This is a genomic window from Agrobacterium leguminum (assembly GCF_005144435.2).
Lineage (GTDB): Bacteria > Pseudomonadota > Alphaproteobacteria > Rhizobiales > Rhizobiaceae > Agrobacterium > Agrobacterium leguminum.
Map to the genome: position 1 here is coordinate 1,665,172 of NZ_CP120212.1, position 229,246 is coordinate 1,894,417.

Consider the following 229,246-nt stretch of genomic DNA (forward strand, 5'->3'; position numbering starts at 1 on the left):
ATGTTGCTCTGCGCTTCGCGCGCCGACCTTGTCGCACTTCATTCCGGCGGCGGGGGATATGCGGGTTTCATGACCTCGGCAGGGGTCACGATCGTCGCTGACGGCACCAACGCGGCCGACGACCGGCTTTCGCAATCACTCGACAATGATACCGGGCTCGGCGTCATCCGTTACGCGGATGCGGGCTATGCCGAGGCACAGGATGAAATTGCCAGCAAGGGCATAAATCACGTGCAGATCTGACAGGTCAAAGCAGCGAGGAGAGGCCATCCATCGCCGTGAGTGGCGGAAAATTACGATCACCAATCAACACCGCCTGCCGGCACCGGCAGGCAAGAGGGGACAATAATGGAAAAAACATATCAAAATTTGTCAGTGACACCGGCCAGACGGTCATCACCGGAGCGCGCCGTTGCGGCAGCATCGATAGGCAACGCCCTGGAATGGTATGACTTCACCGTCTATGCGCTGTTTGCAATCTACATCGCCCATAATTTCTTTCCCGGCGGCGATCATACGGTCGAACTCGTGAAAGCCTTTCTCGCCTTCGGGCTAGGCTTCGTGATCCGCCCCCTGGGAGCCATCGTGATCGGGGTCTATGGCGACAAGGCTGGTCGAAAGGCAGCACTGTTCCTAACCATCATGATCATGGCGGCGGGCACCCTGCTGATCGCGGTGGCGCCGACCTATGCCGCGATTGGTGTGGGAGCGCCACTCATGATCCTTGCTGGACGAGTCCTTCAGGGCTTCTCCGCAGGTGGAGAAATCGGCGGAGCAGCCGCCTTTCTTGTCGAACATGCGCCCGCCGACAAAAAAGGCAAATATGCTTCCTGGCTCCAGGCAAGCATGGCGATTTCCAACATCATGGGTGCACTCGTCGCCTTTGCGGTTACCTCGCTTCTGACGGAGCAGGAGATCGGAGACTGGGGCTGGCGGATTCCTTTCTTTATTGGCGTATTGATCGCGCCGGTGGGTCTTTGGTTGCGCAAGACGCTGGACGAAACACCGGCTTTTCAGGCCGAACAGGCAAGTCTGGAGAACCAGTCCGCCAAAACACCCCTGAAGCTCGTCTTCTCGGACTATTTCGGCCATCTGATCAAAGGCTTCGCTTTCTCGATCCTGTGGGCGGTTTGCGTTTATGTGCTGATCATCTACATGCCGATCTTCGTTCAGCGTGCTTTCGGTTTCAGCCCTTCGGAGGCGTTTACGGCATCGCTGATTGGTAACGTCTTCCTTGCCGTCGGTTGCGTCAGCGCCGGCAGCATTTCGGACAGGATCGGTCGGCGCTTGATGCTTACCATTGCCGCCGGCGCGATGCTGGTCGCGGTCTATCCCCTGATCTGGTGGCTGCAATCTTCGCCAACGCTGACGACGCTCATCATCGTGCAAAGCCTCTTCTGCATCATGGTCTCGGGATATGTCGGGGTCGCACCTGCAACCCTGTCCGAGGTTTTCCCGACGAATATCCGCACCACCGGCATGTCATTGGCCTACAATGCCGCCGTGACGATCTTCGGAGGATTTGCCCCGGCGACGCTGACCTGGCTTGGCAGCACGGGCATCGGTTATCACGCGCCCGGATTTTACGTCATGGCCGCCGCATTCATATCGCTGATAGCGGTCCTGATCCTGCCGAAGCCGTATTCCACGAACTGAAGGAGATGGGCCGCTCAAGGCCCAGCTCCCGATTGCTCCACCCGTCATGTCTGGAAAATTTCCAGTCGAAGCGAAGCCGTTTCGACGCCGGACAGTGCTGCAAACATGACGGCATAACAATAACCAACTCAAGGGAACATCATGTCTGTTAAAAACGGGACTATTCATCGCTTCTCCATTGTCACAGCTTTTGCGATCGCCGGGCTTGCTGCTTCAAACGCACGGGCGGAACATTGGTCCATCGACGGTCAAAACCTGACCGTGGAACAGGTCGTCGGCCTGGCGCGGGACGACAGCGCCAAAATTACTCTCACCGAGAGCGCGGGCAAACGGATCGCCGAAGGCTTCGATCTGGTGATGGAGGCCGCCCTGCAAGGCAAGGCGGTCTACGGCCTGACGGTCGGCGTTGGCTGGAACAAGGATCGCCCAGTTTTCGCGATGAAGGACGGCAAGCGCGTGCTGGACGACGATCTGCTGAAACTGTCACGCGCCTTCAATTCGACATCCCTGCGCGCGCATGGCGCAGGCGTGGGCGAGCCGATGGCGGTCGAGGCCGTGAGGGCGGGCATGGCGATCCGTCTAAACCAGATTGCAACCGGCCGAACCGGCGTTCAGAGCGCCGTTGCGGAAATGTATCGACAGTTTCTGGAGCAGGGGATCACCCCGGTCGTTCCTTCACGCGGTTCTGTTGGAGAGGCGGATATCAACCTTGCCTCCCATATCGGTCTGGCGATGGTCGGCGAGGGGGAGGTCTTCATGAAAGGCAACCGCATTCCCGCAGCACGCGCCCTGACTGACGCCGGCATCGCTCCGCTCGAGCCGGTTGGCAAGGATTTCCTTTCGATCCTCAGCACGAATGCGCTGACCGCTGGACAGGCTGCCCTGCTGGCGCACGACACGGCGGGTTATCTCGAAAAGGAAGCCGTTGTCTTTGGTTTGGCACTTGAAGGTTTTAACGGCAATGTCGCCCCTTTCCTCGCGGCGACGAACGAGCTGCGCCCCTTTGCCGAAAACACATCCGGGGCACTGATGGTTCGCTCTGCCCTTGACGGCAGCTATCTCTGGTCGCCCGCGAAGGATCGGGCGCTGCAGGACCCGCTGTCTTATCGCACCATGGCCTATGTGCTTGGCGGAGCCGAAATTGCAACGCAGGATTTGACCAAGGCGCTGGAAATCCAGATCAATCACAGTGATGACAATCCGGGCGTGGTTGCGGGAGCCTTAGACGACAAGGCTTCCGGACAGGTCTCGCAGTATTTTATCGAGGGCGAAGTATCGGGAGCGATCTATCCGAGTGCGGGTTTTGAGATGCTGCCGGTAGCCTCAAGGGTTGAAACACTGAACACGGCGCTGGTGCGTCTGTCACAGGCCATTACGATGCAGACGATCCGCTTCGAAAACCCGGACATGACGCATCTTTCGCGGTTCCTTGCTGCTGAAACCAATCAAGGACATGCGTTTGGTGCGATACAGAAACCGCTCGTCGCGCTTCTGGCCGAAAACCAGCAGATCGGCGCGCAGGCCCCCGTCGGCTCGATTGCGATGGCAGGAAATATCGAGGATCTGGACAGCCACGCACCGCTTTCGGTCGCCAATCTCGGCCGAATTCTGGATAATCTGTACTGGATGTCCTCGATACAGTTGCTACATGCCGCGCAAGCCGTTGATCTACGTAAACCCGGGCAGTTGGGAGCGGGAACAAAAGCGCTGTTTGAAGACTATCGCCGGACTGTGCCCTTTGTGGCGGTGGACCGAATATACACCAATGATTTCAGTACGGGTTATCGCTTTCTGAAGGCCCGTTGAGCGGTTGCTATATTGGTGTTGAACCAGATGAGAGGACCGATGTCTTCGGCCCCGTTTCGCAAAGCAAATACTCGATGCTGCGTTGCGGCCGAAGACCTCGGCCATCCCTATTCGTGAGGAGCTCTACATGGGATTCGTGCTGCGGGTTCCTCTCGGATAAAAGCCCTGACGGCTGATCCCTTGCATATCCTCAAGACCGTCTATGGCGACGATACGCTTCGCGGAAGGCAGGCCGACATCATTCGGCACGTATGGCAGGAAGCAATGCTTTCGTTCTGATCCCGTGGATGTCCATGGCCCAGGACCTGTCCGAAGGGAACCTCAGATCCCAGACCCATCAAGCTCCCGGGCGTCCTCACCTTCCCAGGGAGCGGGCATCGTAAGGCCATCGATATTGGCTGAGGGCATAGGCATCCAGCACTTCAACTCCGGCTCCGCGTATTCGATGATCCGCCCCGGCGAAGAGTCCGAGGCACGCCAGCCTTCTGAACCGTACTGGTCGCCCTTCGACCAATAGGCAAGGTCTACCTGGGACGGCCCTTGTTCGGACGACCGGATCGTGATGAGAATCCGATCTCCGTTTTTCGGCGCGCTTGCCATATGGCGCCATCGTTGTGGCTTATCCATCGTTTCCCCCCTGTTTCGGCTTTCAAGTGTCGCCTCACCGTCCAGGAGGGTCAACTCAAACTTTGTATGACGCTGTATCTATCCGGCGAGCGTTCGATCTCCCTCCAATGAAATCGGCCCTCAACGGCTCGCGGGGCTGCGTCGCACAAAAGGTTTGCTGCCGATTCTAGGGATGCTCTTCGTCTTCGATGCTTTTGGCCAGCAAGTTTTCCGTCAGTCTCTCGAGCCGGGCAAGAGTTTCGCGGCCTCGAGTTGGCCGAGTCGTTCTTTGCCCCAGTCCTCTTTGGTTTGGCTATCCAGAAACACGCCTCGCCCCAATTACTCCGCAGCTTCGCTGCTTGCCGGCTCGTCCAGCAATGCACGATATCGATTGAGGCTTTCCTCAAGATGGGCTGCGATTGCATTCTTGGCGCCTTTGGCGTCGCCCTGAGTGATGGCGGACAATATGGACGCGTGCTCTTTGTTGATTTTTTTGAGATAGGTCTGGTAGGCGCGCGATGACTGGCGATGTTTGAACACCAGTTCGAAGTTGATATTCTCCATCACCGCTTCCAGAAAGCTTGGAAAGTGCGGATTGCGTGTGGCCCGCGCAATCGCAAGGTGGAATTCGAAATCGGCGCGAGCCTCGATTTCAGCGCTTTCAGTTTCAAGCGCTTCGAGGTGATCGTAGGCCCGTGCGATCTCTGCCAGCGCCTCCGGAGTTCGGCGCGTTGCAGCGAGAGCTGCCGCCTGCATTTCGACGCCAAGCCGCAATTCGAGAATCTGCATTGCTGAACGAATGTCTTCTATCCGGCTGATCTCAAAGTTCAGTGTCTTTGCGTCTTTGTCTGTGACAAACACGCCTGCGCCCTGGCGTGCTATGACCCTGCCGGAAACTTTGAGCGACATAAGCGCTTCGCGAATGACCGTGCGCGATACGCCGAATTCTTCGCAAAGCTGGGCGCTGGATGGTATCTTTTCTCCCGCGGAATAAAGGCCTGAGTCGATGCGCTCGTTGAGCTTTGCAACAACGATTTCCGCCAGATTGCCGCGCTGCGTAATGATCGACAATGAATGCCCCTGCTCACCTATCGGTTAAATTTAACACATATCACATATCATTCCACTTTGCGACGCATCGTTTTTAAGGCATCCGACAGCGTCTCCAGGGGATGCGGGAGCCGCCTCCGATCGATTTCCTTCACCTGAGAGCGGCACGAATAGCCCGTTGCCATCGTAACCATATCGTCGGAGCGCGCGACTTCGGCAGACCAGCTCATCCCGTACAGTTTCTCGGATATGTCGCGGTTGCGCACTTCATGTCCGAAGGTTCCCGCCATGCCGCAGCAGCCTGTGTTCGCGATTTGCAGATCCATGCCGAAGGCGTTGAAAACCGTTTTCCACTGCATCGACGAGGAGGGCGCATTGGTACGCTCCGTGCAGTGCGGCAACAGTCTGAATTGCCGGCCACTCCGGGTCACTCCCGCCGTATCCTTCAGCTTGGTGACATCCGCCAACCATTCCTGTGGAAGGAGCACATGCGTTGACGTGTTCACACCGTTCAGCTCCCTGTATTCACTGCGGAAAGCGAGCGTCATGGACGGATCGAGACCAACCAGCGGAACGCCGGTTGCAGCAAGCCGTTGAAGTTCGCCCGAGGTTTTCGAAGCGACTTTTCTGAATCGGTCGAGGTAACCGTGGACATGCAGCGCCTTGCCGTTCGTCAGGGGCGGTGCGACGAACGGGATCAAGTCGAGCAATCGCGCAACCTCTATCGCGGCAACGCCCACGGACGGATCAAAATGTGCTGTGAAGGCGTCGGGCACGAAAATGACGACGCGTTCTCGTTGATCCGGAGGCAACGACTCGATCCTATCCGGCCTTGCGATTTCGACCCCCATACGCGCCGCCAGTCGCGGGAGCGGTGAGGACGCCAGGCCGGGAAGCGCTGTGAGACCGGCCAGCCACATAACGGCCCGGCCGGGTGAACTGCAAAGCAGCAGATTATAAAGCGAGCTAAACTTGGCCATGAGCGGCAGGGTGCTCTCGATGCTGGCGACAAGCGGATCCTTCAAAGGCCGCAGGTACCGGCCGTAATAGAGGTTTAGAAACTTCGAGCGGAAAGCGGGCACGCTGACCTTTACCGGGCACTGGCCCGCGCATGCCTTGCAGGCAAGACAGGTATCCATGGCTTCCCGCACTTCATGCGAGAAGTCGGAACGATTGGCCGGATTGAGCGTGTTGAACGTGCGCCTGACAAATGCCAGGGCCTTTCCTGATTTGCCCAGTCTTTCAGCTTCCCTCCTCGGGTCGACGCCCCGTTCGGCGAGAAGCCGCAGCCATTCACGCATCAATGCAGCACGGCCCTTCGGCGAGTAGATACGGTTCCGGGTCGCTTTGTAGGACGGACACATCGGACTCGTCGCATCGAAGTCGAAACACGCACCGTTTCCATTGCAATATGCGGCATTGTCGAAGGCGGCGCGGATGTTATTGCCAATCTCCCTGTCAACGGAGCCCCGCAGGGGCACGTCGTCGATCTTCAGAAGCGGTTCATTGTCAGGCGTTGCGATCTTGCCGGGGTTGAGGCGGTTGGCCGGATCGAACGCCCATTTGATTTCCTGTAGACGCGGGTAAAGGTCACCGAAGAACTCGGGAACATATTCGGATCTGACGCCCTTTCCGTGTTCGCCCCAAAGAACGCCGCCATGCTTGCGTGTGAGGGCAACGACGGCGTCGGTAATCTCGCGAATAAGCGGCACATGGTCTTTGCGCGTCAGGTCAAGGGCTGGCCGAACGTGAAGGACCCCGGCGTCGACGTGGCCGAACATGCCGTAGGAAAGGCCGGCTCCATCGAGCAGCGCACGAAACTCTCTGATGTAGGCGGCGAGGTTGGCTGGAGGAACCGCTGTGTCTTCGACGAACGCGACGGGACGAACGGGCCCATCGACATTGCCCAGAAGGCCAACGGCCCGCTTGCGCATGGTCCAGATCGCCTCGATATCGGCAGCAGCCGAAGCGATGGTGTGGCCCTTGCTGCGAATTTCGGCCTCACCCTGCAATGCAGACGTCACCGCTTCGACTTTCAGGCGCAACTCCGCCGGATTGTCGGCCAGCACCTCAACGATATTGATGCCGTTGGTTGAATGCTCTCCATCATCGGGGAAAAACTTGGCAATGCCGCTCCAGACAATGTCGCCTTTCGCCAAACCCAGCACCTTCTCGTCGATGGTCTCGACCGAGGCTACGTTAAGCGCGGTGAGGCGCCGGGCGTCTTCCAGGGCGGCGTTGAAATCGGCATAACGAACATTCACGAGCGCCGAATGCTCTGGAATTGGCAGCAGGTTGAGTTCGATCTCGGCGATGACAGCCAGCGTGCCCTCGGATCCGCAAAGGACGGCATTGAGATCGAAGCGTCCATCGTCGCGACGGATATGCGCCAGGTCGTATCCCGTCATGTAGCGGTTGAGCCGGGGGAAAACCTCTGCGATCCTGGCGCCGTCATCCCGCGCGATGCGGTCGATTGTACGATGGATCTGCCCAATGCGATCCGTGCGGGCCATGACTTTGGCGAGCGAAACGTCATCGAGCGGGTGGGACCACCAGTCGGTTGCGTCACTCAGGATCACTCTGAGCCCGAGGACATGATTGCTCGTTTTCCCATAAAGGCATGAACCCTGACCGCACGCATCGGTCGATACCATGCCGCCGATTGTCGCTCGATTGGACGTGGACAGTTCCGGAGCGAAGAAAAGGCCGTGTTCCCTGAGCGCGACATTGAGCTGGTCCTTGACGACGCCGGCCTCCACGCGGGCGATCCTGCGCGCCGGATCGATTTCGAGTATCCTGTTCATGTGCCGCGAACAGTCAACAACCAGCCCGGTTGTCAGAGACTGGCCATTCGTTCCCGTGCCGCCTCCGCGCGCGACGACCTGCATTGTTTCGAAGCGCGTTTCGGAAAGGATGCGCATGAGGATTTTTATGTCCTCGACATCCTTGGGAAACACCACGGCGGACGGTTCCATCTGGTAGATGGAATTGTCCGTCGAAAAAACGGTGCGCGATGCAGCACCGGCATCGGCGTCGCCGGAAAACCCCGCCTCTACGAGACGTTCAAAAAAACCGGCGGTATCGGCACGAGGGGCGTCACTCGTCTGCAGCCTTGGGATCATGGGTTTTCGCAGAAAAATTTACTTGAGGTTGGATTAACTTGGCATATAAGTGATAACATACAAATAAGGCGGCGCAACTGAAATAGAGAGGTGGAACGTGAAAGATCAAACAGCAGTCATCGTTGGCGGAGCTTCGGGTCTCGGCCTGACGACGGCAAAGCTCATGGCGTCTCACGGCGTTGCCAGGATTGGCCTCATCGATAGAAATGCGGAATTGCTCGCGTCTTCGGCGGAGACTTTGCGGGCCCTCGGTGTGGAGGTCGCAACGTCGGTTGCTGATATCGCCAGATCCGAGACCGCTCACCGTGGCTTCAACGAGATTGCGGAGAGGCTGGGCAGGGTACATTGCCTGATCAACAGCGCGGCGATCTATCCACGCAAACCGATCCTTGAAATCACCGACGAGGAATGGGATCTGGAAAACGCCATCAACGTCAAGGGCACGTATCATATGATGGTGGCGGCCATTCTTCATATGCGCCAGCATGTCAATGCGCCGGAAGTGACCGGCCGTATTGTCAACGTGACGTCTGTCGATGCTTTTAAAGCGCACCCTCAAAACGCTCACTATGCAGCAACAAAAGCGGCAGTCGTCAGCCTCACCAAATCCTTCGCCGCGGAAGTCGCAAAAGATCAGATTCTCGTCAATTCCGTTGCACCTGCGGGGTTTGCCACGGATCGTGCCAAGGAACTCGGCTTTCTTCCCGAGCTTGCGAAAGCGAGTGCGTTGGGTCGCGCCGCCGAGCCTGTCGAAATGGCCGAATGGATCGTCATGATGGCGTCAAGCCGCAATACCTACGCGACTGGCGAGAACGTCGTCATCAGCGGGGGCTACATCTATGTTTGACGTCTATCGCAACGCCGTCGTCACAGGGGCGACCAGCGGCATCGGCAAGGCCACAGTGCTTGAACTCGCCCGGCGCGGCCTGACGGTCTATGCAATCGGCCGTAACCGGGAACAGCTCGATGAACTGTCCTCTGAAAAAGGTGTCATCGCGGTTCAGGCGGATGTGCGGGAGACTGAAAGGATCGCAGATGCCGTCAAGGGCGTAGAGATCGACGTTCTTGTCAACAATGCGGGCATCCTCTCCACCCGTGCGACGTTCCACGAGATCGATCCCGCCGAAATCGACGCGATGATCGACGTCAATCTCAAGGCGCCGATGCATCTCACACGGGCGCTCCTGCCGGGCATGGTTGAGCGCAGGCGCGGTCATCTGGTTTACATCGGCTCGAGCGGCGGTCAGGCGCCATATCCGAACATGGGCGCCTACGGCCCATCGAAGGCGGGTCTCAGCCTCTTCTGCGACAACCTGCGATGCGATCTTCTGGGGACGTCTGTCAGGGTAACCGAAGTGGTGCCGGGACGGGTCCAAACGGACCTCTACCGGACGGCAATGGCAGGAAACTCTGCCCGCACGCTGCTTTATGACGGCTATCGTCCTGTTCAGCCGGAGCATGTTTCATCGATCATCGTCAACGCGATCGAGCTTCCGGTATTTGTCGATGTCGCACGCATCGAGGTTTTCCCGACAGACCAGGCGACTGGCGGCGGTACGATGGTCAAGTTTCAGGAGTAGGGATGCTCGCAGCAACAAGCATTACTTGTCGAAGTCTTTCATTTTCTTGATTTCGCCGGTGCGGCGATGTGGTCATCATCTTTGCAAATATGAGGGTGATCGATGTCGAGGGCACTTGTAACAGGAGCAACAAGGGGCGCGGGCCGTGCGGTGGCGGCGGCACTTGCCTGTGCCGGCTATGAAACTTGCGCCCTTGGGCGCGACAGGCTGGTTCTGGAAGAGCTTCGCAGCGATTTCGGCGTGCTTCCCATGGCGATCGATCTGACCGATCGTGAAGCCGTGCGGGTGATCGTCGAGGGTATGAAACCCGATATCGTCGTGCACGCCGCATTGCGGTGGCCCACCGAAAAGGCTTTTGAGAAGCTTCAGGAAGCCGACATAGACATGGCTCTCGAAGTGAACCTCTCCGCAATGTTTCACCTGACGCGGTTGGTTCTGCCGGCCATGAAGGAGCAGGGGCTGGGCGCTCTGTTTGTGGTTTCGCCTCACTCCGGCGAAAGCCCGTCGATCCTGGAGCGAAGCGTAGCCGGCGCGAATGATGCATTTGTGGACGCCCTTCAAGGCGAACTGGCCGACGTCGGCATTACGGCCCAGTCGATCATTTGCGAAAAACCTCCATTTCATTCGCTGGTCGCCTCTATTCTCGAACATCTGGAAACCGTCGGTCTGGCGCCTTTACGCTACAAAGCCGACGCTCATAATCATCAGGGAACGCGCAATGTTACGTAATGGTGGGCAGCTTTTGGTCGAATGCCTGTTGGCGCTCGGTGTGCGCAAAGGCTTCGGAGTGCCGGGAGAGAGTTATCTTGCCGTGCTGGACGCGCTGCATGATACGGTCGGCAGGCTCGACTATGTCGTGTGTCGCAATGAAGGGGGCGCCTCCTTCATGGCCGCCGCCTATGGCAAGCTGACCGGTCAGCCCGGCATCTGCTTCGTCACCCGTGGCCCGGGCGCCACCAATGCCTCTATCGGCGTTCATACCGCCATGCAGGATTCCTCGCCGATGATCCTGTTCGTCGGCCAGGTCGGCACCGACATGAAGGGCAGGGAAGCCTTTCAGGAAGTGGACTACAAGGCCGCGTTTGGAACGGTGGCGAAATGGGCCGTCGAGATCGATCAGGTCGAGCGCATTCCCGAAATCGTCGCCCGCGCCTGGACGATGGCGGTTACCGGCCGTTCCGGCCCTGTTGTTATCGCCCTGCCGGAAGACATGCTGACGTCAATGACGGAAAAGGCGCCGCTTTCCGGCCCGGCCGAAATCATCGAGGCCGCGCCTTCGGAATTTGCCATGCAACGCCTTGCGACGATGCTGTCGCAGGCCAGGCGTCCCGTCATTCTTTACGGTGGCTGTAACTGGAAGGAAGGTTCGGCCAAGCGCCTTCAGGCGTTTGCGGAAGCATCCGATATCCCGGTCGTTTCTGTGTTTCGCTATCAGGACCAGTATGACAACGCTTCCGTCACTTTCTGCGGAGAAGCCGGAGTGGGTATGGTTGCATCGGTGAAGGAACTGCTGCGCGATGCGGATGTGATCCTCGCGATCAATAACCGCTTCGGTGAAAACTCCACCGATGGTTATACGCTGTTCGACGTCCCGCAGGCGCGTCAGCGCATCATCCACGTGCACGGTTCCGATCTGGAGATCGGCAAGATCTACCAGCCTGAACTCGGTATCCATGCCGGCCCGAATGCCTTTGCCGAAGCGCTCTCGGCGCTCGAACCGGTCAAGGGGCCATGGGCCGAGTGGCGAAAGAAGGGCCGCGCTGCTTACGAGGCAGGGTTTAACCTCAAGGATCTGCCGTCGCCGGTCGATATGGGCAAAGTCACCGCTTATCTCAACGAGGTCTTGCCGGAAGACGTCATCCTGACGAATGGCGCGGGCAACTTCACCGTCTGGCCGAACAAGTTCTTCAAGTTCGGCCCCACGGCCCGGCTTCTCGCCCCGCAGTCCGGTGCGATGGGCTATGGCGTACCGGCAGCCATTGCCGCCAAGATTGCCTTCCCGGAGCGCACAGTCGTCTGCTTTGCCGGTGACGGTGATTTCCAGATGAACTGTCAGGAACTTGCAACGGCCCTGCAACACGGAGCACAGCCGATCTTCCTTCTGCTGAACAACGGCATATACGGCACGATCCGCGCCCATCAGGAGCGCCATTATCCGGCCCGCGTCTCGGGAACCGAAATGGTCAATCCGGATTTTGTCGTTCTTGCCAAAGCATATGGTTTCCATGCCGAGCGGGTGACGGCGACGGCTGACTTCGCAGAAGCTTTCGAGCGTGCGCTTTCCTCCAGAACCGGTGCGCTTCTCGATCTCGATATCTCGCCGGAAGCTTTGACACCGAGACAGACCCTTTCCGAAATGCGCCAGGCCGCGCTTGCCAAGAAGGAACACGCATGACCATCGGAAACGACATCCGCCTCGGCGCAGATATCGGCGGTACGTTCACCGATATCGCCCTCGACGTGCGTGGAACGCTGTATTCGACCAAGGTTCTGACCAATTATTCGGCGCCCGAACAGGCCATTCTGGACGGTATCGACATCGTCATCCGCGATGCTGGTATCGCCATTTCGCAGATTGAGTTGATCATTCACGGTACAACGCTTGCCACCAACGCGTTGATCGAGCGTCGTGGCGCGCGCACCGCACTGGTGACGACCGAGGGTTTTCGCGACGTTATCGAGATGCGTACGGAGAACCGCTTCGAGCAATATGATCTCGATCTCGTTCTGCCCAAACCGCTCATTCCGCGGGAAGACCGGTTTCCGGTCAAGGGGCGCATCTCGGCGCAGGGTACGGAACTTCAGCCGCTGGACGAGCAGGCGCTGGAGGAAATCGCCATACGGATCGCCGCGGAAGATTTCGGCGCCGTCGCCATCGGCTTCATTCATTCCTACATGAACCCGGACCATGAACGCCGCGCCCGCGAAATCCTCGCCCGAACGCTCGCTCTGCCGATTTCGATCTCCAGCGAGGTTTCGCCGCAGATGCGTGAGTTCGAACGGTTCAATACTGTTTGTGCAAACGCCTATGTGCGCCCGCAAATGGCCGACTATCTCAATCGCCTCCAGGTCCGTCTCAAGGAAATGGGCGCCTCCTGCCCGGTCTTCATGATCCATTCCGGCGGCGGCCTCGTCTCGGTAGAGACGGCGGCCGAATTTCCCGTGCGCCTGGTCGAATCCGGCCCGGCCGGCGGTGCGATTTTCGCAGCGGATGTGGCGCGCCGCTTCGATCTTCAGCGGGTGGTCTCCTACGATATGGGCGGGACGACGGCAAAGATCTGCCTCATCGAGGATTTCCAACCGCAGACCGCCCGGACGTTTGAGGTCGCGCGCACCTACCGATTCTGCAAGGGATCAGGCATGCCGATCTCCATCCCGGTCATTGAAATGATCGAGATCGGCGCTGGCGGCGGCTCGATCGCCTGGGTCGATGCCATGGGACGCATTCAGGCAGGGCCTGAATCGGCCGCGTCCGAGCCGGGTCCCGCCTGTTACCAGCGCGGGGGCGAGCGGCCGGCGATCACGGATGCCGACCTCATTCTCGGCAAGCTCGATCCCGACAATTTCGCCGGCGGCAAGATCAAGCTGTCAACCGTGAAGGCGTCCGCCGCGATAGCCCGCGACGTCGGCGACAAGCTCAGGCTCGATCCGCTTTCGGCTGCTTTCGGTATCGTTGAGGTGGTGGATGAGAATATGGCCAATGCCGCCCGCGTCCATGCGGTTGAAAACGGCAAGAACATCTCGGAAAACACCATGATCGCCTTTGGCGGGGCTGCCCCCCTGCACGCCGCGCGGCTCTGCGAAAAGCTCGGCGTCGACCGCTGCCTCATCCCACAGGGCGCCGGTGTCGGTTCGGCGATCGGCTTCCTGAAGGCTCCCTTCGGTTATGAGGCGGTCGGCTCGCAGATCATGGGCCTGTCGGCCTTCGATACCGCCCGGCTCAACACGCTGCTGGACGACCTCAAGGAGACCGCCGAGGGTTTCGTGCGCGCCGGCACGGCTGGCAAGATCAGTCGGGAAGTGGTGGCGTTCATGCGCTATCGTGGCCAGGGTTGGGAAATTCCGGTCAGCCTGCCGGATCGTCATTTCCAGGCTTCCGACCGCGCCATGATCGAGGAGAATTTCAGGGCGCGCTATGCCCAGTTCTTCGGCCGGGCAGTGGAGGGGCCTGAAATCGAATTCGTCACATTCTCCGTCAAGGCGCAGGATGTGCGCCCCGGTGGTGAGCGCCATGCGCTGATCTCCACCGGCAGCTCGATTGACACCCCCGTCACGCGCGATGTGTTCGATCCAGCCGCGGGAGTACCCCTTAAAACGGCTATCGTGGAACGCTCGACGATCAAGGTCGGCGAGCGTGTTACCGGTCCGGCGGTTATCGTCGAGCGTGAAACCTCGACCATCGTCACCTCGCCGTTTGACGCCATCGTCCAGAGCGACGGCACCATCCTTCTGATCCGAAAGGAACTGTAATCCATGAGCCAGCTTGACGAAATCCGCATGCAGGTGATGTGGAACCGGCTGATCTCCGTCGTCGAAGAACAGGCGATGACGCTGCTGCGCACCGCTTTTTCGACCTCGGTGCGCGAAGCAGGCGACCTTTCCGCCGGTGTCTACAACGCAAAGGGTGAAATGCTGGCGCAGGCCGTGACCGGTACGCCGGGTCATGTCAACACGATGGCTGAGGCCGTGCTGCACTTCATCGCGGAAATTCCGCGCGACAAGATGTATCCGGGCGACACCTACGTCACCAACGATCCCTGGAAGGGCACCGGCCATCTTCACGACATCACCATGGTTTCCCCTTCCTTCAAGGGAGAGGAGCTGATCGGCTTCTTCGCCTGCACGGCGCATGTCGTCGATGTCGGCGGTCGTGGTTTCGGCGCCGATGGCAAGTCGGTTTATGAGGAAGGCATCCAGATCCCGATCATGAAGTTCGCCGAGCGCGGCGAGGTGAACAGGGATCTGTTGAAGATACTGCGCCTCAATGTTCGCGAGCCGAACCAGGTCATTGGCGACTTCTTCTCGCTTGCGGCCTGTAATGACGTCGGCCATCGTCGCCTGATCGAAATGCTGGACGAGATCGGCCTTCCCAATCTCGAGACGCTTGGCGCTTTCATCCTCTCGCGCACGCACACAGCGATCATGGAGCGGATTGCCGCCCTGCCGAAAGGCGCATGGAAAAACGAGCTTCTGACTGACGGTTACGACGAGCCGATCAATCTGGCCGCCGAGGTAACGATCAGCAACACGTCGGTCGATGTCGATTTTTCCGGCACGGACGCGATGAGCCGGTGGGGCATCAATGTGCCGCTGATCTATACGAAGGCCTATGCCTGCTACGCGCTGAAATGCGTTGTCGCCCCCGACATTCCCAATAATGCGGCTTCGCTTGCCGTCTTCAACGTTTCCTCTCCGATCAATATTCTCAACGCCGAGCGCCCGGCTCCGGTTTCTGTTCGGCACGTGATCGGACACATGGTGCCGGACCTTGTGCTTGGCGCGCTTGCAAAGGCGCTGCCGGGAAAAATCCTCGCCGAAGGCGCCGCAGCGCTATGGAACATCCATATTTCCGCCCGGCCGGTTGCCGGTGCACAGGGACGGCGCGCCGAGGTGCTGATGTTCAATTCGGGCGGCATGGGCGCGCGGCCGGGCCTTGATGGACTGTCTGCGACGGCCTTCCCCTCCGGTGTCCATACGATGCCGATCGAGGCAACGGAACATACCGGGCCGATTGTCGTCTGGCGCAAGGAATTGCGTCCGGATTCCGCCGGCGATGGCGAATATCGCGGCGGTCTCGGTCAGATCATCGAGATCGCGCCGGCCGATGGCCACGAGTTCGACTTCTCCGCCATGTTCGACCGCATCGGAACACCGGCGGCGGGTCGCGATGGCGGCGAACCGGGAAAGCCCGGCAAGGCCATGCTGGATGACGGAACATTGCTGCGGCCGAAAGGATGGCAGCATGTGCCCTCTGGACGCAGGCTGGTCCTGCATTTGCCGGGCGGGGGCGGTTTTGGCGATCCGGAAAAGCGCAGCGACGCGGCGAAGGCCGAAGATGTCCGCAAGGGTTATGTGACGGAGACGAAATGATGACGAGGATTGCAGACCGTCTTGCGGCGGTAAAACCTTCGGCCTCCATGGCCGTGTCGCAGGCAGCCAAGGATCTGGCCGCCACCGGGGTCGATGTGATCGATCTTGGTCTCGGCGAACCCGATTTTTCCGCCCCGGCGCATGTGACCGAGGCGGCATTCAAGGCGGCCCGTGAAAACCGGATGCTCTATACGGCCGCACCCGGCACGCCGGAGCTGCGCCGCGCCATCGTTGCCAAGTTCAAACGCGAGCACGGACTTGATTTTGCCCTCGACGAGATCGCCGTTGCCAACGGCGCCAAGCAGATTATCTTCAATGCTCTGATGGCGACCGTCAACGAGGGCGACGAGGTCATCCTTCCCGCTCCCTATTTCGTCTCCTATCCGGAAATGGCGAAGCTTTTCGGCAGCGTGCCGGTGACACCGGCTTGCGGCGCCGAAGACGGCTTTCGCCTGACGCCCGAAGTGCTGGAAGCAGCAATCACACCGAAGACGAAATGGCTGTTTCTCAACCTGCCGGGCAATCCGTCCGGCGCAGTGTACAGCGAGAAACAGCTTCAGGCCCTCGGGGTCGTTCTCGCCCGCCATCCGCAAGTTTTCGTCCTGTCCGACGAGATTTACGAACACATCATTTTCGATGGCCGCAGTTTCGTCAGCTTCGGCAAGGCCTGCCCGGGCCTGCGCGACCGCAGCCTGATCGTCAACGGCGTCTCCAAGGCCTATGCGATGACCGGCTGGCGTGTCGGTTATGCCGCTGGTCCGAAGGATATCATCAAGGCAATGTCGACCGTGCAGAGCCAGTCCTGCACATCGGTTGCGGCGGTGGCGCAGATCGCGGCGCAAGCTGCGCTCGAAGGACCCCAGGAAGAGGTCAGCCGCTTCCGTGAGGCGTTCGAGCGCCGCCGGGATCTCGTCGTGCGAGGGATTTCCGCCATCGAAGGCCTGACGCTCGATCCGCCGGAAGGCGCGTTCTACGCCTATATCGGTTGCGCGGCACTTATCGGTGCGAAGACGCCGGAAGGCGCCACGATCGCCAATGACAGCGACTTTGCAACCTATCTTCTTCGCGAGGCTCATGTCGCGGCCGTACCGGGTGCGGCCTACGGCCTGTCGCCCTTCTTCCGTATTTCCACCGCGACATCTGAAGTCATCCTCCAGGATGCTATCGCCCGCATTGCCGCCGCCGTTTCCAGACTGCAAAGCTAAGACAGGACCTCAAGGATCCCATGACAAAACCCTTCAAGACCATCCTGATCACCGGTGCGGCCGGACGGCTCGGCACCGAGTTACGCAAGGGGCTTGCGCATCTTGCAGACACGCTGCGCCTTGCTGATCGCATTGCGGTAGAAAACGTCCGCGCCAACGAGGAAGCGCTGACATTCGAACTTTCGGATGCAGCTGCCGTGATGAAGGCTGCCGAGGGTGTCGACGCCATCGTTCATTTTGGCGGCGCGCCGCTTGAGACGGGCTGGGCGACCATTCTCGATTCCAACATTCAGGGCAGTTACAATATCTACGAAGCCGCCCGGCAGAATGGCGTGAAGCGCGTCGTCTATGCCTCTTCGGTTCACGCCATCGGCTATCACGAGCTGGAAGCGCATATCGATGTCGACGCGCCGGTGCGCCCCGACAGCCTTTACGGCGTATCGAAATGCTTCGTGGAGGCACTAAGCCGGTTCTACTGGGACAAGTTCGGCATCGAATCCGCCTGCCTGCGCATATTCTCGTCGTTCCCGGAGCCTGCGGACCGTCGCATGCTTTGGTCGTGGCTTTCGTTCGGTGATTGCGTGCGCCTCGTCGAAGCCAGCCTGACGGCTCCGCGGATTGGACATACAATCAGCTTCGGCATCTCCGATAATAAAGTTAAGCCCGTGGACAATTCCCTGAGCGGCCACATCGGTTTTCAGCCGGAGGATAATTCCGAGCGATTTCGCGCCGATGTCGAGGGACGGACGGCGCCGAATGACCCCAAGGCGCCCGCCACACGTTATCTCGGCGGCTGGTTCGTCGATCTCGGACATCCTGACGATGAGGTCTCCAAATGAAAGACGCCTATGACGTGGTGATCGTCGGCGGAGCGGTCATCGGCTCCGCTGTAGCCTATTATCTCGCCGCCAATCCGGACTTCAAAGGCTCCATTCTGGTCGTGGAGCGGGATCCAACCTATCTGACTGCATCGACATCGCTGTCGTCGTCATCGATCCGCACGCAGTTCTCCAATCCGATCAACGTCAGGATCAGCCAGTACGGGTCCGAGGTGATCCGCAATTTCGGCGAGATGATGCAGGTCGGAGATGACAAGCCCGATCTCGGCTTCCATTCCGGCGGCTATCTCTTCCTTGCCAGTACGCCGGAGCAGGTGGAGATTCTGCGGGAAAATCACTTAGCGCAAAAGGCATGTGGCGCCGATGTCGTTCTCTGGAACAGGGATGAACTCGGTGAAGCCTTCCCGCACCTCAATGTCGTCGACATCGAACTTGCGTCCTACGGCCGGTCCGGCGAAGGCTGGTTCAACAATACCGGTCTGATGTACGGCTTCAAGAACAAGGCCCGCTCGTTGGGTGCCGAATATGTCACCGGCGAGGTGGTTGGGATCGGTCGTGAAGGCGATACCGTAACACAGATAACGTTGAAATCCGGCGCCGTGGTCAAGGCTGGTACAATCGTCAACGCATCGGGCCCGCGTGCCGCTTTGACCGCCAGAATGGCCGGTCTTCATATTCCGGTTGAACCCCGCAAGCGCACGCTTTTCGTCTTCGATTGTGCGAAAACGCCGGAAGGCACTGCTGCAGTCAACCAGGGTCGGTTGCCGCTGATGATCGACCCGAGCGGTGTCTTCTGCCGTCCCGAGGGTCGTTTTTTCCTGTCCGGCTGCCCACCCATTGAAGACCCGGCAGCGGACTGGGACGATTTCGAACCGCGCTACGAAGAGTTTGAAGAAATCATCTGGCCGGCCCTTGCCGAACGGTCAGCCGCTTTCGAGGCGATCAAGGTCGTGAACCAGTGGGCCGGTCATTACGACTTCAATACGCTGGACCACAATCTGGTCGTTGGCCGTCATCCACAGGTTCGCAACTTCATCTTCGCCAACGGCTTTTCCGGGCATGGCCTGCAGCAGGGACCGGCGACAGGGCGCGGCGTTTCCGAACTGATCGTTTATGGCGAATACCGGACACTGGACCTGACGGAAGTCGGCTTTGAACGCATTGTCGAAAATCGACCTTTCCTTGAAAAGGCGGTGATCTAATATAAAGCGCTTATCCGATGCACACAGCTCGGATAAGCGTCGGAAATCTCGTTTCGCAGCGGAGGTGAAATTGGCCGGGCAGCATATGCGACTTCCCCCTTTGAATGCGCTACGCGCCTTCTGGGCCGTCATGCGGCAGGGAAGCTTTCGTAGTGCTGCCGATGAATTGCTGGTCACCCCGCAGGCCGTGAGCCAGCAGATCAAGTTGCTGGAGGACATTCTCCATGTGCCGCTCTTCGAGCGCAAGGCGCGGGTGATAGAACCCACGGAACAGGCCATCGTGCTGTCCCATTTCATCGAGGCGGGTTTCGATGAATTCACCGAAGGCATTCGCCGCGTCACCAATTCCACTTATCGAAACCGTATCAATATCAATGTCAGCCCCTATTTCGCGACCCGCTATCTCATGGAGAGACTGGAACGATTCCGCGAATTGATGCCCGGCGCGGATATTCGCATGACAACCATGGTCAGCATCCGCGATTTCGCCGCTGACGAGGTGGACGTTTGTATCCAGTGGGGCTTCGGGGCCTGGAAGGATTACGATTGCCAGCTGCTGGTGCGTGATCCGAAGATCATTTGCTGCGCTCCCGAACTCGCTGAGCGGATTCGGGAGCCGAAAGACCTTACGGCGTTCACACTTTTACATCCCGTTATGGCCAGAAACCTGTGGGGCAAGGTGCTGAGACACCTGGGGCTGGAGCCGGCGGAAATCGCCGGCGAAATCGAGTTTCAGGATGCTGCCACCATGCGCCGGGGAACGGTGTCGGGTCTCGGCGTCGGGCTTGTGTCGAGACTTGATGCCCTGTCCGACATCAAGGCGGGCAGGCTGGCCGCTCCCCTGGGAATCGACCGGCTGGACGACATGGAGGAGCGAGATGTGCCCGGGTTCTATCTCGTTGTGCCGCGAGCCCACAAGCGGGTCAAAATCATCTCGACGTTCTGCGAGTGGATTTGTGCGGAGGATTGGTCCTCCAGACGTGAATTCGACTGATTTTTCCGCCCTCCGAAAACCGGAACGCACAAATGCGCCGACGCTTCTCTTGACGCGGCGATGCAAGATTTTGTCGCCTTGCTGCGTCAGCAGGGAGAGAAAGTAAATCTTGTCTATCGCTGTTGTTTCTTGGTTTGGTCAGGACCGCAAGTAATGCAGTCTTTCTTCTGGCCGGATGGACGGAGAACGACAGAAATCCCTCTCAAACGCGCCCTCGATTAAGCTCCTTTTCCCTGGTTGTCGCGACAGGCCCCGGGGATGGCTATCGCAACAAAAAGAGAGAGCAATTCTCCGGGCAGCTAACGGTCATTGGGCCAAACCAGAGGGATTTAAAAAATGAATTCTATTTCGAAGCTTCTTGCGGGCGCTGCTTTCGCGTCGGTTCTTGTCGTCTCCAGCGGATATGCTGCAGACACGATCAAGATCGGCGTTGCTGGCCCGATGACAGGTGCCAATGCCACTTTTGGTGAGCAGGTGTGGACCGGTGTTTCTGCCTATATCAAAAACGTCAACGAGGCCGGCGGCATCGATGGGAAGAAGGTGGAGCTGGTCAAGGGCGATGACGCCTGCGAGCCCAAGCAGGCTGTCGCGGTCGCCAATCGTTTTGTCGACCAGGACAAGGTGCAGGCGCTCGTCGGCCACTTCTGCTCGTCCAGCACCATTCCCGCATCGGAAATTTACAACGACGCCGGTATCCTCATGGTTACCCCGTCCTCGACCAACCCGATCGTCACCGATCGCGACCTCGAAACGGTGTTCCGTACCTGCGGTCGTGACGACCAGCAGGCCGTGGTTGCCGGCTCGTTCATCCTCGACACGCTGAAGATCGACAAGATCGCTCTTATCCATGACAAGGATACCTACGGTCAGGGCCTCGTGGATGCGTTGAAGAAGACGCTTGCCGATCGCAAGGTCGAGCCGGTTCTTTATGAAGGCCTGACGCGCGGTGAACGCGACTTCAACGCGCTCGTCACCAAGATCAAGAGCTCGGGCGCAAAAGCCGTCTATTTTGGCGGCCTCATTCCTGAAGCCGGCCCGCTCATCCGCCAGATTCACGAACAGGGACTGGACGTCGCCTTCGTCAGCGGCGATGCGCTTGCCCAGGCCGAAATCGTGACCGCAGCCGGCGGCGCGCAGAACCTCAAGGGTGTCTATTATTCGTCGGCGGCAGATCCAAAGGAAGATCCGGCATCCGCGGATGCACTTGCGGACCTCAAGAAGCAGAACATCGCGCCCGACAACTACACCTTGTTCGGTTATGCCAGCGCCCAGACCATCGTGGCGGCCATTCAGGGCACCAAGGATGGCAAGATCGAGGATCAGGTGAAATGGCTGCACGCCAACACGGTCAAGTCCGCGGTCGGTAATCTCGGCTGGAACGACAAGGGCGACGTGAAGGACTTCAAGTTCGTCTTCTACTCTTTCGACGACAAGGGCGCTCCGGTTCGCAACTAAACGATCCTGTTACCGGGGCCGGTCGGCATGGCCGAGCCGGCCCCGCCTGCGCAGGCAAAAACAATCAAAAAAGGGGTTCGCCATGGATTTTTACATCTTGGCGCAGCAGCTGATCAACGGGATCACGCTGGGCACCATTTATGGTCTCATCGCCGTGGGCTATACCATGGTCTATGGCGTCATTCGCATGATCAACTTTGCCCATGGCGACGTTTACATGGTCTCTGCCTACGTCGCGGCGATCGTGCTTGCCGTCATCAGCTTTTTCGGCATCCAGTCAGTGCCCTTCGCGCTGATATCCATTCTTGTCATCACCTGTTTTATCACGGCGGTCTACGGCTGGGCGATCGAGCGCGTTGCATACCGGCCTTTGCGCGGTTCGACCAAACTTGCGCCGCTGATCTCGGCCATCGGCATTTCGCTGATGCTGCAAAGCTATGTTCAAATCGCCCAGGGCGCCCGTGACCAGGGCGTTCCGATCCTGATACAGGGCGCCTTCCGCTTCGGTGGCGAAGAGCACTTTGCGCAGATTACCTATATGCAGACCATCATTCTGGTCGCATCGCTGGTCGCCATGGGTATCCTGACCTATGTGATCAATCATACGCGCATCGGACGGCAGTGCCGCGCGACCCAGCAGAATCGCCAGATTTCCGCGGTGCTTGGCGTCGATACCGATCGCATCATCTCCACCGTCTTTGTCATCGGCGCATCGACTGCGGCAGTCGGGGGCACGCTGGTGACGTTCAACTATGGCTCCTTCAATTTCTTCATCGGCTTTGTGATGGGTATCAAGGCCTTTACCGCCGCCGTGCTCGGCGGGATCGGTTCGCTCCCCGGCGCGGTGCTGGGCGGTGTTCTCCTTGGGCTGACCGAAGCGCTTTTCGCCGGTTACGTCAGCACCGACTACAAGGATGTTTTCGCCTTTGGCCTGCTGATCGTCCTTCTCTTCTTCCGCCCCTATGGCCTGCTCGGGCGGCCTGAAATCCAGAAGGTGTGAGGAGGCCATGATGAACACGCATGAAAACCCTCTGCTGAAACTCGGCAAGGAAGCCCTGCTGACCTTCTGCGTTTCGCTCGTGCTGGTTGGGCCGATTTCCGGCCTGGTGCTCGACGGCTTCACCTTCCGCAACGAACTTGTTCACGCGGTTCTGATCGCAGCCATCATTACCATCGGCAGGGTCGTGCTGTCAGTCGCCTCAATGACGCCGGCCGGCCGGCGTATCTCGGCGATACTGAGCCGCAGCGGCGGTGGCGTGACGGTGCGATCGGGGCAGGAGCGTTCGCCTGCTCTGCTCCTTGCGATCCTGTTTCTCGCCGGTCTCGCATTGCCTTTCGTCGCCGACAAATATTTTTTGGGTATTGCCATCCTCGCCCTGATCTACTGCCTGCTGGGTCTCGGCCTCAATATCGTCGTTGGCCTTGCCGGTCTGCTGGATCTCGGTTTCGTTGCCTTTTATGCGGTCGGCGCTTATCTCCTGGCGCTCGGCTCGCAATATCTCGGTCTCGGCTTCTGGAGCGCGCTGATTATTGCTCCGTTCCTGGCCGGCCTCTGCGGCATGATCCTCGCCTTTCCGGTTCTGAAGATGCATGGCGATTACCTTGCCATCGTCACGCTTGGTTTCGGTGAAATCATTCGTCTTGTGCTCAATAACTGGCTGGCCTTCACCGGTGGTCCGAACGGCGCACCGGTGCCACCACCGACCCTGTTCGGCCTCGAATTCACCCGCACGGCGCGCCAGGGTGGAACCCCCTTCCACGAGGCGTTCGGCATTCCCTACAATGCCGATTACAAGTTCTGGTTCATCTATCTGGTGCTGTTCCTCGTCGTCTGCGCGGTGATCTATGCGGTGCAGCGTTTGCGTGTCATGCCGCTCGGCCGCATGTGGGAAGCCCTGCGCGAAGACGAGATCGCCTGCCGCTCTCTCGGCGTCAATCACGTCTTCGTCAAGCTTTCCGCCTTTATGCTGGGCGCTTCGACCGGCGGCCTCGCCGGTGTGTTCTTCGCCGTCCATCAGGGCTTCGTGAACCCGACATCCTTCACCTTTTTCGAATCCGCGCTGATCCTCGCCATTGTCGTGCTCGGCGGTCTCGGGTCGACGGTCGGAGTGGTGCTGGCGGCTCTCGTCCTGACCATTCTTCCCGAGCTCCTGCGCGATTTCGCCGAGTACCGTGTCTTCGTTTTAGGCGTGCTGATGGTGGTGATGATGATCTGGAAACCGCGCGGCCTCGTCCGTGTCACGCGGCCGGCCTTCTTCCCGTCCAAGTCTGCCGAACGGGCGTCGTCTCCTGTTCTTGGCGCCAATGCGGAGGCAAGCCGATGACCGCACCGCTCCTTGAAGTTTGCAATGTCACGATGCGTTTCGGCGGCATCGTTGCTAACCGCAACGTCAATTTTTCCGTCGAAAAAGGCGCAATCACCGCGTTGATAGGCCCCAACGGGGCCGGTAAGACCACGATGTTCAACTGCATCACCGGTTTTTATCGTGCGAGCGAAGGCAATATCCTTCTGCATGGCGAGAACGGTGCGCAGGATATCGGCGAACTGATCGCCCGGCCGATTACCGGCGGCTCGCATCTGGCGACCCGTGCCGGCATCGCCCGCACCTTCCAGAACATCCGATTGTTTCGTGAGATGTCGGTGGTGGAAAACCTTCTCGTGGCTCAGCACCGGCAGACCGCCAACAATCTGCTGAGCGGTGTCTTTTCGACACCTGCCTATCGCCGCGCCGAACGCGAGGCGGTCGACCGCGCCTATTATTGGCTGGAGCGCATGCATCTTGCCGAGGATGCCAATCGGCTTGCCGGTGAACTGCCCTATGGCCGCCAGCGACGGCTGGAAATTGCCCGTGCCATGTGCACCTCGCCAAAACTGATCTGCCTCGACGAGCCGGCTGCCGGCCTCAATCCGGCGGAAACCAGGGAATTGTCCGAGGTCCTGCAGATATTGCGGGCCGACCATGACCTGACAGTGCTGGTCATCGAGCACGACATGGGGCTGGTGATGCGGATTTCGAACCATATCGTCGTGCTCGACCACGGCGAAGTCATATCCAATGGCACGCCTGACCATGTGGCAAATGATCCGGCCGTGATTGCCGCCTATCTCGGCGTCAGCGAAGAAGAGGTCCAGTGATGCAGCAAACCCCGCTTCTCGAATTCGTTGGCGTGCATACCCATTACGGGCCGGTCGAGGCCCTGAAATCCGTCGATGTGCATATCCATTCCGGCGAGATCGTCAGCCTGATCGGTGCAAATGGGGCCGGCAAGACGACGCTTCTGTCGACCATCTTCGGATCGCCGCGGGCAACTGGTGGCCGTATTCTTCATCGCGGAGAGGACATCTCGCGGTTGTCGACCCACCGGATCGCCAGACGCGGCATCGCATTGGTGCCGGAAGGCCGGCAGATCTATCAGGACATGTCGGTCGAGGAGAACATGATGATGGGGACGACGCCAATCGGGATGGAACATTTCAACGAAGACAGGGCGACGATGTTCGACCTGTTCCCACGGTTGAAGGAGCGCCGCAACCAGATGGCTGGCACCATGTCGGGCGGCGAACAGCAGATGCTGGCGATTGCGCGCGCCATGATGGCGCGGCCCGAACTGATCCTGTTCGACGAGCCCTCGCTTGGCCTTGCGCCGCTCGTCGTCAAGCGCGTGTTCGAAGTTCTGTCCGAGATCGCCAGCATGGGCAAAACGATCTTTCTGGTCGAACAGAACGCCAATCATGCGCTGAAACTGTCGCAACGGGCTTATGTGATGGTCAACGGACGGATCCATCTGTCTGGAGAAAGTGCAGCGCTTCTCGACAATGAAGACGTCCGCAAGGCCTATCTCGGCCTGCACTGAGCAGGCTCCGCGAGCAGGCTTTGCCATGCTGCATGCTTCAGTTGATACCGACCGAAATTTTCCCACCCACGCCTGAGGAAAGCCGCCGATGAAGATCCTTGTCCCCGTCAAACGAGTCGTCGATTACAACGTTAAGATCCGCGTAAAATCGGATGGTTCGGGCGTTGAGCTTGCGAATGTGAAGATGTCGATGAACCCGTTCGACGAAATCTCGGTGGAAGAGGCGCTGCGCCTGAAGGAAGCCGGCAAGGCCGAAGAGGTTGTAGTGGTCTCCATCGGTCCGGCCAAGGCGGAAGAGACGCTGCGTACCGCGCTCGCCATGGGCGCCGACCGCGCCATCCTGATCGAGACCGACGAGACGGTCGAGCCGCTCGCCGTCGCCAAGCTTCTGAAGGGTGTGGCGGAGGCTGAGCAGCCCGGCCTCGTCATCGTCGGCAAGCAGGCGATCGATGACGATTCGAACCAGACCGGCCAGATGCTGGCAGCATTGCTCGGCTGGGGCCAGGGCACCTTCGCCTCCAAGGTCGTACCGTCCGATGGCAAGGTCGCGGTCACCCGTGAAGTCGATGGCGGTCTGCAGACGGTTGAACTGAAGCTTCCCGCCGTCGTCACCACCGATCTTCGTCTCAATGAGCCGCGTTATGCTTCGCTGCCGAACATCATGAAGGCGAAGAAGAAGCCGCTCGACAAGAAGGCGCCGGCCGATTTCGGCGTCGATGTTTCGCCGCGCCTGAAGGTGCTGAAGACCGAAGAGCCGGCAGGCCGCAAGGCCGGCATCAAGGTCGGCTCGGTTGCCGAGCTGGTCGAAAAACTCAAAGCCGACGGCGTCCTCTAAGGTTTCGGAAAAGGGAGATATTCTTATGGCCATTCTTCTTCTGGCAGAACACGACAACGCAACCCTTTCCGACCTGACGGGCAAGACGCTGACGGCGGCAACGCAAATTGGCGGCGACGTCCATGTTCTCGTCGCCGGTTCCGGTGCAAAGGGTGCAGCTGACGCAGCGGCGAAACTTTCCGGCGTATCCAAGGTGCTGCTCGCCGACGACGCCTCCTATGCCAATGCACTGGCAGAACCACTGGCGGCGCTGATCGTTTCGCTTGCGCCTTCCTATGACGTCATCATTGCCCCGGCGACCGCCTCGGCCAAGAACGTGACGCCGCGCGTTGCGGCCCTTCTTGACGTCGCGCAGGTCTCGGAAATCATCGAGGTCGTCAGCCCTGACACCTTCAAGCGGCCGATCTATGCCGGCAACGCCATCCAGACGGTGCAGGCGACCGATGCGAAGAAGGTCATCACCGTGCGTCCGACCGCCTTTGCAGCCGCAGCCGAAGGCGGCTCGGCAGCGGTTGAAACCATTGGCGCTGCTGCAAACCCCGGCCTTTCCAGCTTCGTTTCCGATGCGCTGGCGTCGTCCGACCGTCCGGAACTGACATCGGCCAAGATCATCATCTCGGGTGGCCGGGCGCTCGGTTCCTCGGAGAAGTTCAAGGAAGTCATCCTTCCCGTCGCCGACAAGCTCGGTGCCGCCGTTGGCGCCAGCCGTGCGGCCGTCGATGCCGGTTATGCGCCGAACGACTGGCAGGTTGGCCAGACCGGCAAGGTGGTTGCGCCGCAGCTTTACATCGCCGCCGGCATTTCCGGCGCCATCCAGCATCTGGCCGGCATGAAGGATTCGAAGGTCATCGTCGCCATCAACAAGGATGAGGAAGCGCCGATCTTCCAGGTGGCAGACTATGGCCTCGTCGCAGACCTCTTCGAGGCGCTGCCGGAACTCGAGAAGGCGCTGTAGTTTCATCACGCCAACATGGAGGATTGCCGGAATGAAAATGCCATTTCAGATCAGCATCGATCATGCCGAGCAAATTCGAAGAAATGAAATCGCACCCGCCGTTGATGAAGCGAAGAAGCCTTCCCAAAACCGTAACTTGCCCGACAGAAAATGTGAGGGAATGCAGCAGGGTTTGTTTGCCCGCATCCGCCGATTTCTCAAGCATGTATTTTTGGACTGACCGCGCAAAATGGCAACTCCGTGCATTGCGCCCGAACGCGAAGCGATTGAATTCGACGTTGCGATCGTTGGCGCGGGTCCTGCGGAGGCACCTGCCACTGTGACAACGGGAGCGGGCAATGCAGGGTTTCCGATCCGCCGGCGGCTTGCAACGACTTAATGTCGCTGTTTTCAGCTATCCGAAATCTCTTCGTCCCGTTGCAACACAAACGCTCCGCACTGTCACTGGCAGGAACCGCCTCTCCTGATTTCAGGCTTCGACAGCTTCGCTGACATCATCCAGAAGAAAGTGCACGATCACATAGCGTGTCGTGTACTTCTGACCGCTATCGGAGACGCTTTCGATGCTGCCGCCGTCGGAGGGGTGCCATTTCTGGTAGTGGGGGTTGTTGGCGATCAGCGTAATCGCCTTGTCGGAGAACCTGCCGTTCAGCCGGTAGCGGGCCTCTGCGAGATGCCAGATATTTTCAAAATCCTGCTGGCTGATCCGGGCTTTCAAGGCCTTTCTGGATATTGTTTTTCCGGGCGAACCATCGTCATGCGCCGCCGATGGAATATGTAGGTCAACCTCTTCTGCACCGTCCAGCAGAAACGCAAATTCGTCTGGCCACATCCGTCTCACGTATCGCTCCTCCCAAAGCTTACCGCCCTACAGCGCCATCATGATAGCGCCTCCGCCGCGAGAGGCAATGGCGGATATGCACCTGTGTTTCCCTCGCGCGCCCTCAATCGATGTCGCGAGTGCGAATGCCCGGAACTTGAAATTGGTCGGAAGATCGTGCTTGTTCACGGTCAGCAGGGCACGTGCGCGTCCCCGCCGGCCAACGAACTGTATCGAGGAGTAAGGCATGAAGAAACTCATCAACGATCCAGCCACCGTTGTGCGGGACATGCTCGAAGGCGTGGTGGCCCTCAGCCCCGCGACGGTCCTGCTTGCGGATGAGAATGTCGTTATCCGGTCTGGCCTTCTGGCCCCGGAAAAGCGCAGGGTGGCGGTGCTGTCGGGCGGTGGCAGTGGCCATGAACCAGCCCATGCGGGTTATGTCGGCGCGGGCATGCTCACCGTTGCGGTGGCAGGCGATGTCTTCACCTCGCCAAGCACCGATGCGGTTCTTGCCGGCATCAGGGCTGCGGCCGGACCCGCCGGCGCTCTGGTTATCGTCAAGAACTACACCGGCGATCGGCTGAATTTCGGATTGGCGGCCGAGCTGGCGCGAGCTGAAGGAATTCCGGTCGAGATCGTGGTCGTTGCCGATGACGTTGCGTTGAAGGACACAGTTCCCGACGATCGCCGCCGGGGTATTGCAGGCACAGTGCTTGTGCACAAACTCGCCGGCGCGGCCGCGGAGCAGGGGCTTCCCCTTCAAGAGGTGGCCCGCATCGCCCGGGAAGCCGCCGGAAAATTGTCCTCCATGGGAATATCGCTGGGGTCCTGCACGCTCCCTGCCGTCGGCAGGCCGGGCTTTGTCCTTGGCGACGCTGAAATCGAAGTCGGGCTCGGCATCCATGGCGAGCAGGGCGTCCGGCGGATGTCCATCGCATCGGCGGACGAGCTCGTGAAGCTGGTCCTCGAGACGATCGAAGCCGATGGCAGGCTGAAGAGCGGAGACCGGGTTGCGCTTCTGGTCAACGGACTGGGATCGACGCCGCCAATGGAACTTGCGGTCGTGGCGCGATCCGCCGTCACACGCCTGGAAGCAAAGGGCGTCGTGGTCGAACGGGCATGGGCGGGTACCTTCCTCTCCGCCCTCGACATGCCCGGCTTTTCCCTGTCGGTCATGCATGTGGACGACGCAATGCTCAACCTCATGGATGCGCCAACAGACGCCGGCGCATGGCCGCGCGGCGGTGCGGTGAACCGCAACCGCGTCTTGCCTTCGGCAGGTGTCGAGAAGAGCGTGACTGCGGAAATCAGGATAACTGCCGCCGGTGAGCGACTGCGTTCTGCGGCGGAGCGGGTCGCCCGAGCCCTGATCGTCGCAGAGCCTAAACTGACGCAGCTCGACAGTGTTACGGGCGACGGTGACCTTGGGACAAGCATGGTGCGAGGCGCCGAAGCAATATTGGCGCTGCCCGGGGAGAGCTTCGCAGATGTGTCCGGTGGCTTGATGGCGATGGCAAACGCGATGCGGAAGGCAATCGGTGGAAGCTCCGGCCCCTTTTACGCCACGGGCCTGATGCGCGCTTCGCGCCATCTTGCCGGGATCGAAAAGCCGACGGCCCAAAAGATGGCGGAGGCGTTCGTGGCTGCCGTTCTCGCGGTCTCGGAACTCGGTGGTGCGAAACCGGGGGACCGTACGATGATAGATGCGCTTCATCCGGCGGCAGAGACATTCCGGGACAAGCTCGCAGCCGGAGCTTCGGCCGACGTGGCCTGGCGATCCGCCTCGGCGGCAGGCATCGCAGGCGCCGAGGCGACGGCGTCGATGAAGCCGCGGCTCGGGCGCGCGAGCTATCTTGGCGAGCGGGCTATAGGACATCCCGATGCGGGAGCGGTCGCCGTCAGCATCTGGCTTGAAGCAATCGGGAACGATTAGCGTCGATGGGCGGCGGGCCGGATGAGAAAGCGGATTGCCGCCGTGGCCGCGACGCTCAGATGCGCCGCGCCTTGATCGTGTTCATGACGAAGCTGGTCTCGATGGTCTCGACGCATTTCAGCTTTGCAATCTTGTCCTTGATGAAACGCTCGTAATCCTCCAGCCCACCGCACATGACCTTGAGCATGTAGTCTCTCGGACCCGTGACCAGATGACATTCGAGAACCTCGTCCCAGTCAAGAACGGCCGCCTCGAACATCCGGATTTCGTCATCGTGCTGGCGGCTTAGGCGGACGGACGCAAGGGCGGTCATGGTCCATCCCTCGATTGCCGGATTGATGATCGCGGAGTACCCTTTGATGGCGCCCATCTCCTCCAGGCGTCGAAGCCGCCGCAGGCACGCCGATGCGGACAGTCCAACCCGCTCGGCAAGTTCGTTGTTCGTGATCCGCGCATCGGCAGACAATTCCTTGAGTATCCGCCTGTCGATCGGGTCTGCAATTTTTTGCGACATAAATGACCGTTCTCCGCAATATATTGCTTCATGAGACAACTCGACGCTTCAGAATGCAAGGTATTTTGGTTTCACTGCGTGTAACCTGCAGGTAGTTCAACGCCAGCTGAGGGATCATCGGAAATGACCGCGCCGCATCCGTCCAAAACCCATATCGGCAACCACGCTCTCCATCCTGAAACCCAGATGCTCAATTACGGTTATGATCCGGAATTGTCGGAGGGCGCCGTAAAGCCTCCCGTGTTCCTGACATCGACCTTCGTTTTCAAGTCGGCGGAAGACGGGCGCGACTTCTTCGACTACGTCTCCGGGCGCAAGGAGCCGCCGGAGGGCAGGGGCGCGGGCCTCGTCTATTCGCGCTTCAACCATCCGAACAGCGAGATCGTCGAGGATCGTCTTGCCGTTTATGAGCGCACGGAGAGCTGTGCGCTGTTCTCCTCGGGCATGTCCGCCATTTCAACAACGCTTTTCGCCTTTGTGCGGCCCGGTGACACCGTGCTCCATTCCCAGCCGCTGTATGGCGGCACGGAGACCCTGCTGGCCAAGACCTTCCATAATTTCGGCGTCTCGGCGGTGGGGTTCGCCGATGGTGTCAGCGAGACCTCGGTGATGGCTGCCGCAGAAGAGGCGATGGCGAAAGGCAGGGTCTCCGTCATCCTCATCGAGACCCCCGCCAATCCGACAAACAGCATTGTCGATATTTCGATGATGAGCCGGGTCGCCGACGTGATCGGTAAAAGGCAGGGGCACAGGCCGATCATCGCCTGCGATAATACGCTTCTCGGCCCGGTGTTCCAGCGGCCCATCGAATACGGTGCGGACATCTCGCTCTATTCGCTGACGAAGTATGTTGGCGGGCATTCCGACCTTATTGCCGGGGCAGCTCTCGGCCGGAAGGATATCATGAAACAGGTGAAGGCGTTGCGTGGAGCAATCGGCACGCAGCTCGATCCGCACTCGTGCTGGATGCTCGGACGTTCCCTTGAGACGCTGCAGATCCGGATGGAGCGGGCGGACAGCAACGCCAGGGTCGTGGCGGAATTCCTGAATGCGCATCCCAAGGTCGAGAAGATCCATTACCTGCCGTTCAGCGATCCGGCATCCGCGGTTGGCAGGGTGTTTGCCGCCCAATGCACCGGCGCGGGATCGACCTTCTCGTTCGACATCGTCGGCGGGCAGGCCGCATCTTTCAAATTCCTCAATGCGCTCAACATATTCAAACTCGCGGTAAGTCTCGGCGGCACGGAGTCTCTTGCCTCTCACCCCGCAACGATGACGCATTCGGGAGTTCCTGCCGATGTCCGCCAGCGCATCGGTGTGCTGGATTCCACGATCCGGCTGTCAATCGGCATCGAACATCCCGACGATCTTGTCGCCGACCTGACCCTTGCCCTGGATCAGGCCTGACGAAAACAGGAACGCCGCTTACCCCACGCGCCACAGAAATGATTGAAGGCTGCCCTCAGGTTACAAACCTGGATAGGGTCACTCACGGTCGCGTTGCGCGGCTCGCTTTCCAACGCCGCCGATTTGCGGCATTACGTGTTATGAAGTGAAGTGTGCAAGATGAATGTGTCGGGGGGCGCATGAAACTCAGGAGCCAGATTCTCGCATTGGCCATCGGGCCTCTCGTTCTTGCGATTATCGTCATCACAGCGCTGATTACGTGGCAGTCCATGACGTTGGCGCGCACGAGCATCGATGCGTTCGAACGCAACATGCTCGCTGCAAAGGAGGCTGAACTCCTTAACCTCACCAATCTTGCCCTTTCGGCGATCCGCTCGGTCTATGACAGGGCAGGGCCTGATGACGAGGCCGCGAAGGAAGAGGTCAAGCGCATCCTGACCGGTCTCGATTACGGCACTGACGGCTATTTCTTCGTCTATGACTATGACGGGCTGAACGTGGTCCATCCGCGACAGAATTTCCGTCCGGGGAACAACTGGCTTGATCTCCACGATCCCGATGGCAACCGGGTGATCTACGATCTGATCGTCGAGGCGAAAAAGGGGGGAGGGCTGGTCCAGTACAAGTGGGAAAAGCCCTCCACCAAAAAAATGGCCGACAAGCTTTCCTTTGCGGCCGGCCTCGACAAATGGCGCTGGATGATAGGTACCGGCGTTTACCTCGACGACGTTTTTGCGACGACGGCGGCGGCGAAGGAGGAGTTGCGGCATTCTATCACCTGGAACTTCCTGATCGTCGCCCTGTTTGCGGTTCCCGCCGTATTGCTGGTCTTTGCCACCTGCATGCTGCTCAATCTGCGCCAGCAGCGGCTGGCGGATGGTCGGCTCAAGGAATTGATGCAAAGGATCATCGATACCCAGGAGGAGGAGCGTCTGCGCATTGCCCGGGAGCTGCATGACGGCATTTCCCAAAATCTCGTCGGCGTGCGTTTTGCGATCGATCTCGCGCGGCGCAAGGTCACGCCGGATAATGTCGGCGCTGTCGAGGCAATCGGCAAAGGCGCCATTGCGCTGAACGAAGCGATCAAGGAAGTCCGCCGCATCTCCCACGATCTTCGCCCGCGTGTCCTCGACGATCTGGGGCTGACGGCAGCTCTGGAATCCCTGATCTCGAGTTTTTCCGAACGCACGGGAATTGCGGCGACGCTTGAATCCGTGGCCTTCAAGCATATGCTTGTCCCGGAGGCACGGGTTGCGCTTTACCGTGTCGCACAGGAGGCGCTGACCAATATCGAGCGCCATGCCGACGCGACGCAGGTCGCAATCCGGTTTTCCAGCCGCGATGAACGGGTCCAGATGGATGTCAGCGACAATGGCCGTGGATTTCCGGCCGTTCGGACAGAGAACGGGATGCCGGCGAGCAAGGGGCTCGGTTTGAGAAACATGCAGGAACGCATGACGCATTTCGGGGGCAGGCTGGATGTCGAAAGCTCCGCCAGGGGAACCGTTCTGCGGGCGGTGCTGCCCATCACAGCCATGAAGGATCGCAATAGCGGCCTACAGGAGGCCGCCGAGTGACCGTTCATCCGATCCGTGTGTTGTTGATCGACAACCATCCTCTGGTTCTGGATGGATTGAGGGCCGTCCTCGAGACTTATGAGCATCTCGCAGTCGTTGGAACCGCGGTGTCCGCCATGGCCGGTATCGACGCGGCTGTCGCCACGCGGCCCGATGTGGTGCTGATGGATATCAATATGCCGCAGATCAATGGCATCGATGCCTTGGAATTGTTCAAGGAAAAACAGCTTTCCGCCCGGGTGCTGATGCTGTCGATGCATGACAGCCGGGAATATATATCGACCTCGGTCATGTATGGTGCGGCCGGTTACATTCTGAAGGATGTGGCGACCGAAGAAATAGTCGCCGCAATCGAAACCGTGGCTGCCGGCGGCACCTATTTTTCCTCTGGCGTTCGCGATGTGCTGATGGAGGGGTCTTCGGGCAGGCTGAAGGCGCTGACGACACGCGAGCAGGAAGTTCTGTTGCTGATCGCGCGCGGAAAGAGCAATCGCGACGCTGCCCTGGCGCTCGACATCGCCGAGCGCACGATGGAAACCCATCGCAAGAATATCAAGAGGAAACTGGATATAGCGACGACTGCCGGTCTCATCCGCTATGCGATCGATAACGGGCTTATCAAAGAATAGCCGCTAGAGGTCCGAGGCCCCGGAATGTCGCCATCCAGGGGCCTCGGTAAAGTCTATGTCGGCTTATTTGCCGGCCGTCTGCATGGCATAGCCGTAGCTGTCATAGGTATATTCGGCAACGCGGAACCATTCGAAGCTCTCGTCGCGGAACTTCTTCCAGCCCGGATAGATCTTGGCCCATGCGGGATGCTTCTGCGTGTACTCGTCATAAAGCTCGAAGGTCGCCTTGTAGGCGGCGTCGAGCACATCGCGGGGCAGCGGGCGAAGCTGCGTGCCCTTGGAAACCAGCGAGCGGATCGCATCCTTGTTCTTGACGTCGTACAGCGCCTGCATGTTGATGTTGGCGGCCTTGCAGGCGGTGTCGAGCGCTGCCTTGTATTCATCAGGCAATGCTGCGTATTGGTCCTTGTTGACGAAGAAGTGGATCGTCAGCCCACCTTCCCAGAACGCGGGATAATAGTAATAAGGCGCGATCTGGTAGAAGCCGAGCTTTTCGTCGTCATAGGGACCGACCCATTCCGCGGCATCTATGGTGCCCCGTTCCAGCGCCGGATAGATGTCGCCGCCCGGAAGCTGCTGCGGCACCGCGCCAAGCTTGGCGAGCACCTGTCCCGCGACGCCGGCAATACGCATCTTGAGGCCCTTGATATCCTCGATGCTCTTGATCTCCTTGCGATACCAGCCGCCCATCTGGGCGCCCGTCGCTCCACCGGGAATGCCGATGACGCCGTAATCGGAAAGGAATTCGTTGTAAGCCTCGTTGCCGCCGCCATGGTAGAGCCATGCGTTCTGCTGGCGGGCGTTCAGGCCGAAGGGGATGGTCGAACCGATGGCGAATGTCGGATCTTTCCCGGTGAAATAATAGCCGCAGGTATGGGAAATCTCGACCGTATTGGCTTTTACGGCGTCGATGGCCTGGGCGCCGGGAACGATTTCACCGGCCTGGAAGACCTGGATTTCGAACTTGCCGCCCGTAATGGCCTTCAATGCATTGGCCATGACGACGGCGCCGCCATAGATCGTGTCCAGATTGTTCGGGAAGCCGGACGTGAGACGCCAGCGAATGGTTGGCAAAGACTGGGCTATGGCGGGTGTCGCAAGTGCCGAAGCAGCCGCAGCCGCCCCTGCAAGTACGCCGCCCGACAAGAGTTGTCTGCGACCTGGGTTGACCTTCATAGATTACCTCCTCCTATTGAACGTCAGCGATGTTTGTTGCGGCGGGCGCTTTTGCGCCCGGCCGATTGTCAGGGGGTGGCCGGCTTTCCGAAGCTCGGTGCGCTGTTGCCGGGTGCCGAGAAAGGATTGGCGAAGGGATCGGCGTCCGTTCCCGCACTCGGCATGGGAACGTTGATATGGACGGACGAAGGATCCGCCACCTTGGCGCCTGACTTGTAGTGCATCACGATGCCGGGGAAGGCGATGATGATGACGACCATGGTCAGCTGGATGAACAGATAGGGAATGGCGCCCAGATAGATCTGGGACGAGGTGACCGGTTGGATGGTCTGTCCCGTGATCCGGTCCTTATAGGCCCGCGTCGGTGCGACGGACCGCAGGAAGAACAGCGAGAAACCGAAGGGCGGGTGCATGAACGACGTCTGCATGTTGACCGCCAGCATCACACCAAACCAGATCAGGTCGATGCCAAGCGCATCGGCGACCGGCGCCAGCAGCGGGATGATGATGAAGGCCAGCTCGAAATAATCGAGGAAGAAGGCCAGGAAAAAGACCAGCAGGTTGGCGACGATCAGGAAGCCGATCTCGCCGCCCGGGATCGACGTCATCAGATGCTCGACCCAGACGTGGCCGTTCACGCCATAGAAGGTCAGGGAAAAGACGCGCGCGCCGAGCAGGATGAGCAGCACGAAGGACGACAGCTTTGCCGTGGCGTGGAGCGACTGCTGGATCAGGCCGAAATTGAGCTTGCGGTTGGCAAGCGCAAGGGCGAGCGCGCCGACAGCACCCATGGCGCCGCCTTCCGTGGGGGTGGCGATCCCGAGGAAGATCGTGCCGAGCACGAGGAATATCAAGACGAGCGGCGGCACCAGCGAGGTGATGACCTTGAGCAGCAGCTTGGTACCGCGCAGGGTCCGCGCCTCCAGCGGCAGGGCCGGGACTTTCGCAGGGCTGATGATCGAGGTCACGATGATATAAAGCGTATAGGCCGCCACGAGCATCAGACCCGGAACGAGCGCGCCCTTGTACATGTCGCCCACCGAACGGCCGAGCTGGTCGGCCAGCACGATCAATACGAGGCTGGGCGGGATGATCTGCGCCAGTGTGCCGGAAGCCGCGATCGTGCCGGCGGCGACCTTGCGGTCATAACCATAGCGCAACATGATGGGAAGCGAGATGAGGCCCATCGAGATAACCGAGGCGGCGACGACGCCGGTGGTGGCGGCCAGAATTGCCCCGACGAAGATCACGGCAAACGCAATGCCGCCGCGGACCGGTCCAAACAGCTGGCCGATCGTGTCCAGCAAATCCTCCGCCATACCGCTCTTTTCAAGAATGAGCCCCATGAAGGTGAAGAACGGTATCGCCAGCAGCGTTTCGTTCGACATCTGGCCGAATATGCGATCGGGAATGGCCTGGAACAGCGTCGCCGGCAGCAGGCCGAGTTCGATCCCGATGAAGCCGAAGAAAAAGCCTACAAAGGCCAGCGCGAAGGCCACGGGATAGCCGAGCAACAGCACGATGATGAGCGCCGCAAACATGATGGGCGCGAGATTTTCCGCAATGAATGCCATTATTGTTTTTCCTTCGATCAGAGCATTGCCGCTGCGGCATCGGCCTCTGCAACGGGATCGGGGATATCGCCGCGCAGGATCGCGACACGCTTGATGAGTTCCGAAACGCCCTGAATGGCGAGGAGGCTGAAGCCAATCGGTATCAGCGCCCAGACGGGCCATTGAATGAGGCCGCCCGTGTTGTTTGAAACCTCACCGGAAGCAAGTTTCTGCAGAAACACCGGCCAGGAGAGATAGACCGTGATGAGGCAGAAGGGCATGAGAAAGAAGATGGTCCCGAGTATGTCGACCCACAGCTGCCCCTTGCGCGGAAGATTTCCGTAGACCAGATCGACCTTCACATGCTCGTTGTTAAGAAGCGTGTAGGCGGCGGCGATCAGAAACACGGCGGAAAACAAATACCACTGCGATTCAAGCCAGGCGTTGGAACTCATCGAAAACGCCTTGCGCATGACGGCATTGATGGCGCTGATGAAAATAGCCGCGAGAAGCAGCCAGGAAATGCCTTTGCCAATGGCTGCATTGGCGGCATCGATGGCGCGCGAAACGGCCAACAGAAACTTCATGATATCCTCCCCGAAAGCGGCCGCGTACTCCTCAATACGTGTGTGACCGCCATAATTCGGGCAGGATAACCACGGTGGCCTGACGCTCAAGGGCGCGCGCCGGCGAATTTCCTGAGACGTACCGAGAACTGGGTATGAGCAAGACCAAAACCCGCATCGGGGCTTAATTTCGCTTCCCGCTGCCGGCCCAAATGCGTGGTTGCACGGTCAGCTACCATGTCACTATTTGGCTGCGGTCGCCTCTTTTACCGCCAGCTCCGCCATGGCGAGTGCAGCATCGCGGGTTCTGGCCGCCGCGACAAATCGACCGTTGTGGCAAAAGCTCGCGCCTTCGACGCCGCAAACCGCTTCCAGATCTTTGTCCGTCAGGCCGGCCCAGGCCGCCGGCAGATCCGCCCGCAGTTCAAAGCCTTCATCCGCGCGGCGGATGCCCGTCAGGCACCAGTCGTTGTTGCGTGGATGAACGACGAAGAGCAAATGGTCGGCACCCGCCTTCTTGATGGCGGGCCGAAACGGCATTCCCATCGGCAGTTCCAGAATATGTCCCTCGCCGGCATCCACGATAGCCTGGCTCACGAGCGCTTCAGCTCGCAATTTCGCGGCGCTGTTGGCAATCTTTGCCTCCACGAAGCTGCGGGCGATGGCCAGCGCCGCGTGGAAACTGCGATTGTCCGCTTCGGGATCTGTCTCGTCGAAAACAGGTTTCAGAGTTTCTAGCAGGACTGGCAGGATCAGCCCGGCGAGTGCCCCCGCGGTGGAGGGGCTGAGCGCGCCATTGTCGACCAGATCGACCGGCAGCACGAAGCCGGCATCGAAAGAGGCGTGAACGGTTTCGATATGGTCTTCAGGAACGCCGAAGGCGGCAAGATAATCGCGGCCGAAATGCTTCCAGATCAGTCCGAACGAACTATAGGGCTGACCGTCCTCCCGCAACGGTGCGCCGCGCTGGTGGTGATCGAAGGCGCCCTTCGCCGCGTCATAAACACCGCCGACGTCATAGACGATGCGGTCTGCGCCAGGTGCGATCCATTCGGGCGCCCTGCTGCGGATCAGGCGTGCCTGCGGGAAAAGCCGGGTCAGCACGACGCTCGACAGCAGTTCGTCGGCATGGAAGCCACCGGAATGGGTGACGAGGAAGTCCGGGATCATGTCAGGATGCGCCTTGTTGCTTGCGGAAGCTCCGCCTGGGAGTGGCACCTGATACCCTTTGCCGGACTGCATCTCAACCCGCCATTCGCCATGGAGGCAAAAAGCAACGATATGCTGGACGTCGTGATCTGAATGAAAGGCGATTTGTCACCGCGTTTCAAGCCGTTTTCAGGATCGACAGGTTGGGTGCCGACCGGTCATTCCCGCTTGTTTTCCAGCGGTCAAAGGCGGCGCGTCCGAGAATGGCGACCGAGGTGTCCTCCTGGGGAGCATGGACGAGAACCGACTGGATATCGCGGAAATGCCGCTCGAGGCCGAGATCGGCGTTGAGGCCGGGATTGCCGATGCCGCGAACGGCTATCTGGACGGCGTCGCGGATTTGCCGGCCGGCGAGAAGCCGGGCCCTTATCAGGTGTTCCGCATCGCCGATATGGTTTGCGAGCGCGCCAAAGATGATCTGCCGGGCGCCGGAGACCAAAAGGTCGATCTCGCCCGAAAGCGTGACAAAACGTTCTGTCCGCGCAATGGCATGGCCCAGATTGGCGGGCACGCGTTCATGCGCGAAGCGAATGAACGCTTCCTGAGCGGCCTCAGCCGCACCCAGATAGATTGCGGTCAGCGCAAGCGTCATCGCCGCGTGGCCGCGATTATCCTGCTGGGCAACGGAGGGATCAACGAGCTCAAGCACATTTTCTGCCGGGATTTCAACGTCGGCATATTCGACATCGTGCGAACCGGTCGCCCGCATTCCGAGGCTCTTCCAGTTCTCTATGATCTTGATGCCGGGCAGGCCATTGGGCACGACGAAGGTGCCGACGCGAGCCTGAGCCTCGTCGGTGTGCGCCCAGACGAGGAAGTGCGTGAGGCCGTGTGCGCCCGTCACGAAGCGCTTGCGGCCCGTGATCGACCAGCCATTTGCCGTCCGGTGCGCACGCGTGGCCGGCAATCCGCCACGGGCCGGCGAGCCCAGCTCGGGCTCCACACGCGCGGCGTTCAGCAGCAGCGGCTGGTGTTTGGCCCTGGAAAGAAGGTCCCTGTAAAGTCCGTCGGGCCAATGGCCCTTCGCCGCCTGTCCCAGATGAGTAAAGATCGTCATCGCGCTGATGAGCGCCACAGAGGGATCGCCGCGTCCCAACGCCGCCAGAATATGGGCTGCGGTACTCAAGGTTCCTCCCGGGCCGCCGTAACGCGTGGCCACGGTGCTCTCGAGAAGTCCAGCCTGATGAACGGCGCGAATACCGGCCCAGGGAAACTGACCGGTCTGATCCGCATCCGGTGCGGCTTCGGAAACGGCGCGCACGGCGGCGTCAAGTGCGGTGGGATCATAGGACATGCGGTAACGGCTTTCTGAAGGTCGGCGGGCGGGATCATCCGTTGCGGGCGTGGATGATCCCTGTCCTGGAAGAAGAGGTGGATGGGTCCGACGGCGTGGCCGGACCGCCGTGATCAGGCGGCTGCCTTCTTCTTTGCCTCTTCGCGTTCACGAATGCCCTCGCGGACGAGGGGCAGGATGTATCGCCCGTAGTCGACGGCATCGTTATAATTGTCATATCCACGGATCGAAATCAGATCGGCGCCGAGATCGATATAGTCGAGAATGGAGTCGGCGATGGTGCGCGGCGATCCGACCAGAGCGGTTGTTGCGCCGCTTGCATTGGTCGCGGTGACCGTCGGATACCACAGTGCGCGGTCATGGACATCGCCACGTTTGGCGATATCGAGCAGGCGCTGGGAGCCGATATTGGCGGGCGGTGTTGCGTTGACCGGCGCGCGAGAAAGACCCTTCTGGCGGTTCTCGTTCAGACGGTCGAGAACCCTGTGCGCCTTATCCCAGGCCAGTTCATCCGTTTCAGCCACGATTGGCCGGAAGGTAACCCAGATGCGCGGGCGATCGGTTCGGCCGGCTTTTGCGGCCTCGGCATAGATACGGTCGATCTGCTGCTTGGTTTCAGCCAGCGGTTCGCCCCAGAGTCCGAAAATGTCGCACAGCGAGCCGCCGATACGATAGGCGGCATCCGATGAGCCGCCGAGCGAAATCGGGATCAGGCCGTTGGTGGGGCGCACGGCGCTGCGAAACTGCTTGAACTGGTAATATTTGCCGTCGAAATCGAATGGCTCGGTCGAGCTCCAGGCAAGGCGGAGAATGCGGATATATTCTTCCTGTCGTTCGTAACGCTCTTCCTTGTTGAGGAAATCTCCCTCACGCGCCTGCTCCTCGTCGCTGCCGCCCGCGATGAAGTGGACGACGACGCGCCCGCCGCTCAACTGGTCGAGCGTGGCGAGGGATTTGGCGGCAACCGTCGGATAAACGGTGTTGGGCCGGAGCGCGACGATGATCTTGATGTTCTTCGTATGCGCAAGCACCGTCGCGCCCAGTGTGAAAGGATCGAATGAGGAAGAGGAATAGGGGATGAGCGTGTAGTTGAAACCGTAATCGTCCAGCGCACGCGCATAACGTTCCAGGAAGAGCGGATCGACCGGAGCATCCGGGATGGGGTTCAGATCATTGGACGCGTTGGGAAAGCTGACGCTGATGAATTCCGCAGCCATGGGAGCTCCTTGGTGTTTCTGGGTGTCGGGTAAAAGCTAAAGCCGGCATGGCATATGAGGAAGACAGGTCTTTCTATTTCTATGGAAAATGTAGAAAATATTGCCTGACTATGCTGGCGGTCTAGAACCCTGGATTGCCGCCTGTTCCGGCTCTCGGTGATCGGAAGCGGGTTTCCACCCAAGAGAGGGGGCAACCGTTGTCGCAAGATCGGTGAGCAATCTTATGTTTTCGGACAGTCCGAAAGCGGGAGGCAGAAACAGGACGAGTTCATCTGCGGCTGCCAGTCCCGGGTCGCTCAACACCGCCTCTATGACAGCATCCGGTGTGCCTTGAAAGACCGGAGAAATCATCGCGCCAACCGGCTGGCCGGCAGGAGCCAGCGCACCCTTTGGGCGTGAGGCGGCAATTCCCGCCGTGCGGCGCTCAAGATCGTAGGCCGCGTATTTCTCGCGCAGCTCCGGGGTGGTGCCGACCAGAACGGAAGCTGCAACGGCGACCGGCGGCGGCGTCGTTTTCCAGATGCGAAGCCAGTGGGTGCGATAGGCATCGATGATCCGCGCCTGATATTGACCGAAAGTCTCGCCTTCCTCCTGATCGTGAAGGACGGTTCCTGAAATCAAGCCGATCCCGAGTTCGGCGGCCTGTATCGCTGAATCGAGGCTGGCGGAGCCTTGGCGGATGCGGCTGCGAAGGGTGGGGCTATGTGGCGTTACCCGCAACTCGGCTCCGGCAGGTGCGCCCGTGTCCCGCTCCGTAACGATGTGCAGAAGATCGCCGGCAATGGCGGCGAGGAAGCGCGACTGGCGCCGCTTTGCCTCTGTCCGGGCATCGGTGTCGACGGTTCCGAAAACGGCGTCGAAGGCGCCGTTGGCTCCGGTCGAAATGGCAAGTTCGAGCCGGCCGTCGATCAATAGGTCGGTCGTTCCCGCCGCCTCGGCCAAAAGGATCGGGTCCTGATAACGCATCGGGATGACGGCGGAGCCAAGTGTGATGTGCCGCGTATGCTGGCCGACTGCCGCAAAGAAAGGTAACGGGGAAGAAAGATAATGGTCGAAGTGACGCTGATAGGCCCAACCTGACTGATAACCCAGCCTTTCCGCCTGCCTGAACAATTCTATGCCCTGCCGCAACCCCTGTGCCGGACCGTCATCGTCGTTGAACGACACCCGCGTATTGAAGCCAAGCCGCTGTTTCGGTCGAAACAACGCGGGAAGGTCGCGGGAAGCTGCTGCAATATTCATGCGAGTTGCTCCTTGCGCAGAGCGTGCCGGACCGCGGGAACGCGAACCGTCCCGGCAATGCCCGACGGGATGGAGTTCAGCAGGGACGCGGTATATTCGTGTCTCGGATTGCCGAAAATCTCGGTGACGGCTCCATGCTCGACGATGCGTCCCCGCTGCATCACCGAAACGCTGTGCGCAAGTTGCCGGACCAGGGCGAGGTCGTGCGAAACGAAAACATAGGTCAGGCCGAGCTTGGCCTGCAGGGACAGCAGAACCTCGACGATATCCGCCTGCACGCTGACATCGAGAGCGGATGTGGGTTCGTCCAGCACGATCACGTCCGGTTTGAGGACCAGCGCACGGGCGATTGCCACACGCTGCCGCTGCCCGCCGGAGAGGGCCGACGGTTTGCGCTCCAGGAGGTGCTCGCTCAGGCCGACATTCGCGAGAGCTTCCCGTACCCGCTCGGAGCGCTCTTTCGGCGTCCCGATCTCGAACCGGTCGAGTGGTTCACGCACAAGCTGCCCCACCTTCCATGTCGGGTCGAGTGACGTAAACGGGTTCTGGTAAACCAGCTGAAGATGCCGCCAGACGGACCGGAGCGAAGCCTGGCTTTTGCTCGTGACGGTCTCGTCGGCAACCGTGATCGTGCCGCTTTCAGGCTCTTCGAGCCCCAGCAGCAGGCGGATCGTCGTGGTCTTGCCGGAGCCGGATTCGCCGACGAGGGCATGGGTTGTGCCCGCCGGAACCGTAAACGAAATATCGTCCACCGCCGTCAGGGTTTTGCCATCGACGGTGAAGCGCTTGGTGACGCCGTTGACGGCGATCTTTGGCGATTTGTCGCTCTCGAGAAGGCTGAACCCCGGATCGCGGAATTTGGCATAACGCTCCGGGTTGAGCGCGGGCACGTCGCCATGGAGCTTTTTGGCATAGGGTGAGGAGGGGGAGGAAAAAACGGCCGACGTCCTGCCTGCTTCCTGCACGACGCCGTTCTTCAGCACGACGAGATTGTCTGCCCTCTCCGCCGCTATTGCGAGGTCGTGGGTAATGAGAAGCAGGCTGATATTCAGCTCATCCCGAAGGCGGGAGAGAAGATCAAGGATGCGCTTCTGGATCGTTACGTCCAGCGCCGAAGTTGGCTCGTCCGCCACCAGCAGTGCAGGGCGGGGCAATATTGCGAGCGCGATCAGCACGCGCTGCAACATCCCGCCGGACAGTTGATGTGGATAGGAATCGTAGATCCGTTGCGGATTGTCGAGGCCCACCTTGGCGAATGTTTCGAGAATAAGTGTCTTGCGGATCGAAGGGTTGGCTTCTTCCGTCAGCGCTGCGGCCTCTAGCGCCTGCGAGCCGATTGTTCTTACCGGATTGAGAGAGTTGCCCGGATCCTGCGGCACGAAGCCGATTTCACGGCCGCGAAACGGCCTGAAACGCCGTTCCGGCAGTGCGAGAATGTTCTGCCTGTCGAAAACGACCTGACCCGTGGCGTTCGCACCGTTGGGAAGAAGCCGCAGCACGGCTTTCGCGATTGTCGACTTTCCAGAACCGGATTCCCCGATGAGGGCAAGGCTTTCGCCGCGCCCGATTTCGAAACTGACATTATGGACGACTTCCTGCCGCCCGTAGGAAACGGCAAGATTTTCGACCGCGAGGAGGGGCGTCGCGTGTTGCGGAGACGCTGCCACGAACTCGGGACGGATTGGCGCTGTTTTCAGTGCGATTTGCGAAGCCATCGGCTGATCCTGTTGACAGAGAGGACGGTCACGATCGTAACGAACGCGGGCGCATAAACGAGCCAGGGCCATTTGAGGTAGTCCTTGCCGATTGAAATCAGCAGGCCCCAGTCGGAGGAAGGCGGAGGGTCGCCGTAGCCGAGGAAGGCGAGGCTGGCGATCACCAGAATGGACTCGCCGAATTGCAGCACGGCCAGCGGCAGCATCGAGCGGGATGCGTTTGGAAGGACGTGTCTCAAAACGATGTAGCGGCGCGAGCCACCCGAGAGAAAGGACGCCTCCACGAAGGTCGCCTGACGGGTCTTGATGACCTCGGAGCGAGCCACGCGGGCGAAGAAGGCGATGGCCGATATGCCTGTCGCAATCGCCGCATTGATCGTTTCGAAGCCGATGGCCGTGACGATGATGACCGCGAGCAGGAACTTCGGGATGGACAGCAGCACGTCGACAAAACGCGCAAAGACGATATCCACCCAGCCGCCGAAAAATCCGGCGAGCAAACCGATCAACCCGCCGATGAAGACGCCGATGACGACAGCGACCAGGGCGCTCGATACGGATGATGCTGTGCCATAAACGACCCGTGTATAGAGATCGCGCCCCAGATGATCGGTGCCGAACCAATGCGCTAAACTTGGCGCAAGAAGCTTGTCGGCCGGAACGCCGTTGATCGGGCTCTGGCTGGTGAACAGTTGCGGCGCAATCGACCAGGCGACGACGATGGCGATGACGAGGAGGGAAAGGGCGACGGTTGCAGTGATGTTGAGAGCTTTCAGCTTCTCGACCGGATTGCTGCCGGAGACCGGGTTGGAGATAAGGCTCATGGCTTGGCCCCCGTTTCAAGGCCAAGCGGCGTGTCGTCGGCGGTTGCCAGACGCCGCTTTCGGCCAACGATAATTTTCACCCGCGGATCGAGCAGCGGATAGAGAAGATCGGCGATGAGGTTGACGACGACGAAGACCACGGCTCCCAGCGAGACGATGGCCTGCAGGACAGGCAGGTCTTGCGTGCTGACGGAGCGCTGTACGAGACTGCCGATGCCGGTGCGGCCGAACACGGTTTCCGTGATCAGCGAGTTGCCCAGAAGCTCGCCCACGGTCAGGGCGATAACCGTCACCACCGGTAGCGACGCGGGTTTGAGCAGATGTGTCGTGAAAAGCCGCTTCGGCCCGATGCCGCGGCTGCGGGCAACCGCCGCGTAATCCTGCTCCGCTTCATGATCGAGATTGGCGATCAGGACTTCCGCGATCTGTGCGGAAAACGGTATGCCGATGGTGATCGCCGCAAACAGTGTCGCCCAGAAGCTGTCGGGCTCGATGACCCGGAACAGCCTCAGCTGAAAACCGAAGAGATGGATCAGAAACAGGCCGATGACGAAATTGGGTGTCGACAGGAACAGCGAGGGGAAGGCCCGCAGCAGCCCCTGCCCATATCGTTTCGGCACGACCTGTGTGCCATAGGCAACGGCGAAGGCGAGGATCAAGGCGACCGTCAGCCCGGCGGAGGCCAGAACCAGTGTCGATGGCAGCACCTCGGCAATCAGGGTCGCGACGGGTCGATTGGAGCGCATGGAAATGCCGAGGTCGCCCGTCAGGAATGCCGACAGGGAGTGCCAGAGCTGCACGACGATCGGCCTGTCCAGCCCCTGTGCAGCAATGATCTCGGCGATCTCCTGCTCGGTGAAACCGTTCTGCGGGTTGCGCAGAACGCTGGTGATCGGGTCGCCAGGCAAAACGCTGACGACCACGAAGGTGAAGACATAGGCCAGAAGGATGACGACGATCGCCTGGCCGAGCCGCTTTGCGGCGTAGGTTAGGTAGGCATTGCTCATGCCGTCACCTCCTTGACGTTACTCGGTGGGTGCTGGCCTCATTCGGCAATGAACGCTGTGTAATAGCTGGCGTAAGCGACACCGTTGTAGACTTCGCCCTTCAGCTTCGGCGATTGCACGTAAATGCGCTGAACGATTTGCGTGCGCGGTATGAAGTATCCCTGTTCCAGCAGATATTTCTGCAGGCTGTCCAGAAGCGGCTTTCGGTCTTCGACGGAACCTGCGCCGGCGATTTTGTCGCGCAGATCGTTGAGCGTCGCATCGCGCTCATCGAGCGCAAACCAGTTCTCGCCATTGTTGGCGTTGGTCAGGATGCTGGCGACGGTGCCGGCGTCGATGAAGCTGCGCGTGACTTCATATGCGGGAACTGCGGCGCCGCCGAATTTGACCTTCTCGCCGTAGGTCACGACATCATAAGCCCTGATGTTGACCTTCCATCCGAGCCGGCCGAGCTGCTGGGCAATCAGCTCATCGACGGATTTCGAGGTTGCCAGATAAGGATTGGAATGGATCGTCAATTCCAGCGGCTTGCCGTCTTTCACCCGAACGCCGTCCGCGCCCTTGACCCATCCGGCTTCGTCCAGAAGCTTCTCCGATTTGTCCGGGTTATAGGCGAGGAGATCGCTGTGATCCGTAGCGCCGGGGACGTTGCTCTGGATGAACGACGTCGCAAGCTTCCAGTCCTGCGTATAGACGGTGTCGATGATTTCCTGACGGTTGATGCCTGCCTGGAGCGCCTGGCGCACCTTCACGTCATCATAGGGCTGTAGCTTGGTGTTGACCGCCCAGCCGTTGACGAAGCCGAGATAGCGCGGGGTCGCAACAGTGAAGCCTTCTTCCTTCAGCGATTTCAGTTCCTGGGGCGAAGCATTGTAGGCGACGTCCGCCTGACCGGACTGAACGGAAGCGACGCGGAGGGATGGCTCCGAAACCAGCTTGTAGGTGATGGTATCGAGATAGGCGGGTCCGGTATGGCCGACTGCGGCCGGACCCCAATTATAGTCCTTGCGCTTGACCAGAGTGACATGGTCGCCCTCTTTCCAGGACTCCACCACGTAAGGTCCGCTGCCGGCGGTCTTGCTGAGGTCTGCCTGCTGGCCGGCAGGCTGGGCGATGCTCTTGGGAGAGATCAGGATGGAGCCGTGATAGCCAAGGGTTGGAATAAATCCGAGCGTGGGCTTCTTGAAGAATACCTTGACCGTCGTGGCATCGACCGCCTCGGCGTGATCGTAGGTCTTGGGGAAGAGGCCGATCGGGTTGATCCCCTCGCTCTTGCGGCCGGCATACCAGATGTCGAGATTGGCGACGACGGCCTTCGCATCAAGCGGTTCGCCATCCGAGAAAGTCACGCCGCTCTTTAAGTGAAGGGTGAATTCCGTTGCGGTGTCGTTCTGCTCCCAGCGTTCGGCGATCCATGGGCTGACTTTACCTTCCGCATCGACGTAAAGCAGCTTGTCCGTCACATGCCCCCAGATGTGGCCCTGGAAACTGGAGATGGCGCTGTTGTTGGGGATCCACGTGTCGCCCAGTGAATCGATCAGAAATGTGATGTCACCGCCATCGCGCGGCGTATCCGCAGCCACTGCGCTCAGAGGTGCCGCTGTCGATAAAAACAGCGAGGCGGAGACTGCCAGAGAGGCCGTGAAAAGCAGCCGGCGACGCGACAGGGAGAATGAGAAAGAACGTCTTGTCATGATATGATCCTGAAAAATTCAAAGTTTTTTCATTGCAATTTCGGCATCTCCTGCGGACGCACATGCGGCCGCCGTCATTGGCAGCAGGCATGTCAAACCGTTGCCGCGTCGGCCTTTCAGCCGAGCGGGAGAATGCTTGAATTCATTGGGCAGTCGGGTTGGGCGTCGCGAGGGTTAGCGAGCGGCTCGTGGGAGTTCGCTTGGCTGAGGAGCGCGCCCGCTTCTACATATTCCAGTCATGACGCGGTCCCTCGTTGCGTGTTTATCTTGCCCATAAACTAGCAGCCGGGCGTGAGGGAGAAAGACTGGTTATTCTTTTTCTATCGATTTAGTGAATTATTTTATCGCCATTTTGCCGACTGTTTGGATTGGCGTTTCAGACGCCCTTGAATTGCCGTCTCGCTCCGGTGGTTGATGGTGGCCTGGCGACGAAGACGCTTTGTCACGCGGCGCAAATGTCATGGCTTTGAAAACCCTGACGGGCGGCAAGTCGCCGGTGAAAAGCTCGATCTCCACCTTGGCGATCTGGCCGGTCGAACCCTGCGACAGTTTCGAGGTGCCGATGTCGCGGGTCAGGATATTGGGATTGCCATGGATGCAGATGGAATTGTCCACTGCGGCATCCTGTGGCTCGAACCATGCGCCGGTGGCAAGCTGCATCACGCCCGGCATGACGTCTTCGCTGACGACGGCGCCAGCGAGACAGCTGCCGCGCGCATTAAAAAGCCTGACGACGTCGCCGTCAGATATTCCACGAGCCGAAGCGTCGGCCGGATGGATGCGGACAGGTTCCCGATCCCTGATCTTGGTCGAACGGCTGAAATCGCCGTAGTCCAGCTGGCTGTGCAGACGTTGATATGGCTGATTGCAGACGAGATGCAGGGGATGGAGGCGGGCATCATCGGGCGTCTCCATTCTTGGCGGATACCAGCGCGGATGACCTTTGCAGTCATCATATTCGAAGCTCTCGACAGTCTCTGAAAAGATTTCGATCTTTCCTGACGGCGTCGCCAGCGGCTTCGTTCCGGGGTCCTGAAGGAAAGCGCGCGCCGGGCCACCGTCGTCTGGCTTGACTGGAAGGAGAAGCTCTCCCCGCTTCCAGAAGGTTTCAAAGTCCGGTGCGTCGTGGCCGCCCGCCGCAAGCGCCTGGCGGGTCGTTTCGTACAGGAAGGCGAGCCATTCTCCGCTGCTGCGGTTTTCGGTAAAGGCATCGAACCTGCCAAATTCCCGCGCAATCCCGGCGAATATCTCATAATCGTCGCGTGCTTCGCCGACGGGGTCGATCAGCCGCTTCATGGCGATCATCAGGGGATCGCGATCGGCGGCACCGATGTCGTCACGCTCAAGCGTGGTCGTGGCGGGCAGCACGATGTCGGCGTGTCGCGCGGTGGAGGTCCAGGCGGATTCGTGGACGATGATCGTTTCGGGACGCCGGAAAGCGGCTCGCAGCCGGTTGATATCCTGATGATGGTGAAATGGATTGCCGCCCGCCCAATAGACAAGCCGGATATCGGGATAACGAAGCGCGTGCCCGTTGTAGTGGAACTCGGTACCGGGATTGAGCAGCATATCGGCGATGCGTGCACAGGGAATATAGTCCGGCACGGGGTTTTTGAATTGCTGGAGCGTTGGCAAGGGAACGGCGAGCAAGTTCTTGCCGATATTGCCCAACGCGCCGAGGGAATAGGAAAATCCGCCGCCGTCCAATCCGATCTGGCCGAGCATGGCGGCAAGGACGATGCCCATCCACACCGGCTGTTCGCCATAATCGGCTCGCTGAAGCGAGTGACTGACCGTGATCAGGGTTCTCGAACCGGCCATCCTGCGCGCCAGCTTGCGGATCGTCTCCGGGGCGATGTTGCAGATCGCGGCCGCCCATTCCGGGCTTTTGTGCTGGCCGTCCTCCCTGCCAAGAAGATAGTTTTCGAACCGGTCATATCCAACCGTATAACGCTCCAGAAATGTCCGGTCGTGCAGTCCTTCCGTGACGAGGACGTGCGCAAGCCCGAGCATCATCGCCACGTCCGTACCGGGAATAATAGGAAGCCACTCGGCACCCGCATCAGCGGGAAAATCGTCTGCCAGGGGGCTGACGAATGTGAAATGCGCACCGCGAGCGCTCGCGCCGGCCAGTTTCTGTCGAATGGTGTGCGTGCTGATCCCTCCGCCGTGGACATCGGCATTCTTGATCGCCATCCCACCGAAGGCAAGCACCAGCTCGCTGCTGCGTTCGATCGCATCCCAGGTCACGCTCTTGCGGTCGAAGCTGTCATACGGTCCAAGCACATGGGGAATTATGACCATGGCGGCGCCGGAACTATAGGTGTTGACGGACCGGACATATCCGCCAAGGACATTCAAGAAGCGGTGAATCTGGCTTTGTGCGTGATGAAACCGGCCGGCGCTCGACCAGCCATAAGAGCCGCCGAATACCGCGCTTGGACCATGACGGTCATAGACCCGTCTCAGCTCATCCGCGACCAGCTTCGTCGCTTCGGCCCAGCTGACTTCGACGTAATCGTCAGCGCCGCGTCGCTGCGCGTGGCCGGTCTCGCGTTCGAGCCAGCCCCGCCGAACGGCAGGCCGTTTGATGCGAACGGGGCTGCCGGCAATCGCCGGAAGATTGCCCAGCAGCGGTGACGGATGCGGGTCACCGGGATGGGGCTCGATTTCCAGTCGCCCATTTGCAAGTCGCCCGGAGAATGCCCCCCAGTGGGAACTGTGAGTTTTGAAGGAATTCATCGCATGGCCTCACGATCATCGACTGCAAAGTGGCAATTCTAGTTCGGCAGGATTTTCCCCGGATTCATGATGCCGGCAGGATCGACCGCATGTTTGATGAGCGCCATCAGATCGACCGCGTCGCCATGTTCCTCGCGCAGATAAGCGATCTTCCCGGTGCCGACGCCGTGTTCGCCGGTCGAGGTGCCGCCGACAGACAGCGCATATCGCACCATCTTCTTGTTAATGGCCGCCACTTCGCTGAGCTCTTCCCCACTGCCGGGATCGACCGCGAAGACGACATGATAATTGCCGTCGCCGACATGGCCGAGGATAGCCGCCGGTACGCTGCAATCCTTTAGAAGTTCGCGGGTCTTCAATATGCAGTTGCTGAGCTGCGAGACCGGAACACAGACATCCGATGACCAGCCTTTGGCGTTTGGCCTCTGCGATACGACGGCATAAAACGCATTATGCCTCGCTTTCCAGAGACGGTTGCGCTCTTCGGGCGCATTGGCCCACTCGAAATCCTTGCCGCCATGTTCCTCCACGATGGCAGATACCATGTCGACCTGCTCCTGAACGCCGGCGGGCGAGCCATGAAACTCGAAAGCCAACGTATCCTCGATCTTCAGGTCCAACCCGGAATAGGCGTTGACGGCCCTGATCAGGCCACGGTCCATAAGCTCCATGCGGGCGACCGGGATGCCAAGCTGCACGACCTGAATGGCAGCCGCCACCGCCTGTTCGACGCTTTCGAAAGAGCAGAGTGCGGCCGAGATGGTTTCCGGAATTCCGTAGAGACGCAGCGTTACTTCGGTGATGATCCCCAGCGTTCCTTCCGAGCCCACGAACAGCCGCGTCAGGTCATATCCGGCGGAAGATTTTCTGGCGCGGCCGCCGGTCCTGATGATCTGACCGGTCGGCAGCACCACGGTCAGCCCGAGCACGTTTTCCCGCATGGTTCCGTAGCGGACGGCATTTGTGCCCGAAGCGCGGGTTGCGGCCATGCCGCCAATCGAGGCGTTCGCGCCGGGATCGATGGGAAAGAACAATCCCATGTCGCGCAGATATGTGTTCAACTGCTCCCGCGTAACACCGGCCTCAACCGTGCAATCCAGATCGTCAATGCTGATACGGGCTATCTTCGACATGCGCGAAAGGTCGATCGAGACCCCGCCATTGACAGCCGTCAAATGTCCCTCAAGCGAAGTGCCGGCGCCGAAAGCGATGACGGGCACCCCTTCCGCCGCACATAGCCGCACGATCTCGGATACCTCGGACGTGGTTTCAGCGAAAGCGACCGCATCGGGAAACACGGCTGCGTGATGCGCTTCGCCGCGCCCATGCTGCTCGCGCAGTGTCAGTAACGTTGAAAGACGTTCCCCGAGGAGGTTCCGCAGCGATTGGATGAGAGGAGATGAGAGGTCAGGCATAAGAAAATTCCATGGGAATCTGCATTGAAGGCGAAGCGCTTTGCCCGGCAGATCGCCAGGACTGTCTCCGCCTTCTGGCGGCGATATCAGGCGGCGAGCTTTTCTCCGCTGAGATGACGCTCGAGGAACGGAAGGCTGTCCTGCCCCCAGTAGAGTTCATCCTGATAGCGATAGGTCGGCACCCCGAACACACCGGCTGTCCTGGCCGCTTCGAAGCTGGCCTTTTGCAATGCCGCAACCGCATCGCTTTGGCCGTGCTCATCGAGGGCTGCAGCATCAAAGCCTGTGGCCGTTGCAATCGCCCGGCGGACGTCCGCCTTGCCAATGTCTTCCCCGCGAACCCAGAAGGCTTCCTGAAGCGCAGCTGCCAGCTTCAGCCAGTCCTCGCCCGTTTCTATCGCCGCGGCAACCATCAGGCCGGCCGGTGAGGGATCCGAGAGAGCGGCGCGATTGTCGAAATTCAGCACTTTTCCGCGCAATGCCGCCCAGCGCTTCAAATCGCTGATCCAGTATGCGCGTCTGGCCTCCGGCCGGTTTCGCGAATAAATGCCGCCATTTTCCTCGATCAGCGAAATGACATGGGGGCGGATCGTGGCGCCCTGTTCTTTCGCCAGCGCAGCAAACGGTTCAAGACCGATGAAGGCCCAGGGTGAGCCGATGCTGAAAAAATAATCGATCGTCTTTGTCATTGTCTGCTGCTTTCAGTTGGGTTGATCGGTGGAGGCGGCCGTGTCGAAGACGGAGAGCGCACAGTCACGCGCAATCAGCACCGCTTTGGGATCGCGCCCGACGGCGACGGTCGCTAAGGCCCCTTCGTAGAGGAGCGAAAGATGGGCGGCGGCAATCTCCACGGTGCTGCCGGCTCTTGCCAGAACAGCGGCAAACACGTCCCTGACCTTCGCCTTATGGGCACGCGCAACGACCACGACGCGCTCGGATTCGCCATGTTCCGCAACCGCAAGAGCGAAGGCGCAGCCGCGAAAATCCGGGCTGTCGGCCTTTTCGTGGAGTTGCTCGAAGATCAACCGGATCTGCTCCTTAGGAGCCATGTCCGCATCCAGCACTTTCTGAAGCGAATAGATCACGCGCTCATGACGTGCTTCCAGATAGGCCGCAACGAGGTGATCCTTCGACGGGAAATGCCGGTAGAGCGTCGCCTTCGCAACATTCGCTTCTTCGATGATCCGATCTATGCCGACAGCCCGGATGCCCTCGCGATAGAAGAGCGTGCCAGCGGCGGCGAGGATATGGTCTGATATGGCTTCTCGCATTATCGTTTCACACTGTCGTTTGATAAATCGCACTGCTATGGGCCGCCGGTCATGAAGAAGCGGCGGGATTGGCATGCGCCGCCCGGTCCGGGGCGGCGAGGAGAGACGTGATCGCATCGAGTGGCAGCGGCTTTGAAAACCCGCCCTGATGCGCCAGTTTTCCGGCAAGCGTTTGAACGGCTTCGTTATAGGGCGTCGGAACATTGTGAATCCGGCCCAGCAGAACGATTTCGCCGTTGAGGAAATCCACTTCGCTCGAGGCTCCGCGCCTGAAACTCTGCCAGGTCGATTGCTGGCCCGGATGGATTCCGCTGTTCGGCGCAACCCGCCAGTTCGAAATGTCGACGGTTCGCTCGGAGGGCGAGGCAAGGGTGTAGCCTGCCGAGTCCAGCACATGGCGGGCCTCATCCACCAGAGCGGCGCTGATCCTGTCGTTCAGATCGGCCGGACCGTCGAAAAGTTCGAGGACGTTGCGAACGTTGTGAAGGAGCTTTGCTGCTTTCCAGCGGCGGATATCGTCGCTCGCCTCGGCAAGATATCCTGCGCTGTTCAGGTCCGCCGCGACCTGCGCGGTCACGTCATCCTGTCCAAGCGGAAAGCGCCCGACTGTCACGATGCCCAATTGCGGCTCGCCGCCCACCACCACCTTGCCGGTTTCGGTGAACCGCGCCGGTGTCAGAATGCTTGCACCATAGACCCGGGCAAATGTTCTCAGGGCATTCGCTTCTGTCGCCAGTCCGTTTTGAAAAGTCACGATAGGCAGGTTTGCCGCTGCCGGTGTCGCCGTGTTCGAGACACTTTGCCAGGACCAGAAGGCGAGCGCGCTTACGGCATCCTGAGCTTTCACCGTGAGCAGGAGGATATCGTCCGGCGTCAATTCCGGAAGATCCGTCAGGTCGAAAACCTTCAGATCGATCTGCCGCGTCTCCGCCGGGCGCTGGAAGGTGAGGCCATGCTGCCTGATATGGCTTATCTGGGCGCCCCGTCCGAAAAGCGCATAGTCAATGCCGGAAAGCGCGAATTGTGCTGCAAGGCTCGCGCCCACCGCGCCGGCGCCAATGATAACGTAACGTGGCATCTGTCGTTTTTCGTCCTGTCTTTTACGCTCCGGATTTTCCAGAGGATTTCGGTTATTGACTGGTTCGGCGGTCTGTGCGGGCGGCGATTGAGGACGGTGGCGGGATGCGGTTCAGAAGCAGTCTGGAACGGATCGTAAGGCCTTCGAGCGGTATAAAGGAAGACCGGTCATTCTATATCTACTAATTTTATAGAAAATCAGTTCCCGAAATCGGCGATTTCGGGAGAGATTGCGCTGCCCCTGGCCGGGCGCTTCGCATTGCCGAGCCGGAGACGCCTCTGCGTTCAATACCGTCAGCCGCAACGGAGTTTATTTGATGCCGAAACCGAGGCGACGCAATGTCTGGCTCAGTTCCGCGCGGCCCTTCAGCGCGGCGGCGTTCTCCACACGCTGGGCGATGGGCGCCGTCCAGCCGTTTTGCGGCAGGCCCTGTTTTTCCTGAAACACCTTCAAGACTTCATCGTAAGAATTGAGATCGTCGCGTGTCGGTTCCGAATAGGTTTCATGAAACAGAATGGATGATTGCGACAGGCGCGGTTTGACATCGGTTTTCACCGCCGGGTCGGGATAGCCGACCGTCAGGCCAAAGACGGCAACCGTCTCGGGGGGAAGGTTCAGTTCGCGCGACACGTCCTCCGGTCTGTTGCGGATACCGCCCACATAGCAGGAGCCAAGACCGAGTGAATCAATTGCGGCAACAGCATTCTGCGCTGCCAGCGCCGCATCGATGGCGCCGATCAGGAAGCTTTCCAGATAATCCAGCCCTTCGCCCTTGTTGCCCTGGTTTGAAGCGACCGTGCGCAGCCGCTTCAGGTCGATAAGCCAGATGAGGAAAACAGGTGCATCCTTTATATGCGCATTGCCGCCCGTGAAGCCCGCCAGACGTGCCTTGCGCTCCTTGTTCTGAACCGCCACCACGCTCCACGCCTGAAGATTGGACGATGTGGGTGCAGATTGTGCGGCTGCGACCAGAAGTTCCAGGCTGCCCTGCGGCAGAGCTTTCGGCAGATAGGCGCGGGCGGTGCGGTGGTTCAGCAAGGCGTCGATGGTGTCGTTCCAGAAAGGCGGAGAAAAATCGGCCTGCGTTCCATAGCGGGCTTCAACACGCTGCTGCGGTATTTCCAGTTTGGTAATCGGACTGGTCAGGGTCATCGCTAAGAAACTCCGTAATGCTGGTGATGGACCGCAGGGCCCATGGCGGGGATTGGAAAGCCTGTGAGGTGTATCATTTGATATGCTTCACCGACCCATCTGCCGAGCAATGTCCTGCTCAATCTCGATTTTTCAGTGAAACAACATTTCCACGGGAATTCAAAACGAAACGCCAGTGCGATTTCCTCCTCATTCGTCATCGGCCGCAGGGAAGCAACGAGGATTTGGGTCAAATGGATGATTCGGAACAAATTTTGGCGCGTGTTTGCATGCGTTCTGAAATAAAATTCTGCAAGAAATGTTTTCTTTGGCGGCAAAGAAGAATTTTCTTCTTATGGAAACCCTGATTTGCCCTGATGCTTTTGTCATCGAAACGACGTTTTCAAACGGGGATTTTCATGACGATAGGACGCCGCCAGTTTAACAGGATGCTTCTTCTGGCAACGGCAGGAACGGCCCTGCCGGGGTCTCTATTCGCGACGAATGGTGACGCGGGCCGGCCCGTCTCCGGCGGTACGCTCAGGCTGCTCTATCGTGTCGATCCCGGCAACGCGCTTTTCGCCATCAACACCTCATCGGGGACCGGACAGGCAATCGGCCCGAAGATCGTTGAAGGACTTCTGACATTCGATTTCGACCTCAAGCCGCAGCCGCTGCTGGCGACGGAATGGTCCGTTTCGGATGACCATCTTCGTTACACGTTCAAACTTCGCCCGAATGTGAAATGGCACGATGGTCGGGATTTCACCTCGGAAGACGTCGCGTTTTCGATTTTCCGCCTGAAGGAAGCCCATCCGCGCGGCCGTATCACCTATCAGAACGTCGAGGCGGTGGAGACGCCGGATCCCCTGACCGCCATTATCGTGCTGTCCAAACCGGCGCCATTTCTGATCGCCGCGCAATCGAGTTCGGAATCGCCGATCGTGCCGAAGCATATTTTCGAAAAGCTGAAGCCAGCCGATGGCCAGACATTGCAGACCGCGATTGGCACCGGCCCTTTCAGGTTGACGGAGTGGACGCCGGGCAGCCATCTGATCTTCGAACGAAATCCCGACTATTGGGATGCCGGCAAACCTTATCTCGATCGCATCATTCTGCGCATCATCACCGATCCGGCCGCGCGGGCGGTGGCGCTGGAAACGGGAGAAGTGGATATTGGCGACAACCCGGTGCCGCTGGCGGATCTCGAGCGATTGAAGCAGAACCCCGATCTCGTTCTGGATACGAACACCTATGCTTATGCGGGCCCGCAGCAGCAGCTGTTTTTCAATTACGATAATGAAATTTTCCGCAAGAAAGACGCCCGCCTGGCCATTGCGAAGGCGATTAATCTCGATGAAATCGTCAATGTGGCGCTCTTCGGTTATGCGCAGATTTCGCCGAGCCCGGTCAGCACCGCCCTGCCGAACTGGTATGATGCGTCCGTCAAGGCCCATGCCTATGATCCCCGGGAAGCGGAAAGATTGCTCGATGCGGCGGGATATCCCCGCAAAGACGACGGCAAGCGTTTTCCGGTGCGGTTGACCTATAATTCCTATCTGACGCCCGGCTTTGCCGATGTCCTTCGCAGCCAGCTTGAAAAGATCGGCATCGCCGTCGAAATCCGCAAATACGACCTGCCGACCTATCTGAAGACGGTCTATACGGACCGCGCCTTTGATCTGGTGGTGGAGTCCCTTTCCAACACCTTCGATCCGTCGCTCGGCATCCAGCGGGCCTACTGGAGCAAGAATTTCAAGATCGGGCTGCCCTTTTCCAACGCGGCCAACTACGCCAATCCGGAGGCGGATGCGCTTCTGGAGGCGGCGGCGATCGAGCCCGATCCGAAAAAGCGCTGGGTGACCTGGAGCAGGTTCCAGCATCTCATCCATGACGACGTGGCCTCCGTCGATCTTGTGGCGGCGGGAAGCCAGATCGTGGCGCACAGGCGCGTGCGGAACTACGTCACCGGCGCGCAGGGGCTGAACTGGAGTTTCGGCGATCTATGGCTCGATCCGACCGCTTGAAACCCGATGTGAAAAACCAGAATTTGTCAGGAGGATATGCAATGTCCGTACATGCCGTAACCAAAGACCGTCTCATCGAGTGGCTGACAGATGGCAGGGAACTTGCCGTTCTCGACATTCGCCCCGCAGACGAAGTGGGGTATGCTTCTCCATTGTTTGCGACCAACCTTCCAGCCGAAAGGCTGGATGCGGAAATCGACCGCTTCATTCCGCGTCCCGTCGTGCGGACCGTTCTGGTGGACGATGGCAAGGGAAGCGCGGAGCAGGCGGCGGAACGGCTGGCCGCCAGAGGCTGGAGCGATATTCACTTTCTGCGCGGTGGAATTCCGGCATGGATCGACGGCGGCATCGACGCCCTGCCGACATTCGATATTCCCGGCGTTCCTTTCGTTCAGAAGGTCCGGGGTGAAAAGAACACACCCGTGGTTTTCGCCCGTGAACTGAAGGCGTGGCAGGAAGCCGGCGAAGATGTTGTCGTCATCGACACCCGCACCATAGCGGAATATGAAAAGGCGCATGTGCCGGGCGCCATCGGCGTACCCGGTGCCGAGCTTCTGCTGCGGTTTTCCGACCTCGTGCCATCACCCAAAACACGGGTTGTCGTCGCCTGCGCGGGCCTTCCCCGCGCGATCCTCGGCGCGCAGACCTTGATCGATGCCGGTGTTGAAAACGATGTCAGCTATTTGCACGATGGCACGCGCGGCTGGACCGATGACGGGTTTGAGCTGGAAACGGGGCGCTCGCATACATATCCGTCCGTCAGCGACGACGCGAAAAATATCGCGAAGACGCGTCTGGAGGCATTTTCCCGCGATGACGGGCTGCAGTTCGTCGATCGCACCACGGCCGAGACATGGCTGCGGGACACGGCGCGAACGACCTATTTTCTCGACGTGAGAACACCGGAAGAATTCGCGGCCTCCCACCTTAAAGGTTCGATTTCTTCGGAAGGCGGCCAGCTTCTCGGTGTCGCCTATCGTACCATTGCCGTGCGCGGCGCACGGGTCATTCTGGTGGATGACCTGCTGGGCGCCCGCGCGAGGGTCGTTGCCCATTGGCTGAAACGCCGGGGCTTTGAAATCGCTCTTCACCTGCACGACTTCGAGCAGGGTGCCGAGGCGGCAGCCGCATAGGTTTTCCTGAAGGCTACCGTCACTTTCATGTCTTCGATTACCGCCGCGCCTATCCCGTTTCATGAAGAGCCGATCTGAGCTTTCGGCAGGCGCGGCGATGAGATTGTGAGGGGCAGTGCTGTTGCGACCACCGGCACGATCAATGCGGACCATGCTGCCCCGTAGCCAAGATGATCGACCAGAAGGCCGAATATATAGGGGCCGATTGCCATGACACCCAGGCAGATCGTGGAAGCGAAGGCAATCGTAGACGCTATCGAACCTTTCGGTGCGCTTTCGGCGATCTGCAGAAGATAAAGCGGAAACCACCCGATCCCGAACATTCCCAGCACGACAAGCACGACGAGGATAATAGGTGCCGGAACGCCGATGGGCAGAGCCGCGAGGATTGCGGCAGCGCCTGCGGCAATGACGGATACCAGGCCGAAGGATTGCGTGCGAAGGCCGGGTCGGAAACGGTCGCTGAGCCATGGCAACAAAATCCGGCCAGGAATGCCCGCAAGCTGCGTTGCGGCAAACATGGACGATGCGGCGAAGAGGCCAAGCCCCAATCCATCCGCCATGAAGCCTATGACGTGTGCGGTGAGGGTGAATTGAAATGCCGACATGGCGATACCAAGCCGCAATACGGGCCAGAAGCTCGGATTCTGCCCGACCTCGCGGGCGAGTTTTGTCAGGGGAAGCGGGCGCTCGGTTTTTGCGGCCACATCGCCTCCCTCGCGATAGAGACCCCAGAAGAGTGTGGCGCCCATGACGGAAACACCGGCGCAGAGCCATGCTGCCGCATGCCATCCATAACGAACCGCCATGAACGGGAGGAGGGCGGCCGCGATCATCGTTCCGAAAGGAACCGCGGCCTGCCGAAACCCTGTCGCTATGCCGCGTTTGGCAGGCGGGAACCAGCGCATGATCGCCCGCGTGCCGCCCGGTTGGACAGCGGCATAGGTGCCGCCCAGAAACGCGATGCACAAAAGCAGCGCGGGCAGGCTGTTTGCTAATGCCGCCGCGCAGGCCATCGCAAGCGCCATGCCGAGCATGGCAATGCCGACGATGCGGCGCTCACCGTGAATATCGATGGCGCGGCCGAGCGTGAACATCGTCACGATCTGCACACCGTTCATGACCGTCACAGCCAGTGATGCGGATGCGAGGGAGATGCCGAATGCTTCCCGCCAGAAGGGCACGAGGATGTAAATCCCCTGCGATACGAACGAGCCGGCGGTTTGCGTTGCGACGGCGACGGCAAGGACTGCCCAGATCCGGCGGTCGGCGGCTGGCGTGGGCGAGGTCGAGGAAATCTGTGAAGACACGAAAAGCTCCTATCGAGAGTTTTCGTGCAATAGCGCTCGCGAGGACCCGATAGAATTAGGGGCTTGCGCATTTCAGCGATAACAGCTTGTTATGCTAAACATGCGCTCATTGGATCCCGAGGCCGTCGAGGCTTTTCTTCTCGTTGCCGAATTGCAGTCGTTCACACGGGTTGCAGGCGTGATGAACACGTCACAGGCCGCGATATCGCTGCGCCTGCGCCGGCTTGAGGACATGTTGGGGCATCGCCTCGTCGAACGGACGCCGCGCCGCGTGCGTTTGACGGCCGCCGGCGAACGTTTTCTGGAGCCCGCGCGGGCTTATGTCGCGGCCGGTCGTCGTGCGCTGGATGTCTTTGGGCAGGAGCCGACCCGCCTCGCGATCGGTTTCACGCATCATTTGATCGGGGCCGATTTGCCTCGGATACTCCGGGTGATCAGCGAGCGTGAGACGAGCGTTACGCTTCATCTGCGCACGGCCGGCACCAGGACGCTGCTTGAGCTCTACGATGCCGGCGCGCTCGATGCGATCGTCGTGTTGCGGCATGACGATATCCGACGCGATGGCGAGTTGCTGTTTCAGGAAAGCTTCGGCTGGTACTGCAGCGCGGATTTCGATCTGCCTTCGAACCTGCCGGTGCCGCTGGTGCTTCAACCGGAGCCCTGCAATTTGCGAGCCATGGCTCTTCGGGCGCTGGAGGCGGCGGACATCGCCTGGCGTGAGGTGTTCGTCGGAACCGGTGCAACGGCGGTGGGAGCGGCTGCCGAAGCCGGGATCGGCGTCGCACTGCTGGCGCGAAGTGTGGCGCCTGCCGGTCTGCGGGAGGTGAGGGACGGCCTGCTCCCACAGCTTTCAAAACTGGACGTGGTGATGATTTCCGCGGTTACCGGCGATCACGCGAACGCCGTGCTGCGACGGATCACGCGGGCATTTCAGTCCCCTCGAATTTGAATTGCCTATTTTCGAATTTCATCTTCGACCGTGATTGAATCTCATTGGTAACCTTACTAACATGTTAGATACATGCATTGGAGGTTCGCTCATTGGTAGAGAAAAAGAAGAAGGATGGTCGTAGCCTGAGAAATGCGGAGGGGCACGTCAATCAGAGAGACCGCGCCTATTCCAGTTTCACGGAGCACCTTCTTTCCCGCCAGCTTCGCCCCGGACAATTTGTTTCGCAACGGCAATTGGTTGAGCTTACCCAGTTGCCGCTTGCGGCGATCCGTGAGCTGATCCCGCGCCTTGAGGCCGAAGGGCTGCTGGTGACGGTTCCGCAGCGTGGTATGCAGATTGCCCAGGTCGATCTCAATCTGGTGCAGGATGCATTTCAGGTCAGGCTGTTTCTGGAAAAGGAGGCGGTCCAGATATTCGCGAGGCTGGTTAGCGATGAGACGCTGGAGGCCATTCGGCAGGAACATCTGGATATCATCGATGCCTGCAATGCCGAGCCGGACGCCAATCACGTCTCCAGAGCCCTTGTGGACAGGGCGCAGGAACTGGATTCCCGATTTCATCACGGCATGATCGATTCCCTGCAGAACTCAATCCTCACCAATATCTACCGTGTGAACGCCATAAAAATCAGGCTGATCCGCCAGGCACATACGCAGCTCAATCCTCCGCTCGTCCTGCCCACGATGTACGATCACCTGAACCTTCTCGATGCGATTGCCTCACGCGATCCGGCCGCTGCCGCCGCCGCGATGGAGCAGCACATTCACAATGCCAAAAACCGCGCGATCGCACGGTAGCCGCCCTTCTGGCGGGCCTTTCGGGCTGTTTCCCTATGCTTGGGGCAGCCACGCCAGAGCGTGACGTCCAATGAAACCGCTGCCGAATGCATAAGGGTGCCGTAGGTGGAATGTCACTATAAATCAAGGTAACATGTTAGCTATTGCGGCAGTGAGATTTTCCTGTTAGCTTCCGCCTGTCTTGAGGGAGGAGATGCGGTCGCGCAACAAATCCGCGCCGACCGGGAGGGAGAGGTATGCGCCCGCATTCTCATCCGGGGGCGATACGTCATTGAGGAAAATAACCGAGATTTGGGAGGATATGATTGACATGAAATTTTTCAGGAACAGTCTGGCGGCCGCGTCAAAACTGGCAGCCCTTGCATCATGCGTCGTTTTTACCGGTTCGATTGCGGGAGCCGCCGATTTCAACTGGCGTTCACAGGAAGGCCAGACAATAAATGTTCTGTTCACGAACCATCCCTGGCCGAATGCCATCAAGGATATGACCAGTGAATTCACGGAAAAGACCGGCATCAAGGTTCGCGTCGAGATTCTCAACGAAGACCCGATCCGCGCGCGTCTGTCGACGCTCATGCAGGCCAGGTCATCCGATGTCGATGCCTTCATTTCGCTGAAAATCCGTGAGGGCGCGGTCTACAACAAGGCTGGCTGGTATGCCGATCTCAACCCGTTGCTGAAGGATGCGAGCCTGACGTCGCCGGATTTCAATTTCGAGGATTTTGGCGAGGGGCTGCGCAAGAACGAGATTTTTGATGGCAAGCTGACCGGCGTGCCGATCAATGTCGAAGGTCCGCTGTTCTACTGGCGCAAGGATATTTTCGCCAAGTGCAACGTTCCTGAACCGCAATATCTCGAAGATATTCCCGCCGCCGCAAAAACAATTTCGGAATGCGACAAGTCGGTCAACGCCTGGACGGCGCGCGGCGTGCGCAATGCGATACCCTATCCGATGGCGTCTTTCGTCTTCAATCTTGGCGGCGACTTCAAATCCGCGGACAAGACCAAGCCGGGCCTGTGCCAGGAAAAGACCATAGCCGGCCTGCAGATGTATGGCGATCTTCTGAAAACCTATGGCGCCGTCGGTGCTTCCAACCATTCTTTCCCGCAGGTCGTCGAGCTTCTCGGTCAGGGCAAGGTCGCCATGACGCATGAGTCCTCCAACGAATTCTCCAATATCGTCAAATTCCCCGGCCGCGCTGAAGATCTTGCCATCAAGGTGCTGCCGCCCGGCAAGGAAACCGGCATTTCCAAGCCCGTCGCCTTCGGCTGGGGTCTGTCGATGTCGAATTTCTCCAAACGCAAGGAGGCCACCTGGCTGTTCATGCAATGGGCGACGTCGCCGGAGATCGAGGCCCGTCTCATTCAGGCCGGTGTCGCGCCGCCACGCAGTTCGGTCTTTGACGGTGCGGATATGAAAAAATTCACCGACGAATTGCCGATCCGCAAGAGCTGGGCCGACGCCATCAGGCAGATCAGCAAAACCGGCACCGGCGACTACGCATCGCCGACCGACAAGGTGCCGCAGACCCGCGAGATCATCGGCAAGGTGGTTCAGGATTACCTGCTCGGCAACAATACGATCAAGGATGGCGCCTGCGAGGCGGACAAGGCCCTGTTCGCCCTGCAATAATTCGCCGGCTCTGGGAATTCCTCCCGGGAAATCCGGTTCCGTGCTGCAAAGTCCGGAGCCGGATCCCCGACGGGAAATATTGCTCTCCCCAATCGTTGCACAGGCCGCCGGTCAGTTTCACGGCGTGCGGTCTGGCGCGGCTTGGGCCACGCAATTGCAGACACAAATATCATTTTCATGAGGGATCCCCGTGTGATGACCGCTCCGATGCCTTCCCGCATCTCCGGCCCCGGCCAGACCGTTCTTTCCTTTCGCTGGATGATGGCGCCCGCCGTGGCATTCGTCGGCTTGATGATCGTTTTCCCCATTCTTTATGCGATCTGGATTTCGCTGCGCGAAAACTCGCTCGGCATGGACGACCGTTTCGTCGGTCTTGCGAATTATCTCGAGCTGCTTTCCGACGGGGAATTTCACAATGCCTTCATTCTGACATGGGTGCTTTATGGACTCGCGCTCGCCATGCAGATGGTGATCGGCACCTGGCTCGGTTTCACCCTCAACAGGGTGCGTAGCGCGCGCAATCTCGTTCGCACGGTGGCTGTCATGCCCTTCATGATGCCGCCGGTGGTCGTGGGCATGATGGCGATCGTCATTCTCGATCCGGCCGTCGGCGTCGCGAACTGGCTGCTCGGGCAGGTGGGAATCGGCCCGAGCCTCTGGCTCGCCGATCCCAAGTGGGTCCTTCTGACGGTTGCCACCGTCGACACCTGGCAATGGTCGCCGCTGATCGGACTTCTGGTTCTGGGCGGCCTTCAGTCCCTGCCGACGAAGGTGTTCGAGGCGGCGGAGATCGATGGCGTGATCGGCTGGAAGAGGCTCGTTCACATCACCCTGCCGTTGCTTGCACCGACGCTCCTGTCCGCCGCGATCCTGCGGTCGGTCGACCTGCTGCGTTTCTTCGACGTGATCTACATCACCACGCGCGGGGGGCCGGGCAATGCGTCGACCACGCTCAATATCTATGCCTACCAGCAGGGCTTCGAGTTTTCCCGTTTCGGCTACGCTTCGGCCGGCATGATCACGCTCGCGGCCGTCGTCATGGTCACCGTCGTCGCCTTTTCCCGGCTGCGACAGGCCGTCACCTGGTAAATCGAGGAGGAATTTTCATGCACGAACACGAGGCATATCAGCCTTCCCTTGCCGAAAGACTGCGCGGCGGCCTCAGCACCGCCATTCTCGTCATCGCCGCGATCACCCCGATCCTCTGGATGATCCTGTCGTCCTTCAAGGATCGTTACGAGGTGACGAAGCTGCCGCCGAGCCTCTTTTTCACGCCCACGCTGGACAATTACCGGCAGCTTTTCGAGCGCACGGAATTTCTTTCCAATACGCTGAATTCGCTCATCGTTTCGACGGGCGCGACATTGCTCGGCATCCTGCTCGCATTTCCGGCGGCCTTTGCCGTCTCCTGGCATCGCACCACATGGCCTGCGACACTGGCGCTGTTTTCGCGCATGGCGCCGGGCACGCTGTTCCTGCTGCCCTGGTTCATCATCTTTTCCGAACTCGGGCTTGTCGGTTCCTACACGGTGTTGATCCTGACCCATGCCGTCATCGCCATGCCGGTCGCCCTGTGGACGATGCTGCCCTATTTCGACGCCATGCCGCGTGAACTGGTGGAAGCCGCCCAGATGGACGGTTGCCGTCCGCTGTCGGTGCTCTGGCGCATCGTTCTTCCGGTGGTCATGCCCGGCGTGGTGGTGTCATCCATTCTCTGCTTCATCTTCACCTGGAACTATTTCCTGTTCGCTCTGGCGCTCTCCGGCTTCGACACCAAGACCGCCATCGTCGCGTCGTTCAATTTCATCGGCGAGGGCGTCACCAACTGGGGCGCGCTGATGGCCGCCGCAACCATGATCGCTCTTCCGCCGCTCATTCTTACCCTGCTCGTCCAGCGCCGCCTTGTCGCGGGCCTGTCCGCAGGGGCAGTCAAAGGATAATTCCATGGCCACTCTTTCCATTCAGAACGTCGTCAAGGCTTACGGCGCGCACCGTGTCATCCATGGCCTCTCCTTTGATATTGTCGATGGCGAATTCATTGTCTTCGTCGGTCCTTCCGGCTGCGGAAAATCGACGCTGCTGCGCATGATTGCCGGCCTGGAGAATTTTCAGGAGGGTTCGATCTCCATTGACGGAACGGTCGTCAACAGGCTTCGTCCGTGGGAGCGGGATGTGGCGATGGTGTTTCAGGAATATGCGCTTTATCCGCATATGACCGTGGAAAAGAACATCGGCTTTGCCCTGCGGATGAACGGTGTGCCGGAGGCGCAGGTGAAGCAGCGCGTCGAAGACGTGTCGCGCACCCTGCAGCTTACCCATCTGCTGAAGCGACGCCCGCGCGAACTTTCCGGTGGCCAGCGCCAGCGTGTGGCGATGGGGCGCGCCATGGTGCGCGGACCGAAGGTTTTTCTCTTCGATGAGCCGCTCTCCAATCTCGACGCCCAGCTGCGTGTCGATCTGCGTGCGGAAATCAAGCAGCTCCACCAGCGGCTCGGCAGCACCATGATCTATGTCACCCACGATCAGGTGGAAGCCATGACCATGGCCGACCGTATCGTCGTGCTGAAGGACGGTCACATTCAGCAGATCGGTGCGCCGCAGGAGCTTTACCGCAACCCGAGAACCCGCTTCGTCGCCGGTTTTATCGGTGCGCCGGCCATGAATTTCCTGCCCGTGCAGCTTTCGAAGGGTGTTGCGACCCTGCCGGATGGCACGCGCATCCCCGTTTCGGTCGAACGCCGGGACTACGAAGGTGCAGCGGAACTCGGCGTGCGGCCAGAACATCTTTCGCTGGATTCGGCCCATCGGGCCTCGTCGTCCGCCACGATTTCCGGTCCCGTTCAACTGATCGAACCATTGGGGGCCGACACGCTCGCCTTGCTGGATATTGCCGGCAACCGGCTGAATTGCCGCCTGCCGGGCGATATGGCGCCTGCGCCGGGCGAAATCCTGACCATGAGTTTCGATCCCGATCGCTGCGTTCTGTTCGATCAGGCCGGTGCACGTATTTAATTCCGATTTTCCGAGAGACACTGCAATGAGCAAGACCGTACTGGTAACGGCAACGAATTATTCCCGCTATTGCGCGGACGCCAAGGCGATGCTGGAGGCGGAAGGTATCGACGTCGTTGAAAACGGCTTCGGGCGGCCGATGACATTTGACGAATTATCGGCAAGACTTGGCGATGTCGATGCCGTTATCGCCGGTGTCGACACCTGGAACGACCGTGTTTTTGATCTTGCCCCGCGACTGAAGGCGATTGCGCGTTTTGGTGTCGGTGTCGATAATATCGATATCGATGCGGCCCACCGGCATGGCATCGCGGTGACGAATGCGCCGGGCGGCAATGCCAATGCGGTGGCCGAACTGACGCTCGGGCTGATCCTTTCGGCAATGCGCCGGATACCCTATCTGCACGATGCCTTGCGCGGTGGCGCATGGGACCGTTTCGTCGGGCAGGAACTGATCGGCCGCCGCGTCGGTCTCCTCGGTTTCGGTAACATCGCCCGCAAGATCGCGCGCAAACTCTCCGGTTTCGATGTGGAGGTGATCGCTTACGACAAGTTTCCCGACCAGGCTGCCGCAACGAAGCTTGGTGTGCGGATGTGCGAGATGGATGAGGTGCTTTCGTCTTCCGACATTCTCGTGATGATGATGCCGAGCCTGCCGGAGACACGCCGTCTCATGGATGCCGGCCGTTTTGCCCGGATGAAGCCCGGCTCGATTTTCATAAACACGGCGCGCGGCGCCCTTGTGGATGAGAAGGCGCTTTACGACGCCATCGTCAGCGGCCATCTTCAGGCAGCGGCGATCGATGTTTATGAGATGGAGCCTGCCTTGCCCGATAATCCGCTCTTCACCCTGCCGCAGATCGTCACAACGCCGCATACGGCGGCGGAAACCTATGAAACCTACACGTCTATCGGCCGGATTACCGCCGAGGCCGTGATCGATGTGCTCGCGAACCGCCAGCCACGCAACCAGCTCTGATCCACGCCGGCAAGGCTTCCGCATCGGAATGCCGGAACCACATATGTTTGACAGGACGAAAACAATGACCAAGCGTATCGAAGGCATCATTCCCGTGATGATTACCCCCTTCAGGGGCGGCAAGATAGATTTCGAGGGTGTCGCCAATCTCGTGGAATGGTACATCGCCAATGGATCGGACGCGCTGTTTGCCGTTTGCCAGTCTTCTGAGATGATGTTCCTCACCCTTGAGGAGCGCGTGGAACTGGCTGCTTTTGTTAAGAGGGCCGCAGCCGGCCGCATTCCCGTCATCGCTTCAGGCCATATCAGCGAGGCGCTTGAAGATCAGCAGAAAGAGCTCAATGCCATCGCGCAGACGGGTGTAGACGGCATGGTGCTTGTCACCAACCGGCTGGATGCCCGGCAGGAGGGCGGCTCGAAGTTTCTCGACGATCTCGGCTGGCTCCTCGAGCGTCTGCCTTCCGATCTGCCGCTTGGTCTCTACGAATGCCCGGCGCCCTATCGCCGTCTCATGACCGATGCTGAAATTTCCTTCTGCGCCAATAGCGGTCGTTTCGTTATCCTCAAGGATGTCTCCTGTGATCTTGAAACGGTCAAGCGGCGTTTAGCGCTCACCGCGAATACGCCGCTTGCCATCGTCAACGCCAATGCGGCGATTGCATTCGACGCCATGAAAGCGGGATCGCGCGGTTTCACCGGGGTCTTCACCAATTTCCATCCCGATCTCTACAAATGGCTGCTGACGGAGGCCGGCCGGCAACCGGAACTGGCTGACGAGCTGTCGGTCTATCTGGCGCTCGCCGCCATGGCGGAGCCTATGGGCTATCCCAAACTGGCGAAGCTCTATCACCAGCGCCTCGGCACCATAAGCGACATCGAAAGCCGTGCGGTGACGTTCGATATTCAGGAGCGTTTCTGGGCGATAGAGGCTCTTCTGGACAAGATCATGCAGGGCACGGAGGAATTCCGGCGACGCATATCCAGATAGCGGGTTCCCCTGTCATCAACGGGCAGACAAATGGGGAAAACAGTTCTGGCGGCCATGGCATGTCATGTCATGCCCAGCCTTTCAGCGCCCGCCCGGAATAATAGCTGGGCGTGGTGGCGCGGTAGATCGGTATGCTGGCGGCGCCCAGATGAGGCAAGTCGCTCATGATCGATTTGCGTATTTCCGGCGGCTCGACGAAAAAATCCTCGCCGAGTATTTCCAGAGAACCGATACGCCGCACGATATGTTCGAGAATCCAGTCCGGCAGCGATCCACCGAAAATAATGGCTGCCGGATCCATCGTGCGGGCGACCGTCAATGAAAGCAGACGAAGCTGATCCGTTGCCCGCTCCAGCCAGGACACCATGGCAGGATGGTCGGCATAACTTTCATCAATGTCCTTCAGGCGTCGAATGCCGATGCCTTGAGCAGCCAGAGTGTCGCACAGGTCCTGTCCCGAGGGGCGGGGATGGGACTTCGGAAACAGTCCGCCGAACTCGCCGGCATTGCCATTTGTGCCGCGATAGAGATGGCGCTGCACCACCAGGGCGCCACCGATGCCATATGTCAGCCAGATCATCGCGAAATTGCGGATATTGCGGCCTGCACCGTAATAGAGTTCGGAAAGAATGACGGTATTGCCGTCATTTTCGTGAAAGACCGGGAAATCGAAATAGGGCTGGAAGTCCTTCTCGACGTCGATGTCGCGCCAGCTTTCGAACTGCTTGATGCGAAAGACATGGCCGCGATCCCGCTTGAAATGGCCGGGAAAGCTGATGCCGCAGCCCAGCACATCTTTCTTTCTTATCTTTGCTTTTTCAAGCACTTGCCGGGCGGCGGCCTCGGCCATCTCCATAATATGCTCGAAACTGTGCCCTTCCAGTTCCGATCTGATTTCCTGCCTTATCGTGCCATTGAGATCGGCCACGCAGACACGCAGATCGTCTGGATTGAAGTAGACCCCCAGCGTGAAAAGCCCGTTCGGGTTGATTTCGATGGCGGTGGACGGTTTCCCCCGTTTGCCGTCATTGCGGGCCTCCTCCGCTTCGACGATGAGGCCGGATTCCAGGAGATTGGCCGTCAGGCGGGTAAGGGTCGGTGCGGAAACATCCATCTCCCGCGCCAGCTCGATACGCGACATGCCTCCCTTGCCGCGCAAAATCTCGAGCAGACGCCGCTCATTGTAGCCGAGATCGATCAAACAAGTCTCCCCGCGAGAAGTTACGCCGGATGATTAGCGCAAATTGTGCGATTGTACACCTCGTTTTGCCGGAAAACCTGCCGCCGAGAGCGGGCGGCTGAGAGCGAAAATCATAAAGAATTGTGTTTTTTCAATCGGATATTTTATTTTCGCATTCAAAATAAATTCCGGCTTGACTAATTAATTTACGTAAAGAAAATAAATAATAGACAGCGGGTGGCGACAGGCAAAATCAAAAAGAAATCATGTCGCAAGGCCGGTCTGTCAGGGAACAAAAAAACGGAGCCCCCTTATGCGTAAATCATGCACTATTTTCGCGCGCCTTTTTGCCGGCGCCACTTTCCTTGCCAGCGCGGCTTTCGCTCATGCCGAAGGTACCGTCGTGGTCTATTCCGCCGCCCCGCAGCAGCTTATGGACGAGTTGCTGCCCATGTTCGAAAAGAAAACCGGCACCAAGGTCGAGCTTGTCAAAGCCGGGTCCGGTGAGCTGATGAACCGCATCAAGGCGGAGAGCGGCAAGGCGGCGGGCGATGTGATCTGGAGCGTCGACGGAACGGTTATCGATTTCTCCGCTGACCTTTTCGAGCCATACAAGCCGGTTGAGGCTGCGTCGATCAACCCAGTCTTTTCACCGAGCGCGAACTGGGTGCCTTTCACGGCTGTCGTCACGGCCTTTATCGTCAATAAGGAGGCCCTGAAAGGCGCTCCCGTTCCGACGTCCTGGGCCGATCTCGCAAAGCCGGAATATAAGGGCCTGATTTCGTCGGCCCGCGCCGATCAGTCCGGCTCGGCCTATATTCAGATGGCAACGGTATTGCAGGATTTCGACAGCGAGGAAAAAGGCTGGGAAATTTATACCGGCATTCTCGGCAACTCGGTTCTTTCCACGTCTTCAGGCGCGGTGCCGCGTTTCGTCAACGATGGCGAACAGGCCGTTGGCATTACGCTGGAGGATGCCGCGCTCCGCTACAAGCTCGGCAGCGCGCCGGTCGAAATCGTTTATCCGAAAGAGGGTACGGCAATCGCGCCTGACGGCATGGCGCTCGTGAAGGGAGCGCCGAATGCCGGCAATGGCAAGGCCTTCATCGATTTCATCGTCTCCAAGGAAGCGCAGGAAATCGTGGTGAAGGCGGGTCGTCGCTCGGTTCGAACCGATGTCCCCGCCAATCCGGCACTCGTTCCGCTTTCCGATGTTCCAGACGCGAAATACGATTTCAAATGGGCTGCGGACAACCGCGCGCGCCTGATGGAAAAGTGGAACGAGACATTGCTCGACGTTCAGTAAGATAATTGCCGGGGACGGCGCAGAAGCGACCGTCCCCCTTTTATCCCATTCACAATTCGCTTTCGTTTTGTCCAGCGTGGTCACCGGCCGTGCAGGATCTGTCATGGAGCAGCACATGGCCGCCGTGGAAATTACCAGCATCAAGAAGAGTTACCGGGATGTCGTTGCCCTCTCCGACATCAATATCTCCATCCCCTCGGGATCGTTTTTTACGCTTCTCGGTCCGAGCGGATGCGGCAAGACGACCCTCCTGCGCACGATCGCCGGCTTTCACCAGCAGGATAGCGGCAGCATCAGCATCGAAAGGCAGGCGATCGAACATGTGCCTGCGCATAAGCGCGATGTCGGCATGGTCTTTCAGGATTATGCGGTCTTCCCGCATATTTCCGTATTCGACAACATCGCCTTCGGTTTGAAGCAGCGCAAGGCGTCTTCCACCGAGATTCGCGAACGCGTCGGCAAGATTCTCGACATCGTACAGCTCGCTCCCTACGCCAAGCGCATGCCGCATGAATTATCCGGCGGTCAGCAGCAGCGTGTCGGCTTGGCGCGTGCGCTCGTCATCAATCCGAAAGTGTTGTTGATGGACGAACCACTATCCAACCTCGATGCGAAACTGCGCGTGGATCTGCGGCGCGAGCTGCGCGAAATCCAGCAGGCCATGAACATTACCACGGTCTACGTGACCCACGATCAGGAGGAGGCGCTTGCCATGTCCGATCTGGTCTGTGTGATGTATGGCGGCGTCATCCAGCAGGCCGCAGCGCCCTGGGAAGTCTATAACAACCCCGCCAACCGTTTCGTCGCCTCATTCGTGGGGGCAAACAATTTCCTGACGCTGGATCGTTCGGGTGGGCAGACATCCATTTCCGGGCACAAAGTGGGGCTGCCGCAGGTTGATGCCATTGCGCCGCAACGAACGGTCGTTGCCGCCATCCGTCCCGAAGCGATTACCGTTGGCTCGCCCACGACCGAAGATGAACGCCGCATCGAACTGCCTGTCACCATAAGGCAGGTCAGCTTCACCGGCCGCGAGATGAATGTTGCCGCGGTGTTGTCGTCGGGAGAGGAAATCGAGGCGATCACCAAGCCGTCGCCCGATATCATCGCCCTTCAGCCCGGCCAGAAAACGGTTTTCTCATGGGCTGCGGGCGATACCAAGCTCTTCGGTGAGGGCGTTACCGGGGAGCGCCTGTCATGACGGATATGACCGCGACCGCAACCACGGGCGGCTTCCGCCTGAGACTGCCGGGCTTCTGGACCAGCGTGACGGCATTTGCCGTTGTCATATTGGCGCTCTTTTTGATCCTGCCGATTTTCAGCGTGTTCTTCATCAGCTTCTTCGACGCCAAGACGGGTGATTTCGGTTTCGGCAACTATGTTCAGGTGCTGACGCGGCGTTTTTATACCGTGGCATTGTGGAACACCCTTGTCATCGGCGTGCTCGGCATGTTGGGGGCCTGCCTGCTCGGTATTCCGCTTGCCTTCTGCACCTCGCGTTACCGCATCAAGGGCCGCACCTTCATTGCCACCTTCGCGGTGCTGGTTCTGTGCGCGCCGCCCTTCATCGGCGCCTATGCCTGGATCATGCTGTTCGGCGCCAACGGTGCGGTCACCAATCTCCTGTCTTTTGCCGGCATTTCACTGCCGACCATCTACGGGATACCGGGCATTGTGATGGTCTTCAGCCTGAAGTTCTTTCCCTATATCTTCCTGATGACGGAAAATGCGCTGAACACCATCAACAAATCCTATGAGGATGCGGCGGAAAACCTCGGCTGCACGGCGTTCGAACGCTTCCGCAAGATCACCTTGCCGCTGGTCTTTCCGGCAGTCAGCACCGGCGCGATCATCTGCTTCGTATTGTCCATCGCAGACTTCGGAACTCCGGCAATCCTCGGCAAGGGCATCAGGACGCTCTCGACCATCGCCTATGCGCAATACACCTCCGAAATGGCCGGCACGCCGACCATGGCAGTCACGATTTCCATGGTGATGATCGCCATTTCCATGGCCGCACTTCTGTTGCAGCGGCACATTCTCGCCAAGCGCCGTTATGCCAGCTCATTGACCAACCGGCCGGTAAAGCGCTCCATGCGCCCGCTGAAATCGTTTATTGTGCACGGTTTCTGCTATCTGGTTGTCTTTGTCGCCATGCTGCCGTCCCTTACGGTCATCTACACATCGTTTCTCGCGACGAACGGTCCCGTCTTCACAGGCGGTTTCGGGTTGGACAGCTACGCCCGCATTCTTCGCGATTCACCGCAGGCGATTGCCAACAGCTTCACCTTTGCGATTGCCGCCGTGGTGTTGATCGCCATCGTTTCCGGCCTGCTTTCTTTCATCGTGGTCAGGCGGGACAATGCAGTATCGGGCTCGCTCGATCTTCTGCTGATGGTGCCCTATCTGATACCCGGCGTCGTCATGGCGATCGGCTACGTCACGACGTTCCGTTATCCGCCTTTTGACATTACCGGCACGGCACTCATCATCATCCTGCTGGTGTTTATCCGCCGCCTGCCTTACGGCGTCCGCTCCACGACCTCGATCCTGCGGCAGATCAAGCCTTCCATCGAGGAGGCTGCGGTCAATCTCGGCGCTTCGCCGGCAAAGACGTTCATATCGGTGACGGTGCCGCTGATGTTGCCGGGTCTCATCATCGGTTCCTTGATGAGCTTCATTACCGCCATCAATGAATTGTCCTCGACGCTGATCCTCTACACGGCGCGGACGATTACGATGCCCGTGCTGATCTATATTCAGGTGATTGACGGCGAGTTCGGCACGGCCGCGGCTCTTTCCACCTTACTTCTCGTCAGCACCGGACTTTGCGTCTTCGTCGTCTTCCGGCTTTCGGAAGACAAGGAAGCCTCTTTCGTCTGAAACCATCAAATATCATTCAAAACTGCAGCAGCGGCGACCCATGTGTCGCCGCCAGCCTCCCTCTGCAAGGACACCAAAAAGATGAATATCGCGAGCTTTTCGCAATCGAAATACAAGAACGCCGCAAAGCCGGGGGACGATGTGGCGCTTCTCATTCCCGGACGGGTTCTGGCCGTTTTCGACGGTGCGACCGACCCGACCGGAGCAAGTTACGGTGGGCTGAGTTCCGGCCGCATCGCGGCCCTTGCCGCCGCCAATGCCGTGGCTGAGATGAGCCTTGACGGCAGGCTGGAAACGCTCGCCGCGCCCGCGCTTTTTCAGAATATCAGCGATATCCTGAAAAAGGAGGCGCAGCGCATCAATGCCGGCCATCCGCCATCGACCACATTGGCGATCGTCGCGGATATGGGCGACAGCTTCCGCCTGCTGCTTGCCGGCGATTCCGGCGTCAGGATCAACGGCACCCGTCTGTTTCAGCACACAAAGCTGATCGATACGGTAAGCACTTCGGCGCGTATATTCGTGTTCAAACAGCTTCTCGCCGCCATCGGCGATGGCGATGCGGCCGAGGCGCGCACGCGCGCGACGATCTTCTCAGGCCTGCGTTCGGCTGTCGCAAACGGTATCATGACGGCGCGGGATGCGGAAAATGTCGTTATTGCCGCGGCCGGGATGAGCGGCCTTGAGAACGACATCGAGACGGTCGAGGAATTCCTGATGGGTGGAATCCGTGTCCAGCCGCAATTCGCAAACCGGCATGGGCATGTACTGGGTTACGCCTCGGTGAATGGCGGAACCGTCATGCAGGAGGGGACGGTTGACGTCCGCATCGCCAAAGACGGGCTCTCGAGCGTTGAAATATTCTCCGACGGCTATTTATCCCTACCGGCGGGGACGGATGTTGCGGCCTGGGAAGCGGAATTCGCGCGTGTCGAGGCGGCGGATTTTCACAAGCTGCGCGAATATCCGTCCGTCAAAGGTTCGACAACGGCGGAATTCAGCGATGACAGGACCGTCATTTGCCTCAACCTGGTTCAAGGATAGTCCAGTTTACGAACCTCATGTGAGCCGGCCGACATCGCATATCGATGTCGGCGTCATTCGCGGTCGGTCAGCTTGAGATGTTTGCTGACGGAGACGGCCATGCCGCGCCGGCTGACGCCAAGCTTCGCGTAGATGTTCTTCAGGTGGAATTTCACGGTCGCTTCCGAAAGGCCGAGATCGCGGGCCATTTCCTTGTTGCTGCGGCCTTCGGAGAGAAGTTTCAAAACGGTGGTTTCCCGCCCGCTCAGCAGTCCGGCGGCATGTGTTGTGCCGTCGTCATTGCCGCCCAGCGGCATCACCATACGTGGCTGGCGGCCAAGGCCGTGTCCGACGATGCGGCTCATGAATTCCACCGCGTTCGGGCTGAATACCTTCAGGCCGAAACGGCGCACGATGGCGCGCAATGTGGTGGCAAGATCGTGCCCCTCATCGGTAAAGAGCTGCGTCGCCTCGTGAGCGCGGGCAAGGGCGATGGCCGATTGCAGATAGGCGAAGGCCTGTTGTTGTCGGCCTGCTTTCCACGAGGCCTGTACCGCCATGATTTCGGCCAGCATGCGGTGATAGGCGCGGCCGGAGGCCTTGGCGGAAAGGATCAGGGCTTCGAGCCTTAGCAATGCCTGCGGCGCCTGCCCCTGCGCAAGCGCGAACCGGGCGCTGGCGATGTCGAAATCATAGGCCTCGCGCCAGGTCCAGTTTCCGGCACCGCCCGCCTGTTTCAGGGTTTCCACCCGTTCCATCGCCTGCGTCGCCGACTCGATCATGCCGGCCCTGACGAGCAGATCGACACGCATGATCGCAGCCGCGGTCTTCAGGCGGGGCAGGTTGCGCTCCACCGCCACTTCCTCCGCCTTGTCGATTGCGGCTGCGGCGGCGTCGAAGCCGCTGACCTGAAGACGGCTGCGGGCCAGCAGCCAGAACAGGCGCATGAAAAGGTCGACCCAGCTTTCGCCGCGTATCAGCGGCTCCACGCATTCCGTCAGGGTTTGCTCGACATGAAGCACCTCACCCTGCTGATAAAGCACATCGGCTGTTGCAAGGCGGACGATGGCGAGCAGGTTCCTGTCCGTCCAGTGCACGCGTTCCACCAGTTCCTCGGCCTCCCGGCAAAACTGCAGGGCTGCGGAAAATTCACCGGTCAGCGTGCTGACGAGGCCGAGGTGGATGAGCATGAAGACCTGGGCATAGGGCGTTTTCTCCTCGCGGTAATATCCGAGCGCCTTCAGCGCCGCCCGCCGCGCTTCCTCAAGCTCGCCGGTCCGGGTGTAAATGATGCAGAGGTGGTTGAAGAGCCAGGCGAGTTCCCACGTGGCATGCGGCGGCAGGGCGGCGGCGGCCCCTTCCAGCCGTTGCGCCTCGGCAGGGCTCATGCGGCGGTCTTCATAAACATCGATCAGGCTGTCAATATGGTCGAGGACGCTACGGTCGACGGCGGCAAGTGCGGCAGCGGACCATTCGCCGTTTTCTTTCAGAATATCGAGCCGTTCGCGACCGGCCGCCGCATTGCCGCGCTTGGAGAGCACCACGGCATAACAGACCATCAGGCCGGGCGATGCATGCAGGATTTCCGGCGGAAAATTATCGATGAGGTGCTCCAGCACCTGATGCCCGGCCCGCAGGAAAATATCGACGCCGCCGGCCTTGCCGATGATTTCTTCCGCCATATGGAAATCGCCGCTCTGGGCGGCGTGGGAAACGGCGCGTTCCAGATGGGCGCGGGTTGCAAACCAGAGGGCGGCCTGGCGATGCAACGCCTTCTTTTCCGTTTCCGAAACGAAGGCGGTGTCCCGTTCGAGGCAGGTGCGAAGCACGGGGTGCAGGGAGAGCCAGCCATTCAGCCCGTTTTCGATAATGGGATGCATGGCCTCCAGCATGGCCAAATCCTCCTCCGTCAAGCCGGGCAAACCGAGGTCGGAGGCGAGATCAAGACGAAATTCCGAGAAAGGCGACAATCGGCGCAGGGTGGACAGGAGCGCCGGAGAAAGCCGGTTGATGACGGTTTCGCGCGTGTAGTCCATCAGATCGGCATGGGTCCCGGCGAGCAACAGGCGCCGCTCTTCTTCCGTCGGGCCTCCGGTCACGATGCCGGTGGCGAGTTGCGCCAGCGCGGGCCAGCCGCGGGTGATTTCCATCAGGGGATCGACAAGCGCCGCCATCGCGCCACGGGCCAGAAGCCGCCGCAGGTCGGATCGCCCGAATTCGAGCTCTCGCGCCGTCACCTCCGTCAATACCCCGCGTGCCTTCAGCCGGGCAAGCGGCAATTGCGCGGGAGAACAGGACGAGCAGGCGATACGGAGCGCATCGGGCGCGGAAAGAATGAGCTGCTCCAGAAGCCGGTATCGGCTGCCGGTATCGATTTCGTCGACATTGTCGATGAAAAGAATGGTCAGACCCTCACGCCGCGCCACCGCTTCCATGGCGTCCGTCATCGCATCCTGCGTGTCCGCCATTGTGGCAAGGCCAAGCGATTGACGCAATTCACCGACGAAACGCTCAGGGGACGCAATTCCGGACGCGTTGAGCCAGGAACAATGGGAAACCGCCGTATCGCGCATGCCCGGCAAAGTGAGAGTGCCGTCCACCAGACGTTCATAGGCCGCTTTCATCAGGGCGGTCTTGCCGAAACCGGGCGGGGCGCGAAGAACGACGATCTGTCTGGAAAGCCCTGCGGCCAGCTTGGAGAGCAGATAGGGTCTTTCGATGCCTGAAAAAAGCATGCGCGGCGGGCTGAAGCGCAACCCGGCGCCGGTAAAGGTTCTTACGGCATGCAACGGCTTTTCACGCAAGACACGGCTCGGCATCGGTCCTCTTTCGTCACTGAACGACCGGCCCCAGCCGGAATGATGTCCGGAAAGGGCAGGGCATTATCAGCGCCTGATGCCGGGCGTTCGTCAAGAGCCGAGTGGCCGATAGGCTTGCGGCAGGCCGAAGGCGGCGGGACCGAAGACGGCCAGCGCTTCCGGCGTGCGCATGATGGGCGGCACACGCACGGCAAGCACGTTCACGCGTTGTCCATAACGCAGCCTCTCGGTGGTGATGGCTTCGGCCGTGTCGATGTCGAGCACGGTGATGAGATCGGGGACGATCGCCAGCACGCGTCCGCCTTCTTCCTCCGCCACGAGGTTTTCGTTCTGGATGCGGATTTTGACTTTCGGTTTCGAGGTGTCGAAGGGTTCGATGGTGGCAATCCCGACCGACCAGCCGTTTTCCTCCTTGCGGGCGACATCGCAGACTTTGCCGGAGGTGATGATTTCGGCATGGCCATAATGCGTGCCCGCAAAAAAATCGACAAGCGCCCGGACCGGGTCGAGATGCCCTGCGGCCGCCTCGCGCAGTGTCCGGCCAATACCGATGGCGAGCGACATGGTTGCCGGCACCGAAACGCGTTTTGCCGTTTCGCCATCCATGCCGTAATTGACGATATAGGCCTGCCCGCCCATGCGGATGGTCACGCCGCGGGCCAGCCACTCGGCCTTGGCGGCGTCTTCGGTCTCGATCAGCACGCGGTTGCCGCGTTCGTCCGCCACCGCCACCGGGCTTGCCGGCACGCCGTAGACGTTGAAGGTTTCCATTTCAAGCTGCGGGAAGGCGCGGCCCATGCCGTCCGCATCGATGACGGGTACGCGCTTTTTGGCCGCCAGCACGATCGGTATCATGGAATTGATGCCACCCGCCTCGAAGGGAATGATGGCGCCGACATCGATGCCGGTGTGGTCCTCATAGGTCTCAAGCGCAAGGTCGCCCTCTTCGCCGGAGGGGATTTTTTCGATGAGGATGGTGGGCGCTCCCATTGCGCCGCAGGCGACGACGGCTGCACCATCGGGCACCGCGTCGAGCGCGATCAGGTCCACTGGTCCATATTTTTCGATGGCGGCCTTGGCCAGAAGCTTGCCGATATAGGGATCGCCGCCGCCGCCGGTGCCGAGAACGGCCGCGCCGACGGCCAGATCGTCTATGTCCTGCTCCGTGATGATTGCCATGTCAGTCGATCTCCTCGATGGAGGTAAAGGGTTCCTTCAGGCCGAAGCAGGCCGGGCCGAACACGTTGAGCGCTTCCGGGGTGCGCATGATCTCCGGCACCGAGACGGCGACCACGGTGACGCGCTGGCCGTAACGCAGGTTTTCGCTGGTGATTGGCTCGGCGGTTTCCGTGTTCATGATCGAGATCAGGTCCGGCACGATGGCTCTTACCCTGCCATCCTGCCTGGCGATCAGGTTCTCGTTCTGGATTTCGATTTCCATCTGCGAAGTGAATGGCGCGACGGCTTCGATGCGGGCGCGGCCGATGGTAAAACCGGCTTTGGTTTCGCGCATCACATCGACGATCTTTCCCTTGAAGATGACGCGGCCGTAACGGTAAAGCGTGGACGGTAGGAAACCGAGAAGCGCCTCGATGGGATTGATGTGGTCCTCCTGCGCCTTGCGCAACACCTTGCCGATGTGGATCGCCAGCGTCAGCGTATTGGGAATTGCCGTGCGCTTCACCTCCGCCCCGCTCATGGCATATTCCGCAATATAGGCGCAGCCGCCCATGCGAATGGCGACAGCGCGGGAGAGCCATTCCATCTGTCTGTTGTCGACGGCTTCGATCAGCGCGCAATCGCCCCATTCGTTGCTGACCGCCATGGGGGAGCCGGATATGCCGTAAACGCCGAATGTCTCCATTTCCAGAAACGGAAAGGCGCGACCCATGCCGTCGGCATCGACGATGGGCAGACCGAGCCGGGCGCCGACGACCAGCGGAATGGTGGAATTGATGCCGCCTATCTCGATGGGCATGGTGTAGCCGGCTTTTTTGCCGAGCCGTTTCTCAAGGCGACGGAGCGAGAAGATGGCCTCTTCGCCGGAGGGGATTTTCTCCACCAGCACGGTCGGCGCACCCATCATGGCTGTCGGGATGACGAGGCTGTCATCAGGCAACTCGCTGGGGTCGATCAACTCGACCTCGCAGCCTTCGTCCAGGCATTGCTGCACCATCATGCGCCCGACATAGGGATCGCCGCCGCCGCCGGTTCCGAGAAAAGCCGCGCCGACGGCAAGATCGGCAAGATGTTCGCGTGTGAGTTTCATCGCCATGCCCTCAACCGATCACTAGGTCGCCGACCGCCTTGACGCGGATGCGAGTGGCGCTGCCGGGCAGATAGGCAAGCGGCACTTCCTCGATATCCATTATCTTGACGGAGGCTGCAGTCGCCCCCGCCTTTACCGCCCGTTCCGAAGCCTCGGCCTTTGCGCTCGCCAGAACGGCGTCACGCGAGGTGCCTTCCAGCGAGAAGATGCGATCCACCTCGCCGCCCACCTGTGCGATCGCCGCGCCGATGGCATTGGCGACGGAGGCGTTTTGTGGCCTCAGAACCTTGGATGCCGAAGGCAGATCGCGTGAGACCAGAATGGAGCCGCCGCCCACCAGAATGACGGGGAGCGGATCGGCGCTGGTCTTCATGCGATCCACGGCCTCATCGACCATGCGATGCATGGTGTCGAGCGCGGTTTCGATGGTTTTTGCGGGAATATGCGCAACGCGGGAGCGGTCGCCAATATCCTCCAGACCGGCCGCCACGACGATATCCGTGGTTGTTAGGGTATCGCCGCCGAAAACCAGCGCCTTGCTGGTGATCTCGTAACCGACGGAATCGGGACCGATGCGCTTACCCTCGTCACGCACCAGCGAGCCGCCGCCAAGCCCGATGGCCAGCACGTCCGGCATGCGGAAATTGGTGCGCACACCGCCAATATCGACGGCAACCGCCGATTCTCTCGGAAAACCGTGCACGAGCATGCCGACATCCGATGTCGTGCCGCCAATATCCACCACCATGGCTTCCTTGACACCGGCCAGCATCGCAGCGCCGCGCATGGAATTCGTGGGACCGGAGGCGAAGGTAAGGACGGGATAACGCTCCACATAGTCGGGAGACATCAATGTTCCGTCGTTCTGGCTGATGAAAAAGGGTGCCTTGATGTCGAGCTCCTTCAGCGCGCTGCGGAAGGAGGAGACGACCTTGCGGGAAAGCTCGGCCAGTGAGGCATTCATGATCGAGGCGTTTTCACGCTCGAGGAAACCCACTCTGCCGATTTCATGGCTGAGCGAGATGGCAATGTCGGGAACCGCATCGCGCAGGATTTCGGCGGCGCGAAGCTCCATTTCCGGCGTGACCGGCGAAAAAACCGAGGTGATGGCCGCCGTTTTCAGGCCGCGTTCGCGTACGGTGGCGGCAACCTCCATCAATCCCTTTTCGTCGAGAGGCGCGATGGTGCGCCCGTCGAATTCATGTCCGCCGCGCAGCATGAAGGTGTGGCGGCCAAGCGTGTCGGCCAAGTCCTTCGGCCAGTCGGTCAGCGGCGGCAGGCCCTTGGTGGCAGGCAGGCCGAGCCGGATGGCGGCGACTTCCAGCAGGCGCTTGCGCTCAACCACGGCATTGGTGAAATGGGTCGTGCCGATCATCACCGCCTGAATTTGCGAGACGGATACGCCCGTCATGCCAAGAAGCTTGTTCAGCACCGCCACGATGCCCGAGCCGACATCGGCGGTTGTCGGGCTTTTGCAGGCGCCGATGACCGCTGCCCCATCCATAAGGGCGGCGTCGGTATTCGTGCCACCCACATCAATGCCAATACGCATGTCTTTCTCCTGTCGATTGACAAGGGAAGGGCGCCTGCGCGGCTGGTCACCGCACATTGCATCCTTTCCCGATTTTCTGGTTCCGATGGCCGGGTCTCAGGCCACCAAGACTTCGGATCGTTCCGGGTCCCATGTCACGCCGATCGCCTGTCCGGGCGACAGCCTGGCGAGATGGGACTGGTTCTGCCGTTCGGCGACAATATCCTGCCCGCCGACCGAAAGATGGTAGCGGACAAGGGCGCCCTGATAGGTTTCAGAGACGACGGTTGCCGGAACGCCGGTGCCGGCCTCGCCGATGATGATGTTTTCCGGCCTGACGACGAGCTTGACGGCTTTGCCATCGGCGAAGTCTTCGGCGGGAACACGTGTCAGCGCCACGGTGTCGCCGAAGCTGACCACCAGACTTTCGCCTTGGCGGCCCCTCACTGTTGCGTCGATGACATTCGACTGGCCGATGAAGGTGGTGACGAAAAGCGTCTTCGGCGTCTCGTAGATTTCCTGGGGCGTGCCCACCTGCTCGACTCTGGCTTTCTGCATCACGCCGATGCGGTCGGACATGGTGAGCGCCTCATCCTGATCGTGGGTCACGTAAACGGTGGTGATGCCGAGCTTCTTTTGCAGATCCTTGATCCAGTATTTCATTTCCTCCCGCAGCGATTTGTCGAGCGCCGAAAGCGGTTCGTCGAGAAGCAGGATGCGCGGTTCGGTAACCAGCACGCGGGCAAGGGCCACACGCTGCTGCTCGCCACCGGAAAGCTGGCGCTGATAGCGGTTTTCATATCCCATCAGCCCGACCTGGCGTAACGCGAAGGCGACGGAGCTGTCGATTTCCTCTCTGGATTTCTTTCGCAGCTTCAGGCCGAAGGCGATGTTTTCCGCCACGCTCATATGCGGAAAAATCGCATAGTTCTGGAAGACGATGCCGATGTCGCGCTTTTCGGGCGGCAGATGGGTGACATCATCCGATCCGATCAGGATCTGTCCCGATGATGGGCGGATGAATCCGGCGATCATGCGCAATGTCGTGGACTTGCCGCAGCCCGAAGGTCCCAGCAGCGAGAAGAATTCGCCCTGCTCTATATGCAGATCGATGCCTGCGACCGCGACATTGTCGCCATAGGATTTGACGAGGCTTTTCAGTTGAATATCCGACATCGGCTTCCGTTGTCCTTTCCCTCTGGGGCGTGGCCGGCGGGACCGGCCACGACGTTCTGCGGGTGCGAGGGTCAGCCCGCGAAGATTTCGTTCACGGTCTCGACGATATCGTCTTCGTTTTCGAGATAGGCCTTCCAGTCCGGCAACCAGAAATCCTTGGTGGCGTCGGCGCTGTTGACGATGCCGGCCTTGACGAGATTATCCGGCAGGACGGCATTGGAGACGGTGGGGCGCAGGTAGAATTCCTTGCCCATATTGGTCATGAAGGACGGCTCCAGCGCACGGTTGAGAAGCGCATAGGCAAGCTTCTTCTGCGTCGGCTCGGAATAGCGGCTGACCGTGTAGGTTTGGGTGAGGATCGGCTGGAGTTCCTTCCAGTACATGACGGCGAAAGGCGCGCCCTTGTCGCGGGCCTGCATGGGTTCGGCGTCGCTCTGCACCGCCATGACCACTTCACCGCGATCCATCAGCGTCTGCATGTTGCCGGTGAAATCCGAAATCTTGGCGGGCATCAATTCCTTCATCGCCTTGTAACCGGCATCGAGATCGTACTGATCCTTGCCGAACAGCGAGCAGGCCACGAGGAAGAAGTCCATCTGCAGCGTGTTGGAGGTGATGTAGGTGCCGCGCTTGCCGGCGAATTCCGGCTTCCACATGTCCTTGAAGCTGGTGGGCGGCGGGGTAACGAGATCGGTGCGATAGGCATGCACATACTGGTTGAAGGCCCAGGTGACGCCGACACCGTTCGAGGTGGCAAATGGCCAGAGATTTTTGCCGTTTGGCACATTGGGAAGGATTTCGTCGATCGTGTGGAAGAAATCGCCCGCCGCCGCCGTCTTGAACATTTCCGGCAGGTTCCAGTTGGTGATGTCGAGCGGCGGTTTCTTCGGCCCGTTGGCGACGAATTTCGGAAACCACGGCCAGGTGGAATCATATTCGATCTTGCAGTTGAAATCTTTCGCGAAGTCGGTCAGCAGATATTTGTGCACCAGCTCGCCCCAGGGGCCGCCCCATTCGCCTATTCGCAACACCGCGCCGCCGGCATCGAAAACGGAACCGTCATAGGTCACGTCCTGCGAGAAGGCGTGGTTGATGTTGAAGAGCGGCAGGGTTGCTGCTGCCGCGCCGATCTTGAGAAGCTTGCGGCGGTTGGGATCGAATGTCATTCCTGTCATGTCCATGTTCCCCTTGTTTTTGAATCTATGGATACGGGTATTTCATTGAATGTCCGGCGGAGCCCTAGCCGCCGAAAATGCGCTTCAGATTGATGAGCCTGGAGGTCGCCACCATCGAGACGACGACGAGAAGGATGGCGAATATGCCTGCCGCCGCCGCGGTGGGTTCGAAGGCGTAACGCAGCGCCACATACATCGCCATCGGCAGCGTCTGCAGGTTTGGCGTCGAGAGAAACAGCGTCACCTCGAACTGGCCGAAGGAAATGATGAAGGCGAAGATGGTGCCCGCCGAGATGGCCGGCGAAATGATCTTCAGCGTCACGAGGCGAAAAGCGGTGAAGGGAGACGCCCCGAGCGACCGCGCCGCCTCTTCCAGGCTGCGGTCGAAGCCGACGAGTGCTGCGGTGACCGTGGCGATGACGAAGGGGCAGGTGACGATGACGTGGCCGATGATAAGCCCTGTCATGCTCCGTGCGAGCCCGATGCCGGTGGTGACGTAGAACACATAGAGCGCAAGGCCAAGCACCACCCCCGGCAGGACGATGGGCATCATAAAGAAGGCGCGCAGCGGTGCGACAAGACGGCTCGACGACCGTGTGAGGAACAGTGCCGCCATGGTGCCGAGCACCGTCGAAATCGCTGTCGAGATGCCGGCAACGAGGAAGGAAACGCCATAGGCCGAGAGAAAGGTCGGCGAGGTCAGGAAGGCATAGACCCAGCGCAGGGAAAAACCCTGCGGCGGAAAGGTCAGATAGTCGCCGGCATTCAGGCCGGACAGGATGACGATGATGACGGGGACCAGCAAAACCGTCAGCGTCAGCACCGACAGAAGTCTGAAAACAAGCGGAATGGATGATTCCTCACGCATCAGCTGCGCCCTCCCGTGGTGCGCATGGCAGCGCGGTGATAGACGGCGATCGCCATCAGGCTGGTGACGAAGAGGACCACGGCGATTGCCGCGCCGAATTGCCAGCGGCCGGTTTCCGCCACCTGCTGGTAGATGTGGATCGGCATGACCATGACCTTCCAGCCGCCCATCAGCGCCGGCACGACATAGGATGAAATGGCGAGCGCGAAGACCAGTAGTGTGCCCGCCAGGATTCCCGGCATGGAAAGTGGCAGTACGATGGAGAAGAAGGCCTTCGTGCGGGAGGCGCCAAGCGATCTGGCCGCCTCTTCCAGCGCCGGATGGATGGATTTGATGATGCCGATCAGGGAGAGGATCATGAAAGGCAGCGTGATCTGCACCAGCCCGACCACGACGCCGAAAATATTGTACATCAGCGGCAGCGGCTGCGAAATGATGCCCATGCGGATGAGCGCGCCGTTGATGAGACCGTTATCGCCCAGAAGTACCATCAGCCCATAGAGCCGGATGACCATGTCGAGCTGCATGGACGATAATACGAGGATCATCAGCAGGGTGTTACGGCCGGGATTGACCGTTTTGGCGATGACATAGGCAAGCGGATATCCGAGCACCAGGCAGACGAGCGCCACCACGGCTGCAATGCCGACGGAACGCAGGATGGCCTCGTAATAGATGGCGCGGGTGAAGATGCGCACGAAATTGTCGAAGGTGATCGCGCTCGACAATGTGATGACGCCGGCCACCGATTTGTTGAAGGCGAGGGCGAAAAGCGAGGCGGTGGGCACGACGAAGAAGGCGATGAAAAAAATCAGGGCGGGCAGCAGGAGCAGCCAGAAGCCGAAACCGTCGCTGGAGCGTTTTGGCGCCGGCGAAACCTGAGCGAGGGGCAGGCCGTCCATCTGCTTGTCCGTTGTCGTCATTGCGGATACCGCCATGTTGCGTGATCTCCCGTCATTCGGCCGCTTGCGGCAACATGGCCCTGTGCAGTGCGTCGTAGCCGATCAGTTCCTTTTCCGGCGGTGCCGGATAGGTCATCTTGCTCTGGGAAAGGCCGGCGCGGACGAGGCCGGCGGCAATGGAAACGGCTGTCGGGATGGGATCGACGACGGGAACGTCGATGCCCTCGGCAAGCAGCCCTTCACGCAGGCCGGCGGCACATCCCATCAGGCCGGTGCAGCCGAAGATCAGGGCTTCCGCGCCATTTTCCTCCACCGCTTTCCTGCCTTCCTCGACGAGGCGGCGGGCGGTGGCGGCAAGGTCCGCCTCGAGATCCAGCACGGGAATATCGACACTGCGCACCGAGGCCAGCTTGCTGGAAAGGCCACAAAGGGCGGCGGTGTTTTCAAAAGACGGGATCAGGCGGCGCATGACGGTAATGACGGAGAATTTGTGTCCCAGCATGGAAGCAACATGCATGCCGGTTTGGCATGGCCCGAGAACGACCATGCCGGAAATCTCCCGTGCCGGGCGCAGGCCGGGATCGCCCATGCAGTCGATGATGACGGCATCGACGCCTTCACGTTCGGCGCGGGCTATTTCAAGCAGGGTGCCGGGAACGGACATCGCCGCCTCGAACTCGCTTTCGATCGAGCCCGGCCCGGTGGCTATTTCGGCGTGGGAAAGGCTGATGCCGGGATATTCCAGCGCCTTGAGATCCGCCAGCTTGCGAAAGCCGCGCGTTACGATGGGGGATACGACACGAACATGGACGTCACGCATTCTCGATATCTCCTTCAGCACCGCAACGACTTGCATATGCGGGCAAAACCAGGCCTGAAGTTGCGTATCCGACGCTTGCCGAGCTTCCGGTGACTGCGCCGCTTGTTCCGATGCCTTACGGTGCATCGGCTTGCCGCCGGACGAAAGAGCTTAGGCGAATAGGGGCTTCACTCTTTTGGGTGGGTAGTATGGCTGGTTTGAAAGTGCAGTACCTATCCGTTTAGATAGGTGTTGCTGCATAAAACAGATGCGCCTCCGATGTTTGACTAAACATTGGGCGATCAAAGTCGTAAAATGAGGCGCTTTTGGCGTTTTGCGAACGGTTTAACCGTAAGCGGGCTTTACGGGAGGCGCAGCGCCCGTACCCAGTCGTGACCCGAGTGCAGGCGCTCGAGGCAGTCTCGCAGCCAAAGGCGTTCCGCAAGAGGTAGCTTTGGCCGGGCTTTTGCGAAATCGTCCTCGTCCTTGGGGCGCCTGTGCTTTGCCTTGAACAGAAGCACGGCGGAGGGATTGAGATAAGGGATGCCGTCTGCGGTCAGCGACACCATTTCGATCCGCGGCCGCGTCATTTCCGGATTTCTCTTGTAAACCCAGGTGTCATTCGTCCCCGGCTCGATCATCATATCGGCGCGCCAGCACCCGGCAGGGCGATCGAAGCACCATATTTGAAAAATCTCGGGAGCCGGGTGCTGGTCCGCCGGCAGCGGTTCGATAGTGCCATCGTTGACAGTATAGAACTCCATGTCACCCAGTGTCCGGCGAAAAATACCCAGATTTTCGCGCAGGACCGTGAATTCGAGATCGTCATGCTCACGCGTCTTGCTCCCCTGCCACAGATCGAGAGCCCAGCCGCCGACAACGCACCATGGCAGCGATACGCCGCCCAGTCGCTGGGACAGTTCGGCAGGGCTCCAGGGGTTCCACGCATTCTGGTCCGGCACTAGCGGGTGATCACTCATCATATACGGTCGCTTCCATGCAATTTTCGTATTGCCGTTTATTTGCCGATGGCCTCAAGGCCAACGCTTCAGCAGCCCCGCCAGAAGCGTCAGCGCCTCCGTGAGATCGTCGAATGACGGGCCGCCGAGGCAGAGCCGAATACCGCTCGCCGGATCGCCGGGATTCACCAGCATGGATTCCGGAGGGGTCAACTTGATACGCATCGCCGTAGCGGCGAATGCGAAACGATTGGCGGCGTCGCGTGCCATCGGCAGCCAGACGTTGTATGCATCGGGATGCGAGCCAAGCTGGTTCGTGCCGAGCAGTGAAACCGCCAGGCTGGAGCGCCGTCGGGCCTCATGGCGTAAATCCCGCTGAATTGACGAGATGATGCCGGAGGTCAGCCAATCTTCAACCACCGCGCAGGAGAGTGCGGATGGGGCCATCGGCATGTCCTGCAGAAGGTCTTCGGCGGTGTCGTGCAGCCCTGCCGGTAATGCAAGCACGCCGATCTGCAGGCCGGGACCAAGGGACTTGGAGAGCCCGTTCACATGAAACGAGATTTCAGGAGCCAATGAGGCGAGCGGCGGCAAGGCCTCGGCCGACGCCGCATAAACACCGTCCTCGATGATCCATACGCCCGCCCGGCGGCAAATATCCGCAATGACCTGCCGCCGCGCTGTACCCATGGTGACGGTTGTCGGATTATGCAGCGTCGGCGTCAGATAGACTGCTGTGCCGTTACGTGACGCCGTATCGGCGAGCGCTGCGGCAAGTGCTTCCGGCACCATGCCTTCGGCATCGATTTCGATACCCTGCATCCGGTATCCTTTACGCCGGGCCAGTGCGATCGCGCCGGGATAGGTGATCCGTTCGGTCAGGAGCAGGCCCTTCGGGCCGCAGGCGAGATCGAAGGCCAGGGCCAGCGCCTGGCGGGCGCCGCTCGTCAGCACCAGATGTGACGGATCGACGGTCAGACCCAGCGTTTCTAGCCAGTGGGCCAGAAGGCGGCGGTGTTCCAGATGTCCGGTGGGCGGGGCGTAAAAATTGATGTGATCCGCATCGATCCTGCGGGCGATCCCCGTTAGCGTCCTGGCCAGAATGCGGGCGTTGAGCGTGGCCGGCGGCGCATTGGAGGAGAGGTCGAACTGCCGATCCTTGTGCGCCTCCTGGAGCGCGACGAATGTTCCCCGCCCCTTGACGCTGCGTGTCAGTCCTCGCCGTTCGAGCACTGAATAGGCTTTTGTCACCGTGCCGAGCCCCACCCCCAGTTTCCATGCGAGATCGCGATGGGCGGGCAGACGGTCACCGCCCGTCAGCCGCCCCTCGATGATGTCATCGGCAAGAGCAAGCACCAGCCGTTCTGCGGCATTCGCCTCAATATCTGCAAGACGGGGAGTCCATGGGGATTGCAGCAGCACAGCCTTACCTTCGATAAAAGTGTCACGTTACACTATTTCAATAAACAGCAAGTGTAACATAGGCTATGACGACGCTGATTGAAATCCACACTTTACGGCGGGCAATCGGCCATCATGCCGGCGCTTGGAGGATCGAATGTTCAGCCATGTAACCGTCGGAACGCGTGATCTTGAGCGGGCGGAACGCTTCTACGATGCCGTGCTTGTCCCGCTCGGCCTGACGCGGCGGGTCGTTACCCCGGATGGCGGGCCTGCGGCGCTTTGCTGGGTGGCAGCATACTCCCCGTTGCCCCGCTTTTATGTCTATCGTCCTTTCAACGGCGAGCCAGCCACGGTTGGCAACGGCGGCATGGTCGCCTTTCTGGCGCCGTCGAAAGAGGCGGTGGAGATGGCCTATGCCGGCGGCCTTGCGCGTGGCGGCACGGATGAAGGAGGTCCGGGGCCGCGCCCGCATTACGGAGACGGCTATTTCGGCGCCTATCTGCGTGACCCTGACGGCAACAAGGTCCATATCGTTCATCGCGGAGACCTCCAGCAATAGTGCTGGGGAAGTGTCCTGCTTCTGGAGAAAATCGGAATGATCGCCAGCCAGATCGCCCTCGTCTACGGCACCTATATCGTCGCCACCGCCAGCCCGGGGCCAAGCAACATGGCGATCATGGGCACGGCAATGCGCGATGGCCGTCTGCCCGCCCTCGCTTTGGCTGCCGGTGTCATCACCGGCTCGCTCTTCTGGGCGATCCTTGCTGCGACGGGCATGTCCGCCGTGCTGGCTGCCTATGCCCAGGCGCTTTTCATCATCAAGATATTTGGCGGCGTCTACCTGCTGTATCTGGCCTTTCGAGCGGGCATGTCGGCCCTGAAGCCGGTCTCCGACCTTGTGGGGACGAATACCGGGCGTGCGACGCCGCCCTATCGGGCGCTCTACCGGCAGGGTCTCGTCATGCATATCGGAAACCCGAAGGCGATCATGGCGTGGATAGCGATCATGTCGCTGGGGTTTCGCGAGGACGCGCCGGCGGGCATGTTGCCGGCGATCGTTGGCGGCTGCGCCCTTCTCGGCGTCATCGTATTCGGCAGCTATGCGCTTCTCTTTTCCACCGCCTCGATGATTGCGCTTTACACCAGATTGCGGCGCTGGATCGAATCCGTGCTTTCTGCGGTATTTGCCGTTGCGGGGTTGAAATTGCTTCTCTCGCAGAGCTGACAGCCCCGCCGTCCGCGTTGCCGATCAATCCCAACTGAAAGAGCCATGCCATGAGTCTTGTTATCCATATGATCGACGTGTTCGGCTCCGGGCCGCTTTCCGGCAATCCGCTGGCGGTCGTCATCGGCGCCGATGCTTTGTCGACGGATGAAATGCAGGGATTGACGCGCTGGTTCAACCTTTCCGAAACCACCTTCCTGCTGCAACCCACCCATGCGCAGGCTGATTACCGGGTCAGGATATTCTCGCTGGACAGGGAGTTGCCCTTTGCCGGGCATCCCACACTGGGCAGCTGCCATGCCTGGCTCTCCGCCAACGGCATGCCAAAAAATCAAACCGCCATTGTTCAGGAATGCGGTGCGGGACTGGTCACGATCCGGCGCTCGCATGGACGACTTTGTTTTGCCGCTCCGCCGCTTATCCGTTCCGGCGTCCCGACGCCGGCCGAACTGGAAGAGGCGCGGCAGCTATTGAGGATCGAGGCTTGCGATATCATCGATGCCGCGTGGATCGATAATGGTCCCGGCTGGCTGGGGATCAGGCTGGCATCGGCCGAAAAGGTGCTTGGCCTCGACCCGGCCCGCAATTGGCCCGGCCGCATCGATATCGGTGTGGTTGGCCCTCATGCGCAAGGCGGCGAGACCGCCTTTGAGGTTCGCGCCTTCTTCAGCGATCATCTGGGCGTCATCGTCGAAGACCCCGTTACCGGAAGCCTCAACGCCTCGCTGGCGCAATGGCTGTTCGCGACGGGCGTGGTTGGCGAAGACTATGTCGCGGCGCAGGGAACGCGCCTTGGCCGCCACGGCCGCATCTACCTGACGCGCGACGATGCCGGCCAGATATGGGTTGGCGGCGAGACGCACACGCATGTCGAAGGCCAGCTGCAAGGCCTTTGAAAAGACAGACGAAAACGAGGTGAATTTGATGAGTAGCAGTGTTTACCGCCCCATTTCCGAACGCGTATTGGCGGATGATTGGGGACGGCTGACCAAGTATGAGTATGAACTTCAGCTGAGGGACGGAAGCTGGCAACGGCAGACCCGGGAGGCATATGATCGCGGCAACGGGGCGACATGCCTGTTGTACAATCCGGCAAGCGACAATGTCCTCCTGACTCGCCAGTTCCGGTTGCCCGTGCTTTTGAATGGCGGTCTGGAATCGCTGATCGAGACACCGGCGGGGCTGCTGGAAGGCGCTGACCCGGCGACGCGCATGCGTGCGGAACTGATCGAGGAAACCGGTTATGAGGTTTCCGAACTTACGCATCTGTTCGATATCTATATGAGCCCCGGATCGGTCACGGAATATCTCGCCTTTTTCTACGGCGAATATGCCGAGAAACATAAGGTCGGGGCAGGCGGCGGTTCAGCGGACGAGGGCGAAGACATCGACGTGCTGGAAATCGCCTTGCCCGAGGCGATGCGGATGATCGGCCGCGGCGATATTCGCGATGCCAAGACGATCATTCTGATCCAGCATCTCGCCATCCGGCTCTTGCAGGAAAAGATCGCGGCACGCTGATCCTCATCCAATGCCTCCGGTCCGGGGCGTGAGCGCCGGATCAACCCGATCATTGTTTTGAAGTTCAAAAATACGAAGGAGTTTCAGCATGGGTATTGCGCCGCTCAGCCCCGTTCACGCATCCACCGCCTCGGCAACGGACACCCTGAAAATGCTGGTACGCTACAAGGCCTGGGCGAACGGGTTGACGTTCGGAAGCGTGATGGAGCTGCCGGAAGGTGAAGCCCTTCGGCAGAGGCCGACGCGGTTCGGAAACATGGTGCATACGCTGAACCATGTTTATGTGGTGGACGATATTTTCAGGCATCATCTACAAGGAAAGAAACACGGCTACACCGCCCGCAACACCGACCATACGCCCGCAATTGGCGAATTATGGGAAGCGGTTCAGGAAATGGACCGCTGGTATGTCGATATGGTCGACACCTGGTCGGACGTAGACCTCGCGACAGCCGTTCATTTCGAATTTGTCGGAGGAGGGGAAGGCGTCATGACCCGCGAGCAGATCGTGCTGCATATCGTCAATCATGGCACCTATCACCGCGGCTTTGTCGGCGACATGATGTATCAGGTGCCTTTTACGCCGCCGTCAAACGATCTTCCCGTCTTTATCAGGGATCATTGTCGAGGCGCTTACTGAGCGCTTGCCGTCGGTGCGATCACCGGGCGAAAAGATTGGCGGCCATATAGTCCACAAATGCTCTGACTTTTGGAGAGAGATATCGATTGGTCGGCCAGAGGACGCGGAAGGTCCCTGTGTCGGCCATATAATCGTCCAGCAGCGATACCAGTTTCCCTTCAGCGATTTCGGATGTCACCGCGAATGAGGGCAGACATGTTATCCCGAATGATCGTTCCGCAAGGTAGATCAGGGGCTCCAGCGTGCTCGCAACGGTGGCGACCGGAATATCGATCCTGATTTCGCGTCCTTCGCGAACCAGCGGCCACGGCTCAAGCTTTCCGGAATTGGCGAAGCGATGGTGGAGACAGCGGTGCCGGACAAGATCTTCCGGAACCTCCGGGCGTCCATGCGTCTTGAGGTAGTCACGCGCCGCCACGACGCTGTGCCTGAAAGTGCCGAGCTTGCGGCTCATCAGCCGTGTGTCCCTGATCTCGCCCGTTCGGATGACGGCGTCGAATCCCTCTTCGATGACGTCAACCAGACGATCGGTAAAATCGAGGTCGAGGCTGATTTCGGGATATGCCTCCATGAAGGCGGATATCGTCGGCATCAGAAGCATGCCCGCAAGCGGAAGGCTCACACGAAGTTGCCCGCGCGGAACGGCCTGCGATCTCGACAGTTGCGCCTGCACGGTCTCATATTCGGACTGGATGCGCCGGCATGTGTCGAGGAAGAAACTTCCGTCCTCCGTCAGGGCCATGCTGCGTGTCGAGCGATTGAACAGTCTTACGCCCAGCTCCTCCTCCAGACGTGCAATGGTTTTTCCGACGGCTGATCCGGAGATGCCGAGGCGATGCCCGGCGGCAACGAAGCTTCCCGCTTCCGCCACCTGAATGAATATGCCGAGTGTTCCGAGCTTGTCCATGACGCCGCAATTAAGGAATTTTTGTCCGGTATGTTAAGAATAGCAGCTCGTTTATCCGCTATTTTGCTTCCGATATCCAGATGTCGCCGCGGCTGAAATGGCCCGAGCTTCAAATGGAGATAACTCATGGAAACGAAACCTATCGCAGCTTTTGCGGGCTCTCCCGCTCCCACGACCTTCGTTGTCAACGTCATTCATGCGCATCCGGGAAAGCAGGACGAAGCCTTCGCCATTATTCAGGATGTCGTTCACTATGTTGCCGAACGAAAAGAAGGGTTTCTCTGGAGCAGCCTTGCGAAAAGCACCGACGGAGAGACCGTTGTTAATGTCGAGGCCATTCAGGGAACCGGCAATGTCGACGAGTTCTTTTCCGATCCGCAATTCGTCGAAAAATTCCGGAAACTGGACGCCGTCTCCAGGAGCGAGTTTCACACATACACCGTCGGCGATCTGGTTCTCCCGAAGCCCATTGCTGAGTGACGGATAGAGCGCGTTCGGTTCTGAAAACGTGCCGGTCAGGTGGCGGCCGGGGGGCTTCCCCCGGCATTGGAACGGAAGGCCGTCGCCGGGCCATGGTCAAAGCACTCGATCAGCATTTCGGTCAGCACCCGGATTTTTCTTGCCGGATGCTGGCCGGGCGGTCTGACGACAAATATTCCCGCTGGCGGCGGCGGATAGCGTTTCATGACGCGGACCAGTTCGCCCGAGTCCAGATGATCCTGGATCAGATCGTCGGGCAACACGGCGATCCCCAGACCGGCAACTGCGGCGACGGCGAGGGCGGCCCCGTTGTCGGCTTTGAAACGTCCCTGTGGGCGAATGCTTGTCACCCTGTCTCCATCCATCACCTGCCAGGTCTCCGTTCCCTGCATGAGCGCCTGATGAGTTAGGAGTTCTTCCGGTGTCTCCGGAGAGCCATTGGCCCTGATATAGTCCGGGCTGGCGACGAAACTTCCGTAGAGGGGGCCGACGCGTCTGGCGACAAGGTTGGAATCCTGAAGGTGGCCGACCCGGATCGCACAATCATACCCTTCTGCGATCAGATCCACGAAACGATCCGTGTAACAGGTCTGGATCTGGAGTTGGGGATAGCGGCACGCCATTTGCGCAATCACCCGTGCGAAATGCGTCGGGCCGAAAGAAAGCGGCGCAGCAATCCGCAGACGCCCGCGGAGCTCGCCAGCCGGAAGAATTGTCTCCCTCGCCACATCGATTTCGGCTGAAATCCTCGCCGCATAGTCCCTGAAGGTTGCGCCCGCTTCTGTCAGGGAAGCGCCGCGTGTGGATCGGGCCAGAAGCTGGACACCAAGCTCGGCTTCAAGCCGCACGAGCCGCCGGCTGACCATCGACTTGGAGATGCCGAGCCGCATTGCGGCTGAAGTGACGCCTCCCGCATCTGCAACTTCGACGAATGTCCGAAGATCTTCGATATCCACTCAGCGTTCCTCATTCTGCGACACAGCTCAGCGCTGACAAGGACTACCGCATCATAAACAGGAATGACAAGTTTCGTCCCGCGGCAACGCCCGAAGGGGCGCATGTCTTTGCGCAAGCGCTTCAATAAACCGCCAACATAGGATGAACCCATGACCTTTCGTAACGGCCTCGATTCACTTCTCCGCCCTGAAGATTCCGTCCTCGTTCTGATCGATCATCAGCCCTATCAGCTCGCGAACCTGAACAGCCACGATCCGCAGGCTGTGGTCAACCTCACGACCGCACTGGCGAAGCTGGCAAAAGCCTTCAATGTTCCGACGGTTCTCACCAGCGTGATTGCGGCGCGCGGCGGACTTCTCTTCAAACAGATCACCGATGTGTTCCCCGGCCAGGAAGTCATCGATCGCACCTGGGTGAACACCTGGCAGGACGAGAATGTGGTGAACGTCGTCAAGGCGACCGGCCGCAAGCAACTGATCATCGCCGGCCTGTGGACCGAGGTTTGCGTCGCAATGCCCGTCATCCAGGCAGCCGGCGAAGGTTGGGACGTGACCGTGATCACCGATGCGTCGGGCGGGATTTCGAAGGAGTCTCACGAAGTTGCCATCCAGCGCATGATCGCGGCCGGTGCGAACCCGATGACCGTTATGGCGCTCGCCGGTGAATGGCAGCGCGATTGGGCGCGCACCGAGCATGTCGAGGAACTGACCGAAATCCTCATCCAGCACTTCGGCGGCAGCGGCATCGCCTATCTCTGGGAACAGCAGCTTCTCAACACGCCGGTGCCGGCCACAAAGGGCGGTCACTAAGAACCGGGCAGGGATGGCGCGGGCGTCTGTTGGCTCCCGCCATCCCGTCGCCTCAAGGCTATTCTCCCACCCTGCAAACGAGGCCGGCGCGATCCCCATGAGAAAGGGAGGCGCCGGCTTTGATCGCTTGCCTATGGGCGCGCGCATCGGACATACTGCCCCTTGAACCACAAAGGCCAAGGGCAAGACGAAGCCAGAGACTTGGAGCTGGATCGCGGAGCCATGCGAGAAGATTGAGCCCATGAATACGCGATTCCTCGAAACTTTTCTCTGGGCTGCTCGATTGAGCAGCTTTTCGGCAGCCGCGGAACGTTTGCACACAACGCAAGCATCGGTGTCCAACCGGATTGCCGCTTTGGAGCGGGAGCTCGGTGTCGTGCTATTCACGCGCGATGTGCGCTGCGTCAACCTGACGCCCGCCGGTCGTCTGGCGCTGCAACATGCCGAAAAGATCGTCAACCTCACCGGCGAGTTTCGGCAGATTGTCAGTAACCGCGAGGCGCTGAGGGGTACGGTGCGGATCGGTGCGGCCGATACGATCGTCTATGCCTGGCTGCCGCTGCTTATCCGCCGCGTGAACGAGCAATATCCCGGTGTCAGCCTCGATCTGACCATCGATACCAGCCTGAAACTCTCGCAGCGCATTCAGAACGGCGAGGTGGATGTCGGTTTCATCATGGGGCCGATCATGGCTGCGGATATTTATAATTCACCGCTCTGTACATTCGAATCCTGCTGGGTCGGCGCGGTCGAACTGCCGCTGCCGGAAACCGGTGTCACGCTTGAAGATATCGCGCATTTTCCGCTGCTTACCTTCTCGACCGGCTCACAACCGCACCAGGCATTGCGGGCGCTTCTCGATTCCCATGGCCTGTCCGATAGCCGCATCTACAATTCCAATTCGCTGTCGATCATGACGCGCCTTGTGGCCACGGCCGTCGGGGTGGGCGCCTTGCCGCGCGTTTTGGTGGACGGCATCATCAAATCGGGCGAAGCGCGTATTCTCGACATCACGCCGCCGGTGCCGCCTCTTACCTTCCACACGGTTTATCAGGAGCGTGGCGACAACGCGCTTGCCCGTGCCATTGCCGACATGGCGACGGAAATCGTCAGTGAAACCACCACACAATGGATGACGGCCGCAGCTTAAATTTTATGCTGCAACGCAAAATGATTAATCTATAAGCTTACCTTATGGGTTTCGATAGAGTTTTTCCGTTTGTCAGGAAAACAGTTCCCGTTCTTAATTCTCCTCGCAACATGAGAGGAGAGCAACGTGAAAGTCTCACTTGTTCAAATGAATACCCAGAACGACAAGGCAGAAAACCTCAAGGTTGCTGCCGATTTAATTGAGAAGGCAGTCAAGGCGGATAGTCCTGATCTTGTTGTTCTTCCGGAATACTTCGCATTTCTTGGAGATAATCCTCAGGAAATGCATGAGAGCGGGGAAGAATTCCCCGGCGGCGAGATTTACTCGCTGCTTTCGGATCTGGCCAGAAAGCACGCGATCACGCTGCATGCCGGTTCCATCGTCGAGAAGGAAGGCAACCGCTTCTACAATTCGACGCTCGTTTTCGGCCCGGACGGCAAACAGATCGCCCGTTACCGTAAAATTCACCTGTTCGATGTCGATACGCCGAACGGCATCAGCTACCGTGAATCCGATTCCGTTGCCCGTGGCGAAGAGGTCGTGACCTACAAGGTTGGCGACAGGACGGTCGGTTGCGGCATCTGCTACGATATCCGCTTCCCGGAACTGTTCCGCGCCCTGCGGGACAAGGGTGCAGATGTTATCGTTCTGCCCGCGGCTTTCACTCTGATGACAGGCAAGGACCATTGGGAAGTGCTGGCCCGCGCCCGCGCCGTCGAAACCCAGACCTATTTCCTCGCTGTCGGCCAGATCGGCACCCATGCAGGCGGCAAGAAGGCCTGCTGGGGTCATTCCATGGTCATCGATCCGTGGGGTCACATCGTCGCGCAATGCTCCGACACCGTCGGAACTGCCGGCGCCGCTCTCGACTTCGACTATTCGGCCAAGGTGCGCGCCAACGTGCCGGTGGCGAACCACCACGTTCTCTGATCGGAGAAAGACCCAATGTTTATCGTCAACCCCATGCCGGAACAGATCGGCACCGACATCATCGAGCTTCTTGAAAAGGTCGAAGTCGCAACGATCGGCCATGTGCTTCATTCCGGTTTCGTCGATCCTGAAATCCGGGCCGTTCTTCCGGGCAAGCGCGTGGCGGGCACCGCCGTCACGCTGCGCATCCCGAATGCAGATTCGACCATGCTCCACTACCTGACGCAACTCGTGCGTCCGGGCGATATCGTTCTCATCGACCGTTGCGGTGATACACGCCACGCCTGCTGGGGCGGCGTCATCACCAACACCATGAAGATGGCGGGTGTGAAAGCCGGTGTCGTCGATGGCCCGGCGACCGATTTCTCGGAGTTCACCAAGGTCGACATGCCAATGTGGTGCCGCGGCCCGTCGCCCATCACCACCAAGATCCTTGGTCTGGAAGGCGCGATCAACGTTCCGATCAGCGTCGGCGGCCAGATGATCAATCCGGGCGATGCGATCCTGTGCGACGAAAGCGGCGTTGTCGCCCTTCATCCGAGCCAGGCCCGCGCCATGGCGGAACGCGCCATCGGCATGCAGGAAGCCGAGATCGTGCTTCTGGAACGCCTGCGCAACGGCGAGAAGCTGCCGGATATTTCCGGCGCCAATAAATTCGTCCAGGCCAAGCTGAGCGCCTGACACAATCTTTCGGGTGGCGGATCCGTTCGCCACTCCCAATAACAATAGAGGAGAACAGGACAATGAAGAAATCGATACTTCTGAGTGGGATTCTCATGCTTGGCGCGGCCGCCCTGCCGGCGCACGCCCAGCAGACCGTGACGTTCCTCGGCTATAGCGGCCTTTTCCAGGAGCGTTACACCAAGGCCGTCATCGAGCCTTTCATGGCCGCCAACCCGGATATCAAGGTAGACTATTTCCCGCAGCAAGGTTCCGCCGCCATGCTCGGCTCGCTGCGTGCGCAGAAAGCTGCTCCGCAATCCGATATCGCGCTGATGGACGTCTCCGTCGCCAAGACCGGCACGGACGAAGGCCTGTTCGACAAGGTCGATGAAAGCGTTACCAAGAACGTTGCCGACCTCTATCCGAACGCCCGCTTCGAAGGCGTCGCCGGTGTCGGCGTGACTTTCGACAACCTCGTTCTCATCTACAATACCGATGCAATCAAGACCGCACCGGATAGCTGGAATGCCCTGAAAGACAGCGCCTTCAAGGGCAAGATCGCCATGCTGAGCGCTCCTGACATCGTCGGTATCGGCACGACCATCATCATGGACCACATGAATGGCGGCACCGACTTCATCAAGAATATCGACGCCGGCATCAATGCCATGGCGGAAGTCGCGCCGAACGTCCAGACCTGGGAACCGAAGCCGGAAGTCTATCCGACTGTCGTCAATGGCCAGGTGTCGCTGGGCGTGGGCTGGAATGCCCGCAGCCAGGTGAATGCCGATGGTTCCAAGGGCAAGATGAAGGTCGTTCTTCCGAAGGAAGGCACGATCCTGCAGATCAATACGCTCAACCTCGTCAAGGGCGGCCCGTCGTCCGAGGCGGCCCGCAAGTTCATCGATTACGCGCTGAGCCCGGAAGCCCAGGCCGCCTTCACCGCCGCCATGTATTATGCGCCGACCAACGCCAAGGCCACGGTGGCTCCCGATGTCAGCGATCGCACGGTCGTCAAGGCGATGGACAAGGTTATCCCGGTCGACTGGATCGGCCTCTCGAAGGTTCGTGACCAGATCACGCAGGACTGGCGCCGCAAGGTCATCCCGCTCAGCCGCTAAGGCTTTCGCGTCTCTGTCGTGAAAAATGGCAAGACTTCCGCATCCCCTTCGGGCGGATGCGGAAACGGCATGGGCTCCGGCTCATTTCCTCCGTCGGTGTTGGGATCGATGGAGGGGAGTGGTCCGAAGGCCTGCATAGGGAAAGCGCTGCGCAGAGCGCAGGTGAATTTCCGCCGCGATTGCATAGATCAAGGGACAGGGCATGTCCGCGACCCGCCGGGATGGGACATGTTCTGGAGAAAGGCAAAAAGCCAGAATGGGAACTTCAGACATCATGCAGCCAGGATTTCTCTCGATTCGTTCATTGACCAAGCGCTACGAAACCATGGTCGCCGTGGATAATCTCAATCTCGAGATTCCCAAGGGCGAACTGGTTGCCTTCCTCGGTCCATCCGGCTGCGGCAAGTCGACATCGCTGCGGATGATTGCCGGCCTTGCCCCCGTGACGTCAGGTTCGATCCTGATCGACGGCAAGGATGTGACCCAGCTTGCGCCCTATAAGCGCGATATTGGCCTCGTTTTCCAGAGCTATGCGCTTTTCCCGCATATGACGGTTCTCAAGAACGTCATGTTCGGTCTTGAAATGCGCAAGGTACCGGCTGCCGAAGCGGAACGGCGTGCGCGCGAAGCGATTGCCATGGTGCGTCTGGAAGGGCGCGAGGACCGCCGCCCCGCCCAGCTTTCCGGCGGCCAGCAGCAGCGCGTCGCACTGGCGCGTGCACTCGTCATCCAGCCCTCCATCCTTTTGTTCGATGAACCTCTTTCCAATCTCGACGCCAAGCTGCGCGACGAGATGCGCTCTGAAATCCGCCGCATCCAGAAGCAGCTTGGCATCACCTCCATCTTCGTCACCCATGATCAGGTCGAGGCGCTCAGCATGTGCGACAAGGTCGCCGTGCTCAATGGCGGGCGTCTGGAACAGCTCGGCACGCCGCGCGATCTCTACGAGCGCCCTGCAACGGCTTTCGTCGCCTCCTTCGTCGGCCGCACCAACAGGCTGGTCGGCAATGCCGTCGGCGATCACATCACGATTGGGGATGCGGTATTGCGTGCGCCCGGCTCGCACAACGGCACCATCGACCTTATGGTACGGCCGCACCGCATGGCCATGACGGTTGCCGGTGACGCCGCACCCGATTTCGACGGAGCGCCGGTCAATCGCATCGCCGGTGAGGTTCGCGATGTCTATTATGCAGGCGATATCCTTCACTACGAGATCGCCGCGGGCGGACAGACATTGTCGGTGGAGCGTGCGACTTCGGGCGGGGAAACACCTGTGGCGGCGGGCAGCGCGGTCAGCCTCGTCTGGCGCGTGGAGGACACGCTGGTCTTCGGAGCAGGCCAATGACAGCGGCGGTCATGATCACGGCTCCCGGCAGCCGCACATCCTCCATGGTGTTTCTCGCAACGCTTCTTCTCGGGCCGATCATTGCGGTCAATGGGCTGGCCTTCGTGATGCCCGTCTTCAACCTGCTCCTGCTTTCCTTCCGTGAAAGCCTTGGCGGCGGCGGTCTCGGCGAGGCCCACACGCTCGACAACTGGTCGTCCACCCTGACCGACGGTTTTTATATCGAACTGATCGGCCAGAGCATCCTGACAAGCCTTCTAATCACGGTTCTCACACTCATCGCCTCCTATCCCATCGCGCTTTATCTTCACCGGGCGCAGGGCCGCTGGAAGACGCTGCTGCTGGTGCTCGTCATTTCGCCATTGCTCACCTCGGCCGTGGTGCGCACCTATGGCTGGATCGCGATCCTTGCCGATGACGGCCTCATCAACAACATCCTCTTCGCACTGGGCGCTGAAAGCGGCGTGCGGCTGCTGTTCAACAAGGTCGGCGTCGTCATCGGGCTAACCGAAATCCTGATGCCCTATATGATCTTGGCGCTGCTTGCCGGTTTCGGCAGGCTCGATCCGCGTGTCGAAGAGGCGGCGGAAACGCTCGGCGCATCGCCGTGGAAGGTTTTCTGGCGGATCATCGTGCCGCTTACCATGCCCGGCGTCGCCCTCGGCTGCCTGCTTTCCTTCGTTCTCGCCGTCAGTTCGTTCATCACCCCCAAGCTGCTTGGCGGCGGACGCGTCTTCCTTCTGGCGACGGAAATCTACGATCAGGCCATTGTGACGCTCAACTGGCCGCTTGCGGCGACGCTGTCGATGATCATTCTCGTGATTTTCGGCGCTGCCCTGGTGCTCTATTCCCGGCTTCTGCGGGCCATTCTTTAAAAGGAGATCGAAGATGGAAGAACGTCCCGCTCCGCTGGCGCTGAAAATCGTCGCCTTCATCATGTTCCTTTTCCTGCTGGCGCCCGTCGTTCTCGTCGTGCCGATCTCGTTTTCGGCCGATAGCTACATGACCTTTCCGCCCTCCGGCTGGAGCCTGCGCTGGTATGTCGATCTCATGCACAATTCCAAGATGATGGGAGCGCTCGGCACCAGCACCCTTCTCGCCGTCATCGTCACCGCGCTCTCCATGCTGATCGCGCTACCGGCCTCCTATGCCATCGTGCGCATGCGGGTGATCGGGGCGGATGCGCTTCTCGCCTTCTTCACCGCGCCGCTGCTTCTGCCCACCATCGTTCTCGGCCTCGCGATCCTGATCGTCTTTGCCGGTGCCGGCCTGCTCGGCACCTTCACAGGTCTGGTGATTGCGCATCTCATCATCGTGCTGCCCTATGCGCTGCGTGTTCTCACCACCTCGCTTGCCGGCCTGCCGCTGATCTTCGAGGAGGCCGCTTCCACGCTCGGGGCATCGCCGCTCACGATTTTCCGACGCGTGACCATGCCGATGATCGCGCCGGGCGTGGTGGCGACGGCGGCGCTTTCCTTTCTGGTGTCGTTCGATGAAGCGGTGATTTCGCTGTTCCTCACCGGCCCACGCATCACCACGCTTCCCGTCGCCATGTATCAGCACGTGGAAACGCAGGCCGATCCGCTCGTTGCAGCCATTTCCGTTCTCTTGATCGTGCTCACCCTTGCCGTCGTTCTCATCGTCGACCGCACGGCGGGCCTGACCAAGACTTTCGTGAAATAAAGTCGCGGGGCCGCTGGCTGGCGCTGGCTGCCCCTACTGGCATAGGCGCGAATTTCACTCCCGTTTATGAACGCCGCTGCTGCATCGGCGCGATCCGTCGCGCCCGTTGATTTCGCTTTGAAAGACAAAAGCAAAGGGAAGCCCATGGCTGAAACCCCCTCCACGGAATTTGATGTCGCCGTCATCGGCGCCGGCGTCGTTGGGTGCGCGGTCGCCCGCCGTTTCGCGCTGGCCGGTGCGAAGGTGGTGGTCATCGAGAAAGGCTCCGATATCCTCTCCGGCGCCTCCAAGGCCAATAGCGCCATCCTCCATACCGGCTTCGATGCGCCGGAAGGCAGTCTGGAACTGGAACTGGTGAAGGCAGGCCGGGCGGAATATCTCTCCATTCATGGGCAGATGGGCCTCAGCCTCGTCGAAACCGGTGCGCTGGTTTGCGCCTGGAACCCGGACGAGGCGGAAAAACTGCAGGCGATCGCCGATCAGGGGCGGCGCAACGGCATCGCCGGGCTTGAGCTTCTCACAGCGGGGCACGTTCGTGAAACCATGCCGGGCCTGTCCGACCGCCTTGTCGCCGCGCTCGACGTTCCGGGCGAACATATCATCGATCCGTGGTCCGCGCCGCTCGGCTATCTCACGCAGGCGGTGGCGCTCGGCGCGCAGCTGGTGCGTAACGCGGAAGTTCTGTCCGGTGTATTCGACGGCACGTGGCTGATCGAGACGACGGCAGGCGTTATCCTTGCCGCGAGTGTCGTCAATGCCGCCGGGCTGTTCGGCGATATTGTCGATGCGCGTCTGGGGCTTCCGCCCGACTTCGCCATCAAGCCCCGCAAGGGACAGTTCGTGGTGCTGGACAAGGCTGCCCGCCGGCATGTGCCGCGCATCGTCCTGCCCGTTCCCACCGAAATCACCAAGGGCATCGTGGTTTGCCCCACCGCCTTCGGGAATGTTCTCGTCGGCCCGACGGCGGAAGAGCAGGAAGACCGAGAGCGCGCGACGGTCGAGACGGCGACGCTGGAAGCACTGCTGGAGCGCGGTGCGGAGATCGTTCCGGCGCTGGCCTCCGTTGCCGTGACCGCCGTTTATGCTGGTCTGCGACCGGCGTCTGAAAGGAAGCATTACCGCATTTCCGCCCGGCCGGACCGACGCGCGATCACGCTCGGCGGCATTCGCTCCACGGGCCTCAGCGCCGCCCTCGGTCTGGCGCAACATGCGCTGAGGCTTCACGAAGGTTTCGACACGCATTTTATCCCACCGCCCTCGGCTCCCGACGTGACGATGCCCAACCTGACCGAAACCTGCGAGCGGGACTGGCAGCGTGCCGATCACGGCGAAATCGTCTGTCATTGCGAACTCGTCACGCGCCGCGAGATCGAGGCGACCTTTTTAAGCCCGGTGCCGCCGGGCGATTTCGGTGGGCTGCGGCGGCGCACCCGCGCCGGCATGGGCCGCTGTCAGGGTTTTTATTGCAACGCCCGGCTGGCCGCGATGACGGGCGACCGCCTGGCGACCCCGCTTGCCGTTCGCGAGGGAGGCGACCGATGAGTGCGGATGTGATCGTGGTCGGCGGCGGCCCGGCGGGCATGGCGGCGGCACTGGAGCTGAAAGCGCGCGGTATCGCCCGCGTGATGATCCTTGACCGTGAGCCGGCCCTTGGAGGCGCGACCCGGCATTGCCTGCATTCGCCCTTCGGCATGCGTGAATTCGGACGCGTCTATTTCGGTCCGGCCTATGCGCAACGCCTGCAGCGGCAGGCGCAGGATGCGGGTGTCGATATCCGCACCGGTCATTCCGTGGTGGAACTCGGGCAGGATGGCGCGCTGCTGGTGACGTCGGCGCGCGGCGTCGAGACGCTAAAGGCCCGGCGTATCGTGCTTGCGACCGGCGCGCGGGAAAAACCACGCTCCGCGCGACTTTTACCCGGCGACAGGCCGGTAGGTGTGGTCACCACCGGCACGCTGCAATCCTATGTCGCCTTTCACGGCATCATGCCCTTTCGTCGGCCGCTTATTATCGGTTCGGAACTGGTTTCCTTTTCCGCGCTTCTAACCTGCCTGACGCATCGCGCCCGGCCGGTGGCGATGATCGAGCCGGAATCGCATCCGCTGGCGCGGTCGCCTTTCCATTGGTTTCCGCGACTGGCCGGGGTGCCCTTTTATTGTGGTGCGGTACTCACGGATATTCGCGGATGCGGCCGGGTCGAAGAAGCCGATATCCGTCTGGCGGATGGTCGCATCATGACGGTTCAATGCGACGGTGTTCTGATCACCGGGCGGTTCACGCCGGAGGCAGCGCTTCTCAATGCATCCCCCGTGGATGTTGCGGCAGGCAGCGCCGGGCCGCTGATCGATCAGGACGGACGGATGCCCAACCCGATATTCTTCGCCGGCGGGAATGTCTTGCGAGCCGTGGAAACGGGCGGCTGGGCGTTTCGCGAAGGCCGTCGGGTTGGTGCGGCGGTGGCTGACGATCTCGTTCGGGAACCATGCGGCGCGCCGGGGGTGCCCGTCACCTTCGCCGATCCGCTCAAGCTGGCGGTTCCCGCCATGTTGCGGCCGGGTGGGCTCGACAGACCCGCATTTCGCGATTTTCAGCTTCGTTTCACCAGACACGTCCAAGGCCGGCTTTCGCTGCATCTCGATGGAACGGAAGTGTGGAACAAGACCGGCCGGTGGCGTCCTGAACGCCGTGTGCTGGTGCCCATTCCCGGCGCGGCGTTTGAAGCGGGGCGGATTGCCTTTCATTTTCGGGAGACCAATTGATGCGCATTGCCGCAATCGATCAGGGAACGACATCGACCCGGTGCCTTGTGGTGAGCGATGGCGGCACGGCGGAGGTCGTGGCCAGCCGGCGTCACGCGCAATTTTATCCGGCCGCCGGCCATGTGGAACATGATCCGGAAGAACTGCTGGGCAACATCCGCGCGGTGCTGGCTGCCGCCGGGCCGGTGGATGCCATCGCCATCGCCAATCAGGGCGAGAGTTGCCTGGCGTGGGATGCCGTGAGCGGTGAGGCGCTGTCGACGGTCATCGTCTGGCAGGATGCCCGCACCGCCGAAGCGCTGGCCGCCATGGCGCCTTCGGCAACGGATCGTTCGAAAGAGATTTGCGGGCTGCCGCTCGATCCCTATTTTTCGGCCAGCAAACTGGCCTGGCTGGTCAGGCACAATCCGGCGGTGGCCCAGGCACGCGCCGTAGGCCGTTTGCGGCTGGGCACCACCGATGCGTTTTTTCTGGACCGGCTGACGGGCTGTTTCCGCACCGACCTTGCAACGGCGTCGCGCACGGGGCTGCTCGATCTCTCAACCGGAGACTGGAGCCCGGAACTCTGCGCGCTTCACGGCGTGCCGCTGGATTGCCTGCCCACAATCGGCCCTGTCGATGGCGGCTTCGGCGCGGTCGAGGGAACGCCTATCCGCGTTTCCATCGTCGATCAGCAGGCAGCGCTTTATGGGCATGGCTGCCGCAAGGCCGGCGATTGCAAGATAACCTTCGGAACCGGAGCCTTTCTGCTGGCCGTTGCCGGTCACGGGCGGCCGGCGACGGGAGAGCTTCTGCCGACCATTGGCTGGCAAATGCAGGGCGCCCCCGCTGTTTTCGCCATCGAAGGCGGGATCTATGATGCCGGCGCGGCGCTTGAATGGGCGAAAAAGATCGGCCTCTATGCTGAAAATACCGAACTCGACGGTTTCGAGGGACCGTCGGCCATTCGTCGCGGCCTTGTCTTCGTGCCCGCCCTTTCGGGCCTTGCCGCGCCCTATTGGGACAGGCAGGCCGTGCCTTTGTTCATCGGCATGAACCACGCGACCGAGCGGCGTGACATGGTGCGCGCCGTGCTGGAAGGCATTGCCCTGCTGACGGCGCGGTTGGTCGAGGCGGCATCGGCCGTCGCCCCCATAGGCGACACGATCTCCATCGATGGCGGCTTGTCGAACAGCCGTTATTTCGCCCGCTTTCTGGCCGCCGCCAGCGGTCGAACCATTTGCGTGCCCGCCATGCGCGAGCTGACGGCGCTCGGTCTGGCGGAACTGTGCGGTGTCGATGTCGCGGCCCTGCGAGGCGATGCCGAGATATTCGCGCGCGATGGATCGGTCGATGCCGAAGACCATGCCCGCTTCGCACGCGCCATAGACAGTGCACGGAGCTGGCAACGATCCAAAACCTGCACAAGTGCGGTTCCGTCGACCGTGCCGGCGGCGGGCGTCTGATTTCTCCAATTTAAAGAACAGGCGACAAAGGCGACAAAATTTGATAAATTACAAAACAGCCGGTTGCGGTTTGACGCGTCGATAGAAGTCACCGAGCGTTCCTGTACCGCCAGCCGGATCATGGCGCAGGAGGAGAAGTGCTATGACGGCATTCCATGTCATGGCCGGTGCGAGTGGTGAATTTGCCCGCCCGGAAGTCCGCAAGGTTGGCATCCCGGATATTGTGGATGCGTTGAAGCTGGGACTTGAGGACTTTAAAGAAAAGCCGTCCCACTATGTTTTTCTCTGTCTTATGTATCCGATCGCCGGTGTTTTTCTGGTGATGTGGAGTTCCGGCGCCAATCTGCTGCCGGTTATTTATCCGCTGATGTCGGGTTTTGCACTGATTGGTCCGATCGCGGCCATCGGGCTTTATGAAATCAGTCGACGACGCGAGCAGGGATTGGATAGCTCCTGGCGGCATGCACTGGAGGTTCGTCACTCTCCGGCCCTGCCGTCGATCATCGCGGTCGCCGTCATGCTGTTCGTGCTTTTCGTCGTCTGGTTGATTGTTGCGCAGAGCATCTACACTGCGACTTTCGATGCGACCGGTCCGGTTTCGCTCTCCACCTTTCTGTCGGACGTATTGACGACCTCGCAAGGTCTCTCCCTCATCGTCTGGGGCAATCTGGCCGGCTTCGTTTTCGCGGTCGTCGTGCTGGCGACAACGGTGGTGGCGTTCCCGCTGCTGCTCGACCGGGATGTCGGCGCAGTCGCGGCGGTGGATGCGAGCATCCGCGCCACGCTTGCCAACCCGGTTCCCGTGGCGCTTTGGGGATTGATCGTCGCGGCCTTGCTCGTCGTCGGCACGATCCCGGTATTTATCGGCCTCGCGGTCGTCATGCCCATCCTCGGCCACTCGACCTGGCACCTCTATCGGAAACTGATCGTGTCCGATTATCCAAGCCGTAAGCCCTGAATTCGTAGAGGAAATCTATCCGTAGATCATCCTTCCTGCCGTTGCGGCCCCGCTGAGGGGAGCCGCGGCGGGTGGGATGACCATGGAGAGTGCGGCGATGCCATGTGATATCGTTTTCTTCCGATCTGTCTGCTTTTCGCGATTGCCTTACCGATTGAGGCCGTAGCACAGGAAGGAGACGCTGCCGCAGGCGCCACCGTAATTGCTCGCCTGATCAATTTATGAGATAATTCTAATATACTTCGCGATGGGGTTGTAGAAGTATTCGTGGCCGGGTCACGGGAGGAAACGATGGCTGTCGTTGTGATTCTCGTTCTGCTGGTGGTGGGATCGATCGTATTCCACCTGCTAAGCCCGTGGTGGTGGACGCCGATAGCCTCGAACTGGAGCTATATCGACAATACGATCATCATCACTTTCTGGATCACCGGCTTCGTTTTCTCGGCCGTTGTGCTGTTCGTCGCCTATTGCGTGTTCCGCTTCAAACACCGCGCCGGAAACCGGGCGGCATACCAGCCCGAAAACAAGCGCCTGGAATGGTGGCTGGCGGGTGGAACCGGGGTTGGGGTGGCTGCAATGCTTCTGCCGGGCCTCTTCGTATGGAACCAGTTCGTGACCGTCCCGGACGGTGCGAGCGAAGTGGAAGTCGTCGGTAAGCAATGGCAATGGAGTTTCCGCCTGCCGGGAGCGGACGGACGGCTCGGACGGGCGGATACGCGCGCTATTGCACCCGACAATCCGCTCGGCCTGAACAGGAACGATCCCGCAGGAATGGACGATGTCATCGTTGAAGGCGGTGAGTTGCATCTGCCCGCCGGCAGGCCGGTGAAGATGCTGCTGCGCGCGGTCGATGTCGTGCATGATTTCTACGTGCCGGAGTTCCGGGCCAAGATGGACATGATCCCCGGCTCGGTCACCTACTACTGGTTTACGCCGACCCGGACGGGAACCTTCGAGGTTCTCTGCGCGGAACTGTGCGGTGTGGGCCATCCGCAGATGCGCGGCACCGTCGTCGTCGATACCGAGACCGATTATCAAGCCTGGCTGCAGCAGCAGCCGACTTTCTCGAAATTGCTGGCTTCGGCGGAAACGCCGGCGGCCAGATAAGCGCCGCGCATATTGGAAGGGAAGACCGCATCGGGGGAACAGGGAGGATGGAACATGGTCGAGATTGGATCCGGCGCCGGGCAGGTCATTCAGCCCGCTGAAGTCGAGGACGTCGAGCTTTATCACCCGAAAAGCTGGTGGACGAAATATGTCTTCAGCCAGGATGCCAAGATCATTGCCATTCAATATTTCCTGACAGCCATCGCAATCGGCATGGTGGCGCTGGTGCTTTCCTGGCTGATGCGGCTGCAGCTCGGTTTTCCCGGCTATTTCTCCTTCATCGATGCGGAGCATTATTATCAGTTCATCACCATGCATGGCATGATCATGGTGATTTACCTGCTCACCGCGCTGTTTCTCGGCGGTTTCGGCAACTACCTGATCCCGCTGATGCTCGGCGCGCGCGACATGGTGTTTCCCTATGCCAATATGCTGAGCTACTGGCTTTATCTCTCCGCCGTCCTTGTGCTGGTGGCCGGTTTCTTCGCGCCCGGCGGGCCGACGGGCGCCGGCTGGACGCTCTATCCGCCGCAGGCGCTTCTTTCGGGAACGCCGGGAGGGCGCGACTGGGGCATCATCCTGATGCTGTCATCGCTGATCCTGTTCATCATCGGCTTTACTTTGGGCGGGCTGAATTACGTCGTCACCGTGTTGCAGGGACGCACGCGGGGCATGACGCTGATGCGCATGCCATTGACGATCTGGGGCATATTCACGGCGACCGCCATGGCGCTGCTCGCTTTCCCGGCGCTCTTCGTCGCTGCCGTCATGATGTTGTTCGACCGGCTGCTCGGCACGAGCTTCTTCATGCCGGCCATCGTGGAGATGGGCGAACAATTGAAGCAGGAGGGCGGCAGTCCCATCCTGTTCCAGCACCTGTTCTGGTTCTTCGGCCATCCGGAAGTCTATATCGTCGCACTTCCCGCCTTCGGCATCGTCTCGGATCTGATCAGCACCCATGCGCGCAAGAATATCTTCGGTTACCGCATGATGGTCTGGGCGATCGTCATCATCGCGGCGCTGAGCTTCGTCGTCTGGGCGCATCATATGTATGTCAGCGGCATGAACCCGAATTTCGGGTTCTTTTTCGCAACCACGACGCTGATCATCGCCGTGCCGACGGCGATCAAGGTCTATAACTGGGTGCTCACGCTCTGGCGCGGCGATATCCATCTCACCCTGCCGATGCTGTTTGCGCTCGCCTTCATCGTCACATTCATCAATGGCGGATTGACCGGTCTCTTCCTCGGCAATGTCGTCGTCGATGTGCCGCTTTCGGATACGATGTTCGTGGTCGCCCATTTTCATATGGTGATGGGGGTCGCGCCGATCATGGTGATCTTCGGTGCGATTCACCACTGGTATCCTAAAGTCACAGGCCGGATGCTGAACGAGGCGATGGGGCACGTCCATTTCTGGATCACCTTTCTGGGTGCTTATGCCATCTTCTTCCCGATGCATTATCTCGGGCTGATGGGCGTGCCGCGCCGCTATTACGAGCTGGGCGAAACCGCCTTCATTCCAGATTCGGCGCACACGTTGAACATATTCATCACCGTGGCCGCGCTCATTGTCGGTGCGGCGCAACTGCTGTTCGTGTTCAATCTCGAGTGGAGCCTGCGCTGGGGCAAAAAGGCGGTCGGCAATCCGTGGCGGGCCACGACACTGGAATGGCAGACGCCGCAGACCCCGCCGGTTCATGGCAACTGGGGCAAGGAACTGCCGGTCGTTTATCGCTGGCCGTATGATTATAGCGTGCCCGGCGCGGCTGAGGACTTCCTGCCGCAAAACCAGCCGGCTGCGGCCGGGCCTTCCGAAAGGGTCCTGTCATGAGCGCCATCCTCGTCTTCATGGCCGGAATCGCCGGCATCATCGGCTGGTGGATGGCGCGGCAGCGGCTAGCCTCGAAGCCCTGGCTGGAAGTCGGTCTGGCAGGCGATGCGCCGCAGATGCAGGGATCATCGGCGACAATCGCGAAAGTCGGACTTGGGATATTTCTGGCGGTTGTCGGTGCCTTGTTCACCTTGCTCATCAGCGCCTATCTCGGCCGCATGGGCGGCGCCGACTGGTGGGGTATCCCGATCCCCGGACTGTTATGGGTGAACACCGCGGCGCTCGCCGCCAGCAGTCTGGCGCTGCAATGGGCGAAAACTGAAATCCGTCCAGATCGTCGCGACAGGCTGAATGCGGCTCTTGTGACAGCCTTTGCGACGGCTGTTTTCTTTGTCGCCGGTCAATTCCTGGCGTGGCGGCAACTCATCTCCGCAGGCTATGTTCTGGCGGATAACCCATCGAACAGCTTCTTCTACATGATCACCGGCCTGCACGGCCTGCATATATTGGGCGGGCTCTTCGTGCTTGGACGCACCGCAATCCGTGCCCGGAGCGAGCCCTTGTCGGCAAGGATGCGCCTGAGTGTGGAGCTGTGCGCCATCTACTGGCATTTCATGCTGGTCGTCTGGCTGGTCCTTTTTGCGCTTTTCGCCGGCTGGGCGAATAGTTTCGTCGATCTCTGCCGTCAATTGGTCACCTGAGGAGTGTCGATCATGGCCGCATCCATGGAGGAAAGACCGGTAAGTGATCCGCATCTGCGGCCGGCGGGATTGCGCGGCGTCGCCGCCGATCTGTCATCGGACCAGCGGGCGTTCAAGAACGTCTCCTGGGGCAAGGCGATGATGTGGATATTCATCCTGAGCGATATCTTCATTTTCGGCTGTTTCCTGCTGGCCTATATGGCGGCGCGCATGTCGGCCACCGCGGCCTGGCCCAATCCTAGCGAGGTTTTCGCGCTCACGATTGCCGGCCGGCACATTCCGTTGATCCTGATTGCCATCATGACCTTTGTTCTCATCAGCAGCAGCGGCACGATGGCCATGGCCGTCAACTTCGCCTATCGCCGCGACCGTCGCAAAACCGCCGCGCTGATGGTGGCGACGGCGGCGCTTGGCGCGACATTCGTGGGAATGCAGGCATTCGAATGGAGCAAGCTGATCGCGGAGGGCGTTCGTCCCTGGGAAAACCCGTGGGGTGCGGCGCAGTTCGGTTCGGCTTTCTTCATGATCACGGGCTTTCACGGCACCCATGTTTCCATCGGCGTCCTGTTTCTTCTCATCGTCGCGCGCAAGGTGTGGCGGGGAGATTTCGATGAGGAAAGGCGGGGGTTCTTCACCAGCCGCAAGGGGCAATACGAGATCGTCGAGATAACCGGGCTTTACTGGCACTTCGTGGATCTGGTGTGGGTCTTTATCTTCGCATTCTTCTATCTGTGGTGAGTGAGGATGGCATCATGGCACAGCAACAGTCACAACAGGGACAGCAGCATCCGATAAGACTTTACATGGTGGTCTGGGGACTGCTTTTCGTCCTCAGCGCCTTCTCCTATATGGTCGATTATCTCGGCATTCAGAGCTATCCGAGATGGTCCCTGATCATCCTGTTCATGATCCTGAAGGCGGGGTTGATCATGGCGATTTTCATGCACATGGCCTGGGAACGGCTGGTCCTGATCTACGCCATCCTGCTTCCACCGCTTCTCGTGCTCGTCTTCGCAGCCCTGATGGCCTCGGAATCCAACTATACGGCTCTTACCCGGGTGACCTTCATGGGCGCCGGTTCTTGAGACCCATTTGCGCCGGAATGCGTGGGGCCTCAACCGATCTGAAATCCGTGGGCCAGCGGGTCGCGGTCATCCACGAATATCGTGTTGTGCCCAATGATCCGCGCCCAGCCTGAAACGCTCGGGACGATGCCCCTGAAGCCGCCGATTTCCGTGTCCTGCTCGATCCTGCCTTCGAAGATCGTGCCGATCAGGCTTTCCTGACGGAATGTGTCCCCGGTTTTCAGACGACCCTTGCCATGGAGTTGCGCTATGCGGGCCGAGGTGCCGGTGCCGCCGGGCGACCTGTCGATGGCCTTGTCACCGTAAAAGACTGCGCCCCGCCCATCTGCATTGGCGGAAACCGGTTGGTCGCACCAGATGGCGTGATGCACGCCGCTTATTCTTTCATTTTCTGGATGAACCGGATGGCAAAGCTCAGAAAGCGCGGTCCGCAGCTTGCGGCTGAGATCGACGATATCGCTGGCCGACATGCCGTCGAGACCGGGCCAGACGGCTTGCGGCTCGACCACCGCATAATAATTGCCGCCATAGGCGATATCGACAACGAGCCTGCCAAGACCGGGGACCTCGACCTCCAAGTCGGCGGCGTGAAGGTAGCTCGCGACATTGATCATGCGGACGGATTCGACGAATTCTCCGGGCTTCTCATATTCGATATCGACCTTTCCCGCAGGGGTTTCTATCGACAGTCTTCCCGGCACTCTCGGGGTGACGAGACCCTCCTCGATTGCCGCTGTCACAAGACCGATCGTGCCGGCGCCGCACATGGGCAGGCAGCCGCTGACCTCGATGAATATCACGGCGAAATCGCAGTCTTGCCGATGCGCCGGATAGATGATCGCGCCTGACATCACATCGTGCCCGCGTGGTTCGAACATCAAAGCCTGCCGGATCCAGTCATGGTCCCGGACGAATATGTCGCGACGCTCGGCTATGGGGAGATTCGGCAAGAGCGGTCCGCCGCCAGCCACGAGGCGAACCGGATTTCCGCAGGTGTGGGCATCGATGCAGAAGAAGCTCTTGCGCATGGGGTGTTTCTTCCTAGTGCGCGCCGCTTCCTGCAACCGATGTCCGGCGGCCTCGCAACGCCCCTCTGGACAGGCGGTCGAGGAAAATGGCGATGGCGACGATGGCAAGGCCGGCCCTCAGGCCCGGACCCATTTCCATGCGCGTCAGACCGCGCGTGACTTCAGCACCCAGTCCACCGGCTCCGACAAGCCCTGCGAGTACGACCATGGCAAGAGAAAGCAGAATGCACTGGTTGAGGCCGACCAGAAGCGTGGGCGTGGCCGACGGGATTTCGATCTTGAACAGGATGGACCGGGGTGAGGCGCCCGTCGCCTGCCCAAGCTCCAGAAGATCCTTGGGCACCTGGTTGAAGGCGAGCGTCGTGAGACGCAGCATGGGCGGGACCCCGTAAACGATGGTCGCGATAATTGCGGGAACACGGCCGAGGCTGAAGATCATGACGGCCGGGATCAGATAGACCCATGGCGGCACGGTCTGCATGATGTCGAGCACTGGGCGAAGGTATGTTTCGAACCGCTTGTAGCGCGACGCCAGAATGCCGAGCGGGAAGGCGACCGATACCGAAATGGCCACGGCCACGGTCACCAGCGCCAGCGTCTGCATCGACTCCCGCCACAGGCCCGCGAAGAAGCAGAATGACAGCGCAGACACCGTCACCATCGCGGCCTTGAGGTTGATGGCGAAGAAGGCGAGCAGGGTCGCCGCAGCGATCAGGGCAAAGGCGGGCGGATAAAGCAGTGCGGCTTCGATTGCACCGAGAACCGCCTCGACGATATTGGTCACCTCTGCGAAAAACGGGTGGAAATTGGTGTTCAGCCAATCCACAGCGGGGGCGAGATAGGTGCCCGGTGAAAACCGGAAGAGATCGAAGTTCATCTTGCACCTGCCTTGACGCGGCGGGCCGCGCTTTGCGTGAGCCGGTCCAGCACCATGGTCAGAATGACGATGGCGATTGCGGCATTGATGGAGGTGGCGACATCCAGCGTGCGCACGGCCCCATAGATCGTCTCGCCGAGGCCGCCGGAACCGACGATGCCGGCAATGACGACCATGCCGAAGGCCATCATCAGGCTCTGGTTGATACCGGCCATGACGCTTGGAATGGCGAATGGCAGGCGGATTTTCGTGAACATCTGCCAGGGCGTCAGTCCGCTTGCGTGACCGAGTTCGATGAATTCCCGGGGCGTCATGCGGATGCCGAGCGAGGTCAGCCGGATGGCGGGCGGCATGGCGACGATGAAGGTGGCGATGAGCGCGGTCGCCGGCCCATATCCCAGAAGCGCGATTGCAGGCAGAAGATAGATATAAGGCGGCATGGTCTGGATCAGGTCGAGGACGGGTTCCAGCACCCTGTCCAGCGATTTGGCGAAGCCCGCGAGGATGCCGACCGGTATTCCGACCAGCAGCGCGAGAATTGTCGCCGTGGCGACGAGCGCCAGCGTGCTCATGGTTTCGGTCCACAGTCCCATGGTCGCGCAGAACAGCAGCGCAACGCCGGCAAGAATGCCGGCCGTCAGGTTGATCAGCCGCCAGCCGAGCAGTGCAGCGACAAGCGCGATGACGACCGGTGGGGCAAGCTGGAGAAACCAGAGGATGCCGTCATAGCTGCCCTCAAGCAACCGGCTGACGAAATCGAACAGCCCTTCGCCGTTATCGCCGATCCAGCCAAGCGCATCCTCCGTCCAGGTGTCGAAACGGTCGGTGATGATCGAAGTATCCATGACCATCCCTCCGCCTAAGCCGCCGCGAATTCTTCGCCGGGCGTTCCGGCAACGCCGCGCAGCAAGCCGCGTGTCGTGACGACACCAATCACGGCATCGTTCTCAACCACCGCAACCGCATCCTGGTTAGACTGCATGGTCAGGTCGATCAGCGCCCCGATGTCGGCTTCCGGCGAGGCCTTGAGCAGCGTGCCGATATCGCATTGCGGCTGCGAGGCTGCGAATTCGGTGACCGGCTGCATGACCGAATGCGCCTTCACCAGATGAATTCTGGAAATGCCCGCGACGAAGTCGGCGACATAGTCGTCGGCCGGTTTGGTGACGATATCCTCGGCGGTCCCGACCTGTACGATGACGCCGTCCTTCATGATCGCGATGCGGTCGCCGATGCGGATCGCTTCCTCGAGGTCGTGGGTGATGAAGACGGCGGATTTGCCGAGCGATTTCGTCAATTGGCGGAACTCATCTTGCAACTGACGGCGGATGAGGGGATCGAGCGCGCTGAACGGCTCGTCCATGAGAATGATTTCGGGGTCGGCGGCCAGCGCACGGGCAAGGCCGACACGCTGCTGCATGCCGCCCGACAATTCTGCGGGATAACGTGACGTCCAGTCGGCCAGCCCGACTTTCTCAAGGGCTTCGCGCGCCACGCGGTTGCGTTCGTCCTTCGCGACGCCGCGTACTTCAAGACTGAAACCGGCGTTTTCCAGCACGGTTCGATAGGGCAGCAGCGCCACGCTCTGGAAGACCATGGCGATGTTGCGGGCGCGCAGCTCACGCAGTTCGGCGGCGTTGAGCCTGGCGATATCCTTGCCCTTCACCGTGATTTTGCCGACGCTCGGCTCGATAAGACGGTTGAGAAGACGGATCAGGGTCGACTTGCCGCTGCCTGAAAGCCCCATGATGCAGAAGATTTCGCCTCGGCGCACCTGAAGGCTGGCGTCGGAGACGCCGACGACACAGTCGAAATCCTCCAGCACCTGCTTCTTGGACAATCCGCGTTCGGAGACGGCCTTGACGGCGGCCTGAGCACGCGCACCGAAAATCTTCCAGACGTTCTGGCAATCAACCAACACTTCGTTGGAATCATTCATCATAGCATCCATTGCGTTCCCCACGGGCCTGCTCGGGCCGGCCTTCAAGTTTTGGAAATCCGCGTGCGGGCCACCCTGGCGGCCCGCACGTTCAAGGTCATTCGCTCTTGATGTTTTCCCAGCGCTTCAGAAGATCGGCGTGGCTGTCGGTCCAGTCCTTGACCGCCTGATCCATCGTCTTGCCGTCGTTGACCGCGCCGTTGATCGCGGTGATATCGGCGAGCGGCACATAAACGCTGGCGATCACTTCGCGGGCATGCGGATATTCCGCGGAGAAGCCTTTCTGGCCGATCCAGTAATAGCCCTGTGCCGGCGGGAAAATGCCCTTGGGGTCCTTCAGGAATTTCAGATCGTATTTGTACATCATCCAGGAAGGCTCCCAGATGGCGACGGCGACCCATTCCTTGCGGTCGATCGCCGATTTGAGCGCGGCGGTCATCGCCGCTGTGCTGCCTTCGACGAGGGGCAGTTTCAGACCGTATTCCTTCACGGCGCTGGCGGCATCCCGCATCAGGCCGGAGCCGGGCTCGATGCCGACGATCTTGCCGCCGAATTTTTCGGCATTGTCGTTCAACTGATCGATGGAATCGATCGTCACGTATTTCGGAACCGCGATTGCCTGATAGAGACCATGCGAAACGGGAGAAATTTTCTCCAGACGCCGCTTGTTCTTGTCCCAGTAGTCCTGTGCGGCATAGTCCGTCTGCGAGGCCATGATCTGGATGTCGCCTTTGGTCAGCGCGGCATAGGCGATGCCCCATTCCGAAAAGGAAACGACCTTGACGCTGTAACCTGCGTCTTCCAGTACTTTTTTGGTAATTCCGGTGATGGGTGTGAGATCCTCCCAGGACATCGTACCCATGGTAATGGTCTTTTCTTCCGCGTGAGCGGAGAATGCCGTCATGCCGACCATTGCGGCCGCACAAAGCGCCTTCCATAAAGTCTTCATTTATCTTCTCCTAGTTTTTGTTCCCATTCTTATCGAAGACCTGCCGCCGGCTCGGTCTTCCCATTGCGCGGGAGGGTTCATCCCTCGCGGCCTGCACGCAATTCCTGCAAACGGATCACCGAATTGATTCCCAGCCACGCGAACGGTTCCGGCGGCAGCCGGGAGGGCTGAGGGTGATCCATGTATTCCTGAAGGTGCCGGGAGGTGTTGCCGGTCGCCAGTTCCGCCGCCATCATGCCGGCGAGTGTGCTTTTCACCGTGCCGAGACCATTTTCGCAGCAGGCGGAAAAAAGCCCTTCTTCGATCTCGCCGAAAGCGGGCACGTGGTTGCGGCTGAGGCAGATGCGCCCGGCCCAGCTATGCTCGAACGCTATGCCCTTGAGACCGGGAAAGCGGGCGTCGAGCGAGCGCCGATGCGCGTCCACCATCTTCGAGAGCCGCTGCTCTCTCAGCGAAAGGGTGGTGTCGTAGGTATATTTCGTGCGGATTGCGATGCGCGACTGGCCGCCGGAGGTGATCTTCCTGACGGTCGCCCCCATGGCGTCGGCGGGAAGCAGCGCCCAATTGTCATGTCCGGAAGTCTTGCGGCCGAAATCCTCCGCAGGAAACGGCGCCGTCATCGAGGCATAGGCGAAGATGTGCATCAGCCGGCCTTGAAAGTGGCCGAAATCATCGATGTGCCCGTTGACCCCGAGAACGACCTTTGGGGCGGTGACGCTGCCGCGCGGGCACATGGCGGTCCACACGCCGCCCTCACGTTTCAGGGCGGTCACCGGCGAATGTTCGAACAGGTCCACCCCGCGCGAAAGGCCGGCGGCGAATTCGCGGATATAGTCCGCCGGCTGGATCAGCACTGCGCCCGGCGTATAAAGCCCGCCGAGATAATACTCCGATCCGGTCAGCGCGCGCATCTGCGCGGCGTCGAGGAAACTGTGCTTCTCGCCAGCGTTTTTCAGCGACAGGCCGAAACTTTCATTGAGCTTCATGCCGCGTGCGGTTGCGGCGGCATTTATCTTTCCGGCCGGATCGAATGTCTGGTGCGACATGCCGTATTCCGCGGCGGCTCCGGCGGCGAATTTTATCGCCGAGCGGTTCTGTTCCATCTCGACTTTGGTGGCATCGGCAGCGCCGCTCGAATATTCACCGGATGCGAGATTGTGCGGGACGTCGATCATGAAGCCCGAATTGCGGCCCGAGGTTCCTTTGCCCACCTCGCTCGCATCGAGAATGACGATGCTGTCGCCGGGGCAAAGCTCCAGCAGACGGCGGGCGGCGGAAAGACCGGCAAAACCCGCGCCGATGATCAACCAGTCCGCCGTGACGTTGCCTTCCAGGCTGCGGACCGGGAAGGAACGTTTGCTGATCGCCTCCCAGCCCGAGATGCCGTTTTCGACCGGCAAACGTTTGACGGACCGGCTCGTCATCTGACCGTCTCGTCCACCGAACGATCCGATATGTCGATCCAGATCGTCTTGAGTTCGCAATAATTGTCGTGCGCGAAAATCGATTTGTCGCGCCCGCCGAAACCGGATTCCTTGTAGCCGCCGAAGGGCGTTGTGGCGTCGCCCTCTCCGAAGCAGTTGACGGTTACGATGCCGGCGCGGATGTCGCGCGACAGCCGGATCGCCTTGCGCAGGCTTGCGGTATAGACGCAGGCCGCAAGGCCGTAATTGGTGTCGTTGGCGAGAGCCACCGCCTCGGCGAGCGTGTTGAAGCTCGTCACCGACAGGATCGGGCCGAAGATTTCTTCCTGGAAGAGACGGCTCGACGGCGTCACACCGTCGACCACCGTGGGTTCGATGAAGATACCCTTTTCGGTCTTGCCGCCGTGAACGATGGAGAGCTTTTCGGTCTTCACGTCGTCGAGGAAGGAGTGAACCTTGTCGAAATGGGCCTTGCTAACCAGCGCGCCGACACGGTTTTCCGGGTCGAGCGGGTCTCCCATCTTCCATTCGCGCATATAAGCGCCGATCCGCTGGAGCAGCTCGTCCTTGATTTTCGCATCGACGATCAGCCGCGAGGAGGCCGAGCAATTCTCGCCCATGTTCCAGAATGCGCCGTTGACGACTTGTTCGGCAACGAGATCGAGGTCTTCGGCATCGTCCAGCACCACCGCCGGGTTCTTGCCGCCGCATTCGAGCACGACGCGCTTGAGGTTGGAATCGGCGGCATAACGCAGGAACCGCCGTCCGGTCGGTGTCGAGCCGGTGAAAGCCACCATGTCGACATCCATATGCATGCCGATCGGTTCGCCGACTTCCTTGCCGCCGCCGGTGACGACATTGAAGACGCCGGCGGGAATGCCCGCCTCATGGGCCAGTTCGGCGACACGCAAAGTCGTCAGCGTCGTTTCCGCAGCCGGCTTGACGATGACCGAGCAGCCGGAGGCAAGCGCCGGGCCGATCTTCCATGCCAGCATCAGCAGCGGGAAGTTCCAGGGCAGGACACAGCCGACGACGCCGACGGGTTCGCGCACGATCATGGCAAGCGCGTTGCCGGTGACCGGTGCAGTATTGTCGTAAAGCTTGTCGATCAGCTCGGCATGCCAGCGAATGGTATGGATCGTATCGGGAACGTCGACCGTCTGGCACTCGCGGATCGGCTTGCCGCTGTCGAGGCTTTCCATGACCGCCAGTTCGTGCCGGTTGCGCTCAAGCAGTTTGGCGAATTCCAGCAGGATTTCCTTGCGTTCCGCAGGTGCGAGCTGACGCCAGCGGCCGTCTTCGAAGGCTTCCCGCGCTTTTGCGACTGCGTAGTCGACATCGCTTGCGTCACAGGCGGCGATATCGGCGAGTTTCTCGCCGGTGGCGGGGTTGGTCGAGACAAATGTCTTGCCGGATTTGGCCGGGATGAAAGCGCCGTCGATGAAGGCGTTGGCGGGCAATTGAAGATCGGCGGCAATCGCCCGGTATTCGGCGGCGGTCAAAGGTTCATGCATGATTGGCTCCCGACGTGATCTGGGCAACGGTGCGCTTCAGGGTGGCGACGACAGTCTGGAGAGTGCGTTTTTCCTCGGAATTGAGCGGCCTGAGCGGCGCGCGGACGGGACCTGCCTTCAGGCCGATGATCTCGCAGCCGTGCTTGATGGACTGCACGAATTTTCCGCATTCGAGGAAATCCATCAGCGGCAGCATCGCGGTCATGATCGCGCGGCCCTTGTCGAAATTCTTTTCCAGAACGCAGGCCTCATAGAGCGCCACATGTTCGCGCGGCAGGAAATTCGAGCCTGCACAGACCCAGCTCCGCGCCCCCCAGGCGAAGAACTCCAATGCCTGGTCGTCCCAGCCGCAGGAGAGCGCGATATGCGGGAACTTACGGGCGAGGCGATGCAGATTGCCCATGTCGCCGGAGCTTTCCTTGATGGCGACGACATTTCTCGATTTTCCGACGCGGGCGAAATAGTCCTCACCCATCATCACACCCATGCGGGCGGGGTAGTTGTAGAGCATGATCGGCAGGTTGGCGGCGCGGTCGACGGCAAGGGCGTGGACGGCATTTTCGCGCTCCGTCGGCAGGGCATAGGGCGGAGAGGAGACGAGAATGGCGTCTGCCCCGATTTCCTTCGCGGCCTTCGCATATTCAATGGAATCCTCGGTGCGCGTGGCCCCGGTGCCGACGATCAGCGGTAGCCGCGAGCCGATCACTTGCCGGGCGTAAGCCGCGAGATCGAAGCGCTCCTGCGCCGTCTGAGCGTAATATTCACCCGTGGAACCGCCGACGATGATGCCATGCACCTTCGCCTCTATGAGCTGTTCCAGAACGGCTGCAAAACCGTCACGGTCGATCTCTCCCTCCGGCCCGAGCGGCGTGATCGCCGGGGTATATATGCCTTCGAACTTCAAGACGATTTCTCCATCGCTGCAACGGGCACCTCGACGAGGGCATCCGCCTTCATTCCCTGTGGTGCGATGAACATTTCCATGTTCTCGCGCGACAATTCCCAATGTTCGAAGACCAGATCGACGACCGCGTCCTCGTCATGCTTTTCAATCGCGGCGATGAAGCCGTCATGGTGCTCGACGGCCAGTTTCAGGCGCTCGCGCATGTCGTCATTGCGGGGTCGGTAAAAGGTGTGGCCGATGCGGGCGTGGTCGATCAGCAGGCGGCCGAGGCTTGCCTGCAGGTAGACATTCCCGGACATGTCGCCGATCAGGGCGTGAAAATGGTTGTTTTCCACCACCATGGACGGAGCATCGCCCGTTGCGCTCGCCTTGCGGAACCGTTCCTGCGTGTCCTTCAGTTCACCGAGCTGTTTCGGCCGGAAATTCTGCACGGCGAGGCGGCCGATCGCGGCATAGATCATCGGGGCGACGAGAAAGAAGTGTCGCAGAGTCTGGTGGTTCATCGGAATGACGCGCGCACCGCGATTGGCCCGGATATCGATATAACCTTCACCCTCGAGACGGCGGAAGATTTCCCGGACAGGGGTGCGCGAAAGGCCATAGCGCGCGCCGAGGCTCACCTCATCCAGATCTTGGTCGGGGTCGAGTTCCATCGTCAGAATCTGGTGCTTGATATCTTCGTACAAGCCATTCTTGCCGTTCTTCATCCAAACCTCCTGCCCAAACCGGTGCGGGCGCATTCCATTCATGTCGACGATGAAAAGCTGGCACGGGTTCTCGAATGAGTCAATGAAATTGTATAATTTCGTTATACATTGCTTATAAGAAAATTATTCATTTTGAGGAAATCGCACACCAAAAAGACGTGCAATATATTGAATATATTGCGCTTTAAGGAATGTTCGTTGTTTGCGAAAGCTCGATGATCCTGCCCCGTCGCACCCCCTGCCGTGCGGCAGAAGGCTGGTTCACACCGGTGACTGAAGGATGTTCAGGATTGTGGAAGCAGGACGCCGACGGCGAATTCCTCGTCGGTTGCGACGTGGCCGGCTTGAGTCTTGCGATACTCGCTGGGGGTGAAACCGCGCTCGGCTCGTAGCGTGCGGGAAAGGTGCGGCGCATCGCAAAAACCGGTGGCGAGCGCAATCTGGGTGATGCTGTCACGCGTCGTGCGCAGCAGCGACAAAGCGCGATCCAGCCGCAGTTCGAGATAGACCTTGGAAGGCGTTGCGCCCAGGTCGGCGAGGAAACGCCGTTCGAGGCTGCGGCGGCCAAGGCCGAGATCATTCGCCAGTTCCAGCACGGTTCTCGGAACCTCGATATTCTGCTGCATCCGCAGGATCGCTTTTTTGACGAGGGGATCGTTGGCCTTGCGTGCGCTCTGCTGGCCGGGTTGAGGCTTTTCGCCGCTTAGCGCGCTGTCGATCATCATGATGTTGAGGCTTTTGATGGCGGCGGACTGGCCGACATGACGCTCGACGAGGAAGGCTGCCAGATGCGCGGCGCCGTGGCCGCCGGAACAGGTCAGCCGGTCGCGGTCGATGACGAAAATCTGGTCGGAGATCATCTGGACGGTATCGAAACGGTCGAGAAAATCCTGATGGTGGAACCAGCTCACACAGCAGCGATAACCGTCGAGCAGGCCGGCCTCGTGCAGGATGAAAACGCCGGTGCACAGCCCGACGATGGGAACGCCGGCCGCCGCCCGCTCTTTCAGGAAGCGCAGCGCCTCCTGCGGCAGGGCGCTGTGATCGCTGATCAAGCCGCCGACAACGACGATATAGTCGTAGTGCCCGGCGTCCATCAGCCGTGTATCTGGCTGCACCTTCACGCCGCAGCTCGACTGCACGCTGCTCATGGTTGCCGAGAGCACCGACCATTCGCACAGGATAGGCCGTGAACGGTCCGCCTCATCGGCCGCAAGACGCAGCACATCGACGAAATTCGCGAAGGCCGACAGCGTGAAGCGGTCTGCAAGCAGGAAGGCGACGCTGAGGCGTTTTCTGGCGCGGTGTGAGGTCATGACGCAAATATTCATGCAAACAGACGCGATTGTCCAGCCGGGGCGCGGCAAATGCTCTACCCTTTTTTTGTGCCGCATTGTCCGACGCCGAAGCGAGATCGCTTCGGCTGGAAATGCTCCAGCTTTTACGACACGAGATTTTCCAACCATCGGGTCCGCTCATGACGCGTTTTAATGCCTTCAATCTTTTGCGGAATGCCCTGACCGGCCACAAGAACTGGGACGAGCAATGGCCCGACAGTCAGCCGAAAGCCGAATATGACGTGGTCATCGTCGGCGCCGGCGGCCATGGTCTGGGCGCTGCCTATTATCTGGCCAGCCAGCACGGCATCACCAATGTCGCCGTCATCGACAAGGGCTGGCTCGGCGGCGGCAATACCGGCCGCAACACCACGATCATCCGCTCGAACTATCTCTATGACGAGAGCGCCCGTCTTTACGATCACGCCGTCGATCTGTGGGAAAATCTCAGTCAGGAATTGAATTACAACGTCATGTATTCAAGGCGCGGCGTGCTGATGCTGGCGCATAACGTGCATGATGTGCAGAGCTTCAAGCGCCACATCCATTCCAACCGTTTGAATGGTGTGGACAATCGTTGGCTCACCCCGGAAGAGTGCAAGGACTATTGCCCGCCGCTCAGCATCGCGCCGAATGCCCGCTATCCCGTCATGGGCGGCGCGCTTCAGGAACGGGCCGGCACGGCCCGTCACGATGCCGTCGCCTGGGGTTATGCGCGCGGCGCCGCCGCCCGTGGTGTCGATATCATCCAGAACTGCCCGGTCACGGCCATTCGCCGCAACGCCGACGGCTCCGTCGCGGGCGTCGAGACGGCGAGGGGCTTCATCAAGGCGAAGAAGGTCGCGGTTTCGGCTGCCGGCCACACCTCGGTCGTCATGGACACGGCTGGCGTGCGTCTGCCGCTGGAAAGCTATCCGTTGCAGGCGCTGGTGTCGGAGCCGATCAAGCCGATCTTCCCCTGCGTGGTCATGTCGAACGCGGTCCACGCCTATATCAGCCAGTCCGACAAGGGCGAGCTGGTGATCGGTTCGGGCACGGACCAATATACCTCCTATTCGCAGCGCGGCGGCCTGCCGCTGATCGAGCATACCATCGCGGCCATCGTCGAGATCTTCCCGATCTTCAACCGCATGCGGATGCTGCGTAAATGGGGCGGCATCGTCGATGTGACGCCGGATCGCTCGGCCATTCTCGGCAAGACGCCGGTTGCCGGCCTTTACGTCAATTGCGGCTGGGGTACCGGCGGTTTCAAGGCCACGCCCGGCGCTGCCCATACCTTCGCCTGGACCATCGCCAAAAACGAACCGCATCCGATCAACGCGCCGTTCACGCTGGAACGTTTCCGTTCCGGCCGCCTGATCGACGAAGCGGCCGCCGCCGCCGTGGCGCACTGAGGATAGAACCATGCTGCTGATCCGCTGCCCCTATTGCAACGAAACACTGCCCGAAGCCGAATTCACCTATGCCGGGCAGGCCCATATTAGCCGCGCCGCCGATCCCTCGTCGCAGACCGATGAACAATGGGAAGAATTCCTGTTCATCCGCGAAAACGTCAAGGGTCCGCATTTCGAGCGCTGGCGGCACCTGCATGGCTGCGGCCGCTTCTTCAACGCCGTGCGCGACACGGTGAGCGACCGTTTCCTCACGACCTATCGGGCGGGCGAGCCGCGTCCTGAACTTTCTTCCCTGACCCGTGCACCAGCCAGTTCCGAGGTGTCGAAATGAACTCCTATCGCGTTTCCGGCCGTGGCCGTGTGGATGCCGCCCGCTCCGTGAGCTTCACCTTCGACGGCAAGACCTATCGCGGTGTGAAGGGCGATACGGTCGCCTCCGCACTTCTCGCCAATGGCGTGCATCTGATGGGCCGCTCGTTCAAATACCACCGCCCGCGCGGCCCGGTGGCGGCGGGTTCCGAGGAGCCGAATGCGCTGATCGGCACCCGCCGCAGCGTCGGACGTTTCGAGCCGAACACCCGCGCCACGGTGCAGGAAATCTGGAACGGGCTGGAAACCACCTCGCAAAACAAATATCCGAGCCTGAAATTCGATATCGGCGCGGTCAACGACATGGCCTATATGCTGTTTTCGGCGGGCTTCTATTACAAGACCTTCATGTGGCCGAAGAGCTTCTGGAACAAGGTCTATGAGCCCTTCATCCGTGCGGCGGCGGGTCTCGGCGTTTCGCCGACGGAGGAGGACCCCGACACTTATGCCTCGCGCAACCTGCATTGCGATGTGTTGATCGTCGGCGCCGGTCCCGCTGGTCTCGCGGCGGCGCGTGCGGCGGCGGTCGATGGTCTGAAGGTCGTGCTGGTCGATGAAAATGCCGAAGCCGGCGGCACGCTTTTGTCCGAACCGCAGGCGAAGATCGACGGCAAGCCCGCATGGAACTGGCTGGCGGATGAGTTGAAGGCGCTGAAGGAGCGCGGCGTCCGGGTCATGACCCGCACGACGGCGATTGCCTATTACCACCAGAACATGATCGGCCTCTGCGAAAAGCTGACCGACCATCTGGAAACCGTGCCGAAGGATACGCCGCGCGAACGCCTGTGGCGCGTTCGGGCACGTCAGGTGGTGCTGGCGCAGGGCGCGCTGGAAAAGCCGCTGGTCTTCCATGGCAACGACCGGCCGGGCGTGATGCTGGCAGGCTCCGCCCAGACCTATCTGAACCGTTATGGCGTCAAGGTCGGCAACAGGCCGGTGGTGGTGACGAGCCATGATAGCGCCTGGTATGCCGCCTTCGATCTTCACGGCGCGGGCGCGCGTGTTCAGGCCATTGTCGATACCCGCGCCAAGGTGCGCGAGGAACTGGTGAACGAAGCGCGCGCGCTCGGCATTCCGGTCAAGCTGTCGCATACGGTCACGGCGACCTCGGGCCGGCTGCGGGTCAAGTCTGTCCGGGTCAATGCGGTTAGTGGCGCGTCGGTCGGTGCGGGACAGGAAGTTGCCTGCGACGCGGTGCTGATGTCGGGCGGCTGGACGCCGTCGCTGCATCTCTTCTCCCATACGCAGGGCAAGATCGCCTGGGATGATGAACGGACTACGTTCCTTCCTGCCCTCACTAACGAGGATTGCGTGATTGCCGGGGCCGGGCGAGGGCTGTGGGGCATCGAGGTGGCGCTGAAGGACGGTGCGGAACGGGGCCGTGAAGTTGCCGCCGCACTCGGCAAGGCCGCCAATAGTTCCAGCCATGCGGTGGAACATGATCGTACCGGCAGCGGCGTCTCGCACACGGAACTGCTGAGCGACCGCGATGCCGGCAAGGCCAAGGCTTTCGTGGATTACCAGAACGACGTGACCGCCAAGGATCTGAGGCTCGCCGTGCGTGAGGGCATGCGCTCCATCGAGCATGTCAAGCGCTACACCACCAACGGCATGGCGACAGATCAGGGCAAGATGTCCAACATCAACGGTCTCAACATCGCGGCGGAAGCGCTGGGCAAGCGCCAGCCGCAGGTGGGGCTGACCACCTTCCGTCCGCCTTATACGCCAACGACCTTCGGAGCGTTTGCGGGTTATCACCGTGGCGCGCATTTCGAAGTGACGCGCAAGACGCAGATCGACGGTTGGGCTGAGGAGCATGGCGCGGTTTATGAGCCGGTCGGGCAATGGCGTCGCGCCTGGTATTTCCCCAAGCCGGGTGAAGACATGGATGCGGCGGTCGGGCGTGAATGCCGGGCGGTGCGCCAGAGCGTTGGTATTTTCGATGCCTCGACGCTCGGCAAGATCGAGGTTGTCGGTCCCGATGCGGTCGAGTTCATGAACCGCATGTACACCAATCCCTGGACGAAGCTTGCCGCCGGCCGCTGCCGTTATGGCCTGCTGCTCGGCGATGACGGTTTCATTCGCGACGATGGCGTCATCGGCCGCATGACCGAGGACCGTTTCCACGTCACTACCACCACCGGCGGCGCCGCGCGAGTGCTGAACATGATGGAGGATTATCTCCAGACCGAATGGCCGGATCTCAACGTCTGGCTGACCTCGACCACCGAACAGTGGTCGACCATTGCGCTGAACGGCCCGAACGCGGCAAAGCTGCTTACGCCGCTGGTGGAAGGTGTCGAACTGACGGAAGAGGCCTTCCCGCATATGTCCTGCGTGGAATGCACGGTGGCCGGCATGCCGGCGCGGCTGTTCCGCGTCAGCTTCACTGGCGAAATCGGCTTCGAGGTCAATGTGCCGGCGCCGCTCGGCCGCAAGCTCTGGGAAATCCTGTGGGAGGCTGGCCAGCAATATGGCATCACGCCTTACGGCACGGAAACCATGCATGTGCTGCGCGCCGAAAAGGGTTACATCATCGTCGGCCAGGACACCGATGGCACGGTTACGCCCTATGATGCGGCGATGGGCTGGGCCGTGGGCAAGAACAAGCCCGATTTCGTCGGCAAGCGCGGCCTTGCCCGCCCCGATCTCGTCGCCAAGGGCCGCCGTCACCTCGTCGGTCTTCTGACTGAGGACCGCTCGAAGCTGGAAGAGGGCGCGCAGATCGTCTTCGATCCGAAACAGCCGATCCCGATGAAAATGGTCGGCCATGTCACCTCGTCCTATCATTCGGATGCGGTTGGCCAGCCGATTGCGCTGGCGCTGGTTGAGGGCGGTCATGAGCGGATGGGCGAGACCGTCTACATTCCGATGCTGGACCGCACCATTGCCGCGAAAATCACCGGGATGGTCTTTGTCGATCCCGAAAATACCCGCCTGAAGATTTGACCTGGAGATGACAATGAACATGCGCGTTTCCTCCCCCGTTCCCGGCACGCTGGCCGAGAGCAAAGCTGCCCGGGTCAGCGTTCTGACCGCGCAGGCGCGGCTGTCGCTGCGGGCGCGCGGCGATCTCGCCCCGCTCAACGCCGCCCTTGGCCTTACCCTGCCGGACCGGATCGGCCTCCGCGCCGCTTCAGGCGACATCGAGGTCCTGCGCCTTGGCCCCGACGAGTGGACCGTGCTTGCACCTGTCAGCGCGGTCGACGGGCTGATCGCCGCCTGCGCAGGTGTTTACGCCAGCCATCCGCATAGTCTCGTCGATATTTCCGGACGAGAAGTGACGCTCCTGATCGAAGGTCCGCAGGCTGCCGAATTGCTGACGCTGGGCTGCGCCCGCGATATCGACACGATTGCCGTTGGCGAGGGACGCCGGACGATTTTCGACGGCGTCAGCGTGGTTCTCTGGCGCGATGCGGAAAACCGTTTCCGCATGGATATCTGGAACAGTTTCGTATCGCATCTTGGCCATCTGCTTGAAACCGGCTGCAAGGAACTTGCGGCGGACATCGCCTGATCTCAGAGGAGAAAACAATGCTCGACCGCGTGTCACATAATACCGTTTCGGACACGGTGATCGCCGACGCCATCGCCGAGGAACTCGATCGCCAGAAGACGCAGATCGAGCTGATCGCTTCGGAAAACATCGTTTCCGCCGATGTTCTGGCGGCGCAAGGCTCGGTGCTGACCAACAAATATGCCGAGGGCTATCCCGGCAAGCGTTATTACGGCGGCTGCGAATTCGTCGATAAGGTCGAGGCGGTCGCCATCGACCGGCTGAAGCAGCTCTTCGGTGCTGAATTCGCCAATGTGCAGCCGCATTCCGGCGCGCAGGCCAATCAGGCGGTGTTTCTGGCGCTGCTTCAGCCCGGCGACCGGATCATGGGGCTATCGCTGGCCCATGGCGGCCACCTGACGCACGGTTCGCCGGTCACCATGTCCGGCAAATGGTTCGATGTTGTCTCCTATGAGGTCGATGCCGAAACCCATCTGATCGATATGGAGAAGGTTCGGGCACGGGCGCTGGAGACGAAACCGAAGCTGATCGTGGCGGGTGCATCGGCCTATCCGCGTCAGATCGATTTCGCCGGCTTCCGCAGAATAGCCGACGAAGTCGGCGCTTATCTGATGGTCGATATGGCCCATTATGCCGGGCTGATCGCCGGTGGCAAATATCCGAACCCGGTGCCGCACGCCCATGTCGTCACCTCCACCACCCACAAGACCCTTCGCGGCCCGCGCGGCGGCGTTATCCTCACCAACGATGCAGATCTCGCCAAAAAGCTCAATTCGGCGGTATTCCCCGGCAATCAGGGCGGTCCGCTGATGCATGTCATCGCCGCCAAGGCCGTGGCTTTCGGTGAGGCGCTGCGCCCGGACTTCGCGGATTATGCCGGTCAGGTCATCGCCAATGCGCAAGCCTTGGCCAAAGTGCTGACGAAGGGCGGTCTGGGGATCGTCTCGGGCGGAACCGACAGCCATATGGTGCTGGTCGATCTGCGCCCGAAAGGTGTGACCGGCAAGATCGCCGAAATCGCGCTGGAGCGGGCGGGGCTCACCTGCAACAAGAACGCCATTCCCAACGATCCGGAAAAGCCCTTCGTCACCTCGGGTATCCGGCTCGGCAGCTCCGCCGGCACCACGCGCGGCTTTGGCGTCGCCGAATTCGAACGGATCGGTGCGCTGATCCTGCGTGTCATCGATGCGCTGGCGGCGAATGCCGAGGGTGACGCCGCAATCGAGGCCGACGTGCGGGCGCAGGTTGCAGCGCTTTGCGACGCCTTCCCGATCTACGGTTCGTAAATGTTCCTGTCGGTCTTCGATATATTCAAGATCGGCATCGGCCCATCGTCCTCTCATACGATGGGACCCATGGTCGCGGCCGCCCGGTTTCTTGACGATCTGCGCGGCGGTGACAAGTTCCCGGGGGCCGGAGACCTGTTCGGCCTGCGGGCGAGCCTGCATGGCTCACTCGCCTTCACCGGCAAGGGCCATGCGACGGATCGCGCGGTCATTCTCGGCTTGTGCGGGCTGAAACCCGATACGCTCGATCCCGACCGGGTGGAGGAGATCGAGGCGGAAGTGCGCAGGACCGGCCTCGTCGAGCCCGAGGGGCTGCCGGCGCTGCGGTTCGATCCGGACAGGGATCTGGTCTTCGATTATGGCCCGCCGCTTCCCGGCCATGCCAACGGGCTGGTCCTCACCGCCTGCGACCGTCAGGGCAACACCTATCACCGGGAGGTCTATTATTCGATTGGCGGCGGCTTCGTCGTCACCGAAACGGAGCTGCAAAGGTCGGCCGGGGGATTGAGCGCCGGCAAGCAGCAGCCGGTGCCCTATCCTTTCAGCTCGGCGGCGGAAATGCTGCGCATGGGCCGTGCATCGGGAAAGACCATCGCTCAGATGAAGCGGGCGAATGAAGAGGTTGTTTACGGGCCGGAACTGGATGCGAGGCTGGACCGCGTCTGGGAGGTGATGGAAAGCTGCATCGAGCGGGGCCTGACGCAGGAGGGCATCCTGCCCGGCGGGCTGAAAGTGAAGCGCCGGGCGAAGGCTATCCATGCGCAACTGCAATCCGAGCGCGGACTGAACCTTACCCAGCCGCATCAGGCCAATGACTGGATGAGCGTCTACGCCATGGCGGTAAACGAGGAAAACGCCGCCGGCGGCCGCGTCGTCACCTCTCCCACCAATGGTGCTGCGGGCGTGGTGCCGGCGGTGGCGCGCTATTATCTCGACCATTGCGTCGGTGCGCACCGCGAAGGCATCCGCGACCTTCTGTTGGTGGCGGCGGCAATCGGCGGTCTCATCAAGCACAATGCCTCGATTTCGGGGGCGGAAGTCGGCTGCCAGGGCGAGGTCGGTTCGGCGGCGGCGATGGCGGCGGCGGGGCTTTGCGCGGTTCTGGGCGGCAGCAACGCGCAGGTGGAAAACGCCGCCGAAATCGCACTGGAGCATCATCTCGGCATGACCTGCGATCCGGCGGCCGGGCTCGTTCAGGTTCCCTGCATCGAGCGCAATGCGCTGGGCGCCATCAAGGCCGTCTCGGCGGCCAGCCTTTCGCTGCGTGGCGACGGCACCCATTTCATGCCGCTCGACAATTGCATCACCGTGATGCGCGAGACCGGCCGCGACATGCATGTGAAATACAAGGAAACCTCGCAGGGCGGCATCGCCGTCAACCTGCCGGAGTGCTGATCCATCAAGGGGGAGCAGGATTTGACCACCTATATCATGAAAGTCGCGTGCCCGGCGCGCAGCGGCATCGTCGCTGCCGTCTCCGGTTATCTCGCCCGGTCCGGCTGCAATATCAACGACAGTTCGCAATTCACCGATCAGGAGACGGGCCGTTTCTTCATGCGGTTGAGCTTCGTTTCCGAACAGGGATCGGGACGCGATACGCTGCTTGACGGGTTCGGTCCCGTCGCGGCGGACTTCGATATGGATTATGACATTCACGACCTTTCGCGAAAGACGAAGGTCGTCATCATGGTCTCGCGCTTCGGTCATTGCCTGAACGATCTGCTCTATCGCTCCCGCATCGGTGCGCTGCCGGTCGAGATCGTCGCCGTGATTTCCAATCATCTGGATTATCAGAAGCAGGTGGTGAACGAGGATATTCCCTTTCACCACATTCGTGTCACGCCGGAAACGAAGCCCGAGGCGGAAGCCGCGATCCTGCAGGTGGTGCGGGATAACGGGGCGGAGCTCGTGGTGCTGGCGCGTTACATGCAGGTTCTGTCGGACTCGTTGTGTCAGGAAATGTCAGGCCGTATCATCAACATCCACCATTCTTTCCTGCCGTCTTTCAAGGGCGCCAATCCCTATAAACAGGCCTATGAGCGTGGCGTGCGGCTGATCGGTGCGACCGCCCATTACGTCACCGCCGATCTCGATGAAGGGCCGATCATCGAGCAGGATACGATCCGCGTTACCCATGCCCAGAGCGCGATGGATTATGTCAGCCTTGGCCGGGATGTGGAAAGCCAGGTTCTTGCGCGGGCCATCCACGCTCATATTCATCACCGGGTCTTCCTGAACGGAAACAGGACGGTCGTTTTTCCCGCGTCTCCCGGAGAACATGTGTCTGAACGCATGGGCTGAATGCGGGTTCTTGCGGAACCGTAATTCGCGTCCTTTCTCAGTGGCTCGTCGTCATGTCGTCGCGCCAGTAACAGGCGTTGAGATAACGTTTCTTGGACAGGACCGACAACTTGTCCCGAAAGTCCTGCCATTGGGAGAACGCATTGGCGAGCCACAGGAAATAATCGCTGGTGGAAGCGGCTGTCTCCATCGCCGCCCCGCCAACATGTTCGATGAATTTTGCGGGAGATACCGTCGAGCGTGGCAACCAGCATATTTGCATGCCGGGCGGCGCGACGATGTCATATAGAGAATTCTCGGCCCGAAGGAAAATCTGGCCGTTAACATCCCCGGGCAGGTTCTCGCAGATGCGGGCGATGGCGGGTAAGGCCGTTTCATCCCCGGCCAGCAGATAGTTTTTTGCGGGCTTCATTCCCAGCCCGCACGGGCCGGACATGCCGCAAAGCGCGCCGGGACGTGCATTCCGGGCAAAGGAACATCCCGGCCCCGCATCCTCATGCAGAACGAAATCGATATCGATAAAACCGCTATCGGGATCTATCGCCCGGATCGTGTAATAGCGGACGTCGAAGGTATCCGCGGGTTCGGCAGCATTTCTAGCGGCGGGCAGATTGCGGTCGAAGCTCTTGTTCTGCTTTGCGAAATAAAGCCTGACATGGAGGTTTTTCAGCGTATTGAAACGGTGAAGACCGGTGCCGGTAAAGCGCAGGCGCTGCATGAATGGGGTGAGGCGCTGGCTGTCGACCACTGTCAGAATCCTGAAACTGTCATCCGCGAATATGGTCATGCGCGCCTTCCGATAAGTACAAGCAAAAACGGCCCGCCAACCACCGTCGCCAGGAGGCCGGCGGGTATCTGAAACGGGAAGATGAGGTTGCGCCCCAGCCAGTCGGCGATGAGCAGGATAAGCCCGCCGATCAGCGCCGCCGCCGGCAATTGCGTGCCGGCGCGCTGGAAACCCGCAAGCCGCGCCAGATGCGGCCCCATCAGGCCGGCGAAACTCAAGGGGCCCACGAGGATCGTCGCGCTTGCGGTGAGAATGGCGGAAAGCGAATAGAGACCGTTACGGCTCGCCACGACAGAGACGCCGGTATTTCTGGCGATATCTTCACCAAGCGGCAGCACTTCCAGCCAGCGGCGAATGAAGGGGGTCAAAGCAAGCCCAACAGAAAGCAGGACCGCCGCCATGACGGCTTCGCCCGGCGCGACGGCATAGGTGGAGCCGGAAAGCCAGGCGAGAAGCTGACCGAGCCTCGGGTCCTGCGATGTCATCAACACCGCCATGACGAAACCGGAGACGGAACTGAGAGCGATGCCGATCAGCAGCAGCCGGTCGCCGGAAAAACCCGGCTTGCGCGACAGGGTCAGCATCAGCAGCAAAACCGTCAGCGAACCCGCCGCACCTGCGAGGATTTGCGCGCTACGGGTGGGGGCGGCAAGGGTAAGAAGAACCAGAATGACGCCGAGCATCGCCCCGGAAGAGACACCCAGCACCTCCGGCGATGCCATGGGATTGCCGGTGACGCGCTGCAGAATGGCGCCGGCAAGTGCCAGCATCGCCCCACCGCTGAAGGCCGCGAGCGCCCTCGGCCAGCGCCAGCCGAGACCATGCAGATCGTAAAGTCCCGATAAAAACCAACCCTCCGTGTTTTTCCCGACGGAGAGTGCGACGCCTGCGGCGACGCAGAGAATGGCGATGAGACCGAGCAAAGCCGGCACGGGCGAGGCGAGACGCGCTGCCGCCGGCTGCCCCCCCGGCTGCGGCGGGGCCGGCATCTTCAGCCGCCGGATCAGCGCGAACATCAGCGGCGCGCCGAGAAGAGCGGTGACGGCGGCGGTCGGGAACAATCGATAGGTGACGGGGAAAAACAGGACGATCTGGTCGGTCAAGGTGAGCAGCAGCGCGCCAAGCGCCGCCGAATAACCAAGCTGCGCCGCCATTCGTCTTGCGCCGCAGGCGCGCGCCAGCGCCGGGGCGGCAAGGCCGATAAAGCTGATGATGCCGACGGAGGCGGTGACCACCGCCGTCAAGGCCGCCGCTACCACCAGCGTCAGCAGGCGGTAGGCGGCAAGCGACAGGCCGAGGCTTTTTGCATTGGCGTCCTCAAGCGTCATGATCGTCAGGGGGCGAAGAAGCAGCGCGACTGCGAGGACGAGCACGGCGAGACGGGGGGCCAGAAAGGAGACGGCGCTCCAGTCCTGCTGATCGAGATATCCAGCACCCCATAAAAAGATGCTGACGAGAAAATCGTGGTTGAACAGCACCAGAACGGCGCTCGCAGCACCGCAATAAAGGCTGACGATCATGCCTGCCAGCGTGACGGTGACGGGCGACAGGCCTTTGCGCCAGGAGAGTGCGAGGATTGCCAGAAGCGACAGCGCCGCGCCGGCAAAGGCGATCCATTCCGGTGCGCCCATCCATTGCGGGAACCAGAGCGTGGCGACGGCAAGCAGCAGATAGGAACCTGCCGAAATGCCGAGCGTCGCCGGTTCGGCAAGCGGATTGCGCAGAATGTTTTGCAGGATCGCCCCGACAAGGCCGAGCGTCGCACCGGTCATCAGCGCCACCACGATCCTCGGCAGCAAGGTATTGTGCAGCAGCACCTGCGCCGTCATGTCGGGATCGGGAAAAAACAGGGCTGCAAGCGGCGTCCCATCGGGCATGCGCAGGAACAGGTTGAAGCCGGTAAGGCCGGCGCAGACGATGGCGAGCGATGTGACGACGATCGCGGATATGTTCGCCGTCCGCTTCATGGCGATGCCTCACCGGCAAGGGCTTCGGAAACGAGGCGGGCGAAACGTCTTGCCGGCGGCAATCCGCCGTAAAACAGCACGTCCCTGATACGCGCCAACCGGTTTTCGCGAATGAAGGGCAAGCTTTTGATGACCGGCGCGCTGAGAAGCGTATCCAACTTCTCGCTGCTGGTATCGCCGATGCACAGAAGCCGCGCCTGCGGATGGCGGGAAAGCTGGTCGGCCGTCACTGTCGTATGACCATATTGCGACGTGTAACCATCCCAGGCGTTCTCGATGCCGAATTGATCGAGAACATTCTGGAAAAGGCTGTTCCTGCCGAAAACCAGCAGTCGCCTGCCATCTATGACCGTCGCCAGCAGCAGAGGCCGTCCGTCATAGGCGGAGAGCCGTGCGCGTGCCTGCTGCATCTCCGCGTCGAAACTTTCCTCAAATGCGTCAAACCGGCCGGGATCGCCGATCCGCGCGGCGAGCGCGATGAGAGCGTTTCTGCCACTGACTAAATGGTTTTCACCCGCAGTGATGCCGGAATCGAAAAGGTGGGTGGGGGCGATGGCGGCAAGCCGGCCGGCAGCCATGGTGAAATCGTCGCTGTGCAGGATGAGGCTTGGCCGAAGATAGTCCACAAGTTCCAGATTGGGCTCGGACCGCAATCCAAGCTCGGCGACCGAGGGCGACAGCGCCGGTTCGACGACGAGGCTGCCATAACGTTCCAGTTCCGGCATGGCTGCGGGCTGCACGCCAAGCGCCAGCAGGTTCTGCCCGCTCACCCAGTCCATGGCGACGATGCCGCCGGAACGGGCGGCCGATGACGGCCGGTTTGTAAGGAAAAAAGCACCTGTCCCACAAAGCAGCGCTCTGCGGGACAGGGAACTGCGCAGCATCATCAGAATTTCGCCTGAACCGAGAAGGAGACGGTTCTCGGCGCACCGAGATAATAGCTGTTCTGCCAGTAGTTCTCATCGGTGATGTTGCTGACATTCAGCCGGAATGTCAGCGGATTGCCGAAGTTTTCGGTGGTATAACGCAGGCCGAGATCGGCCGTGACATAGGAGGAAAGGCGGTCGTTGTTTTCGGATGTCGCCCATTGTTTGCCGGTGTAATAGAGGCCGCCGGTCAGGAAGAGACCTTCGACGGTGGGAACCTCATATTCGGCATAGACCTTGGCCAGAACATTGGCGACGTTCATGGGGCGCTTGCCGTCATAGGTTCCGCCTTCGACCCTGGCGTCAAGGAATGTCACGCCGCCGAGAATGGTAAGGTCGTCCGTCACCTTGCCGGTCGCCGTGAACTCGATGCCGCGATGGCGCTGGCGGCCGTCCTGCGTGTAGACATTGGCATCCGTCGTCAGTTCGTAGGCCTTGGAGATGTCGAACAGCGCCGCCGTCAGCAGCATGTCGCCGACATCGCCCTTGATGCCGATTTCCTTCTGCTTGCTGACCATGGGGGCGAGAATCTGCCCGCTATTTGCGGCCGTGTCCGGCGCAACGCCGCCCTGCTCAAGGCCTTCTATATAGCTGCCGTAGAGCGTCACCGCCTCCACCGGCTTGAAGAGCAGCGACGCCGAGGGCGAGAGCCTTGCTTCATCGTAGTCTGGTGCGGAGCGGGCGCCGCTGCTGTCCAGCGACTGGCTCTGGATCATGCTGTAATTGGCGCCGACGAGGGCCGACCATTGTTCGTCGAATTCGATCTGGTCGCCGACGACGAAGTTATGATTGCGCACATAGCCGGACTTGTAGAGCGTGCCGGTGTTTGGCGGGAAAGTCGGCTCGGCAATATGCCGGGGAGAGGACAGGGGGAAAGACGGCTGCCAGCCGGTATTGGGATTGTAAGTCGTACCCCAGTCCTTGCCCTGATACATGTAATAGCCGGCGGTCAGCTTGTGGGAGACCACGCCGGTGTCGAAAGAGACGTCAGCGAAAAAGTTTGCGGCGTCGAAGACGTTTTTTGTCCTGCCGGAGCGAATTGCAATCTGGGAATATTCCTCCGCGGACTGGACAAGATTCATCGTATGATCCTGAACCGGCCGGTCGATATATTCCCGCATATATCCGCCGCGCAGGGTAATGGCGTCGTTCACATCGTAGGTGAGCTTGGCCGAGTATCGTTTTTTCTCGATTTCGTCGTGAATCCAGGGCTGGCTCCAGTTCCTGCTGGCGTCGGGCGCATCGCCATGCAGCACGCCGTCTGCGAAAGCCCAGTAGGAGTTGGCGGCGTCCAGCTTGTATTTGCTGTAGGAAGCATTGAGTTCCAGCTTCAGCCGGTCGGTAATGTTCCAGTCGAAAGCGCCGCTTGCCAGAAAGCGGTCGACCTTCTGGTCATCGATGGCGGTGTCGCCCGCCGAGCGGACGATATTGAGGCGATAACCCATGTCGCCTTCCGGATCGATGCGGCCGCCGAAATCGCCATGGACGAAGGCCTGCGCGCCGCCGTAATTGCCGACCGTCACGCTGTTCAAACGTTCCTGCGTCGGGCGCTTGTAGACATAGTTGATCATGCCGGCGGGCGAGGCCGCGCCATAGAGAAAGCCCGAAAGGCCGGAAAGAACCTCGGTGCGCTCCTTGTCTTCCAGCACCGTCGCGTGGCTGTAGGACCGGCGGAAGCCGTCTTCGGCGGTGTCATAGGTGGTGAAGCCGCGAATATTGGCCATCGGCGCCCAGCCGGACATCTGCGGCGTCTGGCTGCGGATGGTCGGCAGGACGCGGTAGATATCCTCCGGGGATTGCGCCTGGATATTCTGGATCAGCTCCCTCGGCGCGACGGTGACGGAAAACGGCGTATCGCGAATGGCCGTCTGTCCGAGCAGGCCGAGAGAGGACAGGGTTTCCGTGCGGTAGCCATCCTGCGCCAGCCCGTCCTGCTGCAATACGGAGGCGCCGCGCGTGCCCTGAACCGTAATGGGTGCGAGGAGGGTGGAGTTCCCGGCTGCCGCAGCACTTGCGGCACTGACCGGCGCGGCGATGATGACGGAGGTGGCGTCGGTGAAGGAATAAACGAGGCCGGTGCCGCGCAGAAGCTCCACGATCGCCTGCTCGCGGGTTGTCGCGCGGCTGACGCCCTGCGAAAGTTTTCCGCGTGCAATCGAGGCATCGTAGGAAATCTGCGTTCCCGACAGTTTTCCGAAGGTTGCCAGCGATTTGTTCAGCGGGCCGGCCGGAACCGAATAAACCGCCTGCGCAAAGGCCGGCTGTGCCGCGATGCCGGCGGCGAGCGCCGTGGTCGTCGCCAGAAAGGCGAAAAACAGCGCGCCACGACCCTTACGACCCCTGTTTGTACCCTTATGAGCCGATGAGAACTCATTCCCCATGTGAAAGCCACTCCATTAAATCTGTCCCCGGAGACCGGCCGGCCTATGCTGGCGACGGGTTCTCTGAGGACAATACGAATGGCGTTCGAAAATTTTCCTCTTTTTCTCAAGTTTTCTTAGATGGAGGAAATAACGGTCAAAAACGGCGTGACGGCCCGCACCTTGCCGCCGAATGGCCGCACCACCGCATCGAGCGCGCGTATGGGGTCGGCAAGATCGAAGACGCCGCTGACGACGTTGTTTTTCAGGGCAGGGGTGGCGATGACCACCTTGCCTTTTTGCCAGCGGGCGATGCGATTGACCACCGCCGCGACCGTCTCCTTTTCGGCAATGAGCATGCCCGTGCGCCATGCCGCGATTTCAAAGGCCTCCCTGACGCCGCGATCCATACGGCGCGATGCCTGATCGTAGGTCAGCCAGTCGCCAGTCGCCAGTCTCTCTCCCGCGGGAGAGGGCAAATTGGGCGATGTGGCCAGAACCAGCCCATGATCGACGGAGACGGAGATGGAGAGATCGTCGCCCGAAACGTCAAAAGCGGTCCCGAGCGCCGTGGCGGTCAACGGTCCGTAGGCGACGGAGAAGGGGCGCGAGGCGTCGGGTATGACATCGAAATAGGCCATGCCGGCAAGGAGGTTCACCCGTCTTGCCCGCTCACCGAAATCGATGGCGATTGCGCTGTCCGGTCCGAGCGTGACCATGCTGCCGTCCTCGAGGGGGATTTCTCTGATCTCGGCCGTCGAGGTCAGGTAGTCGGCGCGGGCGCGTAACGTCACATAGGGTGCCAGCACCGAACCGCCAGCCGCCGCACCGAGACAGAGTACGCCACCGACAAGCAGAAGACGCCGGTTGGGATCGAAGCCTTTTTGCGAGGAGCGGGCCTCCTCGGCCAGAATCTGGCCGGTCATGCCGTGGATCGCGGCGACCTTCGCCCAGGCGGCGGCATGGGCCGGTCCGCGCTCGATCCAGGCGCGTGCCGTTTCGATGGCGACGGGATTGCCGGGATCGTTCTGCAGGCGAATGGCAATATCCGCAGCTTCACGAAACAGGCGCCGTTCTTCCGACACTTCGTTCATAGGGAGCCTTTCAGGATTGCCGGAGACCGGACAATGTCACAGCCTTTGATATATACGAATGAGAGGCCGCATATTTCCGAATGAAAGAAGTTTAATGCGCAGGCCGGCGATTAAACGGCGATATCTGGAGCAAGATGACGGTTCCCGTCCTCTACAGACCGTTCAGCCGGTCCTCTATGTGTTCGTAGGCGTCGCGGATCAAAACCCAGGTGCGGGTGGTGGACATGCCGAGCTTCTGCGCCACTTCGCTGATCGTCAGGCCGCCCATCCGGTGCAGCTGGAAGGCCTCGCGCACCCGCCGCGGCAGTTCCGCAAGCGCCTGTTCCACCAGCTGCAGCCGCTGGCGGTCATAGACGATGGTTTCGGCCGATGGCGACGGATCGATGATGGCATCGAAGGCATTTTGCGGCAGGTCGACACGGCGGAGACTGCGTTCGCGGCGATAATGATCGATGCTGAGATTGCGCGCCACCGTATAGAGATAGGATTTGGGATTGTGGGAAGCGGCACTTGCCGGCGGTGGTGAGGCAAGCACCTTCAAAAACGCATCCTGCGCCAGATCGGATGCCGTTTCAGGATCGATGCCCCTGCTGCGCAGGGACCTGACGATGCCCTTCGCATATAGCCGGAACAATTCCTGCAGATCCCAACTCAAGAGCCTTGCCTTCCGGTAATCGACCCCGTGCCTGCCCGGTGAACGGACGGTCGGTGTGTCGAACGATGCAGCCGTCGGTCGATTATGTGCAATCGGTGCCGAATTCGAGAATATGCGAAGCGACGGCTTCGACAAGCAGGATCGCCCCGCAGGCATGATATCATCGGCCGTTGATGTTGCCGGTATCATGCTTGCGGGGCGACGGTAAAGTAAAACAGTCGCTGTACTATGGATTAGTCTGTGACCTTTCCTCCGTCTATATCAATTACCGCGACGAACGATGCAGACTGCAGTAGAGGTTGTTATTCGGCGGGCTGCGCCACGGCCTCCATATCCGACCGTCCGCGATCTCCGGAGAGGCTGCGCTGTCCCAGCGTGATGATGGCGACTGTCGAAAGGCTTGCGGCGACGGAGACCCAGAAACCGTTATCCGGGCCGAAATTGTCGATCACCCAGCCGGAGACGAAGGCGCCGAGCGCCATGCCGATACCAATGCCGGTCATTACCCAGGTCACGCCTTCCGTCAGCATCGATTCCGGCACGCGGCGCTCGATCAGGCCGAATGAGGTGATGAAGATCGGCGAGATTGCAACGCCGCTGAGGAAAACGGCGAAAGCGAGAAGCGCAACCGAGGTGTTGGCGACAAGCAGCGGCAGGGCGGTGAGCGCAAGCACGCTGACGGCGATCAGCAATTGCCGTTGCAGCGGCATTTTGGGGTTGAGCGCGCCGAGGATGAGGCCGACCACGAAGGAGCCGATGGCATAGACGCCGATGACGAGGCTGGCGGCTTCCGGTTGACCAAGCGCCTTGGTGATTGCGACGGCACTTACCTCGGCCGTGGCGAAGGTTGAGCCGACGAAGATCAATGCAAGCGTGATGATCTGGACCGGGCGTAGGAAGATGGCCGAACGCTGCCGGCGGCCGCTTTCAACCGGCCGCACCTTGGGCTCGGTCGAGCGTTGCAGAAGGAAGGCAAAGGTGCCGAGCGCCAGGAAGGTAGTGCTGATCATCATGCCCGCTTCCGGAAAGAGCGAAACCGCAAGGCCAACGGAAAGCGAGGCGCCGGAGATATAGACAAGTTCGTCGGCGGCGGATTCGAAGGCGAAGGCGGTGTTCAACTCCGGCCGGTCGCGGAAGATTTCCGTCCAGCGGGCGCGCATCATGGCGGGAATGCTCGGCATGGCGGCGGCGAGGAAGGCGGAAAGGAACAGCGTCCAGGCGGGCCATCTCTGATTTGTCGCGATAATCAGCGCCGCAAAGGCGATGACCGAGACGATGGTGGCGGGGATGAGGACCTTGCTCTGCCCCTTGCGGTCCACCAGCCGGGAGATTTGCGGGGAGAGGGCGGCATTGGTCAATGCGAAGGTTGCCGAGACGGCGCCGGCCAGCCAATATTCGCCATGAGTCTGGGAAAGCATGGCGACGATGCCGATCGGGGCCATGGCAATGGGAAGGCGGGCGAAGAAACCGGCGGCGGAAAAGCCTTTTGCGCCTGGAGCCCGGAAAATTTCTCTGTATGGATTAGACATCGGGATGCACCTTGTTCTAAGGGTGTCCACCACATACATACGTGGCGTATGTGAATGAGATAATTGCATACGACGCGTATGTCAACTAATATACGCGTCGTATGTGAAAAATGGAGAAGAAATGCGCAAACCTCGCAGTGAAATGATTGCCGAGACGCGGGCGAAGCTTCTGGCTGCCGGCCGCAAGGCCTTTGGCAGCATCGGTTATGCGGAAGCGTCGATGGACGACTTCACCGCCGAAGCCGGTCTCACCCGTGGCGCGCTCTATCACCATTTCGGCGACAAGAAAGGCCTGTTGCTGGCGGTTGTGGCCGAAATCGATGCGGAGATGACGAAGAGGCTCTGCGACATCTCCTCAAGGGCCGCAACCCGGTGGGAGGGTTTCGTCGAGGAGAATGTCGGTTATGTGCGCATGGCTCTCGAACCGGAAATCCAGCGGATCATGTTTCGCGACGGGCCGGCGGTGCTCGGCGATCCGTCGCGCTGGCCCAATGCCAATGGCTGTATCTCGGCTGTCGCCCGAAGCCTGGATGCGCTCCGGGAAGAAGGCACCATCGGCGACATCGATCCGGAGGCATGCGCCCGCTTCATCAATGCGGCGAGCAGCAGCGCCGCCCAATGGATAGCCAATTCCGACGACCCGGAAACGACCTCGAAACGGGCTGTCGGCAGTTTCCGGACCTTTCTGGAGGGATTGCGGCTCAGGAAAGACTGACCCGCATAGCTGCCTATCTGTTATTCCGGGTCGGCGAGGCGATCATCACGGAAAATGTGTAGAAAGATCTGGAATAGACACAGATCATGTTATTGGTAGCACCTGTTTGACACCTCTGAGGTCAAGGTTATGGTCGACAAGCCGTCGGAAAAAGCGTCCGGAAGCGCGCCATCGGATCAATCGCCGAAGCTTCTTTCGGGCGGGAATCCCCAGATTGCAAAAGGATATGGCGACGCGCCGGTGCAGGCCTATATCGCCGCCATGCCGGGCTGGAAAAGCGCGGTCGGTGGCCGTATCGACAGGTTGATCGAAGGTGTCGTGCCCGGCGTGCGCAAGGCTGTGAAGTGGAATTCGCCCTTCTATGGCATGGAGGACGATATCTGGTTCCTCAGCCTTCACTGCTTTACGAAATACATCAAGGTGACCTTCCTTAACGGCGCATCCTTGCAGCCTTTGCCGCCCGGCACCTCCAAACATCCGAAAGTCCGTTACCTCGATATCCACGAGGATGCGTTTGATGAAGCGCAGTTCGTGGAGTGGGTGAGGCAGGCCAGCGTGTTGCCCGGCGAAAAAATGTGAGCGACGGGGTTTACCGGTGCGACAGGCTTTTGGGCATGCGATGATCGCGAAATGGGCGGACGAATCAGGCCGGTTTTCCTGCCTCTTAAGGATCGCGCCGCGCCGCGGATGATGAGAAATCGCGGGCTGTCCGATACAGTTTTTCCGGAGTGAAGAAAAACCGGCCGATCCGGCCGATTTCTGTTTACTTTTGCCGGGGTTGCACGCCATCACGCTCACTGAATTCGCTGCCAGACGTATCGCAAACCACGGAGGATGAGATGAAGGCACTGGTGCTGGAAGAAAAAGGCAAGCTCTCGCTCAGGGATTTTGACATTCCGGGTGGAGCAGGATCCGGTGAACTCGGGCCCAGGGATGTGCGCATCCGCACTCATACGGTCGGCATCTGCGGCTCGGACGTCCATTATTACACCCATGGCAAGATCGGTCATTTCGTCGTCAATGCGCCGATGGTGCTCGGCCATGAAGCGTCTGGAACGGTGGTCGAAACCGGCGCCGAGGTGACGCATCTGAAGGTGGGTGACCGCGTCTGCATGGAGCCCGGCATTCCCGATCCCACATCGCGCGCCTCCAAGCTCGGCATCTACAATGTCGATCCGGCTGTCCGCTTCTGGGCGACGCCGCCGATCCATGGTTGCCTGACGCCTGAGGTCATTCATCCCGCCGCCTTCACTTACAGGCTGCCCGACAATGTGTCCTTTGCCGAAGGCGCCATGGTCGAACCCTTCGCCATCGGCATGCAGGCGGCGCTCCGGGCGCGTATCCAGCCGGGCGATATCGCTGTCGTCACCGGGGCAGGTCCGATAGGCATGATGGTGGCGCTGGCGGCGCTTGCCGGCGGTTGCGCCAAGGTCATCGTTGCCGATCTCGCCCAGCCGAAGCTCGATATCATCGGTGCCTATGATGGCATCGAAACCGTCAACATCCGCGAACGCAATCTCGCCGAGGCCGTCTCGGCGGCGACCGACGGCTGGGGCTGCGATATCGTCTTCGAATGCTCGGGCGCAGCACCCGCCGTGCTCGGCATGGCGAAGCTGGCGCGGCCGGGCGGCGCGATCGTGCTGGTCGGCATGCCTGTCGATCCGGTTCCGGTCGATATTGTCGGCCTGCAGGCCAAGGAACTGCGGGTCGAAACGGTTTTCCGTTACGCCAATGTTTACGACCGGGCAGTTGCGCTCATCGCCTCCGGCAAGGTCGACCTGAAGCCGCTGATTTCCGCGACCATTCCCTTCGAAGACAGCATCGCCGGCTTCGACCGTGCGGTGGAGGCGCGGGAAACGGACGTGAAACTTCAGATCGTGATGCCGCAGTAAAAGATCGCGTGCCGACCGCCGATGTCTGCCACCGATGATTGAGTGGCAGAGATGCTGCGGAAAAGTATGAGTGCGGCCTGCCGTTGTCCGGCGGTCCGCACTCCAAAAATTTACCGGATATCGCCTCCGGGTGAGCATTGTTTGAGCGGATCACGCCGAATTATGCAAAAAAATCGGCGCGGCCGCCGAGTTTTTGGCCATCCCCATCCGGCGACTATTCAATTCCCGACAAAAAAGAGTCAAAAAAGTATCGGTAATTTCTTCGGCGTGATGTGGAAGCACAGATAGCGCACGCCATATGCTCCTCATCAACGCCTGGGACGAGCCATAAAGAGGAATGGCTCTGCTCCGCAAATGCGGCGGACGTGTCGATGGGAGGAACTATGATGCAGCCCGATCTGGAACTGGTGCACATCCGCAAGGGCGAATCCTTCGCCGCCTGGCGGCATGGCTATCCGTTCCGCACCGTGCGCTGGCATTATCATCCCGAATACGAAATCCACCTCGTCGTCGCCACGTCAGGCACGTTTTATATCGGCGATTTCGTCGGCCGTTTCGGCCCCGGTCAGCTCATCATGACCGGTCCCAATCTCCCCCAGAACTGGATCAGCGAGATCGAGCCGGACGAGATCGTGCCGACACGCTCTCTCGTGATCCAGTTTCCGGAGGCTTTTATCGAGGATGCCTGCACCTCCATGTCCGAGATGGAGGTGGTGCGTGCGCTGCTGGACCGCAGCCGCCGCGGCATTCTGTTCGACGATGAGACAAGCGATCGCGTTCGTCCGCTGATCCTTCGGCTGATCGAGGCGCAGGGGCTGACGAGGCTCGCGCTTTTCTGGGAAATTCTCGATCTGCTGGTCAACGCGCCGTCTTGCGAGGTGCTGGCAAGCCTGAGCTACGAGCTGGACCTGACCGGCATTGGCGACAGCGGCATCAACCGCGCGCTGTCGCATCTGCGCCAGCACCTGACCGAGCAGGTCGAGGAAATCGATCTCGCCGAGATGGTGGGCCAGAGCCCGAGCGCCTTTTCCCGCGCCTTCAAGCGTCACACGGGAACGACGCTGGTGCGGTATCGCAATCAGTTACGCATCGATCTTGCCTGCCAGATGCTGCTGGCGGATCAGGAGGTCAAGGTGGCGGAGGTCTGCTACGATGTGGGCTTCTCCAATCTTTCGAATTTCAACCGGCATTTCCTGAAATTGAAGGGAATGTCGCCGTCGAGGTTCCGCACAATATTCGCAGCCCAGAAGGCAGCGGTCATGGCGGATTAAACCAGCGACACATCGCCGATTTTTTAGAATTCGGGCAGAGGGCTGTCCGGAAACGGGGTCTTGTTGCCCCAATTTTCCAACCGGGAGGAAGAGTGAGATGAAAATGAAGTCCAAGTTTCTGATGGCGACAGCCGCAATTGCAATGATGGCCGCTCCGGCGCTGGCGCAGGAAAAGCTGAAGATCGGCATGACCTTCCAGGAGCTGAACAACCCCTATTTCGTGTCGATGCAGGAAGCGCTGAAGGAAGCCGCCGCAAGCATCGGCGCCGACGTTGTCGTGACTGATGCCGGCCACGATGTGGCAAAGCAGATTTCCGACGTCGAAGACATGCTGCAGCAGAAAATCGACATCCTGCTCTTGAACCCCACCGACAGCGCCGGCATCGAAGCCGCCGTTCACGCCGCCAAGGCTGCCGGTGTGACGGTGGTTGCCGTCGACGCCAACGCCAACGGCCCGGTAGACACCTTCGTCGGTTCGAAGAACCGCGATGCCGGCTACATGTCTTGCAAATATCTGGGCGAGGCCCTCGGCGGCAAGGGTGAGGTCGCGATCCTCGACGGTATTCCGGTCGTGCCGATCCTGCAGCGCGTCGAAGGCTGCAAGGCGGCGCTTGCCGAATTCGCCGACATCAAGCTGGTCGATACGCAGAACGGCCGTCAGGACCGCTCCGTTGCGCTTGGCGTCGTTGAAAACATGATCCAGTCGCATCCGAACCTCGCCGGCATCTTCTCGGTGAATGACGGCGGCGCGATGGGCGCCATGGCCGCGATCCAGGGTTCCGGCAAGGACATCAAGCTCACCTCGGTGGATGGTGCTCCGGAAGCGGTGAAGGCGATTGCCGACGGCACGCCCTTCATCGAAACGACTGCGCAGTTCCCGCGTGACCAGGTTCGCGTTGGCCTTGCCATGGCGCTGGCCCAGAAGTGGGGCGCTCGCGTCGTGCCGAAGGAAGTGCCGATCGACGTCATGGTCGTCGACAGCAAGAACGCCGGCGAGTTCAGCTGGTAAGAACTCCTCCCAGGTCCCGTCCCCGTCTTGTACGGGGGCGGGGCAGTCCCGACCATTGAGGAGGGTGAAATGCTGGAACTGAATGGAATAAGAAAAAGCTTTGGCAAGATCGAAGTCCTGCGCGGCGTCGACCTTCAGGCGCGCGCCGGTGAGGTGCATGCGCTTCTGGGCGAAAACGGCGCGGGCAAGTCGACTTTGATGAAGATCCTGTGCGGCATTTTGCAGCCATCGGAGGGAACGATCCGCATCGACGGGCAGGATCGCCGCTTCGCGAATTATGACGAGGCGATTGCCGCCGGCATCGGCATCGTGTTTCAGGAATTCAGCCTGATCCCCTATCTCAATGCCGTGGAAAACATGTTTCTTGCCCGCGAGATCCGCGGGCCGCTGCGCCTTTTGAACAAGGGCGCGATGCGCAAGCGCGCGGCCGAGATCATGAGCCGGCTGGCTGTGGATGTACCGCTTGATGTGCCGGTGCATCGTCTTTCCGTTGCCCAGCAGCAATTCGTCGAAATCGCCAAGGCGCTGTCGCTGGATGCCCGTATCCTCGTGCTCGACGAGCCGACGGCAACGCTCACCCCCTCCGAGACGGAACACCTGTTCAAGGTCATGCGCGAGCTGCGGCGTCAGGGTGTGGCGATCATCTTCATTTCGCATCACCTCGAAGAAATATTCGAGATTTGCGACCGCATCACCGTTCTGCGCGATGGCGAGTTGATCGGCTCCTGCCTGACGTCGGAGGTCGATAACGATCGTCTGGTCGAGATGATGGTCGGCCGGCGCATCGAAGCCAGTTTCCCGCCGAAGCCGCAGCTCGATCCTGCCGCCGCAAGCGTGATCGAAGTCGAAGAGCTGCAATTGAAGAAAGGCGGTCCCGTTTCGCGCTTTGCGTTGCGAAAGGGCGAAATCCTCGGCTTTGCCGGGCTTGTCGGCTCGGGCCGCACGGAAACGGTTCTCGCCATGCTCGGCGCGCATTCCGCCTCGCGCCGCAAGATCAGGGTCGACGGTGTGGACACGCGCTTTTCCGGCCCTGATGAGGCGCTGATGCGCGGCATCGGCTTGCTGCCGGAAAGCCGCAAGGAGGAGGGGCTGATCACCAGCTTCTCCATCCTGCAGAATATTTCGCTGAACAATTATCGCAAATACCGCAAGGCCCACTGGTTCCTCGATCTCAAAAAGGAACTGGAGCATACGACGAAGGCCATGGCGCAGGTGCAGGTGAAGGCGCAGGGACCTTATGCCCGCGTCGATACGCTGTCCGGTGGCAACCAGCAGAAGATCGTCATCGCCCGCTGGCTGAACCATGACATGCGCGTGCTGATCTTCGACGAGCCGACACGCGGCATCGATGTCGGCGCAAAGGCGGAAATCTACTCGCTGATGCGCGAATTCGCCGCCAGGGGCCATTCGATCATCATGATCTCCTCGGAGCTGCCGGAAGTGATCGGCATGTCCGACAGGGTCTGCGTCTTCCGTTCCGGCGGCATCGTCGCCACGGTCGAGGGGGAAGACATCAATTCAGAAACAATAATGACAAACGCCACCACCGGGAGAGTTGAACATGTCGCTTGATGCAAACACCGGCACTGCCGCGAAAACGGGCGGCTTCAGTCTCGGCAACCTGCTGCGTTCGCCGCTTGCCCTGCCTCTGGCGGGCCTGATTGTCGTATCGATCCTGATGGGGCTTGCGAGCGACAATTTCTTCAGCCTCAACAACATCATGAATGTGCTGCGGCAGGTTTCCGTCGTCGGCATCCTCGCCGTCGGCATGACCTTCGTTATCCTCACCGGCGGCATCGATCTGTCGGTCGGCGCGGTCATGGCGCTTGTCGGCACATTGTCCGCCGGCCTGATGGTGAATTCGGGCCTGCCTGCCTCGGTTGCCCTGCCGGCCGGTCTCTTCATCGGTCTCGGCATCGGTATCTTCAACGGGGCGCTCGTCGCCTGGGGCAAGATGCCGGCCATCATCGTCACGCTTGCGACCATGGGCATGGCGCGCGGTCTCGGCCTCATCTATTCCGGCGGTTATCCGGTCAGCGGCATTCCGAGCTGGATTTCCTGGTTCGGCGTCGGCCGTATCGGCGTCGTTCCGGTGCCGGTCGTCATCATGGTGGTGATCTATGCCATCGCCTGGGTGCTGTTGCAGCGCACGGCTTTCGGCCGCCATGTCTATGCGCTCGGTGGAAACGAGCTGGCGGCCCGTCTTTCGGGTGTGAAGACGCAGCGCGTCAAACTCGCCGTCTACGGCATTTCGGGTGTCACCGCAGCGCTTGCGGCCCTCATCCTTACCGGTCGTCTGATGAGCGGTCAGCCGAATGCCGGCGTCGGCTTCGAACTGGACGCCATCGCGGCGGTCGTTCTCGGCGGCACGGCGATTGCCGGGGGCAGGGGTCTCATTCTCGGCACGCTGATTGGTGCGGTACTGCTCGGCATCCTCAATAACGGCCTCAACCTGATGGGCATCAACCCCTATCTGCAGGATGTCATCAAGGGCGGCATCATCCTGCTGGCCATCTATATCGGGCGCGAATGGCGCTGAGCCGGCCCGGAAATATCTTCATAAACGCAGGAGAATTAAATGTCTGAATCGCTGCAAGGCAAGATCGCTGTCATCACCGGCGCCGCATCCGGCATCGGGCTTGCCACCACCGAAGCGCTGCTGGAACAGGGCGCAATCGTGGTCATGGTCGACTGGAACGAGAAAGCCTTGAATGAACTCGCTGCCAGGCTTGGCGAGCGCGCCATCCCGCAGGTCACCAACCTTCTGGATGCCGACAGCTGTAACGCCATGATCCCCGAAATCCTCGGGAAGGTCGATCATATCGACATTCTCTATTGCAATGCCGGCACCTATATCGGCGGCGATCTCACCGAAACGACGCCGGAAGCCATCGATAAGATGCTGAACCTCAACGTCAACGCCGTCATGAAGAACGTCCATGCCGTCGTGCCGCATATGTCAGAGCGCAAGACCGGCGATATCGTCGTCACCTGCTCGATTGCCGGCCATTTCCCGACCTATTGGGAGCCGGTCTATTCGGGTTCGAAATGGGCGATCACCAGCTTCGTGCAGGGCATGCGCCGCCAGATGATCCCGCACGGCGTGCGTGTCGCGCAGGTGTCTCCCGGCCCGGTCGTTTCCGCACTTCTCGCCGACTGGCCGGAGGAAAATCTCCGCAAGGCCAAGGAATCGGGCAGCCTCATCGACGCGAGCGAAGTGGCCGATGCCGTTGTCTACATGCTGACGCGCAAGCGCACGGTCACCATCCGCGACATGCTGGTCTTGCCGACCAACTTCGACCGCGTTTAAAAATCTCTGGAGCGGCGGGACAACCGGAAACGGTCCGCCGCTCAACCCTGTTCAAGCACCGGATGATCCGCTCCGAGGAGTATCGCAAATGGCTTCCTATCTGATTGGCGTCGATGTCGGGACCGGCTCGGCGCGCGCCGGTGTCTTCGATGTCGCGGGAAAGCTTCTCGCCACCGCCAAACGCCCGATCGGCATGCATCGCGAGGATGGCGGCATTGCCGAACAATCGAGCGGCGAAGTATGGCAGGCCGTTTGCGACAGCGTCCGGGAAAGCGTTTCCCGCGCCGGCATCGATCCCGCCGAGGTCGCCGGCATCGGTTTCGATGCCACCTGCTCGCTGGTGGTGCGCGGACCGGAAGATGAGACCCTGCCGGTGGGCGCGCCCGATCATCCCGAGCGCGACATCATCGTCTGGATGGATCACCGCGCCGTCGAACAGGCGGAGCGCATCAATGCCGGCGAACACGCCGTGCTGAAATATGTCGGCGGCCGTATTTCCCCGGAAATGCAGACGCCGAAACTGTTGTGGCTCAGCGAAAACAGGCCCGACATCTATGCGCGGGCCGAGCACTTCTTCGATCTCACGGACTTTCTGACATGGAAGGCTTCGGGCGCGCTTGATCGCTCCGCCTGCACGGTGACGTGCAAATGGACCTATCTGGCCCATGAGAACCGTTGGGATGCGGAGTATTTCACCCGCATCGGGCTTGGCGATCTCGCCGAACAGGGTTTTCGCCGCATCGGTCAAAGCGTCGTCCATCCCGGCACGGCGCTGGGTAACGGTTTGACGGAAGATGCTGCAAAAGCCATGGGTCTGGTTGCTGGCACCGCGGTTGCGGCAGGTCTGATCGATGCCCATGCCGGCGGCGTCGGCACGGTGGCTGCGGGCGGCGATGCGTCGCGATGCCTCGGTTATGTTTTCGGCACCTCATCCTGCACCATGACGACCACCACCGAACCCGCCTTCGTGCCCGGCGTCTGGGGCCCCTATTATTCGGCCATGGTTCCGGGCGCCTGGCTCAATGAAGGCGGCCAGTCTGCCGCCGGCGCGGCCATTGATTATCTGGTGCAGCTGCACCCGGCCTATGCCGAGGCGAAGGCGCTTGCCGCTAAGGAAGATAAAGCATTGCCGGTTTGGCTCGCTGACCGGGCGCTCAATCTTGCCGCATCCGCTTCCGCTGCCGCAAAGATCGCCGAGGATTTTCATGTGGTGCCGGAATTTCTCGGTAACCGCGCGCCGTTTGCCGATCCCCATGCCCGCGCTGTCATTGCCGGTTACGGCATGGAGACGGGCGTGGATTCCCTTGTGGCGCTTTATGTGGCCGGCCTTCTCGGCCTCGGTTACGGGCTTCGCCAGATCATCGAAACACAGGCCCGCAACGGTGCGCCGGTGGAAACCATCAGCGTCAGCGGCGGGGCAGGCGCCCATCCGCTCGCAAGACAATTGCTGGCAGACGCCACCGGACTTCCCGTTGAGCTTAGCGAATGCGAAGAGCCGGTGCTTCTCGGCTCGGCCATGCTGGGTGCCGTCGCCGCCGGAACCTATCCGGACCTTATCGCCGCCATGCCGGCCATGTCCCGCGTCGCTAGCAGTTCCGCACCAGATCCCGCTTTTCAGCAGGTGCACCAGTCCCGCTACGATGCATTTCTGGCGCTGCAGAATGCCGCGCGCGCCATTCGTGCCGCCAGCCATTGAACCACGTCACAAGGCCATATCGTCCGGCCGTATCGGCCGCAAAATAAAGAGGATTCCATGCAGTTTTCCGGAAAATCCGTCATCATCACCGGCGCAGGCAAAGGTATCGGCCGCGCCTGCGCTCGCCTGATGGCCGCGCGCGGTGCGGAAGTGGTGGCGATCAGCCGCACCCAGTCCGATCTCGACAGCCTGAAAAGCGAAATCGGCGGCCGTTCGATCCGCGTCGATCTTGCCGATGTCGCCGCCACCCGCGCCGCCATGAAGGAAGCGGGTCCCTGCGATTTCCTGATCAACAGCGCCGGCATCAACGTGCTCGAAAGCGTGCTGGAGATGAGCGATGCGGGTTATGAAGCCGTTCTCGGCATCAACCTGCGCGCGGCTTTGGTCGCATGTCAGGAATTTGCCCGCGCCCGCGTGGCGAAGGGCGGCGGCGGCGCCATCGTCAACATCACTTCCATCGCCGGTCACCGGGGTTTCCAGGATCACCTCTGCTACGCGGCCTCCAAGGCCGGGCTGGAAGGGGCGACCCGCGTTCTTGCCAAGGAGCTTGGCCCGCACGGCATCCGCGTCAACGCGGTTGCGCCCACCATCACCCTCACCGAACTGGCCGCGGAAGCATGGAACGATCCGGCGAAAAGCCAGCCGATGATGGTTCGCCATCCGCTCAACCGGTTCGCCGAAGCGGAAGAGGTGGCTCAGAGCATCGCGCTGCTCCTGTCGGATGACAGCCGCATGATTTCCGGAGCCGTATTGCCGGTCGATGGCGGTTTCCTCGCCGTTTGATGTCTTAGGGAAGTCTCAGGCGCAGGCGCCTGCCCGAAATAAAAGAACGCCCGGCAAACAGCCGGGCGCTCATCTTGATGAATGACAATGCTATTAATGACGATGCTCGGGCATGTCCTTTAGCTGGTCCTTGGTCCATGAAGTGACCGCGTGGACATCGCCGTCCTCATCCCGCATGAAATCAAGATCGCTGAGCGGTACTGCGACCGGCTTTGCGCCGATACCAAGAAAGCCGCCGACATCGATGATGGCGGTGCTGCCGGCCCCGACGCCGTGGACATGATCGACCTTGCCGACCTTGTGATCGTCTGCACCATAAACGGTGGCGCCTTCAAGAACGGACGGCGTCAGTTCCGTTGCAACCAGGCGTACGTGATTGGTGTGATCCATTGTTCTTGCTCCTGTCTTGGTTTGCAGAAAACAAACTCCTCCATCGCAAAACCGTTCCATCGAATGTCGCTGGCCGTGCCAGTCGGTGAAGACAGGTGATTTCTCATCGGTACATTGTTGGGGTTTGCGGCAGGCGGTTCCGAAAAGGTTGCGGAATGGTCACACCTTTTCTCCGGAAGACAAGTTTTCGCTAAATTGCAACCGCTAAAGTTGTTGCGATGACGTGTCTGGATGTTATCTCTGCGTCAGGTTGAATCATCAAGGGGATGAGGGATGAAAAAGTTGGGGGCGGTTTTGCTGGTGGCTCTTTTGAGCGCATGTGCAAAGCCATCTGACGGACCGACCGCAGGCAATATCCGATCTGCGACTTTCCCTCGAACCAACGAAAAAATCCCCGTCATCGAGCTGGCTAATGCGCCGGCGGCCACTGTATCCGCCGGAAGCCTGCAGAATGCCTCCGGCCCCGGCCTCACCGCGCTTCGCAACACCGGTTACAACGCCCAGAGATTGCGTCGCGGCGACGTGATCGACATCACCGTGCTCGATACCGGCGAAGACGGGCTTTTCTCCCCGACGCAAAGCAAGACGCTCAATCTCGGACGCTTTACGGTGGACCAGAGCGGATCGGTGAATATCCCCTTCGTCGGCAAACAGAGGGTGGTGGATTCGACGCCCGAGGGGCTGCAATCGCAGGTCGTTGCCGGGCTCAAGGGATCGGCTGTGAACCCGCAGGCGGTTGTCACCGTCGTTGACAAGCCGACGAGCGCCGTCATGCTGAGCGGTGCGGTGAAAAACCCCGGAAAAATAACGCTCACCGCCCGTCAGGAGCGGGTGCTCGATGCGCTCAATCAGGCCGGCGGCCCGACCGTCGCTCCGGGTGCTGCCACGGTCACCGTCGTTCGCGGCTCGCACAGGGCGAGCGCGCCGCTTGACCGCGTTATGCGGGAAGACCGCCAGAATATCCGCCTGTCACCGGACGATCAGATCATGATCGATGGCGATGCGGCGAGCTACACCGCGCTCGGCGCTTTCAAGAGCGCCGGCGAATTCCAGTTCGAAGCCGGAAAACTGACCCTCGCTCAGGCTGTCGGCCGCGCCGGCGGATTGCTGGATGACCGTGCGGACGCGCGCAATGTCTATGTTTTCCGCAACGAGATCGTTCAGGTGCCGTCGGCAACCGCATCGGGCGCGAAAGGCCCGGTTGCGACGGCCACGACCATGCGGCCGGTGATTTATCACGTCAATATGCGCGATGCTTCCAGCATTGCCCTCATGCAGCTCTTCCAGATGCAGAAGGGCGATGTACTCTATGCCAGCAATGCGCCGCTGGTGGATTCGGCCAAGCTCCTGACCGTGTTCCAGAAGAGCGTGCCGACGGCGGCAGCACCGCTTCCCGGCAGCGGCAACTGACCAGTGTGGCGCTACAGAAGCTGTAGCGCTTCCATTGCCGATTGCGGTCGCGACGCGGGTTCGTCGTGGCAACAGGCGTCCGCAAAATCCGCCAGCCTTTGCGTTGTTCGTATCTCATCCGTAGCGATAAGCCGCCGGGCAAGCCGCCCCACGGAGAATATATCCTGATCCGGCTTCGCGGTTGCGTCCCGCATCCGTTCCGGTGCTGCAAATTCGCGCGAGGCGGCAAAGCTCATGCCCCGGTCCGTGTGTTTTTGGCCGATCTCCAGCGCAATGCCGAAATCGCCAAGCCTGCCCGTTTCGAAATCACCGTCCTCCAGTAGAATATTGGCTGGCGTGACATCGCAGTGGACATATCCCCTTACGTGCATGGCGCTCAGCCCTTCCAGCATGCGGCGAAGGATTGTGATCGCCTGCGGCGCGCTAACCGGCGGCTGCGATGCAAGCGAGGCCAATGATTGCGGGAACCATGGCTGTAATAGGCCCGGCCGGCCATCGGCCAGTCTCAGCAGCGCCGATGTTTCCACCAGACACGGATGGCGCAATGTCAGGCCGACCTGCGCCTCCTCGCGTAATCTTTGCAGCAGCGCCGCGTCGTTTCTCAACGCCGGCGGCGTGGTTTTCAGGGCGTGAATGGAGCCGAGATCGCGGTGCCGCACTTGCAGCAGCAGCGTGTTTTCGCTTTCGTAGGCAATCCGTTCAAGGGCAAAGCTGTCGGCGATCCAGTCGGGTTTCGCGTCGGAAAAATGCGAGATTTTCCGGTCCAGCGCATTTCTGACCTGATCGATCAGGTCTTTCTGTTCTTCGGTGGGCCTTTCCCGCGTGCCGTCATGGCGGATGGTTTGCCACAGATCGGAAAAGCGCTCGGCGACCTGCGGGTAGGCAGGCCCGTCGCCCGGTTGTTTACCCTTGCTCAAGCCGGTTTCCAATCACGATGGCGCTGACATTCTCGCGTGCGTCCTCGATCAGCGCTTCCTGGATCAGGGCGCTGGCGCAATCCTTGATCGGGGTGTTGCCGACAATCTCGGCAATGGCCCGCTCCTTCAGGATTTGTACCAGCGGATAGCTGCACAGGAGCAGCCTGTCCTGCGACCCCCAATCTTCCCCGACGATATCCGGCCGGAACTGCTGGGAAAGGCCGACACATTGCGCGAGCTGCCTTTTCATGCCGACAACGACGTGATCGCGCGAAAGCTGATGCATGGTTCCGTTTTTCAGGAGATAGGCGCGCGCGTCGCCGGACCACAGGACACTCAACCTGCGGCCGATAATGGAGGCAATGATGACGCTTGCCATCGGCCTGCCGTCGGCGCCCATGGTTTGCCGGGACAGAAGCAGGCTGTTGACGGTGCCGAGCTTTCCCCTGATCTGCTGCGCCATCACCTCGGGGTTTTCGGCATCGGGCGTTTCGGCAAGAATATTTGTGGCCAGACGTGCAGCTTCCACGGCGCTGTGCGTGTCGCCCTGTCCATCTGCTATGGCGAAGAGGGCAGGGGTCTGGGAAACGAAAAGCGAATCCGCGTTCAGGGAAAGCCGTGTTCCGGGGTGCGTGGCATAGCTGTAGACGACCGATGACGGCTGTTCGGTTGCTGGCGCGGGCGCGGGCGTCATCACGGGCGGAGTTTTGTGTTTTGCACTTTCCTGCGCCTGTACGGGTATCGAGCCGTCCTCATCGCCCTTGCTTGCCATGTCGCTGAAGAGGCGCAGGAAATCGGAAGCTTTCGGTTTGCCGTCGAATTTGAGACCGCGGGCGCGGCGGCTGACGGGATCGATGCGCCACCAGAGGCTGGTCGGTGCACGGCTGCGCACCATTTCCGGCGCGTCATCCTCTTCCCGAGGTTTCGGCAGGCGCAGTTTTTTTACGGAGGTGTTAAACCGGGACATATCGAAATCGCCCGTCATGGATGTTTCGGCCAGCGCCTCGGCGGCCATGAACCAGGTGTCGTCGAGATAGAGGGTTCTCGGATGTTTCCGGAAGCTATTGAGCTGGGCAATGATGGCAAGCGGATATTTGCGTCCCACCCGGTCTGCACTGGGCACCAGCACGCCGGCATAGGCGCAGTTTCCCCATATGCCGCTTTCGATGATGAAGCGTATGGGCGGCGATGACGTAAATATTTCGGGCCATCGGCCCGAAAACAGGTCCGCGCAGGCATGCAGGCCGGATCGCATCCAGTTGTCAAACGTCCCGATCAGCTCCCGTTCAAGCCCGTCGGAGATGAAGTCGCCATGGCTGGGGACCTTGCCGAAGAAGCCGATGCGATCGCTTTCCGCTGCGGTTTCTGCGGGCCTCGATGCCTGGTTGGCCATCAGTCGTTATTGACCGCGGTGCTTTTCGTCGTTGCTTTCATCATAGATCCCCTCCTTAAAAAATGGTGCGCCGCCCCGCCGCTAAAATTGTGCGGGGCAGGCAAAGCCGGCGATGGCGTCCAGCCTGAACGGGTTGAGAACCGAGCCGAACTGGATATCGAATTCGGCAGCCTGAGCGCCATTCGCAAATCGCACCCGCAGCAGGTCGCCCGACTGGTTTTCGATATCGGCGCCGTCGAACAACCGGAATGGCGACCAATCGCCGTTTTCGGTTTTCGCCTGCTGCCAGCCGCCCGGCTGGAAGGCGATGCGCGACAGGCTCGCCGTGTTTTCACGCGACGGCCAGGTGATCGATTTCGCCTGAATGGGGCCGTGATAATAAACCACCCGCTCGCCTTCGATTTCCAGCATCACCGCGCTGGAGGCATTGGTGAGCGAAACGGGTTTGACATTGATCGACACCGCCGGCGTCTCGCTGCCATTCGGGAAAAAGGCGCGCGAAATCTTGTCGGCATTTTCGAACTGGGCGACGGCGCTGCTTGGAATGCCGGCGGCGCCGAAAGTGCCTTTCCAGCTCCAGGGGTTGGTGGTCTTGTCGACAAAGGCTTCCATTCGCTGTTTGAAGAAGGACTGGAAAACCCCGGTCGGCCCGAAGAGACGGGTGAAATCCGCGATGGCGACATCGCGGGAAGATGACCTGTCGAAAGGATAACGCCCGGTCACGATGGAAGAGCACAGGGATGCCGCATCGGCCGCCCAGAGTTCGGCAATGCGGCTGCGGGCGGATTTGACTGCAAGCGAGCCGACATCTGCCGCCACGCCCGCCACCCACACATCGAGGGGCGCCGGCAATTCACGGGCCTGCTGCAACAGATCCTGATTGGCCTTGGTGAGCTGGCTGTCCACGTCGAACACCTTGGCGACCTCGTCGGAGGTGGTTGCCGAGCGGGCAAGCTGCTCGTTCAGCATCTTGAAATGCGCGAGCAACTGTTCCGATGGCGAGCCGCCGGCCTTGCCGCCATTGGCCTGCTCGCCCGTTGTGGCCGCACCTTTCGCCGCCAGCATGTCGCGCAGTCTCGCATAGGGATCGGCTGCGTTCACCGTGGCGGCCAGAACGGCTGCCGTCGCGTCGCCTTCAGCGGCGGAGGCGAGGGCGGCGGGGTTTGCTCCGGGGCGCAGATCGGTCGCCTCCGCGATCGATCTGGCAGCGTCCACCACGATATTGCGTTCATTGGCAAGCGCGCGGGTTGTTTCCACCGCGTCGCCAAGGGTCTGGGACGGCTTGACCCGAAGGTCGGCTAGCGTATCGGCCCATTTTTTCTCGAAACGGTCGAAATAGATTTGCAGCGCGGCCTGCGCCACCTGTTCGACCGTTGCGCCACGGAGTGCATCATCGGAACCGCGCACCCATCCTTCGGAAAGTGCGATACGGGCCGCATGGGCGACCTGCGGAATAACGACGCTGCGATATCCCTCCGCCGTGAAAAGACCTTCGATGCCTTCCGCCATCGGCGCTTTGCTGCGCCGCTCGAAGGCGCGCTCGCCCAGCGGGCCGAAGGCCGTGGCTGGTGTCCATTCCATCAGTTCCCGCGCCTGCGGAAGACCGGCGAGAATATCATAGGCGCGCGTGCCGACAGCCTGGTTGCGGATGGTTTCACGGGCAGTGGCGATGAGCCGTGCGTCTAGCTCAATCGGGGCGAGCACGCCGTCTGCAAGCGCTTTCGCATGCTGGTCGAGCGCTTCTCTCGCCGCCGCCCTTCCATCGCCGGGATAGAGGGATGCGAACATCTGGTGCGTCTGCACGGTCAGAAAATCGGGGTCCAGCGCACCCATGCCGCCCAGCATTCCATAGAGCTTCAGCGAATTGAAGGTGCGCGTGACATCCTTTTCGTCTTTCAGCTGTTTCTGGAGCTGCACGATCATGCGCGGCAGGAGCAGGGCGTTGAGTGCGCGCTGATAGGCGTCGCGCTGCCGTCCGGCGATCTTGTCTTCCTGATCGAGTCCGAAGCTGACATTCCACACTCTCTCGCGGGCAAAGCCGGAATTAACATCGCGCAGATTGTCGAGCGCCGGAAGGATGCGGAGAAAATCGGCGTCTGAAACATCGCGCACGGGAATGCCCTGAACGAGTTGTTCATAAGCGCCAAGTTTGCGATCCGCTTCGGCAAGCGCTTGCGTATTGGCGAAGTAGGTGAAAATCCAGCCGGTGAAGACGATGGCGACCGCGGCGGCCGAAACACCATAGGCGATGCGCCGCACCAGCAATTGCCGGCCGGAAAGGCGCTTGTCGCGCATCACCAGCGCGGCTTCGGGGAAGATGACATCCTTGAACAGCCGCGACAGGAAGTAGCTTCGGCGGGTTCTGGCCGCTGCGGGAGATCTTTCCGTTTCCGGCTGCGTTCCCGAAGCGAGATAAACGCCACGCAAAAGCGGCGCTTCGATGAGCGGAGACCGTGCGCAAAGTTCGGTCAGGGCCTCATGGAGCCGGTCTTTCAACCGCGCAAGTTCGGCAGGGAAACGGAAGATGCGGCCGCGCGTCTCGGCATTCTGCTCCTGCTGCAGGCGCTCGATCAGCATCGCATCGACCCGCTGTTGCAGCAGTTCGAATTCTTCCGTCAGGCGTTGCGGCAGGTTCTCGGCGGTATGGCTCTCATCCAGCTTGAAGGTGGTGCCCCACACCTGCTGGCGGTCGGTCTTGTTGAAACCGTCGAAGAATTCGACGAAACCATGCAGCAGATCGGCCTTGGTCAGCACGATATAGACCGGAACGCGGGCATGCAGATGTTCGTCCAGTTCCGAAAGCCGTTGGCGGATGGAGCGCAGTTCCTGCCGTTGTTCCTCGGGATCGCGGGTGAGAAGATCGGGGATGGACAATGTCACCAGCGCGCCATTGATCGGCTGCGACCGGCGATAGCGTCTCAGAAGACCGAGGAAACCTTCCCAGCCGGCTTTGGATGAGCCATCGAGATCGTCCTGCGTGGTGTAACGGCCGGCGGTATCGATCAATATCGCCTCGTCGGCGAACCACCAGTTGCAGTTACGCGTGCCGCCGATGCCCTTTACTGCGTTTTCGCCGAGCGCATCGCCGAGCGGAAATTGCAGGCCGGAATTGGTGAGCGCCGTCGTCTTGCCGGAGCCGGGTGCGCCGAAGATCACGTACCAGGGAAGATCGTAAATATAACCGAAACGCTTTTTCGTGACCCGCCGCAGCAGCGCCAGCGCTTCCTTGAGACGCATCTGGATTTCGCCGACTTCGGCCTGGCGGTTGGCCAGGGCTTCGCGCTCGATACTGTCGACGAGTTCCTTGTCCTGCTTGCGGCCGCGATAGATGGTGACGGCGATATAGATCAGCCATATGGCGAGAACGATGCCGATGGCGATGAGCCGGGCTTGCGTCGTTCCCAATGGCTTGAAATCGCCCAGCGCGACCAGATAGCCGTAAAACCAGATGACGATGCAGAGCGCGACCACCCACAATAGCGACAGGAAACGGCGACCGATGAGGGCGGCATAGCTCTCGACATAGGATCGGATCGTATAAAAATAGCTCAATGGATTCATGGCTGTGCCTCTTGCGGCTGCTGTCCCGAACTGTTCTGGATGGTCGGCGAGAGAATGCCGGCGTCGCTCAGTTTTTCATCGGGATTGGTCAGGACCATGATTTCCGTTCTGCGGTTGATCTGGCGGCCTTCCTCCGTTTTGTTGTCGGCGATCGGGTCGCTGTCGGCACGGCCTTCCGTCAGGATCGCTTCCGGGCCGGCAAATTGTGAAAGAATGTCCCCGACCGCCTTGGCGCGGGCTTCGGAAAGGTGCCAGTTCGATGGAAACTCCACCGTCTTGATCGGCACGGTATCGGTATAGCCGATGACGACGGCGCGGAATTTTTCAGCCGCAAGCGCACCGCCGATACGCTGGATGAGATCGCGGAACTGCGGGCTGACATCGGCGCTGCCGGTGGAGAACAGGCCCGAATTGTTGATGCGAATACGCAGCCGGCCGTTCACATCCGCCAGCGTGACAAGCTTCCTTTCGACTTCCGGCTGAAGGAAGGCCATCAGCTTTTCAAGCCGGGAGGGTTGCCGTGGCTCGACCGGCTTCGGCGGTTCCACGACCTTCGGCGTTTCGACCTGCGGCGGTGGCTGGGGCGGGCTTGCGATCAGCACGCTCGGCGTCTCGTTCGGCGGCAGATGGGCGAGCCTCTCGAAAGTGACATCGGATGCGTTGTTGAGCGACAGCGTGAAGAAGAGATAACCAAGCGCGAAGGCAAGCGCCATCAGGGACAGCAGGGTCCACAGCGCGGCGATCGTGCGCAATGGCGTATGACGGGCTTCCACGCCTTTCCAGTGCGGCGAAAGCTCCCGTTCGAAGGTGCCGTATTGGCCGATCAGAGTCTTGTAGAGGCTGTCGCGGATGCGCGAAAGCTCCAGCGCACCCTTTGGCGAAACGCGGGTGCGCCCTTCGAAAGCCAGCGACAGGCACAGATAGATCAGCAGCAGCAGATCCTTGCTGGCGCCGGGCGACTGATGGAAATGGTCGAGAATGTCGAAAACCCGGTCGCCGCCGGTGACATCGTTGTGGAAGGTGGAGACAAGGCCGGAGCGCGCCCAGCCTGCCCGCACGCCCCAGGGTTTGCTCAGAACCACATCATCCACCGTGGCGCAGACGACATAATGCGCCGCTCTTGCCCGCTCGGGGCTGATGCGGGCGGAAGCGAGGTCGCGCTCGTAGCGGGTGATGGCCTCAATGCAGGCGCGGCGAAGCTGATCGGGATCCGGCTCCGCATCGCTGAAGCGCAGGAGATGCGCGAGGTTGAGAAGGGGAGCGGCCGATTGCACCAGCGTCGGCACATCGCCGCCGCCGAAATGGAAACCGGAGAGCAGTTGATCGACCGGCATGGCGGCCGCGCCTGCCTTCGGTCGCCCGGCCGGCGCGTCCGTCTCGACAATGTCTTCGAGGATCGCCGCCATGTTGCGGGCGTTCTGGTTGCGTCGGCGGCTTTCCTCGGTGATTTCGACCACCGTCGGCAAATCCTGCCAGGAAGAGGAGTTTTCCTTGCTCATTCGCGTAACGCCCACATTTCCATCTCAAGCCCGGGGAACTCGCCTGCCAGATGCAGGGCAATCGCGCCGGAGGTCTCAAGCTGCTTCCAGAGGGGTGATTGCGTGTCGATCTCGAAATAGACGGTGCCGGACCGATAGGGCAATTGCCGCGGCAGCACCGGCAGGGAACGCACGGGAATGCCGGGCAGCGCCACGTTGACCAGTTCGGAAATCCGCTCCACCGGCCCAACCTTGATCTGTGCCGGCAGGCGGCGGCGAATGTCTTCGGCGGCCATATCCGCGCGCACGGCAAGTACGAAGCCGGCGTCGCGCAGCAGCGTGCGGTCGTGGATGGTGCCGACGCGGACGCCGTGGCGGCGCTCCACCAGCTCGATAGCAACGGCCGCCTGTTCCAGAACCGCTGACAGCGATGTGCGCAGATCGTCGAAAACCGCCCCGAAGGTGGCTTTCAAGTCCTCGTGCCGATAGGGCGGGAAATCCGTCGCGCGTTTTTTGTCCGTGGTAAAGGTCGCAAGCTCGCCGGCAAGCTGGATGCAGTCTTCGTAAAAGCGGATGGGGTGAAAACGCGTGGCGTTGGCGCAGCGATGCGCCAGCAGCGGATCGGCCCGGTTGAGGATTTGCAGCAGGAAATAATCGCCCACTTCCGCCGTTCCCCTGATCGTCGGATCGCCGATGCGTTCGGCAATCGCCTGGGCGCGGTGGCGCACGATCCCCAGAAGCTCCGTCAGCAATTCGTTGAGGCGGGGCGCCGCCGCGCAGCTGAGGCTCGGAGGAATGAAATCCGGGTCCAGAATGACCGCGCGGTCGGAGCGGACCTCAATGACCCTTGCAAGACCGATGAGATCGTAACCGGAAAGATCGTCGCCGGTTTTCAGGAATTTCAGGCTGAGACGGCCGACATCGATGGGGGCCACGAAATCCGTCTCGATATTCGTGTCGGAGACCTCATAGCTGGAGGCGGTGAAGCGCACATTGTTCGCATCGTTGCGGCCGCTGGCGGACGTGTCCGCCTTGCCCGGCTGCCGGGCCGGCAGGGCGAGATAGATAACGGCGTTCTTGACGCTTTCGTCGAGATCGAGCGGCGGCGGCAGGTCGGAATCCTCCGGCGCTTCGAAAGGCGTTCCATCGGGAAGTACGCCGCGCAGGTTCGACAGGGCGAATTGCCCTATCGACAGCGCGCTGCGGTCCACGCCGATTTCGGCGATGCCCCACGGGTAAGGCGAGAGGTTGCGCGTGGTGTTGCGCACCAGCCGTTCGGTCCAGCGGTCGGATTGCTGAAAATGCTGAACGCGAAGAAACATGCCCTCGCTCCAGGCAACACGGTTCTCATGTCTCATCGTGGTTGTTTACCCCCTTTGCATCGGCCGTTATCGCGTCAGGTTCCTGCGTGGGCGCGGCCTCACCGCGCGCTGCCCGCTGCAGGAACTGCCTGACCGGCAATGGACGGCCGTTTTCCTCAAATTGCTTTTTGTAAGTGGACCAGTAATCGGTCTTCATGATCAGCCCCTGCCAGTCGCGGCGCTCGATTTTGGCACGAAGATCGTTGCCGGCATCGACGGAGGCTTCGAGAAGCCTCGGCTCGAGTTTTTGCGTGCAGCCGTGGATCAGGGTCTCAAGCGAGACAGCGAGCCGCCGCTGCTGGCGGATGAGCGTTTCCACCCGCTCGCTCAGGGAGGCTGACGAACCGTGGCCGGTGCGCTCGCCTTCAATGTCGAGAATGGCCAGACAATCGGCGCTTTCCTGCTCCAGCGCGGTCAGAAGATCGCCGATCTCCTGCGCGGTCGAACCATCAGCAGTTGATGTGTTCTCTAGGGTCAAGTCTTCGCCTGCTTCCGGGAAAACGCTGTCGAAATCCTCGTTACCTGAGGCCGAAACCGGACGAGAGATCATCACTGGCGTGTTCAGTGCGTCGGTATGTTCGTGCTCGCTGCTTGCAACCGGCTCCTCGTCCCAGTTATCAGGCAGAACGGCGCCTATTCCGCGCGCCGCGGGCGGTTCGCTCCAGCCGATCTCGACATTTCGCGAAATGGATTTCGCCTTCAGCTTCGCGCCCTCGCGCCATGTTTCGGACCAGTCGTTAGCGGAGGCGGTGTTGCCCATCACGCCGCCGGCCGAACGGCCGTTCGGGGCGATGTCGGCAAGGATCGCCGAAATGGTCAGCGGCTCGTCACTCATGCGCAGGGAAGCATCGGGATCGGAAAAATCCAGCTCGGCATCGCCGCTGATGGCGACCTGAAAAACCTGCCCGCCAATGTTGATTTGCGAACCGTCGCGGAGACGCGCGCTTTCGCCTTCCAGCAGCAGGCGGCCATCGACCAGCGTGCCGTTCGCGCTCTGGTCAAGGATCGTAAAACCTTCGCCGTCGCGGCTGAGCGTGCAGTGCAGCTTGGAAACGCGCCGCTCATTGTCGTCGATCTGCCAGTCGCAATCGCGAGATCGGCCGATGACGCGGCGGCCGCGCTCGAAGCTCCACTGACTGGCTCTTGCGGCTCCGATATTTCGTGTGTCCTTGAGTGCAAGCTTCATATCCATGCCCTCACGCGGAAATCGCCGAGCCTTCCCGCTCGGTCACCACAGCATCGGCGCTGTCTTTTTCTGCGGGCGCCACGCGAGCCCAGCTATTCCAGCCGAGGCGGGCAGGGGCATCGGACTGGCCGAGGCGGCAAAAGGGAATGTCCTCCTTTTTCAGGATCACCTGCACATCGAAATGCAAGGCGCTTCCGACGAACAGGCGTGTCAGCGAAAATATCTCCGCAAGCCGCTTCGATCCGGGCGTCAGGGCCAGATAATCCGCATAGGCAACGGGACCGATCACGATCCGGAAGCCGCCGCTCATATCTTCGACAGCGCTTCCCGCCGTCGTGTTCTGTCCGAGCCTCAGCCCGGATGCCTGTCCGAGCTGGCTTTGTTCGTGAAGCGGCAAAGCCACCCATCGCCGGCGAAACTGTTCGACATTGACCGGAAGTCCCGTGAATTCGCAAAGCATCGAGGTGAGGGCCGAGACATTGCGGTTGCGGCCGGCCAGAAGGCCGCTGAACCGCAGGAGCGCATCTTCGCTCACGCCCGCCTTTTCCACCAGACCGGCTGTGCGGAACCCGGTGAGTGCAAGCAGGGTTTTACGAAAACCGTTCTCCCTCTGCTCGGCCGACCAGCGCAATCCCCTCGCGAGGCGGTATTTTTCCGTTGCGGATACGAACAGTTCGCTGAACCTTGCCGCGAACAGATTGAAGAAGCTTGCCAGTGCACCGGAGCGATTGCGCTCTTCCCGCTGCAGCAATTCGCCATAGGCCGGCGGTAGCGAACCGAGCGGCCCGACAATGGGCGCGAAGGCGGATTTCAGTTCGGCCTGGCCGCGTTTGCGGTTGAAACCGCTGATCGCCAGCGGGGTCGGCTGTGTTCCGCCATGGGCGCCGACGACAATCCCGTCATCCGCCGAAACGAGCTGCGCAACGCGAAACGCGGTGGCGGGCTCAAAGCGGCCGGGATCGTCGCTGAGAAGCGCCGCCTGCCGGTCTTTCATGGTTGGCGTTTGCTGTTCCATCCCGGTCTCCTAGAGCAGCGGCCGGTCGGCCGCGCGGGCTGGCCAGCGGGCAATCGGTTTGGAATGGCCGCGCATCGTCGCCGTCAGCCGGGTGAAACTGTTGATCGAGGTGTAGAGCCCGAAGAAATGATTGAGGACATTGGCGAAAACAAATGCGGCAGGCCGCGCGATCAGCGCGGGGTCGAACTCCACGGTGATGTCCGTTCCCGGCACCATCGCCGAGCCGATCCGGGCATGGGAATTCTGCGCCTTAACATTGCTGATCGCCTCCACGAGCTGCCGGGTTTCCGGGCTGTCCCTGAAGGAATAGAGCGAGAGAATGTCCTTCAGCGGCGCGCCGCCGCTGTCGGTGAGGGAGAGGTGGTTAAGGAGGAGATGCGAGATCAGCCGCCATTCACGCGCGGAGCGTTCGTTGACGCGGATCGCCGCCGTCGGCGGCATCAGCGCATGGATGGATTTCACCGCCTCGTTGCCGGTCGAAAGCTGCAGGAAGGGGTGGCCGCCGCCAAAGGGAAGCTGGCTTGGCAATTCGCGATTGATGCACAGCGTATCGATGCTCGCCACCATGTCGAGCGGTCCCAGCGGTCCGCGCTTCTGATCGACGAAGGCGATGTCCGTATCGGAGGAACCGTCGTCGTCGAAACGGCGCTGTATCTGCCAGAACACGTTCGCGCCGTTGTTGCGCTGGGTGCGGCCGAAGAACGGGGAGGTCTTTTCGGTCTGCCCGGAACGGCTGGTCAGTTGAACGTTTTCGACGGCATAGATTTCGCGGGTCCGCTGCCGCCGTGCATCCGGCAGCAGCCGGTATTCCGTGCGCGTGCCATCGAGGCTGAGCGGTTCGCAGCTTTGTTTGAACAGGTTGATGACCGGCGAGGCGTTCAGCACGAAATCCCGGACCGATACCATGCGCTCAAGCTGCGTGTCCGCCGCATCCAGATAGATGTAAAGTTCGCAATCGCCGCCGCTCCATTTTTGTAGCCCGTCGATATCGAGAAAGAGAAATTTCTGCGGCAGCGCGAAGAATTCGGTGAGAAGCCGGTATCCGTCAAAACTGTTGGCCGGATAGGGCAACATGGCCTGATCGCGCGTATAACCCGATGGCGTGAGATTGCCGGCGGGCAGGAAAACGGCTTCCTTGTCCTCGGCGTGCCGCGCAAGCGCCATGCCCACGCAATGATTGGTCAAAAGCTCGTAAAGCGCCGTGGCCTGCTGCCATGCGGCGGACAGAAAAATCTGAAGCTTCGTCAGGCCCATTTCCGGGAAAGTGCCGCCGCGCGGCGCCGTGCTGCGCAGCGAAAGCCGCAGGCAGCTGGCGGCGCCGGCAAACGAGGCCGAAAAAGGCGCGTCGATCGGCTGGCCGGAAAGCGTTGCGGCTGCGATTTGCAGCGGCGCGATCTCCACCGCCTGCGTGGTACGAAAACGGCAGCTTTCGCCGCCGACGGGCTCGGCGAGGATTTCGCTGTGCCGGGGAAGCGTCTGCACGGTTGCGAGCGCCGTGCTTGGGGTGAACTGAACCACGCTCATGGACGGGATCGGCGCAAGATAATGCGGGTAGAGCGTTTCCAAGAGGCTGTCGGACAGTTCGGGAAATTCGTCGTCCAGCTTCTGGCGCACACGGGCGGCGGAATAGGCGAAACTCTGGATCAGCCGCTCGACATGCGGATCGTCGGCAACATCGCCCGTCATGCGCAGCCGGCCGGCAATCTTCGGAAACGCCGCCGCAAAACGCGATGCGCGTTTTCGGAGCGCGAAGAGTTCGTCATTGTATTTTTCGAGAAAGCCGTCAGCCATTCGTCGCCTCCACCAGGAATCGCTGTGTGGACGGATCGATCCGGGATTCGAAGCTGATCGGCGGCATGCCTTCCTGAAGGCGGAAACTCGCCTGTATGCGCATGCGAAGCGCCCGGTCGCCATCCGTGCGGTTTTTCAGGATCGTCACATGCACATCGCCAAGGCGGGTTTCGAACAGGGAAATCCGCCGCTCGATGCTGCGTGCGAGCCGCGCCTTGGAGGCATCCGTTACCAGATTGGCCGAAAGAATGCCGTCCACGCCATAGCTCACCAGCGCATCGGTAAGCTCTTTCAGCGCCGCCGGCGGACCGGCGGGGTTACGGCGGGTATTGAGCAATGCCTCGAGATCGCGGCGGATCACCTCGCGCATCTCGCGCGCCTGATCCTTCAGGCTGACGAGCATATCCGTTTCCGCATCCGGTGCGTCATCGAGCAGCCGGTCCAGAACGGAGCGTGACAGCGTTCTCTGCCGCGCGCGATATTGCTCGAGCGGATCAACCACGGGCGATCTGCCTTTCATCGTCGGAGGCGGCGGAAAGGGAGCCGATTTCGTGGAACGGCACCATATCGTCGCCAATCAAAAGGCAGCGTTGGCCCTGCCCGGTTGCCAGAGGCTGGTCTTCCTCGCTCCATCGGGTTTCCCGGCCGAGGAGGAGGCTGACATCGTCCTTCGCACCGTGATAGATCGCCGGAAGCAGCACGGATGCGACCGCGCCGTCGCGCAACGTCAGCTCAGCCCCACGAAAAGCAAGGTCGCGCGGGCGGCTCATAGGGTCGATGGCGAGGCTTTCTATGCGACCGTAATCGATCCACAGGTAGCGGCCGCCATTGGTCAGCACCTCCAGCGCATGCGGAATCCGGTCGTCCAGATCGCGAATATCGCCGGCGCTCTTGCCGTTGCGGCCGATTGGTACATTGCCGCGTTTTTCATCGAGTTCAGCCAGTGCGGTTCTGGCGGCATCCGCATCGCCGCTGCGTGCAGCGATATTCGCCCGGATGGCCAGCTGATCGAATTCGGACGGACCGCCGGGGAAATCCGGCACCGCGCCGTTTTCGAACCACGCATTGCGTGCGGCCATGGCGCGCAGTTGGTGGCGAAAAAGAGAAAAGCCGACGCTTTCCTGCGGCGAGAATGTTGCGGCCAGATTGCATTGCGCATCGGCCTTCTCATAGTCGCCGGCAAGGACCAGCAGGTCGATGTAGAAATGGCGGCCATCCTTGTCGGTTGGCTTCGTTTTGACGTGTTCGCGCGCAAGCCCGATCGCGTCCTGCAGCCGGTCATCGTCGAGAAGGCGGGAAATATCGTCGCGCAGCGTCATGCGGGTATCCTTTGCGGCTCGGCCGGAGACCGGGATGCGGCGGCGGGCGGCATCATGGTTTCGGCAATGAGGTGGAAGCTCGTGGAGACGTCATCGAGCTGGAAATGCGGCTGAAGGCGCACGGTGCAGGAGAATGTTCCGGGCTTGCCGGGAACCTCGAAGACGTTGATCCCGGCGGAGCGCAGCGGGTAGCGCGTGCGCAGCGCCGCTTCGGCATCGTCATTGCCGAGCGTGTAGGAGGAAAGCCAGCCTTCCAGTTTGCGCTCTATCGTCGAGGCATCGCTCAGCTGGCCGATATCGTCGCGCATGATGACCTTGAGGTAATGCGAGAACCGGGAGGCGCACAGAACATATTGCAGCATGGCCGCGAGGCGGGCGTTCTGTCTTGCCGCTTCGCTGGAATAATGGCCGGGTGCATGCAGGGACTGGTTGGCGTTGAAGATCGCCATGCCGGAGAGATAGGTGGTGGAGACGGGCACGATGCCGAGATCGGAAAATTGCTGTTCCTGCCCGGTCGTCAGCTGCACTTCGACGGGCGGCTGCGCGGAAAGGCCGTTGCTTTCGATGCCGAGATCGAGCGGCGGCAATTGCCGGGAAGAGAGCATACCGCCATCCACGGCATCCTGCGTCACACCGCGCAGATCCGCAAACCAGCCGGAATCGACGAAATTGCGCACCACCACCGTTGCGAAGGCAAAGGCGGCATTGCCCCACAGCAGGGTCTCGCCGCTTTCCGCCACATGCTCGCGGAACGGAAATCCGTCATCGCGCTCCCGCGCATAGGGCCTGTAGGGCGAGCGCAGCAAAACGCGCGGCGCAACAAGGCCGACGAAGCGGGAATCGTCGCGTGCGCGCAGCGCATTCCACCGCAGCCGCGATTTATCCTGCTTCAGCGAGGAAAAGTCGTGAACCCGGCTGAGTTCGGCGAAGTCCTGCAGGCCGACGGCGGAAGGTGCGGCCGCCGCGACGAAGGGGCAGAAGGCGGCCGCAGCCACCATGCCGATCTGCGACAGCGTGGTGATGGAATCGGCGCCCTGAAGATCATCGGGGGAAAAGGCGTAGTCGCCGATCAACAGGCCGACCGGCTCGCCGCCCGGCATGCCAAATTCGCGATTATAGACGACTTCGAAAAGATGGCTCTGGTCGAAGTCGGTGGCGCGTTCCGTGTTGCGGGCAAGATCGCGCCAGCTGGCATTCAGCATCTTCACCTTGACGTCGGCGCCGCGGCCAGCCTCACGAACGACCATGGCAAGCCCGCGCCATCTCGCTTCCATCGCCTGAAAATCAGGGTGATGGAGAATGGCGTTCACCTGGCCGGTCAGCGCATCGTCGATGAGGGCGATGAGCTGGTCGACGAAAATGCGGGCGTCCGGAAAGGACTGATGCGCCATGAGCGGGCTCCGGGTGACGAACGGGGCCGGGGTGGCGGACCACCCCGGTCCGGGTTCAGTTCTTGGACGGAATGCGGGCGACCATGCGCAGCGAGGTCGTCAATTCTTCCATCTGCAACCAGGGCCGCATCCATGCGACCGCATTGTAGGCGCCGGGTTTGCCCGGCACTTCCTGCACGGTCACCTTGGCGTCGCGCAGCGGATATTTCGCCCGGCTTTCTTCGCCCGCTTCGTCATTGGCGTTGACGTAGTTGGCGATCCAGCGGTTGAGCCAGACTTCGCAGTCGGATGCTTCCATGAAGGAGCCGATCTTGTCGCGGCCCATCACTTTGAGGTAATGCGCGAAGCGCGACGTGGCCATGATGTAGGGCAGGCGGGCCGAAACGGCGGCGTTGGCCGTGGCTTCCGGCTTGTCGTAAAGCTTCGGCTTGTGCGCCGTCTGGGCACCGAAGAACACCGCATAATCCGTGTTCTTGTAGTGGCAGAGCGGCAGGAAGCCGAGCTTGCCCAGTTCCGCGTCGCGGCGGTCGGTAATGCCCACTTCCGTCGGGCATTTGAGATCGAGATCGCCGTCATCGCTGGAGAAGACGTGCATGGGCAGATTTTCCACCCGGCCGCCATTTTCCGCACCGCGGATCGCCGTGCACCAGCCGCTCTTTGCAAAAGCGTCGGTCAACTTCGTTCCCATGACATAGGCGGCGTTCATCCAGCAATATTCGTCATGCTGCAGGTCGCCATTCACCGCACCCCTGGTTTCGTCATAGGCGAAATCGTCGATCGGGTTGGTTTTCGGGCCATAGGGCATGCGCGCCAGAACACGCGGCAGAGCGAGCGTGACGAAACGGGAATCGTCGCTTTCGCGGAAGCTGCGCCACTTGGCATATTCGACCGTATCGAAGATCTTCTCGAGATCGCGCGGACGGGCTAGATCGCGATAATCCTCGAAGCCGAACATCTGCGGGCTTGCCGCCGAGATGAACGGTGCGAAAGCCGCCGCCGCAATCGACGAAACCCCCTGCAGCAGCTGTACGTCATCAAAGGAATTGTCGAATTCGTAATCGCCGATGATCGCGCCGAGCGGTTCGCCGCCGGGGGTGCCGAATTCGTCTTCGTAGATCGCCTTGAAGAGACGCGACTGATCGAATTCCACGGCCTTTTCCAGATCGCGCGCCAGTTCCCGTTTGCCGGCGTTCATGACGCGGATCTTCAGGTTGACGCTCGTTTCGGAATTCTTGACGAGATAGTTGAGCCCGCGCCAGGTGCCTTCGAGCTTGGCGAATTCCGGCGCCTGCATGATGGCGGCGAGCTGTTCGGAAATCGTCCGATCCAGTTCGGCAATCGCATGGTTGAGGGTGACGGTGAGGTTGCGGTCGTATTTGACCGTTCCCTTCAGCGCCTGATCTGTCAGCGTGCGCAGAAGATTTTGCGCGCGGTCCGGTTCGGTCTGGCGGGTTGCGGCAACCACCTTGGACAGCAGTCCCTGATCTTCGGCGGTCGTTGCCTGTGCTTCGTTTTTCAGCAGGCTTTCAGCGCTCATGTTTCAGTCCTTCCACATGCGGCTTTGAAAAAAAATGCCGCTTGAACAGTTGAAGCCCCGCAATCGGGGCCGTTCGGGGAGGTTTTCCTCCGCACAGGCGATTATTTGCTCGCGCCGTTCTTTTCCTTGAGTTCGGAAACCAGCGTTGCGAGATCGGTCTTGTTCTGCAGAATATCTTCCAGCATCCGCTCCAGATCTTCCGAGCGGTCGGCCTTGGAAAGCAGGTCGCGCAGCTCGTTGCGGGCGTCCAGAAGCGCCTTGAGGGCGGGAACCTGCTGCACGACGGCGCCGGGTTCGAAATCGTCCATGCTTTCGAACTTCAGGTTGACCTGCATGTCCGTGCCGTCTTTCTGCAGCGTGTTGGCAACGGCAATGTTGAGGCCAGGCGTCATGCGGCGCATCACCTCATCGAAATTGTCGCGGTCGATCTGAACGAATTTACGTTCGCCGAACGGCTTCAGCGGCTGGGTCGGATTGCCCGAGAAATCGCCGAGAACGCCGACGACGAAGGGCAGTTCCTTGACCACCATCGCGCCTTCGGTTTCGACTTCGTATTTGATGTGGACGCGGGGCTTGCGAACCCGTTCCAGCTTTTCGTGTACACTTGCCATTTCAACCTCCTTGATGCCCCTTGGCATGGCTGACTGTTACGGGACGGCGTTTCCGTCCCTTGCCTCGTTATTTTCCGTTGTTGTCTCCGCCGGGCTTAATCCCGGCGGCCGTCAGAACTGCATTGCGGGCCTGTGCCTCGGGCAGAAGCTCCGCCAGCAGTTCGGAAAAATCCATGCGCCCCCTGCGAACCAGCGTTTCGATGGAAAGAGAGATCGGCGAATGCGGTTCGGTTCGGCGAAAGTAACGCGCAACCGAAAGAAGAGTTTCAAACGCTTCATCGCGTGACGATATGCCTTCCGGTGACGTCGCGGCTGTTCGTACCGCCGGTTGCCCGTTGTCGTTGGTTCCAGGAACCGCGGCTGCCGCCTGCTCGACCGGTGCCGGTTCCTGCTCGCGCCCGCCCAGCGTGCGGATGGCCGCAGCAGCTTCGATGAGCGTGTTGCGGATGTTGGAGCTGGGTGGCGCGGACTGGCCGCAGCGTTCGGAAAGAACCGCCATGATGGCGTCGAAGCTGGAGAGGCAGGCGTTCACCTCCGCCAGATGGGAAGACATGGCGGCAACGCCTGCTTCGGATGCCAGCCGATACAGTTCTTCGCGCCGTTTGCTCTCGTTCGGTCGCTGCGCCAGCTGGAAATCCCAGAGGCTGTGCTCTCCAAATTTCCCTCCAGGGATCAGCGGCGCAAGCCGGAGCGGCTGCACAAGCGTTCCCTCGGTACCGATGCCGTTCAATCCCGCAAAAGGTGCAAATTTTTCCTCATCATTATCATCGCTGATGGAGCGTAATGAGTCCCAGTGGTTGTAAAAAAGATCGCCACAAAGCTCATAGATTTCGCGCAGTCCAGGAAAGCCACGCAACCTCAGGCTTGCTTCGGCAAGCCACGCCAATATTTCTATGTCCTTGCTTTCGGAATATATAATCTGCAATCCAAGATTGCTGACACTGTCCCAGCTACTGGAGATCTTTAAGTTATCCTGTGGGGACGCGGCGCGCTCTTCTGTGCGTGCCTGGTTTCTTTCATCCTTAATTCTATAGTATATTTCACGCGTTCTTGAATCGTTGCGGATATTTTCTCCGCAATCTCCAAAAAATTCTATATCTCTTTTAACATGCGGCGCGTTCAAGAGCAGTCTATCCCCAGAAAATAGTAATGGATTTTTTGTAGTTACTTCCCTTACGTAAGGCTATTCCTCAGACAGACTTATTCAAAATGTGTCTAAATTGTGGCGTCTACTGCCTAATCTAACCCGATAAAAAATAAACTTCGGGGTGGACAACCCGGTTTCATCATCATAGTTATTCCACGTCACGTTGTGGAATGAACCCGGGCAGGAGGCTCATTGCATGTCGCATATCGATCTCAATCGCCTCGTTGAAGCGCTTGAGCCTGACCTGCGCGTCACCCTTGAAGCTGCGGCTTCTATTGCGGTGCGTATGGGGCACAGGTACGTGGATATCCCGCATTGGCTGCTGGCGGTTGTAGATGCCGGCATCTATGCGAAAACATTCGAGGAATTAAAAATTCCACTTCCGGTATTGCAGGCGGAAATCGGCCGCAGCCTGGAAGAGGCCGTTATCGGCGATGGCGAGGCTTTGTCGCTCTCCCAGAACGTTCTGACGGCGGGCCGCGAGGCATGGGTTCTCGCGTCGCTGGAGGCCGGGCGCGACCGCGTGACGCTTTGCGACCTGCTTCTGGCGATGGACGAGGAAACCTCGCTCCGCTCTTTCGTCCGCTCGGCATTTCCGTCGCTGAAGGCGATGGATCGCGCGGCTCTCGTACGCCTTCGCAGTTCCGTTGAAGACAACAGCGGAAAAGACGTTTCTTCCTCGACGGCGGGTGCAGCGCCGACCGCCGGCCAGAACGATTTTCTGCGCCTTTACACCCAGGACATGACCGCCGACGCCCGGAACGGCAAGGTCGATCCGGTGATCGGGCGCGATGATGAATTGCGCCAACTCGTTGATATTCTTACGCGCCGTCGTCAGAACAATCCCATTCTGGTGGGCGAGGCCGGTGTCGGGAAGACGGCGGTCGCGGAAGCGCTGGCGCTGGAAATCGCGTCCGGAAATGTGCCGGAAAAATTGCGCAACGTCCGCCTGCTGAACCTCGATATTTCGCTGCTGCAGGCCGGCGCGGGCGTGAAGGGTGAGTTCGAGCGCCGTCTTCATGGCGTGATCGATGCCGTAAAACGCTCGGCCGAGCCGGTCATCCTGTTCATCGACGAGGCGCATGGCCTTGTCGGCGCAGGCGGTGCGGCCGGACAGGGCGATGCGGCCAATATTCTCAAGCCCGCTCTCGCGCGCGGCGAAGTCCGCACCGTCGCGGCCACGACCTGGAGCGAATACAAGAAATATTTCGAAAAGGATGCGGCGCTGACGCGTCGTTTCCAGCCCGTGCATGTGCGCGAGCCGGATGAGACGACCGCGATCCGCATGTTGCGCGGTGTCGCCGACAGCTTCGTCAGCCATCATAACGTTGTGGTTCGTGACGAGGCGATTGTGGCGGCGGTGCAATTATCCGCGCGTTACATGCCGGCGCGGCAATTGCCGGACAAGGCCGTCAGCCTTCTCGATACGGCTGCGGCTGCCGTTTCGCTGGCGCGGCAGACCCTGCCGGAACGGCTGCGCGCCATGGAAAGCGAGCGGCGTCTTCTGACCGATGAGTTGAACTGGCTTCTGCGTGAACCGCAGGATGCCGAGATGCACAGCCGTATCCAGTCGATACGCGACGAAGTCGAGAAGCTCGAGAGCGGAATCGACGATCTGCGCGGCCGTTACGATGCGGAAATGGCTGAACTCAGCGAAGAGCAGCCCGTTGAAACCGGCGCGTCGAATGTGTCGCGTTTGCGGCCTGCGGCTGAGACCAAACCGGCAAATGCCGAAAGACTAGTGCCGACGGTGGTCGATCGTGAAGCGATTGCATCCGTCGTATCGCGCTGGACCGGAATTCCGCTCGGTAAACTTCTGGCCGACCAGATCGAAAGCGCGCGCACATTGGATGCGCGCATGCGCCAGCGGGTTGTGGGGCAGGATGCTGCAATTACCCGCATTGCCGATGCCATGCGCACCGCCCGTGCCGGGTTGTCCGATCCGCGTCGCCCGCCCGCCGTGTTCTTCCTCGTCGGCATGTCCGGAACGGGAAAGACCGAGACGGCGCTGTCGCTCGCCGATCTGCTCTATGGCGGCAACAGCCATCTGACGACGATCAACATGTCGGAGTTCAAGGAGGAGCACAAGGTTTCACTGCTTCTCGGTTCGCCGCCCGGTTATGTCGGTTTCGGCGAAGGCGGCGTGTTGACGGAGGCGGTGCGCCGCCGGCCGTTCGGCGTTCTCCTTCTCGATGAGATCGATAAGGCCCATCCCGGCGTCCAGGATATTTTCTATCAGGTGTTCGACAAGGGCGTGCTGCGCGATGGCGAAGGCCGCGATGTCGATTTCAAGAACACCACGATCTTCATGACGGCCAATACCGGTTCGGAACTGCTGGCCGCGCTCTCCGCTGATCCGGATACGATGCCGGAAGGCGAGGCGTTGGAAGCGCTGCTGATGCCGGAGCTGACCAGACAGTTCAAGCCCGCATTCCTCGGGCGCACGATCATCCTGCCCTTCATGCCGCTCGGTGCGGAAGAGCTCGCAAGGATCGTGGATATGCAGATCGGCAAGATCAGGGAGCGTGTTCTCGCAACATACGGCGCCGACCTGACCCTTTCCGATGCCGCGCGCGACGCGTTGGTGGCGCGCGCCGGTGCAAGTGAAATTGGCGCACGCGCCATCGAAATCATGATCGGCAAGGATCTCCTGCCGCCTCTTTCCAGCTTTTTCCTCGAAAAAGTCATCGCGGGAGAACGCGTGGGCAAGATCGTTGTCGATTTTGGTGAAAACAGGTTCGGCATTCGTGCCGAAGCGGCTGGGGAAACAGATGAATTCGCCGCGTCCGAAGAGGGTGGGGTGGATAAAGTTGCCGCGTCGGATGGGGCTACCCGACGCATGCGGCATTAAACGAAGGGTAACGCGGCCTCGAAGCAAGAGGTCATTTCAGCTACAGGAGCTTACAGCATGCCAATTTATCTGCAGATTGACGGTATCCAGGGCGACGCCACGCATGAGGAACACCGCAAGTGGATGGACATCGAAGCCATTCACTGGAACGTAGCGCGCAACATGAACACGTCTGCCGGTTCTGCTGCAAACCGCGAAGCATCCGAACCGACCATTTCGGAAGTCATTCTGACCAAGGTTAGCGATTCTTCTTCCACCAAGCTTTTCCAGGAAGCCTGCGCCGGCCGCACTGGCAAGCTCGCAACCATCCATCTGGTGACCACGGGCAATCCGGGTAACACCTATATCGAGTATCTGCTGACGAACACACTCATCGCCAGCTACTCGGTGGATTCCAGCGGTGACCGTCCGGTGGAAACCATCAAGCTCAACTTCACCAAGATGGAAGTGAAGTACACGCCGTTCGACGACAACAACTCGCCGCAGTCTCCGATGATCGCCTCTTACGATCTGGCGACGACGAAGGCCGCTTGATAGCGACGCGACCCGGTGCCGGCATTTGCCGGCACCGGAACGTTTTCATTGCAGTTTTGCAGCTCACGTCGTGATGTTTCTCATCCACGTTGGACGAGGCGGGTTTTTCATGCGCTCCCTATATGCGTTTTTTGTTTCCGTGCCGGTTGTTCTGGCTCTATCCGGTCTTTCGCCGGCGGGTGCCGAGGAACGGACATGGATATTCTCCGGTGCTGAACTCAAGCAGGCCATCGAGGGCAAGCTTGCCCCGGAAGTGTCTGATCCGGAAATGCGGCGGCTGGTTTCCGTCGCAAAATCGAGCGCCTATATCGCCGGTGTGGCCGATCTGACAAGCGGATCGGACTGGTGCGGTGCGGGTGCCGTGGCACCCCATGAACTCACCGACCGGATTTACACCTATCTCGGCGATCTTCCTGCGGAAAAACTGGATGAACAGGCAGCCACTCTCGTGCGGGAGGCGCTCAAGGTCTCCTTTCCCTGTGAGCAGAAAAGTAACTAGTGGGATGAACCATGCGTGTTAACTTTGACACTCTCTATAAGAATTATCCGAGCAGCGACCCGTCGCATCCGAACTATCTCAGCCAGCGTGATCTGTTCACGGAAATCGGCTGGGACGATTTCATCGGCAATCCGAACTATCACAATACCTGCGCCATCCGCGTCAGCATCGCTTTCGTGAAGTCGGGCATCAACATCGTGCCCGCCTCGCACCGCATCCAGAAGGCCCCCCATGCCGGTAAGGGCATAGAGGTGAACATGCGCCGCCTTGCCACCCTGATGAAGCGGACGAGCTATCTTAGCGAACCCGAGCCTTTCACCTCAGCGACGGCGCGTAACGGCATCGGCGCGCGCAACGGTGTCGTGGCGTTCAACAATATCCCCGGCTACACCGGCGGCGGTCATATCGATCTTGTGCGCGGCGGCTCGGAGGCCACCCAATGCGCATCGGCCTGCTACTACAATTCGGAAACGATCTGGTTCTGGCCCCTGCAATCCAGCCGCGGGTCCTGATTAGGAGTATCCCATGAACGACCAGCCGTCTTTTTCCGATTTCGTTCAGGCGAGCCGCGTTCTGAAGGTGTCTTCGCCACTCGGCGAAGACCAGCTTCTGCCAGAGCGCCTGTCCGTCGAGGAGGGCGTATCGCAGCTCTTCGACATTCGCCTGACCGTGCGGGCCAAGAAGGAAGCGGTCAAGCCCGAAGAACTGATCGGACGGCTGGTCGATATCTCCATCGAGATAAGCCAGGGCGACGGCGATGGCGGCGGTGTTCGCCGCCCCTTCAACGGCCTGGTGACGGAGCTGCATGAAGGCCCGCCGATCACACGCGGCATGCGCTCCTATGCGCTGACGATCCGCCCGCAAATGTGGCTTCTGTCGCGGCGGTCGGATTGCCGTATCTGGATGGACAAGACGGCGGTGGAGGTCGTCGAGACGCTGTTTTCCGAACACGGCATTCCCGCGCCCGACACATCGGGCATCATCTCGCCACCGCCTGCACAGCACTACAGCGTACAATGGAACGAGACCGATCTCGATTATCTCACCCGCCGCTTTGAAGAGGACGGCCTGTTTTACTGGTTCAGCCATGAGGATGGTTCCCACAAGCTGCATGTGGCCGATAGCGCCAGCGGCTGGCTTGGGCCATCGCCGGCCGCCCAGGGGGAGGGGACGGTGCGCCTGGCGCAGGGGTCGTCGGATCGCAACCACATCAACGACTGGGCGCGGCGTTTTTCCTATGTCTCGGGCCAGCGTGCGGGTGCGGACTGGAATTTCGAGACGCCGGGCATGGTGCCGGGCACGATGACGCCGTCGCTGGTGCAGATGCCGGATGCGACGAAGCGCGAGCTTTACGAATATCCGGCCCGCATCAAGACGGTGGAAGAGGCCGAGCGCGCGCAAAAACTGCGCACCCAGTCCATCGAAGCCGATCATGACCGGGTTTTCGGTTCGTCGACCTCGCGCATTCTGGAAGCCGGCCGCCGCTTCACGCCTTACGAGGTCGCCCATCCCGAACACGCCTATGAAGAGCATGTGATCATCAGGGCAAGCCACAGCGTCGTCGACCTTTCCTACGAAACAAACGGCAACGAGCCGGAATACCGCAATCACTTCGAGGCAATTCCCGCCCGTGTGCCGCTGACGCCGCACCGGTCAACAAAACGCCCGCGCATCGAAGGCACGCAGGTGGCGATCGTCGCCGGCCCTGAAGGCGAAGAAATCCATCCTGACCAATATGGCCGCATCAAGCTGTGGTTCCCGTGGGACCGCAAGGCGAAGAAGGATGGCACGGATACGTGCTGGGTGCGGGTCAGCCAGGCATGGGGCGGCGGTACATGGGGTGCGCAGGTCATTCCGCGCATCGGCATGGAGGTGATGGTCGCCTTTGTCGATGGCGACCCGGACAAGCCGCTGGTCATCGGCGTGGTCAACAATCCGGCCAATTCCGTGCCTTACGACCTGCCGGCCAACAAGACACGCATGGTGCTGCGCTCCAACAGCCACAAGGGCGACGGTTTCAACGAAATCACCTTCGAGGATGAGGCCGGCAAGGAGAACCAGTTCTTCCACGCCCAGAAGGACCAGACGACGCGGGTATTGAATGACCGGACCAAGCGCATCGACCGGCATGAGGTCGCCTCGGTCGGCGGCAACCGCGCGGTGGAAGTTTCCGGCAACCAGAAACACGAGATTGGCGGCTCGGTAAACACCGTCGTCGGCGGCACGGGACCGATGGCGATGATGGCGATGGCGGGCGTGCAGGCGCTCTCCGGACAGACGGCCGGCCTTCTTTCGCAGGCCGCCCAGATCGCCGGCGGCGGTGGCCCGGGTGTCGCGGCCTTCGCCACCACGCTCGCCTCATCCGCACTCGGCTTCCTCGGCGCAGGCGGTCTTTCATCGCGTGAGGGTGTCGTTTCCGGCTCAAGCCCGCGCGCGGATGCGGGTACGGCGCTTGCCGGCTCCGGCTCGGGGGTCGGTTCCGATGCTTCGGGATTGTTTCCGCTGCCGGGCATCATGAACACGATCGTCAGCACGTTCAAATCCGATAGCGTCGGTGTGGCGCGGGCTGAGCAGATCGGGGTCAGCAAGGTTACGAATGTCGGCCAGACGTCGCTGGAGAGCGTCGGAAAGACAAAGAAGACAACCGTTGGAGAGCGTTACGAAATAAACGTTGGCAAAGCCATTTTTACGCAAACTGAAAATCACACGGTGATCGTTAGCGACAAGATAGTGCTTGCGGCGCCCGGTGGCGTCATCGAGATCAACAAAAACGGGGTGTTTATCAAGGCAACCAAGTTCGAGGTCAAAGCAAATGCTGTGAACTTCAAGCGGGGCAGCGCCGGCAAAAACACGAACAAACCTTTTGCTGAAGACTGCTCGAAGAAGTAGGGGTTGGCGTGGAACTCAATAGCGAGAAGAGGCAGGAAGTTCTTTCCAAACTTCGGGAGGAGCAGGGGAGTGGGGGAACTACTCGCCTTTATGCCGTTGTCGATGCGTCCCGGGCGCCCATGATTATTCCACCAGCACTTCAAGCCATGACGGACAAGGTCGCATGTCTTTACAGAGGCAACGCGCTTGAGGAGTTTGGAGACGATACGGCTTGGGTCGCAGAAATGACATCTGACGAAAGCGTATTGCAGTGGCTTATCGACAATGGCTTTGGCAAACGCTGGTCAATTTTTCTGCGAACGTCGCATGCATTGGAGGATGTTATTCGGCATTTGAGGAAATTTACGATGGTCAAAGATAGTGAGGGGACTGTTCACTTCTTTCGTTATTACGACCCACGAACGCTGCGCCAATATTTGCCAGTCCTAACATCAGAGCAGGCCGCTGTTTTTTTCAACGGAATTGAGTGTTTTTATTGTGAAAACGACCTGAAGGCGGGAGAGTTCCTCAAGTTCCGCTTTGGAAATGGCATTGTACATCGTGAGATCGTTTTGCCTTCCGGAGGCGCAGGTCAGGCAAAGGCAGTTGAGAGGGCATTATCATGATCATTGAATTCGATCCGCGTCAGATGAATGCGATGCTGCACGATGACGACGATTTTACGAATTATTTCACCAGAGAAGTGATGCCAAAGCATCTACCCAGTTTCGCTGATATGGCGGGGTCGCCCCAGGCTACCGAAATGACACGCTGGGGCAGACGCTATGCGGAGCATTTCGGCTTTTCCGACCCAGTTTATCAAATTCACTTTGTCGTTTTGATGTGGCGGATCGGCCCGGATTTCTTTCTCTTCGAACCGTATAAATCCATCCTGGGAGACCGAAGCCAAACCGAGGAACAACGTATCGAGCGCTGTAACCTTGAGCCAACCATGAGCCAGGAGGGAAATGCGATTGCGCGGAGCGACAACGCCTTCTGGTTCCCGCAATATATGAAGAACAACATTCTCGGCGTCCCTTATGACGACATCGAGGAGGAGTTCGAGCGTGAGCGTGCTGCCAAGGCGAGAGACATTCAATGAGCCAGCACCTCGATGACCTCGTCAATGTTCCTGACACGCGCGAGCTTGAACTGGCCCGCCGCGATCTGGACATGCTGAACCAGCGCTATACCGAAATCGCGAAAGAAGCGGGCTGGCTGGCTGCTTCGTCCGTGCCCGTGGTGGGCGGTGTCGTGGATGTTGCGAGCGCTATTGGAAACGCCTGGACCGGCAACTGGGCAGATGCCGGGCTTGATCTGGTCGGTCTTATTCCTGTCTGGGGTGATGGGGCCAAGGCCGCTGCCAAAGGTACCAAGATCGCGCGGTATGCCGAAAAACTGATGAGCCAGGTTGCCGCCGCTCAGCGCAAGGTCAAAGCGCTCGAAGACCATGTACGAAAGTCGGCGGCGGCATCGAAATATTGGGCTTCCAAGCGCGGCGAAGCATACCGCAAGCTTCAGGAAGATTTGAGAAAATGCAATACGAAGGCATGCCGTCAGAAAAAGATCGACGAATATAAGAACGGCGGCAAATACAAGAACATTCCACGGGAGGGGAAGTGGTCTGGAGAGCCGGGCAACAGCAAGTGGTCCCCTGAACCGGGGACACCGGCCGATAAGGCGCTGAAAGAATATGGACAGGATGGCGTTCAATACCGAAATGGTAAGCCCGATTTCTCGCCCTTCAGCCAAAAAGGCCCGGACGGCAAGCCCATCGAAGCACGAATCCCTGATATGCAGGGTAACCACGCCGCGCGAAATGGCGATTTCGGGCAAGCGAGAACAGCGATGAAAGAAAGGTATGGCAGCTGGAACGCTTCCAAGATGGAGGATGGTTACACATGGCACCACAATGAAGATACATCAACGATGCAGCTTGTTGATGAACGAATCCATGCCGTAAAGTCGGGTGGGGGTGCACATACCGGTGGCGCTTCAGCAGTAAAAGACCCTGCCTATTGAGGAAAATATTATGAGCGTTACTTTGGATGAAGCAATCGCCAGAATGCAGGAAACGGGCGATTGGTCTTTTGAGGAAGACTCTCTCTGGTCTGCCCAAGACATTCTCGAATTTGAGGACTACACCTCATTGTCAGTGCCGGAGCAGCTTGTTGCGGTTCTCATGCGCTATGGCTGGAACGGCTTCGAACAACCCGATATCTACGCAAATTTTATTGTGACGTATGAGGATGGCGCGCGTTCTGCGCACGAGGTCCAAGTCCTGGTTTCTGGCAAGAAGCGGTTTTATGATCGACACGACATGTTCATAAGCAACTCCACGTGGCCTGACCAGTTCACCTTGCCAATGATATTCTTCGGCACCGCTGACGGTGGGAACTCGTATTTGTTGATGAATGGTCGAGATAAGACCGACAACCGAGTATGGCTGTGGGAACAAGCGTCGGATCCCTTCGGCACGGGAAATAACACGCGCGGCCTGGGTCTCGCAGCCCCGTCTCTTTATGAGTTTTTCTACAATCTTAAAAAGGCCGACGAGATATAAATGCTTGGTCTGCACGAAAAATGGCGAGCAACCTTCATCGAATCCTGGCCGGACGAAGTGTGCGAGTTGGGATTGCCCTTCGAGCAGTTGCTTATTTCGGAGCAGGATCGCGCCGCGATAGGAAGTAGAACTGCGGCTTTCCGCGAGCTGTTCGACATAGATGAACTCACCCAGCTATCAGATGAATTTCGCATAGGCATAGATGCCAAAACGGCGGTTTTCAAAGACGGCGCTCATTTTCGCTTCGGTGGATGCAGTTTCAAGCAGCCCGGACAATACCAAAAGGGGCCGATCTTCAACAGCGCCCAACTCATGTCTCATATATTGCGGGATAACCCCCGTGTGGCGGGACTTCTTGCCAGTTCACTTCAAGATAAATTTGACGTTTGCATGTTCATACGGCCTTGGAAAGACATTCCCAAATGGTCTGAGTTCAGGCTCTTCATGAAAAACCGGGAATTCCTCGGCGCTTCGCAGTATTTTCATACGGCTTTTTTTCCTGAGATAGAGGCAAATGCCAAATCCATCGCGGCAGCTCTGGTGGATTTTGCGGACCGTTTCAGGGAGGTCGCTCATATTGATGATGCTATCGTCGATATTTACCTGAAACCCGGCGATGTCGCCGGATTTGAAGCTGTGCTTCTGGATATTAACCCGCTCATCGTGCGGTCCGACCCGTGCCTTTTTCAATGGAGGAACGGGGGGGATTTTGACAGGGGGCTACGCTTCCGGGGCGGGAATAATCGAGTGCTCGCCATAGCACCGTTGCCTTTTACATGTGCGGCTTGATTTAGTTGAGAAGGAGGAGCCAATGACCGCCAGCCCAGTCTCTCTTAAAGGCCACATGCATGTCTGCCCCAAGGTCGATCCCGGCCCAAGACCGCATGTTGGTGGTCCCGTCATCTCCACCCAACAGAGTTTTGTTACGGTTGAAGGAACGCCGGTCGCAACTGTCGGTGATACCTGTTTGTGCACGGGAGTTCCGACGACCGATACAATTACTGCCGGCTCGTCCTTTGCCGTTATTGATGGAAAGAAGATAGTGCGGCAGGGGGATGCATGCGCGCATGGTGGAAGATTGGTGCAGGGAACCTCCTGGATTACGTTCGAGTAATCTGAAATACGGTGCCGTGACGACAATCTGCCTCATGCAATTGTTTGACTAGCGGAGCCTGTTTCTGCGTTTGCCATTGGAAATTCTGCCTCTAGTCACCTGCTCCGAAAGAAACGCACCGATATCCTCTTCCCGAAGCGGTGGCGCATAGATATAGCCCTGCACCAGCGTGGCGCCGAGGCCTTCGAGTGCGGTGAGCTCGGCTGGTGTTTCCACCCCTTCCACCACGCATTCCAGTTCCATGTCCCGGCTGAGGGTGAGAAGGGATTTTACGATTTTGTAGCTGGCCGGTTTTTCGTGCAGGTCCGTGACGAAGCTGCGGTCGATCTTGATCTTGGTTAGCGGCAATGCGTGCAGTCGTGTCAGGCTGGAATAGCCGGTGCCGAAATCGTCCAGCGATATGCCGCAGCCGAGACGCCGCAGCATTTCGACCGATTGCCTGACCTGTTCGAAATCATGGGCAAAAGCCGTCTCGGTAATTTCAAGGTCCAGCCGTCGTGCATCGAAGCTGCTGTTTTCGATGATGCCGAGCAGGGAAAGCACGCCCTCATGGGAATTGAGGTCCTGGGCCGAAAGGTTGAACGACAGGCGCAGTGACGCTTCCCACTCGGCGGCGGAGGCGAGAGCCATCTTGAGAAGCGGCCGCGTCAGCGAACCGACGATGCCGGCCCGTTCCGCGATGGGGAAGAACTGGCAAGGCGGCACATGTCCGAGAACCGGGCTGTGCCAGCGCGCCAGCGCTTCAAACCCCGCCGTCCTTCCGTCGCGTATATCGACAATCGGCTGGAACACGACCGAAAGCTCGTTTTCCATATCCCGCTGTTTGAGCAGGTGCTCGACGCGGGCTTCAATATTGATTTGCTTTTCGTGCTCCGCATCGAACAGAACGGCATCGCCACGCCGGGTTTTCTTGGCGTGGTAAAGGGCATAATCCGCCCTGTCGAAAAGCTGTTCAAGCGTGGAGGCGAGGTTCGGAAACACGGCAATTCCCATGGAAGCGGAAACATGCACGGTGCCTTCTGGCATATGGTAAGGCGCCCTCAACTGCTCGGAGATCGCATTGGCATTTGCGACGAGTTGCGCGTCATCCGGTATGATCGGGGCGACGATGGCGAATTCGTCACCGCCCAGCCGAAAGGCCCTGCTGGCTTTCAGATTGGCGGTGAGGCGTTTGCTGACATTGACAAGCAGCCTGTCTCCCACGGAGTGTCCGTAAAGATCGTTGACGGGCTTGAACCCGTCCAGATCGATCACACCCAGCGCCAGCCGGGTTCCGTTGGCCCTGGCTTTTTCGAGTTCGGCTTCAAGGTGGGCGAAAAAGGCGCGGCGGTTGGGCAGTTCCGTCAGGCTGTCGATATTGGCAAGCAGCAGGTTTTCGTTGCTGAGCGCTTCCGTGCGCTGTTGTGAAATGACCATGCGCTCGAAATTGCGGTAGTTGGTCAGCAGAATGGACATCATGCCGGTGCAGACCAGCAGCACGTTGATGGCGATGGCAACAAATGTCGGTTGCTGCGAGGCCAGAAAGAAGGCGATGAAGGCGCCATTGACGATGAGCGTCACCATGAAGGCGGCCGAACGCACATACATCAGACAGAAAATGCAGGAAATGACGGTAATCGCCATATAGAAGGCGACGTGGGATTGCGTATAGGCATCTCCATAGGGCACCAGCAGGAAAGACCAGAGCGTGAATGCCATGGCGATGCCGGCAGCGAGGCGATTCGTGCGCCGAAGGGCTGCATGCGCCACCCGCGGTTCGGGATCCATGCCGCGCGTCCTCCACCAGAAGGCGACCCTGAGCGTGCAGCCGAGTGTGAAGAGGGCGGGAACTCCAACGGTGAGCCAAAGCGGCGCCAATCGCATATGCGTCACGGCAAGCGCCCATGTGCTTGAAAGCAGGATGAAATACATCATCGGCATCTGTCGGGTGAAAGCGCGGTACTGTGCTTTCAGCAGATCAGGATTGTCGGACCGGACGGACATGAAGTCCTGCAGTTTTTGAGTGGCGGTCAGTATTTTCATTCATGGCTCTTCAAGTACAGAGCGGCATTCGTAACATAATTCCCGTTACATCATTGGAAATACACAGGGTTAACCGACAGACAACTACATCAACCGCAAGATGCAGGCGCTTCGCTTCGCAACATTCCAATGTTTTCAGTATTAAATGTTTCCTGCGGGGATATTCCTGATCGGGGAGGAAGCCCTTTGCTTCATGCCACGTGTTGCGGCGAATCCATCGAATTGGCATGATCGGTCCGCCCGCTTCCAATGTTCATCAGCTCCGTTTCAACGCCCCTTGAAAAGTTTGAACGCGCGTGCAATATGAACGCGTGTTCAAACTTTGAGAAATGGTTCTTGCGCATGGATTCGATCCACTATCCCGATACATTGGCGGCGCGTGCCGAATTGTGCCGCAGCGTTATTCTTTCCGCCGGGGAGCTGGTGCTGAAAGGTTTTCAGGGCGAGGCGACGCGCAGCTTTTCGATGAAGGGGCCGCAGGATTTTCTGACGGTGACGGATGCTGCCTCCGAAGCGCATATTCGCGGCGCGATCATGGCCGCTTTCCCGGAAGACAGTTTTTTCGGGGAAGAGGGCGGCGGCGAGATCGGTGAGCGCGTCTGGGTCGTGGATCCCATCGACGGTACCGCCAATTTTGCCCGTGGTATTCCGCATTTCTGCATCTCCATCGCCTATGTCGAAAACGGCCAGACCGAAATCGGGGCGATCTATAGTCCCGCCCTTGGCGAGCTTTATTTCGCCCGTCGCGGCGAGGGAGCGACGCGCAACGGGCAACCGATCAGGACTGCGGAAACGGAGCGCTTCGATGCGGCTTCGATCGAGATGGGGTGGTCCACCCGTATCGCGAATGCGACCTATCTCGATGTCGTCAGGAAACTGCTCGATATGGGCGCCAATGTCCGCCGCGCCGGCTCCGGCGCGCTGGCGCTTGCCTATGTGGCTGATGGCCGTTCCGATGGCTATCTCGAATTGCACATGAATTCATGGGATTGTCTTGCGGGGCTGCTACTCGTCAGCGAAGCTGGCGGCGATGTGTGTCCTTTTCTGGAGATCGGCAGTCTCCGGGAGGGCGGGCCGGTACTTGCCGCAGCCGCCGGTGTTGCCAAAGGCGTCAGCCAGGCATCGAATATAGCGCTCGCCGCGCGGCAGCTGTCGGATCGTCCTCGGGCGGTATCGGCGTGATTTATGGCGGAGGCCCTTTCGCTGAGGGGGCCTCGTGCTTCGTGCATGTGGAGGAATGAAATGGATGGACCCGTTTATGCCCGGCCCGCAATCAGCCTGATTGCGGAAGGGCTTGGCCCGCACAATGCCGCGCTTTACATTGGCGGCAGCGATGGTGCGAGCGATCTCGGGCTCCTGCGCCGGCATGGCATCACCACCGTCGTCAATTGCGCCGTCAATCTGGATATCAATCTCGTGCAGGCGGTGGCGGAAGAGGGCGACAGGCGCGCCGTGGGTTATGGCGATATCCGTTATTACAAGCTCGGTCTTATCGATGGCGAGGGCAGCCCCGACACCATGATGCTGGGCGCCTATTACATTCTCGACGGCGCGCTTCGCCAGACCATGCCGAAGCGGGAAACCTATCCCTTTGCCGATGGCGGCAATGTGCTCGTCAATTGCCGCAGCGGCCGCAGCCGTTCCGTCTCACTGGTGGCGCTTTTCCTGCACAAGCAGCAGCCGGATCTCTATCCGACCCTCGACGATGCGCTGGCCGTGATCCGCACGAAACGGGAATTGCGGCCTGACGAATGGTTCGAGACGCCGAAACCGATGCTTTACGCCGCCGCCCGCCGTGCTTCCGACTGGATCGACATGGTCGAGGGCAGAAAGACCGCTCAACCATGCTGACACGCACGCTTCCCTCCGTTGCCGTCATTGCCGACGCGCATTTCCATGACACGGCAGCCGATTTCGGATTTCCCGGCATCGAAATCGATGGCCGGCGCATCACCATGCGCAGTTGGTCGGATACGCGTGAATCCACCCGGGTTTTCAACGAAAGCGCCGATGCATTGCATGCGGCGCTGGAAGAGGTGCGGCAGCGCGGCATTCGCCATGTGGTGCTGCTTGGTGACTATACCGATGATGGCCAGCGGGTGACGACTGAAACGTTGAAGAACATCCTGCAACGCCACAGCGACGCCCACGGCACGGCCTTCTACGCATTGCCCGGAAACCACGATATTTTCGGCCCGTGCGGCCGGCACCATACCAAGGAGTTTCTGACGGAAAACGGCAAATGCCTTTCCGTTTCAAGCGATGCCCGGCGGGCCGGTGAGCGCGTCGTCGTGAGCGACGGGATGTATTGCGAAGGTTATCCTGCAGGTCTTGGCCCGATGGCGGCTTTCGGTTATTTCCGCCAGCCGGATTATCTGCATTGGGAAACACCCTTCGGTGTTTCCGATGCGCCTGAGGATCGGCTGTACGCGGTGCGCTCACCCGATGGGCGCAATGTCTACCGCCTGATGGATGCCTCCTATCTGGTCGAGCCGGAGCCGGGCCTGTGGCTGCTGATGATCGACGCCAATATTTTCGAGCCGCTCGATGGTGAGTTCGAAGCGGGCGAGGAGGCGGCTTTTATCGACAGCACCTCCGGTGGCTGGAATGCGCTTTTGCGCTGCAAGCCCTTCCTCATCGACTGGATCGCTGATGTGCGCCGCAGGGCGGAGCTGCACGGCAAGACATTGCTCGGCTTTTCCCACTATCCGGCGCTCGATCCTTTCGATGGCGCAAGCGGTGCGGAAGGTGCCCTGTTCGGTGAAACCAATGTCGTGCGCCGCACGCCGCGCAAGGCGGTGGAGGATGCGCTGTTACAGGCCGGGCTTGCCGTCCATTTCAGCGGGCACCTGCACGTGGAAGGCGTGACCCGGCGCGGGGAAGGCGAAAACTCGCTCACCAATATCGCCGTGCCGTCGCTCGTCGCCTTTCCGCCCGCCTTCAAGGTCGTCCACCCGTCGCGGCAGGAAATCCTTGTCGAGACGGTGGAGATGGCCGCGCTGCCGGTCAATGGCCGCATTTGCGAGGGTTATGCACAGGAAACCGCACTGGCGGGCGAGGCGAACGACCGGGCTTTTGCCGCCGGCAATTACGGTGAATTTCTGTTGGGCCACAAGCGGGCGCTGATCAGGCACCGTTATTTCCCCAAGGAATGGCCGGCCGAGGTCGTCACGGCAATCGCCGGCAAAAGCGTTCGGGAGGTTCTCGGCCTGCTTGGAGGGGAAGGCCAATCTTCGTCTGATGCTGCTGTCCTGTCCTTGGACCTGCCGATATTCGAGCTGATTGCCGACTGGTATTGCCTGCGCCAGGGCGCAGGCCTGGCACTGCCGCACATCGCGCCGCAACGGCTTTCCCTTTATCGAACGCTGGCGGAGCGCTTCGGCCGAGAGCCGGATCGTCACGATGGTTCGGTCGAAAGCTTTCTCAAAATCTTCTTCGGAGCCCTCGGCCTGTTTCTCGAGCGTGCCGAAAGCAGCCCGCGCGATCTGGAGCTTGGGCTTGTACCGCAGCGTAAACGGGTTGCGGTTTGATCTGAAGATTTTTGCCCGGAAGGACATTTGGTCTAGCGGGCGGTGATGCGCTCGACCATGGAAACGGGCACGACCTGAAGCCGGGTTTCCGGCTCATCGCTGTCGAGCGCGGTCAAAACCTTCTCGGTCAGCGCGTCGAAAGACTGGGCAACGGTCGTCAGCTGGTAGCTTTTCCAGCCGGCCTGCGGAATATCGTCGAAACCGACAATCGAGATATCTTCCGGCACCCGGCGGCCCATTTCCAGCCGGGCGGCGTCCATGAAACCGAGAGCCAGCAGATCGGTCACACAGAAAGCGCCGTCGATGGACTTGTCCGCGAGCAATTCACGGCCGGCCTGATAGCCACTGTCATAGCTGGTGGGGCCGCCGCACCATGGAACTACCTGGATACCCTCCATGGTCATGCGCTCGGTGAAAGCGTTGACGCGGCGCAACTGCGCGGGCGTCTGGCTGCCGCTGGAGACAACCGCAACCTTTCCGCACCTGGCAGCCAGAAGCCGCATGGCGGCCAGGTTGGCGCCGTGAGAATCGTCGCTCAGCACCATATTCGTATCGGTGCGGTCCAGATGCTGGTTGATGAGGATGAGGCGCACGCCGTTGGCGATGCATTCGTCGATAATAGAGGCCGGAGGTTCACCGGAAAGAACGATGATGGCCTGCGCGCGGAATTCGAAGAGACGCTCGATGAGTGGTGCGATGTCCTTGCGCGCATCTGCCGCATTCAGCAACAGGCATTGCAGGCCACGGCGCAAGAGACCGATGCTGAGGAAATCGAGCTGTTTCGAAATGAAGGGAGAACTGAGATTTGCTCCGACAACACCAACGAGGTTGGAGCGGTCGTTATTGAGGCCCTGCGCCAAACGGTTGATGCGATAGCCAAGTTCCTGTGCAGCTTTCAACACCCTGCGTCGGACGGCCTTGGATACGCTGCCGCCGGGAGTGAAGGTGCGTGAAACGGCGGAGCGTGAGACACCCGCCTTTTTTGCTACTTCTTCGGCCGTTACGAACCCTTTCGCCATTCAATCCCCCGTTGCGAATCCACATGTCTGATAGCACAGGTCAGATTGCAGCGACTATTCCAATCGAAATATTTCGGGTGCTGTGGTCGCGGTCAGTTTTGCGGTTCCAGCGCGCCTGCCGCCGCCTCGGCACGCGCGGCGGCCTCCTTTGCCTCCCGCTCGGCGCGGGAGGCCGCTTCCGGGTTGCTCGAACCGTCATAACCTCCCATGGCGCGTTCCCCGATGGCGATGTGGACATCCTTGAGTTGGACGATGACAAGACCGGCGAGGATGGCTGCGCCGATAAGGAATACTGTTTTCCCGTTTATGGTCATTCGACTCCACGCTTCGTGTTTGCCGGCGGAGGAAACAGCCGGCAAAACCGCCGCTCAGCGGGTCAGGAGGCCGATGCCTGTTTCCGCATCGAACAAATGCATGTCGGACGGGTCGATGTCGAGGCCGATCGTTTCACCGGCTTTGACTGCGCTGCGTCCCTGCACCGCGATGACCAGCTCGGTGGAGGTTCCCGTGGTGAGGAAGGTGGCCGAACCGGTCGTTTCCACAGCGGAAACCGGCAGCGCCAATGTCGCTCCGGCTGCTGCGGCCGGCCGGATATGTTCCGGCCTGATGCCGACGATCACATCTTTGCCGGGCGGCAGGGAGGCCGGATTCCCGATCGATTGCTGCGGTTCGCCTTCGCCGAACACGAGCTGAAGGGATGCGCCATCCGGGCTGACGGTCGCCGGAATGAAATTCATGGCCGGCGAGCCGATGAAGCCCGCAACGAAACGATTGACCGGGCGGTCGTATAGTTCCAGCGGCGTGCCCTGCTGCTCAATCAGGCCATCGCGCATGACGACGACGTGATCGGCCATGGTCATCGCTTCGATCTGGTCGTGGGTGACATAGACCGAAGTGGCATGCAGGCGATCGTGCAGCGCGCGGATTTCTTTGCGCATGTGGACGCGTAGCGCCGCATCGAGATTGGAAAGCGGCTCATCGAACAGAAAGGCCTGCGGATTGCGGATGATCGCACGGCTCATGGCCACGCGCTGGCGCTGGCCGCCGGAGAGTTCGCGCGGATAACGCTTCATCAGCTTTGAAAGACCTGTTGTGGCGGCGACTTCTTCCGCCGCCTTGCGGGCCTCGGCCTTCGCCACGCCGCGCATACGCAGCGAATAGGTGAGATTTTCCTCCACGGTCATATGCGGGTAGAGCGCATAGGACTGGAACACCATGGCCACATCGCGCTTGCGCGGCGGCACGCCGTTCATGAGCGTGCCGGCAATGCGCATGTCGCCGGCCGATATGGTCTCCAGCCCGGCGAGCGAGCGCAGAAGGGTGGATTTGCCGCAGCCCGACGGGCCGACAAGCGCGACGAAAGTGCCCTTCTCGATGGAAAGGTTGATGTTCTTCAGCGCATGAAAGGCGCCGTAATATTTGTTGACGCCGGAAAGTTCGATCTGAAGGGTCATTTGAGCGCTCCCGATGTCAGGCCGGATACGATGCGGCGCTGCAAGAGAATGAAGAGGGCGAGAATGGGTGTCACATACATGGTCGCATAGGCCATGATGTTGTTCCATTCGCTGGTGTTGGGGCCCATGAAGGAATTGAGGCCGACGCTCGCCGGCTGCAATTCGGCCGCCTGGATCATCGATTTCGAATAGACGAATTCACCGAAGGCCTGCATGAAGATGAGGATGGCGCTGACGAGAATGCCGTTTCTGGCAAGCGGCAACACGATGTTGAAGAAGGCGCCGACCCGGGAATTACCGTCCACCAGCGCCGCCTCTTCCAGTTCCTGCGGCACGGCCATGAAAGTGGCGCGCACAAGCACCACGAAGAAGGGCATGCTTTTCGCCGCAATGGCGAGGATGACCGACAGGCGCGGATAATCGAGAAGCCCGAATTGCGAGAAGCCGACGAAGATCGGCGTGATCATCAGCGATGCCGGCAGAACCTGCAGCATGAGAATGAGGAACAGGCCGATATCCACCCAGACATTGCGATAGCGCGCCAGCACATAGGCGCAGCCGACGCCGAGAATGGTGATCAGCAGCACTGCGCTCGAAGCGATCAGCACCGAATTCCACAGGTATCGGCCCATGTTGCGGCTGTTCCAGACATAGGCATAGGTCTGCCATTGCGGGTCCGTGGGCCAGAAGGCGGGCGGATTGGCGAACATTTCCGAGCCGCTTTTGAGCGAGGTCAGATACATCCAGTAAAGCGGGAAGAGGTAGATGATGGCGAGCACGATGGCGATGGCCAGCATCAGCCGGTTGCGGGTCGTGATACTCATCCGCGCACCTCATGCCGTGTGGAGCGCACATAAACGATGGAGGCCAGCATGACGAAAACGATCATGATGACGGAGATCGTAGCGCCCTTGCCGAAATCATATTGCCGGAAGGACAGGTCCCAGGCCCAATATTGCGCCACGTTGGAGCTGTTATTCGGTCCGCCATCGGTAATGGCGGCGAAAAGATCGAACTGCTGCAGCGTAAAGATCAGCCCGAGCGAGACGATCGCACCGATGGTGGAGCGCATCATCGGCAGGGTGATGGTGTAGAAGCGCTGCCAGGCATTGGCGCCGTCCAGCTCCGCGGCTTCGTAGAGATCGCCGGGAATGGAGGCGAGGCCGACGGAAAGCAGGATCATGTTGAAGGAGGTGCCGAGCCAGATATTGGCGATGACAACGGCCCAGAGCGAAAAATTCGCATCGGAGCGCCAGAAGATATTGCCCGATATCAGGCCGCTTTCCCGCAGGAAGAAATTCAACACGCCGAAATCGCCGGACAGGATCCAGTTCCAGATTGCGCCCACCACGAGGCCGGGCATGACCCAGGACACGAGAAAAAGGCCGCGCAGCCAGGTGGCCCCGGGAAAATTGACCCAGAAGAACAGCGCCAGACCGAAGCCGATAGCGAATTGCCCGGCAATCGAGGCCACGACAAAGGTGACGGTGTTGAAAAGGATCGGCAATGTTTCCGGCTGCCGGAACAGGTCGACGTAGTTCTTGAAGCCGACGAAGGGGCGCACGAAGGTGCCCAGGCTGAACATGTCGACTTCCTGAAAACTCATGACGATGTTGTAGATGAGCGGCAACCCCGCCATGACGAACAGGAAGCCCAAAGGAAAGGCGACAAGGACGATATCGAAACCGCGACCGTCACTGACGCTGGAAAACAGTTTTTTCATGAAACATCCTCGCAAGCTCCAGTCGGGGCCGCCGCCGCTTGTCGCGACAGGCAGCCCCACCGGGAGGAACTCCTTGGGTGGAGGCCGGAGAAACCCGGCCGCCCGCCCGGATCAGCCTTCGACCAGCTTTATCTTTTCAGCGGCCTGGTCGAGCGCGGCTTTCGGCGTCATCTGTCCCGACAGGGCGCCCTGAATGGCATCCTGAATCGCCTTGGAAATCTTCGGCCATTCGGGCGAGGGGCCGCGCGGCTGCGCATATTTCAGCTGTTCCACGAAGGTCTTCAGCGCCTCATCCTTCAACGCATTGCCGGTCGGCGGAACGGGAATATCCGAGCGCGCCGGCAACTGGCCGAAGTTCTTGAACATGTCCTTGTCCTTAGAGGCGAAGAACTCGATTGCCTTGAAGGCCTCTTCCGGATGTTTCGTCTTGGAAAAGATCGCCCAGTTATAGTCACCCATGGCCGAAGACCGGGGGGCGTCGGGTGTGGGCACCGGCAGCAAAGCGACACCCCAGTCGAACTTGGCGTCCTTCAGCATGCGGTCGATTTCCCATGGGCCGGAAATGACCATGGCGGCGTTGCCGGCGTTGAAGGTGGCGGTGGAGTCCCATTGGCTGCGCGTCAGCGTATCCGGCGATGCCAGCTTTTCATCCAGCATCAGCTTCCACGTTTCGAGCGCTTTGACCGCACCCTCGGTATTGATGTTCTTGTAGGTCGCGCCTGCCATCTGCGCCCAGGGCAGGAACTGGAAGGTGCCTTCTTCATTCGCCTTGGCGCTGAAGCTGATGCCGTAGATGTTCTTAGAGGGGTCGGTCAGCTTGCGGGCCGCTTCCACCAGCTCGTCCCAGGTTTGCGGCGGTTTTGCTGCGTCCAGCCCTGCGGCCTTGAACAGGTCCTTGTTGTAATAAAGCGCAATCGTGTTCGTGGCCTTCGGCACGCCGAAATATTTGCCGTCCCACATCACCGATTTCAGAGGTCCCGGAAAATAATTCTCCGTCTTGATGACATCCGACTTGGCGATCATGTCGGTCACATCGAGAAAGGCGCCGCGTGCGGCGAACATGGCGTGGTTGGGGTTGTCTATGGCGATGATGTCGGGCGCATTGCCGGTGGAATAGGCGCGCATGGATTCGCTTACCACATCATCGAACTGCAATTGCCGGTATTCGATCTTGATGCCGTTATTGAGCGCGTTGAACTCTTTGATAAGGTTCGGCGCGGGCTGGATATCGCGATCCAGCGACCAGAGGGTCAACGTCACATCTTCCGCCTGCGCCGCAATAGCGCCGGCGGACACGCCCGCCAGCAGAAACGCGCCGGCCATCATGCATTTCGCGATACCCATAATCTCCTCCTCTTGGTTATCGTCTCTGCAATTTTCGAAAACCTTCTCCCAAAAGGTTTCCGTTATGTCGGATCGACGACGAAATCGCCGCCTCGGCATTTCTTCAGATAATTGAGGCCATGCACCTGGCCCGTCATTTCCAGCGCATCGCGATAGACGGGGTCATGCCAGCCTTCGATGTCGATGGAGCCGGACCAGCCGGCAAGGCGCAGTTCGGAAATAATGTCCGTCCAGTTGCTGTCGCCGAAGCCCGGCGTGCGCATGAAGACGAACTTCTCCTTGCCAAAAATGCCGTGCTCACGAATGACATCCCAGCGGATGGTCGCGTCCTTGCCATGCACGTGGAAAATCTTGTCCGCCCATTTGCGAATCTGCGGCAGCGGGTCGATCAGATAGACCATCTGATGGCAGGGTTCCCATTCGATGCCGATATGCTCATCCGGCGTTTCGTTGAACATCAGTTCCCAGGCGTCGGGGTTATGCGCGATGTTCCAGTCGCCGGTCTGCCAGTTGCCGTCCATGGCGCAGTTTTCAAAAGCGATCTTCACGCCCTTGTCGGCGGCGCGTTTTGCAAGCTCGCTCCAGATTTGCCTGTATCGGGGCAGGCTTTCCGGCAGCGGCCTGCCGCGTAGCCGGCCGGTGAAACCCGCAACGCAGGTCGCGCCGAAATGGTGGGCATTGTCGATGCAGTCTTTCCAGCCCTGCAATGTCTCAAGGTCGATGTCGGTCTCCTCCAACGGATTGCCGAACATGCCGAGCGTGCTGATGGTGATGTCGCGCTCACCGATAGCCTCGCGGCAGCGCTTGCCGAGTTCGGCAAGGTCCTGACCGTTGGTGGTCTGCCAGAAGAACGGCTCGAAGCTTTCAAAGCCGAGATCGGCGATCTGGCCGATGCGTTCGGCCGCCTGTCCCTTGGTGGCGCTGACCATGGTGCCGATGCGAATGGATGTTGCCGGATTGCTCACGTCTTTCAGTCCTTATGCTGCAATGGAAACACGCTGGCCGAGGCGGGCGCTTTCAATCGCGCCGATCACCATGGCAAGGCTGTTGATGTTGTCGAAGGAGGCCGTTTCCGGCATCTCACCCGTGCGGATGGATTGAAGGAACGAGAGAATAACACTGGCATGGCCGCGCGTGTCCTTCTCGGAAACGGCTTCGGAAACGTTTACGGTCCTAAAGCCCCGCAGCAGCCCCTGTTCGTCGCCGGCCACGGAGGCGGAGAAATTGTCTTCCCCGTCCCAGAGGATCATGCCCTTGGAGCCGATAAGCCGCCAGCGCGCTTCCCAGCTAGTCCGCTCGCCTTCGGCGCACCATGAACCGCGATAGGTGAAGACGACATCATTCGAAAACTCGAAAATGGCGTTGGCGCTTGCGCCATGGGCATACCATGAGCCGGCCGGGTTCTTTTCCACGCAGAAGACGGAGAGGGGTTTTTCATTGGCGACGAAACGGGCCGCATCGAAGGTATGGATCGCCATGTCGAGAAGCAGGACGTTCTTCATCTCCTCGCGGAAGCCGCCGAAATGCGGCCCAAGGAAGAAATCGCAATGGATGGCCGTCAAATCGCCGATGACGCCGTCTTCCAGCGCGCGGCGCAGCCGCCGGATACCCGCCACAAACCGCCGGTTTTGCACCACGGCATGAATTTTACCGGCTTTTTTCGCCAGTTCTACCAGCGTGGCGGCTTCCTCCATCGAGGCGGCAAGCGGCTTTTCGCTGAGCACATGGCACCCGGCCTCAAGACCGGCCTCAACCACGGCGAAGCGCGCCTGCGGGATGACGATATCAAAAAGGATGTCGGCTTTCGTTTTGGCGAGAACCTCGCGCAGATCCGTGCCGATGACCGCGTCGGTAAGGGCGAATTCTTCGGCAAGCGCGCGGGCCGTGTTCTCGTTCAGGTCGACCAGACCGGCGATCCTGATCGCGCCGGCGATTTCCGGCGTGGATTGAATGGCGCGCAGCCAGCCTTTGGCCATGGCTCCGCACCCGCATAAAACGGCATTGAAAGTCATCTCATCTCCCCGGACTCTTTCGCAAACTCCTCTTTGCGCAGAGCGTCGTAAACGTTTACGAGACTATGCCGATGATGTTAGATATGTCAAGACCGTTAAGGGGCGCGTCGATTGCGCGCCGGGCCTGGGAGGGGAGTGCATGAAAGGAATTCGCCAGCTTGCCGATTATCTGGAGATATCGATAGGCACTGTTTCCCGTGCCCTGAACGGCAAGCCGGATGTGAACGAAGAAACGCGGCGGCGTGTTCTCGAAGCGGCGGAAAAGCTTGGTTATGTCGCCAACCAGTCCGGTCGTAGCCTCAGGCAGGGAACCACCAATGTTATCGGCCTGATGACCGGCAGCGACGCGCAGACCGTGGAGAACTCCGACAACTTCTTCCTCGGTGTGACGGACGGTCTGCAAAGCGTGTTCTCCGGGCATAATCTCGATCTCATCGTTCTGCCTTGTCCGGGGGAAGAGGATCCGGATGAATATCTGAAGCGCATGGTGGCGCGCCGCATGGTGGATGCGATGATCATTTCCGCGACGCGGCGGATAGACAAACGTGTGGATTTCCTGAAGCAGACCCGGCTGCCTTTCGTGGCGCTCGGACGGACCGCTTCCAGCGACACTCACGCCTGGATCGATCTCGATTTCGAGGGCGTCGCGAAAAATGCGGTCGACCGCCTTGCCGCTGCCGGGCATCGCTCGATTGCTGTGGCGGTGCCCGACAGCGATATCAATCTCGGTTATGTTTTTCTGGAAGGATACAGGCGCGCGCTGGAAGACAATGGCATCGCCTACGATTCCTCTTTGGTCATCCGCGCGAAATCGAGCGAGCAGGGCGGTTATCACGCCGCCAGCGAATGGCTGCAGATGCGGCCCCGGCCAACGGCGATCGTGCTGATCTATGAACTGATGGCGGTCGGTCTTTATCGCCGGCTTGCGGAAGTGGGCCTGAAACCGGGGCGCGATCTCGCCGTCATCGGCTTCCGCGATGGCCCGCGCGGCCAGTTTCTGGAACCGCGGCTGACCAGTTTCCGCATGTCCCTGCATGATCTCGGCGTCACGGTGGCCCAGACGCTGTTATCGACCATGCCGGCCTACGCGCCCTTTTACCCCGATCAGGCCCGCCATTGCGTATGGCCCATGCTTCTGGTGGCCGGCGAGAGCGACCCGGCCCCCGCCCCATAGCCGGCGCTGCGCGGGAACGTCAAAGCTTGAAGCCGTCAACGCTCACGACGCCGAAAGGATTGAATTTATATTCGTCTTCCTCATACCGTTCGTCGTCGGAGAGGGAGGCGCCACGGTCCTTCAGGGTGGCTTCAACGCCTTCACGCGCCATTTGCTCGGCGGTATCGTCTATCAAGGCGGCTATCTTCAGCTGTTCGGCGTTGGTGGACGGTTGATCCCCGTCTTTTTTGGTGAAGCGCACCTGCACATCGGGCAAGCCGATCAGGTGAAACCCGACGCTCGTCATGCCTTCGGCATCGTCTCCTATGGGGCGGCGTGCGAAAGCCAGGCGGCAGGTTCTGGCAAGCGCCATCCCGTCATCGGCGGCCGCTTCGCCGCGCGACTGCTCGTAAAGCTGCTTCCAGCGCCTTGCGCCATGGGCGACGCCCGCACTTTCACCCTTCACGGCGACAGCGCCGTGATCGAGCATGTGCTGTACGAATCCGAGGGCCTTTGCGGATGTCTTCACGGCTGTTTCGGCATCCATGGACGGGCCGAGCACATAAAGAACCGAGCCGTGCGCGGCGACGGCTTCCTCATCCTCCGGCTGGTAGGCATCGGGGTCGACGCGATCCCAGCAGACATTGAACGAGCGTTCCATTCGGTCGTCCGCCTCATCCTGTGAATAATCCTCGTCGAGACTGAAATCGGGCGCAAAATCATCAATGGCGGCGCGGGCGCTCTTCTGCAGCGCCGCTAGCCCATTTTCCGCGCCAAGAAAGCAGAGGATATGCCGGGGTTTGTATTCGGAACGGGATTCGGCAAAGGCCACAGGCTTGCCCGATGCTGCGCCGAGAGACGGCCTTGCCAGCACAAGACCGCCCAGAAATGCGAGAACGCCACGACGCCCGGAATTCATCCGATACCCCCCAAGGTTTCCATCAACAGGATGAGGGGGTTTTACACCGGCATATATAATTCAGGCCATATGGCGTTCGATATTTTTGGCATCGCGGTTTTGCGACCCGGAACGAGCCGCCGGCCTGAGCCGCTGTGTCATCCGGCAGCGACTATTTCGTGGTGTAACCGCCATTGACCAGAATGGTCTGGCCGGTCATCCACCAGCCATCCGTGACGAGGAAGCGGATATAGGGAACGATGTCCTCGATATCGGTGAGACCGGTTTTCGAGAAGCCGGAAAGAGCGGCGGCGCTCTTGTGATAGGCCTGCGCCTCCGGCGTTTCCTGACCGTAGAAGAATGGCGTGTCCATCGGTCCGGGGCCGATTGCCGTCACGGATATGCCGCGTTCGCCAAACTCCTTGGCCGCCGCGCGGGTAAAATGTTCCACCGGGGCCTTGGTGCCGGCATAGCTGGCGTAGAAGGGTGTGAAAGCGCCCAGGAGCGATGTCACGAGGGTGCAGATCTTGCCGTTATCGCTGACGTGGCGACCGGCCTGCTGGAGGAAAAAGAAGGCCGACTTGGCGTTAACGGCAGTCATTTCGTCATATTCGGCTTCCGACGTGTCGAGGATCGGCTTTTTCAGCACCTTGCCGACGGTGTTGATGGCGATATCCGGGCGGCCGATGGCGGCGACGGTATCGGCAAGCAGCTTTTCAACCGCGCCTGCCGTGGTGAGATCGGCCTGAAGGGCGACGGCCTCAGCGCCGGCCGCTTTCACGGCGGCCACCGTTGCCTCGGCATCGGCCCTGGTTGCAGCGCTGTTGTAATGGATGGCGATGGCGCGGGCGCCCTGGCCGGCAAAATCGCGGGCAATCAATCCACCGAGATTTTTCGCGCCGCCGGCGATGATGACGGTTTTGCCCTTGAGGGAATGGTCTGTCATGGGTCGGCCTCCTTTTGCCGTGCTCGGCCAACTGGCGGCCGCTTTCGTTGCAGCAGGATATCGTCTAGCTTTGCGTGATAAAGGCGCTTACTCTGACATGACTTGTCAGAAAAACCGCACAATAGGGTGTTTCCGGTTGGACCGTATCGACCTGTTCCGCATCTTCACACGCGTCGTTGACTGCGCGAGTTTCACGCGGGCCGCCGATACGCTAGGCATACCGCGCTCTTCGGTTTCGGCGGCGGTGCAGGAACTGGAAGGGCGTGTCGGTGCGCGGTTGCTGAACCGCACGACGCGCAAGGTCTCGCCAACCGAGGATGGTTCGGCCTTTTACGAGCGCTGCCAGCGGCTGATCGCCGATGTCGAAGATGCGGAAAATCTCTTCCGGCAGACGGCGGCGCAGCCTTCGGGCCGGTTGCGGATCGACGTGCCGGGCCGGATCGGGCGGCTGGTCATCGCACCGGCGCTGCCGGAATTTCTCGACCTTTATCCGCAGATCGACATAGGCCTCGGCGTTACCGACCGCGCCGTCGATCTGGTGGAAGACAATATCGATTGCGTGCTGCGCGTCGGACCGCTCAGCGATTCCGGCCTGATCGCGCGGCCGATAGGCAAGCTGCCGCTGATCAATGTCGCAAGCCCCTCCTATCTGGCGCGCTACGGAACGCCGAAAACGCCCCACGATCTTTCCCGCCACTGGGCGGTCAATTACGCGTCGCCCTCCAGCGGGCGGGTGGAAAACTGGGAATGGATCGAAGGTGAGACGATGCATTCGCTTTCCATGCGCGGCCGCGTCACCGTCAACAATGCCGAGGCCTATATTGTCTGTTGTCTTGCCGGTCTCGGCTTGATCCAGATACCGGCTTACGATGTGAGGCCGCATCTGGAGAGCGGCGAACTCATCGAGGTCATGTCGGCCCATCGGGCCGAGCCAATGCCGATGACGTTGCTTTATCCCCATCGACAGCATCTGTCGCGGCGGCTGCAGGTCTTTGCGGAATGGCTGGAGGCCCTGCTGCGGCGACGGCTTCTGTAGCCCAACATGCCTGCTGTGGCGATGCTCCAGCCTATTTTTATCATAGCGAGATTCGGCGTTATAAAGTGCAGCCGCTTGCGCCATTTTGACCTCCGCCAGAAATCTGAAGGGAGGCGCATATGCTCACGATCAATTCACAGGAAACAGCCGGGCTTTTGCCGTTTGACGGGCTTATCAAGGCCCTTGCCGCCGCCTTTGCGGAAGGCTGCGAGATGCCTGTGCGGCACCACCACACGATAGATGTGCCAAATGAAGCCGCCGCGACACTGCTATTGATGCCCGCCTGGCACGGCGCACGACGGTCCACACGTTATCTGGGGATCAAGATCGTCACCGTCTTTCCCGGAAACGCCGGCAGAAACCTGCCGGGATTGACCTCGACCTATATGCTTTACGATGCGCAGACCGGCATTCAGCTGGCCACGCTGGACGGTAATGTCATCACCGGCCGCCGGACTGTTGCGGCGTCGGCGCTTGCAGCGGACTATCTTGCGCGCAAGGATGCCAGCCGGCTTCTGGTGCTGGGCGCCGGCCGTGTCGCGAGCCTCATTCCCGACGCGTACCGGGCCATCAGGCCGCTCGAGCAGGTGGCCGTCTGGGATATCGATCGTGGCAATGCCGAGCGGTTGGCGCAAACCATCGAAGCGTCGGGGCTTGCGGCCACGGTGGTCGATGATCTGGAGAGGGCGGTTGCCGAGGCCGATATCGTCAGCGCCGCGACGCTCGCCACCACGCCGCTCATCCGGGGCGCGTGGCTGCGCCCCGGCACGCATGTCGATCTCATCAGCGGCTTCACGCCCGGCATGCGCGAGGCGGATGACGAGGCCATAAGCCGTGCCTCGGTCTTTATCGATACGGAGGAAGCGCTGCACGAAGCGGGCGATCTCGTTCAACCGATCGAAGCGGGCCTGTTTTCTGAGGAGAGCGTCAGATCCACACTTGCCGGACTTTGCAGGGCAAACCGGTTTGCGCGCAGTAGCGATGATGAGATCACGCTCTATAAGGCTGTCGGAACCGCGCTCGCTGATCTTGCGGCGGCCACCCTGGTTTATGAAGCTGCGACGCTGAACGGAAAAGGATGACAGACATGGCTAAACGCGAAATCCTTGAAGTGCCGGTGGTTTCAGAGGCGATCCGCCGGCTGGGCGCGCCGACCTCGGCGCTCGTCCGCTCCGGCAACATCGTCGCTACCTGCGGCATGCCGCCTGTCGATCTTGAGACGGGCGACATCGTCAGGGGCGATATCGCCGCCCAGACACGGGCCTCGCTGGAAGCCCTGCGGGTGACACTGGCCACAGCGGGCGCCACCTTCGAAGATGTGATCAAGACCACCGTGTATGTCACCGATGCAGCATTGATGGGAACAGTGAACGACATATACCGCGAATATTTCGCAGCCGGTTTTCCGGCGCGCACCTCGGCAACCATCAAACCCTGGTCCTTGCCCTTCGATATCGAAATCGAGTGCCTTGCTGTCCTCTGAGGGCAGGCGGGCATGAAAAAGGGCGCGTCGGCCGGATCGGCTGACGCGCCCACATGCATTTCTTGGGGCGCAAGATTGCGGGCCGGTTTTACGTGGACTGCTCCAGCGGTGAAAGTCCATAAACCGCTACGATATCTTCCCCCTTTTCGAGCCTTGCAACGATGCCGGGCTCCTTTTCCTGAATGGCGAGAGCCTGCCGTGCTATTGCCAGTGCTTCCCCGGGTGTCAGGATGCTGACGCCGTTTTCATCGGCCAGCACGATATCGCCGTTCTGAACCCTGACCCCGCCGCAGACGACCGGCCCTGCGACATTCCCCCGGCCTCTGAGCTTGGTGGTGACGGGCGAGCGTCCCCGGCACCAGACCGGCAGGCCGGCGCTGCGGATCGAGCCGATATCGGTGACATAACCATCGAGAATGATGGCGGTAACACCGCGCGCGAGCGCTGCAGCGGTCATGACCGCACCCCAGCAGGCGTGCCGGTCGTCGCTCAGTCGCTCGATGACGAGGATATCGCCGGGCATGGCGCGGGAAAGGGCATGCGGAAGCGCCGTCCCGTCGTCTCCCGGCAGGCTGACGGTCAATGCGCGACCGGCGATGCGAACGCCGTCGATCACGCATTGCATCGCCGGATCCATGAATCCATCCGATCTGAAATGGCCGATTGTTGCTGTCTCGACGCTCCGGAGCAGTTCGAGCGCCTCGTTGATTGTGTCGGGACTTTCCATGGGTGTCTCCAAAAGAAAGACGCCGGCGCGGGGGCCGGCGTCTGTGATATGGCAATATGGATCAGTTGGTCTTGGCCAGATCGCGTTTCACGGTTTCGGTCAGCGCCAGCAGGGCGACGGCCGAGAGCAGGGCGGAGCCGATCATGTACCAGGCGACGGATGCGCCGCTGCCGGTGGCGGAAAGCAGCCATGTGGTGATGACGGGTGTAAGCGCGCTGCCCAGAACCCCCGAGAGCATATAGGCGATGGACAGGCCGGAATAGCGGACTTTGGTGCCGAAAAGTTCGGCGAGGAAGGTAGCGATCGGGCCGTAATTGGCGGCAAAGGCCGTCATCATCAGCAGGTAGCCCGCAAGTGCGCCGGCAAAGGTGGCGGTATCCATCAGCCAGAACATCGGGAAAGCGACGAGCGCTTCGGCCAGAATGCCGCCGAGAATGACCGGCCGGCGGCCGACCTTGTCGGAAAGCAGGCCGAAGAGCGGCAAAAGGAAAATACACGCCATGCAGGAAATCAGTACGATCACCAGCATCTCGTTGCGGGAGATGTTGAGCGCCTGCGTGCCATAGCTCAGGCCGAAGGCGACGATGAGGTTGAAGGACGATCCGGTGGACATGGTGGCGATGCCGCCGAGAAGGACCGTTTTCCAGGATTTGGAAAGCAGCTCGAAAAAGGGCACGCGCACGGTCGCCTCTTCCGTCTTCACCTTGGCGAAGGACGGCGTTTCGGCGGTGTTGAGCCGAACATAGGCGCCGACGGCGACCAGAAGAATGCTGACGAGGAACGGAATGCGCCAGCCCCAGGAAATCAGGTCCTCGGGCGCCATGGTGAAACCGATGGCAAGGAAAGCGAGGTTGGCGATCAATGTGCCGGCCGGAACGCCGATCTGCACCCAGGAGCCATAAAGGCCGCGTCGATTCTGCGGCGCATGTTCCACCGCCATCAGCACCGCACCGCCCCATTCGCCGCCGAGCGCGAGACCCTGCACGACGCGCAGCGCCAGAAGCAGGATGGGCGCCCAGACGCCGATCTGTTCGTAATTCGGCAGAAGGCCGATGGCGAAGGTCGCGACACCCATCATGACCAGCGAGACGAGCAGCATCGACTTGCGGCCGATCCTGTCACCGAAATGGCCGAAAAGCGCTGCCCCGACGATGCGGGCGAGATAGGCCGAGGCGAAGGTGCCGAAGGCCAGAAGCGTGCCGACGAGTGCATCGAAACTCGGAAAGAAGACCTTGTTGAAGACCAGCGCCGAAGCGGTGGCGAAGACGAAAAGATCGTACCATTCGACGGTGGTGCCGATGACGCTTGCGACGGCGATCCGCCGAACGCCAACCGGCTGTTTCTCGACGGAGCCCACGAGTGCGGTTTCCCCTTGCATGAACATTCCCCTTTATGTTGCTGTGAAGGAAAACGGGGAAACGACGAAGCGGAGCGGCCTCACGCCGAAGGCATGAGATGACGATAGCCATTTCCGGCGGAGCAACCGTTTTCGGTTCTCTCCGTCAGTCCGATATGCTGCGATGTTCCCCTGTTTTGCGCAATGATGGGAAAGCGGGAGGCTCCCGACAAATAGATAATGCAGATTTCTTCCATAGGGCCGCGCTATAGACCAAATCCTGGGCATTTTCGGGCATCGCGGCGCCGTCTATGAATTTTGAAATAGATAATAAAATCAGGGAAATATCGTAGGCGCTGTTTTTCTTTGCCGCTCGGCTGCGCAGTCCCTGCCTGTGTTTTGACCGGCTGAAATTTCTTTTTCGGCCGCAAAGACCGCCACTCTTATTCTAAGTATCGAATCTATCTATTTTTGAATTTTCCGGTTTGGTCTTATCCCCTTTGCCATTCCACGGAGTGAAAAGAGGTCGTCTGCGGGCTGCCGGCTACGCCGGGGCATTGCTGCCGCGAGACCATAACAGGGGACCGAAATGAAGAGATTGAGCAATATCCGGCCGGACATGTCACGCCTTTGGGCGACGCTGATGCGTTCCGCCGAAATCGGCGCGACCGAAAAGGGCGGCCTGAAGCGGCTGGCGCTTTCCGACGAGGATGCGGCGATGCGGCACCAGTTCATTCACTGGTGCGAGGAGGCGGGCCTGACGGTCAGGATCGACGCCGTCGGCAATATCTTCGCCGAACGGGCAGGAACCGATGCGGATGCGAAGCCCGTGCTGGTCGGCAGCCATCTCGACACGCAGGTTCATGGCGGCCGCTTCGACGGTATTCTTGGTGTGCTGGCCGGGCTGGAACTCGTGCGCACGCTGAACGACCATGCGATTGCCACACGCCGGCCGATCACCCTTGTGAACTGGACCAATGAGGAGGGCGCGCGTTTCGAGCCGCCGATGATCGGCTCGGCGGTTTTCACCGGCGCCAAGGCGGCGGAATTCGCCTATTCCCGCAGGGATCGCGATGGCTTTACGCTTGGCGGCGAGCTGGAGCGCATCGGCTTCAAGGGTAAAGACGCGATTTCGGCGGAGGCTTTCGACAGTCTGTTCGAACTGCATATCGAACAGGGGCCACGATTGGAGGCAGCGGCCAAGCAACTCGGCATCGTTACCGGCGCTTTCGGCGTGCGCGGTTTCGTGGTGGAAGTGCACGGCGAGACCGGCCATGTCGGCCCGACGCCGATGCCGGCGCGCAAGAATGCGCTGGTGGGTGCCGCTGAGGTGACGCTGGCGATCAATGAGATCGGCTGGGCCAATCACGAGACCGGCGGCAAGTCCACGACGATGCGCATCAGGGCGGAACCCAATCTCCTCGGTGCGCTGCCGAATTTCGTGGAAATGACCTGCGACATGCGCCACCCCGACGATGCCGTTGTCAGCACCATGTTCGAGGCCTTCAAGGCGAGACTTCCCGAGCTGGAAGAGCGCTCGCGCTGCAAGATCGTCGTCAAGGAAGGCTGGGCCTATGGTGGCATGCATTTCGACGCCGGCTGCATCGAACTCATCCGCAATGCCACCGATGCTTTCGGCTATTCCTCAATGGACCTCCTTACCGAGGCCGGGCATGACGCCATGCATGTCGCCGAATATCTGCCGACGGCGATGATCTTCACGCCGTGCGAGGGCGGTCTTTCCCATAACGAGGCGGAAAACGTCACGATTGCCGACATCGAGCCCGGTGTTAACGTGCTGGTTCAGGCCGTTCTGGAGCGCGCGAACCGCGCGGACTGATGCTGGTGCGCTTTCGCTTTTCTGCGAAGCGCGAAAAGGCTCCAGCACTCTGTTTTAGCGTATTCCCGGCCGGCAGCGCCGGGGTCCGCTTTGGCTGGAAAATGCTTTAAATGGAACGGTGAAAAGCGGGATCGCTTTTCGCCGTTTTCCTATTCGCTCCCCGTTTCCACAAGGGCCGCCGCCGCCTGCGCATCGAAAAGCTCGTTTTCGAAAATAGTCAGGAATGCCCGCTCGGCGCCGCCGAGGTCCATATCGGGGTTGCGAAGAAAATAGGCGTCGGCTCCGAGCGAATCCTGAAGCAGCGGGATCTGCCAAAGCTCGTCTTCCTCAAAGCCGCGCGCCGCATCCAGCGGCAGAATGCCCACGCCGATGCCGGCGATGATCATTCGCCGGACTTCTTCCATATGCGGGCTGGAGCCGACCGTCCATTTGCCGAGCCCCACGCCGTCGCGAAGGGCGATCATCGGTTCCAGCGCGCCGCCTTCCTGGCTGCAGGTGAAGGCCACGAAGGCTTCCTGCCGCAATTCCTCCATGGTGATGTCGCCACGACCGTAAAAGGGATGGGAAGCACCGCAATAAATGCCGAATGTTTCCCTGAGCAGGAATTTGCAGTCCATTCCGGCAAGCGGTTTCGGCAGCAGGCAAATGCCGAATGGGGCCTGTTTCTGGCCGATGGCGCGAACGATATCCTGCGTATTGGCGACATCGATACGGATGGTGACGGATGGATGACGCCGCCGCAACTGGCGCAGCGCCTGATCGAGCTGCGGCAGCACGAGATTGGTGACGATGAGGACACGCACCTGACCCGTCAAATCGTCCGCCTCGGTCGAGAGTTTTTCGCCGATGCGCTCGACCCGCAGGAAAATTTCAGCACATTCCTGACGAAGCATTTCGCCCTGAACCGTCAGCACGAAACGGCGGCTGTCGCGCTGGATCAACTGGCACCCCAGCGTTTCCTCCAGCTTTTGCAGCGCGGCGGTTACCGAGGGCTGGCGCACGAAAAGCCGGTTGGCCGCCCGCGTGATGCTGCCTTCCTCGACAATGACCAGAAAGGTCCGCAGCAGGTTCCAGTTCAGATGCTGGATGCGGGGGGCATAACGTGACAACGATGCGTTCCTCGAATGAATTGCGGTTGCATCTTATAGCTATTTTTTCCGGCGAAAAACGTCCACCGGCTGCAAAGAGTGGCGCTTTTGACCGGGGACGCGATTTTATTCTCCGGCGGGCCTGCGGAAAGCGGCCCGCCACGTCGGCGCGGCCGCGTCAGCCGCCATATTGGTCATCCGTCACCTGTTCCATCCAGTCCACCACCTTGCCGTCCTTGACCTCCTGAAGTGCAATATGGGTCATGGCGACATCGGGTGCTGCCCCGTGCCAGTGCCTTTCGCCCGGTGCGAACCAGACGGTATCGCCGGGGCGGATTTCCTCCACCGGGCCGCCTTCGCGCTGCGCCCGGCCAAAGCCGGAAACCACAATCAGGGTCTGGCCGAGGGGATGGGTGTGCCAGGCGGTGCGGGCGCCGGGTTCGAAGGTGACCTGAGCGCCCTGAACCCGCTCGGCATCAAAGGGGTTGAAGAGGGGATCGATGCGGACCTGCCCCGTGAACCATGCCTCGGGGCCTTTCGCCGATGCCCGTGTTCCTGCGCGCAATATTTCCATTGGTCGTTCTCCTGATGGCTGACTCGAGGCGATTTGAAGCGGGAATCCTCCCATTGTCCACAGTGAAATGAAAACCGATATGATCTGCCGGCCAAGGACGTTTTCCGAAGCTCCGTGCCGCGCCGGTTCCGGCCCATGTCTCGTTTTTTCAAGCCTTTTCCGCAGGTCGGAACAGCTCATCCGCCGCCGTTCCACGCGCTTCGATAAAAATCATTCTCGGGATTGACTCATTTATGAAAACGGTTACATTCGCCGATGTAAACGGTTTCATTTGTTAAAAACCGTGCTTGGAGGAGCAAATTTCATGTTTAGACATTTGATGGCTGCTGCCGCGATGGTGCTGGCGGCGGGCACGTCGGCGCATGCCCAGGAGCAGAGCTTCAAGATCGGTCTTTCCAATTCTTTCGTCGGCAGCGAATGGCGCACGCAGATGATCGAAGAGGCTCAGGCTGCCGCGAAAGCGTGGGGCGAAAAGGGCGTCAAGGTTGAGGTTGTCGTTCAGAGCGGCAATGTTGATGTGCAGGGGCAGATCGGCCATATCCGCAATTTCATGAACCAGGGCGTTGATGCGATCCTCATCAATCCCGGCAGCCCGACGGCCTTCGATCCGATCTTCGCGCAGGCCAAGGCGCGCAATATTCTCGTCATCGCAACCGACGCCGAAGTGTCCTCGAAGGATGCGCTCTATGTCGGCATCGACCAGAAGGCATGGGCGGCGCAATCCGCGCAATGGCTTGCGGATGCGCTGAAGGGCAAGGGAAGCGTCGTCGCCATCAACGGCATTGCCGGCAACCCGGCAAACGAAGCCCGCGTCGCCGGTTATCGGGAAGTGTTCAAGAAATACCCTGACATCAAGGTGCTGAACGAAGCCAATGCGAGCTGGGATCAGGCGCAGGGCCAGCAGGCCATGCAGAACCTGCTCGCCACCTATCCCGATATCAGCGGTGTCTGGGTGCAGGACGGCATGGCGGACGGCGCATGGCGCGCCATCGAAGCCGCCGGCAAGACCAAGGACATTGCCGCGACCGGTGAAATCCGCAAGGACTTCATGACCCGCTGGGAAAAGGAAAAGTTCAATTCCGGCGCTTCGGTCAATCCTCCCGGCGTCATGGCCAGCGCGCTCAACGTCGCTGTCCTGAAGCTGCAGGGCAAGGAATTCAAGGACGGCATTTTCGGCGGCACCTATGGTAACGCCATCTATATTCCGATCCCCTTCGTCAGCAACGACAACCTTGCCGACAACATCAAGGCTGCCGATGGCAAGCCGGGCTACTGGTCCGTCACGGCGACCGTGACGCCGGAACAGGCCGGCGAGTTCTTCAAGTAAGAGCCGTTTCGGGTCGGCGGCGAAAAGCGCCGGCCCGAATCAGAATTTCGAGTGCGGACCGGGCCTTGGTCGGCCGCCTGTGACAAGCATTATTCGGGGACATGCGATGGCGAACGCTTTGGAAGCGGCCGGCATAACGAAGAATTTTGGCGCGGTGCGCGCGCTTTCCGACGGCAGGCTGACGGTTGGTCGCGGTGAAATTCACGCGCTTCTGGGCGCCAATGGCTGCGGCAAGAGCACGCTCTGCAAGATCGTTGCGGGCGCGGTTGCGCCGACCAGCGGCACGATCAGGTTCAATGGCGAAGACGTGCGCTTCAAAAGCCCGCGGGACGCCGAAAATGCCGGTATTGCGCTGTTTTATCAGGAACTCAGCCTCGTTCCGCAGCTTTCCGTCGCCGACAATATTTTCCTCGGCCGAGAGCCGAAACGTGGCATCTTTGTCGACGGCAAGGCGCTGAAGGCCGAAGCGGCGAGACTGATCGCGCTGTTTGACGGCGTGGCTGGCGAAGGGCTGGAGCCGGATGCGATTGTCGGCAATTTGCCGCCCGATCAGCGCCAGCTCGTCGAAATCCTCAAGGTCTTTGCCCAGAATGCCAGCCTGATGATCATGGACGAGGCGACAGCGGCGCTCGACGGCCGCCAGTCCCAGCGCTTTTTCGAGATTCTCCGGGCCAAGAAGGCCGAAGGTGTCTCCACCATCATGATTTCCCATCGTCTCGACGAGGTTTTCGCCGTATGCGACCGCATCACCGTCATGCGCAACGGCGTGACGATTTCCGAACTCGATACGGCAGCCACCACCCGTGAGGCCGTCGTGCATGACATGGTCGGCGATGTTCGGGCCGCTCCTGCCCGTCAGAAAGGGCGTTCGGCTGCTGCGCCGAGCCTGAAGCTGGCGGATGTGGCGGGTGAGGGCGTTCGCGGTGTCACTCTGGAAGCGTATCCGGGCGAAATCGTCGGTCTGGCCGGCCTGCAGGGTCAGGGCCAGTCGGCCTTGCTGAAGGGTCTTTTCGGTGCCAGCCCATTTGCTGCCGGCCAAATCCGGTTTGAGGGTCGTGAAATCACCATCGGCAAGCCGTCGCAGGCGGTTCATAGTGGTTTTGCCTATGTCTCTGGCGACCGTGGCCGTGATGCTTCCCTTCAGGGTCGGTCGATCTTCGAAAATCTCGTTGCGGCGCTGATGGTGCGCGAAAAGATGCGGCTGGTCCGTCCCGCGACGCTGAAGCCGCGCGTGCAGAAGGTCGCGGATGACATGAAGACGAAGTTCGCCGGCCTGGATATGCCGATAGGCACGCTTTCGGGCGGCAACCAGCAGAAAATCTTCATCTCCCGCTGGCTCGCCACCGCACCGAAACTGCTGCTGCTCGACGATCCGACCAAGGGCATCGATCTTGGCGCGAAGGCCGATCTCTTCGCCCTGATGCGGCAGCAGGCCGATGCCGGTGCGACCATCCTTCTTTATTCCTCGGAGGATGCGGAAATCCTCGAATATGCCGACCGCATTCTTGTGTTCAACGGTGGACGCATTTCTGCGGAACTGACCGGAGCCGACATGACATCCGTAAACATGACCCGCGCCGCCTATGGAGATGCCGCATGAGCGCCTCCGGTTTTCTGCGCAGGCAGCCATGGGTCATCACCCTCGTCGTACTGGCGCTTCTCATCGCCGTGAACACGTTTCTGCAGCCCTCCTTCGTTCAGCCCTCCGTGCTGCAATCGAACCTGACGACGTTTCTGCCACTGATCCTGGTGGCCATCGGCCAGACCTATGTCATTCTGGCGGGAGATATCGATCTGTCGGTCGGCAGCATCGTGGCGCTCACCAATGTCGTCACCGTCAGTGTCATCGCAGCACTCGGCGGCACGACAGGCGCCGTCTTCGCCGGCATGGCGGCGGGTGCGGCTGTTGGGCTGCTCTGCGGACTGGTCAATGGCCTCTTCATCTCCGGCCTGCGTTTCCAGCCGATCGTCACCACCTTCGCAACCGGCATCATCTTCGCCGGGCTGGCGATCTGGGTTCTGCCGCAGGCCGGTCTTCCAGTGCCGGAAGCCTATTGGCAGACCTATTCCGGCAGCTTCATCGGCTTGCCCTTCGTGCTGTGGGTGCTGATTGGGGGCATCGCCTTTACCCTCATCGTGTCGCGCATTCCTTTCCACACGCATCTGCTTGCCGTCGGCGGCAATCGCACCGGCGCCTTCCAGACGGGTCTGCGCCTTTCCGGCATCCGCATCGGCGCATATATGATCTCCGGCCTGTTTTCGGCGCTGGCGGCGCTCTGCCTCACCGGTGAGACCGCTTCCGGCGACCCTCTGCTCGGTGCAAGTCTGGCGCTGTCTTCCATCTCGGCCGTGGTTCTGGGCGGCACGGCGCTTTCCGGCGGTTTCGGCAGCTCGACAGGGTCGATTGCCGGCGCGCTGGTGCTGGGCATGATCGGCAATGTGATTTTCTTTGCGGGCCTGCCCTTCGAGTACCAGACACTGGTGCAGGGTTTGATCGTGCTGACGGCGCTGGCCGGCGGTGTTCTGGTGACGAGGCGTTGATATGACCAATCCCGGCTTGCAAATCAAATCCATCGTCACCGATCCCCTGACCATCGCCATTGGTGCATCGGTCTTCCTGCTGCTGGTCGGCGAGTTGTTGTCGCCCGGCTTTGCGCAGGGTTCGCAGATCGTGCGGCTGTTGACGATTGCCGCCATTCTCGGCATCGTCGCGGCGGGGCAGAACCTCGTCATTCTCGGCGGGCGCGAAGGCATCGACCTTTCCGTCGGCGCGATGATCTCGCTCGGCGCCGTCCTTGCCGGCAATATGATGAACGGCCAGAATGTCGGCATTCCGCTCGCCATTCTGGTTGCCGGCGGCATTCCCTTCCTGATCGGCCTGATCAATGGCCTCGGCATTACCTTCGTGCGCATTCCGCCGTTGGTCATGACGCTTGGCATGACGGCGGTAATCCAGGGCGGGCTGGTCGTTTATTCGCAGGGTGTTCCCTCCGGTGCTGCGGCCCCCTTGCTGGCAGGTTTCATCAACCGGCCGCTCATTTTCGGCATTCCCGGTGTGCTTTTCGTCTGGCTGGGCATTGCCGCAATCATGCTGTTCGTGCTGCGCCGCACGGCCTTCGGTTTCGCCATCTACGCCATCGGCTCGAACGAGCGGGCGGCGACGCTCACCGGATTGCCGGTTTCCCTGATCCGCACGCTGCTTTACGGGCTTTCCGGCCTGTTTGCCGGGCTGACCGGGGTGTGCGTGATCGGTTACACCGGCACCTCCTTCATCTCCGTCGGCGACCAATATGTGCTTCCGTCGATCATCGCGGTCGTCATCGGCGGCACCTCGCTTGCCGGCGGCGCGGGCGGATATGTCGGAACCATGGCCGGGGCGGTTGCGCTCACCATTCTGCAAAGCGTACTGATAACGCTCAACCTCGATGTATGGGCACGGCAGATCATATTCGGTGTCACGTTGCTAGCGCTGATGCTGCTTTATGGCCGCCAAAAGCAGTTGCGTGTGTGACAGATGAGCAAAGACCAAGGTTCGAATATCAGGGAAGTGGCAGCTCTTGCGGGCGTTTCCATCGCGACCGTATCGCGGGCGCTGCAGCAACCCGACAAGGTTCGCCCGGAAACCCGCAAGAAGGTTTTCGACGCCGTGCGGCAGGCCAACTTCGTTCCCAATGCGCAGGCGGCAAGTTTCCGCCGCCAATCCAACAACACTGTCATCCTTCTCGTTCGCGATATCGGCAACCCGTTTTATCTCGAAATCTACAAGGGTGTTGAGGAAGCGGCGGGCGAAGCGGGCTTCAAGGTGCTGATGGGCGATGCCCGCAACGACGAGAACCGCGTGGCGACCCATATCGACATGGTGCGCCAGAAACATGCCGACGGCCTGATCCTGATGACCGGCCAGTTTCCCGCCGAGCTTCTCGATCAGGGCGACGCGCTGCCGCCGATTGTCATCGCGTCGGAAACGGTACCCGGCCTCGCGCTGCCGACCGTCAAGGTGGACAACCGCGCCGCCTCCAAAAACGCCATGCGCCACCTCATCGAGGCGGGACATCAAAGGATTGTGCATCTGGCCGGTCCGGTCCCGGAAAGTCTGGCGCAGGAGCGTTTCGATGGTTATCGCGCGGCACTTGCCGAAGCCGGCATCGCTTATGCCGACGAACTTGTCGTGACGGGCGATTACAGCATCGAGGCCGGCCGTCAGGCAATTGGCAGCCTTCTCGAAGGCGGTATTGCCTTCACCGCGATCTTCGCATCGAGCGACCAGATGGCGATTGGCGCGATCAGCGAGTTGCGTGCGCGCGGCGTTTCGGTTCCGGCCGATGTCTCCGTTATCGGCTTCGACGACATCATTTTCGCCAATGCTTTCGAGCCGCCGCTGACCACGGTGCGCCAGCCCCGGCAGGAAATGGGCCGCAGGGCGATGGCGCTGATGGTCGACCGGCTGAACGGCAAACGCACGGCCGAGACCATCGTGCTGGATACGGAACTGGTGGTGCGCGGTTCAGTCGCGTCCTGCCGCCCGCCGCATCGGTAGCGGCCAGACTGTGAATGCAAGGAGTGTAAGGACATGAAGACGATCAAAGGCCCGGCGATTTTCCTCGCGCAATTTGTCGGGGACAAGGCCCCCTTCGACACGCTCGACAATCTCGGCCAATGGGCGGCTTCCCTCGGTTACAAGGGCATTCAGGTGCCGACCGATCCCAGGCTCTTCGATCTTGAGAAGGCTGCTGCATCCAAGACCTATTGCGACGATATCAAGGGCCGGCTTGCCGAGATGGGTATCGAGATCACCGAGCTTTCGACCCATATTCAGGGCCAGCTCGTCGCCGTTCACCCGGCCTATGACGAAATGTTCGACGGTTTTGCACCCGCTGAACTGCGCGGCAAACCCAGGGCGCGGCAGGAATGGGCGGTCAACCAGCTGAAATATGCGGCGAAAGCCTCGCAGCATCTTGGCCTCAAAAGCCACGCCACCTTCTCCGGCGCACTCGCCTGGCCCTTCGTTTACCCATGGCCGCAGCGCCCGGCAGGCCTCGTCGAACTGGCATTTGCGGAGCTGGGCAAACGCTGGACCCCCATTCTCGATGCCTTCGAGGAGAGCGGCGTCGATCTCTGCTATGAGCTGCATCCCGGCGAGGATCTGCATGACGGCATCACTTTCGAGCGTTTCCTCGAGGCTACCGGCAATCACCTGCGCGCCAACATCCTCTACGATCCCTCCCACTTCGTCCTTCAGGCGATGGATTATCTCTATTTCATCGACATCTACCACGAGCGCATCCGCGCCTTTCACGTGAAGGATGCCGAATTCAATCCGACCGGCCGTTCCGGCGTTTATGGCGGTTATCAAGGCTGGGTCGACCGGCCGGGACGTTTCCGCTCGCTCGGCGACGGGCATGTCGATTTCGGCGCGGTGTTTTCCAAGCTCACCCAATATGACTTCGATGGCTGGGCGGTGCTGGAGTGGGAATGCGCGCTGAAGCATCCGGAAGACGGCGCGCGCGAAGGCGCCGGCTTCATAGAAAACCACATCATCCGCGTGACCGAACGGGCTTTCGACGATTTCGCCAAAAGCGGTGTCGATGATGCCGCCAATCGTCGCCTTCTCGGTCTCTGAAAGGAAACATCATGTCCTCCGCAACAGCAAAATTCGATAGCCGCCGTATTCGTCTCGGCATGGTCGGTGGCGGTCAGGGCGCCTTCATCGGGGCGGTGCATCGCATCGCGGCCCGGCTGGATGACCGTTACGAACTGGTGGCCGGCGCGCTTTCCTCCGATCCCGCACGCGCTAACGCTTCGGCAACCCTGCTCGGCATTGCGCCTGAGCGTTCCTATGCCTCGTTCGAGGACATGGCGGCGGCCGAGGCCGGACGCGAGGACGGTATCGAGGCAGTCGCCATCGTCACGCCGAACCATCTGCATTTCGCCCCGTCCAAGGCCTTTCTCGAAGCCGGCATCCACGTCATCTGCGACAAGCCGGTTACCGCGACGTTGGAGGAAGCAAAGGCACTGGCCGAGATCGTCAGGGCATCCGACAGCCTGTTCGTCCTGACGCATAATTACACCGGCTACGCGATGCTGCGGCAGATGCGGGAAATGGTGGCGAGTGGCGAAATCGGCAAGCTGCGCCATGTTCAGGCCGAATATGCACAGGACTGGCTGACCGAAGCCGTTGAAAAGACCGGCGCAAAGGGGGCGGAATGGCGCACGGACCCCAGCCGTTCCGGCGCGGGCGGAGCAATCGGCGACATCGGCACGCACGCTTTCAACGCTGCCGCCTTTGTGACGGGTGAAATCCCCGCAAGCCTTTATGCCGATTTGACCTCTTTCGTTCCTGGCCGGCAGCTGGATGACAGCGCCAATATTCTGCTTCGTTATGCAAGCGGCGCGAAAGGCATGCTCTGGGCAAGCCAGATCGCGGTCGGCAATGAAAACGCCCTGTCGCTGCGGGTCTATGGCGACAAGGGTGGGCTTGAATGGCACCACCGGGTGCCGGATGAGCTGTGGTTCACGCCTTATGGCGAGCCGAAGCGGCTGATCACCCGCAATGGCGCGGGTGCAGGCGCTGCCGCCAACCGCGTCAGCCGCGTGCCATCAGGGCACCCGGAAGGATATCTCGAGGGTTTTGCGACGATCTACCGCGAAGCCGCAGATGCAATCATCGCAAAGAGGGAGGGAAAAACGGCCGCCGGGGATGTGATTTATCCCGGCATAGAGGACGGCCTTGCGGGTCTCGCATTCATCGATGCGGCCGTTCGGTCCAGTCGGACCTCGTCCTGGGTCGGGATCGACATCTAGCTCACCCAATATCGGGGACGGACGACGCAGGGCACAGGAGGCGGTGCCCGGCATGACCCGGCCAGACGGCCGGGAAAAGCAAGGGCACGCGTGTCGTCATATTGATCAAACGGAAAGGGAGTTACGCGTTTGAAAACGTTCAAGTCAAAATTCGCTGGCATGGCATTCGTCGTCGGACTTGCGGCCGGTTTCGCAAATCCGGTTTTCGCCGATGACAGCAAGGTGCTGCCGATTGCCGCGCAGATGTACACGCTGCGCAATTCCGGAACGCTGGAGGAGCAGCTTGCCATCCTCAACCGCGCCGGCGTCTCCGCCGTGGAAACGGTGGATATGCAGAAGGTCAGCGCCGGCGAACTGAACACGCTGCTGGAAAAGCACAAGATCAAGGTCATTTCCTCGCATGTGCCGATCGACAAGTTGCGCGGCAATCTCGATGAAGTCATCACCGAGCAGAAGGCCGTCGGCAATCCCGTCGTTACCGTGCCGTTCCTGAAGCCGGAAGACCGCCCGAAGGACGCTGCCGGCTGGACCGCCTTCGGCAAGGAGCTTGGCGGTTACGCGGACAAGCTTTCGGCGGCGGGCCTCTCCATGGCCTATCACAACCACGACTTCGAGATGGTCAAATTCGACGGCAAGACGGCGCTGGAACTGCTGCTCGACGCGGCAGGCCCGAAACTGCAGGCCGAAGTCGATGTCGCCTGGGTGGCGCGCAGCGGCAATGATCCGGCCGAATTCCTCGGCACCTTGAAGGGCAAGGTTTTTGCCATCCACGCCAAGGACAACGCGCCTGCGGGCACGGCGGAAAATGAGCGCGGCTTTGCGACGCTCGGCACCGGCGTTCTCGACTGGAAGACAATTCTGCCGGCGGCCAAACATGCCGGCGCAAAATGGTTCATCCTTGAGCACGATCTTCCGCTCGATGCCGAAGCGGTGGTGACCAAGGGCAACGCGTTCCTCAACGAACGCCTGCCGACCATTCAGTAAACACTGCCAGTAAAACCAGAACCGCTCCCCGGCGGCCGGTTTCGGCGGGGAGCATGAGGTTCGACAGACGCATGACCAGTTTCCGCCGCGTCGCGACGGGAAGCGCTTTGCTCTGTCGTTTTTTCAAGCACATATCGGAGGAGTTATCATGGCAGACAATCATTATGACGCGATTGTTGTCGGCTCGGGCATCAGTGGAGGCTGGGCCGCAAAGGAACTCACGCAAAAGGGCCTGAAGGTCCTGATGCTGGAGCGCGGCCGGAATATCGAGCACGTCACCGACTATCAGAATGCCGACAAGGAAGCCTGGGATTATCCCCATCGCAACCGCGCCACGCAGGAGATGAAGGCGAAATACCCCGTTCTCAGCCGCGATTACCTGCTGGAAGAGGCGACGCTCGGCATGTGGGCCGATGAGCAGGAAACGCCCTATGTCGAGGAAAAGCGCTTCGACTGGTTCCGTGGTTACCATGTCGGCGGTCGCTCGTTGCTTTGGGGCCGCCAGACTTATCGCTGGTCGCAGATCGATTTCGAGGCCAATGCGAAAGACGGTATCGCGGTCGACTGGCCGATCCGCTATGAAGACGTCTCCCCCTGGTATGACTATGTCGAACGCTTTGCCGGCATTTCCGGCAGCCGCGAGGGGCTGGACATTCTTCCCGATGGCGAATTCCTGCCGCCCATTCCGCTCAATTTCGTGGAACAGGATGTGGCCAGCCGGCTGAAGAAGGCGTTCAAGGGCACGCGCCACCTCATCAATTCACGCTGCGCCAACATCACCCAGGAACTTCCCGATCAGGAGCGCACGCGCTGTCAGTTCCGCAACAAGTGTCGGCTGGGCTGTCCCTTCGGCGGCTATTTCAGCACGCAGGCATCCACCCTGCCTGCGGCAGTCGCCACCGGCAATCTCACGCTCAGGCCTTTCTCCATCGTCAAGGAAATCCTCTACGACAAGGACAAGAAGAAGGCTCGTGGCGTCGAGATCATCGATGCCGAAACCAACCTGACCTACGAATATACCGCCGACATCATCTTCCTCAACGCCTCGACGCTGAACTCGACATGGGTGCTGATGAACTCGGCCACCGATGTCTGGGAAGGCGGCCTCGGCAGCAGCTCCGGCGAACTCGGCCACAACGTGATGGACCACCATTTCCGCATGGGCGCGACCGGCCAGGTGGAAGGCTTCGAGGACTTCTATTTCAAGGGCCGCCGTCCGGCAGGCTTCTACATTCCGCGTTTCCGCAATACCGGCGACGACAAGCGCAAATATCTGCGCGGTTTCGGCTATCAGGGTTCTGCCAGCCGTTCGCGCTGGGAGCGGGAGATCGCCGAACTCAATATCGGCGCCGACTACAAGGAGGCGCTGACCGAGCCGGGCGGCTGGACCATCGGCATGACTGCCTTCGGAGAAATGCTGCCTTATCACGACAACCGCGTGAAGCTCGATCATGACAAGAAGGACAAATGGGGCCTGCCGGTCCTCTCCATGAATGTCGAGATGAAGCAGAACGAACTCGACATGCGCGAAGACATGGTCAATGACGCCGTCGAGATGTTCGAGGCGGTCGGCATCAAGAACGTCAAGCCCTCGCGGGGCAGTTATGCCCCCGGTATGGGTATTCACGAAATGGGAACGGCCCGCATGGGGCGCGACCCGAAAACCTCCGTCCTCAACGGCAACAACCAGGTCTGGGATGCGCAGAACGTCTTCGTGACTGACGGCGCCTGCATGACTTCGGCCTCCTGCGTCAACCCGTCTTTGACCTATATGGCGCTGACGGCGCGTGCCGCCGATTTTGCCGTTTCCGAACGCAAGAAGGGGAACCTGTGATGAACAGACGCGAACTGCTGAAACTGATAGCCATTGCCACCGGCCTTCCGCTGATCGGCGCGGATGTCCTCACGGCTGCCGAAAACGCCGCCAAGCCCGCCGGCGCTGCCCACGTCTTCACCCCGGAGGAAATCCGCTTTCTGGACGAGGTGGCGGAAACCATCATTCCCCGCACCTCCACGCCGGGGGCGAAGGATGCCGAAGTGGGTGCCTTCATGGCCGTCTATGCGGCTGATTGTTACACCGACGAGCAGCGGACACTCTTCCTTTCGGCGATTTCCGAAATCGAGAAGCGCAGTCAGGCCGAACACAAAAAGGCCTTTCTGGAGCTGACGCCGGAACAGCGGCAGGCGCTGCTTGCCGCGCTGGACAAGCAGGCGAAGGCGGAACAAACGCCGGCAAAGCCGCACGCCTTCACGCTGGTCAAGCAGTTGACGCTGCTTGGTTTCTTCACCTCGAAGATCGGCGCCACGGAAGTTCTCGTCTACGACGAGATTCCCGGCGGTTTCGAAGACCGCGTTCCATACAAGAAGGGCACGCCCGCCTGGGGCACGACCTGAAGAGAGAACTGTTGGCCCGTCCGCATTCGCGGGCGGGCCACACTCAAGCGGCAAGACAAGGATGACACGATGCGCAAGACAATCATCATCGCGGCGGCTATGCTGACCGCAAGCACCGTTCCCGCTCTTTCTGAGGGCGATGTTGCCAAGGGGGAGGCGGTGTTCAAGCGCTGTTCCGCCTGTCACGCCATAGGCGAGGGCGCGAAAAACAGGGTCGGCCCGCAGCTTAACGGCATCATCGGCCGTGCGGCAGGCGGCGTGCCTGACTATACTTATTCGGCTGCGATGAAAAAAGCGGGCGAGGACGGTCTCGTCTGGACACCGGAAGAATTGCGGGATTTCCTGAGCGCGCCCAAAAAGAAAATACCCGGCAACAAGATGGCGCTGGCCGGCATCAGCAAGCCGGAAGATCTGGACAATCTCATCGCCTATATCGAAAGCGCCGCTTCGAAGCCCGCTGAGTGAGAGCAGCACGGCTGCCCGGTGGAAGTAAAGCTCCTGGCGAAGGTCAGGCGCCTGCGCGCTACACCTGGCTCACTTCGCCTTCCGCCAGCTGGGCGAGGCCCGGCAGATTGCAGACCAGAAGCTTCTGCCGCCCGCCCTGCACCAGCCCCTTGCTCTCCCAACTGCTGAGGATGCGGGAAACGGTGTGCAGTGTCGTGCCGGTCATTTCGGCTATATCCTGTCGCGAGATCGGAAAGTCGATGCGGATACCGTCCAGCTCCTTGCGGCCCGCCTGTTGGGAGAGGCGCAGCACGGCGTGGGCCACCCGGCGCTCCACTTCCTGCGTCGACATTTCGCGGATGCGCGTATGGGCTTCCTCGAGGCGCTGGCCGATGGTCTGCATGGCGGAGACGGCGAGATGCGGGTTCTGCTCGACGAATTGCGGCCAGAGGTCCGTCTGCCAGGACAGTATGACGCTTTCCGCAGCCGTCGTGGCGGTGCCGGGATAATCGGACCGTTGCAGCGCCCGGGCGAAACCGAAGAGATCGCCGGGATGCACCACGCGCACGATGATCTGCTGGCCGTCATGGGTCACCTGCGTCACCTTCAGGCGGCCGTGGATGAGCAGGAAGAAATGCGTGGCCGGCTGGCCCTGCTCGAAAATGGCTTCGCCCGGCGGCACCAGCCGGGATGTGGCGTGGGTCAGCAGTCCGTCCAGCTCATCGTCGGCCATCTTGGCAAACAAGGCCAGCGACCGGATGACGCTTCGGTCAATCTTCACTTGCACCCTCTCCGGTGATTGGCCGCCGCCCTGGTTCCCGCAATGGGCACCCCGGGTGTCGGCCTCTTCTGTATCCTCACAATACAGCACTATCACGGGCCGAAGAAGATCAAATGATATGAATCAACCAATTGTTTTTATTGACGATTATCAAGAAAATGGAGTGGCTGCGCCAAGCTTTTCGAGAAGCGGCGCATACCAGCGCGTATCCCTCACCAGCCGGAAACCCAGATTGTCCGGCGGCACGCCAACGGCGCAACCGCCGCTTTTCGGGTTTTTGACGAAGGCGCTCATCGCCGCCCGGTGTTTTCCCGAAGTGACGGGAATGCCGCAGGAGGCGACGCTATCGATCGCCTCGCCATCCTTGCCGAATGTCACGCGGTGGCTGCAGCTGGAGGTCCATTCCCAGACATTGCCGCCGAAATCGGCAAGGCCATATTCGTTTTCGCCGAAGCTGCCATAAGATTGCGGAACGGGGTTGCCCGAGGCCTTGCGGCTGGTCTGCCGCTCGTAATCCGCCAGCCAGCGCAAAGCGGGGTTTTCACTATCCGCAGCCACACCGAGCGTCTCATCCGGGAAAAGCGACCCGGCGGCAAAAGCAAGTTCGGCATCGCTTGGCAGGCGCCAGACAGCGCCTGTCCGTTCGCTCAGCCATGCCGCATAGGCGTGGGCGTCATCCTGGCTGATGCCGGTTGCCGGTATCGCGCCGCCGATCGGAGCGGCGAAGCCGGGTTCCGGCTGCTGACAGCCACCTTCCGCCACGCAGCGGGCATAATCCGCGCTCGACACCTGATATTTCATGATCGTCAGATTTTGCCGCATCGTCACGTCGACCATCGGCCCATCGACGGCATAACCATTGCGGAAATATTCGCCCTCCGCCCGATAGGTGAAATGTCCCGCGGGTACTGTAACGACCTGTGGAGCCATTATGGCCACGCGGTCATCAATGCCGCTGCGGATGATCCCGGACTGAAAACCGATGGCCGTTGCCAGCAGCGTGGCAAGCGAAAGCGGCAAAAGAAGCGAGACGGCATTTGGGAAATGGTTGTTGCCGGGAATGCCCATGGGAACCTGCCTGCGTCAAGAAGACGCCAAAGTTCGGACCTGCTTTCAGGCCGCATAGCAGAAGGGGGAGCGCGCCGCGACCGCTGGCGGCGGCGCGCTCCCGTTTGTGTCAGATGCTCGAGGGGGCGAGCACCGCCTGCATCAGGTTGTTGTTCCACTCACCCGTCACCTTGAAGTGGGCGGCCGCGCCCAGTTCGAAGGCTTCGATGAGGTTGTGGTTGACATAAGCATAGATGCCGGGCTGCTCGAAGGTATAGAAGGCCGCGCCCGCCGTACCGCCGGGAATGAACCAGGTTTCCTGGTCGAGATCCGGTGGGTTGCGGAACTTGCCCGTTGCCCAGACATAATCGCCATGGCCGCCGATGAGGTGCGGACGGGTATCACGGTTTGCCTGCGAATGGACGATCAGCACCTTCTCGCCAACGGCGGCCTGAAGGGCGTGTTCCCCCGTCAGGGCGCCGACTGCGCCGTTGAAGACGATGTGGCTCGGCGTCAGCTTGCGCATCACCTCCAGCGTGTCGGCCATGGCGTCGCCGGCGCTTTCATATTTCTTGAAATTGCCGTTCTCGTCGCGGGGAACGTAGAAGTCCTGCTCGCCGACATAATAGACCTTGTCATAAACAAGCTCCTTGCCGTGGCCGTCCGTCAGGCCCTCACGCGGTAGCACCATGATCGCGCCATTCATGCCCGAGGTGACATGCCACGGCACCATGCCGGGAGGTGCGCAGTGATAGACGAAGACGCCGGCCTTGGTGGCCTTGAACCGCAGGATCGCCTTTTCACCGGGGTTGACGATGGTGAGCCCGCCGCCGCCGAGCGCGCCGGTGGCCGAGTGGAAATCGATATTATGCTGCAGCTCATTGGTATCGGGGTTGATGAGGGTCAGTTCGACATAGTCGTCCTGGTGCACCACCATCAAGGGGCCGGGAACCGAGCCGTTGAAGGTCATGGCGTGGACCTCGGTGCCCTTGTCGTCGAGGATCATCTTCTGCTCTTTGATCGTCAGCGTGAACTCGACGATCTTCGGTCCGCCTTCGGCTTTCTGCGTGTGGGCGTGCACGAAGGGCGGCTTGACGAGATCAACCTTTGCGCGAGGCAGCGCTGCAATCTCCGCGCTCGTCAATGGCTTGGCTGCGGCCTTCTTTTCCTCTGCCGCGCTCGCTGCCGATGGCATGATGACGGGAGCTATAGCCCCTGCAAATGCTGCGCCTGCGAGAATATTACGCCGTGTGATGTGGAAGGTTTCCGTCATCATTTTTCTCCTATCCCTCTTGGGGCAGAGCATGTTTCGCTCTGTCACAGCATTTGTAGCGGAAGGGCGGAAATACAATTTGAGATGGAGCAAACTTCGCTTTTGGCACCCTGCGACATTTTGGCAGGCGGCTGAAGGCCGGTGTGGAAGCGTCGCACCGCCTCTTTGCCTGTTCGCAAAGAAGCCGGACGGGCTTGGGTCTAGACATATGTCAAGACCAAGCAAGGAGCATTATAATGAGTGGCAGCCAAACCGTTCTCACCCAAGGGCGCAGCCGGCCGAAGGGCGGCATTCCACGAGGGCTGGCGCGCACCGGCCCGGTTATCTTTTCTTACGGCTTCCGGCCGTTTTTCCTCGGCGGCGCCCTCTGGGCCATCGTGGCGATGGTGTTGTGGATCGCAGCCCTTTCCGGCTTCATCGACCTTGGCGGGGATTATGGCGCGCCGAACTGGCATGCCCATGAGATGCTGTTCGGTTTCGCCTCGGCGGTGCTGGCCGGTTTTCTTTTGACGGCCGTGCCGAACTGGACGGGGCGGCTGCCGGTGTCGGGCAAACCGCTGGTCTGGCTGTTTGCGCTCTGGTGCGCCGGCCGGCTTTTCCTGCTTGTGCCGGATAAGGTGGGCGTGGTCACCGCCGCAGCTGTTGACGGGCTTTTCCTGCCTGCGCTTCTCACGATCTGCGCGCGCGAGGTCATTGCCGGGCGCAAATGGAAGGACCTGAAGGTGCTGGGCGGGCTGCTGGCGCTTTCCGTCGCCAACATCGTATTCCACGTTGCAGCGATTGGGGGCGATCATAGCCAGATCGCGACCCGCCTTGCCGTCTCGGCCTATACCGTGCTCGTCATCATCGTCGGCGGCCGTATCGTGCCGAGTTTCACCCGCAACTGGCTGAACCGTTTCGGCCGCACGGATTTTCCCGTGCCTTATAATGGCTTCGATACTGCCGCCATCCTCACCGGAATCGCGGCGCTGGCCGTCTGGACGATAGAGCCCGAGAGCAGGGTGGTCGTGCCCACAGCACTTCTGGCGGCTTTCATGCACGCCGTGCGTCTGATCCGCTGGCGTGGCTGGACGACCTGGCCGGAGCAGGTGCTGGTGGTGCTGCATGTGGCCTATGCCTTCATTCCCGTCGGTTTCATTACCATGGCGCTGGCGGCGCTTGACGTGATGGACACGCGTTCCGTCCTGCATGTCTTCACCGTCGGCGTCATTGCCTGCATGATGCTTGCGGTGATGACGAGAGCGAGCCTTGGCCACACCGGACGCAAGCTCGCGGCCAGCAGGGTCACCATCGCCGCTTATGTGGCGCTGATCGCTTGTGCGCTGCTGAGACCGGCAGCCGAGTTCTTCCCCGGTGCGATGATGCATCTTTATGCCTGCTCGGCGATCCTCTGGATCGTGGGCTTCGGTCTCTTCTGCGTTGAATATGGACCGATCCTGATGCGCGAGCGCAAACCGTTGAAAGCCTAGAAGGCTTTCATTGCCACACCGCCAAAACGAAACGCCCCGGAAGCAATTTCCGGGGCGTTTCGTTATCTGGGATACCCGATGGCTTAATGCGCGCCCGCGCCGGCACGGATGAAGATGCGAAATGCCGTGCGCGCTTCGTCGAAATTGCCGGCCCATTGGTGGCCCCGGGCCAGAAGCTCGGGGTAAAGAAAGGTCGGCTCCTGCGGCATCAGCACGAAGATCACGGCGCCCGGCGGAAGGCGGTCGAGTGCGGCAAGCGTGCGGCTCGCCTGGCCTTCGGCCGTTTCGTCGCTGAGATCGAGATAGATGACCGGATCGGGCCATATCTGCGGCTCCTCGGCATTGCCCGCAAGCGCTGGCGAAACGGAAATCTGCTCGGCTTCAGTGGATTGCGGCGTGAACAGCACTTCCCAGTCGCCGCCGCCGATTTCCCTCACCTGATGGTCGAAACCGCGTTCGGCCATCACCTTGAACAGCGGGACGGGCCGGAAGGTGGCGTATAAGCGCAGCGCCTCACCGGGAGCAAGCCCGGCCACGGCTTCCATGATGGCCGGAAAGGGCTCGCCGCCGCTCAGCAAAAGCGGCCGGACATCGAGTTCCCTGATCATTTCCGTCATTGCATCACCTCATCTATCGGCTGGCGGCGGCAAAGGCCGGCCGCCAGAGGTCTTTTCACCATGCCGCTGGCGCTGAGGTCAATGCTCGGAACCGCAGCAGCATTCGCAGCCGGACATATCCTCGTCGGAACCTTCGGCCTGTTCTTCAAGCCGGCCGATATCGAGACGCCAGACTTCCGGACCCTGTTCGAGATATTCCCAGCCGAATTCACCGGGGAAATTGGTGGCGAGCTGGTAAAGCAGCGGACGGGGATCGTGATCGCTGGTGATCTGCAGCGATTGCCCCTGAGCCAATGCGCCGAGCGCGCCGAAAATGCGCGGGTGGCGTTCGCGATGCGGAATGATGCGCACATCGATATTGGTTGCGGTTTGGGCTTCGGACATAAGCTGGCTCCACGGCCGCGGATGAAACTATGTCCGGCGGTGCGGCCGGCCGGCGGACTGGAAAAACCTATCCACCGTGCCGTTGGGAGACATTGTCGCCGCGCAAACAAACCTGAGATTCGTCAGGTTCGTCTGCGCGACAATCAGCCGGCAAGGCTGCGATAGATTGCCGGCAACGCCGATGGCAGCTTGGCGATCCTGCTGACGATGGCATAACCGTTCTGGCCGAACATGGCCGGAATATAGGATTGCGCCTTGCTGTCGACGGTCACTCCGAAGACACTGACGCCCGAGCGCCGCGCCTCGGAAACCGCGCGGCGGCTGTCCTCGATGGCGAAGCGGCCTTCGTAGTGATCTACATCGTTCGGCTTGCCATCCGTCAGCAGCAGAAGCAGCTTGCGGCGCTCCGGCCTCTCATGCAGCTTGGCGCTGGCGTGGCGGATGGCGGGGCCGATGCGGGTGTAGAAGCCGGGCTTTAGCGCCGCGATGCGCCGTTCGACAGCGTGGCCCATCGGCTCATCGAAATCCTTCACCGTCTCCACCCGCACCCAGGAACGGCGGCGGGAGGTGAAGGTCAGGATGGAGTGACTGTCGCCGCAGGCGGAAAGGCCGTGGGCAAGCACCAGCAGGGCTTCCTTCTCCACATCGAGAACTCGGCGATTGTCGAACCAGGCATCGGTCGACAGCGATACGTCAACGAGGATCGTCACGGCAAGATCATGCGCCTGCGGGCGGCTGGCCATATGGATGCGGTCGCTGCCCTGTCCGCCGGCGGCGATATCGCTTCTGGCACGAACCACCGCGTCAAGATCGAGATCGTTGCCGTCAAGCTGGGCGCGCAGCATTTCGTGACGCGGTCTCAGCACCTCGAATTGCCGCCTGACCCGGCGGATGAGGCTTTTAGTGTCCGGGTCGGGTTCCGGCGCCGTCTCGGTATCCTTCGCCGGTCCGGCGATCACCCGGCAATGATGGGCGAGATAGGTGCCGCTGCGATAATCCCATTCGGGATAGGTGAGCTCCGCCGTCAGCGCGGTATGGTTCAGTGCTTCGGGCGGCAGGTCCAGATCGAAGCGGAAGCGGGCGGAAGGCCGTCCCTTCCTTTCACCCAGCGTCATGTCATCCAGCTCGTCGGCCGCACTGCCATCGGCATCGTCGCTGTCGTCGCCCGGCCGGTCGACATCGACCATCTCAGCCATGGCGAGGATTTTTTCGAAACGGTTGAGGATGAAGGGGCTGCGTTCCGTCTGCCGGTTCTCCGTCTTTTCGCGCACGGCGATATGACGGGCGGCCTCCGCCCCCTGCAGCGCGGCGCTCGCGGCCGGCTGGTCCTCGCTTTGCCGGGCTTCGGAGGTTTCGCGCAGCAGCGTGTCTGGCCACAGCGGCACCGGCAGCATCGGCAGGTAGCGTGGCGGTGCTTTTTCCGGAAGACCGGCGGGCGGCGGATAGCCTTCGATCCCTGCCGCATCGGCCAGCATGGAAAGCACCCGTTGTTCTACCTGCTGTTCCACCTGTGGCAACGGCCGTTTCTGCCGTATGGCAAGCATGGCGGCGCATAGCCGGCGATAACGGGCCTTCATGCCGGGAAAAGCATGGGTTACGGCCTCTGCCAGTTCTGCGGCGCGGTCGAGCCGGGCAAGATCGTTGCGCAGCGGATCGGCGGCCACGACCGGCTCAAGCGGCATCATCGCCATGGCGGCGGCGAGCCAGAGATAAAGATCGCGATTGAGGTGGCGGTCGGGAAATAGATCGAGCACCGGCGGCAGCATCAGCGTGGCGTGATCGCGTCCGGGCTGGGCAAGTTTTTCTTCGCCAAGGCCCATGCGCTGGCGCAGCCTCAGCCGGTGTGTGGAGGTGCGGGCGCGGGCCGGGGCGATCTGCACCGCATGTTCACCGCCAAAACCCCGGAAACAGATGGCCAGTACAGCCTGCATATCCTCCAGTTTCACGGCATGATCCGGGAAGCGCAGCCATGTGCCGGTTTCGCCGATCAGCCTGTGCCAGGCGCGGCCGACGGTTTCTTCCAGTTCCAGAAAGTCCAGCATGGTTTATCCTCACCGCCTATCGGATGATCGCATCCGCCACTTCATGCAGCGCGGATTTCACATCCGGCTCGTCGGTCAGCGGTTCGATCATCGCCGCGCGCACGGCCTGGCGGGCGGGAAGGCCGGTATCGATGAGGCTGGCGCAATAAACGAGCAGGCGGGTGGAAACGCCTTCTTCCAGATCGTGGCCTTTCAGACCGCGCAGCCGGTGGGCGAGATCGACGAGTGGCTCGACATCGCGCGCATCCAGCCCGCTTTCATGCGAAACGACGGCGATTTCCTGCTCCTTGGGCAGAAAGTCGAATTCGATGGCGACGAAGCGCTGGCGGGTGCTGGGTTTCAGGCTCTTTAAAAGGTTCTGGTAGCCGGGATTGTAGGACACGACGAGCATGAAGCCGGAGGGCGCTTCCAGCACTTCGCCGGTGCGCTCCAGCGGCAGGATGCGACGGTCATCGGTGAGCGGATGCAGCACGACAGCCACATCCTTGCGCGCTTCCACAATCTCATCGAGGTAACATATGCCGCCCTGGCGCACGGATCGCGTCAGCGGGCCGTCCATCCACACGGTTTCGCCGCCTTTCAGCAGGTAACGGCCGGTCAGATCAGCGGCAGCAAGATCGTCGTGGCACGAAATGGTAGAAAGCGGCAGGCCAAGTTTCGCCGCCATATGGCTGACGAAACGGGTCTTGCCGCAACCTGTCGGGCCTTTCAGCAGAAGCGGCAATTGCCGCACCCAGGCGCTTTCGAACAGCGTGCATTCATTGCCGAGCGGGGTGTAGAACGGCGTGTCCGGCAAAGGCTGCGGCGCGGGGCGGAAAATCGTATTCATGGTCATCTCCATGGTTGGTGGTAAGGAACCGGCTCTCCGGGGGAAAAGGAGAGCCGGTCCGTTTCTCATTCGGCGGGCTGCACGAGGCGGGCGACGTCACCCTGTTTCTGCTTGCCCGGCACCAGGACTGCCCAGATGAACATGATTGCCGAAATGAGAACTGCGAAACCGGAGCCGAGGCGGATCCAGTAGAAGATCGCCAGCTGGTCCTGCACATCCATGAAGCTTTCGCCCATGACCCGCTGAAGCTGGATCTGCACCACGCCGGCGAAGGTCAGCGCGAAGGTCATCACCGACATGGCCGTGCACATGACCCAGAAGCTCGTCATCGAGAGCCACTGGTTGTAGGGCGCGCGTTTCTTCATTTCCGGCACGGCATAGGCCATCATGGCAAGGTTCAGCATCACATAGGCGCCGAAGAAGGCGAGGTGCCCGTGGGCGGCAGTGAGCTGCGTGCCGTGGCTGTAATAGTTCACCGAAGACAGTGTGTGCAGGAAACCCCAGACGCCGGCGCCGAAGAAGGCCATGACAGAGCAGCCGATCGACCAGAGCAATGCCGCGCGGTTCTCATGCTTGCGGCCGGCCTTCCAGGTCATGACGAAGGTGAAGATGACCATGGTGAAGAAGGGGGCCACTTCCAGCGTCGAGAACAGCGAGCCGATCCACTGCCAGTAACCCGGTGCGCCGATCCAGTAATAGTGGTGGCCGGTGCCGAGGATGCCCGAGAACAGGGCGAGGCCGACGATGACATAGAGCCATTTTTCCACCACTTCGCGGTCGATGCCGTTGAGCTTGATCATCAGGAAGGCGAGGATCGAGGCCATGATCAGTTCCCACACACCTTCCACCCAAAGATGGATGACGTACCACCAGTACATCTTGTCGAGCGCGAGGTTCATGGGGTTGTAGAAGGCGAAGAGGAAGAAGATCGCCAGACCCCAGAGGCCGAAGAGCAGGATGTTTATGACGGTGGTCTTGCGGCCCTTCAGCGCCGTCATGGTGATGTTGAACAGGAACATCAAAACGACAAGCACGATGCCGACCTTGATGGCGAAGGGCTGCTCGAGGAATTCGCGGCCCTCGTGGATGCGGAACATATATCCGACCACGGCGACGGCGGCGGCCACCAGGAAGATCCAGAACTGCGCGATGGCGAGTTTGGGGCTGTAAAGCTCGGTTTCCGTTTCTTCCGGCAGAAGATAGAAGGTCGAGCCCATGAAGCCCATCAGCAGCCATACCACAAGGGCATTGGTGTGGATCATGCGCACGATGTTGAAGGGCAGAAGCTCGGAAAGCGTATTGGGCAGCACGTAGATCGTCGCGGCGACGACGCCGAACAGGATCTGCGCCACGAACAGCCCGATTGCGCCGTAAAAATACAGCATGGCGACTTTTTGCGTCTGGTATTTCATCTCGTCATCTCCTTGCCGTCAACCTCAACCCGCATCGTTCGGCGGCCAGTTCTGCGTCTTGATCCGGCTCGTCCATTCAAGGAAATCGACGAGATCATCGAGTTCCTGTTCGGTGAGATTGAACTGCGGCATCTGGCGGCGACCTTCGATGCCGGTGGGCTGGGCGGCCATCCAGGCCTTGATGGAATCGCGCGCCGTCTCCTTGTCTTCCACGCCGCCATAGCGCTTCCAGACATTGCCGAGTTCGGGCGCGAAATAGGCGCCTTCGCCGAGCAGCGTGTGACAGTTGATGCAGGAGTTTTTCTCCCACACGTGCTTGCCGCGCGCGACGCTTTCGGTCAGCGTGCTTTCATCCGTCGAGGTGGTGCGCATGTAATAATGGCTATGGGCCGTCAGCCCGACGAATATGGCGAAGAAGAAGATGGAGCCGCCGTAAAAGACGTTTCGCGCTCCTGTTTTGGTCAGGCGTTCTGCCATGCCAATGGTCCTTTCCATCCGGAAGACCGCTTATGCGGACTGGCTTGATCGAACCCTCTTGCCGGAATTTGCCGGCAGGCTTCGGGTCTCGCCCCTTTCTAGCCGCTGGCCGCCGGCGTTCTTTGCCATTTGGCAAACAAGTGGAGAGGTGGTGTGGTCCGCTTTTTCAGAGCGACAAAATGCCCTGCAGGAACGCCCGCAACAGGGCTGCGGCGGCAAAGATGGCCGGCCATGCCAGAAGTGCTGTGCGCAGCAGGCCATGCTCTTCGCGAAAGCCCAGAAAATCGTCGATGACGCGTCTGGATTTCAGGAGCGCGAAAAGCAGCATCAGGCAGGCGGCGGCGACCGGCGGCAGAAGCGCCGCTTTCCACGATGTCACGACGGCCGTACCGGCGAGAACGAAAATGGCGAGTGCTGCAAAACTTCTCGCAAGCTGGCGGGAGGTGCGGTGGATCATGATGTCAAACCAGATAAATAACGGGAAAAATGACGATCCAGACCAGATCAATGACATGCCATAGCGTCGTCACCAGCGTGACGTTCTCGTTTTTCGGGAAGACTGCGACGAGAAACAGCAACACGGCCACGAA

The 229,246-nt window shown here is 60.4% G+C and carries 207 protein-coding genes (2 of these 207 running past the window's edge); 112 read left to right on the forward strand and 95 right to left on the reverse strand.

Annotation, left to right across the window (positions count from 1 at the left end; all coding sequences use genetic code 11):
- The 3 genes from CFBP4996_RS22195 to CFBP4996_RS22205 all read left to right on the forward strand — a co-directional run.
- A protein-coding gene (locus CFBP4996_RS22195) for a thiourocanate hydratase (RefSeq protein ID WP_080853779.1) crosses the window boundary here: on the forward strand, nt 1-243 show its 3' portion. Its footprint begins 1,416 nt before the window's first position; the window shows 243 of its 1,659 coding nt (coding positions 1,417-1,659); its start codon lies off the left edge, out of view; the stop codon is at nt 241-243.
- Nucleotides 244-348: 105 nt separating this feature from the next.
- Nucleotides 349-1,656: an MFS transporter gene (locus CFBP4996_RS22200; RefSeq protein WP_020812720.1), complete on the forward strand. Its 1,308-nt coding sequence runs from the start codon at nt 349-351 to the stop codon at nt 1,654-1,656.
- A gap of 141 nt (nt 1,657-1,797) precedes the next feature.
- On the forward strand, nt 1,798-3,462 hold the full coding sequence (locus CFBP4996_RS22205; RefSeq protein WP_080853778.1) for an HAL/PAL/TAL family ammonia-lyase: 1,665 nt from the start codon (nt 1,798-1,800) through the stop codon (nt 3,460-3,462).
- Between the two features lie 321 nt (nt 3,463-3,783).
- On the opposite strand, the gene CFBP4996_RS22210 is transcribed toward CFBP4996_RS22205, so the two are convergent.
- From CFBP4996_RS22210 to ydiJ, 3 genes are all read right to left on the reverse strand, one after another.
- Nucleotides 3,784-4,089, reverse strand: coding sequence for a hypothetical protein (locus CFBP4996_RS22210; protein ID WP_080853777.1), 306 nt, complete (start codon nt 4,087-4,089; stop codon nt 3,784-3,786).
- Between the two features lie 318 nt (nt 4,090-4,407).
- Nucleotides 4,408-5,139, reverse strand: coding sequence for a FadR/GntR family transcriptional regulator (locus CFBP4996_RS22215; RefSeq protein WP_020812717.1), 732 nt, complete (start codon nt 5,137-5,139; stop codon nt 4,408-4,410).
- Between the two features lie 47 nt (nt 5,140-5,186).
- Nucleotides 5,187-8,240 carry a D-2-hydroxyglutarate dehydrogenase YdiJ gene (gene ydiJ, locus CFBP4996_RS22220; RefSeq protein WP_080853776.1) on the reverse strand — a complete coding sequence of 1,018 codons (3,054 nt, stop codon included), beginning with the start codon at nt 8,238-8,240 and terminating at the stop codon, nt 5,187-5,189.
- A gap of 97 nt (nt 8,241-8,337) precedes the next feature.
- On the opposite strand from ydiJ, the gene CFBP4996_RS22225 reads away from it, so the two are divergent.
- From CFBP4996_RS22225 to CFBP4996_RS22310, 18 genes are all read left to right on the forward strand, one after another.
- Nucleotides 8,338-9,087 (forward strand): SDR family NAD(P)-dependent oxidoreductase, encoded by a 750-nt coding sequence (locus CFBP4996_RS22225; RefSeq protein WP_059757544.1) that lies wholly within the window; start codon nt 8,338-8,340, stop codon nt 9,085-9,087.
- Nucleotides 9,080-9,820 (forward strand): SDR family oxidoreductase, encoded by a 741-nt coding sequence (locus CFBP4996_RS22230; protein ID WP_059757542.1) that lies wholly within the window; start codon nt 9,080-9,082, stop codon nt 9,818-9,820. Before CFBP4996_RS22225 ends, CFBP4996_RS22230 begins: the two co-directional genes overlap by 8 nt.
- Nucleotides 9,821-9,922: 102 nt before the next feature.
- Nucleotides 9,923-10,549, forward strand: coding sequence for an SDR family NAD(P)-dependent oxidoreductase (locus CFBP4996_RS22235; RefSeq protein ID WP_080853775.1), 627 nt, complete (start codon nt 9,923-9,925; stop codon nt 10,547-10,549).
- Entirely contained in the window at nt 10,539-12,215 is a 1,677-nt protein-coding gene (locus CFBP4996_RS22240; protein WP_080853774.1) for a thiamine pyrophosphate-binding protein, read from the forward strand. The genes CFBP4996_RS22235 and CFBP4996_RS22240 overlap by 11 nt, the downstream gene beginning before the upstream one ends.
- A complete protein-coding gene (locus CFBP4996_RS22245; RefSeq protein ID WP_080853773.1) occupies nt 12,212-14,290 on the forward strand; it encodes a hydantoinase/oxoprolinase family protein in 2,079 nt (692 codons plus the stop codon). Before CFBP4996_RS22240 ends, CFBP4996_RS22245 begins: the two co-directional genes overlap by 4 nt.
- A gap of 3 nt (nt 14,291-14,293) precedes the next feature.
- Nucleotides 14,294-15,910: a hydantoinase B/oxoprolinase family protein gene (locus CFBP4996_RS22250; RefSeq protein ID WP_080853772.1), complete on the forward strand. Its 1,617-nt coding sequence runs from the start codon at nt 14,294-14,296 to the stop codon at nt 15,908-15,910.
- Entirely contained in the window at nt 15,910-17,115 is a 1,206-nt protein-coding gene (locus CFBP4996_RS22255; protein WP_080854811.1) for a pyridoxal phosphate-dependent aminotransferase, read from the forward strand. Before CFBP4996_RS22250 ends, CFBP4996_RS22255 begins: the two co-directional genes overlap by 1 nt.
- Nucleotides 17,116-17,135: 20 nt before the next feature.
- On the forward strand, nt 17,136-17,954 hold the full coding sequence (locus CFBP4996_RS22260) for an NAD-dependent epimerase/dehydratase family protein (protein WP_059757528.1): 819 nt from the start codon (nt 17,136-17,138) through the stop codon (nt 17,952-17,954).
- Complete coding sequence (locus tag CFBP4996_RS22265; protein WP_080853771.1) at nt 17,951-19,156, forward strand: NAD(P)/FAD-dependent oxidoreductase; 1,206 nt, start codon at nt 17,951-17,953, stop codon at nt 19,154-19,156. The genes CFBP4996_RS22260 and CFBP4996_RS22265 overlap by 4 nt, the downstream gene beginning before the upstream one ends.
- Before the next feature lie 85 nt (nt 19,157-19,241).
- Complete coding sequence (locus CFBP4996_RS22270) at nt 19,242-20,150, forward strand: LysR substrate-binding domain-containing protein (RefSeq protein ID WP_080853770.1); 909 nt, start codon at nt 19,242-19,244, stop codon at nt 20,148-20,150.
- A 336-nt stretch (nt 20,151-20,486) separates the two neighbouring features.
- On the forward strand, nt 20,487-21,605 hold the full coding sequence (locus CFBP4996_RS22275) for an ABC transporter substrate-binding protein (protein ID WP_080853769.1): 1,119 nt from the start codon (nt 20,487-20,489) through the stop codon (nt 21,603-21,605).
- Between the two features lie 82 nt (nt 21,606-21,687).
- The gene (locus CFBP4996_RS22280; RefSeq protein WP_059757520.1) at nt 21,688-22,605 is read left to right on the forward strand and encodes an ABC transporter permease subunit; all 918 of its coding nucleotides are present in this window, start codon (nt 21,688-21,690) and stop codon (nt 22,603-22,605) included.
- 7 nt (nt 22,606-22,612) lie between these two features.
- Nucleotides 22,613-23,929: a high-affinity branched-chain amino acid ABC transporter permease LivM gene (gene livM, locus CFBP4996_RS22285; RefSeq protein ID WP_080853768.1), complete on the forward strand. Its 1,317-nt coding sequence runs from the start codon at nt 22,613-22,615 to the stop codon at nt 23,927-23,929.
- Entirely contained in the window at nt 23,926-24,741 is an 816-nt protein-coding gene (locus CFBP4996_RS22290; RefSeq protein WP_080853767.1) for an ABC transporter ATP-binding protein, read from the forward strand. Before livM ends, CFBP4996_RS22290 begins: the two co-directional genes overlap by 4 nt.
- Complete coding sequence (locus CFBP4996_RS22295; RefSeq protein ID WP_080853766.1) at nt 24,741-25,460, forward strand: ABC transporter ATP-binding protein; 720 nt, start codon at nt 24,741-24,743, stop codon at nt 25,458-25,460. Before CFBP4996_RS22290 ends, CFBP4996_RS22295 begins: the two co-directional genes overlap by 1 nt.
- 88 nt (nt 25,461-25,548) lie before the next feature.
- Complete coding sequence (locus tag CFBP4996_RS22300) at nt 25,549-26,295, forward strand: electron transfer flavoprotein subunit beta/FixA family protein (RefSeq protein ID WP_003520827.1); 747 nt, start codon at nt 25,549-25,551, stop codon at nt 26,293-26,295.
- Between the two features lie 25 nt (nt 26,296-26,320).
- Nucleotides 26,321-27,250, forward strand: a complete 930-nt coding sequence (locus tag CFBP4996_RS22305; protein ID WP_080853765.1) for an electron transfer flavoprotein subunit alpha/FixB family protein — start codon at nt 26,321-26,323, stop codon at nt 27,248-27,250.
- Between the two features lie 31 nt (nt 27,251-27,281).
- Nucleotides 27,282-27,470, forward strand: coding sequence for a hypothetical protein (locus tag CFBP4996_RS22310; protein WP_059761246.1), 189 nt, complete (start codon nt 27,282-27,284; stop codon nt 27,468-27,470).
- 249 nt (nt 27,471-27,719) lie between these two features.
- Here the strand turns inward: CFBP4996_RS22310 and CFBP4996_RS22315 are convergent, their stop codons facing one another.
- Nucleotides 27,720-28,082: a hypothetical protein gene (locus CFBP4996_RS22315; protein ID WP_020809082.1), complete on the reverse strand. Its 363-nt coding sequence runs from the start codon at nt 28,080-28,082 to the stop codon at nt 27,720-27,722.
- Between the two features lie 235 nt (nt 28,083-28,317).
- Here CFBP4996_RS22315 and CFBP4996_RS22320 point away from each other — a divergent pair, with 235 nt between their 5' ends.
- Nucleotides 28,318-30,006, forward strand: a complete 1,689-nt coding sequence (locus CFBP4996_RS22320; protein WP_080853763.1) for a dihydroxyacetone kinase family protein — start codon at nt 28,318-28,320, stop codon at nt 30,004-30,006.
- Between the two features lie 55 nt (nt 30,007-30,061).
- On the opposite strand, the gene CFBP4996_RS22325 is transcribed toward CFBP4996_RS22320, so the two are convergent.
- Entirely contained in the window at nt 30,062-30,520 is a 459-nt protein-coding gene (locus tag CFBP4996_RS22325; protein ID WP_003521846.1) for an Lrp/AsnC family transcriptional regulator, read from the reverse strand.
- 123 nt (nt 30,521-30,643) lie between these two features.
- Between CFBP4996_RS22325 and CFBP4996_RS22330 the strand changes: the two genes are divergently transcribed.
- The 3 genes from CFBP4996_RS22330 (at nt 30,644) to mctR (ending at nt 34,133) form a co-directional block, all read left to right on the forward strand.
- Complete coding sequence (locus tag CFBP4996_RS22330; protein ID WP_080853762.1) at nt 30,644-31,927, forward strand: cystathionine gamma-synthase family protein; 1,284 nt, start codon at nt 30,644-30,646, stop codon at nt 31,925-31,927.
- Between the two features lie 179 nt (nt 31,928-32,106).
- Complete coding sequence (mctS, locus tag CFBP4996_RS22335; RefSeq protein WP_065654905.1) at nt 32,107-33,504, forward strand: two-component system sensor histidine kinase MctS; 1,398 nt, start codon at nt 32,107-32,109, stop codon at nt 33,502-33,504.
- On the forward strand, nt 33,501-34,133 hold the full coding sequence (gene mctR / locus CFBP4996_RS22340) for a two-component system response regulator MctR (RefSeq protein WP_059761235.1): 633 nt from the start codon (nt 33,501-33,503) through the stop codon (nt 34,131-34,133). The genes mctS and mctR overlap by 4 nt, the downstream gene beginning before the upstream one ends.
- Nucleotides 34,134-34,196: 63 nt before the next feature.
- Here mctR and CFBP4996_RS22345 read toward each other — a convergent pair whose 3' ends face one another.
- The 17 genes from CFBP4996_RS22345 to CFBP4996_RS22425 all read right to left on the reverse strand — a co-directional run bounded on the left by CFBP4996_RS22345 (nt 34,197) and on the right by CFBP4996_RS22425 (nt 55,288).
- Entirely contained in the window at nt 34,197-35,309 is a 1,113-nt protein-coding gene (locus CFBP4996_RS22345) for a TRAP transporter substrate-binding protein (RefSeq protein WP_080853761.1), read from the reverse strand.
- Nucleotides 35,310-35,377: 68 nt separating this feature from the next.
- Nucleotides 35,378-36,886, reverse strand: a complete 1,509-nt coding sequence (locus tag CFBP4996_RS22350; RefSeq protein WP_162936123.1) for a TRAP transporter large permease — start codon at nt 36,884-36,886, stop codon at nt 35,378-35,380.
- Nucleotides 36,887-36,900: 14 nt separating this feature from the next.
- Complete coding sequence (locus CFBP4996_RS22355) at nt 36,901-37,449, reverse strand: TRAP transporter small permease subunit (RefSeq protein ID WP_059761233.1); 549 nt, start codon at nt 37,447-37,449, stop codon at nt 36,901-36,903.
- 222 nt (nt 37,450-37,671) lie between these two features.
- A complete protein-coding gene (locus tag CFBP4996_RS22360; protein ID WP_080853760.1) occupies nt 37,672-38,598 on the reverse strand; it encodes an MYG1 family protein in 927 nt (308 codons plus the stop codon).
- A gap of 157 nt (nt 38,599-38,755) precedes the next feature.
- Nucleotides 38,756-39,931 (reverse strand): acyl-CoA dehydrogenase family protein, encoded by a 1,176-nt coding sequence (locus CFBP4996_RS22365; protein WP_080853759.1) that lies wholly within the window; start codon nt 39,929-39,931, stop codon nt 38,756-38,758.
- A gap of 113 nt (nt 39,932-40,044) precedes the next feature.
- On the reverse strand, nt 40,045-41,148 hold the full coding sequence (locus CFBP4996_RS22370) for an LLM class flavin-dependent oxidoreductase (RefSeq protein ID WP_003521836.1): 1,104 nt from the start codon (nt 41,146-41,148) through the stop codon (nt 40,045-40,047).
- Nucleotides 41,149-41,256: 108 nt separating this feature from the next.
- Complete coding sequence (locus CFBP4996_RS22375) at nt 41,257-42,390, reverse strand: LLM class flavin-dependent oxidoreductase (RefSeq protein ID WP_080853758.1); 1,134 nt, start codon at nt 42,388-42,390, stop codon at nt 41,257-41,259.
- Complete coding sequence (locus tag CFBP4996_RS22380; RefSeq protein ID WP_080853757.1) at nt 42,387-44,105, reverse strand: dipeptide ABC transporter ATP-binding protein; 1,719 nt, start codon at nt 44,103-44,105, stop codon at nt 42,387-42,389. The genes CFBP4996_RS22375 and CFBP4996_RS22380 overlap by 4 nt, the downstream gene beginning before the upstream one ends.
- On the reverse strand, nt 44,084-44,929 hold the full coding sequence (locus CFBP4996_RS22385) for an ABC transporter permease (RefSeq protein ID WP_080853756.1): 846 nt from the start codon (nt 44,927-44,929) through the stop codon (nt 44,084-44,086). Before CFBP4996_RS22385 ends, CFBP4996_RS22380 begins: the two co-directional genes overlap by 22 nt.
- Complete coding sequence (locus tag CFBP4996_RS22390) at nt 44,926-45,936, reverse strand: ABC transporter permease (RefSeq protein WP_080853755.1); 1,011 nt, start codon at nt 45,934-45,936, stop codon at nt 44,926-44,928. Before CFBP4996_RS22390 ends, CFBP4996_RS22385 begins: the two co-directional genes overlap by 4 nt.
- A 38-nt stretch (nt 45,937-45,974) precedes the next feature.
- Entirely contained in the window at nt 45,975-47,630 is a 1,656-nt protein-coding gene (locus CFBP4996_RS22395; protein ID WP_080853754.1) for an ABC transporter substrate-binding protein, read from the reverse strand.
- 336 nt (nt 47,631-47,966) lie between these two features.
- Entirely contained in the window at nt 47,967-50,372 is a 2,406-nt protein-coding gene (locus CFBP4996_RS22400; RefSeq protein ID WP_080853753.1) for a molybdopterin guanine dinucleotide-containing S/N-oxide reductase, read from the reverse strand.
- Between the two features lie 38 nt (nt 50,373-50,410).
- Nucleotides 50,411-51,787, reverse strand: a complete 1,377-nt coding sequence (locus tag CFBP4996_RS22405; protein WP_080853752.1) for an FAD-binding oxidoreductase — start codon at nt 51,785-51,787, stop codon at nt 50,411-50,413.
- A gap of 86 nt (nt 51,788-51,873) precedes the next feature.
- A complete protein-coding gene (locus CFBP4996_RS22410) occupies nt 51,874-52,476 on the reverse strand; it encodes a 2-hydroxychromene-2-carboxylate isomerase (protein WP_080853751.1) in 603 nt (200 codons plus the stop codon).
- A 12-nt stretch (nt 52,477-52,488) separates the two neighbouring features.
- Nucleotides 52,489-53,058: a TetR/AcrR family transcriptional regulator gene (locus CFBP4996_RS22415; RefSeq protein WP_080820244.1), complete on the reverse strand. Its 570-nt coding sequence runs from the start codon at nt 53,056-53,058 to the stop codon at nt 52,489-52,491.
- Nucleotides 53,059-53,107: 49 nt separating this feature from the next.
- A complete protein-coding gene (locus CFBP4996_RS22420) occupies nt 53,108-54,136 on the reverse strand; it encodes a ketopantoate reductase family protein (RefSeq protein WP_080853750.1) in 1,029 nt (342 codons plus the stop codon).
- Between the two features lie 309 nt (nt 54,137-54,445).
- Nucleotides 54,446-55,288, reverse strand: coding sequence for an NADPH-dependent oxidoreductase (locus tag CFBP4996_RS22425; RefSeq protein WP_080853749.1), 843 nt, complete (start codon nt 55,286-55,288; stop codon nt 54,446-54,448).
- A gap of 17 nt (nt 55,289-55,305) precedes the next feature.
- Between CFBP4996_RS22425 and CFBP4996_RS22430 the strand changes: the two genes are divergently transcribed.
- From CFBP4996_RS22430 to CFBP4996_RS22440, 3 genes are read left to right on the forward strand one after another with little or no spacing between them, the layout of a single operon-like run.
- On the forward strand, nt 55,306-55,635 hold the full coding sequence (locus tag CFBP4996_RS22430; protein ID WP_137396297.1) for a hypothetical protein: 330 nt from the start codon (nt 55,306-55,308) through the stop codon (nt 55,633-55,635).
- A 51-nt stretch (nt 55,636-55,686) separates the two neighbouring features.
- Entirely contained in the window at nt 55,687-57,294 is a 1,608-nt protein-coding gene (locus CFBP4996_RS22435; RefSeq protein WP_080854809.1) for an ABC transporter substrate-binding protein, read from the forward strand.
- Between the two features lie 41 nt (nt 57,295-57,335).
- Nucleotides 57,336-58,427, forward strand: a complete 1,092-nt coding sequence (locus tag CFBP4996_RS22440) for a rhodanese-like domain-containing protein (RefSeq protein ID WP_080853748.1) — start codon at nt 57,336-57,338, stop codon at nt 58,425-58,427.
- 59 nt (nt 58,428-58,486) lie between these two features.
- Here CFBP4996_RS22440 and CFBP4996_RS22445 read toward each other — a convergent pair whose 3' ends face one another.
- On the reverse strand, nt 58,487-59,737 hold the full coding sequence (locus CFBP4996_RS22445; RefSeq protein WP_080853747.1) for an MFS transporter: 1,251 nt from the start codon (nt 59,735-59,737) through the stop codon (nt 58,487-58,489).
- A 91-nt stretch (nt 59,738-59,828) separates the two neighbouring features.
- Here CFBP4996_RS22445 and CFBP4996_RS22450 point away from each other — a divergent pair, with 91 nt between their 5' ends.
- From CFBP4996_RS22450 to CFBP4996_RS22485, 8 genes are all read left to right on the forward strand, one after another.
- Nucleotides 59,829-60,686: a LysR family transcriptional regulator gene (locus CFBP4996_RS22450; RefSeq protein WP_080853746.1), complete on the forward strand. Its 858-nt coding sequence runs from the start codon at nt 59,829-59,831 to the stop codon at nt 60,684-60,686.
- A gap of 92 nt (nt 60,687-60,778) precedes the next feature.
- Nucleotides 60,779-61,486: a GntR family transcriptional regulator gene (locus CFBP4996_RS22455; protein ID WP_020812378.1), complete on the forward strand. Its 708-nt coding sequence runs from the start codon at nt 60,779-60,781 to the stop codon at nt 61,484-61,486.
- A 310-nt stretch (nt 61,487-61,796) separates the two neighbouring features.
- On the forward strand, nt 61,797-63,119 hold the full coding sequence (locus CFBP4996_RS22460; RefSeq protein WP_233283615.1) for an ABC transporter substrate-binding protein: 1,323 nt from the start codon (nt 61,797-61,799) through the stop codon (nt 63,117-63,119).
- A 195-nt stretch (nt 63,120-63,314) separates the two neighbouring features.
- Entirely contained in the window at nt 63,315-64,208 is an 894-nt protein-coding gene (locus CFBP4996_RS22465) for a carbohydrate ABC transporter permease (protein WP_080853744.1), read from the forward strand.
- A 17-nt stretch (nt 64,209-64,225) separates the two neighbouring features.
- Complete coding sequence (locus tag CFBP4996_RS22470; protein WP_020812374.1) at nt 64,226-65,059, forward strand: carbohydrate ABC transporter permease; 834 nt, start codon at nt 64,226-64,228, stop codon at nt 65,057-65,059.
- A 4-nt stretch (nt 65,060-65,063) separates the two neighbouring features.
- Nucleotides 65,064-66,131 (forward strand): ABC transporter ATP-binding protein, encoded by a 1,068-nt coding sequence (locus CFBP4996_RS22475; protein ID WP_080853743.1) that lies wholly within the window; start codon nt 65,064-65,066, stop codon nt 66,129-66,131.
- 25 nt (nt 66,132-66,156) lie between these two features.
- The gene (locus tag CFBP4996_RS22480) at nt 66,157-67,110 is read left to right on the forward strand and encodes a phosphoglycerate dehydrogenase (protein WP_020812372.1); all 954 of its coding nucleotides are present in this window, start codon (nt 66,157-66,159) and stop codon (nt 67,108-67,110) included.
- A gap of 64 nt (nt 67,111-67,174) precedes the next feature.
- Nucleotides 67,175-68,098, forward strand: a complete 924-nt coding sequence (locus CFBP4996_RS22485; protein ID WP_080853742.1) for a dihydrodipicolinate synthase family protein — start codon at nt 67,175-67,177, stop codon at nt 68,096-68,098.
- Between the two features lie 67 nt (nt 68,099-68,165).
- Here CFBP4996_RS22485 and CFBP4996_RS22490 read toward each other — a convergent pair whose 3' ends face one another.
- Complete coding sequence (locus CFBP4996_RS22490) at nt 68,166-69,299, reverse strand: ROK family transcriptional regulator (RefSeq protein WP_080853741.1); 1,134 nt, start codon at nt 69,297-69,299, stop codon at nt 68,166-68,168.
- Between the two features lie 292 nt (nt 69,300-69,591).
- Between CFBP4996_RS22490 and CFBP4996_RS22495 the strand changes: the two genes are divergently transcribed.
- The 4 genes from CFBP4996_RS22495 to CFBP4996_RS22510 all read left to right on the forward strand — a co-directional run bounded on the left by CFBP4996_RS22495 (nt 69,592) and on the right by CFBP4996_RS22510 (nt 74,511).
- Nucleotides 69,592-70,584 carry an ABC transporter substrate-binding protein gene (locus CFBP4996_RS22495; RefSeq protein ID WP_080853740.1) on the forward strand — a complete coding sequence of 331 codons (993 nt, stop codon included), beginning with the start codon at nt 69,592-69,594 and terminating at the stop codon, nt 70,582-70,584.
- 103 nt (nt 70,585-70,687) lie between these two features.
- Nucleotides 70,688-71,785 carry an ABC transporter ATP-binding protein gene (locus CFBP4996_RS22500; protein WP_233283614.1) on the forward strand — a complete coding sequence of 366 codons (1,098 nt, stop codon included), beginning with the start codon at nt 70,688-70,690 and terminating at the stop codon, nt 71,783-71,785.
- The gene (locus tag CFBP4996_RS22505) at nt 71,782-73,467 is read left to right on the forward strand and encodes an ABC transporter permease (protein WP_080853739.1); all 1,686 of its coding nucleotides are present in this window, start codon (nt 71,782-71,784) and stop codon (nt 73,465-73,467) included. Before CFBP4996_RS22500 ends, CFBP4996_RS22505 begins: the two co-directional genes overlap by 4 nt.
- Before the next feature lie 81 nt (nt 73,468-73,548).
- Complete coding sequence (locus tag CFBP4996_RS22510; protein ID WP_059761283.1) at nt 73,549-74,511, forward strand: hypothetical protein; 963 nt, start codon at nt 73,549-73,551, stop codon at nt 74,509-74,511.
- A gap of 53 nt (nt 74,512-74,564) precedes the next feature.
- Here the strand turns inward: CFBP4996_RS22510 and CFBP4996_RS22515 are convergent, their stop codons facing one another.
- The 11 genes from CFBP4996_RS22515 to CFBP4996_RS22565 all read right to left on the reverse strand — a co-directional run bounded on the left by CFBP4996_RS22515 (nt 74,565) and on the right by CFBP4996_RS22565 (nt 88,410).
- A complete protein-coding gene (locus tag CFBP4996_RS22515; protein WP_233283613.1) occupies nt 74,565-77,309 on the reverse strand; it encodes a LuxR C-terminal-related transcriptional regulator in 2,745 nt (914 codons plus the stop codon).
- A gap of 90 nt (nt 77,310-77,399) precedes the next feature.
- Nucleotides 77,400-78,488, reverse strand: coding sequence for an S-methyl thiohydantoin desulfurase family protein (locus CFBP4996_RS22520; protein WP_080853737.1), 1,089 nt, complete (start codon nt 78,486-78,488; stop codon nt 77,400-77,402).
- A 1-nt stretch (nt 78,489) separates the two neighbouring features.
- Entirely contained in the window at nt 78,490-79,578 is a 1,089-nt protein-coding gene (locus CFBP4996_RS22525; RefSeq protein WP_080840191.1) for an S-methyl thiohydantoin desulfurase family protein, read from the reverse strand.
- 10 nt (nt 79,579-79,588) lie between these two features.
- Nucleotides 79,589-81,130 (reverse strand): hydantoinase/oxoprolinase N-terminal domain-containing protein, encoded by a 1,542-nt coding sequence (locus CFBP4996_RS22530; RefSeq protein ID WP_080853736.1) that lies wholly within the window; start codon nt 81,128-81,130, stop codon nt 79,589-79,591.
- Between the two features lie 96 nt (nt 81,131-81,226).
- Nucleotides 81,227-82,285 (reverse strand): ABC transporter ATP-binding protein, encoded by a 1,059-nt coding sequence (locus CFBP4996_RS22535; RefSeq protein ID WP_080853735.1) that lies wholly within the window; start codon nt 82,283-82,285, stop codon nt 81,227-81,229.
- Nucleotides 82,286-82,356: 71 nt separating this feature from the next.
- The gene (locus tag CFBP4996_RS22540) at nt 82,357-83,460 is read right to left on the reverse strand and encodes a type 2 periplasmic-binding domain-containing protein (protein WP_233283612.1); all 1,104 of its coding nucleotides are present in this window, start codon (nt 83,458-83,460) and stop codon (nt 82,357-82,359) included.
- A 64-nt stretch (nt 83,461-83,524) separates the two neighbouring features.
- Nucleotides 83,525-84,328 carry an ABC transporter permease gene (locus CFBP4996_RS22545; protein WP_080853733.1) on the reverse strand — a complete coding sequence of 268 codons (804 nt, stop codon included), beginning with the start codon at nt 84,326-84,328 and terminating at the stop codon, nt 83,525-83,527.
- A complete protein-coding gene (locus tag CFBP4996_RS22550; protein WP_080853732.1) occupies nt 84,328-85,266 on the reverse strand; it encodes an ABC transporter permease in 939 nt (312 codons plus the stop codon). Before CFBP4996_RS22550 ends, CFBP4996_RS22545 begins: the two co-directional genes overlap by 1 nt.
- 16 nt (nt 85,267-85,282) lie before the next feature.
- Entirely contained in the window at nt 85,283-86,050 is a 768-nt protein-coding gene (locus CFBP4996_RS22555) for an aspartate/glutamate racemase family protein (protein ID WP_080853731.1), read from the reverse strand.
- Nucleotides 86,051-86,391: 341 nt separating this feature from the next.
- Nucleotides 86,392-87,012, reverse strand: a complete 621-nt coding sequence (locus tag CFBP4996_RS22560) for a nucleotidyltransferase domain-containing protein (protein ID WP_080853730.1) — start codon at nt 87,010-87,012, stop codon at nt 86,392-86,394.
- Nucleotides 87,013-87,063: 51 nt separating this feature from the next.
- A complete protein-coding gene (locus tag CFBP4996_RS22565; RefSeq protein WP_080853729.1) occupies nt 87,064-88,410 on the reverse strand; it encodes an aminotransferase-like domain-containing protein in 1,347 nt (448 codons plus the stop codon).
- 136 nt (nt 88,411-88,546) lie between these two features.
- On the opposite strand from CFBP4996_RS22565, the gene CFBP4996_RS22570 reads away from it, so the two are divergent.
- The 5 genes from CFBP4996_RS22570 (at nt 88,547) to CFBP4996_RS22590 (ending at nt 91,778) form a co-directional block, all read left to right on the forward strand.
- Complete coding sequence (locus tag CFBP4996_RS22570) at nt 88,547-88,951, forward strand: VOC family protein (protein ID WP_080853728.1); 405 nt, start codon at nt 88,547-88,549, stop codon at nt 88,949-88,951.
- 36 nt (nt 88,952-88,987) lie between these two features.
- Nucleotides 88,988-89,617, forward strand: coding sequence for a LysE family translocator (locus tag CFBP4996_RS22575; RefSeq protein ID WP_080853727.1), 630 nt, complete (start codon nt 88,988-88,990; stop codon nt 89,615-89,617).
- A gap of 50 nt (nt 89,618-89,667) precedes the next feature.
- Nucleotides 89,668-90,513 (forward strand): PhzF family phenazine biosynthesis protein, encoded by an 846-nt coding sequence (locus CFBP4996_RS22580; protein ID WP_080853726.1) that lies wholly within the window; start codon nt 89,668-89,670, stop codon nt 90,511-90,513.
- Between the two features lie 28 nt (nt 90,514-90,541).
- A complete protein-coding gene (locus CFBP4996_RS22585) occupies nt 90,542-91,138 on the forward strand; it encodes an NUDIX domain-containing protein (protein ID WP_059761279.1) in 597 nt (198 codons plus the stop codon).
- 88 nt (nt 91,139-91,226) lie between these two features.
- Nucleotides 91,227-91,778 (forward strand): DinB family protein, encoded by a 552-nt coding sequence (locus CFBP4996_RS22590; RefSeq protein ID WP_080853725.1) that lies wholly within the window; start codon nt 91,227-91,229, stop codon nt 91,776-91,778.
- A 19-nt stretch (nt 91,779-91,797) separates the two neighbouring features.
- Here CFBP4996_RS22590 and CFBP4996_RS22595 read toward each other — a convergent pair whose 3' ends face one another.
- A complete protein-coding gene (locus CFBP4996_RS22595) occupies nt 91,798-92,685 on the reverse strand; it encodes a LysR family transcriptional regulator (RefSeq protein WP_080853724.1) in 888 nt (295 codons plus the stop codon).
- 126 nt (nt 92,686-92,811) lie between these two features.
- On the opposite strand from CFBP4996_RS22595, the gene CFBP4996_RS22600 reads away from it, so the two are divergent.
- Nucleotides 92,812-93,165: an antibiotic biosynthesis monooxygenase gene (locus tag CFBP4996_RS22600; protein ID WP_003521971.1), complete on the forward strand. Its 354-nt coding sequence runs from the start codon at nt 92,812-92,814 to the stop codon at nt 93,163-93,165.
- Between the two features lie 35 nt (nt 93,166-93,200).
- Here CFBP4996_RS22600 and CFBP4996_RS22605 read toward each other — a convergent pair whose 3' ends face one another.
- Nucleotides 93,201-94,121 (reverse strand): LysR family transcriptional regulator, encoded by a 921-nt coding sequence (locus tag CFBP4996_RS22605; RefSeq protein ID WP_080853723.1) that lies wholly within the window; start codon nt 94,119-94,121, stop codon nt 93,201-93,203.
- 150 nt (nt 94,122-94,271) lie between these two features.
- Between CFBP4996_RS22605 and CFBP4996_RS22610 the strand changes: the two genes are divergently transcribed.
- The 17 genes from CFBP4996_RS22610 (at nt 94,272) to CFBP4996_RS22690 (ending at nt 111,714) form a co-directional block, all read left to right on the forward strand.
- A complete protein-coding gene (locus CFBP4996_RS22610; protein WP_003521973.1) occupies nt 94,272-94,931 on the forward strand; it encodes a hydrolase in 660 nt (219 codons plus the stop codon).
- Nucleotides 94,932-95,172: 241 nt separating this feature from the next.
- Nucleotides 95,173-96,081, forward strand: a complete 909-nt coding sequence (locus CFBP4996_RS22615) for a LysR family transcriptional regulator (protein ID WP_020812348.1) — start codon at nt 95,173-95,175, stop codon at nt 96,079-96,081.
- A 147-nt stretch (nt 96,082-96,228) separates the two neighbouring features.
- On the forward strand, nt 96,229-97,011 hold the full coding sequence (locus CFBP4996_RS22620) for a carbon-nitrogen hydrolase family protein (protein WP_059761162.1): 783 nt from the start codon (nt 96,229-96,231) through the stop codon (nt 97,009-97,011).
- A gap of 15 nt (nt 97,012-97,026) precedes the next feature.
- Nucleotides 97,027-97,692 (forward strand): RraA family protein, encoded by a 666-nt coding sequence (locus CFBP4996_RS22625; RefSeq protein WP_080853722.1) that lies wholly within the window; start codon nt 97,027-97,029, stop codon nt 97,690-97,692.
- A gap of 62 nt (nt 97,693-97,754) precedes the next feature.
- Nucleotides 97,755-98,795, forward strand: a complete 1,041-nt coding sequence (locus CFBP4996_RS22630) for an ABC transporter substrate-binding protein (RefSeq protein WP_065654920.1) — start codon at nt 97,755-97,757, stop codon at nt 98,793-98,795.
- A gap of 274 nt (nt 98,796-99,069) precedes the next feature.
- Entirely contained in the window at nt 99,070-100,143 is a 1,074-nt protein-coding gene (locus tag CFBP4996_RS22635) for an ABC transporter ATP-binding protein (RefSeq protein WP_080853721.1), read from the forward strand.
- On the forward strand, nt 100,140-101,018 hold the full coding sequence (locus CFBP4996_RS22640; RefSeq protein WP_080820311.1) for an ABC transporter permease: 879 nt from the start codon (nt 100,140-100,142) through the stop codon (nt 101,016-101,018). The genes CFBP4996_RS22635 and CFBP4996_RS22640 overlap by 4 nt, the downstream gene beginning before the upstream one ends.
- Nucleotides 101,019-101,031: 13 nt before the next feature.
- On the forward strand, nt 101,032-101,826 hold the full coding sequence (locus tag CFBP4996_RS22645) for an ABC transporter permease (protein WP_080820314.1): 795 nt from the start codon (nt 101,032-101,034) through the stop codon (nt 101,824-101,826).
- A 144-nt stretch (nt 101,827-101,970) separates the two neighbouring features.
- Nucleotides 101,971-103,368: an NAD(P)/FAD-dependent oxidoreductase gene (locus CFBP4996_RS22650; RefSeq protein WP_080854807.1), complete on the forward strand. Its 1,398-nt coding sequence runs from the start codon at nt 101,971-101,973 to the stop codon at nt 103,366-103,368.
- Nucleotides 103,365-104,585: an FAD-dependent oxidoreductase gene (locus tag CFBP4996_RS22655; protein ID WP_080853720.1), complete on the forward strand. Its 1,221-nt coding sequence runs from the start codon at nt 103,365-103,367 to the stop codon at nt 104,583-104,585. The genes CFBP4996_RS22650 and CFBP4996_RS22655 overlap by 4 nt, the downstream gene beginning before the upstream one ends.
- Nucleotides 104,585-106,030 carry an FGGY family carbohydrate kinase gene (locus CFBP4996_RS22660; RefSeq protein WP_080853719.1) on the forward strand — a complete coding sequence of 482 codons (1,446 nt, stop codon included), beginning with the start codon at nt 104,585-104,587 and terminating at the stop codon, nt 106,028-106,030. Before CFBP4996_RS22655 ends, CFBP4996_RS22660 begins: the two co-directional genes overlap by 1 nt.
- 142 nt (nt 106,031-106,172) lie before the next feature.
- Entirely contained in the window at nt 106,173-106,988 is an 816-nt protein-coding gene (locus tag CFBP4996_RS22665; protein WP_080853718.1) for a DUF2189 domain-containing protein, read from the forward strand.
- 291 nt (nt 106,989-107,279) lie between these two features.
- A complete protein-coding gene (locus CFBP4996_RS22670; RefSeq protein ID WP_080853717.1) occupies nt 107,280-108,095 on the forward strand; it encodes a cytochrome c oxidase subunit II in 816 nt (271 codons plus the stop codon).
- A 54-nt stretch (nt 108,096-108,149) separates the two neighbouring features.
- Nucleotides 108,150-109,928, forward strand: a complete 1,779-nt coding sequence (locus CFBP4996_RS22675; RefSeq protein ID WP_080853716.1) for a cytochrome c oxidase subunit I — start codon at nt 108,150-108,152, stop codon at nt 109,926-109,928.
- Nucleotides 109,925-110,629, forward strand: coding sequence for a cytochrome c oxidase subunit 3 (locus CFBP4996_RS22680; protein ID WP_080853715.1), 705 nt, complete (start codon nt 109,925-109,927; stop codon nt 110,627-110,629). The genes CFBP4996_RS22675 and CFBP4996_RS22680 overlap by 4 nt, the downstream gene beginning before the upstream one ends.
- A gap of 12 nt (nt 110,630-110,641) precedes the next feature.
- On the forward strand, nt 110,642-111,367 hold the full coding sequence (locus CFBP4996_RS22685; protein ID WP_003521989.1) for a heme-copper oxidase subunit III family protein: 726 nt from the start codon (nt 110,642-110,644) through the stop codon (nt 111,365-111,367).
- Between the two features lie 14 nt (nt 111,368-111,381).
- The gene (locus tag CFBP4996_RS22690; protein WP_080853714.1) at nt 111,382-111,714 is read left to right on the forward strand and encodes a cytochrome C oxidase subunit IV family protein; all 333 of its coding nucleotides are present in this window, start codon (nt 111,382-111,384) and stop codon (nt 111,712-111,714) included.
- A gap of 29 nt (nt 111,715-111,743) precedes the next feature.
- Here the strand turns inward: CFBP4996_RS22690 and CFBP4996_RS22695 are convergent, their stop codons facing one another.
- From CFBP4996_RS22695 to CFBP4996_RS22740, 10 genes are all read right to left on the reverse strand, one after another.
- Nucleotides 111,744-112,742, reverse strand: a complete 999-nt coding sequence (locus tag CFBP4996_RS22695) for a 4-hydroxyproline epimerase (RefSeq protein WP_080853713.1) — start codon at nt 112,740-112,742, stop codon at nt 111,744-111,746.
- Between the two features lie 13 nt (nt 112,743-112,755).
- Entirely contained in the window at nt 112,756-113,619 is an 864-nt protein-coding gene (locus CFBP4996_RS22700) for an ABC transporter permease (RefSeq protein WP_080853712.1), read from the reverse strand.
- Nucleotides 113,616-114,464, reverse strand: a complete 849-nt coding sequence (locus CFBP4996_RS22705) for an ABC transporter permease (RefSeq protein ID WP_059761143.1) — start codon at nt 114,462-114,464, stop codon at nt 113,616-113,618. The genes CFBP4996_RS22700 and CFBP4996_RS22705 overlap by 4 nt, the downstream gene beginning before the upstream one ends.
- A 14-nt stretch (nt 114,465-114,478) precedes the next feature.
- The gene (locus tag CFBP4996_RS22710; RefSeq protein WP_371259727.1) at nt 114,479-115,558 is read right to left on the reverse strand and encodes a quaternary amine ABC transporter ATP-binding protein; all 1,080 of its coding nucleotides are present in this window, start codon (nt 115,556-115,558) and stop codon (nt 114,479-114,481) included.
- Nucleotides 115,559-115,655: 97 nt separating this feature from the next.
- Nucleotides 115,656-116,507, reverse strand: a complete 852-nt coding sequence (locus CFBP4996_RS22715; protein WP_080853711.1) for a glycine betaine ABC transporter substrate-binding protein — start codon at nt 116,505-116,507, stop codon at nt 115,656-115,658.
- A gap of 77 nt (nt 116,508-116,584) precedes the next feature.
- On the reverse strand, nt 116,585-117,931 hold the full coding sequence (locus CFBP4996_RS22720; protein WP_080853710.1) for an NAD(P)/FAD-dependent oxidoreductase: 1,347 nt from the start codon (nt 117,929-117,931) through the stop codon (nt 116,585-116,587).
- Entirely contained in the window at nt 117,928-119,445 is a 1,518-nt protein-coding gene (locus CFBP4996_RS22725; RefSeq protein ID WP_080853709.1) for an aldehyde dehydrogenase, read from the reverse strand. Before CFBP4996_RS22725 ends, CFBP4996_RS22720 begins: the two co-directional genes overlap by 4 nt.
- Complete coding sequence (locus CFBP4996_RS22730) at nt 119,438-120,349, reverse strand: dihydrodipicolinate synthase family protein (RefSeq protein ID WP_080853708.1); 912 nt, start codon at nt 120,347-120,349, stop codon at nt 119,438-119,440. Before CFBP4996_RS22730 ends, CFBP4996_RS22725 begins: the two co-directional genes overlap by 8 nt.
- A complete protein-coding gene (locus CFBP4996_RS22735; RefSeq protein ID WP_059761131.1) occupies nt 120,346-121,056 on the reverse strand; it encodes a GntR family transcriptional regulator in 711 nt (236 codons plus the stop codon). Before CFBP4996_RS22735 ends, CFBP4996_RS22730 begins: the two co-directional genes overlap by 4 nt.
- A gap of 284 nt (nt 121,057-121,340) precedes the next feature.
- Nucleotides 121,341-122,387, reverse strand: a complete 1,047-nt coding sequence (locus tag CFBP4996_RS22740) for a GlxA family transcriptional regulator (protein ID WP_059761275.1) — start codon at nt 122,385-122,387, stop codon at nt 121,341-121,343.
- A 146-nt stretch (nt 122,388-122,533) separates the two neighbouring features.
- Between CFBP4996_RS22740 and CFBP4996_RS22745 the strand changes: the two genes are divergently transcribed.
- From CFBP4996_RS22745 to purU, 7 genes are read left to right on the forward strand one after another with little or no spacing between them, the layout of a single operon-like run.
- Nucleotides 122,534-123,787 (forward strand): sarcosine oxidase subunit beta family protein, encoded by a 1,254-nt coding sequence (locus tag CFBP4996_RS22745; protein WP_003521992.1) that lies wholly within the window; start codon nt 122,534-122,536, stop codon nt 123,785-123,787.
- A 10-nt stretch (nt 123,788-123,797) separates the two neighbouring features.
- Complete coding sequence (locus CFBP4996_RS22750; RefSeq protein ID WP_080853706.1) at nt 123,798-124,118, forward strand: sarcosine oxidase subunit delta; 321 nt, start codon at nt 123,798-123,800, stop codon at nt 124,116-124,118.
- Nucleotides 124,115-127,105: a sarcosine oxidase subunit alpha gene (locus CFBP4996_RS22755; protein ID WP_080853705.1), complete on the forward strand. Its 2,991-nt coding sequence runs from the start codon at nt 124,115-124,117 to the stop codon at nt 127,103-127,105. Before CFBP4996_RS22750 ends, CFBP4996_RS22755 begins: the two co-directional genes overlap by 4 nt.
- A gap of 13 nt (nt 127,106-127,118) precedes the next feature.
- The gene (locus CFBP4996_RS22760) at nt 127,119-127,673 is read left to right on the forward strand and encodes a sarcosine oxidase subunit gamma (protein ID WP_162936035.1); all 555 of its coding nucleotides are present in this window, start codon (nt 127,119-127,121) and stop codon (nt 127,671-127,673) included.
- A gap of 17 nt (nt 127,674-127,690) precedes the next feature.
- A complete protein-coding gene (glyA, locus tag CFBP4996_RS22765) occupies nt 127,691-128,959 on the forward strand; it encodes a serine hydroxymethyltransferase (protein WP_080853703.1) in 1,269 nt (422 codons plus the stop codon).
- Nucleotides 128,960-130,354 carry an L-serine ammonia-lyase gene (locus tag CFBP4996_RS22770; RefSeq protein ID WP_080853702.1) on the forward strand — a complete coding sequence of 465 codons (1,395 nt, stop codon included), beginning with the start codon at nt 128,960-128,962 and terminating at the stop codon, nt 130,352-130,354.
- A 21-nt stretch (nt 130,355-130,375) separates the two neighbouring features.
- The gene (gene purU, locus CFBP4996_RS22775; protein ID WP_080853701.1) at nt 130,376-131,260 is read left to right on the forward strand and encodes a formyltetrahydrofolate deformylase; all 885 of its coding nucleotides are present in this window, start codon (nt 130,376-130,378) and stop codon (nt 131,258-131,260) included.
- Nucleotides 131,261-131,297: 37 nt separating this feature from the next.
- Here the strand turns inward: purU and CFBP4996_RS22780 are convergent, their stop codons facing one another.
- From CFBP4996_RS22780 to CFBP4996_RS22810, 7 genes are all read right to left on the reverse strand, one after another.
- Nucleotides 131,298-132,047: a siderophore-interacting protein gene (locus CFBP4996_RS22780; protein ID WP_080853700.1), complete on the reverse strand. Its 750-nt coding sequence runs from the start codon at nt 132,045-132,047 to the stop codon at nt 131,298-131,300.
- On the reverse strand, nt 132,044-134,014 hold the full coding sequence (fhuB, locus tag CFBP4996_RS22785) for a Fe(3+)-hydroxamate ABC transporter permease FhuB (protein ID WP_080853699.1): 1,971 nt from the start codon (nt 134,012-134,014) through the stop codon (nt 132,044-132,046). The genes CFBP4996_RS22780 and fhuB overlap by 4 nt, the downstream gene beginning before the upstream one ends.
- The gene (locus CFBP4996_RS22790; RefSeq protein WP_080853698.1) at nt 134,011-134,901 is read right to left on the reverse strand and encodes an ABC transporter substrate-binding protein; all 891 of its coding nucleotides are present in this window, start codon (nt 134,899-134,901) and stop codon (nt 134,011-134,013) included. The genes fhuB and CFBP4996_RS22790 overlap by 4 nt, the downstream gene beginning before the upstream one ends.
- Nucleotides 134,901-137,321 carry a TonB-dependent receptor gene (locus CFBP4996_RS22795; RefSeq protein ID WP_080853697.1) on the reverse strand — a complete coding sequence of 807 codons (2,421 nt, stop codon included), beginning with the start codon at nt 137,319-137,321 and terminating at the stop codon, nt 134,901-134,903. Before CFBP4996_RS22795 ends, CFBP4996_RS22790 begins: the two co-directional genes overlap by 1 nt.
- Nucleotides 137,322-137,437: 116 nt before the next feature.
- Nucleotides 137,438-138,394, reverse strand: a complete 957-nt coding sequence (locus tag CFBP4996_RS22800) for a FecR family protein (RefSeq protein WP_080853696.1) — start codon at nt 138,392-138,394, stop codon at nt 137,438-137,440.
- A 151-nt stretch (nt 138,395-138,545) separates the two neighbouring features.
- Nucleotides 138,546-139,049: an RNA polymerase sigma factor gene (locus CFBP4996_RS22805; protein ID WP_020812324.1), complete on the reverse strand. Its 504-nt coding sequence runs from the start codon at nt 139,047-139,049 to the stop codon at nt 138,546-138,548.
- Nucleotides 139,050-139,351: 302 nt separating this feature from the next.
- Nucleotides 139,352-140,578, reverse strand: coding sequence for an MFS transporter (locus tag CFBP4996_RS22810; protein WP_080853695.1), 1,227 nt, complete (start codon nt 140,576-140,578; stop codon nt 139,352-139,354).
- A gap of 121 nt (nt 140,579-140,699) precedes the next feature.
- On the opposite strand from CFBP4996_RS22810, the gene CFBP4996_RS22815 reads away from it, so the two are divergent.
- The 10 genes from CFBP4996_RS22815 to CFBP4996_RS22860 all read left to right on the forward strand — a co-directional run bounded on the left by CFBP4996_RS22815 (nt 140,700) and on the right by CFBP4996_RS22860 (nt 151,254).
- The gene (locus tag CFBP4996_RS22815; protein ID WP_162936034.1) at nt 140,700-141,293 is read left to right on the forward strand and encodes a TetR/AcrR family transcriptional regulator; all 594 of its coding nucleotides are present in this window, start codon (nt 140,700-140,702) and stop codon (nt 141,291-141,293) included.
- A 129-nt stretch (nt 141,294-141,422) separates the two neighbouring features.
- Nucleotides 141,423-141,872 (forward strand): DUF1801 domain-containing protein, encoded by a 450-nt coding sequence (locus CFBP4996_RS22820; protein WP_080853693.1) that lies wholly within the window; start codon nt 141,423-141,425, stop codon nt 141,870-141,872.
- Nucleotides 141,873-142,132: 260 nt separating this feature from the next.
- On the forward strand, nt 142,133-143,185 hold the full coding sequence (locus CFBP4996_RS22825) for an NAD(P)-dependent alcohol dehydrogenase (RefSeq protein ID WP_080853692.1): 1,053 nt from the start codon (nt 142,133-142,135) through the stop codon (nt 143,183-143,185).
- A gap of 386 nt (nt 143,186-143,571) precedes the next feature.
- Complete coding sequence (locus tag CFBP4996_RS22830) at nt 143,572-144,456, forward strand: AraC family transcriptional regulator (RefSeq protein ID WP_080854805.1); 885 nt, start codon at nt 143,572-143,574, stop codon at nt 144,454-144,456.
- Between the two features lie 97 nt (nt 144,457-144,553).
- Nucleotides 144,554-145,465 carry an ABC transporter substrate-binding protein gene (locus CFBP4996_RS22835; RefSeq protein ID WP_020812318.1) on the forward strand — a complete coding sequence of 304 codons (912 nt, stop codon included), beginning with the start codon at nt 144,554-144,556 and terminating at the stop codon, nt 145,463-145,465.
- Nucleotides 145,466-145,534: 69 nt separating this feature from the next.
- A complete protein-coding gene (locus CFBP4996_RS22840) occupies nt 145,535-147,037 on the forward strand; it encodes a sugar ABC transporter ATP-binding protein (protein WP_080853691.1) in 1,503 nt (500 codons plus the stop codon).
- Entirely contained in the window at nt 147,027-148,004 is a 978-nt protein-coding gene (locus CFBP4996_RS22845; RefSeq protein WP_080853690.1) for an ABC transporter permease, read from the forward strand. Before CFBP4996_RS22840 ends, CFBP4996_RS22845 begins: the two co-directional genes overlap by 11 nt.
- A 39-nt stretch (nt 148,005-148,043) precedes the next feature.
- The gene (locus CFBP4996_RS22850) at nt 148,044-148,775 is read left to right on the forward strand and encodes an SDR family oxidoreductase (protein ID WP_080853689.1); all 732 of its coding nucleotides are present in this window, start codon (nt 148,044-148,046) and stop codon (nt 148,773-148,775) included.
- 88 nt (nt 148,776-148,863) lie between these two features.
- Complete coding sequence (locus CFBP4996_RS22855) at nt 148,864-150,471, forward strand: FGGY-family carbohydrate kinase (protein WP_080853688.1); 1,608 nt, start codon at nt 148,864-148,866, stop codon at nt 150,469-150,471.
- 57 nt (nt 150,472-150,528) lie between these two features.
- Nucleotides 150,529-151,254 (forward strand): SDR family oxidoreductase, encoded by a 726-nt coding sequence (locus CFBP4996_RS22860; protein ID WP_080853687.1) that lies wholly within the window; start codon nt 150,529-150,531, stop codon nt 151,252-151,254.
- Between the two features lie 93 nt (nt 151,255-151,347).
- On the opposite strand, the gene CFBP4996_RS22865 is transcribed toward CFBP4996_RS22860, so the two are convergent.
- Nucleotides 151,348-151,644, reverse strand: a complete 297-nt coding sequence (locus CFBP4996_RS22865; protein ID WP_080853686.1) for a PRC-barrel domain-containing protein — start codon at nt 151,642-151,644, stop codon at nt 151,348-151,350.
- A 273-nt stretch (nt 151,645-151,917) separates the two neighbouring features.
- On the opposite strand from CFBP4996_RS22865, the gene CFBP4996_RS22870 reads away from it, so the two are divergent.
- Nucleotides 151,918-153,054, forward strand: coding sequence for a polysaccharide biosynthesis/export family protein (locus CFBP4996_RS22870; protein ID WP_065654944.1), 1,137 nt, complete (start codon nt 151,918-151,920; stop codon nt 153,052-153,054).
- An 11-nt stretch (nt 153,055-153,065) separates the two neighbouring features.
- On the opposite strand, the gene CFBP4996_RS22875 is transcribed toward CFBP4996_RS22870, so the two are convergent.
- The 14 genes from CFBP4996_RS22875 to tssA form a co-directional block, all read right to left on the reverse strand.
- The gene (locus CFBP4996_RS22875; protein ID WP_080853685.1) at nt 153,066-153,971 is read right to left on the reverse strand and encodes a protein kinase domain-containing protein; all 906 of its coding nucleotides are present in this window, start codon (nt 153,969-153,971) and stop codon (nt 153,066-153,068) included.
- Nucleotides 153,958-155,364 carry a type VI secretion system-associated protein TagF gene (gene tagF / locus CFBP4996_RS22880; RefSeq protein ID WP_080853684.1) on the reverse strand — a complete coding sequence of 469 codons (1,407 nt, stop codon included), beginning with the start codon at nt 155,362-155,364 and terminating at the stop codon, nt 153,958-153,960. The genes CFBP4996_RS22875 and tagF overlap by 14 nt, the downstream gene beginning before the upstream one ends.
- 81 nt (nt 155,365-155,445) lie before the next feature.
- Nucleotides 155,446-158,925: a type VI secretion system membrane subunit TssM gene (gene tssM, locus CFBP4996_RS22885; RefSeq protein WP_080853683.1), complete on the reverse strand. Its 3,480-nt coding sequence runs from the start codon at nt 158,923-158,925 to the stop codon at nt 155,446-155,448.
- A complete protein-coding gene (gene tssL / locus CFBP4996_RS22890) occupies nt 158,922-160,424 on the reverse strand; it encodes a type VI secretion system protein TssL, long form (protein ID WP_080853682.1) in 1,503 nt (500 codons plus the stop codon). Before tssL ends, tssM begins: the two co-directional genes overlap by 4 nt.
- A complete protein-coding gene (gene tssK, locus CFBP4996_RS22895; protein WP_080853681.1) occupies nt 160,421-161,761 on the reverse strand; it encodes a type VI secretion system baseplate subunit TssK in 1,341 nt (446 codons plus the stop codon). Before tssK ends, tssL begins: the two co-directional genes overlap by 4 nt.
- Nucleotides 161,751-162,956 carry a type VI secretion system-associated FHA domain protein gene (locus CFBP4996_RS22900; RefSeq protein ID WP_162936033.1) on the reverse strand — a complete coding sequence of 402 codons (1,206 nt, stop codon included), beginning with the start codon at nt 162,954-162,956 and terminating at the stop codon, nt 161,751-161,753. Before CFBP4996_RS22900 ends, tssK begins: the two co-directional genes overlap by 11 nt.
- A 4-nt stretch (nt 162,957-162,960) precedes the next feature.
- Nucleotides 162,961-163,965 (reverse strand): type VI secretion system baseplate subunit TssG, encoded by a 1,005-nt coding sequence (gene tssG / locus CFBP4996_RS22905; protein ID WP_059761085.1) that lies wholly within the window; start codon nt 163,963-163,965, stop codon nt 162,961-162,963.
- A 9-nt stretch (nt 163,966-163,974) separates the two neighbouring features.
- Nucleotides 163,975-165,756: a type VI secretion system baseplate subunit TssF gene (gene tssF, locus CFBP4996_RS22910; protein ID WP_080853680.1), complete on the reverse strand. Its 1,782-nt coding sequence runs from the start codon at nt 165,754-165,756 to the stop codon at nt 163,975-163,977.
- Complete coding sequence (tssE, locus tag CFBP4996_RS22915) at nt 165,749-166,258, reverse strand: type VI secretion system baseplate subunit TssE (RefSeq protein ID WP_059761081.1); 510 nt, start codon at nt 166,256-166,258, stop codon at nt 165,749-165,751. The genes tssF and tssE overlap by 8 nt, the downstream gene beginning before the upstream one ends.
- Nucleotides 166,251-167,075, reverse strand: coding sequence for a type VI secretion system accessory protein TagJ (locus CFBP4996_RS22920; RefSeq protein WP_080853679.1), 825 nt, complete (start codon nt 167,073-167,075; stop codon nt 166,251-166,253). The genes tssE and CFBP4996_RS22920 overlap by 8 nt, the downstream gene beginning before the upstream one ends.
- Nucleotides 167,072-168,466, reverse strand: a complete 1,395-nt coding sequence (tssC, locus tag CFBP4996_RS22925; protein WP_080853678.1) for a type VI secretion system contractile sheath large subunit — start codon at nt 168,464-168,466, stop codon at nt 167,072-167,074. The genes CFBP4996_RS22920 and tssC (CFBP4996_RS22925) overlap by 4 nt, the downstream gene beginning before the upstream one ends.
- Nucleotides 168,467-168,521: 55 nt before the next feature.
- Entirely contained in the window at nt 168,522-170,003 is a 1,482-nt protein-coding gene (gene tssC, locus CFBP4996_RS22930) for a type VI secretion system contractile sheath large subunit (RefSeq protein ID WP_059761077.1), read from the reverse strand.
- A gap of 101 nt (nt 170,004-170,104) precedes the next feature.
- The gene (gene tssB / locus CFBP4996_RS22935; protein WP_035263819.1) at nt 170,105-170,614 is read right to left on the reverse strand and encodes a type VI secretion system contractile sheath small subunit; all 510 of its coding nucleotides are present in this window, start codon (nt 170,612-170,614) and stop codon (nt 170,105-170,107) included.
- A gap of 67 nt (nt 170,615-170,681) precedes the next feature.
- Nucleotides 170,682-171,737, reverse strand: coding sequence for a type VI secretion system protein TssA (gene tssA, locus CFBP4996_RS22940; RefSeq protein WP_080853677.1), 1,056 nt, complete (start codon nt 171,735-171,737; stop codon nt 170,682-170,684).
- Between the two features lie 220 nt (nt 171,738-171,957).
- Here tssA and tssH point away from each other — a divergent pair, with 220 nt between their 5' ends.
- The 11 genes from tssH to CFBP4996_RS22995 all read left to right on the forward strand — a co-directional run bounded on the left by tssH (nt 171,958) and on the right by CFBP4996_RS22995 (nt 182,190).
- A complete protein-coding gene (gene tssH / locus CFBP4996_RS22945; protein ID WP_080853676.1) occupies nt 171,958-174,612 on the forward strand; it encodes a type VI secretion system ATPase TssH in 2,655 nt (884 codons plus the stop codon).
- A 57-nt stretch (nt 174,613-174,669) separates the two neighbouring features.
- Nucleotides 174,670-175,146 carry an Hcp family type VI secretion system effector gene (locus CFBP4996_RS22950; RefSeq protein WP_003504561.1) on the forward strand — a complete coding sequence of 159 codons (477 nt, stop codon included), beginning with the start codon at nt 174,670-174,672 and terminating at the stop codon, nt 175,144-175,146.
- 109 nt (nt 175,147-175,255) lie between these two features.
- Nucleotides 175,256-175,645 carry a Rap1a/Tai family immunity protein gene (locus tag CFBP4996_RS22955; RefSeq protein ID WP_059761069.1) on the forward strand — a complete coding sequence of 130 codons (390 nt, stop codon included), beginning with the start codon at nt 175,256-175,258 and terminating at the stop codon, nt 175,643-175,645.
- Nucleotides 175,646-175,656: 11 nt separating this feature from the next.
- The gene (locus tag CFBP4996_RS22960; protein WP_080853675.1) at nt 175,657-176,157 is read left to right on the forward strand and encodes a type VI secretion system amidase effector protein Tae4; all 501 of its coding nucleotides are present in this window, start codon (nt 175,657-175,659) and stop codon (nt 176,155-176,157) included.
- Nucleotides 176,158-176,170: 13 nt separating this feature from the next.
- The gene (gene tssI, locus CFBP4996_RS22965) at nt 176,171-178,534 is read left to right on the forward strand and encodes a type VI secretion system tip protein TssI/VgrG (protein ID WP_080853674.1); all 2,364 of its coding nucleotides are present in this window, start codon (nt 176,171-176,173) and stop codon (nt 178,532-178,534) included.
- Between the two features lie 8 nt (nt 178,535-178,542).
- A complete protein-coding gene (locus CFBP4996_RS22970) occupies nt 178,543-179,139 on the forward strand; it encodes a DUF4123 domain-containing protein (protein WP_080853673.1) in 597 nt (198 codons plus the stop codon).
- A complete protein-coding gene (locus tag CFBP4996_RS22975; RefSeq protein WP_080853672.1) occupies nt 179,136-179,615 on the forward strand; it encodes a hypothetical protein in 480 nt (159 codons plus the stop codon). Before CFBP4996_RS22970 ends, CFBP4996_RS22975 begins: the two co-directional genes overlap by 4 nt.
- Nucleotides 179,612-180,535, forward strand: a complete 924-nt coding sequence (locus CFBP4996_RS22980) for an HNH endonuclease (RefSeq protein ID WP_059761059.1) — start codon at nt 179,612-179,614, stop codon at nt 180,533-180,535. Before CFBP4996_RS22975 ends, CFBP4996_RS22980 begins: the two co-directional genes overlap by 4 nt.
- A 10-nt stretch (nt 180,536-180,545) precedes the next feature.
- Nucleotides 180,546-181,076 carry an SMI1/KNR4 family protein gene (locus tag CFBP4996_RS22985; protein WP_080853671.1) on the forward strand — a complete coding sequence of 177 codons (531 nt, stop codon included), beginning with the start codon at nt 180,546-180,548 and terminating at the stop codon, nt 181,074-181,076.
- Nucleotides 181,077-181,865, forward strand: a complete 789-nt coding sequence (locus CFBP4996_RS22990; protein ID WP_080853670.1) for a cell division cycle protein 123 family protein — start codon at nt 181,077-181,079, stop codon at nt 181,863-181,865.
- Nucleotides 181,866-181,887: 22 nt separating this feature from the next.
- Nucleotides 181,888-182,190 (forward strand): PAAR domain-containing protein, encoded by a 303-nt coding sequence (locus CFBP4996_RS22995; RefSeq protein ID WP_080853669.1) that lies wholly within the window; start codon nt 181,888-181,890, stop codon nt 182,188-182,190.
- Nucleotides 182,191-182,238: 48 nt separating this feature from the next.
- On the opposite strand, the gene CFBP4996_RS23000 is transcribed toward CFBP4996_RS22995, so the two are convergent.
- Nucleotides 182,239-184,212, reverse strand: coding sequence for a putative bifunctional diguanylate cyclase/phosphodiesterase (locus CFBP4996_RS23000; protein WP_162936032.1), 1,974 nt, complete (start codon nt 184,210-184,212; stop codon nt 182,239-182,241).
- Between the two features lie 342 nt (nt 184,213-184,554).
- Between CFBP4996_RS23000 and CFBP4996_RS23005 the strand changes: the two genes are divergently transcribed.
- Genes CFBP4996_RS23005 through CFBP4996_RS23015 form a run of 3 tightly spaced genes read left to right on the forward strand, consistent with a single transcriptional unit; the run spans nt 184,555 to nt 187,742 of the window.
- A complete protein-coding gene (locus CFBP4996_RS23005; RefSeq protein WP_080853668.1) occupies nt 184,555-185,394 on the forward strand; it encodes an inositol monophosphatase family protein in 840 nt (279 codons plus the stop codon).
- Nucleotides 185,395-185,454: 60 nt separating this feature from the next.
- Nucleotides 185,455-186,063 carry a dual specificity protein phosphatase family protein gene (locus tag CFBP4996_RS23010; RefSeq protein WP_003522018.1) on the forward strand — a complete coding sequence of 203 codons (609 nt, stop codon included), beginning with the start codon at nt 185,455-185,457 and terminating at the stop codon, nt 186,061-186,063.
- Nucleotides 186,057-187,742, forward strand: a complete 1,686-nt coding sequence (locus CFBP4996_RS23015; RefSeq protein WP_137396296.1) for a metallophosphoesterase family protein — start codon at nt 186,057-186,059, stop codon at nt 187,740-187,742. The genes CFBP4996_RS23010 and CFBP4996_RS23015 overlap by 7 nt, the downstream gene beginning before the upstream one ends.
- Nucleotides 187,743-187,774: 32 nt before the next feature.
- On the opposite strand, the gene CFBP4996_RS23020 is transcribed toward CFBP4996_RS23015, so the two are convergent.
- The 8 genes from CFBP4996_RS23020 to CFBP4996_RS23055 form a co-directional block, all read right to left on the reverse strand.
- On the reverse strand, nt 187,775-188,761 hold the full coding sequence (locus tag CFBP4996_RS23020; protein ID WP_080853667.1) for a LacI family DNA-binding transcriptional regulator: 987 nt from the start codon (nt 188,759-188,761) through the stop codon (nt 187,775-187,777).
- Between the two features lie 92 nt (nt 188,762-188,853).
- Entirely contained in the window at nt 188,854-189,075 is a 222-nt protein-coding gene (locus CFBP4996_RS23025) for a hypothetical protein (RefSeq protein WP_080853666.1), read from the reverse strand.
- A 54-nt stretch (nt 189,076-189,129) separates the two neighbouring features.
- Nucleotides 189,130-190,215 (reverse strand): ABC transporter ATP-binding protein, encoded by a 1,086-nt coding sequence (locus tag CFBP4996_RS23030; protein ID WP_080853665.1) that lies wholly within the window; start codon nt 190,213-190,215, stop codon nt 189,130-189,132.
- Nucleotides 190,212-191,039, reverse strand: a complete 828-nt coding sequence (locus CFBP4996_RS23035; RefSeq protein WP_065655228.1) for a carbohydrate ABC transporter permease — start codon at nt 191,037-191,039, stop codon at nt 190,212-190,214. Before CFBP4996_RS23035 ends, CFBP4996_RS23030 begins: the two co-directional genes overlap by 4 nt.
- The gene (locus CFBP4996_RS23040; protein WP_003522032.1) at nt 191,036-191,938 is read right to left on the reverse strand and encodes a carbohydrate ABC transporter permease; all 903 of its coding nucleotides are present in this window, start codon (nt 191,936-191,938) and stop codon (nt 191,036-191,038) included. The genes CFBP4996_RS23035 and CFBP4996_RS23040 overlap by 4 nt, the downstream gene beginning before the upstream one ends.
- Before the next feature lie 111 nt (nt 191,939-192,049).
- The gene (locus CFBP4996_RS23045) at nt 192,050-193,282 is read right to left on the reverse strand and encodes an ABC transporter substrate-binding protein (protein WP_078053305.1); all 1,233 of its coding nucleotides are present in this window, start codon (nt 193,280-193,282) and stop codon (nt 192,050-192,052) included.
- A 62-nt stretch (nt 193,283-193,344) separates the two neighbouring features.
- The gene (locus CFBP4996_RS23050) at nt 193,345-194,247 is read right to left on the reverse strand and encodes a sugar phosphate isomerase/epimerase family protein (protein WP_080853664.1); all 903 of its coding nucleotides are present in this window, start codon (nt 194,245-194,247) and stop codon (nt 193,345-193,347) included.
- A 12-nt stretch (nt 194,248-194,259) separates the two neighbouring features.
- Nucleotides 194,260-195,294 carry a Gfo/Idh/MocA family protein gene (locus tag CFBP4996_RS23055; RefSeq protein WP_080853663.1) on the reverse strand — a complete coding sequence of 345 codons (1,035 nt, stop codon included), beginning with the start codon at nt 195,292-195,294 and terminating at the stop codon, nt 194,260-194,262.
- A 139-nt stretch (nt 195,295-195,433) separates the two neighbouring features.
- Here CFBP4996_RS23055 and CFBP4996_RS23060 point away from each other — a divergent pair, with 139 nt between their 5' ends.
- Entirely contained in the window at nt 195,434-196,468 is a 1,035-nt protein-coding gene (locus CFBP4996_RS23060) for a LacI family DNA-binding transcriptional regulator (protein WP_059761019.1), read from the forward strand.
- 19 nt (nt 196,469-196,487) lie between these two features.
- On the opposite strand, the gene CFBP4996_RS23065 is transcribed toward CFBP4996_RS23060, so the two are convergent.
- Both CFBP4996_RS23065 and CFBP4996_RS23070 read right to left on the reverse strand, forming a co-directional pair.
- A complete protein-coding gene (locus CFBP4996_RS23065) occupies nt 196,488-197,366 on the reverse strand; it encodes a hypothetical protein (RefSeq protein WP_080853662.1) in 879 nt (292 codons plus the stop codon).
- A gap of 151 nt (nt 197,367-197,517) precedes the next feature.
- On the reverse strand, nt 197,518-198,291 hold the full coding sequence (locus tag CFBP4996_RS23070) for an SDR family oxidoreductase (protein ID WP_080853661.1): 774 nt from the start codon (nt 198,289-198,291) through the stop codon (nt 197,518-197,520).
- A gap of 136 nt (nt 198,292-198,427) precedes the next feature.
- Between CFBP4996_RS23070 and CFBP4996_RS23075 the strand changes: the two genes are divergently transcribed.
- From CFBP4996_RS23075 to CFBP4996_RS23085, 3 genes are all read left to right on the forward strand, one after another.
- Nucleotides 198,428-199,327: a LysR family transcriptional regulator gene (locus CFBP4996_RS23075; RefSeq protein WP_080853660.1), complete on the forward strand. Its 900-nt coding sequence runs from the start codon at nt 198,428-198,430 to the stop codon at nt 199,325-199,327.
- Between the two features lie 119 nt (nt 199,328-199,446).
- On the forward strand, nt 199,447-200,409 hold the full coding sequence (lhpI, locus tag CFBP4996_RS23080; protein ID WP_080853659.1) for a bifunctional Delta(1)-pyrroline-2-carboxylate/Delta(1)-piperideine-2-carboxylate reductase: 963 nt from the start codon (nt 199,447-199,449) through the stop codon (nt 200,407-200,409).
- Nucleotides 200,406-200,810 (forward strand): RidA family protein, encoded by a 405-nt coding sequence (locus tag CFBP4996_RS23085; RefSeq protein ID WP_080853658.1) that lies wholly within the window; start codon nt 200,406-200,408, stop codon nt 200,808-200,810. Before lhpI ends, CFBP4996_RS23085 begins: the two co-directional genes overlap by 4 nt.
- A gap of 88 nt (nt 200,811-200,898) precedes the next feature.
- Here the strand turns inward: CFBP4996_RS23085 and CFBP4996_RS23090 are convergent, their stop codons facing one another.
- Nucleotides 200,899-201,537, reverse strand: coding sequence for an RraA family protein (locus CFBP4996_RS23090; protein WP_080853657.1), 639 nt, complete (start codon nt 201,535-201,537; stop codon nt 200,899-200,901).
- Between the two features lie 61 nt (nt 201,538-201,598).
- On the reverse strand, nt 201,599-202,915 hold the full coding sequence (locus CFBP4996_RS23095; protein ID WP_233283611.1) for an MFS transporter: 1,317 nt from the start codon (nt 202,913-202,915) through the stop codon (nt 201,599-201,601).
- Nucleotides 202,916-203,462: 547 nt separating this feature from the next.
- Between CFBP4996_RS23095 and CFBP4996_RS23100 the strand changes: the two genes are divergently transcribed.
- Nucleotides 203,463-204,713: a Zn-dependent hydrolase gene (locus tag CFBP4996_RS23100; RefSeq protein ID WP_080853656.1), complete on the forward strand. Its 1,251-nt coding sequence runs from the start codon at nt 203,463-203,465 to the stop codon at nt 204,711-204,713.
- Between the two features lie 149 nt (nt 204,714-204,862).
- On the opposite strand, the gene CFBP4996_RS23105 is transcribed toward CFBP4996_RS23100, so the two are convergent.
- Together CFBP4996_RS23105 and CFBP4996_RS23110 are read right to left on the reverse strand one after the other, a co-directional pair.
- Entirely contained in the window at nt 204,863-205,822 is a 960-nt protein-coding gene (locus tag CFBP4996_RS23105; protein ID WP_020811089.1) for a LysR family transcriptional regulator, read from the reverse strand.
- Between the two features lie 157 nt (nt 205,823-205,979).
- Nucleotides 205,980-206,375 (reverse strand): (R)-mandelonitrile lyase, encoded by a 396-nt coding sequence (locus CFBP4996_RS23110; RefSeq protein WP_080853655.1) that lies wholly within the window; start codon nt 206,373-206,375, stop codon nt 205,980-205,982.
- A gap of 304 nt (nt 206,376-206,679) precedes the next feature.
- Between CFBP4996_RS23110 and CFBP4996_RS23115 the strand changes: the two genes are divergently transcribed.
- From CFBP4996_RS23115 to CFBP4996_RS23165, 11 genes are all read left to right on the forward strand, one after another.
- The gene (locus tag CFBP4996_RS23115; protein WP_003522041.1) at nt 206,680-207,702 is read left to right on the forward strand and encodes a substrate-binding domain-containing protein; all 1,023 of its coding nucleotides are present in this window, start codon (nt 206,680-206,682) and stop codon (nt 207,700-207,702) included.
- A gap of 106 nt (nt 207,703-207,808) precedes the next feature.
- Nucleotides 207,809-209,302, forward strand: a complete 1,494-nt coding sequence (locus CFBP4996_RS23120) for a sugar ABC transporter ATP-binding protein (RefSeq protein ID WP_080853654.1) — start codon at nt 207,809-207,811, stop codon at nt 209,300-209,302.
- Nucleotides 209,299-210,243 carry an ABC transporter permease gene (locus CFBP4996_RS23125; protein WP_080853653.1) on the forward strand — a complete coding sequence of 315 codons (945 nt, stop codon included), beginning with the start codon at nt 209,299-209,301 and terminating at the stop codon, nt 210,241-210,243. Before CFBP4996_RS23120 ends, CFBP4996_RS23125 begins: the two co-directional genes overlap by 4 nt.
- Nucleotide 210,244: 1 nt before the next feature.
- A complete protein-coding gene (locus CFBP4996_RS23130) occupies nt 210,245-211,213 on the forward strand; it encodes an ABC transporter permease (RefSeq protein WP_080853652.1) in 969 nt (322 codons plus the stop codon).
- Between the two features lie 3 nt (nt 211,214-211,216).
- Entirely contained in the window at nt 211,217-212,239 is a 1,023-nt protein-coding gene (locus tag CFBP4996_RS23135) for a LacI family DNA-binding transcriptional regulator (RefSeq protein WP_137396295.1), read from the forward strand.
- 33 nt (nt 212,240-212,272) lie between these two features.
- Complete coding sequence (locus CFBP4996_RS23140; RefSeq protein WP_080853650.1) at nt 212,273-213,322, forward strand: sugar phosphate isomerase/epimerase family protein; 1,050 nt, start codon at nt 212,273-212,275, stop codon at nt 213,320-213,322.
- Nucleotides 213,323-213,333: 11 nt separating this feature from the next.
- On the forward strand, nt 213,334-214,503 hold the full coding sequence (locus CFBP4996_RS23145; protein ID WP_080853649.1) for a Gfo/Idh/MocA family protein: 1,170 nt from the start codon (nt 213,334-213,336) through the stop codon (nt 214,501-214,503).
- 129 nt (nt 214,504-214,632) lie between these two features.
- A complete protein-coding gene (locus CFBP4996_RS23150) occupies nt 214,633-215,487 on the forward strand; it encodes a sugar phosphate isomerase/epimerase family protein (RefSeq protein WP_162936031.1) in 855 nt (284 codons plus the stop codon).
- Nucleotides 215,488-215,635: 148 nt separating this feature from the next.
- A complete protein-coding gene (locus tag CFBP4996_RS23155; protein WP_080853647.1) occupies nt 215,636-217,321 on the forward strand; it encodes a GMC oxidoreductase in 1,686 nt (561 codons plus the stop codon).
- The gene (locus CFBP4996_RS23160; protein ID WP_080853646.1) at nt 217,321-217,881 is read left to right on the forward strand and encodes a gluconate 2-dehydrogenase subunit 3 family protein; all 561 of its coding nucleotides are present in this window, start codon (nt 217,321-217,323) and stop codon (nt 217,879-217,881) included. Before CFBP4996_RS23155 ends, CFBP4996_RS23160 begins: the two co-directional genes overlap by 1 nt.
- A 69-nt stretch (nt 217,882-217,950) precedes the next feature.
- Entirely contained in the window at nt 217,951-218,346 is a 396-nt protein-coding gene (locus tag CFBP4996_RS23165) for a c-type cytochrome (RefSeq protein ID WP_080853645.1), read from the forward strand.
- A gap of 58 nt (nt 218,347-218,404) precedes the next feature.
- Here the strand turns inward: CFBP4996_RS23165 and CFBP4996_RS23170 are convergent, their stop codons facing one another.
- The 3 genes from CFBP4996_RS23170 to nirK form a co-directional block, all read right to left on the reverse strand.
- Nucleotides 218,405-219,106 (reverse strand): Crp/Fnr family transcriptional regulator, encoded by a 702-nt coding sequence (locus CFBP4996_RS23170; RefSeq protein ID WP_078053290.1) that lies wholly within the window; start codon nt 219,104-219,106, stop codon nt 218,405-218,407.
- A gap of 150 nt (nt 219,107-219,256) precedes the next feature.
- Nucleotides 219,257-220,174 carry an SUMF1/EgtB/PvdO family nonheme iron enzyme gene (locus CFBP4996_RS23175; protein ID WP_080853644.1) on the reverse strand — a complete coding sequence of 306 codons (918 nt, stop codon included), beginning with the start codon at nt 220,172-220,174 and terminating at the stop codon, nt 219,257-219,259.
- Nucleotides 220,175-220,283: 109 nt separating this feature from the next.
- Nucleotides 220,284-221,426, reverse strand: a complete 1,143-nt coding sequence (gene nirK, locus CFBP4996_RS23180) for a copper-containing nitrite reductase (protein ID WP_080853643.1) — start codon at nt 221,424-221,426, stop codon at nt 220,284-220,286.
- Nucleotides 221,427-221,662: 236 nt separating this feature from the next.
- Between nirK and CFBP4996_RS23185 the strand changes: the two genes are divergently transcribed.
- Nucleotides 221,663-222,895 carry an NnrS family protein gene (locus tag CFBP4996_RS23185; RefSeq protein WP_080853642.1) on the forward strand — a complete coding sequence of 411 codons (1,233 nt, stop codon included), beginning with the start codon at nt 221,663-221,665 and terminating at the stop codon, nt 222,893-222,895.
- 83 nt (nt 222,896-222,978) lie between these two features.
- Here the strand turns inward: CFBP4996_RS23185 and CFBP4996_RS23190 are convergent, their stop codons facing one another.
- From CFBP4996_RS23190 to CFBP4996_RS23225, 8 genes are all read right to left on the reverse strand, one after another.
- A complete protein-coding gene (locus CFBP4996_RS23190; protein ID WP_080853641.1) occupies nt 222,979-223,512 on the reverse strand; it encodes a DUF2249 domain-containing protein in 534 nt (177 codons plus the stop codon).
- Between the two features lie 78 nt (nt 223,513-223,590).
- Nucleotides 223,591-223,896 carry a DUF2249 domain-containing protein gene (locus CFBP4996_RS23195; RefSeq protein ID WP_080853640.1) on the reverse strand — a complete coding sequence of 102 codons (306 nt, stop codon included), beginning with the start codon at nt 223,894-223,896 and terminating at the stop codon, nt 223,591-223,593.
- A gap of 143 nt (nt 223,897-224,039) precedes the next feature.
- Nucleotides 224,040-225,938, reverse strand: coding sequence for a nitric oxide reductase activation protein NorD (locus tag CFBP4996_RS23200; RefSeq protein WP_080853639.1), 1,899 nt, complete (start codon nt 225,936-225,938; stop codon nt 224,040-224,042).
- A gap of 16 nt (nt 225,939-225,954) precedes the next feature.
- Nucleotides 225,955-226,767 (reverse strand): CbbQ/NirQ/NorQ/GpvN family protein, encoded by an 813-nt coding sequence (locus tag CFBP4996_RS23205; RefSeq protein ID WP_080854802.1) that lies wholly within the window; start codon nt 226,765-226,767, stop codon nt 225,955-225,957.
- A gap of 65 nt (nt 226,768-226,832) precedes the next feature.
- A complete protein-coding gene (locus CFBP4996_RS23210; RefSeq protein WP_020811069.1) occupies nt 226,833-228,179 on the reverse strand; it encodes a nitric-oxide reductase large subunit in 1,347 nt (448 codons plus the stop codon).
- 24 nt (nt 228,180-228,203) lie between these two features.
- The gene (locus CFBP4996_RS23215) at nt 228,204-228,656 is read right to left on the reverse strand and encodes a c-type cytochrome (protein WP_046800955.1); all 453 of its coding nucleotides are present in this window, start codon (nt 228,654-228,656) and stop codon (nt 228,204-228,206) included.
- Between the two features lie 166 nt (nt 228,657-228,822).
- Nucleotides 228,823-229,113, reverse strand: coding sequence for a hypothetical protein (locus CFBP4996_RS23220; RefSeq protein ID WP_080853638.1), 291 nt, complete (start codon nt 229,111-229,113; stop codon nt 228,823-228,825).
- Nucleotides 229,114-229,117: 4 nt separating this feature from the next.
- Nucleotides 229,118-229,246 carry the 3' portion of a cytochrome c oxidase subunit 3 gene (locus tag CFBP4996_RS23225; protein ID WP_080853637.1) on the reverse strand. The gene runs 405 nt beyond the window's last position, so the window shows 129 of its 534 coding nt (coding positions 406-534); its start codon lies beyond the right edge, outside the window — the gene reads right to left on this strand; the stop codon is at nt 229,118-229,120.

What these genes read in the sequence shown, in the direction of transcription:
- CFBP4996_RS22530 (WP_080853736.1), bottom strand. Translation starts at nt 81,130, where the DNA reads ATGCGTATTGGCATTGATGTGGGTGGCACGAATACCGACGCCGCCCTT.
- CFBP4996_RS23195 (WP_080853640.1), bottom strand. Translation starts at nt 223,896, where the DNA reads ATGTCCGAAGCCCAAACCGCAACCAATATCGATGTGCGCATCATTCCG.
- CFBP4996_RS22210 (WP_080853777.1), bottom strand. Translation starts at nt 4,089, where the DNA reads ATGGATAAGCCACAACGATGGCGCCATATGGCAAGCGCGCCGAAAAAC.
- CFBP4996_RS22370 (WP_003521836.1), bottom strand. Translation starts at nt 41,148, where the DNA reads ATGGCTGCGGAATTCATCAGCGTCAGCTTTCCCAACGCGTCCAATGAT.
- tssH (WP_080853676.1), top strand. Translation starts at nt 171,958, where the DNA reads ATGTCGCATATCGATCTCAATCGCCTCGTTGAAGCGCTTGAGCCTGAC.
- CFBP4996_RS22200 (WP_020812720.1), top strand. Translation starts at nt 349, where the DNA reads ATGGAAAAAACATATCAAAATTTGTCAGTGACACCGGCCAGACGGTCA.
- CFBP4996_RS22660 (WP_080853719.1), top strand. Translation starts at nt 104,585, where the DNA reads ATGCGCATTGCCGCAATCGATCAGGGAACGACATCGACCCGGTGCCTT.
- CFBP4996_RS22290 (WP_080853767.1), top strand. Translation starts at nt 23,926, where the DNA reads ATGACCGCACCGCTCCTTGAAGTTTGCAATGTCACGATGCGTTTCGGC.
- CFBP4996_RS22485 (WP_080853742.1), top strand. Translation starts at nt 67,175, where the DNA reads ATGACCAAGCGTATCGAAGGCATCATTCCCGTGATGATTACCCCCTTC.
- CFBP4996_RS23090 (WP_080853657.1), bottom strand. Translation starts at nt 201,537, where the DNA reads ATGGAAAGTCCCGACACAATCAACGAGGCGCTCGAACTGCTCCGGAGC.
- CFBP4996_RS22760 (WP_162936035.1), top strand. Translation starts at nt 127,119, where the DNA reads ATGAACATGCGCGTTTCCTCCCCCGTTCCCGGCACGCTGGCCGAGAGC.
- CFBP4996_RS22365 (WP_080853759.1), bottom strand. Translation starts at nt 39,931, where the DNA reads ATGTCCTATGATCCCACCGCACTTGACGCCGCCGTGCGCGCCGTTTCC.
- CFBP4996_RS22345 (WP_080853761.1), bottom strand. Translation starts at nt 35,309, where the DNA reads ATGAAGGTCAACCCAGGTCGCAGACAACTCTTGTCGGGCGGCGTACTT.
- CFBP4996_RS23155 (WP_080853647.1), top strand. Translation starts at nt 215,636, where the DNA reads ATGGCAGACAATCATTATGACGCGATTGTTGTCGGCTCGGGCATCAGT.
- CFBP4996_RS22850 (WP_080853689.1), top strand. Translation starts at nt 148,044, where the DNA reads ATGTCTGAATCGCTGCAAGGCAAGATCGCTGTCATCACCGGCGCCGCA.
- CFBP4996_RS23125 (WP_080853653.1), top strand. Translation starts at nt 209,299, where the DNA reads ATGAGCGCCTCCGGTTTTCTGCGCAGGCAGCCATGGGTCATCACCCTC.
- tssG (WP_059761085.1), bottom strand. Translation starts at nt 163,965, where the DNA reads ATGGAACAGCAAACGCCAACCATGAAAGACCGGCAGGCGGCGCTTCTC.
- CFBP4996_RS22825 (WP_080853692.1), top strand. Translation starts at nt 142,133, where the DNA reads ATGAAGGCACTGGTGCTGGAAGAAAAAGGCAAGCTCTCGCTCAGGGAT.
- CFBP4996_RS22985 (WP_080853671.1), top strand. Translation starts at nt 180,546, where the DNA reads ATGAGCGTTACTTTGGATGAAGCAATCGCCAGAATGCAGGAAACGGGC.
- CFBP4996_RS23210 (WP_020811069.1), bottom strand. Translation starts at nt 228,179, where the DNA reads ATGAAATACCAGACGCAAAAAGTCGCCATGCTGTATTTTTACGGCGCA.
- CFBP4996_RS22385 (WP_080853756.1), bottom strand. Translation starts at nt 44,929, where the DNA reads ATGAGCCTTATCTCCAACCCGGTCTCCGGCAGCAATCCGGTCGAGAAG.
- CFBP4996_RS23005 (WP_080853668.1), top strand. Translation starts at nt 184,555, where the DNA reads ATGGATTCGATCCACTATCCCGATACATTGGCGGCGCGTGCCGAATTG.
- CFBP4996_RS22500 (WP_233283614.1), top strand. Translation starts at nt 70,688, where the DNA reads ATGGAGCAGCACATGGCCGCCGTGGAAATTACCAGCATCAAGAAGAGT.
- CFBP4996_RS22470 (WP_020812374.1), top strand. Translation starts at nt 64,226, where the DNA reads ATGCACGAACACGAGGCATATCAGCCTTCCCTTGCCGAAAGACTGCGC.
- CFBP4996_RS23160 (WP_080853646.1), top strand. Translation starts at nt 217,321, where the DNA reads ATGAACAGACGCGAACTGCTGAAACTGATAGCCATTGCCACCGGCCTT.
- CFBP4996_RS22310 (WP_059761246.1), top strand. Translation starts at nt 27,282, where the DNA reads ATGAAAATGCCATTTCAGATCAGCATCGATCATGCCGAGCAAATTCGA.
- CFBP4996_RS23145 (WP_080853649.1), top strand. Translation starts at nt 213,334, where the DNA reads ATGTCCTCCGCAACAGCAAAATTCGATAGCCGCCGTATTCGTCTCGGC.
- livM (WP_080853768.1), top strand. Translation starts at nt 22,613, where the DNA reads ATGATGAACACGCATGAAAACCCTCTGCTGAAACTCGGCAAGGAAGCC.
- CFBP4996_RS22830 (WP_080854805.1), top strand. Translation starts at nt 143,572, where the DNA reads ATGCAGCCCGATCTGGAACTGGTGCACATCCGCAAGGGCGAATCCTTC.
- CFBP4996_RS22275 (WP_080853769.1), top strand. Translation starts at nt 20,487, where the DNA reads ATGAATTCTATTTCGAAGCTTCTTGCGGGCGCTGCTTTCGCGTCGGTT.
- CFBP4996_RS22620 (WP_059761162.1), top strand. Translation starts at nt 96,229, where the DNA reads ATGAATACCCAGAACGACAAGGCAGAAAACCTCAAGGTTGCTGCCGAT.
- CFBP4996_RS22230 (WP_059757542.1), top strand. Translation starts at nt 9,080, where the DNA reads ATGTTTGACGTCTATCGCAACGCCGTCGTCACAGGGGCGACCAGCGGC.
- tssC (WP_059761077.1), bottom strand. Translation starts at nt 170,003, where the DNA reads ATGAGCGCTGAAAGCCTGCTGAAAAACGAAGCACAGGCAACGACCGCC.
- CFBP4996_RS22770 (WP_080853702.1), top strand. Translation starts at nt 128,960, where the DNA reads ATGTTCCTGTCGGTCTTCGATATATTCAAGATCGGCATCGGCCCATCG.
- CFBP4996_RS22300 (WP_003520827.1), top strand. Translation starts at nt 25,549, where the DNA reads ATGAAGATCCTTGTCCCCGTCAAACGAGTCGTCGATTACAACGTTAAG.
- CFBP4996_RS22440 (WP_080853748.1), top strand. Translation starts at nt 57,336, where the DNA reads ATGTCCGTACATGCCGTAACCAAAGACCGTCTCATCGAGTGGCTGACA.
- lhpI (WP_080853659.1), top strand. Translation starts at nt 199,447, where the DNA reads ATGCTCACGATCAATTCACAGGAAACAGCCGGGCTTTTGCCGTTTGAC.
- CFBP4996_RS22870 (WP_065654944.1), top strand. Translation starts at nt 151,918, where the DNA reads ATGAAAAAGTTGGGGGCGGTTTTGCTGGTGGCTCTTTTGAGCGCATGT.
- CFBP4996_RS22535 (WP_080853735.1), bottom strand. Translation starts at nt 82,285, where the DNA reads ATGTCGGATATTCAACTGAAAAGCCTCGTCAAATCCTATGGCGACAAT.
- CFBP4996_RS22600 (WP_003521971.1), top strand. Translation starts at nt 92,812, where the DNA reads ATGGAAACGAAACCTATCGCAGCTTTTGCGGGCTCTCCCGCTCCCACG.
- CFBP4996_RS22380 (WP_080853757.1), bottom strand. Translation starts at nt 44,105, where the DNA reads ATGGCTTCGCAAATCGCACTGAAAACAGCGCCAATCCGTCCCGAGTTC.
- CFBP4996_RS23135 (WP_137396295.1), top strand. Translation starts at nt 211,217, where the DNA reads ATGAGCAAAGACCAAGGTTCGAATATCAGGGAAGTGGCAGCTCTTGCG.
- CFBP4996_RS22450 (WP_080853746.1), top strand. Translation starts at nt 59,829, where the DNA reads ATGCTAAACATGCGCTCATTGGATCCCGAGGCCGTCGAGGCTTTTCTT.
- CFBP4996_RS22865 (WP_080853686.1), bottom strand. Translation starts at nt 151,644, where the DNA reads ATGGATCACACCAATCACGTACGCCTGGTTGCAACGGAACTGACGCCG.
- tssK (WP_080853681.1), bottom strand. Translation starts at nt 161,761, where the DNA reads ATGAGACATGAGAACCGTGTTGCCTGGAGCGAGGGCATGTTTCTTCGC.
- CFBP4996_RS22540 (WP_233283612.1), bottom strand. Translation starts at nt 83,460, where the DNA reads ATGACAGGAATGACATTCGATCCCAACCGCCGCAAGCTTCTCAAGATC.
- CFBP4996_RS23215 (WP_046800955.1), bottom strand. Translation starts at nt 228,656, where the DNA reads ATGGCAGAACGCCTGACCAAAACAGGAGCGCGAAACGTCTTTTACGGC.
- CFBP4996_RS22430 (WP_137396297.1), top strand. Translation starts at nt 55,306, where the DNA reads ATGCTGGTGATGGACCGCAGGGCCCATGGCGGGGATTGGAAAGCCTGT.
- CFBP4996_RS22525 (WP_080840191.1), bottom strand. Translation starts at nt 79,578, where the DNA reads ATGAAACTCACACGCGAACATCTTGCCGATCTTGCCGTCGGCGCGGCT.
- CFBP4996_RS22625 (WP_080853722.1), top strand. Translation starts at nt 97,027, where the DNA reads ATGTTTATCGTCAACCCCATGCCGGAACAGATCGGCACCGACATCATC.
- CFBP4996_RS23200 (WP_080853639.1), bottom strand. Translation starts at nt 225,938, where the DNA reads ATGCTGGACTTTCTGGAACTGGAAGAAACCGTCGGCCGCGCCTGGCAC.
- CFBP4996_RS22680 (WP_080853715.1), top strand. Translation starts at nt 109,925, where the DNA reads ATGAGCGCCATCCTCGTCTTCATGGCCGGAATCGCCGGCATCATCGGC.
- CFBP4996_RS22520 (WP_080853737.1), bottom strand. Translation starts at nt 78,488, where the DNA reads ATGGCAATCATCACGGAGCAGGACATAGACGATCTGGCCGTCGGCGCG.
- CFBP4996_RS23130 (WP_080853652.1), top strand. Translation starts at nt 210,245, where the DNA reads ATGACCAATCCCGGCTTGCAAATCAAATCCATCGTCACCGATCCCCTG.
- CFBP4996_RS22245 (WP_080853773.1), top strand. Translation starts at nt 12,212, where the DNA reads ATGACCATCGGAAACGACATCCGCCTCGGCGCAGATATCGGCGGTACG.
- CFBP4996_RS23095 (WP_233283611.1), bottom strand. Translation starts at nt 202,915, where the DNA reads ATGCAAGGGGAAACCGCACTCGTGGGCTCCGTCGAGAAACAGCCGGTT.
- CFBP4996_RS22980 (WP_059761059.1), top strand. Translation starts at nt 179,612, where the DNA reads ATGAGCCAGCACCTCGATGACCTCGTCAATGTTCCTGACACGCGCGAG.
- CFBP4996_RS22550 (WP_080853732.1), bottom strand. Translation starts at nt 85,266, where the DNA reads ATGGCGGTATCCGCAATGACGACAACGGACAAGCAGATGGACGGCCTG.
- CFBP4996_RS22360 (WP_080853760.1), bottom strand. Translation starts at nt 38,598, where the DNA reads ATGATCCCGGACTTCCTCGTCACCCATTCCGGTGGCTTCCATGCCGAC.
- CFBP4996_RS22695 (WP_080853713.1), bottom strand. Translation starts at nt 112,742, where the DNA reads ATGCGCAAGAGCTTCTTCTGCATCGATGCCCACACCTGCGGAAATCCG.
- CFBP4996_RS22835 (WP_020812318.1), top strand. Translation starts at nt 144,554, where the DNA reads ATGAAAATGAAGTCCAAGTTTCTGATGGCGACAGCCGCAATTGCAATG.
- CFBP4996_RS22745 (WP_003521992.1), top strand. Translation starts at nt 122,534, where the DNA reads ATGACGCGTTTTAATGCCTTCAATCTTTTGCGGAATGCCCTGACCGGC.
- CFBP4996_RS22280 (WP_059757520.1), top strand. Translation starts at nt 21,688, where the DNA reads ATGGATTTTTACATCTTGGCGCAGCAGCTGATCAACGGGATCACGCTG.
- CFBP4996_RS22465 (WP_080853744.1), top strand. Translation starts at nt 63,315, where the DNA reads ATGACCGCTCCGATGCCTTCCCGCATCTCCGGCCCCGGCCAGACCGTT.
- CFBP4996_RS23100 (WP_080853656.1), top strand. Translation starts at nt 203,463, where the DNA reads ATGAAGAGATTGAGCAATATCCGGCCGGACATGTCACGCCTTTGGGCG.
- CFBP4996_RS22575 (WP_080853727.1), top strand. Translation starts at nt 88,988, where the DNA reads ATGATCGCCAGCCAGATCGCCCTCGTCTACGGCACCTATATCGTCGCC.
- CFBP4996_RS22265 (WP_080853771.1), top strand. Translation starts at nt 17,951, where the DNA reads ATGAAAGACGCCTATGACGTGGTGATCGTCGGCGGAGCGGTCATCGGC.
- glyA (WP_080853703.1), top strand. Translation starts at nt 127,691, where the DNA reads ATGCTCGACCGCGTGTCACATAATACCGTTTCGGACACGGTGATCGCC.
- CFBP4996_RS22545 (WP_080853733.1), bottom strand. Translation starts at nt 84,328, where the DNA reads ATGCGTGAGGAATCATCCATTCCGCTTGTTTTCAGACTTCTGTCGGTG.
- CFBP4996_RS23085 (WP_080853658.1), top strand. Translation starts at nt 200,406, where the DNA reads ATGACAGACATGGCTAAACGCGAAATCCTTGAAGTGCCGGTGGTTTCA.
- CFBP4996_RS22650 (WP_080854807.1), top strand. Translation starts at nt 101,971, where the DNA reads ATGGCTGAAACCCCCTCCACGGAATTTGATGTCGCCGTCATCGGCGCC.
- CFBP4996_RS23165 (WP_080853645.1), top strand. Translation starts at nt 217,951, where the DNA reads ATGCGCAAGACAATCATCATCGCGGCGGCTATGCTGACCGCAAGCACC.
- CFBP4996_RS22635 (WP_080853721.1), top strand. Translation starts at nt 99,070, where the DNA reads ATGCAGCCAGGATTTCTCTCGATTCGTTCATTGACCAAGCGCTACGAA.
- CFBP4996_RS22260 (WP_059757528.1), top strand. Translation starts at nt 17,136, where the DNA reads ATGACAAAACCCTTCAAGACCATCCTGATCACCGGTGCGGCCGGACGG.
- CFBP4996_RS22645 (WP_080820314.1), top strand. Translation starts at nt 101,032, where the DNA reads ATGGAAGAACGTCCCGCTCCGCTGGCGCTGAAAATCGTCGCCTTCATC.
- CFBP4996_RS23010 (WP_003522018.1), top strand. Translation starts at nt 185,455, where the DNA reads ATGGATGGACCCGTTTATGCCCGGCCCGCAATCAGCCTGATTGCGGAA.
- CFBP4996_RS22990 (WP_080853670.1), top strand. Translation starts at nt 181,077, where the DNA reads ATGCTTGGTCTGCACGAAAAATGGCGAGCAACCTTCATCGAATCCTGG.
- CFBP4996_RS22820 (WP_080853693.1), top strand. Translation starts at nt 141,423, where the DNA reads ATGGTCGACAAGCCGTCGGAAAAAGCGTCCGGAAGCGCGCCATCGGAT.
- CFBP4996_RS22305 (WP_080853765.1), top strand. Translation starts at nt 26,321, where the DNA reads ATGGCCATTCTTCTTCTGGCAGAACACGACAACGCAACCCTTTCCGAC.
- CFBP4996_RS22855 (WP_080853688.1), top strand. Translation starts at nt 148,864, where the DNA reads ATGGCTTCCTATCTGATTGGCGTCGATGTCGGGACCGGCTCGGCGCGC.
- CFBP4996_RS22585 (WP_059761279.1), top strand. Translation starts at nt 90,542, where the DNA reads ATGAGTAGCAGTGTTTACCGCCCCATTTCCGAACGCGTATTGGCGGAT.
- CFBP4996_RS22295 (WP_080853766.1), top strand. Translation starts at nt 24,741, where the DNA reads ATGCAGCAAACCCCGCTTCTCGAATTCGTTGGCGTGCATACCCATTAC.
- CFBP4996_RS23110 (WP_080853655.1), bottom strand. Translation starts at nt 206,375, where the DNA reads ATGGAAATATTGCGCGCAGGAACACGGGCATCGGCGAAAGGCCCCGAG.
- CFBP4996_RS23030 (WP_080853665.1), bottom strand. Translation starts at nt 190,215, where the DNA reads ATGACCCTTCAGATCGAACTTTCCGGCGTCAACAAATATTACGGCGCC.
- CFBP4996_RS22410 (WP_080853751.1), bottom strand. Translation starts at nt 52,476, where the DNA reads ATGACAAAGACGATCGATTATTTTTTCAGCATCGGCTCACCCTGGGCC.
- CFBP4996_RS22495 (WP_080853740.1), top strand. Translation starts at nt 69,592, where the DNA reads ATGCGTAAATCATGCACTATTTTCGCGCGCCTTTTTGCCGGCGCCACT.
- CFBP4996_RS22810 (WP_080853695.1), bottom strand. Translation starts at nt 140,578, where the DNA reads ATGTCTAATCCATACAGAGAAATTTTCCGGGCTCCAGGCGCAAAAGGC.
- ydiJ (WP_080853776.1), bottom strand. Translation starts at nt 8,240, where the DNA reads ATGATCCCAAGGCTGCAGACGAGTGACGCCCCTCGTGCCGATACCGCC.
- CFBP4996_RS22995 (WP_080853669.1), top strand. Translation starts at nt 181,888, where the DNA reads ATGACCGCCAGCCCAGTCTCTCTTAAAGGCCACATGCATGTCTGCCCC.
- CFBP4996_RS23015 (WP_137396296.1), top strand. Translation starts at nt 186,057, where the DNA reads ATGCTGACACGCACGCTTCCCTCCGTTGCCGTCATTGCCGACGCGCAT.
- CFBP4996_RS23045 (WP_078053305.1), bottom strand. Translation starts at nt 193,282, where the DNA reads ATGGGTATCGCGAAATGCATGATGGCCGGCGCGTTTCTGCTGGCGGGC.
- CFBP4996_RS23035 (WP_065655228.1), bottom strand. Translation starts at nt 191,039, where the DNA reads ATGAGTATCACGACCCGCAACCGGCTGATGCTGGCCATCGCCATCGTG.
- CFBP4996_RS23190 (WP_080853641.1), bottom strand. Translation starts at nt 223,512, where the DNA reads ATGACGGAAATGATCAGGGAACTCGATGTCCGGCCGCTTTTGCTGAGC.
- CFBP4996_RS22570 (WP_080853728.1), top strand. Translation starts at nt 88,547, where the DNA reads ATGTTCAGCCATGTAACCGTCGGAACGCGTGATCTTGAGCGGGCGGAA.
- CFBP4996_RS22355 (WP_059761233.1), bottom strand. Translation starts at nt 37,449, where the DNA reads ATGAAGTTTCTGTTGGCCGTTTCGCGCGCCATCGATGCCGCCAATGCA.
- CFBP4996_RS22665 (WP_080853718.1), top strand. Translation starts at nt 106,173, where the DNA reads ATGACGGCATTCCATGTCATGGCCGGTGCGAGTGGTGAATTTGCCCGC.
- CFBP4996_RS22725 (WP_080853709.1), bottom strand. Translation starts at nt 119,445, where the DNA reads ATGCATGAACCTTTGACCGCCGCCGAATACCGGGCGATTGCCGCCGAT.
- CFBP4996_RS22640 (WP_080820311.1), top strand. Translation starts at nt 100,140, where the DNA reads ATGACAGCGGCGGTCATGATCACGGCTCCCGGCAGCCGCACATCCTCC.
- CFBP4996_RS22375 (WP_080853758.1), bottom strand. Translation starts at nt 42,390, where the DNA reads ATGAATATTGCAGCAGCTTCCCGCGACCTTCCCGCGTTGTTTCGACCG.
- tssF (WP_080853680.1), bottom strand. Translation starts at nt 165,756, where the DNA reads ATGGCTGACGGCTTTCTCGAAAAATACAATGACGAACTCTTCGCGCTC.
- CFBP4996_RS23140 (WP_080853650.1), top strand. Translation starts at nt 212,273, where the DNA reads ATGAAGACGATCAAAGGCCCGGCGATTTTCCTCGCGCAATTTGTCGGG.
- tssC (WP_080853678.1), bottom strand. Translation starts at nt 168,466, where the DNA reads ATGGCGCATCAGTCCTTTCCGGACGCCCGCATTTTCGTCGACCAGCTC.
- CFBP4996_RS22800 (WP_080853696.1), bottom strand. Translation starts at nt 138,394, where the DNA reads ATGAACGAAGTGTCGGAAGAACGGCGCCTGTTTCGTGAAGCTGCGGAT.
- CFBP4996_RS22240 (WP_080853774.1), top strand. Translation starts at nt 10,539, where the DNA reads ATGTTACGTAATGGTGGGCAGCTTTTGGTCGAATGCCTGTTGGCGCTC.
- CFBP4996_RS22705 (WP_059761143.1), bottom strand. Translation starts at nt 114,464, where the DNA reads ATGGATACTTCGATCATCACCGACCGTTTCGACACCTGGACGGAGGAT.
- CFBP4996_RS22815 (WP_162936034.1), top strand. Translation starts at nt 140,700, where the DNA reads ATGCGCAAACCTCGCAGTGAAATGATTGCCGAGACGCGGGCGAAGCTT.
- CFBP4996_RS22755 (WP_080853705.1), top strand. Translation starts at nt 124,115, where the DNA reads ATGAACTCCTATCGCGTTTCCGGCCGTGGCCGTGTGGATGCCGCCCGC.
- CFBP4996_RS22690 (WP_080853714.1), top strand. Translation starts at nt 111,382, where the DNA reads ATGGCACAGCAACAGTCACAACAGGGACAGCAGCATCCGATAAGACTT.
- CFBP4996_RS22390 (WP_080853755.1), bottom strand. Translation starts at nt 45,936, where the DNA reads ATGAGCAATGCCTACCTAACCTACGCCGCAAAGCGGCTCGGCCAGGCG.
- CFBP4996_RS22700 (WP_080853712.1), bottom strand. Translation starts at nt 113,619, where the DNA reads ATGAACTTCGATCTCTTCCGGTTTTCACCGGGCACCTATCTCGCCCCC.
- CFBP4996_RS23000 (WP_162936032.1), bottom strand. Translation starts at nt 184,212, where the DNA reads ATGAAAATACTGACCGCCACTCAAAAACTGCAGGACTTCATGTCCGTC.
- CFBP4996_RS22900 (WP_162936033.1), bottom strand. Translation starts at nt 162,956, where the DNA reads ATGGATATGAAGCTTGCACTCAAGGACACACGAAATATCGGAGCCGCA.
- CFBP4996_RS22610 (WP_003521973.1), top strand. Translation starts at nt 94,272, where the DNA reads ATGACCTTTCGTAACGGCCTCGATTCACTTCTCCGCCCTGAAGATTCC.
- CFBP4996_RS22720 (WP_080853710.1), bottom strand. Translation starts at nt 117,931, where the DNA reads ATGACGAGCCGGTCCGTCAAACGTTTGCCGGTCGAAAACGGCATCTCG.
- CFBP4996_RS22790 (WP_080853698.1), bottom strand. Translation starts at nt 134,901, where the DNA reads ATGATGCTGCGCAGTTCCCTGTCCCGCAGAGCGCTGCTTTGTGGGACA.
- CFBP4996_RS22205 (WP_080853778.1), top strand. Translation starts at nt 1,798, where the DNA reads ATGTCTGTTAAAAACGGGACTATTCATCGCTTCTCCATTGTCACAGCT.
- tagF (WP_080853684.1), bottom strand. Translation starts at nt 155,364, where the DNA reads ATGGCCAACCAGGCATCGAGGCCCGCAGAAACCGCAGCGGAAAGCGAT.
- CFBP4996_RS22330 (WP_080853762.1), top strand. Translation starts at nt 30,644, where the DNA reads ATGACCGCGCCGCATCCGTCCAAAACCCATATCGGCAACCACGCTCTC.
- CFBP4996_RS22670 (WP_080853717.1), top strand. Translation starts at nt 107,280, where the DNA reads ATGGCTGTCGTTGTGATTCTCGTTCTGCTGGTGGTGGGATCGATCGTA.
- CFBP4996_RS23120 (WP_080853654.1), top strand. Translation starts at nt 207,809, where the DNA reads ATGGCGAACGCTTTGGAAGCGGCCGGCATAACGAAGAATTTTGGCGCG.
- CFBP4996_RS23185 (WP_080853642.1), top strand. Translation starts at nt 221,663, where the DNA reads ATGAGTGGCAGCCAAACCGTTCTCACCCAAGGGCGCAGCCGGCCGAAG.
- CFBP4996_RS22960 (WP_080853675.1), top strand. Translation starts at nt 175,657, where the DNA reads ATGCGTGTTAACTTTGACACTCTCTATAAGAATTATCCGAGCAGCGAC.
- CFBP4996_RS22920 (WP_080853679.1), bottom strand. Translation starts at nt 167,075, where the DNA reads ATGACGCTGCGCGACGATATTTCCCGCCTTCTCGACGATGACCGGCTG.
- CFBP4996_RS23040 (WP_003522032.1), bottom strand. Translation starts at nt 191,938, where the DNA reads ATGAAAAAACTGTTTTCCAGCGTCAGTGACGGTCGCGGTTTCGATATC.
- CFBP4996_RS22955 (WP_059761069.1), top strand. Translation starts at nt 175,256, where the DNA reads ATGCGCTCCCTATATGCGTTTTTTGTTTCCGTGCCGGTTGTTCTGGCT.
- CFBP4996_RS22615 (WP_020812348.1), top strand. Translation starts at nt 95,173, where the DNA reads ATGAATACGCGATTCCTCGAAACTTTTCTCTGGGCTGCTCGATTGAGC.
- tssM (WP_080853683.1), bottom strand. Translation starts at nt 158,925, where the DNA reads ATGAATCCATTGAGCTATTTTTATACGATCCGATCCTATGTCGAGAGC.
- CFBP4996_RS22415 (WP_080820244.1), bottom strand. Translation starts at nt 53,058, where the DNA reads ATGCGAGAAGCCATATCAGACCATATCCTCGCCGCCGCTGGCACGCTC.
- CFBP4996_RS22580 (WP_080853726.1), top strand. Translation starts at nt 89,668, where the DNA reads ATGAGTCTTGTTATCCATATGATCGACGTGTTCGGCTCCGGGCCGCTT.
- CFBP4996_RS22860 (WP_080853687.1), top strand. Translation starts at nt 150,529, where the DNA reads ATGCAGTTTTCCGGAAAATCCGTCATCATCACCGGCGCAGGCAAAGGT.
- CFBP4996_RS23025 (WP_080853666.1), bottom strand. Translation starts at nt 189,075, where the DNA reads ATGACCATAAACGGGAAAACAGTATTCCTTATCGGCGCAGCCATCCTC.
- CFBP4996_RS22420 (WP_080853750.1), bottom strand. Translation starts at nt 54,136, where the DNA reads ATGCCACGTTACGTTATCATTGGCGCCGGCGCGGTGGGCGCGAGCCTT.
- CFBP4996_RS22250 (WP_080853772.1), top strand. Translation starts at nt 14,294, where the DNA reads ATGAGCCAGCTTGACGAAATCCGCATGCAGGTGATGTGGAACCGGCTG.
- CFBP4996_RS22630 (WP_065654920.1), top strand. Translation starts at nt 97,755, where the DNA reads ATGAAGAAATCGATACTTCTGAGTGGGATTCTCATGCTTGGCGCGGCC.
- CFBP4996_RS22475 (WP_080853743.1), top strand. Translation starts at nt 65,064, where the DNA reads ATGGCCACTCTTTCCATTCAGAACGTCGTCAAGGCTTACGGCGCGCAC.
- CFBP4996_RS22555 (WP_080853731.1), bottom strand. Translation starts at nt 86,050, where the DNA reads ATGCGTGACGTCCATGTTCGTGTCGTATCCCCCATCGTAACGCGCGGC.
- CFBP4996_RS22590 (WP_080853725.1), top strand. Translation starts at nt 91,227, where the DNA reads ATGGGTATTGCGCCGCTCAGCCCCGTTCACGCATCCACCGCCTCGGCA.
- CFBP4996_RS22750 (WP_080853706.1), top strand. Translation starts at nt 123,798, where the DNA reads ATGCTGCTGATCCGCTGCCCCTATTGCAACGAAACACTGCCCGAAGCC.
- mctS (WP_065654905.1), top strand. Translation starts at nt 32,107, where the DNA reads ATGAAACTCAGGAGCCAGATTCTCGCATTGGCCATCGGGCCTCTCGTT.
- CFBP4996_RS22400 (WP_080853753.1), bottom strand. Translation starts at nt 50,372, where the DNA reads ATGAATTCCTTCAAAACTCACAGTTCCCACTGGGGGGCATTCTCCGGG.
- tssI (WP_080853674.1), top strand. Translation starts at nt 176,171, where the DNA reads ATGAACGACCAGCCGTCTTTTTCCGATTTCGTTCAGGCGAGCCGCGTT.
- CFBP4996_RS22480 (WP_020812372.1), top strand. Translation starts at nt 66,157, where the DNA reads ATGAGCAAGACCGTACTGGTAACGGCAACGAATTATTCCCGCTATTGC.
- CFBP4996_RS22595 (WP_080853724.1), bottom strand. Translation starts at nt 92,685, where the DNA reads ATGGACAAGCTCGGAACACTCGGCATATTCATTCAGGTGGCGGAAGCG.
- CFBP4996_RS22560 (WP_080853730.1), bottom strand. Translation starts at nt 87,012, where the DNA reads ATGATGAGTGATCACCCGCTAGTGCCGGACCAGAATGCGTGGAACCCC.
- CFBP4996_RS22510 (WP_059761283.1), top strand. Translation starts at nt 73,549, where the DNA reads ATGAATATCGCGAGCTTTTCGCAATCGAAATACAAGAACGCCGCAAAG.
- CFBP4996_RS23175 (WP_080853644.1), bottom strand. Translation starts at nt 220,174, where the DNA reads ATGGGCATTCCCGGCAACAACCATTTCCCAAATGCCGTCTCGCTTCTT.
- CFBP4996_RS22655 (WP_080853720.1), top strand. Translation starts at nt 103,365, where the DNA reads ATGAGTGCGGATGTGATCGTGGTCGGCGGCGGCCCGGCGGGCATGGCG.
- CFBP4996_RS22840 (WP_080853691.1), top strand. Translation starts at nt 145,535, where the DNA reads ATGCTGGAACTGAATGGAATAAGAAAAAGCTTTGGCAAGATCGAAGTC.
- CFBP4996_RS22845 (WP_080853690.1), top strand. Translation starts at nt 147,027, where the DNA reads ATGTCGCTTGATGCAAACACCGGCACTGCCGCGAAAACGGGCGGCTTC.
- CFBP4996_RS22685 (WP_003521989.1), top strand. Translation starts at nt 110,642, where the DNA reads ATGGCCGCATCCATGGAGGAAAGACCGGTAAGTGATCCGCATCTGCGG.
- CFBP4996_RS23220 (WP_080853638.1), bottom strand. Translation starts at nt 229,113, where the DNA reads ATGATCCACCGCACCTCCCGCCAGCTTGCGAGAAGTTTTGCAGCACTC.
- CFBP4996_RS23020 (WP_080853667.1), bottom strand. Translation starts at nt 188,761, where the DNA reads ATGGCGAAAGGGTTCGTAACGGCCGAAGAAGTAGCAAAAAAGGCGGGT.
- CFBP4996_RS23070 (WP_080853661.1), bottom strand. Translation starts at nt 198,291, where the DNA reads ATGACAGACCATTCCCTCAAGGGCAAAACCGTCATCATCGCCGGCGGC.
- CFBP4996_RS22435 (WP_080854809.1), top strand. Translation starts at nt 55,687, where the DNA reads ATGACGATAGGACGCCGCCAGTTTAACAGGATGCTTCTTCTGGCAACG.
- CFBP4996_RS22325 (WP_003521846.1), bottom strand. Translation starts at nt 30,520, where the DNA reads ATGTCGCAAAAAATTGCAGACCCGATCGACAGGCGGATACTCAAGGAA.
- tssL (WP_080853682.1), bottom strand. Translation starts at nt 160,424, where the DNA reads ATGAGCAAGGAAAACTCCTCTTCCTGGCAGGATTTGCCGACGGTGGTC.
- CFBP4996_RS22950 (WP_003504561.1), top strand. Translation starts at nt 174,670, where the DNA reads ATGCCAATTTATCTGCAGATTGACGGTATCCAGGGCGACGCCACGCAT.
- CFBP4996_RS22780 (WP_080853700.1), bottom strand. Translation starts at nt 132,047, where the DNA reads ATGACCATATTCGCGGATGACAGTTTCAGGATTCTGACAGTGGTCGAC.
- nirK (WP_080853643.1), bottom strand. Translation starts at nt 221,426, where the DNA reads ATGACGGAAACCTTCCACATCACACGGCGTAATATTCTCGCAGGCGCA.
- CFBP4996_RS22740 (WP_059761275.1), bottom strand. Translation starts at nt 122,387, where the DNA reads ATGAATATTTGCGTCATGACCTCACACCGCGCCAGAAAACGCCTCAGC.
- CFBP4996_RS22425 (WP_080853749.1), bottom strand. Translation starts at nt 55,288, where the DNA reads ATGACCCTGACCAGTCCGATTACCAAACTGGAAATACCGCAGCAGCGT.
- fhuB (WP_080853699.1), bottom strand. Translation starts at nt 134,014, where the DNA reads ATGAAGCGGACGGCGAACATATCCGCGATCGTCGTCACATCGCTCGCC.
- CFBP4996_RS22405 (WP_080853752.1), bottom strand. Translation starts at nt 51,787, where the DNA reads ATGCCTGACCTCTCATCTCCTCTCATCCAATCGCTGCGGAACCTCCTC.
- CFBP4996_RS23115 (WP_003522041.1), top strand. Translation starts at nt 206,680, where the DNA reads ATGTTTAGACATTTGATGGCTGCTGCCGCGATGGTGCTGGCGGCGGGC.
- CFBP4996_RS22975 (WP_080853672.1), top strand. Translation starts at nt 179,136, where the DNA reads ATGATCATTGAATTCGATCCGCGTCAGATGAATGCGATGCTGCACGAT.
- tssB (WP_035263819.1), bottom strand. Translation starts at nt 170,614, where the DNA reads ATGGCAAGTGTACACGAAAAGCTGGAACGGGTTCGCAAGCCCCGCGTC.
- CFBP4996_RS23060 (WP_059761019.1), top strand. Translation starts at nt 195,434, where the DNA reads ATGAAAGGAATTCGCCAGCTTGCCGATTATCTGGAGATATCGATAGGC.
- CFBP4996_RS22270 (WP_080853770.1), top strand. Translation starts at nt 19,242, where the DNA reads ATGCGACTTCCCCCTTTGAATGCGCTACGCGCCTTCTGGGCCGTCATG.
- CFBP4996_RS22515 (WP_233283613.1), bottom strand. Translation starts at nt 77,309, where the DNA reads ATGCCGAGCCGTGTCTTGCGTGAAAAGCCGTTGCATGCCGTAAGAACC.
- CFBP4996_RS23065 (WP_080853662.1), bottom strand. Translation starts at nt 197,366, where the DNA reads ATGAATTCCGGGCGTCGTGGCGTTCTCGCATTTCTGGGCGGTCTTGTG.
- CFBP4996_RS22460 (WP_233283615.1), top strand. Translation starts at nt 61,797, where the DNA reads ATGAAATTTTTCAGGAACAGTCTGGCGGCCGCGTCAAAACTGGCAGCC.
- CFBP4996_RS22735 (WP_059761131.1), bottom strand. Translation starts at nt 121,056, where the DNA reads ATGAAGAACGGCAAGAATGGCTTGTACGAAGATATCAAGCACCAGATT.
- CFBP4996_RS22315 (WP_020809082.1), bottom strand. Translation starts at nt 28,082, where the DNA reads ATGTGGCCAGACGAATTTGCGTTTCTGCTGGACGGTGCAGAAGAGGTT.
- CFBP4996_RS22795 (WP_080853697.1), bottom strand. Translation starts at nt 137,321, where the DNA reads ATGGGGAATGAGTTCTCATCGGCTCATAAGGGTACAAACAGGGGTCGT.
- CFBP4996_RS22320 (WP_080853763.1), top strand. Translation starts at nt 28,318, where the DNA reads ATGAAGAAACTCATCAACGATCCAGCCACCGTTGTGCGGGACATGCTC.
- CFBP4996_RS22710 (WP_371259727.1), bottom strand. Translation starts at nt 115,558, where the DNA reads ATGAATGATTCCAACGAAGTGTTGGTTGATTGCCAGAACGTCTGGAAG.
- CFBP4996_RS22255 (WP_080854811.1), top strand. Translation starts at nt 15,910, where the DNA reads ATGACGAGGATTGCAGACCGTCTTGCGGCGGTAAAACCTTCGGCCTCC.
- CFBP4996_RS22235 (WP_080853775.1), top strand. Translation starts at nt 9,923, where the DNA reads ATGTCGAGGGCACTTGTAACAGGAGCAACAAGGGGCGCGGGCCGTGCG.
- CFBP4996_RS23205 (WP_080854802.1), bottom strand. Translation starts at nt 226,767, where the DNA reads ATGAATACGATTTTCCGCCCCGCGCCGCAGCCTTTGCCGGACACGCCG.
- CFBP4996_RS22715 (WP_080853711.1), bottom strand. Translation starts at nt 116,507, where the DNA reads ATGAAGACTTTATGGAAGGCGCTTTGTGCGGCCGCAATGGTCGGCATG.
- CFBP4996_RS22395 (WP_080853754.1), bottom strand. Translation starts at nt 47,630, where the DNA reads ATGACAAGACGTTCTTTCTCATTCTCCCTGTCGCGTCGCCGGCTGCTT.
- CFBP4996_RS22675 (WP_080853716.1), top strand. Translation starts at nt 108,150, where the DNA reads ATGGTCGAGATTGGATCCGGCGCCGGGCAGGTCATTCAGCCCGCTGAA.
- CFBP4996_RS22505 (WP_080853739.1), top strand. Translation starts at nt 71,782, where the DNA reads ATGACGGATATGACCGCGACCGCAACCACGGGCGGCTTCCGCCTGAGA.
- CFBP4996_RS23055 (WP_080853663.1), bottom strand. Translation starts at nt 195,294, where the DNA reads ATGACTTTCAATGCCGTTTTATGCGGGTGCGGAGCCATGGCCAAAGGC.